The organism is Saccharothrix sp. NBAS 001, assembly GCF_056640475.1.
The window spans coordinates 5,340,172-5,566,841 of sequence record NZ_CM153251.1 but is presented as its reverse complement, the minus strand read 5'-3'; the positions used below and the strand labels follow the sequence as shown (position 1 = coordinate 5,566,841).

Genomic DNA, 226,670 nt, shown 5'->3' with positions numbered 1-226,670 from the left:
AGCACACCGCGGTGATTCCCGAGGAGCTCAAGTACACCGAGGAGCACGAGTGGGTGTTGCGCACCGGTGACGACACCGTGCGCGTCGGCATCACCGACTACGCCCAAGAGCAACTCGGCGAAGTCGTGTTCGTCCAGCTCCCGGAACTCGGGGAGCAGGTCACCGCGGGCCAGACCCTCGGTGAGGTGGAGTCCACCAAGAGCGTGTCCGACATCTACGCGCCGCTCGCCGGCGAGGTCGTGACCCGCAACGACTCGCTCGACCAGCAGCCCGACCTGGTCAACTCCGACCCGTACGGCGAGGGTTGGCTGGTGGAGCTGCGGCTGGAGGACCCGACCGCGGTCGACGACCTGCTCGACGCCGCCGCGTACCAGGAGCTGGCGGCGCAGGGGTGACGTCGATCTTCCGTCGGATCTTCGGTCGGTGGGGGAGCCGCTCCTCGGACCAGGGTTCGGGCACGATAGGTTCTAGCGGTCTCGACGCTTCCAGCAGCAGGAGGAGAGCTCAGGTGAGCACGAACGACGGGCCAGGCGTTCCGCCGGAGCAGTCCCCGGAGCGGACCTCCGTTTTCCGGGCCGACTTCCTCGCCGAAGTTGAGGGTGCCGAGGCGCCCGCCCAGGAGCCGGCCGTCGCCGGTGTCGACGCGCTGCCGGCGGGGTCCGCCCTGCTCGTGGTCAAGCGCGGGCCGAACGCGGGTTCGCGGTTCCTGCTGGACCGGGACACCACCAGCGCGGGCCGGCACCCCGACAGCGACATCTTCCTCGACGACGTGACGGTGTCCCGCCGGCACGCCGAGTTCCGCCGTGAAGGCGGCGAGTTCGTGGTGATCGACGTGGGCAGCCTCAACGGCACCTACGTCAACCGCGAGCCCGTCGACCAGGCGGTCCTCGCCAACGGCGACGAGGTGCAGATCGGCAAGTTCCGCCTCGTGTTCCTGACCGGTCCGGGCGCCGGGGGTCAGGGGGCGCAGTGACGGCGGCCGGGCGGCCACAGCGCGGGGGGTTGAGCATCGGCGCGGTGCTCGCGCAGTTGCGATCGGAATTCCCCGACGTCACGATCTCCAAGATCCGTTTCCTGGAGTCGGAGGGTCTGGTCCGCCCGGCACGCACCGCCTCGGGGTACCGCCAGTTCACCACGGCCGATGTCGAGCGGCTGAGGTACGTGCTGGCGGCCCAGCGCGACCGCTACCTGCCGCTGAAGGTCATCAAGGAGCAGTTGGACGCGGCGGACGCGGGCGCGCCGGCACCGGGTCGGGTGCTGCGCGCGGTGGACGGCGCGCCGACCGCCGAGCAGTTCGCCGGCGGGTCCCCGAACCGGCTCACGCGGGAGGACCTGCTGGCCCGCTCCGGGCTGGACGGGGCGCTGCTGGCGGAGTTGGAGCAGCACGGCCTGATCAGGGCGGGCGCGGCCGGGTTCTACGACCAGGAGGCCGTGCAGATCGCCACCACCGTGCGCGCGATGACCGGGTTCGGCCTGGAACCGCGCCACCTGCGGGCGTTCCGGGCCGCCGCGGACCGCGAAGTCGGCCTGGTCGAGCAGGTCGTGGCACCGCTGTACCGGCAACGCGACCCGAGGGCGCGGGCGCGCGCCGACGAACTCGTCCGCGAGTTGGCGGCGCTTTCCGTAACGCTGCACACACTCCTGGTGAAGACCGGGCTGCGCGACGTCGCCGGTGGGCGGGTTTCGCCCAGGTGAACCGGGGTCCGCATGGTGATCGCGGATACCAGGTGTTGCGCACAAGGCCCGCTTGGCGGGTAGCGTCGAATGGGTACGTGGGGGATCCTCGTGGGATAGCGGGGACGCCAGAATTTCAGCGCGCTGAGGGAGGCGATACCCGATGAGCGAGATGCGCGTCGTCGGCGTGCGGGTGGAGCTGCCCGCCAACCAGCCGATCCTGCTGCTGCGCGAAACCGAGGGCGAGCGCTACCTGCCGATCTGGATCGGCTCGGTGGAGGCCACCGCCATCGCCCTGGAACAACAGGGCGTGCGTCCGGCGCGGCCACTGACCCACGACCTGCTCAAGGACGTCATCGGGGCGTTGGGCCGCAACCTGGAACAAGTCCGGATCACCGACTTGCAGGAGGGCACGTACTTCGCCGAGCTGGTGTTCGACGGAGACGTGCGGGTGTCGGCGCGTCCGAGCGACTCGGTGGCGCTGGCGCTGCGGATCGGCGTGCCGATCCACGCCGAGGAGTCGGTGCTGGCCGAGGCGGGCCTGATCATCCCGGACGAGCAGGAGGACGAGGTGGAGAAGTTCCGCGAGTTCCTCGACTCGGTCTCGCCGGAGGACTTCCGCGGCGCGGACACCTAGGAGCGCCGTGCGGGAGCCGCCCGAGGGCGGCGAGGTTCGACGGAGGCGTCCGGCCCGCGAGGCCGGACGGGCGGCCCGGAGCGCTCGCTCCGGGCTTTCGCGCGTTCACGGGCCCCATCGCGCCCGACCGCGTCCGCGCGCCGCCGGGAGGTCTCGTCGCGCGGGTCGCAACGGCCCCTCGCGTGTGCCGCGTCGGGGTGTCCCGGGGCTCTCCAGGCGGGCCGTCGGAGCGCACGTCGAGCGTCCGGTGGCGGGCTGTGAGTGGGTCTGTCGTCGGTTCGTGTGCCGGGTGGGCCACGAGGGGCCGGTGGTCCGGCCGCGAGTCGGGTCGGCCCCTCGTGGTGTGTGCGGTGAGTTGTGGATCAACCCCGCGTGCCACCCCCCGGTGTCACACCACCGGATTACACAACGTCAGCAGTGATCGGCTAAACGATCACTAAACGTCACCCGAATGGCTTACAACGGGCGACTCTCTCAACCTCAACGTGAGGTTGAGACGCGACACGCTCAGCGCGTCGCGTTGACCTGCCCCCTAGCCGGTCTTACCGTCGAACTCAGGTGAATTGCCACGGTGTGATTTCGGCGCCGGGGCGGCTTCACGTTGGTCGCCGGCTGTCGTGGCCGGACCGAGGGGAGGCAGGCGTGGTCGAGGAAGCCATCCGGGCCGGATCCGGCGAACAGGGTGAGCTGTTCCCGGACTCCTCGCTGCCGGATGAACTCGTGGGCTACCGGGGCCCCGCCGCGTGCCAGATCGCGGGGATCACCTACCGCCAGCTCGACTACTGGGCCCGCACCGGACTGGTCAACCCGACCATAAGGAGTGCCCAGGGCTCAGGCAGCCAGCGGCTGTACTCGTTCAAGGACATCCTGGTGCTCAAGGTGGTCAAGCGGCTGCTGGACACCGGGGTCTCGTTGCAGAACATCCGGGTCGCGGTCGACCACCTGCGCCGCCGCGGCGTCCAGGACCTGGCCCGGATCACGCTGTTCAGCGACGGCACGACGGTCTACGAGTGCACCTCGCCGGAGGAGGTCGTCGACCTGCTGCAAGGCGGTCAGGGCGTGTTCGGGATCGCGGTCAGCGGGGCGATGCGGGAGATCAGCGGCACCATCCACGAGTTCCCCGCCGAGCGCGCGGACGGACTGGAGATCGACGAGACCCCGAACGACGAGCTGTCCCGCCGGCGGCGGACGCGGGCCACCGGCTGAGATCCGCGTCGCGTCCGGGTCGGGCTCCGGCCCTGGTCCGGGTATCATTCGCGGGTAGTCGCTTTATCCCGCGCGGGAGAGTCCGAGCACGTCTCGGCGCCGAAGGAGCAAATCCTCCCCGGAACCTCTCAGGCGCAAGGACCGCGCGGGTGAGACGCCTCTGGAAAGCGGGTCGGTTCGCCGACCCCGCCGACGGTGCAAGCCCGGCCCGCTGACGGCCGGGTGAAGCTCTCAGGCGCCCGGACGGGCAGAAGACAGAGGGGGAGGGCAACGGCAGAAGTGTGCCCGTAGCCCCGGAGGCGTATCTATGACGCAGGACCGCATCCCCCTCGCCGCTCTTGAGCACGGCACCCCCTTCGCCGACCGCCACGTCGGCCCCCGGCCGGCGGAGCTGGCCCGCATCCTCGACGTGATCGGCGTCGGTTCCCTGGAGGAGCTGGCGCAGCGCGCGGTACCCGAGTCGATCCGGGAGCGCGAACTGGTGCTGGACCTGCCCGCGCCCGCCACGGAGACCGAGGCGCTGGCCGAGCTGCGCGCCCTGGCCGGCCGCAACAAGCCGCTCAAGCAGATGATCGGCCTGGGCTACTACGGCACCACCACCCCGCCGGTGATCCGCCGCAACGTGCTGGAGAGCCCGGCCTGGTACACCGCCTACACGCCCTACCAGCCGGAGATCTCGCAGGGCCGGCTGGAGGCGCTGCTGAACTTCCAGACCGTGGTGGCCGACCTGACCGGTCTGGCGCTGGCCAACTCGTCGATGCTGGACGAGTCCACCGCCGCCGCCGAGGCGATGACGCTGGTCCGCCGCGCGGGCAAGAGCAAGTCGACCAAGTTCGTGGTGGACCAGGACACGCTGCCGCAGACGCTCGCGGTGATCGAGACCCGCGCCGAGCCGCTGGGCATCGAGATCGTCACCGCCGACCTGTCGCAGGGCCTGGAGGGCCTCGGCCTGGGCGGCGACTACTTCGGCGTGCTGCTGTCCTACCCCGGCGCGTCCGGCGTGGTGCGCGACCAGGAGGCGCTGATCGCGGAGATCCACGCGGCCGGCGCGCAGGCCGTGGTGGCCGCCGACCTGCTGGCGCTGGCGCTGCTGCGCCCGCCCGGCGAGATCGGCGCGGACGTCGTGGTCGGCACCACCCAGCGCTTCGGCGTGCCGATGGGCTTCGGCGGCCCGCACGCCGGGTACATGGCCGTCCGCACCGGCCTGGAGCGGCAGCTGCCCGGCCGGCTGGTCGGCGTGTCGGTGGACGCCGACGGCAACCGCGCCTACCGGCTGGCGTTGCAGACCCGCGAGCAGCACATCCGCCGCGAGAAGGCGACCAGCAACATCTGCACCGCGCAGGTGCTGCTCGCCGTGATCGCCTCCATGTACGCCGTCTACCACGGCCCGGAGGGCCTGCGCGCGATCGCGACCCGCGCCCACCGGATGGCGACCGTGCTGGCCGCCGGCCTGTGCGAGGCCGCGATCGAGGTCGTGCACGGCGAGTTCTTCGACACCGTGCAGGCGCGCGTCGAGGGCCGGGCCGCCGCGATCGTGGCCGCCGCCCGCGAGCTGGGCGTGAACCTGTGGCAGGTGGACGCCGACACGGTGTCGATCGCCTGCGACGAGACGACGACCCGCGAGGACCTGACCGCCGTGTGGCGGGCGTTCGGCGTGACCGTGTCCGACGTCGACGCCCTGGACGCCGACACCGCCGACGGCATCCCCGCCGACCTGCGCCGCACCAGCGACTACCTGACCCACCCGGTGTTCCACGCGCACCGCTCGGAGACCGCGCTGCTGCGCTACCTGCGGGCGTTGTCGGACAAGGACGTCGCGCTGGACCGCAGCATGATCCCGCTCGGCTCGTGCACCATGAAGCTCAACGCCACGGCCGAGATGGAGGCCATCACCTGGCCCGAGTTCGCCGAGCTGCACCCGTTCGCGCCGGCCTCCGACGCCGAGGGCCTGCTGTCGCTGGTGACGGACCTGGAGTCGTGGCTGGCCGAGGTGACCGGCTACGACGCGGTGTCGTTGCAGCCCAACGCGGGCAGCCAGGGCGAGTTCGCGGGCCTGCTGGCGATCCGCGCCTACCACCGGGCCAACGACAACGCGCACCGCGACGTGTGCCTGATCCCGTCCTCCGCGCACGGCACCAACGCGGCGTCCGCCGTGATGGCCGGGATGCGGGTGGTCGTGGTGAAGTGCGACGACAAGGGCAACGTCGACCTGGGCCACCTGCGCGAGACGGTCGAGGCGCACCGCGACGACCTGGCCGCGATCATGATCACCTACCCGTCCACGCACGGCGTGTACGAGGACACCGTGCGCGAGGTGTGCGGCCTGGTGCACGAGGCCGGCGGCCAGGTGTACGTGGACGGCGCGAACCTCAACGCGCTGATCGGCCTGGCCCAGTACGGCAAGTTCGGGTCGGACGTGTCGCACCTGAACCTGCACAAGACCTTCTGCATCCCGCACGGCGGCGGCGGCCCCGGCGTCGGCCCGATCGGCGTGCGCTCGCACCTCGCGCCGTTCCTGCCCAACCACCCGTTGCAGCCGACCGCGGGCCCGGCGACCGGCGTCGGCCCGATCAGCGCCGCGCCGTGGGGTTCGGCGTCCATCCTGCCGATCTCGTGGGCGTACGTGCGGATGATGGGCGGCGACGGCCTGCGCCGGGCGACGCTGACCGCGGTCGCGGCGGCGAACTACGTGGCCCGGCGGCTGGACGAGCACTTCCCGGTGCTCTACACCGGCGAGGGCGGTTTCGTGGCCCACGAGTGCATCCTGGACCTGCGGCCGATCACCAAGGCGACCGGCGTGACCGTGGACGACGTGGCCAAGCGGCTGGCCGACTACGGCCTGCACGCGCCGACCATGTCGTTCCCGGTGGCGGGCACGCTGATGGTGGAGCCGACCGAGTCCGAGGACCTGGCCGAGATCGACCGGTTCATCGACGCGATGATCGCGATCAAGGGCGAGATCGACCGCGTGGGCTCGGGCGAGTGGCCGGTCGACGACAACCCGCTGCGCAACGCGCCGCACACGGCGGCGTCGGTGACCGGCGAGTGGGACCACCCGTACAGCCGCGAGGTGGCGGTGTTCCCGGCGGGCTCGGCGGCCCCGAAGATCTGGCCCCCGGTCCGCCGCATCGACGGTGCCAAGGGCGACCGCAACCTGGTCTGCTCCTGCCCCCCGGTCTCCGCCTACGGCGGCTGACGTCCCGTTCTCCCGGCGCACGCCGGCAGGCCCAGTGCCTGCCGGCGTGCGCCGTTTCGGCGGCCCGGTAGTGCCGGCCCGGCGAGTGCCGGCCCGTGGTGCGCACGGTCGAGGCCCACCCGGGAGTCGAACCCGGAATCGACGGCTTTGCAGACCGCCTCACGACCGTCGTGACGTGGGCCGTGGGCACGGCGGGTGCCGTGCCTCGTCGCGCGTCCTGGGGTCGAACCAGGCGCTCCGGGGACATGAACCCCAGTCGGCCACCGGGCCACGCGCGGGGTGACCGCCTGGGCGGTCGGGTGCCGTGCTGCCCGTCGAGGGTTCGAACCTCGGTCTCCGCGTTCAGAGCGCGGCGTCCGTGCCGTGCTGGACCAACGGGCATCGTGCGGGTCGTGCGTGCCCCCACCGGGATTCGAACCTGGACTGGACGCGTTCTGAGCGCGTTGCCTCTTCCGTTGGGCTATGGGGGCATGCGGCTTCGGGGAGTCGAACCCCGACTGGGCTGGATCTCGGCCAGGTGCCTCTGCCGGTTGGGCCAAAGCCGCGTGATGAAGTTTTTCGAGCACGTCGAACAGGGCCTCGGAGAATGGCTGGAAAATGGTGTGCACCGAATAACAGGGTCGCCCCGGAAAATGGTCCGCACGGCTTGCGGAGGCCATTCCCGGCGAAGGTCCGGGGCCGGGGTGGACGGGTGCTCCGGGTCCGGGAACGAAGAAGCCGCCCGGATCGGTTTCCCGATGGGCGGCTCCCTGTCGCGGTGACGGCGACTACGTCACGGTAGGGAGTCCGCGCAGCTCAGGAGAAGCAGCAGGTGCTGTCGACAGGGCATCATGCCGAGTCGGGCCTGGCGGGTGCAGGTCGTCGCGCGGAGTCGGCGCTGCGCCTCCTGCTGCCACTTGCCAGCCATCTCCGCACTCCTTCGCTGTTCCTCGGGTAGCCCAAGAATGCCCGACGCCGGGCTTGCGCGCAATGCTTTTCCGGACTTCGTCCCGGCCGGGTTTTCGGTCGGTGGAATTCACGCCAGGTGGTACTCCGCGGTGTAGCTGCCGGGCCGGTCCTGGTACCAGTGGATCGAGCCGGTGCCGGTCAGGCCGGCCAGGTCGCCGGTGGCGGAGACGACGGTGAACGTGCCCTCCGCGACGCCGTCGCGGTAGCCGCCGAGGTGCTCCAGCACGAACGTGCCGGAGCGGCCCGCCAGGGTGCCGGTCACCACCTCGTAGCCGACCGACCGGCAGGTCTCGTCGTCCGGGTAGGACATCAGGAACCGCATCTCCCCGGTGCCCACCAGGTCGCCCCGGTACGCCGTGGTCATGCCACCGGTGGTCTGCTTCGGGCCGGTGACCTCGTCGTAGCGCTTGCCGTCCCAGGTGTGCTCGTCCCAGGACTTCATCTCGGCGGTGCCGGTCGCTCGGGTGCTCATGGGGGCATCCTGCGGCCACTACCTGACAGCCGGTGTCAGGTGGTGGGCGACAATCGGGTCATGCGCGCCGGCCGGTTGCTCTCGCTGCTCCTGCTGCTCCAGTCGCGCGGCCGGCTGACCGCGCGGGAGCTGGCCGACGAGCTGGAGGTCTCGGTCCGCACGGTCTACCGGGACGTCGAGGCGCTCGGTTCGGCCGGCGTCCCGGTCTACGCCGAGCGCGGCCCGGCGGGCGGCTACCGGCTGGTGGACGGCTACCGCACCCGGCTCACCGGGCTGACCGGCGAGGAGGCGGAGTCGCTGTTCCTGGCCGGCCTGCCCGGACCGGCGGCCGAGCTGGGGTTGGGCGCGGTGGTGGCCGCCGCGCAGCTCAAGCTGCTCGCCGCGCTGCCGCCGGAGCTGCGCTCGCGGGCCGGGCGCGTCCGCGAGCGGTTCCACCTGGACACGTCGGGGTGGTTCCGGCAGGCCGAGGAGATGCCGTTCCTGGCGGCGATCGCGGACGCGGTGTGGAGCCGGCGGCGGCTGCGGGTGCGGTACCGGCGATGGGGCGGCCCGGGTACCGAGGTGGAGCGGGTGGTCGCGCCGCTCGGGCTCGTGCTGAAGGCGGGGCTCTGGTACGTGGTCGTGGAGACGTCCGGGGAGCTGCGGACCTACCGGGTGTCGCGGGTGCTGGAGCTGCACGCCACCCAGGAGGAGTTCGACCGCCCGGAGGGCTTCGACCTGGCGGTGTTCTGGGCGCGGTGGTCGGCGCGGTTCGAGGAGCGGATGTACCCGGTGGAGATCACCGTCCGGCTGACCGGCGACGGGCTGCGGCGGGCACGGGTCCTGCTGGGCCTGGCGGCCGGCCGGGTGCTGGCCGAGGTGGAGCCGGCGGGGGAGTGGACGACGGTCCGGGTGCCGGTCGAGTCGCTGGACCACGCCCACCTGGACTGCCTGCGGCTGGGCGCGGAGGCCGAGGTGGTCGAGCCGCCCGAGCTGCGCGACCGGGTCAGGGCGACGGTCGCCGCGATGGCGGCCGTCTACGCCTGAGCCCCTCCGCCACGGCATCCGGTCGTCCTCCGAGGCGGCCCGCACGCCGAACGGGTCGCTCACCGCCGAACGGCTCGACCCGCCGCCGCCCGATCAGCGCCGGCGGTCGGCAGGCGAGCCCCGGCGGCGAGCACCGACCAGGTGTGCGGACCGCCCTCGCGCACGGCCCGGCGGGCCGGGTCGTGCGGCCGGAACCGTTCCCGACCAGAGATTTCCGTCGGCGGCAGTGGTGGACCGGGGCAACCTCGTCGCCGGTCCGGCGGGCACAGCGCAGCGCCGGGCCTCGACACCCCGGTCGACCAGGCGCAGCCGGCCGGTCGACGTCCGACCCCGGACGACGCGGCGATCGCCGTCCGCACCCCCGAAGCGCGGCCCCGGCACCCCGGACCCGGTCCACGCGGTCCCGCCGTCGCACGCGAACCCGGCCGCCCGCTGCCGCTCGACGACGACGGCGGGCCTGAGCGAATCGCGCAGCAGGTGCCGGTGAGCGTCGGCCCGGCGTGGCCGCGCGCCGCGCGTGCGCGGGACCGCCGTGACCACGTCGAGCCGTGTGCTGGTCAGACGACCAGGCGACCGCCGTCGACCACGATCGTCGCGCCGGTCACGTAGGTCGCGCGCGGCCCGGCCAGGTACCGCACGGCCTCGGCGATCTCGTGCGGCTCGGCGGCCCGGCCGAGGGCGCTGGCCTTGCCCATCTGCTCGGCGATGTCGGAGTTGGCCGCCTTGACGGTCTCGGTGAGGGTCGGGCCCGGCGAGACCGTGTTCACCCGCACGCCGTGACCGCCGAACTCCACGGCCCACGTGCGGGTCAGCGCGTCGACCGCGCCCTTGGTCGCGGCGTAGACGGCCGCGCCGGGGGTGCCCACCCCGGTCGAGATGGTGGACACGTTGACGATGCTGCCCGCGCCCTTGGCGATCATCGCCGGGACGAGGGCGGCGGTCAGGAAGAACAGCGCGCGCACGTTCACGTCGAACAGCTCCTGGTAGACCTCGGGGCGCTGCTCGACGGTGGGCGCGAACGGGAAGATGCCCGCGTTGTTGACCAGCACGTCCACCTCGCCCGCCGCGTCGGCCAGCCGCCGCACGGACGTCGGGTCGGCGAGGTCGACCGCCACGAACCGCGCCCGCCCGCCGTCCGCCTCGATCTCCGCGACGGTCTCGGCCCCGCGCGCGGCGTCGCGCCCGGTCACGACGACCTCCGCGCCGTCGGCCGCCAGCAGCCGGGCGGCGGCGCGCCCGATCCCCGCCGTGCTGCCGGTGACGAGCGCGACCTGTCCGGTGAGTTCCATAGCCACCCCATGTTTTTGTTCGATGTTCGCCTAACATCGAATAACCTAGCGGTACTTGTTCGAAGTTCGCAAATCATCGAACGAGGTAGCATGGCCGGGTGCGCCACAAGGACTCCGACCTGCCCGCCGACCAGCTCCGGCTGACCGAGGTGATGGCCGCGCTGAGCGACCCGCTGCGGGTCGGCCTGGTGCGGCTGCTGGCCGACGGCGTCGAGCGCAACTTCGGCGAGTTCGACGCCCCGGTGGCCAAGTCGACGCTGAGCCACCACCTGCGGACGCTGCGCGCGGCGGGCGTGACCGCGAGCCGCGAGGAGGGCACCCGCTGCTTCATCCGGCTGCGCCGCGACGACCTGGCCGCCCGCTTCCCGAACCTGCTGGACGCGGTCCTGGCCGCTGCGGCGGACGACGCCGTGGGCGGCCACGTCCGGCTCCAGGCCCTCGACCGGCCGGGCGATCCGGGCCGCGACGGCCGGCCCGGCGAGCCGGACTAGCTGTACTGCCCGGTGAGGTTGGGGACGCGGCGGGCTGGTGGTCGGCCGCCCGGTGCGGTGTGGCTGTGGTGGTGATTGCAGGTGTGCTGTCGGCGCGGCAGTGCCGTCCGGCGTTCGGTTTCGGACAGGTGGGGCCGGTGGGGGGCGGGTGCGTTGGTGGGTGATGCCGCCGGCGGCGAGGGTGTCGCGCCGCAGGCGTGGGCGGGGCCCTTCATCCCGAGATCATCCGACCGGGACGTCGGACCGTTCACAACCCCCCAGGCAGTACAACCAGCCGACCGTCAGGCGGACAGGAGCTGGGCCAGCGCGGCGTCCACGCCCCGGCCGTCGTCGACCACCGACAGCGTGCCGCCGCTGGTCCGGGTGAGTTCGCCCAGCGGCGGGCGCTCCGGGTCCGGCCCGATCGCCAGCACGCTGATCGCGATGTCCTTGCCGTCCTGCCTGAGCCGGGCCAGCTCGGTCTTGAGCTGCGCGAAGGTCAGCCCGCCGTCGTTGGCCCCGTCGGTCAGCACGATGATCCGGTTGCGCTTGCCCGGCTGGTAGTCCGCCAGGGTCTTCTCGTACAGCGCCGCCACGCTGGTGTAGAGCTGGGTGGCGCTCTGCGGCCGCAGCCCGGCCACGCCGTCGAGCAGCCGCTGCTTCTGCCCGACCACCGGCCCGGTCCCGACCAGCTGCCGGTAGGGCTTCTCGCCGTCGAGCGACCGGGAGAACTCCCACAGGCCCAGCGAGCCCGACACCGACCGGTTCACCTGGCCGGACAGCGCGTCCTTGACCCAGGCCATCCGCGACTTGCCGTCGCCGCCGGGCTCCTCCATCGACTTCGACACGTCCACCAGCACGGTCACCGACTGGCCGTTGTCGGCGGTGGCCCACGCGGCGGAGATCTGCTGCGCGGTGGTGGCGTCGGCGGGCACCAGCTTGTCGGTCATGGTCGCCCACCGGATGCCCGGCGACGGCTTGGGCCGGTCGGTCGTGGCGTCCACCCGCAGGCCCGCGCCGGCCAGCGTCCGCTGCTGCGCGTCCTCCAGCAGGAACTCGCGGAACGCCTGGGCCGCGCGCACCTGCGCCTCGCCGACCCAGTCGCCGGCCAGCGGCACGAACGGGAAGTCGGCCACCGGGGACGGCCCACCGGCCGCCACCCCGTACAGCGGCTGCAACGGCGCGGCCCCGCCGTCCTTGCCGGTGTTGTGCCGGTACAGGTCGACCTCGGACACCGGCACCGCGCTGAACCCGGACGCGTTCACGCCCGGCTTGTCGGCGAGCTGGGACAGCGCGCCCCACGTGGTGGTGGGCGTCTGCTCGGGCTTGGACGCGGTGAGCCGGCCGAGGGTGGCCTTCACCGGGTCGAGCGCCAGCATCTCGGTGGTGACCGGGCCCTTGCCGTCCGGGCTCGCGCCGGCCAGCGCCGACTGGATCACCATCGCGGTGGCCGCGTTGGTGGCCGGGTCGGGCATGGCGACCTTGAAATCGCCCCACTCGGGCTTGCCGAACCGGGCCCAGCCGCCCGCCGCCGAGGTCACCTCGGGCAGGTCGGTCCAGCGGAACCCGACACCGGCCTGCACCGCCTGCGCGCCCTCCTGGGGCAGCGCCAGCAGCACCGGGCTGGCCGCGATGGACACCGGCTGCGCGCCGAGCAGCGCCCGGTTCTGCGCGCCGAGCCGGTTGGCCCACAGCATCGAGTCGGTCACCCACGCGTGCGGTCGCGGGCCGAGCTTGGCCTCGTCCCAGCCCTGGGTGAGGCTCTGCAGCACCACGTCGGAGTGGATGGCCTGCACCTCGACCTGGATGCAGTGGTCGTAGACGACCGGGCGGCCCTTGCTCCACGACTCGGCGGCCTGGCGCACCGCGTCGGCGACGCTGGGCGTCGCGGCGATCCGGAGCGAGGCGTCGCCCTGCCGGCAGTCGCCCGCCTGCGCGGCGGCGCGGCGTTCCACGATGCCGCCCACCCAGGTGTAGGCGAAGTACCCGAGGACCAGGAGCACGACCACGCCGACGATGGCGACGGGCCACTTCGCGATTCCGCGCCGCACCTTCGTCCGCAGCGCGCGGTGTCGAGACATCGTCTTCCCTCTCAGCGTCCGACTACGGCTGGCGAATCCCGACCGGCGTCACGCTAACAGGTGAAGTCTGCGGAGCGGGTGAAGTCACGGTGGGTCGTCAGCCGATGACCGGAGCCCCGATCAGGGCGCGCGTGACCTCGATCAGCGCAGTCCGCAGAGGTGCGGCCGCCGCCGCGAACGCGCTCTGCTGCCGGACGTACTCGGCCCGTCCCTCGGGCGTCTCGATCGGCACCGGGGCGTAGCCGAGCGCGGTCAGGTCGTAGGGGCTGGCCCTCATGTCCAGCTCGCGGACCCGCAGCGCCAGCTCGAAGCAGTCCGCCATCAGCTCCGACGGCGTGGCCGGGTCGAGCTTGTAAGACCACTTGAAAAGATCCATGGACGCGTGGAGGCAGCCCGGCTGCTCCAGTTCGACCTGCGTCTCCCGGGTCGGCTGCAACGCGTTGCGCGGGCGCGCCGGCGGCGTGAAGAAGCGGAACGCGTCGAAGTGGCTGCACTGCACGTTCTGCGCCTCCACCACGGCGTCCGTGCCGTCGTGCCCGAGCCGCAACGGCCACGCCTCGTGCCGCACGCGGTCGGCCCGGTAGACCATCGCCCACTCGTGCAGCCCGAAGCAGCCCAGGCGCGGCGTGCGGGACGCGGTGGCGGTGAGCAGCCGGTGGGTGAACGCGACGGTCGCGGCGCGGTCGGCGGCGAACGCCTCGACGTCGAGCGTCACGCCCTCGTCGACCCGCTTGTACGCGGGCCACCGCAGGTACTCGGCGGCGTCACCGGCCAGCACCACCCCCGGCCCGGGGTGCCAGCGCTCCATCCGGGACGGCCGGTGGCTGTAGTAGGAGAACAAGAAGTCCAGCACCGGGTGCTTCTCGCCGCGCGCCTTGCGCTCGTGGTGCGGGTGCGTCCACGCGCGGACGCGGGACGCGTGCCGGTCGCGGCGCGCGGTCCACTCGGGTTCGGACAAGACCTCCACGCCTGCCTACCGTACTTCCCCCTGCGCGAGGGCCTGACCCAGGTCGGTGCGCAGCGAGACGACCTCGCGCCCCTCCCGGCGGCTCGCCGCCAGCCCGGTCGCCCGCAGCACGGCCAGGTGCTGGGACACCGCGCCGACCGTGACGCCGAGCCGGCCCGCCAGCTCGGACACCGTGCGCGGGCGCTCCAGCTCGTGCAGCAGGCGGGCGCGGGTGCCGCCGAGCAGCTTGGCCAGGGCGTTGCCGGTGGGCGCGGCCGACCGCTCCCACAACGAGCCGAACCCGTGCGCCGGGTAGCACAGCGCCAGCCGGACCGGGCTGTCCCGCAGGTAGACGTCCGGCCAGGTGAACGCCGACGGCACGAGCACCAGGTCCCGGTCGCCGATCACGGTCCGCGCCCGGCGCACGATGACGTGCCGGCCCTCGTAGGCGACGTCCGGGTGCAGCTCGGCCAGCACGGTCTGCCCGCCCGCCTCGACCATCCGCCGGCCGCGCCGCTCGACGTCGCCCTGGAGCACGCTCTCCAGCCGGGGCCACACCGGGGCGATGACCGCACCGTGGACCAGGGCGATCCGCTCGCAGATCGCGGCCAGGCCGGTCTTCGGGTCCTCGACCAGCGGCCGGAACCGCGCCTGGTCGGGCAGCGCGGCGGCGACCCGGGCCGGTTTCGCCACCCTCGGCAGCCAGTGCAGCTCCTCGTCGAGGCCGATCGTCCGCACGCCCGGCGTGGGGATCAGGAACTCCGGGATCACCGGCCGGGTGGCCAGCGCCGTGAGCAGCGTCGGGTCCGGCCCGAGCGCGGCCAGCCGGGGCTCGACCTCGGCGATCCAGCGCTGGTGCACCGGGTAGCAGCCGGGGTCGGCCAGCACCCGCAGCGCGGCGATGGTCTCCCACAGCGGGGAGACCGTGAAACGCAGAGCCATGCCTTGTCCCACAGTGGAAAGGGTCGTCCGGGTCCCGGCCAGGGTAGCCCGGGGTTGAGCGGTGGCTAAAACGTTCGTGTCCGGTGCGGAGCTTGACAGGGTGTGCCCATGTCCAGGGGGTGGGTGCGGCTCCAAGCCGCGGCGGTGTCCGGTTCGGTGGCCGAGGGCGTGATGCTGACGACGTTGCCGCTGGTGGCGGTGTCGATCACGACGGATCCTCGGGAGGTGTCGCTGGTCAACATCGTCGGCCAGTCGCCGTGGTTGCTGTTCTCGCTGTTCGCGGGGGTGCTGATCGACCGGGTGCGGCGCACGACCGTGCTCGGGTTCGCCTACGGGGTGCAGGCGTGCGCGGCGCTGGTGTTCGCCGTCGCGGGGCTGCTGGGCGCGGTCGACCTGCCGCTGCTGCTGGTGCTGGCGTTCGTCGTGACCTCCGCGCAGGTGCTCGGCGACGGGGCGAGCGGCGCGCTGGTGCCGGAGGTGGTCGAGCCCGCCGAGTTCGCGGCGGCCAACACCCGGCTGATGCTGATCGACCGGGGCGTGGTGCAGTTCGTGGTGCCGCCGGCGGCCGGGTTCCTGGTCGGGTTCGGCTTCGGGATGCCGCCGTGGCTCGCGCTGCTGGCCGCGCTGGTCGCGCTGCTGGTCAGCCGGGGCATCCCGGCGCGGTCGGTGACCCCGTCGCGCAAGCACCCGCTGCGCGACATCGGCGAGGGGCTGAAGTTCCTGGTCGGCACGCCGCTGCTGCTGTCGATCACGGTCGCGGTCGGGATCGGGTCGTTCGCGGCCAGCGCGTACATGTCGATGCTCGTGCTCTACGTGCACGAGATCCTGGGGCTGGGCGCGGTCGGCTACGGCGTGATGATGACCTGCATGGCGGTCGGCTGGGTGGCGGCGTCGTTCGTGGTGCGGCGGATCGTGGCGCGGCTCGGCTACGCGTGGTCGATGCGGCTCGCCCAGATCGGCATGGTGGTCTGCCACGTGCTGATCGCCGTGCTGCCGCCGTGGGCGGTCGCGATCGCGCTGGTGCTCGTCGCCGACTCGGCGATCGTGATGGTGTGGAACGTCTGCTCGCAGTCCAGCCGGCAGCGGTTCACCCCGGCCAAGCTGCTCGGCCGGGTGCTGACCAGCCACCGGGCGCTGGCCTGGGGGCTCACGCCGCTGGGCGCGCTGGCGGGCGGGCTGGTCGCCGCCTGGCTCGGGCTGCGCGCGATGTACGCGATGGTGGCCGTGATCCAGGTGGCGGCGCTGGTCGTGGCGTGGCTGGGCCTGTCGCCCCAGTCGTTCGCGCGGCAGGAGGAGGCCACCGACCGGTTGGCGGCCCAGGAGGCCGAGGACGCCGGGCGGCGGACGTCCGGTCAGCACGCCTAGCGGGGGCGTCGGAGCCCGGCCGCCGGGCTCCGACGTGCGGCCGGGGGCTCAGACGGGCGGGACGAGGCCGGGGAACTTGCGCGCGCCCCGGCAGTGGGGGCACTCGCGGCCGTTGTCCACGGTCCGGGGCGCGCCGCCGATCACGGCCGAGCTGGGGTGGGCCACGAAACCCGCCCCGCCGCACAGGTGGCAGATCGTGCGCGGCTCCGAGGTCACCCCGAACAGGTCGTCCTCGTCCTCTTCCTCGTCCTCCTCGAAGTCGTCCTCTTCGGGGTCGAAGTCGTCCTCTTCGTCCTCACGCGGATCCACGGGGGACACCGTAGTCCGGCGTCCCCCGCAGCGGCTGGTCAGGGGCGTCGGCCGGCCTGGTCCACAACGGACTGGTCGCGCACGGCACCGGCCTCGGGCAGCGCGGCGGCCCGGCAGCGGGGTCTCGTCCGGCGGCGACCAGGCGTTCGCGCACGGGGGCGAGGTCGGCCGGGTCGGAACGGAGGGTCTCGTTGCGGGGCGGACCTTGCGGCGGCCGACCAGGTTGGTGGCGAGGTACCGGCGGGTGTGCGCCGGTTGGTGTCCTGGTGGCCGGGCGTGGCTGTCCCGACTGCTCTCCGCCGCCCCGGATCGGGTTCACGCGGGCAGGGGCGCGGAGTCGGAAGACCCCGCGCCCCTGCCCGGATCGCACCCGCCCGCCGCTGTGCACCCCTCAGAACACAGCGACCGGCCGCACCCGGTTACCGCGCCGGATCGCGGTTGTAGAGCTTGCGCGCCTGCGCGTAGCCGATCGCGGTGCCCAGCGCGCACCACCCGACCGCCCACCACGCGCTGTCGCCGACCGGCGTCCCGGCCAGCACGGCGCGCAGCGTCTCGATGATCGGCGTGAACGGCTGGTGCTCGGCGAACCACGCCAGCCCCGGCGCCATCGAGTCGGTCGGGATGAACGCGCTGCTGATGAACGGCAGGAACTGGAACGGCAGCGAGAACCCGTTCGCGCCCTCGGGCTTCTTCGCCGCCAGCCCGCCCGCGACGGCCAGCCACGTCAGCGCCAGGGTGAGCATCACCAGCACGCCGGCCGCGAGCAGCCACCCGCCGAACGACGCGTCCGACCGGAACCCGATCAGCAGCGCCACCCCGACCACCAGCGCCAGGCTCACCACGGTGCGGATCATGCTGCCCAGCACCTGCCCGGTCAGCACGGACACCCGGGAGATCGCCATGGTCCGGAACCGGGCGATGATGCCCTCGGTCATGTCCACGTTGATGTTCACGGCGGTGCCCGCCGACCCCGCGCCGACCGCCATCACCAGGATGCCGGGCACCAGGTAGTCGACGTAGTTCCCGCCGCCGACGGTGCCCACCATCGCGCTGCCGAACACGTAGACGAACAGCAGCATCATGAACACCGGCATGAGCAGGCCGCTGACGGCCATCACCGGGTAGCGCTGGAGGTGCTTGAAGTCCCGGCGCAGCATGGTCGCCGAGTCGGACAGGGTGTGGGCGCTCATCGCGCGGTCTCCTCCAGGGCCGGGCGCCCGGTCAGGGCGAAGAACACGTCGTCGAGGTCGGGGGTGTGCACGGTCAGCCCGTCGGGTTCGACGGCGGCCCGGTCCAGCTCGTCCAGCAGGGTGCGCAGCGACCGCACGCCGCCGTCGCCCGCCACCTGCAACGTCAGCGCTTCGTCGTCGCGGCTGGTCACGCGCAGCGCGCGGGCCGCCGCGTCCAGCGACCGGGTGTCGCCGAACCGCAGGCTCACGTGCCCGCCGGGCACCAGCCGCTTGAGCTCCTCGGAGGTGCCCTCGGCGACCAGCTTCCCGTGGTCGAGCACGGCGATCCGGTCGGCGAGCTGGTCGGCCTCCTCCAGGTACTGGGTGGTCAGGAAGATCGTCACGCCGTCGCCCGCGAGTTCCCGGATGATCTGCCACAGGCCGTGCCGGCTGCGCGGGTCCAGGCCGGTGGTCGGCTCGTCGAGGAAGATCACCCGAGGGTCGCCGACCAGGGTCATCGCCAGGTCGAGCCGGCGGCGCATCCCGCCGGAGTAGGTGGACGCGGGCCGGGCCGCCGCGTCCTCCAGGTCGAACCGGGCCAGCAGCCGGCGCACCACCTGGCGGCCGTCGCGGCGCGGCAGGTGCCGCAGGTCGGCCATCAGCCGCAGGTTCTCCTCGCCGGTCAGCAGGCCGTCGACGGCGGAGAACTGGCCGGTCACGCCGATCACCGAGCGCACGCCGTCCGGGTCGCGGAACAGGTCGTGGCCGCACACGGTCACCTCCCCGGTGTCGGCGGTGATCAGCGTGGACAGGATCTGCACGGCGGTGGTCTTGCCGGCCCCGTTCGGGCCCAGCAGGGAGAAGACCGCGCCCTCCGGCACGTCCAGGTCGATGCCGTCGAGCACCACGTGGTCGCCGAAGCTTTTGCGCAGCCCGAAGGCCGAGATGGTCATGGGTGTCTCCTGGAGCGGAGGGAAGAAGGCAGAAGAGGGGCCGTCGCGGGGCCCGGTCGAGCCCCGGGACTGGGCCCGGGGGAGTGCTAGGCGGTGCGCAGGTTGAGCGTGCGCACGCCGGTCATGATCGCCGAGGGCATGAACGTCGGCGGGAGTTCCGGGTCCACCCGCAGGTCGGGGAACCGGTCGAGCAGGATGTCCACCGCGATGCGGCCTTCGAGCCGGGCCAGCGGCGCGCCGACGCAGAAGTGGATGCCGCGGCCGAAGCCGAGGTGCGGGTTGGGGTCGCGGCGGGCGTCGAACACGTCGGGGTCGGCGAACTTGCGGGGATCCCGGTTGGCCGCGCCCAGGGTGAGCAGGACCATCTGGTCGGCGGGGATCGTCGCGCCGCCCAGCACCACCTCCTGGGTGGTGGCGCGGGCCATCGTGGAGAACGGGGTGAGGAAGCGCAGCGACTCCTCGATGGCGGTGGGGATGCCCGAGCGGTCCTCGCGCAGCCGCGCCCGCTGGTCGGGGTGCGCGTCCAGGCACAGCACGGTGTTGCCCAGCAGCATCGTGGTGGTGATGTGCCCGGCGACCAGCAGCACGGTGCTGAAGTTCACCAGCTCGGTGTCGGTCAGCCGCTGCCCGTCGACCTCCGCCCGCACCAGCGCGCTGATCAGGTCGTCGCGCGGGTCCTTGCGGCGCTGCGCGGCGTGCTCGGCCAGGTACTGGAACATCGGCGTGAGACCGTCGTTGCGGGCCGCCAGGTCGGCCTCCAGCTCGGCCGGGTCGGTGGTCGTGGAGAACACGTCGTTCTGCGTGATCATCAGGTCCACCCAGCCCCGGAACAGCTCCCGGTCGGCCGCGGGCAGGCCGAGCAGCTCCGCGATGACGATCACCGGCAGCGGGTAGGCCAGGCTGTCGACCAGCTCCAGCCGGTCGCCCTCGACCGCGTCGAGCAGCTCGTGGGTGAGCGCGGCGATCCGCGGTTCCAGGTCGGCGACCACCTTCGCGGAGAACCCCTTGGTGACCAGGTTGCGCAGCTTGCGGTGGTCGGGCGGGTCCATGTCGATCAGGCTGCCCGCGCTCGCCTCGGCCGGGACGTCGACCGGGTACAGGTCGTTGACGTGGGCCGAGGAGAACGTCCTCGGGTCGGCTAACGCGGCGGCGGCCTCCGCGTACCCGCGGACGTTCCAGGTGCCGGTCTTCTCGTCGAACGAGACCGGTTCGGCGGGGCGCTCGCCGCGCAGCCAGAACTGCTCGGGGTGCACGTCCCACCTGGTGGTCGTGGTGGTCATCGGTCGTCCTCCTCGGTCGGGGTGGCCCGGCGGATCACGATGTCGCCGAAGCCGTTGCGGGCCCGGACCTCGACGGTCTCGGTGCCGGATTCGGGGCCGGTGGCGCCCTCCAGCGAGTTGTGCACCGCGCCCAGCACGGTGCGCACGTCCAGCCACGCGGCGGAGCCCTCGCGGATGCCGACCTCCAGCCGCCCGGCGGCGGTCTCCAGCACGACCGCGCCGCGCACCACCTCGTCGATGCGCACGCTGCCGTTGGCGGTCTTCGCGGTCACGTCGGCCAGCGCCCGGCCGATCACCACGTCGCCGTTGGCGTTCTGCGCCCGCACGTCGCCGGTGACCTCGCCGAGCCGGATGCCGCCGTTGGAGTTGCGCGCCACGGCGGTGCCGTCGACGCGGTCCACGCGCAGGTCGCCCGACCCGGTGAGCACGTCGGCCTCGCCGGCGACGTGGTGGGCGACCAGGTTGCCCATGGCGGTGCGCAGGTGGGTCGGGCCGGACCGCTCGACCTCGACGTCGCCGGCCGCGCTCTTGAACCGGAACTCGCCGTACGCGCCGGTCGCGTACAGGCTGCCCATCGCGGTGTTGCCCTGGACGGTGGAGCCGGCGGGCAGGTGGATGGTCAGGTCGACCGCGCCGCCCTTGTTGAAGATGCCCCGGATCTTGGGCGACTTGACCAGCAGCCGGCCGTCCTCGAACTCGACGCGGGTCTGCTCGACGGCGCGCAGGTCGCCCTCGCGGGTCGGGTCGCCGGGGCGCAGTTCGACGACGGTGTCGGCGCGGTCCCCGGCGGTGATCCGGGTCGTGCCCATCACCAGTTCGAGGGTGACGGAGATCGGTCCGGGCGAGGCGAAAGTGGGCATGGCTGTCCCCTGGTAGTCGGTCGGGAAGGTGTTTGTGCTGGTGGGAGGGTTAGCGAACCCAGCCGGTGTAGCGCTGGCCGACGTTGCGGGTGGGCTGTCGGGAGCCCGTTTCGAGGCCGGCCGACGCGGCGCGCACGAGCCAGGCGTTGACCGAGATCCCGGCGCGGGCGGCGGCGTCCTCGACGCGCAGCTTCAGGTGCTCGGGCAGGCGCAGGTTGATCCGCGTCATCGCGCCCTCCTCCTCGGGGGAGGGCGGGGGCGGCGGCGGGGTGACGTCCGGCGCGTCCTGGTAGGCCCGCTCGGCGGGCGGCGCGGCGACCACGAACTCCGGGTCGCGGCCGCGCAGCCGGACGTCCACCGAGCCGGGGGCGAGGTCCCGGGTGATCTCCGAGGCCGCCGTCGAGAGGGCTTCCAGCAGCGTCAGCCGGAACGCGGACTCGATCTGGGCGGTGAGCCGCTGGGCCAGCGCGCCGGCGTCCGCGCCGACGGCCTCGGCGGCCGTGGCGAGTTCGCGGCGGAGGTTGTCGACGAACGGCGTGAGGTCCATGGCACCACTATGGCAGTGGTGTGGTGCCATGGCAAGTGATTCGTGGTGCCATGTTGTGCCACGGTGGCACGAGATGGCGTTTGTGCTGGTCAGGGGGTGGTCAGGAAATCCCGGCGGCGAGCCGCATGATCTCCCGGTTCCCCGTGGCCCACGTCGTGGTCATCGTGATGGCACCAATGAGCCACCCCGTGGCATCACTGTGGCCCAACTCGAACAGGTAGTGCCCGTCCAGACCGGCCCGCCACCCCGCCACCACCTGGTCGGGCGACAACGTGACGGGCTCGCCGCCGTTCAGGCTGGTGTAGTCCAACCGCACCTGCCCGGCGAACACCCCGGCCAGGGCGTCCCGGTCCCGGCGGTCCGCGAACCACGCCATCCGGGTGATGACCTCGACGATCTCCAAGCGGCTGCTCATGAGATCGACTCTGGTCACGCCTCCCGGCGCACGTGCGTGCCGTCGCGGACGGTCCCCACGTACTCCTCGACCAAGTCCTCCAACGCCACCACGCCGCGCAGCTCGCCCTCCGCCGTCACCGCCCGCGCCAAGTGGCTCTGCGCCCGCCGCAGCGCGGCCAGCGCCTCGTCCAGCCGGGCGCTCACCCGCACCTCCGGCAGCCCCCGGACCCGGTTGCCCGGCACCTGCGTGCCCGGATCGGCGTCCGCCAGGTCCAGCACGTCCTTCACGTGCAGGTACCCCACCAGCCGGCCGTCGTCGCGCACCGGGAACCGGGAGAACCCGGTCTCCGCCACCGCCGCCTCGACCTCGCCCATGGTCGGCCGCGCGGACACCGACGTGACCCGCTCCAGCGGCACCAGCACGTCCGCCACGGTCCGCTCCGCCGACGACAGCGTCTGCGCCAGCCGCCGGTGCTCGGAGTCCTCCAGCAGCCCCTCCCGCCGCGACTGCGCGATCAGCAGCGCCAGCTCGTCGGGGGTGTAGGCGGACTCCAACTCCTCCTTCGGCGTCACGCCCACCAGCCGCAGCACGGCCGTCGCGACCACCGTGAACCCGTTGAGCAGCGGCGCCACCAGCCGGCAGAACCAGTAGTGCACCGGCACCAGCCACAGCGCGGTCCGCTCCGGCCCGGCGATCGCCAGGTTCTTCGGCACCATCTCGCCCAGCACCGTGTGCAGGCCCACCACGATCACCAGGGCCAGCGCGAACGCCACCCCGTGCAGCACCGCCTCGGGCAGCCCGAGCGCGCCGAACGGGCCCTCCAGCAGCACCGCCACGGCCGGCTCGCCCAACGCGCCCAACCCCAGCGAGCACAGCGTGATGCCCAGCTGCGCGCCCGCGATCAGCAGCGGCAGCTCGCGCCCCGCCTTGATCACCACCCGGGCCCGGGAACTGCCCCGGTCCGCCATCCCCTCCAACCGGTCCCGCCGGGCGGTGATGATCGCGAACTCCGCGCCCACGAAGAACGCGTTGCCCGCCAGCAGCAGGAAGATCACCAGCACGCTCACCGCGGCACCTCCGCCTGCTCGACCCGGCTCACCTTGAGCTCGGCCACCCGGTGCCGGTCCATCAGCAGCACGGTGATCCGCCAGCCGTCCACCCGGATCTCGTCGCCGACGTCCGGGATCCGGCCCAGCCGGGCCAGCACCAGACCGGCCAGCGTCTCGAAATCACCCGACGGCATCCGGAACCCGCTGGCCTCGAACACCTCGTCGTCGCGCAGCAGCCCGGACATGATCCAGCTGTCCCGGCCCAGCGCCCGGACCGGCGCGCCCTCCCGGCGGTCGTGCTCGTCGCGGACGTCGCCGACGATCTCCTCCACCAGGTCTTCCAGGGTGACCATGCCGGCCGTGCCGCCGTACTCGTCCACCACCAGCGCGGTCTGCAACCCCGACGCGCGCAGCCGGTCCAGCAGCGCGTCGCCCTCCAACGTCTCCGGCACCGTCTGCACCGGCCGGGTCAACGCCGACACCGGCGTGGTCGCCCGCTGCGCCCGCGGCACGTTGAACGCCTGCTTGACGTGCACCATGCCGCGCACCTCGTCCAGGTCCCCGTTGTAGACCGGGAACCGGGAGAACCCGGTCTCCCGCGCCTTGTCCAGCAGGTCCAGCACGGTCGCGTCGGCGCGCAGCGACTCCACCCGCACCCGCGGCGTCATCAGCTCGTCGGCGGTGCGGTCGCCGAACCGCAGCGAGCGGTCCAGCAACGTCGCCGTGCCCGCGTCGATCGTGCCGTGCTCGGCGCTGGAGCGCACCAGCGCGCCCAGCTCCTGCGGCGACCGGGCCGAAGCCAGCTCCTCGGCCGGCTCCACGCCCAACCGGCGCACCAGCCAGTTCGCCGTGCCGTTCAGGCCGGTGATCAGCCAGCGGAACACCGCCGAGAACCCGGCCTGGATGCCCGCCACCGCCCGCGCGGTCTCCAGCGGCTTCGCGATCGCCAGGTTCTTCGGCACCAGCTCGCCGAACACCATGGACAGCGCGGTCGCCAGCGCCAGCGCGATGACCAGCGACACCGGCCCGGCCACCGCGTCCGGCACGCCCACCAGCGACAGCGCGGGCGCGACCAGCCGGGCGATCGCGGGCTCCGCGATGTAACCGGTGATCAGCGTGGTGATCGTGATCGCCAGCTGGGCGCCGGACAGCTGGAACGACAGCGACCGGTGCGCCTTCGCCACCGTTCTCGCCTTCGCGTCGCCCACCGCGGCCACGTGCGACTCGACGGTGCTGCGCTCCAGCGCGGTGAGGGAGAACTCGGCGGCGACCGCGATGAACGTCCCGATGGTCAGCGCGACCACGGCCACCAGGCCGAGCAGGCTGAGCAGGATCTCGGTCACCGGGCACCCCGCGAGGGGGCCGGGTCTTGCGGATAGCCGGGTGTCGGACCCGGCTCGGTACTGTGACCAGGCGATTGCGCGTCGCGCACGGAAGGGCTCACTCCTCGACGGGGTGGTCGGACTGCGACGTCCAGTTTAGAGAGTCGACGCCGGTCAGCGCAGGCCGGTTCCCGAGGGCGGCGTCGTGCTCGCCCGCAGCACCACCTCACCGGCCACCCGGACCGTGCGCGGCTCGCCGACGACCTCGTCCAACACCAGCCGAGCGGCCCGTTCGCCCATCTCCTCCAGCGGCAACCGCACCGTGCTCAGGCCCGGCGCGAGGTCGCGCAGCGTCGGGATGTCGTCGAATCCGGCCAGCGACACGTCTTCGGGCACCCGCACCCCGTGCTCCCGCAGCGCCGCCACCGCGCCCATCGCCATCACGTCGTTCACGGCGAACACGCAGGTCGCCCCGGTCTTCGCGGCCAGCAGCCGGGACACCGCCTCGTGGCCGCCGTCGCGGGTGAACCCGCCGTGCACCACGGCGGCGTCGGGCAGGTCGACGCCCGCGTCCGCCAGCCCCGCCCGGAACCCGGCCAGCCGGTCGCGCGCCACCACCAGCTCCGGCGGGCCGGCCAGCACCGCGAACCGCCGGTGGCCCAGCCCCGCCAGCTCCCGGGCCAGCGCCCGCGCGCCCACCCGGTTCGCCGGCACCACGGTGTCCACGCCCAGCTTGGCCTGCGAGACGCACGCCACCCGCCCGCCCTGGCCGGAGAACGCGGCCAGCTCGGCCGCCAGCCGGGCGACCGCGTGCCGGTCGGTGGTCCGGCTGCCCGCGATCACCAGCGCCCGCGCCCGGTGCGCGCGCAGCGTGTTGACCAACTCCACCTCGCGGTCCGGGTCGCGGCCGGTGGTGCCGAGCACCACGACCAGGCCCGCCTCCTCGGCGATCCGCGTCACACCCGCCGCGATGCCGGAGAAGTAGGGGTCGGCGATGTCGTGCACCACCAGACCCACCAGCACGCTGCTGTTGCGGGCCAGCGCCTGCGCCGAGGCGTTGGGCAGGTAGCCCAGCTCGCGCGCCGCGCCCACCACCCGTTCCCGCAGGTCGTCGCTCACCTGGCGGGTGCTGCCGTTGAGCACGCGGGACGCGGTGGCCAGCGAGACACCCGCGTGCTTCGCCACCTCCGCCAGCGTTACCTGACGCGCCGTCACCGCTGTCTCCTTCCGGGCTTCCTGCCGGGGCCCGCCTCCGGCACGCCCCGCCCCGGGCCCGCCTCGGGCCCGCTTCCGGGTGTCGCCCTCGGCTCTCGGGTATCGCTTCGGGCACCGCTGCGGCGGCATCCCCGCAGAAGCTTCCCGCCGGAGCCCGCTCGCCCGGGTCTCCTCCCCGGGCCTCGCCCACATCCCGGGATTGTCGAGGGTAGCCGTCCGCGTGGTTGACGGCCGGGACACGCCGGTCGTAGCGTGTGGAAAGCGCTTTCCAGCAGGTTTCGACGGGGCCGGCGGGTCCGGCACAGGAGGTTGCGACATGGCGGTGCGGTCGATCGGGGTCGTGCTCAACGGGGTCACCGGCCGGATGGGCTACCGACAGCACCTCGTGCGGTCCATCCTCGCCATCCGCGAACGCGGCGGGGTCCGGGTGGACGACGACACCGTCCTGCTCCCCGAGCCCGTGCTCGTCGGCCGCAACGCCGACAAGCTCAAGGAACTGGCCGCCCGGCACGACCTGCCCCGGTGGACCACCGACCTGGACGCGGCCCTCGGCGACCCCGACCACCAGGTCTACTTCGACGCCCAGGTCACCTCCGCGCACGTGGCGTCGATCACCAAGGCCATCGCAGCGGGCAAGCACGTCTACACCGAGAAGCCCGTCGCCCCCTCCCCGCAGGAGGTGCTCGACCTGGCCCGGCTCGCCGACGAAGCCGGCGTGCGGCACGGCGTCGTCGCCGACAAGCTCTACCTGCCCGGCATCCGCAAACTGCGCCGGCTCGTCGACTCCGGGTTCTTCGGCCGGGTGCTGTCCGTGCGCGGCGAGTTCGGCTACTGGGTCTTCGAAGGCGACTGGCAGACCGCGCAACGCCCGTCGTGGAACTACCGGGCCGAAGACGGCGGCGGCATCGTCGTCGACATGTTCTGCCACTGGAGCTACCTGCTCGAAGGCGTGTTCGGCCCGGTGGAAGCCGTGACCGCGCGCGCCGTCACGCACATCCCCGGGCGCTGGGACGAACGCGGCAAGCCCTACGAAGCCACCGCCGACGACGCCGCGTACGCGATCTTCGAACTGGCCGGCGGAGTCGTCGCGCAGGTCAACTCGTCGTGGGCGGTCCGGGTGCGGCGCGACGAACTCGTGGAGTTCCAGGTCGACGGCACCCACGGCAGCGCCGTGGCCGGTCTGCGCAACTGCGCCGTGCAACCGCGCGAAGCCACCCCGAAGCCGGTGTGGGACCCGGACGTCCCGTCACCGCACGACTTCCGCGCCCAGTGGCAGGACGTGCCGGACAACGAGGAGTTCGGCAACGGCTTCCGCGTGCAGTGGGAGGACTTCCTGCGCCACGTCCACCTCGACCTGCCCTACGCCCACGACTTCCGCTCCGGCGCGCGCCACGTCCGCCTGGCCGCGCTGGGCCTGGAGTCCTCGCGGACCGGCCGCCGGATCGAGGTGCCCGCGTGACCACCGTCCGCCTGCCCCGTCCCGACGGCGGAGTGGTCGAGCACCCGCTGAACCCCGCACGGGCCTGGGACACCCCGTCCGGCCCGCCGACGTCACGCGTCGTCTTCGCCGCCGCGCACGTCGTCGCCGACCCATACGCCGACAACACCCCCGGCACGCGCGCCGCCCTCGACTGGGACGCCACCCTCGCCCACCGCCACCGCCTGTGGGACCTGGGTTTCGGCGTGGCCGAAGCCATGGACACCGCCCAGCGCGGCACGGGCCTGGACTGGGACACGGCACTGCGACTGATCCGCCGCAGCACCGCCGAGGCGACCGGCCGCATCGCGGTCGGCGTCGGAACCGACCACGACACCGCAGACCCCCTTGCGGCGTACCAGGAACAGCTCGCGGCGGTAGGAGCGGCGCAACCGATCCTGATGTGCAGCCGCAAGCTGGCCGCGCGGGCGTCCGCCCCGTCGGACTACCGGACCGTCTACGACGCGGTGTTGAGCCAGGTGGAAACCCCGGCGATCCTGCACTGGCTGGGCCCCGCGTTCGACCCGGCGCTGACCGGCTACTGGGGGTCGACCGACACGGCGGAAGCCACCAAGCACTTCCTGGACCTGATCCACGCCCACGCGGACCGGATCGACGGCGTGAAAGTCTCCCTGCTGGACGCCGACCACGAGATCGCCCTGCGCCGCGCGCTGCCCCCGGGCGTCCGCTGCTACACCGGCGACGACTTCAACTACCCGACCTTGATCGCCGGCGACGACCAAGGCCACAGCGACGCGCTCCTGGGCATCTTCGACCCCATCGCCCCGGCAGCCGCGCACGCCCTGCGGCAGTTGGATTCCGGCGACCCCGGCGGGTTCCGGGAAACCCTCGCCCCCACCGTGGCCCTGTCCCGTCACGTGTTCGCCGCGCCGACGTTCCACTACAAGACCGGCGTGGTTTTCTTGGCCTGGCTCAACGGTTTCCAGGACGCGTTCACGATGGTGGGCGGCATGCAGTCCGCCAGGAGCCTCGTGCACCTGGCCGAAACCCTGCGCCTGGCGGACGAAGCCGGTCTGCTGGCCGACCCGGATCTGGCGGCCCACCGCTGGCACAAGCTGCTGGACGTGCTGACGTGAAACTCTCCCTGAACCAGGCCACCGTCAAGCACGCCACGGTCGCCGAAGCGGTCGACGTCTGCGTGCGGCACGGGATCGAGTCCATCGGCCTGTGGCGCGAACCCGTGGCAGAGTTGGGTTTGGCGGAATCCGCGCGCCTGGTGGCGGACGCCGGCCTGCGCGTGTCGTCCCTGTGCCGGGGCGGCTTCTTCACCGGCGTGGACCAGCGGGAAGCGTTGGCGGAGAACCGAAAGGCGATAGACGAGGCTGCGGCGTTGAGCGCAGCCTGCTTGGTCCTGGTACCGGGTGGCGTGCCCAACCGGGACCTGATCGGTGCCAGACAACGGGTAGCCGACGCGCTGGCGGCCCTGACCCCGTACGCGGCGGACCACGGCGTGCGCCTGGCCATCGAGCCGATGCACCCGGTCTTCTGCGCGGATCGCGGCGTGATCTCGACCCTGGGCCAAGCCCTGGACCTGGCGGCCCCGTTCCCCGCCGAGGTGGTGGGCGTGGTGGTCGACGCGCTGCACGTCTGGTGGGATCCGGGTTTGGCCACGCAGATCGCCCGCGCGGCCGACCGGATCTTCTCCTACCAGGTATGCGACTGGATCACCCCGCTACCGGCTGACGTCCTGCTGGGTCGCGGCCTCCCCGGCGACGGCCACATCGACCTGCCCGCCCTGACCCAGATGGTCGAGGCGGCCGGATACCGGGGCGACGTAGAGGTGGAGGTGTTCAACGCCGAAGTCTGGGCCACTGACCCGTCCCAAGTAGCAGCCGACCTGGTAGCCCGCCACGCCCGAGGCTGGCACCCGACGACCCTGGCCGTCCGCGACTGACCAAACCCATGCGGGAGCCCGACCCCCGTCGACCCCGTCGACCCCCGCCCAGCCCCCGCCCAGCCACCGGACCGACGCCTGCGGGATCCCGGCCACCTCCCAGCCCCAGACCCAACCACGCGAGATGCCGGCCACCCGGCCGGTCCCTCGATCCTAGGCAGTGTCCTGTAAGGGGTCATCTGAGCCATAAGACGATGGCGGCGATGGTGAGTTCGGCCTGGTAGTAGGCGGCTCGTTTGGCGTAGCGGGTCGCCAGGCCCCTGAACTGCTTGAGCCGGCTGAAGCATCGCTCGACCACATTGCGCCGCTTGTACAACTCGGTGTCGAACGCCGGTGGCCGCCCGCCGTGCGAGCCCTTGGCCGCGCGGCGGGCGACCTGGTCGACCCGTTCGGGACAGACGAACCGCAGGCCCCTCTCGCGCAAGGACTTCCTGGTGGAGTCGTGCGAGTACGCCTTGTCGGCGATGACTGCGTCCGGTCGGGTGCGGGGGCGCCCCGGCCCGACGCGGGCGACGCGGATGCCGTCGAGCAACGGCAGCAACTGCGGGTTGTCCCCGGCCTGGCCGGGCGTGACCAGGACCCGCATCGGCAGACCGCGCCCGTCCACGACGAGGTGGATCTTGGTGCTCAGGCCGCCCCGGGACCGTCCGAGCGCCTCGCCCGCGACCGAGAGGGCCTCGGCTCCGGGTCCGCACCCCCTTTTTCCGGGCACCGGCGGCGTGCTGGTGTGCCCGGACCACGCTGGAGTCGACACTGACCACCCACTCCAGGTCACCGACCGAGTCGTCCTTCACCACGGCCCGGTCGAGGATGCGCTGCCAGGTGCCGTCCGTCGTCCACAGCCGAAGACGTTCGTGGGCGGTCTTCCACGGCCCGTACCGTTCGGGCAGGTCACGCCACGGAGCACCGGTCCGCAGCTTCCACAGGATCGCGTTGACCACCTGCCGGTGGTCACGCCAACGCCGGCCACCACTGGCCACCGGCGGCAGCAACGGCTCGATCACCGACCACGCCCGATCCGTCAACTCACCACGACCGACCATGCACCAGAACTACCAGAGGCCCTGATCAACCGCTTACAGGACACTGCCTAGGCCGGTCCCTGCGGGCGCTTGATCACCGCACGGTTCTGGACCAGCCAATGAAGAACCTCAGCCACAGCCGGGCTCCGAACTGATCCGTGCGGGAACTCGGTCACAGCCCGGCCCGGACTGATCCCTGCGGAAGCTTGGCCACCGCCGGGCACTGAACCGACTACTGCGGGAACCGGCAACCGCCCAAACTCCGGACGGGCCGACCCTGCGAGGGCTCGGCCCCGACCAGCCCCAGCCCAGCTACACACGAAAGCCGACGTCAGTACCGCTCCGACGCTGCTCGGCGAGCGACTTCCCTGGCCTGGCCCCGCACCTGCCGCGCATGTATCGCGCGTTCTGGCGGTGCGTCCTGGCAACAGGTTCCTCGCCGCGCGTTGTCGGCCGTGCGTCCCTCGCTGTGAGGTTCCGACCGTGTCCCCATCACGAACTCCTCGCCGTGCGGCTCCAGCGGTGCAGCTCCAGCGGTGCGGTTTCAGCGGTGCGGTTCCAACTGGGAGGCTCCGCCTGGCCCCGTCCGCTGGCTCCGCCCGCCGGGTTCGCGCACGTGGCCGGTGCGGCACCGGGTGGGCTGGCCGGTCAGCGTGCAGGCGGGTCGCTGGGCGAGTGGGCCGGCGGGGCAAAGGGCTGCCGGGACGGCGAGGCTGCTGGGGCTGCCTGGGAGGTGGTCTTGGGAGGCCGGGAGCGGGGCGGTGAATTGGGAGGTGTGGGGTTCGCGGGATTCCATGTACTACCCGAGTAGCGGTAACAGTGTTTCCGTACGTTTTTGGGGCCTTTTCCGGGATGACCACCCGGACGTGTGACCTTTGCTCGTACGGAACCCGCCCTTGGCGCGCGCACTCCCTGGTTCCTAGGGTCACACCTTATATGAATTGGGGTGCGGTACGCCGTGTGGCGGGCCGGAGCCTGACGCGAACGCGCACGTCGGCCCAAGCACGAACGCACGTGAGCACAAACGCGGGCACGAACGCACGTGAGCACGCACGAAGGCGGGTACGGGCTGGGCGCGAACGCGGGCACGGCGCGAACGAGAAAGCATGACGACGGCACAGGCCCGTGCACGGCACGAACACGGGCACACGCCAACACAAGCGCTGACGCGAGCACAGGCACGGCCCCAAGCACGGACACGAACGCGAGCACGCACGAAGGCGGACGCGAACGCGGGCATGGGGCACAAGCACAGCCACAAGCACAGCCACGAGCACAGCCACCAGTGCGAACGCGGGCGCGGAGGCCGGTCGTGGACGGCGGCCACGGCCGGCCTCCGGGCGTGCCCCTAGCGGGGCAACTCTCGGCCGGCCGCCAGCAGGCGGAGGGTGCTCACGGACGGGACGAGGGCGTAGAGGGCACCTGTCGTGCGGACGTACCTCTGGAACGTCAACGTCGCCTCGACCTCCGAAGTTTCGATCCGGGCCTCGCCCTCCCCGCCGATCACCGGGTCGGTCCCGGTGGGGGAGCCGTCCTCGCCACCGGCGAAGTCCGGGTTGCCCGCCCACACCCGTTGCTGGAACTCGAACTGCTCGCGGATCGACGTGCAGTGCGCCACGAACACCAACCCCCGCTCCGCGTGCGGGTTGTCCTCGTGCGGCGGGCCGAACGGGATGCCTCGGCGCAGGATCCGGCGTTGTCGCGGGTCGCGGAAGGTGAACGACCTGGGGTTGGTCTTGCGGATGTGCGCCGGGCACGGGGTCAGCGCGCCCCTGGGGTCGTGGGCGTAGTCGAAGTCGTTGCGGTCCGGGCCCAGGCCCAGCGCGTCGTCGGTCGGGGCGGCCAGCGGGCGGCCGTCCTTGTGCCGGCCGATCAGCAGCGCGCCCAACTCCTCCGGGGTCGTGCCGGTCGTGGCGGCGTGCTCGTCGACCGCCCGGTTCCACCCGGTCACGTCCTGGGTCAGCCTGCGGATCACCTGGATCGACCCGTCGCGCAACCACCGCGCGGTCTTGCCGCTCTCGTCGCCGCGCTCGGTGTCGTAGCCGAACACGAACTCGCCGGGGTTGACCAGCAGCGCACCCGCGTGCCCCAGCCGGTGCCCGGGGCGGTTGCGGTCTTCTTCGTGGAAGTCGCGCACGCCCGGCTGGGAGATGCCGTCCTTGTAGCCGAAGTGCTCGTGGCCGCGCCGCCCGCCGGGCAGCGTCGCCCCGTTCTCCTGGTGCACCTTGACCACGCCGAGCAAATCGTCCAGCAGGTCCAGCAACGTGTCCACGGCCCGCAGCCGCTCCGTGGTGTCCGACGCGAGCGTGATCACCGCGTGGATCCGCTGGTCGTCCCGCCCGAACCGCCACTCCTCCGGGTCGTCGCCGGTGACGTCCGCCCTGGCCTCCGCGCCCTGCCACAGCTCGGGATCGCGGTCGCGGAGGTCTTCCTCGACCGCCTTGGGGTTGATCGCGAGCTTGAGCAGGCCGGCGGGGGTCAGCGACAGGTTCGTCCAGGTCGCCTGGAGCGTCTGCGGGTCCGCGCCGAACATCGCCCGGCCGAGCGAGAACGCCTCGTTGAAGTCCTCCACGTCGGCGGTCACCGAGATGTGCCCGAGCATCGCCGCCAGCCACGTCCGGGCCAGTCTCGCGTCGGTGAACCGCACGAACCGGAACTGCTGGTGATCTTTGTTGAACGCGGCCAGGACGTTGCCCTGGATCTCCCGCGAGCCGCGCAGCGGCGGCCGCAGACCACGCCGCTCGGCGTGCAGGTGCAGCAGCTCGGACATCTCCGAGACCCCATTCCCCCGAATGTTCCCGTACTGACAAGACGACGCAGAGTCCCGTGGGATACACAGCGCGTGGTGTCCGTTCGGAGGGTAGGCCGCTGCTCGCACCGGCCCACGCCCGGCCCCGCCCCTCGACGTCGGCCGAAAAGTGCTGGTCGGGCGGCATCACGGGGTGCGGGCGCGCACGTCGCCGGGCTGGTTCGGGGGTGCCGGGTTTCACCCGGACGGACCCTGCGGGCCGTGCCGTTCGGCGGGCCCGCAGGGATCCGCGTCAGCCGTCAGCCGTGGGCCGTCAGTCGCCGTTGTAGGCGCGGTAGGGCCGTGCCTGGTAGGCGCGCGGGCGGGCCGTGGTGATCCGGAGCACCGAGTCGTACAGCGCACGGCCCAGCGCCGAGCGGGCGCGCAGCGCCGGGTGGGTGGCGCTGTAGTTGTCGGCGTTGACCGCCTGGTCGCCCGCGAACCGGCCGGACGCGAACAGCGCGTAGGTCACCACCGGCTTGCCCGTCGCGTCGAACACGATCCCGGCCTCGTTGCGGCCGTCCTCGAACCACCCCGCCTTGGTCGCCACGTTCAGCCGCTCCGCCGACGACAGGTCGAGCCGGATCCCGTCGGTGAACGACGTCAGCGACCGCAGCACGCCCAGCAGGTGCGTGGTGGACGCCTCCGACAGCAGGTCGCCCTTGACCAGCTTCTGCAACAGGGTGAACGTCTCGCGCGGCGTGGTCGTGCCGAGGAAGAACCGGTTCGGGTTGGCCACCGGCACGACCTGGGTGTGCACGAAACCCTTGTCGCGCAGGATCTGGTTGAGTTCCAGCGCCGGGCACACCAGCCCGGACAGCCGCACCGCGGTGTTGTCCGAGACGGTCAGCAGGGCGGCCAGCGCGTGCCCCACGGTCACCGACGACGGGTACGCGCCGTCCAGGCCGAAGATCCCGTCGGTGTCCTGGATGACGATCGCCTGGGTGACCTCGACCCGCTGGTCGAGGGTGATCAGGCCGCGGTCGACCTTGTCCAGCACGGCGACCGCGACCGCGATCTTGTTCACGCTGTACGCCTCGACCACCCGGTCGGCGTTCTCCTCGACGGACGCCTTGACCACGCCGTCCGGGTCGGCCACGCCGATGTAGGACGACCACGTGCCGCCCGCGCGCCGGGTCTCCCGCTGGTACTTGCGCGCGATCTTGCGCCGCGCCAGGTCTGCCGTGGTCGGGATCAGCGCCTCCCAGTCCGCGTCGCTCTCCTGCGCCTGCGCGGTGCCACCGGTGCCGAGCACGGCGCCCGCCGCCGCGGCCGAGCCCAGCCCCAGCGCGATCCTGCGGTTGATGTTCATCCTGCCCCCAATCAGACGGGTATCCGACTGCCACACGCCGACACCGGCCTTCGAGGTTGCATCTGACCGGTGTAACGCGGTGCGCTGATCCAACCAGCAGTAACCTGCCGACATGGGCGAAGGGGTATTCCTCATCACGGGGGCGTCCCGCGGCATCGGCCTGGCCACCGCGCGACTGGCCGCCGAGGCGGGGTATCGGCTGGTGCTGACCGCGCGGGACGTCGACAAGCTGGCCGTGGAGGCCGCGAAGCTGGGCGGGCCGGACCGGGTGTGGGCGGCGGCCTGCGACGTGCGGGCGTGGGAGCAGTTGGCCGCGCTGGTCGGCCGGGTCGAGGAGGAGTGGGGCCGGCTGGACGTGGTGTTCGCGAACGCGGGCTCCAGCGTGGTCACCTCCTTCACCTCGTCGCAGGGCGCGCCGCCGTCGCAGTGGAGCGACATGGTGCTGACCAACGTGTGCGGTCCGGCGTTCACCGCGCGGGCCGCGCTGCCCGCGCTGATCCGGTCCGGCGGGCACCTGGTGCTGACGGGTTCGGCGGCCGGGCGCGGGGTGCGGCCGGGCAACCTGTACGCGGCGACCAAGTGGGCGGTGACCGGGCTGTCGCAGGCGATCCGCGCGGAGTGCGTCGGCACCGGCGTGCGGGTCACCCTGGTGCAGCCGGGGCTGACCGACACCGGCGGCATCCCGGCGTCGCGGCTGGCGGACCCGAAGCTCGCGCCCGAGGACGTGGCGCGGGCCGTGCTCTACGCGGTGTCCCAACCGTCCACTGTGGACGTCAACGAGATCCTGGTGCGGCCGGTCGGCCAGGACGCCTACCGGTGAGCCGCCGCCGGGCGTGACCCCGGGTCCCGCCGGCCCGACCACCTCGGGAACCCGCTCTTGACCTCGACCAAGGTGGAGGTAACAGGCTGGACCCGACAGTCGGGACCGACCAGTGGGGGACGGCGTGCGCGCGGTGTGGTTGACGGAGTTCGGCGGGCCTGAGGTGCTGGTCGCGGGGGAGGCCCCGGACCCGGTGGCCGGTCCGGGGCAGGTGCTGGTCGAGGTCGCGTACGCGAACATCACGTTCGTCGAGACGCAGTACCGGGCCACCGGCCGGGGGCCGTTCGGGGTCGAGCCGCCGGGGATCCTCGGCAACGGGGTGGGCGGCGTGGTGACCAGGGTCGGCCCCGGTGCCGACCCCGGCCTGGTGGGGCAGCGGGTGGTGACCTCGACCGGCGGTTCGGGCGGCTACGCGGAACGGGTCGCGGTCGACGCGGCGGGCGTGTTCGTCGTGCCGGACGGGGTGCCGCTGGACACCGCCGTCGCGCTGCTGGCCGACGGCCGCACCGCGCTGCTCAACCTCCGCGCGGTCGGCCCGGTGGCCGGTCACCGGGTGCTGGTGCTCGCGGCGGCGGGTGGTGTCGGGACGTTGTCGGTGCAGTTGGCCAAGGCCGCCGGCGCGACCGTGGTCGGCGCGGCCGGCGGCCCGGACAAGGGCGAGGTCGTGCGCGGCCTGGGCGCGGACGACGTGGTGGACTACCTGCGGCCGGACTGGGCGGACCGGGTCGGCCCCGTGGACGTGGTGCTCGACGGGGTCGGCGGACCGGTCGCGCGGGCCGCGTTCGAGCTGCTGCGGCCCGGTGGCCGGATGCTCAGCTACGGCCTGGCCGCCGGCGAGTGGGCCGCCGTCGACCCGGAGCGCGCCGCCGGGCGCGGTGTCACGCTGGTGCCCGGTGACCGGCCCGCTGCGGAACTGGTGCGCGAACTCGTGGTCGACGTGCTGCGCCAGGCCGCGGAAGGCGCGGTGCGCCCGGTGATCGGGCAGCGCTTCCCGCTGGCGCGGGCCGCCGACGCGCACGCCGCCATCGAAGCCCGCGCCACCGTCGGCAAGACGCTGCTGGAGGTGCGGTGATGGACGTCGGCATCACGCTGCCCGGCTTCGGGCACGACATCGCCGGCTTCGCGCGGCACGCCGAGGCGCTGGGCCTGGAGTCGCTGTGGCACGGCGACCACCTGATCCCGCTCAACCCGTTCCTGGACAGCACGCTCGTGCTGGCCACGGCCGCCGCCGTGACCAGCCGGATCAAGCTCGGCTTCGGCGTGATGGTGGTGGCGCTGCGGCAGCCCGCGTGGACCGCCAAGCAGATCGCCACCCTGCAACACCTCTCCGGCGACCGGGTGCTGCTCGGCGTCGGCAGCGGCGGCGACGCGCACGGCGAAGCCGCGTGGCGGGCGGTGGACGTCCCGTTCGCGCAGCGCGGCAAGCGCACCGACGCCGTGCTCGACGTGCTGCCCGGCCTGGTCCGCGGCACGCCGGTCGGGCTGCACGGCGCCCAGGTCGTGCTCGCGCCCGGCGCGACCATGCCGCCGCTGCTGGTCGGTGGCGGCGGCACGGCCGCGCTGCGGCGCGCCGCCAAGTACGGCGACCACTGGTACCCGGCGTTCGTGCCGCGCGCCGGGATCGCGGCCGGTGTCGCGCGGCTGACCGCGCTGGCCGAGGAGTTCGGCCGGCCCCGGCCGGGCGTCACGGTCGGCGTGAGCGTCGCGCTGGGCGACGTGCCGGCGGCCGTGGTCGACCGGCGGATCAAGGGGATGACCGACTACGGCGTGTCCGAGGAGGCCGCCCGGGACGTGATCGTCACCGGCACGCCCGAGCGGGCCGCCGAGCGGTTCGCCGCGCTGGCCGAGGCGGGCGCGGACCGGATCGTCGCCATGCCGTTCACCGAGGACCGGTTCCGGCAGGCCGAGCTGGTCGCGGCGGCTACCGTGGCGGGGTGACCGAACAGGTGGTGCACGCCAACGGCGTGGAGCTGTGCGCGGAGACCTTCGGCTCGGCCGGCGACCCGGCGGTGCTGCTGATCTCGGGTGCGACCGGGTCCATGGACAACTGGGAGGACGGGTTCTGCGCCGGGCTGGCCGCGCGCGGCCGGTTCGTGATCCGCTACGACCACCGCGACACCGGTCGCTCGGTGGCCTACCCGCCCGGCGAACCCGGCTACACCGGCCGGGACCTGGTCGAGGACGCGGTGGGCGTGCTGGACGCGTTCGGGGTGGCCCGCGCGCACGTGGTCGGCCTGTCCATGGGCGGCGGCATCGCCCAGGTGCTCGCGCTCGACCACGCGGACCGGGTGGCCACCCTGACCCTGGTCGCGACCAGCCCGGCCGGGCCGACGTCGTCCGACCTGCCGCCGATGGCGTCCTCGCTGGCCGCGCACTTCGCGGCGGGCGGCACGCCCGAGCCGGACTGGTCGTCGCGCGACTCGGTGGTCGACTACCTGGTGGCGGCCAACCGGCCGTTCCTCGGCCCGCACCCGGTGGACCCCGACGCCGCACGCGCGTCGGCCGGCCGGGTGTTCGACCGCTCGCCGAACATCGCGTCGAGCAACAACCACCTGCGCACCGCCGGCGGCGAGGAGTGGCGGTCGCGGCTGGGGGAGGTGGTCGCGCCGACGCTGGTCGCGCACGGCGACGCCGACCCGCTGTTCCCGTTGGCGCACGGCGAAGCGCTGGCGGCCGAGATCCCCGGCGCGTCCCTGCTGGTCCTGCCGGACACCGGCCACGAACTGCCGGACACCGTGTGGGACCTGTTCACCGACCGGCTGGTCGAGCACACGGCGTGACCGCTGCCCGGTCGACCGCTGCCCGGTCGACCGCTGCCCGGTCGACCACTGAGCGTGGTAGGCCGGCTGCGCGCCGCTGATTCACCCGGACGGCCCGCTCAGCCGGTGGCCGATCGGGACGACGGTGTGGGGGTGCCGCGAACCCGCAGGAACCGCCTCGCCGCCGCGCTCGTGGTCGCCGGAGCGCTCGGGACGTTCTGCGCGCTGGCCGCGCTGCTCGCCCCCGGCACCCCGACCGAGAACCCCGAGGCGGTCGCCACGCGGGTGCTCGACGTCGCCCGGCAGTCGCGCGAGCCGGACGCCATCGCCGTGCGGGTGGGCGGCGTGCTGCCGCCCGGCGGGCGGGCGGTGGTCGTGCGGCCCGCGCTGGCCAACGAACCGTCCTCGCGCGCCGGCACGCCGGACGTCGCCGTGGTGGTGGGGCAGACGGACCTGGCGGCGGTGTCGCTGCTGGTGTCCAACGGCGGCGTGGTCGGTTCGCACGCGACGGCGGACGGCTGGTGGACGTCGGTGGCGGTGCCCGCGTCGGTGCGCCCGCCGGTCGGCGCGGCGCTCGGGCTGCTGGTCGGCGCGGCCGTGCTGGGCGCGGCGGCGGCCGAACTGCCCCGGCCCCGGCCGGTCGTGGTGGCGAAGGACGTGCTGGTGCGCGGCCTGTCCGACCTGGCCGCGGAACTGCCCGACGAGTCGGCGCGGGAGGCGGAGCACCTGCTCGTGGCCGCCGGTCTGCGCCCGCTGGTCCCGGACGGGCGGGTCGTGGACCACCTCCGGCAGCGCGTCGTGGGCAGCGAGCCGACCTCGGACGACGGCTTGGTCGGCACCGTCGCGCGCACGGTCCGTCCCGGCTACGCCGACGGTGCGCGGATCGTGGTGCACCCGTGGGTCGTGGCCTACGTGCGCGACTGACGCTCCCGGCGTTCCACGCCACCCTCCGGTCGTCCTGTACCTGTGGTGCGCCGGTCGGTCTGAACCGCTCGCCGCGCGCAGCCGTACCCCTTTGCGGGCGCGGCGAATCGTCGCCGTGAGGGCCGGGCTGACCTGGCCCTATCCGGCGTGCGTCGAATTGGCGCGGTGGTGCGCCGAACGTGCGGGAATCTCGCACTTCACCCTTGACTGGTATAGACCAATCTGGTTGCGTGTGCCACGTCACGTCCGAGGGCGCTCGAACGGAAGAAGAGATCACGTGTCGAGAATCCGCGTAGTGGCGGCCATCGCCACCATCGTGGTCGGGGCGGCACTGACCGTCGCGACGGTCGCCACCACGGCCACCGCCGCCGCCTGTGCGACCGCGTGGAGTTCGTCCACCGTCTACACCGGGGGCCAGACGGCCTCCCACAACGGCCGCAACTGGTCGGCCAAGTGGTGGACCCAGAACGAGACGCCGGGTTCGGCGTCGGTCTGGGCCGACCAGGGCACCTGCGGCGGGACGACCACTCCGCCCCCGACGTCCTGCTCCTACCCCGCGTGGGTGCAGGGCCAGTTCTACGCCGCGGGCAGCATCGTGCGCTACACCGACGGAAAGAACTACATCGCCGAGCACGACAACCCGGGCTACGACCCGACCGTCTCCACCTGGTACTGGGACCCGTACACGGGCTGCGGCGGCACCACCACGCCGCCGACCACGACCACGACGTCCAACCCGCCCAACCCGGGTGGTTTCGTGGTCACCGAGGCCCAGTTCAACCAGATGTTCCCGAGCCGGAACTCCTTCTACACCTACAGCGGCCTGACCGCGGCGCTGAAGGCGTACCCCGGTTTCGCGAACACCGGCAGCGACGTGGTCAAGCGGCAGGAGGCGGCGGCGTTCCTCGCCAACGTCAACCACGAGACCGGCGGCCTGGTGCACATCGTGGAGCAGAACCAGGCCAACTACCCGCACTACTGCGACACCAGCCAGCCGTACGGGTGCCCGGCCGGGCAGGCGGCGTACTACGGTCGCGGCCCGATCCAGCTGAGCTGGAACTTCAACTACAAGGCGGCGGGCGACGCGCTGGGCCTGCCGCTGCTGACCAACCCGAACCTGGTGCAGAACGACGCGTCGGTCGCCTGGCAGACCGGCCTCTGGTACTGGAACACCCAGAACGGGCCGGGCACCATGACCCCGCACGACGCGATGGTCAACGGGCGCGGCTTCGGCCAGACGATCCGCAGCATCAACGGTGCCCTGGAGTGCGACGGCCGCAACCCGGCGCAGGTCCAGAGCCGGGTGAACGCCTACCAGCGGTTCGTGGGCATCCTGGGTGCCCCGGCCGGTGACAACCTGTCCTGCTGAGCAAGAACCCCTCCCGGAACGGGGTCCGCCACGCCCGGCGGACCCCGTTTCGCCGTCCTTGGAACGACATTCAGCCGACCACGCGGCGGATGACGCTGATCGGGCCGATGGAGTCGATGTCGGCGATCTTCACCGGCACGCCCTCGGTCGACGCGTGCACCGCGCGCACGCCGTCGACGGCCATCGCCACGTGCGACTGGCCCGAGTAGTAGATGATCAGGTCGCCGGGCCGGACCTCGCCGCGGCCGACCGCGCGCCCGACCACCGCCTGCGAGTACGTGGTGCGCGGGATGGCCACGCCGGCCGCGCGGTAGGCGGCCTGGGTGAGGCTGGAGCAGTCCCACGCGTCGGGGCCGTTGGCGCCGAACACGTACGGCTCGCCGCGTTGCGCCAGCGCGAACTCCAGCGCCGCGCCCGCCGCGCCCGAGGGCACCGGCACGGTCGAGGTGTCGCCGGGTGCGGCGAGCACGGCCTTGTCGGCGGCGGACAGCGCCCGGTACTGCGCCCGCGCGTCCTGCACCTGGCGGTCCAGCGCTTCCTGGCGGCCGGCGATGTCGTCGACGAGCGCGCGGGCGTCCTCGGTGGCGCGCGTGGCGCGTTGTTGCGCGTCCAGCGCACCGGTCCTGGACCGTTCGGCGGAGTCGACGGCGGCCGAAAGGCGGCCCAGTGCCTCGCCGCTGTCGGTGGCGAGCACGTCCAGCGCGCTCATCCGGTTCAGGAAGTCCTGCTGCGACCCCGAAACGAGCAGTGCGGACAGCCCGGTGAAGGTGGCACCCTCGAAGGTGGCCTCGGTGAGCAGGTCGACCTGCCCCCGGAACCGCTCCTGGTCGGCCTCGGCCTGGTCGCCCACCCGGGCGGCCTCGGCGAGGTCGGCGTTCGCGCGGTCCAGTTCGCCCTGCCGGGCGGCGAGTTCGTCCTGCGCCCTGAGGTGTTCCTCGTGCAGGCGCTCGGCTTCGCGGGACAGGTCGTCGTACTCCCGGAGCGCGTCCGACGCGGTGGGTTGGGCGTGCGCCGCAGCGGGTACCACCGCGGTCGCGGTGAACGCGGTGACGAGCGCCGCCGTCACGGCGGCCACACGCCTGCCGGGATGTGTGTTCACACCAGGGGTTACGGGCCACTGGACCACTCGGTTCAGATCCTTGACCCGGTTGACGTTCACGATTATGGTCTAGACCACATCGCCGAGTGACGACTCACCTGCGGGCTGTCACCCGGTGCTTATCCGGCCGCCGCGGATTTGGACCCTGCCCTGGAAACCTCTCGGGGTTTCCTCCGAAGGAGCTGGACAATGAGCCTCAAACGAAAGCTCGCGGCGGTACTCGCCGGCGTGGGCATCGCCCCGTTCATCGTCGTGGTGTCGGCGGGGACGGCCAGCGCGCACGGCTACATCTCCTCGCCGCCCAGCCGGCAGGCGAACTGCGCGCAGGGCCGCGTCTCGAACTGCGGTCCCGTCGTCTACGAACCGCAGAGCGTCGAAGGTGCCAAGGGCCAGCAGAACTGCCACGCCGGCGACAGCCGGTGGGCGCCGCTGAGCGACGACAGCAAGGCGTGGCCGGCCACCACGGTCGGCAACAACGCGACCTTCACGTGGACGATCACCGCCCGCCACGCCACCACGACGTGGCAGTACTTCATCGGTGGCAGCAAGGTCGCCGAGGTCAACGACGGCGGCCGCCAGCCCGGCTCGACCGTCACGCACAACGTGAACCTGGGCGGCCGGACCGGCCGCATCAAGATGCTGGCGGTGTGGAACATCGCGGACACCCCGATGGCGTTCTACTCCTGCGTCGACCTCCAGGTCGGCCCCGGCGGTCCCGACCCGACGACCACCACGCAGCCGACCACCACGACCCGGCCGACCACGACCACCCAGCCGACGACGACCACCACCCCGCCCGCGGGCGGCACGTGGGCGGCCGGCGTCTCGTACGCGGTGGGCGCGCAGGTCACCTACGGCGGTTCGTCCTACCGCTGCATCCAGGGCCACACCTCGCTGGCCGGCTGGGAGCCGCCGAACACGGCCTCCCTCTGGCAGCGGCTGTAACGCTGCGACGAGCCCGCCCGCGCCACCGGATGCCCGGCGCGGGCGGGTCTTCCGGTCACCGGGGCCGCCGTGGTCCCGGTGCCGGGTCCCGCCGCCGCACCACCAGTGCTGAAGATCCAGTGCTGACAAGGAGGACGACCTTGCGACGCCTCACAGCCGTGCTGGCCGGCCTGCTGCTGCTGGCCGGCTGCGGCCTCGGCGGCACCGACACCCTGGCCGCGCCCACCGGACCCGTGTCCACCGTGGTGGAGACCAACGAGTTCAACCCGGTCGACGTGATGTTCCTCCAGATGGCCGTGCCGCACCACCGCACCGGCCTGGAGATCGTGAAGATGGCCCACGACAAGCCCGTGCGGGCCGACGTGAAGACGCTCGCCTCGGCGATCGAGGTCACCCAGCTGTCCGAAGTGGACTCGATGCTGAAGTGGCTGCACGACTGGAACCAGCCCGAGACCGGCGGTGACAACCCGCAGCTGCACGCGGGCCACGGCGGCGACCACTCGACCAGTCCCGAGTCCATCGCGGCGCTGAACACGACGCCGTCGGGCGAGTTCGAGAAGGCGTTCCTGAACCTGCTCATCGCCCACCAGCACAACGCGGTCGAGATGGCCAAGCTGGAGCGGGAAGGCGGGGTGAACCCGCAGGCGAAAGCCTTGGCGGAGCGCATCTTCCAGTCCCGCACCGGGCAGATCTCGCAGATGCTCGGGTACCTGGAGTAGCCGCCGGGAGTGGGCCACCCCGACCGCGGTGGACGTCGCGGCCGGGTTTTCGGGTTGTCCGGCCGGTCGCCGCACCGCCGGGCAACCCGCGCCGGCGCGCGGTCAGAACCCCAGCCGCAGCCGGCTGGTGAACCGGCGCTCGACGCCGGTCACCGGGTCGGTGAACGACAGGGCCTTCGCCAGCAGCTGCAACGGGTCGGTGAAGTCGTCCAGCGGCTTCTCGCGCAGCACCGGGTAGAAGTCGTCGTGCCGGATCGGCACGCCCAGGCCCGCCAGGTGCAGGCGCAGCTGGTGCGTGCGGCCGGTGGCCGGGGTGAGCCGGTAGCGGCCCCAGCCGGCGCGGTGCTCCACCAGCTCCACCAGGGTTTCCGCGTTCGGCGGGCCGTCGACCTCCTGCGCGGTGATGACCCCCTTCACCTTCACGATCCGGCTGCGCACCACCCGGGGCAGCTCCAGGTCCGGGTCGTACCGGGCGATCGCCTCGTACTCCTTGTGCACCAGGCGATCCCGGAACAGCGTCTGGTACCGGCCGCGCAGCTTCGGGTCCACCACGAACATCACCAGGCCGGCGGTGACCCGGTCCAGCCGGTGCGCCGGCACCAGCTCCGGCAGGCCCAGCTCCCGCCGCAGCCGGACCAGCGCGGTCTCCACGACGTGACTGCCGCGCGGGATCGTGGCCAGGAAGTGCGGTTTGTCCACCACCAGCAGCGCGTCGTCGCGGTGCACGATCCCGATGTCGAACGGGACCGGCACCTCGTCGGGCAGGTCGCGGTGGAACCACACCGACGTGCCGGGCGCGAACGGCGCGTCCGGGGCGATCGGGCCGGTCAGGTCGTAGACGCGGCCCTCGGCCAGCAGCACGTCGATGCGCTCCGGCGCGACCCGGGGCAGCCGCGCCACCAGGTGGTCGCGGATCGTCGCCCACGGCCCCTCGTCGGGCAGCCGCAGCCGGGCCGGGTCGAGGCCGTGGCGCTGGGGCAGCGGCGGCCGGAGCTTGCGTCTCATCAGGCGGTGAGCCTACGCCGGCCCCCGGTCAGTCGCCGTCGGCGAACCTCACCTGGTAGCCGAGCCCGCCGAGCATCCCGGTGAGCATCCGGCGGGTGCTGTCCTCGGCCCGCTTCGCCAGGCCCGACTCCTTGGCCGCGTCGGCGATCTTCTGCTCGGCGGCCACGTAGAACGGCTGCTGGTCCGGTGCCTCGACGACGGCGGCGAGCCGGTCGATCAGGCCGCGCTCCTGGGCGAACACGTAACACCGCTCCTGGTGCAGGTTCGGCTTGTCCAGCACCGGTTTCGGCAGGTCCACGTCGACCGACTTGCCGTCCGACGAGACTTTGAGCGCGCCCTCGGCGAGATCCTTGAACTCCACGTAGGCGTTCACCGACCCGGCCGCGACGAACAGCGTGCGCTGCCCGGCGAGCACGGCGGGCACGAACCGGACGTCCCGCTCGATGTCGAGCACCACCTGGTACTCGCCCACGGCGGCGTGGAACTGGCTGAGGTCCCGCAACGACTGGAGCACCGCCGGCTGGCTCCGGTCGATGGTGTCCGTGCCGAACCGGGGCACCACGAGCACCGCCGCGACGAGCGCCGCGACCGCCACCACACCCGCAACCGCCACCACCATTCGCCACTTCATGCCCCCGGGGTACCCGGTCGTCCGGCCGGGGAACCGGGGCCGGGTGGCGGTCGGGCGCTCGCGGACGGCGTACTACGTTGCTCCGAGGAGGTGTCGGGATGCGCCCGCTGCTGCTGCTGGACGTGGACGGCCCGCTCAACCCGTGGGCCGCGAAAACCCCGCCGGACGGGTACGCCGAGCACCGTTGGCGGCTGTCCCGCTGGAGCCGCGGGACCCGGCACGCCTGGCTGAACCCCGCCCACGGCCCGGCGCTGCTCGACCTCGCCGCGCGCCTGGCCGCCGACCTGGTCTGGGCAACCTCGTGGGAGCACCGCGCGAACACCACGGTGGGCCCGGCGTTGGGCCTGCCGGAGCTGCCGGTGATCGGGCTGCGGGCCTACGAGGGGCAACCGGTGGGGAAGTACGCGGCGGTGGGCCGGTTCGCCGCCGGCCGTCCCCTGGCCTGGTTCGACGACGATTTCGCCCTGCACCGGTCGGCGCGGGAGGAGTTCCTGGCCCGCCGCCGGGAGGTCACCGCGCTGATCGCCGTGGACCCGGCGGTCGGGTTGCGCGTCGAGCACTTCCGCGCGGCGGCCGAGGCGTTGCGCGGACAGCTGCCACTCCCGTGCGCGCGCCCGCCCGGAGCAACTGCGCGGGACTGACCAGGGAACGTTCTTCCTCGACCACTGCGGGAAAAGCGCGATGGTCGCCGTGTCGTCGACTTCCGCCCGACGAGCGCGTGCCGTCCCGGCAGATGGCCTCGGACCGCGAGTACGAAGGCCCGTTTCCGGTCGGCCGCTGTCGTCCGGTCCGGCTCAGTCCTCTTCCTTCTCCTCGCCGCGCTTGCGCAGGAACGCGAAGCCGGGGATGCCGAGGATCGCCTGCCGCACGTCGTTGGTGACCTCCAGCAGCTGGTGGATGTCCGGCCCGACCTTGTCCAAAGTGGACATGATGGGCAGGACGTCCTCGATCAGGTGCTTGGTCAGCACCGGGAGCTGGTCGACCAGCTCGATCGCGGCGTCCACCTCGTGCGGCGACAGCTCCTCGACGAACCGCTGCGCCAGCGGGTGGGCGCGCTGGGCCAGCGGCGCGTAGGAGTCCATCAGCTCGCGGGACGTGCGGGCGGTGCGGGCGGCGTCGTCGGTCACGGCCTCCGCCACGGCGGTCACCGCGCCCGCCCGGTCCACCAGGTTCTCGGTCTTGTCCAGCACCCGCTCGGTGCGGGTGACCAGGGTGTCGGCGCGGCGCACCACGTCTTCCGCGGCTTCCAGCAGGCCGATCAGCCGGCCCGGGACGGAGAGGGCGGTCTCGGCGGTCGTCCGGGCCAGGCCGAAGATCCCGCGCGGTGTCAGGTCCATGCCTCCACTCTGCCGTACCGGGACGGCCGAGGCCGCTCGGGCGGCCGGTCGGATCGGCGCGGATCGTTCACCGCGACCCGCGCCCGGGCAGGCTCACCGGAGCGGGGTGTCGGCGAGCGCGAGGTCCACGCCTTCCTCGACGTGGCTGCGCGTCGAGTCGACCAGCGGCACGGCGCAGTCGTCCTGGTCGACCAGCAGCGTGATCTCCGTGCACCCCAGGATCACCGCCTCCGCGCCGCGCGCCACGAGCCGGGCCATCACGTCCCGGTACGCCGCCCGCGACGCGGCCGACACGACGTTGCGGGTCAGCTCCCGGTAGATGACCTCGTGCACCAGGGTGCGGTCGGGCTCGTCGGGCACCAGCAGGTCGACGCCGTGCGCGGCCATCCGGTCCCGGTAGAAGTCCTGTTCCACGGTGAACCGGGTGCCGAGCAGCCCGACCGTCCGGCTGGGCAGCCGTTTCGCGGTCGCGTCGACGATGTGCACGAACGGCACGCCGAGCGCGCCGGCCACGGTGTCGGCCACCTTGTGCATGGTGTTGGTGCACAACAGCACCAACTCCGCGCCCGCACCCTCCAGCGTCCGCGCCGCGTCGGCCGGCCGGGCACCGGCCCGCTCCCACTGCCCGAGCCGCTGCCACTCCTCGATCTCCGCGAAGTCGACGGTGACCAGGACGCTGGGCGCGCAGTGGTGCCCGCCCAGCCGCCGCCGGGTCTCCTCGTTGAGCAGCCGGTAGTACTCGGCCGACGACTCCCAGCTCATGCCGCCGATCAGCCCGATGGTGCGCATCCCGCCACCGTGACCGGGCCCGCCGCTGCGGGCAACCGGCCGGCCGGCGGCGGCCGGGGTAGGTTCGACGGCCGGAGGCCGACGTGGACGATGACGTATTCGCACTGCTCAGTGCCCTGGACGCGCTGCGGGCGGCGCGCGCCGAGCGGGTCAACCTGCTCGACACCCAGGCCGTCCTGCGCACGCTCGCCGGGCGCATCCGCGCGGAGTTCGGGTTCGACGTCAGCCTCATCGGCCTGGTCGAGGGCCCCGACCTGGTGCTCCGGCTGTGGTCGGGCACCCGGGACTCGCGGCTGCACAACCTGCCGGTGCCGCTCGGGCTCGGCGTCGGCGGGCGGGTCGCGGCGGCCGGCAGCCCGGTCGTCGTGCGCGACTACTACCGCTCCGACCGGATCACGCACGACTTCGACGCGCACGTGCGCACCGAGGGCCTGGGCGGCATGGCGGCGGTGCCGGTGGAGACCAACGGCGTGCGCGGCGTGCTCTACGGCGCGGTGCGCGGTCAGGCCGAGGTGGGCGACGACGCGGTGGCCGGGTTGAGCCGGCTGGCGCGGTTGGCCGGGCTCGCCGTGGACGTGGCGGACGGCGCGGTCACCCTGGCCGACACGGCGGTGGTGGAGGAGCGGCGGCGGCTGGCGGCCTCGCTGCACGACAGCGTGGGCGCGATGCTGTTCGGCGTCGGCTCCTCGGTGCGGCAGCTGCGCGGCCTCGCGGGCCTCACCCCCGTCGTGGACGACCAGCTCGAACTCATCGAACGGCAGCTCGCGCAGGCCGGTGCGGCGCTGCGGGAGTCGGTCTCCCGGCTGCGCGTCGGCTCCGACCGCGACCCGGTGCGGCTGGTCGCCGACATCGCCGAATCGGTGCGGCTGTTCGCCGAGCGGTCCGGTGTGGCGGCGAGCTTCGTGCCGGTCGGCCCGCCGCCCGCGCTGGACGCCGCCCGTGCCGCGCTGGTGCTGCGCGTGGTGGACGAGGGCCTGCTGAACGTCGAGAAGCACGCCCGCGCGCGTTCGGTGGTGGTGACGCTGGCCGTCGCCGAGCGGCTCACCGTGGCCGTGCTGGACGACGGAGCCGGTGTCGAGGCGGCCGCGGAGGGGACCGGGGCGGGCCTGCCCGCGCTGCGCCGCCAGGTGGAACTCGCCGGCGGCACGCTGAGCCTGCTGTGCGCCGAGGACGGCGGCGCGGTCCTGCGCTGCGAACTGCCCTGAAAGCCCGCCTCGGGACATCGCGCCAGGCGAACCCCGGACGGCGGCCGGCCTGCGCACCCGGTACCCGCCGCCGGCTCGTCACGCTGGGTCCGGCCCCGTGGACGAGGTCTGCGCGGGACGTCGCGAGGTGGTGCCGGCCGGTGCGGTCCGCCCTCCCGGGCGGGCCGCGCGAGCCACCGGGGCCTCTCCATCTGGAGAGGTCGCAGGGCCGCGACCTGCGGTACGTTGCCGGGATGGCGGACCTGAGCTACTCCTCGGGCACCTCGGAGGTGCCGCTGCTGGGCGACACCGTGGCGGCGAACTTCGACCGCGCGGTCGAAGCGCACGGCGGGCGCGAGGCGCTCGTGGAGTGCGCCACCGGCCGCCGCTGGACCTACCGCGAACTGGCCGCCGAGGTGGACGCGGTCGCGGCCGGGCTGTGGGCCCGCGGGGTCCGGCCGGGCGACCGGGTCGGCATCTGGGCGCCCAACCGGGCCGAGTGGCCGATCACCCAGTACGCGACCGCGCGGATCGGCGCGATCCTGGTCAACCTCAACCCCGCGTACCGGGTGCACGAACTGGAGTACGTGCTCAACCAGTCCGGGGTGCGCACGCTGATCGCCGCGACCTCGTTCAAGACCTCCGACTACGCCGGGATGATCGAGCAGGTCCGGCCGCGCTGCCCCGGCCTGCGCCAGGTCGTGCTGCTCGACAGTCCACAGTGGACGGATCTGCACTCGGCCGGGCCGCCGCGGTGGCCGGAGCTGTCCGCCGACGACCCGATCAACATCCAGTACACCTCCGGCACGACGGGCTTCCCCAAGGGCGCGACCCTGTCGCACCACAACATCCTCAACAACGGGTACTTCGTCGGCGAGCTGTGCGGGTACACTTCGGACGACCGGATTTGCCTGCCTGTCCCGTTTTACCACTGCTTCGGCATGGTGATGGGCAACCTGGCGGCCACTTCGCACGGTGCGTGCGTGGTGATCCCCGCCCCCGCGTTCGACCCCGCCGCGACGCTGAAGGCCGTCGCGGACGAGAAGTGCACGTCGCTCTACGGCGTGCCCACCATGTTCATCGCCGAACTCGCCGACCCCGGGTTCGACGGCTACGACCTGTCCTCGCTGCGCACCGGGATCATGGCCGGCTCGCCGTGCCCGGTCGAGGTGATGAAGCAGGTCGTGGAGCGCATGGGCATGCGCGAGGTCTCCATCTGCTACGGCATGACCGAGACGTCCCCGGTCTCCACCCAGACCCGCCGCGACGACTCGCTGGACCGCCGGGTGTCCACGGTCGGCCGGGTCGGGCCGCACCTGGAGGTCAAGGTGGTCGACCCGGAGCACGGCCGCACCGTGCCGCGCGGCACGCCCGGCGAGCTGTGCACGCGGGGGTACTCGGTGATGCTGGGCTACTGGGAGCAGCCGGACAAGACCGCCGAGGCGATCGACCCGGCGCGCTGGATGCACACCGGCGACCTGGCCGTGATGGACGCCGACGGGTACGTCAACATCACCGGCCGGATCAAGGACATGGTCATCCGGGGCGGCGAGAACCTCTACCCGCGCGAGATCGAGGAGTTCCTGTACACCCACCCGGACGTGCTGGACGCGCAGGTGATCGGCGTGCCCGACGTGAAGTACGGAGAGGAGCTCATGGCGTGGGTCCGGCTGCGGCCCGGCGCGGCGGCGCTGACCGCCGAGTCGGTGCGCGAGTTCTGCGCGGGCAAGCTGGCGCACCACAAGATCCCCCGGTACGTGCACGTCGTGGAGGACTTCCCGATGACCGTCACCGGCAAGGTCCGCAAGGTCGAGATGCGCCGCCGGGCCGTGGACATCCTCGGCCTGGCCGACGCGGACTCCGTGGAGCACGCTTGAGGATCCTGGTGGTGGACGACCACCCCGTGGTGTGCGACGGGGTGCGCGCGCTGGTGTCGGCGACTCCGGACATCGAGGTGGTCGGGTCCGCGCGCACCGCGCGGGACGCCGTCGGGCAGGCCCGTGAGCTGCAACCCGACCTGGTGCTGCTCGACCTGCGGCTGCCCGACATGCTCGGCAGCGAGGCGTTGCCGCGCATCACGGCCGTCGCGCCCGCCGCCCGCGTGGTCATCTTCACCGCCTACGACGACCACGCCGCGCTGTCGGCGGCGCTGCGCGGCGGCGCGCACGGCTGCCTGCTCAAGGACGTCACCGACACGGACCTGGTCGCGCAGTTGCGGCGGATCGTCGCGGGCGTGCGGGTGATCGACCCGAGGCTGCGCGAGTCGGGCGGAACCCTGTTGCAGGCCAGGCTGTTCCGGCTGTCGCTGAGCCGCCGCGAGTACGACGTGGTGCGGCTGGCCGCGACCGGGCGGACCAACCCGGAGATCGCCGAGGAACTCGGGCTGACCCGCAACACGGTCAAGACCTACCTCCAGACCGCGATGCAGAAGCTCGGCGCGCGCAACCGGGTGGAGGCCGTGCGCCGGGCCCAGGAGGAGCAACTGCTGTAGCGGTCCCTGCGGCAGGATGGGGCCGTGGACCTGGACGAGTTCCTGACCCTGGCGGACGGCCTGCTGCGCATCCCCTCCACCGCCGACCGGCCCGCCGAGCTGGCCAAGGCCCTCGACCACGTGCTGGCGGTCGTCGGGCCCGACTGCACGGTCGAGCGGTTCGAGTCCGGCGGCAAGCCCAGCGCGCTGGTCTACCGGGGCGCGCGCCGCCCGGAGTTCCGGGTGCTGTTCAACGCCCACCTCGACGTCGTGCCCGGCGCGCCGGAGCAGTTCGAGCCGCGCCGGGAGGGCTCGCGGCTCCACGCGCGCGGCGCGCAGGACATGAAGCTGTCCGCGCTGGTGCTGGCGCTGGTGTTCCGGGACGTGCCGACGCCGTTCCCGGTGGGGTTGCAGCTGGTCACCGACGAGGAGGTGGGCGGGCGCGACGGCACCCGGCACCAGCTCGACCAGGGCGTCACGACCAGGTTCGCGGTGATCGGCGAGCACAGCGCGCTGCGGCTGGTCACCGAGTCGAAGGGGCTGGTCAACGCCCGGATCGACGCCGTGGGGCGGGCCGCGCACGGCGCGTACCCGTGGCTGGGGGACAACGCGCTGGTCAAGCTCATGCGGGCGGTGGACGCGCTGCTCGACGCCTACCCGGAGGTCTCCGCCGAGGCGTGGCGGACCACGGTCAACGTGGCGCGCGTCGAGACGTCGAACACCGCGCTGAACCAGGTCCCGGCGGACGCCTCCGCGTGGCTGGACATCCGGTTCCCGCCCGAGGACGCCGACTTCGCGCGCCGGGACGCCGCCGAGGTGGCCCGGCACCTGTCGGGGCTGTGCGGGCTGCCGGTCGCGGTGCGCTCCGTCGAGCCGCCGCACCGGGCCGACCCGGGCAGCGCCGACGTGGCGGCGCTCCAGGCCGCCGCCCGCGCGCAGGGGTACTCCGGTGACTTCCTGCGCAAGCACGGCGCGGCCGACTCCCGGTTCTTCTACCAGCGCGGGGTCGACGCGGTGATCTTCGGCGTGGGCGGGGACGGGCAGCACGGGCCGGAGGAGTACGCCGACCTCGACACCGTCGAGCCCTACCACCGGGCGCTGAGCGGCTACCTGCGGTCGTTGTCAGACGTGTAACCCATCGGTTACGCTTTTCCGCGTGGACGAGGTGGCCGGCGCGATCGCGGACCCCGTGCGGCGGGAGATCCTGGTCCTGCTGCGGGAGTCCCGGCTGTCCGCCGGGCAGATCGCGAGCCGGTTCGAGATCAGCCGACCCGCCGTGAGCCGGCACCTGCGGGTGCTGCGCGAGTGCGGCCTGGTGCGCGACGAGGTCGTCGGCCGGCAGCGGTTCTACCTGCTCGACCCGGCCCCGCTGGCGGGGCTGGCCGGCTGGCTGGCCCCGTTCCTGCGGCCCGCCGGCTGGGAGCACCGTCTCGACGCCCTGGAAACCGAGGTCTACCGGACGCGCCGCGACCGCCGCGCGGACCGGCGAGAGGAGAACACCGCATGACCAACCCGCCCACCGGTCGGTTGTTCCGCACCGACGCCGGCCACGACCTGGTGATCACCCGCACGTTCCGCGCGCACGCGGAGGACGTCTGGGCCGGCATCACCGAGCCCGACCGGACCGCCCGCTGGTTCGGCACCTGGGAGGGCGACGCCGCGCCCGGCCGGACCATCAAGATCCAGATGGCCTACGAGGAGCAGCAGCCCTGGATGCGGGCGCGCATCGACGCGTGCGAGCCGCCGATGCGCCTGGCCGTGTCCACCACCGACGTCGGCGGCGTCTGGCGGCTGGAACTCCTGCTGTCCGAAGTGGACGGTGTGACCGAGCTGAAGCTGGTGCACCACCTGGACAGCACCGAGGGCGTCGGCGAGATCGGGCCCGGCTGGGAGTACTACCTGGACATGCTGGTGGCCGCCCGCGCCGGCACGCCGCTGCCGGAGTTCGACTCCTACTACCCGGCCATGAAGCCCCACTTCGACGGGCTGGTCGGGTAGTGCGCGACGTGTCCCGCGCCGTCGCCTTCGGCCGGCAGCTCATCGAGGTCCACATCGCGCTGCGCGACCGGCTCGAAGACCTGCGCGACAACCTCGACGCCGTGCCGGCCGGCGCCGCCCGGGCGGACCTGCGCGCGCACTGCGTCGCGTTCTGCGGCGCGCTCACCCACCACCACACCACCGAGGACCGCACCGGGTTCCCGGTGCTCGCCGAGCACTTCCCGGAACTGGCCCCGGTGCTCGCCGAACTCACCGCCGACCACCGGATCGTCGCCGACGCCCTGACCCGGCTCGACGCCGTCCTCACCGACCCCGACCCGGCCACCGTCGCGTCCGAAGTGGACACTTTGGCGGCGTTGCTGGAAACCCACTTCACCTACGAGGAGCGCAAGATCGTCGCGGCGCTCGACCGGCTGGCCGCCTCCGCCGGACCCGAGGACGCCGCCAAGCTCGCCGCGACCACCTCACTGGACTCACCGCACCTCGGCCGGCCGGGCGGCTGACGCCTCCTCGGCGAACTGGGTCCGGTACAGCTGCTCGTAGCGGCCGCCGGCGGCCAGCAGGTCGGTGTGCGTGCCGCGCTCCACGACCCGGCCGCCCTCCACCACCAGGATCAGGTCGGCCGCCCGGACCGTCGACAGCCGGTGCGCGATCACCAGGGCCGTGCGGCCGTCCAGCGCCTCCGCCAGGGCCGCCTGGACGGCCGCCTCCGACGTCGAGTCCAGGTGGGCGGTGGCCTCGTCCAGGATCACCACGCGCGGCCGGGCCAGCAGCAGCCGCGCGATGGTCAGCCGCTGGCGCTCGCCGCCGGAGAGCCGGTAGCCGCGCTCGCCCACCACGGTGTCCAGCCCGTCGGGTAGCGACCCGACCAGGTCGGCGAGCCGGGCCCGGCGCAGCACGTCCCACAGCTGTTCGTCGGACGCCCCGGGCCGGGCGAACAGGAGGTTCGACCGGAGCGATTCGTGGAAGAGGTGGCCGTCCTGGGTCACCATGCCGAGCGTGTCGCGGATCTCCCGCGCGGACAGGTCCCGGACGTCCACACCGGACAGCTTCACCGCGCCGCCGTCCACGTCGTAGAGCCGGGGGAGCAGGGAGGCGATCGTGGACTTGCCCGCGCCCGACGACCCCACCAGCGCGACGACCTGGCCGGGCTCCGCGCGGAACGAGACGTCGTGCAGCACCTGGACGCCGCCGCGCGTGTCCAGCACGGCGACCTCCTCCAGGGAGGCCAGCGACACCTTGTCCGCCGCCGGGTACGCGAAGGACACGTTCTCGAACTCCACCGACACCGCGCCGTCCGGCACCGCCGCCGGGTCGGGCTTCTCGGTGATCAACGGCTTGAGGTCGAGCACCTCGAACACCCGCTCGAAGCTCACCAGCGCGCTCATCACCTCGACCCGCGCGCTCGCCAGGGCCGTCAGCGGCGCGTAGAGGCGGGTGAGCAGCAGCGCCAGCGCGACCACCGACCCGGCGTCGAGCTGGTCCTTGAGCGCGTAGAACCCGCCCAGCCCGTAGACCAGGGCCAGCGCCAGCGCGGACACCAGGGTGAGCGCGGTGAGGAACACCGCCTGCACCATCGCCGAGCGCACCCCGATGTCGCGCACCCGCCGGGCGCGGGTCGCGAACTCGGCCGACTCGTGCTCCGGCCGGCCGAACAGCTTCACCAGGGTCGCGCCGGGAGCCGAGAACCGCTCGGTCATCTGGGTGCTCATGGTCGCGTTGTGGTCGGCCGCCTCGCGCTCCAGCCGGGCCAGGCGGGAACCCATCCGCCGGGCGGGCAGCACGAACACCGGCAGCAGGACCAGGGCGAGCAGCGTGATCTGCCAGGACAAGCCGATCATCACCACGAGGGTGAGCACCAGCGTCACGACGTTGCCGGCGACGCTGGACAGCGTGTCGCTGAACGCGCGCTGCGCGCCGATCACGTCGTTGTTGAGGCGGCTGACCAGCGCGCCGGTCCGGGTGCGCGTGAAGAACGCGACCGGCATCCGCTGGACGTGGTCGAACACGGCGGTGCGCAGGTCGAGGATGAGGTCCTCGCCGATGCTCGCCGACAGCCACCGCGCGACCAGCCCGAGCGCCGCCTCCGCGACCGCGATGCCGGCGATCAGCGCGCTGAGCCCGAGCACGACGTCGTACGCCGAGCCGTGCACGATGGCGTCCACGATCCGACCGGCCAGCACGGGTGTGACGACGGCCAGGACCGCGATCACCACGCTGAGCGCGAGGTACTGGGCGAGCCGGGCGCGGCGCGGCCGGGCGAACGCCCGGATCCGCCGGAGCGTGGCCCTGGAGAACGGGCGGCGGTCGTCCTGCGCGTTGGTCACGTGGTAGAGCGACATCCACGCCGTGACTTCCATGTCCATGGGGAAAACGTAGGACCTCGACTTCGCTTGAGGTCAAGCGGTCCGATCACCCCACCGCCGGGTCCCGGCGCGGACCTGCCGGCCGAGCCGGCGCAACTGCGCCACGACGTCGACGAGCGCGAGTTCCACCGGTTTCGGCGGTGCCGTGAAGTCGTGGAGCGCCTCGCCGGGCGGCCAGGTCGAGGGGTCGGTGGCCGTGCCGTCCTCGAACCCGGGGTCCGTCCACGCCGGCGTCCGACCGCCGTCGCGGCGGTCGCCCTCCAGGACGGTCACCCCCGCCCGCCGCGGGTCGAACCCGGCCGGCCACCGGGTCTTCTCGTTGGCGAAGGCCCCGGTGGGGTTCGCGCCGTGGAGCAGCGCGTTGGTCAGCGTCGCACCGAACAGGGGACTCCCGGCGTACCGCCCGACGAATCGCGCCCCGCGCAGGTCCGCGCCGTCGAACACCGCGCCGCCGCCCTGGCAGCCCACCAGCGCCGCACCGCCGAGGTCGGCCTCGCCGAAGTCGGCCTGGCCGATGTTGCAGCTCCAGAACGACGCCGCGCGCAGGTCCGCGCCGCGGAACCGGGCACCGGTGAGGTTCTTCGTGCCGAAGGTGGTCTCCCGCGAGTCCTCCCCGGCGAGCAGCGCGCCCGAGAGGTCGTAGGTCGGGCCGATCCGGCTCAGCGCGTCACGGCGGCTGTCGCGCTGCGCCGACCGGCGTTCGATGGCGAGGATCGCCGACGCGACGAGCACCCCGCCGATCAGCGCCGTGGCGAGGTCGGCCTCCTTGGTCTCGTCCTGCGCGCCGGTCCACAGGACGCCGGCCGCGACGAGGACGAGCAGGAGGAAGGCGCGCGTGGCGCCCCGGGCGGCGTGAGCGGCGGTGCGCGGGCCGCGGCCGGGGGACTGCGGCAGGGGCGACGGTGCCCGACCCGGCCGCCGGGCCCGGGTCCGTTCGGCCAGGTCCCCTCCGGTCGATTCGCGTTGTTCACCCGAATGGCCCAGGTCGAGGTGTGGATCCGGCGCGGATCCGGTGCGGGATCGGGGAATGGATCAGGGGCGGTGCGGCGTTGTGGTGGTGGAGGACTAGCTGAGGAGGCACGTGGTGGCGCTGGACCCGGAGGATCTGTTCGAGGTCGACTCCGACGTCCCGGACCTGACCGGAGCGGTGCTGCTGCACCACTTCGACGGCTTCATGGACGCGGGCGCGGCGGGGTCCGCGGTGGTCGACCACCTGCTGGAGGCGCACGAGCACCGGGTGGTCGCCCGGTTCGACGTGGACGGCCTGATCGACTACCGCGCCCGACGGCCGACGATGACCTACGCCACCGACCGCTGGGAGGGCTACGACGCCCCCGAGCTGGTCGTGCGGCTGCTGCACGACTCGGTCGGCACGCCCTTCCTGCTGATGACCGGCCCCGAGCCGGACCGGCGCTGGGAGGCCGTGGCGGCGGCGGTGCGGATCCTGGTGGAGCGCTGGGGCGTGCGGCTCGCGGTGAGCTTCCACGGCATCCCGATGGGCGTCCCGCACACCCGCAAGCTCTCGGTCATCTCGCACGCCACGCGGCCCGAGCTGGTCACCGAGAAGTCGCCGTTCAGCCGCGTGCAGGTGCCGGGCAACCTGGCCGCGCTCATCGAGCTGCGGCTGGGCGAGGCCGGGCACGACGCGATGGGCTTCGCCGCCTACGTGCCGCACTACCTGGCGCAGGGCTCCTACCCGGCCGCCGCGCTGGGCATGCTGGAGTCGCTGACCCGGGCCACCGGGCTGATCGTGCCGGCCGGCGCGTTGCAGGAGTCCGCGCGCCGCACGGACGCCGAGATCGCCCGCCAGGTCGCCGAGTCGGACGAGGTGGCGCAGGTCGTGGAGGCGCTGGAGCGCCAGTACGACGCGTTCACCGAGGCGTCGGAGAACCTGCTGGTCAACGAGGACGAGCCGCTGCCCAGCGCGGACGAGCTGGGCGCGGAGTTCGAGCGCTTCCTGGCCGAGCAGCAGCGCGACCGCTGATCGCGGCCACGCGTCCGCCTGAGCCGGGTCCCGGTGGCCCGGCTCAGGCGCGTCCGAGGTGGTACGCCTCGGCCAGCAGGCGGTAGGACGTGAGCAGGTCGGCCCGGTCGTAGGTGCTGGTGGTGAGCAGCACCTCGTCCGCCCCGGTCCGCCCGACCAGGTCGTCGAGCCGCTTCACCGCCTCGGACGGGGTGCCGGAGATGTGCCCGCGCAGCGACTCCTCGAAGTACCTGCGCTCCCGGTCGGTCATGGTCAGCGACCGCACCTGCTCCGGCGCGCGCAGGGCGGGGAACTCGCCCCGGGTCCGCGAGTGCGCCATCGCCCACGCCTCGGGCAGCAGCAGCCGCCACGCGTCCTCGCTCGTCCCGGCCACCGCGACGGTCGTCGACACGACCACGTAGGGCTCCTCGGCCCACCGGGAGGGCCGGAACCGGGTCCGGTAGCCGTCGATCGCCTCGACCATCGCCTCCTCGCCGCGGATCGCGGCGATCACCAGCGGCAGCCCGTGCGACGCCGCCACCTCCGCGCCCGCGCCGGTCGCCAGCACGAACGGCGGCACGTGCAGCCCGGTCGCCGGGTAGCCCGAGACGGCGGCGTCGCCGGTGAAGTACGCCAGCAGCTCGTCCAGGCGGACGCCGAACTCGGCCGCGTCGCGCCGGTCGTGCCCGAGCGCCCGCCGGACCGGCTCGGTGAAGCCGACCGACCGGCCCAGGCCCATGTCGATCCGGCCGGGGAACAGCGACTCCAGCACGCCGAACTGCTCGGCCACCACCAGCGGCCGGTGGTTGGGCAGCATCACGCCCCCGGTGCCGATCCGGATCCGCGAGGTCCGCGCGGCGGCGGCCGCGGCCAGCACGGTCGGCGCGGAGCCCGCCACGCCGGGCACGCCGTGGTGCTCGGAGACCCAGAACCGGTGGTAGCCCAGCTCCTCGGCCTGCCGCGCGAACTCCACGGTGTCCCGCAACGCCCGCGCGTGCGTGCTGCCTTCGCGGGTGCGCGACCGGTCCAGGACGGAGAGCTTCACACCCCGTCCAACGCCCCCGCGCGGGCCCGGATTCCGATCACAGCCGGGTGGTGTCGGTCGCCACGCCCAGCCGCACCTTCGCGTAGGTCTCGAACAGCCGCCGCGACACCAGGCCGTGTTGCGCGGCCACGTGCGCGTCGCGCAGGCAGCGTTGCAGCGCCGAACTCTCGAACACCGAGCTGCCGCCGCCCACGTCGAACGCCAGCCGGGTCACCGACGCCGACTCGGCCGCCGCGTGCGAGCACGCCAGGCGCAGCCGGGCGCGGTCGCCGACGCCCGCCGGGACGGCCGCCACCGCGTCCGCCCACCGCGCGGCGACCTCGGCGTGCAGGAACGCCCGCGCGGCCGACAGCCGGGCCTCGGCGGTGGCCAGGTCGAGCTGCGCGCCGGTCTGCCCGGCCAGCGGCACGGCCGTGTACTGCGGGGTCTTGGCCACCGCCAGCACCTCGACCTCCTCGACCGCGCGGGCCGCGATGCCCAGCCCCACCGCCGCGACGCCCAGCGCCAGGAACGCGGTGAACGGGAACCTCGCCAGCGGCCCGTCGGCCTCGGTGGACGCCGGCCACACCGCGCGCCGCGCGGGCACGAACACGTCCGCCGCCTCCCACTCGTGCGAGGCGGTCGCGCGCAGACCGGCGGCGTGCCACGTGTCGTGCACGGTCACCTCGTCGCGCCGGAAGATCGCGAACGTCGCCCCGCTGTCGGTGCGCGCGCCGCCCACCACCCAGTCGCACAGCGGCACGGCGCTGCCCCAGCCCCACCGGCCGGTCACCCGGTACCCGCCGGCCGCCGCGACCGCGCTGCCCGCGGGCGCCGCGGTGCCGGCGATCACCGAGGTGGGGGAGCCGAACACCTCCTCCGCGCCGGCCGGGTCGAGGTACCAGGACAGCGCCGAGGTGGCCCCGGTGGTCATCGCGGTCCAGCCGGTCGAGCCGTCCGCCCTGGCCAGCGCCTCGATCTCGACCAGCCAGGACGGCAGGTCCAGCTCCCGGCCGCCGAACCGGGCGGGGGCGAGCAGCCGGGTCGTGCCGGAGGACACCAGCGCCGCCACGACGGGCCCGGTGAGCGCGCGGCCCCGCTCGGCGGCGGCGGCTTCGGACCTGATCAGCTCGTGCATACCGGGATCATGCCCCAACGCCCGACGTCCGGTCGGCACCTCCGCCACCCCTCCGCGACCGCGCCCCGCCCGAGTGTCCGAAGTGGACACTCCGGCGGGCCGTCGGCGGGCCCGGAGTTGTCACATCGGCTTCAATCAAGCCACGATGAAAGCAAGGGCGCTTTACTGTCCGGTAAGCCGGGACACCCACCGGCACCGACAAGGAGGTCGACCACCGATGGCCATGCTGCGCAGCTACGTCTCCGGTCGCTGGCACACGTCGTCCGCCGAGGGCGCGCCGCTGCACGACGCGGTGACCGGCGAGGAGATCGCCCGCATCTCGTCCGCGGGCGTGGACATGGCGGCGGCGCTGGACCACGGCCGCCGGGTCGGCGGCCCCGCGCTGCGCGAGCTGACCTTCCACCAGCGCGGCGCGCTGCTCAAGGCCCTGGCCTCCTACCTGCGGGAACACCGCGAGGAGCTGTACGCGCTGTCGGCCCGCTCCGGCGCGACCAAGACCGACTCGCTGATCGACGTCGACGGCGGCATCGGCGTGCTGTTCACCTACGCGAGCAAGGCCAAGCGCGAACTGCCCAACGACACCGTGTACGTCGACGGCGCCCTGGAGCCGCTCAGCCGGGGCGGCACGTTCGTCGGCCGGCACATCGGCACGCCGCTGCGCGGGGTCGCGGTGCAGATCAACGCCTTCAACTTCCCCGTCTGGGGCCCGCTGGAGAAGTTCGCGCCCGCGTTCGTGGCCGGCGTCCCGTCGCTGATCAAACCCGCTTCACAGACCGCCTACCTCACCGAGAAGCTGGTCGAGCTGGTGCTCGCCTCCGGCCTGCTGCCGGAGGGCTCGGTGCAGCTCGTCTCGGGCGGCGCGGGCGACCTGCTCGACCACCTCACCGAGCAGGACCTGGTCGGCTTCACCGGCTCGGCGTCCACCGCGCGGCTGCTGCGCACCCACCCGGCGGTGATCGGCTCGTCGGTGCGGTTCAACGCCGAGGCGGACTCGCTGAACTGCTCGGTCCTGGGCCCGGACGCGACCCCCGGCACGCCCGAGTTCGACCTGTACGTCAAGCAGCTGGTCGGCGAGATGACCACCAAGGCCGGCCAGAAGTGCACCGCGATCCGCCGCGCGCTGGTGCCCGCCGAGCTGCTCGACGACGTCGCCGAGGCCGCCCGCGCCCGGCTGGCGAAGGTCGTGATCGGCAACCCGGCGAACGAGTCGGTGCGGATGGGCGCGCTGGCCGGGCTGGAGCAGCGGGAAGAGGTGCGGCGCTCGCTCAAGGCGCTGCTGGAGGCCGGCGAGGTGGTCTACGGCTCGCCGGACGCCGTCGAGGTGGTGGACGCCGACGCCGAGCGTGGCGCGTTCCTGTCCCCGGTGCTGCTCAAGGCCGACCCGGACCGCGCCCAGCCGCACGAGGTCGAGGCGTTCGGCCCGGTCGCCACGCTGCTGCCCTACACCGGGGCCGCCCACGCGGTGGAACTGGCCGCCCGGGGAGCGGGCAGCCTGGTCGGGTCCGTGGTGAGCCACGACACGGCGTTCGTCCGCGAGGTCGTGCTCGGGGTGGCCCCCTGGCACGGCCGGCTGCTGGTGCTCGACCGCGACGACGCCCAGGAGTCCACCGGCCACGGCTCGCCGCTGCCCGCCCTGGTGCACGGCGGGCCGGGCCGCGCGGGCGGCGGCGAGGAGATGGGCGGCATCCGGGGCGTGCTGCACCACCTCCAGCGCACCGCCGTGCAGGGCAGCCCGCGGGTGCTGACCGCGGTCACCGGGCAGTGGACGGCCGGCGCCGAGCGGGCCGAGTCCGCCGAGCACCCGTTCCGCAAGTCGTTGGCGGAGCTGAAGATCGGCGACTGCGTGGTGGCCGGCCCCCGGGTGGTGACGCTCGCCGACGTCGAGCACTTCGCGTCCTTCACCGGCGACACCTTCTACGCGCACATGGACGAGGAAGCCGCCGCGGCCAACCCGTTCTTCGGCGGCCGGGTCGCGCACGGCTACCTGGTCGTGTCGTTCGCCGCCGGTCTGTTCGTCTCGCCCGAGCCCGGCCCGGTGCTGGCCAACTACGGGCTGGACAACCTGCGGTTCCTCACGCCCACCTTCCCCGGCGACGAACTCACCGTGACGCTGACCGCCAAGCAGATCACCCCGCGCGAGGACCAGGACTACGGCGAGGTGCGCTGGGACGCCGACCTGGTGAACCAGAAGGGCGAGTCGGTCGCCAAGTACGACGTGCTGACCCTGGTCGCCAAGACCCGCCGGAGCTGACCGCGCGGCCGGGCACCCGGGACCGGCCCGCACCGAAATCGTCCCCGTGAACCGGGAACAACCCGGGCACCGCGCGCGGTTGGCGCGGGTGGGGGGACGTCCGTCTACCGACAGAGGAGCACCTGAGGTGTCCGAGACCTTTTCGCTGGGTGGAGACCTGACCGTCAACCGGCTCGGCTACGGCGCGATGCGGCTGACCGGCCAGGGCATCTGGGGACCCCCGGCCGACCGGGACAACGCGCACGCCGTGCTGCGGCGGGCGGTCGAGCTGGGGATCGACTTCATCGACACGGCCGACTCGTACGGCCCGCACGTCAACGAGGACCTCATCCGGGAGGCGCTGCACCCCTACGCCGACGGCCTGGTCGTCGCGACCAAGGCGGGCCTGGTGCGCACCGGGCCCGACCAGTGGCACACCCTGGGCAAGCCGGTCTACCTGCGGCAGGCCCTGGAGACCAGCCTGCGCCGGCTGGGCGTCGAGCGGATCGACCTGTTCCAGCTGCACCGGATCGACCCCGAGGTGCCGCTGGCGGACCAGGTCGGCGAGCTGAAGAAGCTCCGCGACGAGGGCAAGATCCGGCACATCGGACTGTCCGAAGTGGACGTCGACCAGATCGAGGCGGCGCGGGAGATCGTGCCCATCGTCAGCGTGCAGAACCTGTACAACCTGGCGAACCGGCGGCACGAGGCCGTCCTGGACTACGCAACCGAGCACGGCATCGCGTTCATCCCGTGGTTCCCGGTCGCCACCGGCGAGCTGGCCCGCCCCGGCGGCGTGCTGGACACCGCCGCCAAGGACCACGGGGCCACGCCCGCGCAGCTCGCGCTGGCCTGGCTGCTGCGCCGCTCGCCCGTCGTGCTGCCGATCCCCGGCACGTCGTCGGTCGCGCACCTGGAGGAGAACACGGCGGCCCGCTCGATCGAGCTGACCGACGAGGAGTTCGAGAAGCTGTCCGCGCTGGGCTGAGCCGGACGTGACCGCCCACCCCGGCCTGCCGGAGTGGGCGGTCACGTCGGGTCAGGCCGAGGCGCTGGTCCGGCGGCGCACCTTCTCGCGGGTCTTGTCGGTCAGGTGCGCCTCGGCCGCGAGCAGCCGGGGGATCAGGTCCGGTTCCAGCGTCAGCGCCCGGAACACCGTCCGGACCGTCACGTCGTGGTCCGGCCGGTGGACCGGCACGACCTCGTCGCCGGCCGCGACCGGGCCCGGCTCCAGCACCCGGAAGTACGCGCCGCACAACGCGCGCTCCGTGAACGTCCGCACCCAGCCCTGCGCCTCCATCACGCCCGCGAACGTGCGGCACGGGATGCGCGGGTCGGTCACCTGGAGCAGCGCGCCGCCGACCCGCCAGCGCTCGCCCACCAGCGCGTTGGTCGGGTCGAGGCCCACCGTCGTCAGGTTCTCGCCGAACATCCCGGGCGCGAGGTCGCGGCCGAGTTCCGCGCCCCACGCGTCGAGGTCCTCGCGGGCGTAGGCGTAGACCGCCTGGTCCGGACCGCCGTGGCTGCGCCCGTCGGAGATGTGGTCGCCGGCCAGGCCGCTGCCTGGGCCGTCCGGTGCGCTGACCAGCACCGGGCCGGTCACCGGGCGCTTGTGGTGACCGGTGTGGCCGATCACGGCGGGCTCGAAGTCGGCGCGCGCGCCGATGTTCACCGAAAGCACGTGGGGCATACGCCGAACGGTAGCCCAGGTAGTTTGCGGGTTCGTACCCCTCGCCCCGCGCGGGTGCGCGAGGATGGTCGCCGTTCACCGCTTCGTGGGGGAAAAATCATGCGCAGGTCCGTGGTGCCGTTGCTGCTGTCCGTCGTGCTGGCGGCGGGGTGCGCGGCCCGGACAGCGCTGCCGGCACCGACCCTGGACCCGGTGGCGCGCGACGCGGCGACGCTGGTCACGGCGGTGGTCTCGCGGGTGGAGGGGCAGTACTCGGTGCGGTTCGACACCGAGACGTCGCTGTCCGGCCGCCGGGTGCGCACCGAGGGCGGGCTGGTCCGGTCCCCCGACGCCCGGCTGGTCACCCTGCGCGAGGACAACGTGGAGGTCGTGGTGCTCGCCGACGCCGGGTACCTGCGCGCCGGCGGCGGCTCGTGGACGCGGCTCGGGCGCACCGACCGGGCGGGCGTGAAGTCCGGCGTGACCGTGGACGGCGTCGCGGACGAGGTGGACCCGCGCTCGGTGGTCGCCGCGCTGCGCGGCTCGCTGGTCGTGGAGACCGGCGACGAGGAGTTGGCCGGCGTGCCGACCCACCGCTACACCATGCTGGTCGACCTGCGGTTGCAGGCCGAGCAGACCTCCGACGTGACCCACCGGTCCCAGCTGCTGGCCGCCTACGAGTCCGGGTTCACCGCCACGGCGGTGCTCTGGGTCGGCCCCGGCGGCCTGCCGGTGCGGGTGGAGGAGACGCTCAAGACGTTGGAGGACACCGTCTTCCAGCGCACCGAGCACCGGTTCACCGGGTGGAACTCCGACCTCAGGGTCGTCGCGCCCACCTCGTGACGCGGCCGCGCCGTCCGGCCGGACGCCGGCGGGCGTCGCGCGCGGGCGCGACGCCCGCCGCCGTCAGCAGTCCTTCTTGGCGCGCTTGATGTCCACGGGCTTGGCCGGGCTGCCGTCGACCGGGGCCGGGTTGTCCGGGGTGGGCTTGATGCCCGCCGCCGCGACCTTGTCCAGGGTGCGCAGGCCCTCCGGCTTGATCTTGCCGAAGACCGTGTAGTTCGGCCGCAGCGTGCTGTCCGAGGTCACCAGGAAGAACTGGCTGCCGTTGGTGTCCGGGCCCGCGTTGGCCATCGCCAGCGTGCCGCGCGGGTAGATCCGCCGCTCGCCGGTCGGGTCGTTCGGCGCGGGCGGCAGCGTGGTGGGCAGCTCGTCCTTGTACTTGTAGCCGGGGCCGCGCTCGCCGGTCCCGGTCGGGTCGCCGCACTGCAGCACCTTGAGCGTCGGGTACGCGGTCAACCGGTGGCACGTGGTGGCGTCGTAGAACTTCTTGTCCACCAGGTGCAGGAAGCTCTGGACGGTGCACGGGGCCTGCGCGCGGTCCAGCACCAGGGGGATGTCGCCCTGGTTGGTCTTCAGCAGCACCTCGACCCTGCCCCGGTCCGGCGTGCGCCGGGGGTCCGGCGGCAGCTTCACCGGCCGGGCCGCCGGGTCGTCCGGGGTCTTGGTGTACGCGCACGGACCTCGCGTCACGTCGGGGTCGCGGTACGACTCCTCGGACGCCTGGGCGACGCCGCCGACGCCGACGACACCGCCCACGACCACCATCAGCACCAGTGCCAAGAGGATCCTCACGGGGGAGTTCCTAGCGCCCCGGCGGGCGTCGCGGCTAGGGCCGGTCGGAGGGTCCGAGGTCGGCGGCGAAGGCGCTGAGCGACTCCCGGTCCGGCTGCGCGGTCTTGGTGATCAGGCTGGCCACGTGTTTCTCCACGGTGCGCGGCGAGATGTGCAGCCGGGTCGCGATCGCCTTGTTCCCCAGCCGCCCCGCGAGCAGCCGGAACACTTCGAACTCCCGCACGGTCACGCCCAGCGCCCGCAGCTCGCGCGGCACCTGGTCCGAGCCCGTCCGGCGCTGCGGCACCGACGCGCCGAGCTGGCGCAGCAGCCCCCGGCAGGCGCTGGCCACCGCCGTGCCGCCGGCCTGGTGGAAGTACTCCTCCGCGCCGCGCAGCCACGTCACCGGCTCGCCCCAGCCGTCCGCGACCGCGGCCTCCGCCACCAGGCGCAGCCCGAGGTGGCGGGCCAGCGGGTAGATCGACGCCGCGTCCCGGGCCGCGCGCACGGCCGCCGCCGCCTCGGCCTCGCGCCCCTCCCGGCCGTGCAGCACGGCCAGCGCGAACTGCCCGAACACCCGGTTCCACCGCATCCCGGCCGCCGCCGAGCGGGTGATCTCCCGGTACGCCGCGTCGTCCACCGAGCCCGCCAGCACGCCGAGCAGCAGCCGCAGCCCGTGCGTGCCGGACAGGTGGAACGTGGTGGGCGTCTCCGCCTCGTACGCCATCGCCCGCGCCACGTCCTGCGCGGCGAGGTCGCGGTCCTCCTCCATCAGCGCGCAGAACGCCCGCGCCAGCCCGAAGCACAGCGGGCGCTCCTGCGAGCCGATCCCGCCCAGCTCGTGGAACTCCGCGAGCGCACTGTCCACTTCGGACCTCCGGCCCTGGTGCGCGGCGGCGGTCGCCTGGGCCATCAGCACGTACAGCGTCATCGACTTCAGCTGCAGCCGCCGGGTTCCGGCGCCGCACCGGGCCAGCTGCTCGCCCGCCGCCTGGTACTGGCCGCGCAGCACCAGGTCCAGCCCGAGGATCGCGTCCACGTTGTAGGCCACCGTGATCGCGCCGACCCGCAGCGCCTCCTCGCGCGCCTCGACCAGCTCCGCCGACGAGCCGTCGGCCAGCCAGTCCAGCCCGGCCAGCCGCACCACGGCGTAGATCCGCTGGATCGGCAGCCGGTGCTCCTCGGCGAGCCGGCGGGCCCGGGTGAAGTGGTCGGTGGCCTCGCCCAGGTCGCGCTCCCGGGCCAGGATGCCGAGCAGCTGCCACGCCTCGCAGCCCACCTCGGGCAGCGCCGCCCGGCGGGACGCCTCGGCCGCCCGGCGGGCCAGCAGCTCGGCGGAGGCGATCCGGTCGGGCCGCCGCGCGTCCAGGGTCAGGAACGCGGCCACCGAGTCGAGCCGGGCCGCGTGCGCGTCGTCGGCGTCCGGGCCGAGCAGCGACCGCGCCGCCTCCACCTGCGCCATGCCGTCCTCCTCCCGGCCCGCCAGCCACGCCACCTTCGCCAGGCCGGTGTGCAGCTCGGCGCGGCGCACCCGGTCCAGCCCGGCGGCGCTCAGCTCGGCCACCGAGTCCTGCAGCGCGAACGCCCGCTCGAACTGGCCCGCCTCGCCCAGCGCGGGCAGCAGCGCGGCCAGCACGTCCGCGCGCAGCCCCACGTCCACGCGGCTCAGCGGCAGCCGGTGCGCGTGGTCGAGCAGGCGCACCGCGGAGCCCGCCGCGCCGTCGGCCAGCGCCCGCCGCCCGGCCTCGGCGAGCAGCGCGCCCGCCTCGGCGGTCTGGCCCGCGTCCAGCCGCAGCGACGCCACCAGCGGGCACCACTCGCCGGGCAGCTCGGGGTGCAGTTCGAGGATCGCGTCCGCGGTGCGCCGCGAGACGTCCGCCCGGTGCGTCGGGGTGAGCTGCGCGAGCAGCGCCTCGGCGGTCAGCGGGTGCCGGAAGGCGTACCAGTCGGGCACCGGCTCGTCCGGCGTGACCAGCTGCGCCGCGACGCCCGCGTGCAGGTGGGTGAGCAGGCTGTGGTCGTCCATGCCGGTCACCGCGCGCAGCACGGACAGCGGGAACCGGTGCCCCAGCACGGCCGCCACGGACAGCAGCTCCCGGCCCTGCGGCCCCAGCCGGTCGGTGCGGTGCGCGATCGAGCGGACCAGCGCGGTCGGCACGTTGATCCGCAGCTCGCCCAGCACCTGCCAGCCGCCCGGCCCGCGCACCAGCAGGCCGCCGCTGACCAGGCCGTGCAGCATCTCCTCGACCACGAACGGGTTGCCCGCGCTGTCCGACCACAGCCGCTCGGCCACCGCGTCGGGCACCTCGGCCTCGTCCACCTCCAGGCAGGACGCGACCATCCGGCGCACCTGGGCCTCGTCCAGCCGGCGCAGTTCCAGCAGCGACCCGGCGTCGCGCTGCGCGGCCAGCCGCACCACGTCCAGCGTGGGGCCGGGATCGGCGCGCGCGGTCACCAGCAGCGCGGCCGGCACCTGGTCGAGGTTGTCCACCAGGTAGTCGATGACCGCGAGCGTCTCGGCGTCCGAGTCGTGCAGGTCCTCCAGCACCAGCAGGCACGGCCGGGTCCGGCCGACCACGGCCAGCAGCCGCAGCACCGCCTCGGCGAGCACGACGATCGAGTGGCCCGCCTGCGGTTCACCGCCCCACTCGGGCACCAGCCTGCCCAGCACCGGCTGGTAGGGGCCGAGTTCGCGCAGGTCCGGGCCGTCGCCGCCGCGCAGCAGCGACATCAGGGCCTCGGCCAGCGGGCGGAACGGCACCATCGGGCCGATGGTCGAGCCCCGGCCGCGCAGCACCCGCATGCCGCGGTCGAACGCGGCGCCGGCGGTCACCCGGGCCAGTCGGGTCTTGCCGATCCCGGCCTCGCCGACCAGGAAGACGGCGCGCCCGCGACAGGCGGCCGCGTCGGTCAGGGCTCGGGCCAACACCCGGAGTTCGTCGTCGCGGCCGACCACGACCGGCGCGCGGGTCTGCATGGGCCGACCTTAGTCAAGCCCGCGCCGGACTGCCCGCACCCCCAGTGTGGGCGGGCAGTCCGGCCGTTCGCGGTCCGGGTTCCCGGGACGGGCGCCGCGACCCGGCGCCTCGGCGGTCGTCGGCGGTCAGTGGATGACCGGCGCGCTCACCGAGGTGCTGTCGGCCATGCCGGCGGCGACCACGACGTACGCGCCGACGGCGAGGGTGAGACCGGCCAGCGCGCGGGCCCGCGCGCCGGTCTTGGACTTGCGGGACAGCGCCATCTCCCCGGCGGGGTGGTCGCCGTCCTGGTCGTCGTCCCAGGTGGCGACCTCGTCGCGGTTGGCGTTGCTCATCGGGGGTTCTCCTTGCGAGGGTAGGGATTGGCAGGGGTTTCGAGCAGGAGCACGGACGGTGCCCGCTCGGGGAAACCGAGGCGGAGCAGCCCGTACCCGATCCCGGACAGACCGGTGAGCAGACCGGCCGACGGCACACCGCCCGGCGTTCCGCAGTGCGCCCCGTACTGGTCCAGCGCGCCCAGCACGAGCCCGGCGCGCCGGGTCAGCATGGCGGTGGCCAGATCGTGCCCCCGTTCGGCCAGCACCGCCAGCGATTCCAGCACACCGAGTTCACCGTGGCACAGGCTCAGGTCGCGCAGCGGCTCGTGCACGGCCAGCGCGTTCAGGCAGCGGTCGAGGTGCAGGGTGTAGGTGTCGACCGGCTGGTCGGGGTGCGCGGCGTGCGCCAGGACCGCGCCGGACAGGCCGGAGCACCAGCTGTGGTCGGCCTCGCCGACGTCCAGGAGTCGTTGCCGCAGCGCGTGGTCCGCCCGCAGGTTGGCCCGGCCCGCCACGCCGTGCCGCTGGTCGCGGGCGTGCCGCGCGTAGCGCAGCATGGCCCAGCCGATGCCCGCCCGGCCGCGCGCGAAGCCGTCGCCGCCGGGGTTGGCCGCGATCAGCCGGGCGGCGTAGCGGCGGGCCAGCCGCTCGGCGGCGGGCAGCCCGGTCTCGGCGTGCACGGCCAGCATCGCGGCCAAGCCGCCCGCCCAGCCCTCCACGATGTTCGCCGGGTCCTCGCCGACCGCCTCGACCGCCTCGGCGACCGCGACCGCCTCGGCCAGCCAGCCGGAGATCTCGTCGTCGCCGAGCAGGTTCGCCAGCCGGGCCAGCGCGTAGCAGATCCCGCCCAGGCCGTGGAACGCGCCGCTGCCGACCGCCACCGCGAGTTCGGTGTCCGCCGCGAACGACCGCAGCAGCCCCGGCACCGGCGCGATCGCGTCCCGGGCGAACGCCGTGTAGCGGCCCGCCCCGGTCAGCGCGCCCAGCTGCGCCAGGAACAGCGCCACCCCGGTGTAGCCGTTGGACAGGCCCGCGCCCATCGCGGACACCGCCCAGTGCCGGTCGTCCACCAGCTCCAGGCCCACCCAGTTGACCCGGCCGCCGTCCGCGGTGGCCCGCGCCAGCACCTCGTCGGCGATCCCGCACGCGGCCACCAGCAGCCGCTGCGGGTCCGGGACGCCCGCCTCCAGCGGAGCGGGCACGCCCGCGCCCGAGCGGTGCTCCACCGGCCGGGGCCGGCTCGCCAGCGCGGCGCTGATCAGCCACTGCTGGTCGTGCCGGTCCACCTCGTCCAGCGCGGCGACCTTGCGCGCCACGGCTTCCAGACCGGACACCGGCAGCAGGTCCGGCAGCCGCTCGCCGCCCGCCGACCACACGTCCCGGGTGCCCGGCCGGGTGGTGAACAGCGGCACGTCGCCCGCCCACAGGTCGGTCAGCTCGTGCGGCACCAGCGCGCGCAGCGCGTCCTCGGCCGACTCGTCCCACAGCACGTCCAGCGCGAGGTCGCGGTCCGGCGCGCCGCGCAGCGCGTCCGGGTGCGTCGACTCGTCCAGCAGGGTCGCGTAGAGCTGGGTCATCCTCGGCACGAACCGCACCGGCAGGTCGGCGAACCCGGCCAGCAGCCCGTCGGGCCCGGGCGCCCCGCCGGTGCCGAGCAGTTCGTCGCGGTGGTCGTAGAGCGCGTCGTAGCCGGTGCGGAACCCGGCCAGCAGCGCGCCCTGGTAGTCGGCGGGCTCGGCCTCCACACCCGCCACGGACGGCCGGTTGCGCGCCGGCGGCAGCGGCGCCGGCCTGCGGACCAGCCGCATCCGGTCGGTGCCGGGGTTGAGCCAGGCCACGCCGTCGGCCGGGAACGCCTCGCCGTGGTCGCCGCCCACGCCGCCGATGTCCAGCGCGCCGTGCTCGCCGAGCAGCACCCTGGGCAGCACGGCCGTGCGGTGCACCGACCGGGCCAGCGCCCGCACCGCCGGGTCGGCCGGGATGCCGACCGTGGGGTGGAACAGCGTCTCCACGTCCACCAGCACCGGCTGGTCGCCCGCCGCGATCAGGTTCTCGTAGTGCATGTCGGTGCCGTCCACCGCGTACAGCAGGGCGATCAGCGCGCCCAGCCGGTGGTAGAACCGGCCCACCTCGGTCACGTCCGCGCACGGCGCGTGGTCCACGAACTCCAGCCAGCCGTGCGTCTCGCGGGCCACCGCGCGCGGCACCCGCAGCCCCAGCCGGGTGTGCCCGTCGAACCACGCCAGCAACTCGCCGAACCGGGCGTGCAGCGCCACCGGGCGCGGCTTGTAGACCACCCGCCGGCCGTCCTCGAAGGTCAGCACGGCCACCGACCGGCCGCGCTGGTGCGCGTCGCCCCGGCCGGTCTCGACCCGCACCGGCGCGCCGGGGTCGCGGCCGTCGAGCAGGGTCCGCACGATCGCGTCGCGGTCGGCGGCGAACCGGTCCAGCAGCTCGCGCTGCGCGGCCACCGCGTGCAGGCACGCCTGGCCGAGCAGCCGGGCCAGCACCGGGTACTTGGTGAACAGCTCGGCGAGGTCCAGGTGCTCCACGAAGTGCCGGAACCGCTCCTGGGGGGTGTCACCGGGCAGCCGGTGCGCCAGCCGCTCCAGGTTCAGCTCCAGGACCAGGGCGCGGGCCGCCATCCGGGCCAGCCGCAGGCCGAGCCGGTGCGCGAAGTCGTCGTCGAGCCTGGGGTCCCGCGACCGCGCGGCGCGCACCAGGGGGCGCAGCGCGAACGCGAACGCCTCGTCCCAGTCGCCGCCGGGGAATTGTGCATGGGCCGCGGTCGCGGTGGCGCGTTCCACGAACGCGGCCCATGCCGGCCGCCCTCGTGGGGCGACCAGTTCGTGGGACCCGCCGCGCACACCGCTGTGCCACCAGGAGGCGGGGAGCCGGTCTACGGCGGACGGGATCACGCTGCACAACGTGTCACTCATCGGGATCCCGCACATGGGGGGTGTGCCCCCAGATTTGTCCGTACTCCGCCGTGTTGCGGAAACCGCAGGTGGCCGGGGGTGGACGCGGAGGTGCCCGACCCCGGGCGGGGAGGGCCCGGGCGCCCGGTCCGCGGGGACCGGGGAGTCGAGGTCCACGTGCCGTCGGCGACCCCCGAGGGGTGCGTGCCAGCCGGCCTCCCGCCGGTCGAGGACCACGCGGCGGTGGAGGTCGGCACCCGGCGGCGGCACGTGCGGTGCGCCGGCCGCGGGCGCTACTTGCGCTTGCAGTTCGCGGCCTGGCCGGCCGCCTCGGTGAACTCGTCGGGCAGCTTGATCACCGACATCTTCTCGATGGCCTCGTTCATCACCGACACCGCTTCGGTCATGTTCTGCATCACCGCCGAGAACACGTCGGTGGTCAGCTCGGGGGCGGCGTCCACGGTGGACTTGGCGGAGACGAACTTGTCCCGCGCCTTGCCCAGCGGCTCGACGATCACCTCGATCGCGGCGTCGGCGGCGGTGACCGGGGCGGGGGTCAGCTCGTCGAGGTCGTGCACGGCGACGTTGAGCACGTCCACCACCCGGCCCAGGGCGTCGCCGATGGCCTTCTTGGCCGCCGCCGGGTCGGCAGGCGGCTGCTCGAACTGCACGCCGCCGGAGGCGACCATGTAGTTGGCGACGCCGCAGAAGTTGTTCATCCACCGGACGACTTCCGGCGACGAGCCCTTGGCCGTGACCGGGCCGGCCACCGGCTTGCCCGCGACGGGCGTCGCACACCCCGCCAGCACCAGCGCGAGTACCGCGAACAGCGACCGTTTCACCGCCATGTTCTACCTCACGTTCCCCCGATGGTGGTCATCGGCACGGCGATCGGGGGAAAGCCGGTCACGAAGGGCTACCCGGTGTCCGGGACCGGGTTCAGCTCTGCGGCAGCGGGGGCCGGCCGGTGCGGGTGACCAGGTTGCACTCCAGCATCTCCAGCGTGCGCAGCAGGTCGCCGCGCTCCGCGTCCGGGCAGCCCCCGGTCGTGGCCTCCTCCAGCTCCGCCCAGATCCGGCACACCTGCAGGCGCAGCGCCTGGCTGGCGGCGGTCGGCTCGACCAGGGTGGCGCGCCGGTCGGTCGGGTCGGGCGTGCGGCGCACGAACCCGGCCCGCTCCAGCCGCTGCACGGTGCGGGTGATGGTGGCCGAGTCGGAGTCCAGCACGTCGACCAGGTCGGCCTGCCGCTGCGGTCCGCTGTCCCACAGGTGCATCATCACCAGCTCCTGGCCGGGATGCAGGCCGGCCTCGCGCAGCAGCCGGCCCGCGAGCATCCGGTGCAGCCGGGCGATGCGGAAGATGGCGTGGCTGATCGGCCCGTACGCCGCGGTCGTCGGCACGGGCACGCTCGTCGGTTTCGCCGCCTGGCCGGCCATGGCTCAATTGTACGGCCGTACCAGGCGTGATCGTGATCACCAGGGGAACATCGGCGGAGGTTTGCCTGTTCGAGCAGGTATATGCCTGTTCGAACAGGTAATCGTCGGACTTGCCGGAGGAACGAGAGATGACGACCGCGTTCGACCCGCTGGACCTCGCGGGCACCCGCCTGGCCAACCGCGTCGTGATGGCCCCGATGACCCGCAGCCGCGCCTACGGCACGACTCCGACGCCGGCCATGGCCGAGTACTACGCCCAGCGCGCGTCCGCCGGGCTGATCGTCACCGAGGGCATCCAGCCGTCCCCGGTCGGCCAGGGCTACCCGAACACCCCGGGCCTGCACTCCGCCGCGCAGGTCGAGGCGTGGCGCGGCGTCACCGACGCCGTGCACGCCCGCGGCGGCCGGATCTTCGCCCAGCTCATGCACACCGGCCGGATCGGCCACCCCAGCCTGCTGGCGGGCGACCTGCACCCGGTGGGCGCGTCCCCGGTGCGCGCGGCCGGCCAGGTGTTCACCGGCGACGCCCTGCTCGACCACGTCACGCCGGTCGAGCTGAGCCCGGCCGACATCGAGGCCACCGTGGCCGACTTCGCCGCCGCCGCGCGCAACGCCGTGGCCGCCGGCTTCGACGGCGTGGAGCTGCACGGCGCGAACGGCTACCTCATCCACCAGTTCCTCGCGCCCAACACCAACCTGCGCACCGACGACTGGGGCGGTTCGATCGCGGGCCGCCTCCGGTTCCCGGTCGCGGTCGTGGCGGCGGTCGCCGAGGCGATCGGCGCGCACCGGCTGGGCCTGCGCATCTCCCCGGCCAACACCTACAACGACATCGCCGAGCACGACCACCGCGAGCTGTACCCGGCGCTGGTCGACGCGCTCGACCCGGTGGGCCTGGCGTACCTGCACATCCTGGAGAGCGACCGGGAGTCCACCCGCGAGCTGCGCGCGCGTTCCCGCTCCGCGCTGATCCTCAACCCGCTCACCCCCGACGGCGTGACCGGCCCGGCCGAGCTGGACCTGGTCGCCGACGGCACGGCCGACGCGGTGGCGTTCGGCGCGCTGTTCCTGGCCAACCCGGACCTGCCCGAGCGGCTGGCGTCCGGCGGCCCGTTCAACGACCCGGACCGCGCCACGTTCTACGGCGGTGACGAGCGCGGCTACACCGACTACCCCGCCCTCGCCACCGTCTGACCCGATCGCCCGCCCTGCCCGCGCCCGGTCCGCCGGTCGCGGGCAGCGGCGTTCCGGGGGCCGGCCGGGTTGCGTCCACTGTGGACGAAATTGGTGCCGGTGTTGGTGCGCCGCGACATCCACGCGCCGCAAGCGGCAACCGTGCCCACCTCACCGCCCGGCGCGGTAGCCGACCCCCGCACTCGCCGCGCCCTGCGCGGAACCTGCCGCGTGCGGGATGTTCGACACCGATCTTCTTGTGCTGCAAGGAAAGTTCGCGTCGACGCTGCCGGTGCGCCACGGCCCCGGTCCGCTGACGAGCGGGCCGGGCCGTGGGGTCCGAGCGCCGGCCCTAGGCCTTGGCGCGGCGGCGCAGCACGATCAGCACGGCGACCCCGCCGCCCAGCAGGACCAGGCCGATCACCAGCGGGATGGCGATGCTCGCGCCGGTGTTGGCCAGGCCGCCCTCGGCGACCGCGACGGCCGTCGTGGTGGCCGGGGCGGCGGGGCTGGTGGCCACCGTCGTCGTCACCGGGGCGGTGGTGGTCGTCGTCTCCGCCGGCGGCGCGACGGTGGTCGGCGTGGTCGTCTCGACCTTCTTGTCCACACAGGCCGGAACGTCGAGTTCACCGTTGTCGCCCTTGGTGAACGAGTACTTCTCGTTGTCCGACGCTTTCACGACGACCTTGAAAGAGTGCGCGGTGGTGGCGTCGCCGCCGTCGTACTGCTTCGCGAACTCCTCCTTGAAGGAGGTCGACTCCAGTTCTTCGCCGTCGAGGCTGACGGTGACCTTGTTGTCGCCCTTCTTGGTGTTGTACGCCTTCAGGTCGACGTGCAGCACGGCCTTCTCGTCCACGCACTTCGCCCACACCGTGGGGGTGTGCGCCGACGCGGGGACGACGGAGAACAGGCCGGTGGACACGATGGCCGCCGTGACGCCGAGAACCGCGCCGACGGTCCGTGCGAGCTGCATTGTGGTACTCCTGGGGTGCGGGTTGCGAGAGATCGTCACACTATCCGGACGAGGGAAACGCGCCCGACCAAAAGGCCAGGTCGCCGACTCGGGCGACACCGGGCTGTTGTCGATCTGTAACCGGTCGAGCACTCTCCGGCGCGATTCTGCCGGCAACTCTGCCGGGTCGGACACCGGGGGCGGTCCGACCGCCGCTGCCGCTGCCACCACGCCTGAAAAGCCGGTTTCGTCCGAAACCGCCGCTCCGCGCCCGGTGCCGCCGGGCCGCCCGTCGTCCGGGCCGGCCGCCTCCGGATCCCCGAATGGGTGAATGGCGGACCCGGCCGGAAATGTCGTAGTAAGAGGAATAATTGTCCGGGTCCGACATGACGTCGACGCAAGCGGAATACCGGGCGCAGTCATCCCCCGTTCACAACAATCGTTGGTCGATTCGGGTGGTGCGGGCCCTTGTCAACTGGCAACGGATAGTGGTTTCAGCAGGTGGGCACTCTTGTTCGGGTGCCGGCGAAGTGGCTACTTTGCCGCCAGTCGTGTGAAAACGGCTCCGTGCAACGAACCGTCAACACAAGCCTGGAAGGGGAGAGCGCGATGACCGTCCTCTGCTCCCGTAGGCACGTCGACTACGGCCGGGTTTCCAGCGCGATCTGTCCCCGAGGCTGATCGGACGCACGCCCTCCCCGCCTCCCCGCTCGCCACCGCACCCGCCGCGCGGCACCCGGCCCACGACCGGGGGCCGTCGTGCTCGGCGGGCTCTGCCGAAGGACCCCACCATGAGCGTGTCCGCACAACCACGCCTGCGCGCCCCCGACGACGACCTCTCGAAGCTCAAAGTGGTGCCGGCCCGCCACCCGTGGCGGTGGGTCGGCGTCGTGGTCGTCCTCGTGCTGCTGGCGCAGTTCGTCAACGGCCTGGTCACCAACCCCGGCTGGGACTGGCCGACCTTCGCCCAGTACTTCACCGCGCAGTCGATCCTGCACGCGGTCGGCGTGACCCTCGAACTCACCGCCTACGGCACCGCGATCGGGTTCGCGCTGGGCATCGTGCTCGCGCTGATGCGGTTGTCGCACAGCAGGTTCCTGTCCGCCGTGTCCTGGACCTACATCTGGGCGTTCCGGTCCATCCCGCTGATCGTGCAGATCCTGTTCTGGTTCAACATCTCCTACCTCTACCAGGAGGTGGAGCTGGGGATCCCGTTCGGCCCCACGTTCTTCGGCTTCGACACCAAGGACCTGATCAGCCCGATGGGCGCGGCCGTGCTCGGCCTCGGCCTGCACCAGGCGGCCTACGCCGCGGAGATCGTCCGCTCCGGCATCATCTCGGTCGACCACGGCCAGCTGGAGGCCTCGGCGGCGCTCGGCATCCCGAAGTCCCGCCAGTTCCGCAAGATCGTGCTGCCGCAGGCGATGCGGTCCATCCTGCCCAACGCCGCGAACGAGGTCATCAGCCTGTTCAAGGGCACGTCGATCGTGTCCGTGGTGGCCATCGGCGAGCTGTTCTACCAGGTGCAGGTGGTCTACGGGCGCAACGCGCGGGTCGTCGCGCTGCTCATGGTGGCGACCGTCTGGTACATCGTGCTGACCACCCTCCTGTCGGTCGTCCAGCACTACGTGGAGAAGCGCTACGCCAAGGGCGCGACGCGCGACAAGGGGGGTTGGAAGTGGGCGAGGTGATGGTGGACCTGCGCGGTATCCACAAGAGCTTCGGGACCAACGAGGTGCTGCGCGGCGTCGACCTGGAGGTCCGGGCCGGCGAGGTCGTGGTGGTGCTCGGGCCCTCCGGCTCGGGCAAGTCGACGTTGCTGCGCACCATCAACCACCTGGAGAAGGTGGACCGGGGCTACGTGAGCATCGACGGCGACCTGGTCGGCTACCGGCGGGTCGGCGACAAGCTCCACGAGCTGCGCGAGCGGGAGATCCTCAAGCAGCGCACGCACATCGGGTTCGTCTTCCAGAACTTCAACCTGTTCCCGCACCTGACCGTGCTGGAGAACGTGGCCGAGGCCCCGGTGTCCGCGCAACGCCGCCCGGTCGCCGAGGTCCGGACCAGGGCCCGGGCCCTGCTCGCCCGGGTCGGCCTGGCGGACAAGGAGGACGCCTACCCGCGCCACCTGTCCGGCGGTCAGCAGCAGCGGGTCGCCATCGCCCGCGCGCTGGCGCTGGAGCCGAAGGTCCTGCTGTTCGACGAGCCGACCTCCGCGCTGGACCCCGAACTGGTCGGCGAGGTGCTCGACGTGATCAAAGACCTGGCCCGCAGCGGCACCACGATGGTCGTGGTGACGCACGAGGTCGGATTCGCCCGCGAGGTCGCCGACACCGTCGTGTTCCTCGACGGCGGAGTGGTGGTCGAACAGGGCCCGCCGAGCCAGGTGCTCGACGACCCGCAACAGCCGCGCACCCGCGCGTTCCTGTCCAAAGTGCTCTGAGAGGAAATCCTTTGTCCGCAAGGAAGATCACCGGCATCGTCGCGGCGGCCGCGCTGGCGCTGGCGGCGTGCGGGGGTGCCGACGGGGCGGTGACCGAGGACAAGGTCGTCGCCGGCGGCAAGACCGTCAACCTGAGCCCGCAGCAGAACCGGATCACCGCCGAGAAGGTCGACGCGATCGCCGCCAAGGTGCCGGAGTCCATCCGCAAGACCGGCAAGCTGGTCGTGGGCGGCTCGTCCTCGACCGCGCCGCCGCTGCGCTTCTACGCCAACGACGACAAGACGATCATCGGCGTGGAGACCGACCTCGCCGTGCTGGTCGCGGGCGTGTTCGGGCTGGAGCCCCAGCTGGAGGTCACCTCCTGGGAGAACCTGTTCGTCAGCCTGGACAGCGGCGTGTACCCGCTCGGGCTGTCGAACATCACGGTGACCGAGGCGCGCAAGGAGAAGTACGACTTCGCCACCTACCGGCAGGACACCCTGGCGTTCGAGGCGCGCAAGGGCGGCTCGTGGCGGATCACCAAGCCCGAGGACGTGGCGGGCCACACGATCGCCGTCGGCACGGGCACCAACCAGGAGAAGATCCTGGTGGAGTGGAGCCGGCAGAACGAGGCCGCGGGCCGCAAGCCCACCGACATCAAGTACTTCCAGACCGCGTCGGACTACTACCTGGCGCTGGAGTCCGGCCGGATCGAAGCGTACTTCGGCCCGAACCCGACCTCGGCCTACCACGTGGCGACCTCGGGCAAGACCGAGGTGATCGGCACGTTCTCCGGTGGCGGCGGCGAGATCCAGGGCAAGATCGGGGCCACCACGAAGAAGGGCAGCGGCCTGGCCGAGCCCGTCGCGGCGGCGATCGACCACCTGATCAAGACCGGCAAGTACGCCGAGGTCCTGGACCGCTGGGGCCTGAAGGACGAGGCCGTCACGACCTCCGAGGTCAACCCGCCCGGCCTGCCCAAGACCTGACCCGCGCCGACCACCGCCGCGCCCCCGTCGCACCGAGGCGGGGGCGCGGTGCCGCGCGCCGGGGGTTCACGGGCCGGCGCGGGTGACCGTGCGCAGCCGGGCCACCGAGGTGGGCGGGCGGGTGTTGCCCAGGACGTGGACGGTCCGGTCGTCGGGGCTCAGGGCGAAACCGGCGATGCCGTCCAGGTCCGGGTTCTCGATCCGGTCGACCACCTGGTTCGTGGTCGTGTCGATCGCCACGACGGTCGGGATCCCCCCGTACGGGGCCGCGTCGAGGTAGAGCCGGTCCGGCCGGTGACCGGTGGCGACCTGGCCGATCGGGGCGTAGCCCGGCACGGCGGTGATCGTCGCGGTGACCTGGTCGGTGGCGGTGTCGACCACGAACACGTTGCCGTCCTGGAACGCGCCCACGTACAGGCGGGTGCCGTCGTGGCCGACGGCCGCCGCGTTGCTGTCGTACGCGCGCGGGAGCGTGACCGATCCCCGGATGGTGGGCGGCGAGGTGCGGGCGTCGAGGTGCACGGGCGGGCCGCCGGTCGTGACGTAGAGGTCCCGCCCGTTCGGGCTGACCGCCACGTGGTGCACGGCGCGGGTGTTGCCGGGCGCCGCACCCAGGTCGACGATCCCGGTGACCGCCCGGCTCGTGGTGGAGTACACCAGCAGCCGGCCGGGCGCGCCCCGCCGGAACGCGCCCGGCCCGTACTGGGTGACGTAGACGGTCGACCCGTCCGGGCTGACCGCCAGGTCGGTGACCTCGCCCGAGTGCCAGTCCGGGCCGGGCAGCGGCTGGGCGGGGAACAGCGCGTAGTCGACCACCGCGTCGGTGGCCGTGTCGATGGTCACCAGGCCCCGGCTGACCAGCGCGTAGAGCCGGTCGCCGCGCGGGCTCAGGGCGAGCGGGCCGGCCTCGGAGTCCACGGGCAGCACGATCCGGCCGAGGACCTGCCCGGCGGCGGACACGACGGTGATCGCGGGGTTGTCGAAGCCCTGGCCGTAGTCGAGCACCACGGAGTACACCTTGCCGCCGTCCACGCCGGCGGCGACACCCCGGGCGAACGCCCCGACGTCGACCGACCGGTCGGTCGACGCGTGCGACGCGTGCGCTGCGGCGGGTGCGGCGAGCATGAGGGCGAGGATCGCGATGGCGGTGCGGCGGAGGAATCGGTGTGCGGACACGGTCATGTCCATCCCCTGGTCGGCACTCGGCGTTCGGTGCGTCCCACGGTAGGGCGCGGCAGGCGAACCCCGACACCGCTCCGCAGCGCAACGGGGGCGGTGCCGGAGGGCGACCGAGCGGGGGAGGGCCGGGCGCGGGTTCGGGCGCACCCGCTGCCTCCGGGGGACGGTGACCGCAGCTCACGGAGCCGGAGGCCGGAAACGGCGGTGCCGGACGGGTGAGAGGCCCGTCCGGCACCGCCGGTCTCGCTGCCCTGCTTCGTCCACCGCTCCGGCGGCCCCGGCCGCCGAGCGTCGGCCGCCGGACCGGGGACGATCAAGGGCGGGTGTGGTGGTGGGGAGTGCGTTCCGCCACCACACCCCGGTCGGATCCGAACCGCTCAGCCCCTCGCGTAGACCTCGGGGGTGCCCACGGCCGCGACGGCGCGACCCGCGAAGAGCTGGTTCACCCGGTTCGCCTCTTGGGCGTTCGGGTTGACGTTGCGGCAGGACGTGCCCGCGCTGCCGCCCGACATCAGGTACGAGCAGATGCCGTTGTACGTATCGGGCAGCCCCAGGCCGTGCCCGATCTCGTGTGCCACGATCCGCAACGCGTAGTTGCCCGCCGAAACGTCACGGTTGTCGATGTAGATCGTGGCGCACCCGAGCCCGCAGGGATAGGCCCGGGAGCCGCCGCCGTTGGTCGCGGAGATCCGGATGGTGGCGCTGCCGCCGCGGACGAGCCGCAGGTTGGGCACCTTCGAGTTCCAGATCTGCGCGGCCTGGTCGGCTTCCGCCGAGTAGCCGGAGGCGCTGTAGTAGACGGTCCTGGCCAGTGCCGACGGCGCGGCGGGCGCCGCGGTTGCCGCAGTGGTCAGGCTGGTTCCCACGAGTGCGAGGGAGGTGAACAGCGCCCCGAGGGCGAGGCGCAGCAACTTGCCGGTCACACGATCTCCTTCGGTGCAGGGTGGAAGGTTCTCGCGGTTTTCACATTAAGAGGGCTTGACCGGATGGAGTCATAGCCTTTGGGCATAGATGCCGTCGATGGGCCACGGCCGGGCCTCGTCGGTGAGCCCGATCATCCCGGACACCAGTCTCAACTGGTCGACGCCGCGGATGTCCGCCTCGACCAGCCGCGGCGAGCACACCACCACCGCCACGCCCTGGGCGCGCGACAGCGCGACGTTCAACCTGTTGCGGGACAGCAGGAAGTCCAGGCCGCGCGGCAGGTCGACGGCCGCCGACGAGGTCATCGTGGTGATCACCACCGGGGCCTCCTGGCCCTGGAACCGGTCCACCGTGCCGACCCGCACGTGCTCGTACCCGGACCGTTCGAGTTCCCGGCGCACCAGCCGGACCTGGAGGTTGTACGGCGCGACCACCAGCACGTCCGAGTCGTCCAACGGCCGCGCGTTCACCCCGTCCGTCCACATGCGACCCATCAGCGACTTGACGATCTCCACGACCACCGCCGCTTCCTCGGCCGAACTGGTGGTGTTGTGCCGGTGCTCCACCTCGCGCACGTACACCCCGGACGCCAGCCCGTCCACGCCGCGCGTCGCCGTCGACGGGTGCGCGTGCAGCAGCCCCGCGTAGGACAGCCGGGACACCGGCTCGCACACGTCCGGGTGCATCCGCCGGGTCTGGTCCAGGAAGTACCCGAGTTCGGCCGGGATCACGTCCGCGTCGCCGATCAGGTGCCCGAGCGCGGAGGCGTCCGCGCCCGCCGGGTGCGTGCCCTGCACGACCTGCGGCAGCTGCTGCGGATCGCCGAGCAGCACCAGGTTGCGCGCGCACGTCGACACGGCCAGCGCGTCGGCCAGCGCGAACTGCCCGGCCTCGTCCACGATCAGCACGTCGAACGGCTGCTCGCGCACCGCCGCGTTGGCGAAGGTCCACGCCGTCCCGCCCACCAGGTGCCCCGCGCCCTGGTCGGTGCGCCACCGGACCAGCGCCGGGTTGTCCTTCGGCTGCTCCCACGCGCAGTCCTTCGCGGGCGCGCCCTTGGGCCGCTTGGCGGTCGGGATCGGCACGCCCAGCTCGCGCCCGGCCGCCTGCGCCGCGCCCAGCACGTTCTCCACGGCCTTGTGGCTGTTCGAGGTCACGCCGACGCTGCGCCCGCCGCGCACCAGGTGCGCGATGAGCCGCCCGGCGAGGTAGGTCTTGCCGGCCCCCGGCGGCCCCTGCACGGCCAGCGCCGACCCGTCCAGCCGGTCCACCGCCTCGATCACGTCCGCGATCACGTCACCGCCGGCGGGCAGGGCCGCGACGCCGCGCAGCCGGGGCGAGGCCCGCCGCACCAGGTCGACGCCGGGGTGCGCGGGCAGGTCGGGCAGCGACTCGGCGACCATCCGCGCCAGCTCGTAGACCGCCTCGTCCTTGGGGGAGGGCCGCACCGGGCTGCCGGGCAGCACCGCCGCCGGCCGGTCGCCGTCCACGTCGTCCGGCGCGACGCTCTCCACCAGCACGATGTCCTCGGCCGACTCGCCGAGCACCACGGCGTCGCGGGTCCGGTTCGGCGTGCCCGGGTAGAGCAGCCGGACCTGGTCCCCGGCCGCGAACGGGTGCGGCCGGTCCGGGTCGCACCGCACGCGCACCTCGCGCTTGGCCTTGCGCACCCGCCCGGACGGCATCGTCCAGTCCTCCGCGCGCACCGACACCGGCACCGCGCACGCGCTGTCGGACTCCAGCTCCGACAGCGGCGCGGCGAGCTGCCGGAAGAAGTCCCACCACGCCGGGTTGGTCTCCCGGCGGTGGTACCCGACGGCGGCCGCGAGCAGCGCCCGCGCCCGCTCGTCGGCGGTGAAGTCGGCCGGGTTGTCCGGCAGGCCCGCCAGCAGCGGGTCGACCACCGCCGCGATCCGCTCCGCGCGCTCGGCGCGGCGCTGCGCGGCCAGCTCGTCCTCGATCTCGTCCACGAAGGACTGCTCGGCCACGTGCGGCTCGATCCCGGCCTCGGCCCGGACCTCCAGCAGGAACCGGTAGAGCCGGTGCGTCGACACGCAGTCGTACCGGTTGTACTCGGCGATCCCGTCGAGCACCTCCTCGGCGCGCGCGACGTCGTCGGCTTCGTCGAGCGTCAGGAACTCCTCGTACGCCTCGATGCTCGACACGGCGTTGGTCACCTCGCCGTCGCGCGGCGCGGGCATGTACAGCGGTTCCAGGTACTTGATCGAGTACGACCGCTGCGAGACCCGCAGAGCCTTGCGCACCACCGCGTACAGGTCCACCAGCGCCCCCGACCGCAGCAGGTGGTCGACGGCCTCCTCACGCGTCCCGTGCAGGGCGGCCAGCCGCTTGAGCGCGCTGACCTCGTAGGGCGCGTAGTGGTAGACGTGCGCGTCGGGGTGCTCGGCCAGCCGAGCTGTGGCGAAGTCCACGAACCGCTCGAACGCGGCCTTCTCCTGCGGCCGGGTGTGCGCCCAGAACGGGGTGAACTCCTCGGCCGGCGTCACCACCCCGAACAGGTACTCCAGCCCCTCGCCGTCGAGCGCGAACGGGTCGCCCTCCATGTCGAAGAACAGGTCGCCGGGGCTGGACGGGGGCAGCTCGGCCAGCGCCTCCGGCGTGATCACCTCGTAGGCGACCTTGCCGACCGGGTCGTCGGCGGTGCGCGAGTCGTCCTGGATGACCTGCAACGCGGCCTGCGCGCGCAGGCCGGTGAAGGTGGCGGCGGACATGTTCTGCGGCCGGTCCTCGCGGGCCGCGTCGGCCAGCGCGTCGATCGTGCCCAGCCCGGCCGCGACCAGCTTGCGCCGCTGGTCGGTGCGGATCCCGGCGACCAGCGACAGGTCCCGGTCGCGTTCCCGCCCGGTCGCGCAGTTGCGGCTGAACCGGCAGGTCGCGCACGCGGGCCGCTCGTCGTCCCACAGCCGGGCGAGCGGCTCGGCGGTGTCGCGCAAGCGTTCGCGCAGGCTGCGGACCACCGGCAGGAAGTCCGCGACCCGGAACGTCCGCACGCTGTCGTCGCCCAGCAGCAGGTGCATCCGGGGCCCCGCGAACGACCCCAGCGCGTGCGCGTAGGCGGTGAGCTGCACGACGGCGGCCGGGGTGGCGTGCCGGGCCAGCTTGGCGTCGTGCGGCTCGTAGCCCTGGTCGGTGCGGACCAGGAAGTCGGCGCGGCCGTGGAAGCCGTCGGCGTAGAACACGCCCTGGTAGACGACCTCGGCGCCGGCTTCGAGGGCCTGGCGGGTCTCGGCGGCGGCCTTGGTCAGCGCCTCGTGCGTCGGCGCGGGCTGCGCGATCTCCACCACGTCGTGGCGGGCGCGGAAGCGCTCCAGCACGGCCAGTTCGTGCGCGATCCCGTGCTTGGCGGCGAGCACGTCCTGCCGCTCGTCGGGCCTCGGGGTGCCCGGCACGCCCAGCGCCAGCGCCAAGGTGAGCCGGCTGCGGTGCTCGCACTCCAGCACGTCCACCAGGTCGGCCGGGGAGTGCACGAGACGGCCGTCGGCGGTGAGCATGGCGGGCAGTATCGCCGTCCGGCGGCCCGAGCCGGTGGACCACCCCCGGCGAGTCGCGGGGGTGTCGGAACGGGACGATCCACCGAGGACCGCCCACGCGCGCCCGGCACCCCGGGCCGACCGGTCAGCGGGAGGTGCGCGCCGTCCACCGCTGCCGGTGCTCGTCCGCCTCGGCGGTCGCCCGCGCCAGGGCCCGCGGGTGCACGCTCTCGGCGCACCAGCGGCGCAGCACGGTCGCCATCCCGGTCACGAACGCCTGCCCGGTCGCGGTGAGCTTCCCGCTGTCGAGCAGCGTTTGGGCGGTGTTCAGCGCGGCGGCCCGCCACCGGGCGTACTCGGTCTGCGCGGCCAGGCCGGGCCGGGTCCGCCAGAACGCCGCCACGCCCAGGTGCGCGTACGTGCCGTGCAGCAGGCCCGCCAGCGGGCGCGGGTCCTCCCGCCACGGCGCGTAGTAGATCTCCCGGCGGTCCGGCAGCAGCAACGGGAACAGGTCCATCAGCGCGACCAGCTTGGTGTGCTGGGCCTCGTGCGCCAAGGTCACCGCGAGGGTCTCCGGGTCGGGCGCGAGCGACAGGAACACGCACCCGAACGCGTCGGCGGCGGTCGCGCTGCTGGTCCCGGTCGGCGACGGCGGCATCGGCGTGAGCACGTGCACCAGCTCGGCGAACTCCTCGGCCATCGCCGGGTGGTCGGCGGCGAGCAGGTCCCAGGCCGCCGCCAGGGCCGGCCGCCACCGCGCCACGTCCACGTCCGCCGCCACGGCCAGCCCCGGCGGCACCCCGCCGCCCGCCCAGGTGTCCAGCTGCACCACGTGCGACCCCAGCGCCACCTCGGGCAGCGGGTCGTACTCCAGCGTCGCGGGGTCCGCCACGCCCAGCGACGGCAGCGCGAACACCGACGCCTCCGGGAAGTCCACGTCGACCGGCACGTCCGCCCGGATCGCCGCGGCGGCGGCGGCGAACGCCAGCTCCTGCGGGCACGCGGGCTCGCCGCGCCGCAGCGCCAGCGCGGTCCGGGTGGCCCACGCCCCCACCGAGGGGTGGTCGAGCACGCGGGTGACCGCGTCCGGCGACACCCGGTCGACCGACGCCAGCAGCCGGTACGCCGGGCGGGCCGCCGGCGCGGTGGCGATCATCCGGACCAGCAGGGCCGTCCGGCTGCGCCGGGCCAGCCGCAGCGCCCGCGCCGCGCCGGCACCGCCCTCGCCCCGCGCCAGCGCGGCGAAGTGCGCGGCCGAGAGCCGCCACGGGCGGGCCGTCACGCCGGGGCCGCCAGGTCCGCCGCGACCCGGTCGCGGACGTGGGCGACCAGCCGGTACAGGTCCGGGCAGTAGACCGACGGGTGGTCGAAGCCGCCGACGCCGAACCGGTGCGCGCGCAGCCCGCCGCCGCACGCCGCCACCACGTCGCACGACCGGCAGGTCGCCGACAGCGCCGCCCGCCCGGCCCGGTCCGCGACCACCGCCGGCGCGGCGAGCGCGCGGTCGAAATCGTCGCGCAGCACGTGCAGCCCGGTGTGCGCGGCTTCCGGCGAGGACGAGGCGAGGATGTCCGAGACCGATATCGCGCCGTCGGTTTCCACCACGATCTGCGCGCTGGGCGTCAAACCGATGCCCTCGACGCCGGAACGCCCGCCCAGTACGACGTTCAACAACTCCTCGAACAGCCGGACGCGCGTTTCCGGCGCGCGGTACCAGTGCTCGAACAACGCGATGAGCCAATCCGCGTAAGGCGTCGCGGGGTCGCCCGCGGTCCGGTCGGGCGGCGGCGCGGACCAGTTCCCGTGCGGCAGCAGGAAATCCACCACCGGCGGGTCGAATTCGCGCAGCGATTCGTAGGTCGCGACCGGGTCGGTGCGCACGTCCAGCACGCACAGCAGGCCGCCGAAAACCGGCCGGAACCGCCCGGTCAGCAGCCGCAGCCCCGCTTCGACCTCCGGCCAGCTGCCGGTGCCGTCCGGGCGCACGCGCCGCCGGTCGTGCGTGCCCGGATCGCCGTCCACGCTCACCCCGACCCGCACGTCCAGCGCCCGCAGCAGCTCCAGCAGCGGCCGGTCGAGCAGGGTCGCGTTGGTCTGCACGGAGAAGCGCACCCGCGCGGGCACCGCCGCCCGGAACCGGTGGACCAGCGATTCGATCCGCGCCGCGCCGAACAACAGGGGTTCTCCGCCGTGCAACACGACTTCCACGTCGGACAACGTGTGCGACCGCACGTGCCGCGCCACCCGTTCGGCGGTGTGCGCGACCACCTCCGGCGACATCGCGCGCGGCCGGGAACGCCAACCCGAGTCGGCGAGTTCGTAGACGTAGCAGTAGTCGCAGGCGAGGTTGCACCGGCTGTGCACCTTCACCACGAACTGCCGGAACGGTCGTGCCGTCATGCACCCCCCGATCCATCGGCCCCCGAACAAACCAAACACATCGGGCCCGCCGCTACTTCCGCCAATCGGAGGATTCGGCGCATTCCCCGTTGCCGCGCACTAGGATGGGATCAGCGCACTGCGGACAAACCCGCAGCTTTGCGGTGAGGGGGTTGTGGGAGATGGCTGAAGAACCCGTCCTGGAGTCCGAACTCCTCGACGTCACCGGGATCGACCTGACCCGGTTGGCCGACCTGCCCGACACCGCGCTGCGCGCCGCGCTGCACCGGATCCTCGCCGAGAACGCCGAGATGCCCAACCGGTTCGCCGCCTTCGAGAGTTCGCTGTAGCCGCCGGGACGGCCGCCCGGCGCTCGCGATCCCTTACCCACCGCCGATCTGGAGAGCCGATGAGCAGCAGCGCGGGCCAGGGCCACACCGGGGTGACGGCGTTCCTCTCGGCCACCGGCGGCACCGGCCGCACCAGCGCGGTGGCCAACCTCGCCTGGGTGCTGGCCGCCGCCGGGCAGCGGGTGCTGGTCGTGGACTGGGGTTCCGAGGTGCCCCGGGTGCGCGAGTACCTGGAGCCGTTCCTGGTGTCCCGCCAGGGTTTGCCCGACGCCGTCGGCCGCGCGCTGGTCGCCGCCTACCACGCCGACCCGTCCCGCGAGGACGACCTGCCGCCGGTCGCCGAGCGGTTCGCCCAACCCCGGCCGGACGCCGCCGGCCACATCGACGTGGTCGCGCCGGTGCCGACCGACGCCGCCGGCCGGCCGCGCCCCGAGTCCCGGCACGGCGACGCCGGCGCCATCGCCGGGTTACGCGCCCGGCTCGCCGAATCCGACTACGACCAGGTGCTGATCGACGCGCCCACCGGCGTGTCCGAGGAGTCGCTGACCCTGATCGCCACGCTGTGCGAGCTGGTCGTGGTGTGCTTCCGGCCCCGGCCCCGGGCCATCGCGGACGCCGCCGAACTCGCCGCGCAGGTCCGCAAGCGCGCCCCGCTGCGGATCGACGTGGTGCCGGTCGCGACCCTGTTCGACGACGCCGAGCAGTCCCGCGCGCAGCGCATCCGCTCGCAGATCCACGCCGCGTTCGCCGAGCTGCTGGCCGGGCAGGCCAAGCGGGTCCCCGACGGCGGCACGGTGGAGATCCCGTACCGGCCGTTCGACGCGTTCGACCCGCTGCTCGCGATCCTCGCCGAGGAGCCCGCCGGCGGCGGTGGCCTGGAGGCCCAGTACGGCCGGCTCGCGGCGGCGGTCAGCGGCGGCGCGGTCACCGAGTGCGCGCCGGTGCCGGCCGTGCTGCGGGCCCGCTACCGCCGGGTGTTCGGCCTGGCCTCCGAGGCCGACGCGGACCGGGTAGCCCTCGCCCACGCGCCGCGCGACCGGGCCTGGGCGGACTGGGTGCGCGGCCAGTTGGAGCGCGCGGGCGCGCAGGTCGTGCCGTTCGCCGCGGCCCGTCCCGGGGACGGCGTGGTCGTGCTGGTCTCGCCGTACCGCGACGACGCGGACGTGCCCGCCGGCTCGCTGCGGCTGCTGCTCGCCGAAGAGGACCGGGACCTGCCCGGCCTGTCCGTGCACGCGAACCCGCCGGACACGCTCAGCGCCAAGCTGCTCGGCCACTTCGGCCTGATCGACCGGCCCGGCACCGCGCACGACGCGCCGATGCGGGTCCCCGGCGCGCACCCGGTGGTGTTCCGGCTGCCGCCCCGGCACCGGGGGTTCGTCGGCCGCGACGAGGACATCGAGGCGCTGCGCGACGAGTTCGCCGACGCGGGCGAGGAGCGCGCGGTCGTCACGCTCAACGGCGAACCGGGCGTGGGCAAGAGCGAACTGGCGCTGGAGTACGCCTACCGGTTCTCCGCCGACTACGACGCGGTGTGGTGGCTGTCCGCGCAGGACCGGCAGTCCGTGCAGATGGGCCTGGCCGACCTGGCGGTCAAGCTGCGGCTGCCCGGCTCCACCGACTTCGGCTCGCTGACCGCGCTGGACCGGCTGGCCAACGACCCCGCCTACGCCCGGTTCCTGCTGGTCTACGACAACGCCGACGACCTGGACGCGATCGCCGACCTGCTGCCGCCCGGCGCGACCGGGCACGTGCTGATCACCTCCAACGCGGCCGGCGCGCCATCGGTCGAACTGGTGCCGATGATCGCGGCGGACAGCGTGGCGCTGCTGCTGGACCGGGTGCCCCGGCTGACCCTGGAGGACGCCCGGCGGGTCGCCGACGAGGTGCGGCACCTGCCGCTGGCGCTGGACCTGGTCGGGTCGTGGCTGGCCGAGACCGCGCGCGCCGAGGCGGGCGCGGGCTCCACCGCCGCGGACGCCGCCGGGTGGGCCGTGCGGACCTTCTTCGACCGGCTCGACCGGACCGCCGCGGACAGCGTCGCGCGGGTGGTCGAGGTGGTCACCGGATCGTTGTGGGAGAACGCGATCGGCCGGGTCGCGGTGCTGCTCGCCCGGCTGTGCGCGTTCCTCTCGCCGCAGGGCGTCGACCTCGGGCTGGTCCGCTCGCCCGCGTTCCTGGACCGGGTGGTCGCGATCGGCGGCGCGGACGCCGAGCCGATCGCGCTCGACGCCGGCGAGGTCGACCGGGTGTTGTGGGCGGGCGCGCGGCACGGCCTGTTCCGGGTCGACTGGGGCGACCAGTACTCGTTGCGGCTGCACCGGGTCGTGCAGCGCGCGCTGCGCACCGGGATGCCCCTCGCCGAGCGGGACGCCCGCCAGGCCGACGCGCTGGCCGCGCTGGCCGCGTTCGCGCCGACCGAGGTGGAGGACAAGTCGCCCACCCGGCGGTCCCGGTTCCAGGAACTCCAGCAGCACGTGTTCCCGTCCGGCGCGCTGCGCAGCGCGGACCCGAAGGTCCGCCGCTGGCTGGTCAACCAGGCGCGGTTCCTGTTCACCGACGGCGGCGCGGGCGTGCGGCGGGCGGCGCTGGAGCCGGGCCACGAGCTGCTGGAGTCGTGGACCCGCCGGTTCGGCCCGGACGACCCGCTGCGCAACCGCCTGGCCGCGCAGCTGGCCAACGTGCACCGGGTGCTCGGCGCCCCGGCCGAGGCGCTGCGGCTGGACGACCTGGCGCTGAGCCGCCAGCGCCGGGCGCTGGACCTGTCGCACCCGCAGCCGCTGATCACCGCCCGGGGCCGGGGCGGCGACCTGCGCGGCCTCGGCCTGTTCACCGAGGCGCTGGTGGAGGACCAGGCCACCTGGGCGGGGCTGCGCGAGGTGCTCGGCGAGGACCACCCGGACACCCGGCGCGCGGCCAACAACCTGGCGTCCTCGATGTTCCTGTCCGGCGACCCGGCGGGCGCGCTGGAGCTGGAGGTGGACAACTTCGCCCGCCGCCGGCGGCTGTTCGGCGAGCGCGACGAGTTCACCTGGGCCACCCTCGCCCAGATCGGCCTCTACCACCGGGAACTCGGCCGCTACCCGGAGGCGCTGGAGGCGCTGCTGGAGGCGTCGCAGAAGTTGCAGAGCCTGCGCCCGGAACTCAACCAGACGCAGATCGGCGTGCACTGGAACTACGCCATCGCGCTGCGGCTGGCCGGGCGGACCAGGGCGGCCAAGGAGCGCACCGGCAAGGCGCTGCGGGACTACCGCGAGGTCATCGGCCCCGACCACCCCTACACCCTGGGGTGCGCGCTGAGCTTCTCCGCCGACCACCGGCGGGTCGGCGGCGAACCCGAACTGGCCGTGGAGCTGGCCCGGACCGCGCTGGAGGGCTTCCGGGGCCGCGAAGGCGTCCGCGACCACCACCCGTTCGTCGCGCTGTGCCGGCTGGGCCTGGGGTTGGCGCTGCGCGCCGCGAACGACCACGCCGGCGCGGTGGCGAACGTGGCCGCTGCGGTCGAGACCCTGCGCGCCCGGCTCGGCGACACCCACCCGTGGACGCTCGCGGCGGCGGTGGACGAGGCCCGGGTCCGGTCGGCGGCCGGCGACGTCGACGAGGCGGCCCGGCAGATCGCCGAGGCGCACGCCGACTGCGTCGAGTTCCTCGGGCCCGACCACCCGCACACCGCCGTGGCGGCGCACAACCTGCGCCTGGCCGCGCAGCCCGCCGAGCAGGACTGGCGGGAGTGCGATGTCGACGTCCCGCACACCTGAGCGCGCAGGAGGGAGCAGCGTGGAGCTGTACGAGGAGGCGGCCGAGCACCTCGGCCCCGAGTTCGACACCACCCGGCACGCCTGCCGCGCCGCGGTGGTCAAGAGCCCGGCGCTGCACTACCTCGCGCACTACAGCAGCGGGGTGTTCGACTTCGGTGTGGACGCGCTGGCCGACCCGCCGCCCGAGCCCGACGAGCTGCCCGGCGGCACCCGGCGCGAGGAGCTGAAGCGCCTCGGCCGGCACCTGACGTTCCAGGCCAACGCGCTGGACCGGGCGTTGCAGGAGGTGCGCACCGGGCGGCTGATCCGGACCGTGCTGCACACCGAGGAGGGCGCGCTGTTCTGCGACTCCGTGGTGCCCGCCGAGCACGTCGTGGGCCTGGTGCTGGACCACGCCGGTACCGGCCCGCTGTTCGGCCACCCCGCCGTGGACGAGGCCGACCGGGCGGTCGCCGGGCTGGCGACCGCGCTGCGCTCGGAGCTGAGCCTGGGCTCGCTCAACCCCGGCGGCTGGGAGACCGCCGACGAGGTCGTCCCGCTGCCCGCCGCGGGCGAGCGGGAGCCGTACGTGTCGGCGGGTGAGGGCGCGCTGGCCGAGTGCGTGGACGCGGTGCGCGCGCAGGACCTGCACGTGGTCGCGCACGTGGCGGGCGGCGAGGTGCTGGCCTTGGTCGACCACCTGGCCGACCCGGCGCTCGGGCCGTACTTCAAGGAGATCTCGGTCGAGGCGCGGCGGCGGTTCTACCTCGGGTTCCTGCGCGAGCTGGGCGGGCTGGCGACGCGGCTGAACCGGGCCGTGCGGCCGGTGGTCGGCGGGCTGCTGATGCGCGCGGTGCTGGACGTGGAGATGGGCGCGGTCTACTACTACCGGCTCGGTCCGGGGGAATACGTGGCGGGCGTGACGGTCGACCAGTCACGCGTCGCGGCGGCGGATGATCGAATGTCCGCATTGGCCCAGCAGCTCACTCCATACGGGTCTTGAAGGGCCTCGGCCCATTACCTACGGTGGAATGGTGACGCCCGCTGTCCGTTCGGTCGCGCTCCTGGCCGCACTCGGCGTGGGCTGGATATCCGCGTGGTCGCTGGGGTTGCGGGAAGTCGAGGAATCCACGGCTTACGGGTTCTTCATCACCGCGCTGCTCGGATTCGGGTTGTACGCGAGCACCAGCGGTATCGAGGTCGCCGAATTCCGGCGTGAATTGCGCACGGTGGTCGTCGCGGTGACCCTCGGCGTGCTGGCGAAGGTCGTGCTGATCTTCGCCGTGGTCTACCTGGTGTACCGCGAGCCGTGGCACCTCATCCTGGCCGTGGCGGTCGCCCAGATCGACCCGCTGTCGGTCGCGGCGGTGCGGGCCAAGTCGCGGATGTCGGCGTCGGCCAAGGCGCTGCTGTCGGCGTGGGCGTCGTTCGACGACCCGATCACCGTGCTGCTGACGGTGTACATCACGTCGTTCGCGCTGCGCGGCGGCGCGGTCGGCGGGTTCGGGGCGTTCACCCTCAACTTCGTGCTGAACCTGGCCCTGGCCGGTGGCGCGTACCTGGCGTGGCGGTTCGCGCGCGGGCGCTTCGGCGGTGCCGGCGGGCAGGCCCGGCGGCTGGTGGTGCGGGCGCTGCTGGGGGTCGTGGTGCTGGCCGTGGGGTTCGTCGCGGTGCAGTTCTCGCTGCTGCTGGCGCTGGCGCTGATCGGGTTGTTCTTCCGGCCGGACTTCGGGCGCTGGGTGGACGGGCTGGCCGAGGTCGGCATGTTCACCGCGACGGTGGCGGTCGGGTTGGTGCTCGCCTCGGCGTTCTCGTGGGAGTCTGCCGTGGTCGGCGTGGTGCTCGGGGTCGCGGCGTACCTGGCGCAGGTGGTCGTGGCGTGGGTGCTGACGCTGCCCCGGCGCTGGCGCGGCGACCGGGTGCGGCTGGCGCTGGGGCAGCAGAACGGGTTGACGGCGATCATCCTGGCGCTGCTGCTGGAGCCGGGTTTCCCGGGCGCCATCGCGGTGGTCGCCCCGGCGGTGGTCGTGGTGAACCTGGTGCACGCGTTGGCCAACGGCGCGTACGACCGGTTCCAGCCGCCGTCCGCCGATGACGACGTCGATTCCGGCGCGGGTGTCGGTGGTCGCGCCGAGGTGACCGAGTTGAGGCCGAAGCGGCCGTCGGTGTCGGTTCCGGCGGCGTTCCGGCGGCTTGAGCAAGCCCCGTAGCGCGCCGTCGCCGGCGGGTGCCCCCGCGACCCCGTGGCCGGGATCGCGGGAGCCGTCAGGACCGCGTCAGCACAACGTGATGTGGCTCCAGGAGCCGAAGCCCGGGATGGACTTGAGGTTGACGAAGTTGCCCGCGCCGTCGATGTAGCCCGTGTAGCCCTGGCCGTTGGCGACTTGGTAGAAGAAGAGCCGGTTGCCGCCGGCGTGGGTGATGTGGCTCCAGGAGCCGAAGCCGGGGATGGACTTGAGGTTGGTGAAGTTGCCGGCGGTGTCGATGTAGCCGGTGTAGCCCTGGCCGGTGGCCGCTTGGTAGAAGAACAGCCGGCCATCGCCGATGTGGGTGATGTGGCTCCAGGAGCCGAAGCCGGGGATGGACTTGAGGTTGACGAAGTTGCCGGCGGTGTCGATGTAGCCCGTGTAGCCCTGGCCGGTCGCGGCCTGGTAGAAGAACAGCCGGTTGCCGCCGGCGTAGGTGATGTGGCTCCAGGAGCCGAAGCCCGGGATCGATTTGAGGTTGGTGAAGTTGCCGGCGGTGTCGATGTAGCCGGTGTAGCCCTGGCCGGTGGCCGCTTGGTAGAAGAACAGCCGGCCGCCCCCGATGTGGGTGATGTGGCTCCAGGAGCCGAAGCCCGGGATGGACTTGAGGTTGACGAAGTTGCCCGCGCCGTCGATGTAGCCCGTGTAACCCTGACCGGTCGCGGCCTGGTAGAAGAAGACTCGGCCGCCGCCGACTGCGGTGATGTGGGTCCACGCGCCGAAGCCGGGGATGGACTTGAGGTTGGTGAAGTTGCCCGCGCCGTCGATGTAGCCGGTGTAGCCCTGGCCGGTGGCGCCTTGGTAGAACAGCAGTGGATCGGCCACCGCCGCCGGGGAAGCCCCGGCCCTGGCGGGAAGTGCTTGTGCGGTAACGGATAAGCCGAGGAGCACGGCCACCGCGGTGAGGACCGCGAAAACCGCGCGACTGGTCGAGTGTCTGCTCATGTCTCCCTCGCTGTGTGCTGGGCCCGGCCTCCCGGCGCACGGCATCGCGCGCCGGGAGGCCGGGTGGAGAACAGGTGTTGCGTAGGGCGCTTCGGGGACGACGCCGGACTACCAGCCGTTGCCGATCTGGACCGGGGCCTGGTTCGGGTAGGCGCGCCGGCTGTCACCGGGGTAGAGCCACAGGAGTCGGGTGCTGTCGTTGCGCGCCACGATGTCCTGGTGCCCGTCGCGGTCCCAGTCGCCGAGGTCGGCGTAGGTGAAGGGGTTCCAGCCGTTGCCGATCTGGACGCGGGGGACGTTGGGGTAGCCGCGCACGCTGGTGCCGGGGTAGAGCCAGAGCAGTCCGGTCGAGTCTTCGCGGGCGACCAGGTCTTGGTGGCCGTCGCGGTCCCAGTCGGCGATCCCTGCGTAGGTGTAGCCGTTCCAGCCGTTGCCGATCTGCACGCGGGGGACGTTCGGGTAGCCGCGCACGCTGGTGCCCGGGTAGAGCCAGAGCAGTCCGGTCGAGTTCTCCCGGGCCACGATGTCCTGGTGGCCGTCGCGATCCCAGTCGCCGAGGTCGGCGAACGTGTAGCCGCCCCAGCCGTTGCCGATCTGCACGCGGGGCACGTTGGGGTAGCCGCGCACGCTCGTGCCGGGGTAGAGCCAGAGCAGCCCGGTCGAGTCCTCGCGGGCGACCAGGTCCTGGTGGCCGTCGCGGTCCCAGTCGGCGATGCCGGCGAACGTGTAGCCGTTCCAGCCGTTGCCGATCTGCACGCGGGGGACGTTCGGGTAGCCGCGCACGCTGGTCCCCGGGTAGAGCCAGAGCAGGCCCGACCCGTCCTCGCGGGCGACGATGTCCTGGTGGCCGTCGCGGTCCCAGTCGGCGATGCCGGCGAAGGTGAACGCTTCCAGCGGGCGCGCGGCCGCCGACGGTGCGGGGAGCACGAGCGTCGCGGTGACCAGTGTCGCGGCCACCGCGGCGGTCGATCTGAGCAGGCGGGCGCGCAGGGTTGAGCCGAACATGGAGTGACCTCCGGTCGGGGCGGGATTCTCGGCGGCGGGGACGCCGGTGTCCGGGGCGGCGTCGTATCACCGAGAGTAGGAGTGCGTCACGCCTGGTCACACCGCCGGGCACCGCATCGTGCGAGGGGCGGACGACTCAACCCGGTTCGCCTGTCGGCCGGCTCCGGCGTGGGTAAAGAGACCCAGTCGCGGCGGAGAGCGCAGGTCAGCGGCGAGGGCGCGGCGCGCGGGGGTTCGCCCGAGGGCAGCGCGAGGCGCGGCGGGAGGGGAGCGGGCTCAGCCGGTGTGCGCGGCCTTCAGCACGGCGCGGCGCACGCGCGGGCTGAGGTTGCGCAGCGCGTCGTGGACCTGGTTGCGCCGGGCGATCTGGTTCACGTCCGCCACCAGGCCACCGGAGCGCGCGCTCCACGGCGGCAGGCTGAACAGCGGGTCGAGGTCGAACAGCGGCAGGAACTCCACGATGTCGTCGTAGATCCCGCACAGCTGCTCAAGGCGGTCCTCGGCCTCGGCCGACACCGCGCCGGGCTCACCATCCGCCCGGTACCACTCGGCCACCGCGCCGCGGAACGCCAGCACGGACTTCTGGATGAACACGGCCTTCGCGGCGGCGTCGGTGAACTCCGGCGTCCGCAGCCGCCGGTGCACGGCCTCCTGCGTGGCCGGCGGCGCGAAGTCGAACGCCTCGTTCAGCATCAGGTCGACCTGGATCAGGCCCTCCAGCGCGTCCGCCGCCGCCCGGAACAGCCGCTCCACCTCGCCGGGCAGCCGGTGGTCGGCCGCCTCGCGCGCGGGCGCGGACCCGACCAGCAGGGCCAGCTGCCGGCCGATGGCCGAGAACTGCCGGTCCGACGACGTGCGCACGCCGTCCACGTGCTCCGCCAACTGCTCGATGAACCCGTAGATGCTGGACTGCTGGCGCGACAACTGGTCCATCCGCTGCCGCAGCGCGCTCACCGGGTCCTGCGCGGTCTCCCCGGTCAGCACGATGCTCGTCGCACCGACCAGCGCCTTGAAGTCGTCCGCGAACGTCCGTTCCGAGTAGACCAGCGGTTCGCGGCCCAGCGGTTCGCGCAGCTGGATCGCCACGCCGTCCGCGAGCACCCCGTTGACCAGCAGCACGACCTCGGCGTCGGACTCGGCCTCGCGCACCGCCGACACCCGACGCATCACCGAGGTCACGTCGGCGTTGTCCAGGAGGGACCCGGTGACCAGCACCGCGCACCTGCCGTCGCGGTCCGGGAAGGTGATCCAGAAGTCCGCCATGGACTCCTCGCCCGCGCCGAGCAGGTGGTTGCGCCAGTACTCCCAGCCGTTCGCGTCCAGCAGCCGCCGCACCGAACCGTCCAGGTCGTCCGCGCTCAACGAGCCGAACAGGTCGCGCGCCGCCTGCCGCACCATCTCGTCGGTCGCGGTCACCTCCGGGTCGCCGGTCGCGTTCGCCCGGTCGTCCACGAGCCGGAACACCCGGTGGCACAGGCGGACCACGTTGCGGGTGTTGCCGCCGGCCACGTCGCGCAGGTACCGCACGGTCTCCGGCGTGAACGGCGCGAGCGCCGCCACCCCCGTCACGGCCTCCTGCGCGCGCAGGACGAACTCGCGCACCTGCGCGTGACCGAGCCCGGACATGGTCACGGTGTACGGGATGCGCTGCCGGACGGCGGGCGACAGCACCGCCTTGAACTCCGGCAGGCCGCACAGCACCAGGCACGCGCCGGCCTTCGCGAACACCTGCAACATGGTCTGGAACGCGGCCATGGTCCGGGCCTGCGGCCGACTGTCGGCGGAGAAGATCTTGTCCAGCTCGTCCACGGCCAGCACGAACCGCCGCTGCCGCCCGCCGAACAGCAGGGCGAACACCCCCATCGCCTCCAGCGCCGCGACCTCGGTGTCGATCGGCGCGGTGATGCCGCGCTCCACCAGCACCTGGTCCGGTGCGCCGCCCAGCAGCCACGACCACACGGCGTGCTCGAAGCCGGGCCGCAGCAGCAACGTCAGCGCGGTGCCGAAGTCCTTGTTGTTGGTGACCTGCCGCAGCTTGTCCTGGACGGTCCGCAGCAGCGCGCTCTCCATGAGCCCCAGCCGCTCCACGACCTCCTGCGGCTCCAGGCTGCGGCTGCCCAGCCACTCCAGGGTCTCGGCGGTCAACCCGGTGCTCTGCAACGACTCCGCGACGATGTCGGCGTAGTAGTCGCTGACCTGCGCGCGCACGCCGTCGCGCCCGAGCCGCTGCATGAACCGCCGGTACAGCTCGACGAAGCTCTCCGCGGTCGCCTCCAGGTACAGCGCGCGCGACGGGTCGTCGAGCACCTTGCGGGCGTGCCGCACCAGCCGCACGGCGAGGTGGGTCTTGCCGGTGCCGTAATCGCCGAGCACGGCCAGCACGGTGCCCGCGCCCGGCTCGGCCCGCAGGTACCCGTCGAGGTGGGCGACCGCCTGGCGGGAGGCGTCGGTGGAGATGGTGACGTCGACCGCGTCGAAATCGTCCTCGACGTCGTCGATGATCAGCGCGACCGCCATCGGCGAGAAGGGGTTCTTCCGCAGGTGCGGGAGTTCGTCGCTGCCGTTCATGGCTGCATCCCCAGTCCGTTGAGGTACGCCCGGATGTCGTCCACCGTCACCTGGTCGGCTTCGGTGTAGCTTAGGCCGGCTTCGAGCTTCCGCTCGTACGTGCCGTGCAGGATCCGCTGCAACATCGCGACCGATCGACATATTTTGCTGAGCAATTCGGCCGCCTGATCGCTCAGTTGTGGATAAATTCCGGCCGCGGTGTGCCGGGCCAGCCGGTCGTCCGCGAACCGCTCCGGGTCGCCGTCCTCCAGCCCGCCGACCAGCAGCGTGATCGGCGGGACCCACGCCTCCAGCCGGCGGACGAGTTCGGCGATCTCGTCCGCGCCGAAGAACGCGGACTCGGCGAAGAACAGCACGCGCGGACTGCGCAGTTGACGCGCGTACCGGATGACCTCGTCCAGCAGTTCGTTCGGCGAGGGCAGCAGCACGAGCAGCACCACGTCGACGTCGAGCGCGCGGCCGAGCCGGGGGAAGATCCGCTTGGGGTTGTCCCGGTCGCCGCGCAGCGTCTCGGCCGACTGCGGGCTCATCGCCCCGTGGTCGACCAGCTTGTCGAAGAGTTGGTCGCACACCTGCACGGTGCGCTCGTGGATGGACAGCTCCTCGTCCTCGGGCAGGCACCCGGTGAGGTCGATCACGACCCCGCGCAGGCCGCGTCCGGCCAGCTCCCGCACGGTCCAGTCGGCGCACCGGTTGACCAGCGCGGTCTTGCCGCAGCCGGAATCGCCGGTGACCAGCACCAGGCGGCCGTCCTCCAGCACGCCGGTCAGGTCGCCGACCTCCTGCTGGAACTCCTGGAACGCGCTCTCGGCGCCGTCGACGTCGACGTAGTAGTCGCGGTGCGCTTTGCGGTCCCACGGGCGCAGCGGGCGCATCGGCGTGCTTTCCCAGCCGGGGAGCGGGAAGGGGTTGATGGGGCGGCGCGGGACGTTCATCCGCCGGCCGCCGCGCGTGGTGCGGAACGTGCGTGTGATGCGGGTCGTGCGTGCGGTGCGGGTCGTGCGGGGTGTGCGTGTGGTGCGTGCGGTGCGGGGTGTGCGTGTGGTGCGGTTGGCGCTGGGTGACAGAGGTGGCGGTTGGGCGTCACCCGGTCGAGGGGTTGCCGTGGTCGCCGGTGAGCGCGGGGCGGTGTGGCGGACGGGTGTGGCGGGACGCCGCGCGGGGCCGGTAAGTGGCGGCGCGGGGCAGATCGCGAAGAACGCGCAGGTGCGTGGTGGCATGGGGGGACGGCGGCGCGATCCGCCCGCCCGCGACCCATGCGCACCCCCCGCTCAACGACCGCACCAGCCTACCGACGGAGAGTCGCACACGAGGACGGATTCGTTAACGGCCTTACCCGGATGGCGGACGGCCGTTGCTCCTTTCCACAAAACGCGGAATCGCGGAGCGGAATCACCACGCGGCGGGCGCGTAGTCCTTGAGGAAGCAGCCGCGCAGGTCCTCGCCGAGTTCGCCGCGCACGATCGGGTCGTACACCCGGGCCGCGCCGTCGACCAGGTCCAGCGGCGCGTGGAACCCCTCGGCGGCCAGCCGCATCTTGGTCGGGTGCGGGCGCTCGTCGGTGATCCAGCCGGTGTCGACGGCGGTCATCAGGATGCCGTCGGTCTCCAGCATCTCCTCGGCGCTGGTCCGGGTCAGCATGTTGAGCGCGGCCTTGGCCATGTTCGTGTGCGGGTGGCCGGGACCCTTGTAGGCGCGGCTGAACTGGCCCTCCATCGCGGAGACGTTCACCACGTACTTGCGCCGCGCGGTCGACGCGGCCATGGCCGGCCGCAACCGGGAGATCAGGATGAACGGCGCGGTGCTGTTGCACAGCTGCACCTCCAGCAGCTCGACCGGGTCGACCTCGTCGACCCGCTGCACCCAGCTGTTCACCGAGGCCACGTCCGGCACCAGGCCGCCGGCGTCGATCAGCTCCGACCCGGCGGTCAGCGCCAGCGCGGTGACCTCGGGCATGCTCGCGGCGAGCCCGTCGAGCCCGCTGGTCAGCGCGATCGGGTGGGCGGCCACGCCGTGCCCGAAGGTGATCAGCTCGGGGAGCGGGCCGGCGGGCAGCGGCGCGTTCTCGGCGGCGACCAGCGGCGCGTACGCGTCGGACGACCGGCGCACGGTCTGCGCGGCGTTGTTGATCAGGATGTCCAGCGGCCCGGCCGAGGCCACCGAGTCGGCCAGCCGGACGACCTGGCTCGGGTCGCGCAGGTCGATGCCGACCACGCGCAGCCGGTGCAGCCACTCCGCGCTGTCGGGCATCGAGGCGAACCGGCGCACGGCGTCGTGCGGGAACCGGGTGGTGATGGTGGTGTGCGCGCCGTCGCGGAGCAGCCGCAGCGCGATGTACATGCCGATCTTGGCCCGGCCACCGGTGAGCAGCGCGCGCTTGCCGGTCAGGTCGGTGCTCGCGTCCCGCCTGCTGCGGTTCAGCTCGGCGCACGCCGGGCAGAGCTGGTGGTAGAAGGCGTCCACCTCGGTGTAGCGCTTCTTGCACGTGTAGCAGGACCGGGCGCGCAGCAGCGTGCCCACCACCGCGCCGGGCTCGGGCTCCTGGAGCAGGACGCCGCGCGTCTCGTCGTCGATGCGGGTCGGCGAGCCGGTGGCGGTCGCCTCGGTCACCGCGCGGTCGGCCTCGGTGACGGCCTGGCGGCGGTCGGCCTTGCGGCGCTTGCGCACCGTCTTGTAGATGCTGGAGGTGGCCCGGCGGATGGCCACCACGTCCGGGTGCTCGGTGGGCAGTTCCTCCACCTGGGCGAGCACCCTCAGGGCGATTTCCATCTCGGCGGGGTCGATTTGCACGGTCAAAATCCTACCTGGGCGAAAATTCGTCCCCCGGATGGGTGAAATCGGCGTGAAGCAGCGCTAGGGTGCCCCGCATGTCTACCGCGGGTCCGCGGGTGCGCCGCCTGGCCCACCCCGACGCCGACATCAGGGCACGGGCGCTGCGCCTGCCCCGCAACCGTCCCGTCCTCGCCGTCCTCGGCCCGGTCGACGCGCCGGAGGCCGAGCGGGCCGCCGCCGTCCTGCCTGTGCTCAGAGCCGTGCTCGCCGCCGCCGCGCAACGCGACGCGGTCGTGCTCACGGCGGGTGCGGACACCGGCATCACGCACCTGGTCGGCCTGGCCGCCGACGCGCTGGACGGCAAGTGGCCCCGGCTGGTCGGCGTCGCGCCGTCCGGGAAGGTCGCGGTGGACGCCGAGCCCGTGGGCGGCGAGGTGCGCCTCAACGGCAACCACGACACGGCCGTGCTGGTGCCCGGCTCGCAGTGGGGCGAAGAGGTGCCGGTGCTGTTGCGGACCGTCGAGGCGATCGCGGGCACCCGCAGGCCGGCGCTCGCGCTGCTGGTCGGCGGCGGGCCCGCGGCGCACGCGGCGCTGGTCGACCACCTGGGGCGGGACCGGCCGTTGCTGGTGCTGGCCGGGACCGGCGGCCTGGCCGACGACCTCGCGGCCGGCCGGGTCGACGGCGACCTGGAGGTGCTGGTGCGCAGCGGCCGGGTGGCCGTGGTGCACCTGGACGAGGGGCCGGACCGGGTGGTGGCGGTGCTGCACCGGGTGTTCGGCGGGAGGCCGGGCGACGCGCTGTACGCCGACGTGCCGCCGCCCGCGGTGTGGCCGCGCCTGCGGTTCCGCGAGCCGTCGCCGGTGCCGGTGATCGATCCCGGGTACGTGCTGGACTACCCGTTGCTGGCGGACGCGATCCACGAGGCGAACCAGGTGGTCGCGCCGGTGCTGCACGAGCAGGAGGTGGCCGCGTTCCGGGAGCGCGAGCGGGCCCGGTTGCTGGTGGTCGCGGCGATCGCGGCGGGGTTCGCGGCGACGGCGTTCGGGGCGTTGCAGGCGTGGCTGCGGGACGAGCCGTGGCCCGGCGTGCTGCTGGCGGTCGCCGGGGCGGGTGCGGCGGTGTTGGCGGTGCTGGGGCGTGGCGGGGAGAACCCCGACGCGCGGGCTCGGGCGGAGCGGTTGCGGGCGTTGTACTTCGACCACTTGGCCGCGCCGGCGGCGGTCGACGGGGTGGAGCGCGAGGAGCGGGCGCGGGAGTTGGCGACCGAGGTGGCGCGCCACCGTCACGAGCCGGCGGGGCGGTCATGAGCGGCGGAGTCGTGCGTGGTGAGGCCGTGAGCGGTGGCGCGGCGGGTGTCGATGCTGCGAGCGGTGGCGCGGTGGGTGGCGGCGCGGTGGGTGTCGAGGCCGTGAGTGGTGGGGCTGTGGGTGGTGGGGCTGTGGGTGGTGGGGCTGTGGGTGGTGGGGCTGGGAAGCCTGGAGGCGACGCCGGGCGGGACGACCACCGTGAGCAGTTCCTGCGGGCGTACCTGAGGCATCGCGTCGGCGAGCGGCTGGCCGGGTTCGAGCAGGCCCGCAACCGGTACGCGTCGGCTCGGCGGTGGACGACGGCGTCGACTGTGTTGTTGTTCACGGCGGCAGCGGCGGCGGGCGCGGTCGCGGTGGCCGACCCGGGGCGGCGGGCACTGTGGGGGTTCCTGGCCACGGTCGCGGCGGCGCTGGCGACGGCGGTCGCGGTGTACGAGGCGGCGTTCGCGTTCCGGGCCCAGGCGCGCAGGTCGGCGCACGGTGTGGCGTTGCTGCACCTGCTCCAGGCGCACGGCGCGCCGCAGGGCGAGGACGGCGTGGACGTTTTCCGCACCGAAGTGGAAAGCGTGTTGCGGCATTCGGACTAGTTCGGTCCGACCCGGTGCTATTGCCCGGTCTTATGGATTCGGGGAGTGGAACCTGCCCTTTTGCGTTTTCCCCCACTAAAGTCGGGCACTCCGCGCCGTTTTCCGTGGAGGTTCCCGTGCCACCGAAGATGAAGAAGATCCGGATCCGTCTGCCCGGACCTGTCCCGCTGGCCGCCGCCGCGTGCCTGGTCCCGGCTCTGGCGAGCTGACCTGATGGCCGACCACCTGTGGCTCCGCGCCCGCCGCGCGGTCGACCGCGCCCGGCTGCGCTCCGGGCTGGAACTGCCGCCCGCGCTGGCCGACGTGGACGCGCACCGCGGGCTGCGCGGCCCGTACACCGCCGGCGGGACCCTGTTGCGGGCGTTGGCCGACGACGCCTTCGCGCGGTGTCCCGAACTCGCCGCGCGGCACAACACCGAGCTGGCCACGGCCGCGCCGGAACTCGCGGTGTCGGTGCCGACGGCGTGGGCCACCCTGGAGTGGACGGTCGGCGACGAGCAGCGCACCCGGTACTACTCGCGCCTGCACACCAGGAACATCGCCAACGGCATCGCGGACTTCCTGCGGGCGTACCTGGCGGCGCTGGGCGACGAACCGCGCACGCTGTTCGTGGACAACGTGCACCACGCGGACCCGACGGATCGCGAGCTGCTGGCGGTGTTGTTGCGGCGGCAGGACATTCCGCAGCTGACGATCGTGGTGGGCACCGGCCTGGACCCGGTGGTCGACCCGCCGGGCGAGGTCGCGGTGTCGCTGGCGGAGGTGCTGCCGGCGTTCGCGCGCCGGGTGGACTGCGTGGTGGAGACCACGCCGGCCGGCGATTACGTGCTCAGCGACGGCACGACGGACGACCCGGCCGCCGTCGAGGTGTACTCGGCGTTGCCGGCGCAGGAGCGGGCCCGGCGGCACGACGCGCGGTGCGCCGAGCTGTACGCGCTGGGCGAGCAGTCGCTGGCGTTGGGGGCGATTCCGTTCCACGCGGTGCGGGGCAGCCGGCCCGAAGCGGGCGTGCAGGCCGTCAAGCACGCGTTGGGGCACTGCCGCAAGGTGGGGCTCTACCACGCGGCGGCGTCGTTGGCGTTGCTGGGGCGGGACCTGGTCGAGCGGGGTTCCGGCGATTGGTGGCACTTCACCGAAGCGGCGGGGGCTTCGTTGGCCGTTGCCGGGCGGGCGGAGGAAGCGGCCGTCGTCTACGAGTCCGCCTCGCAGGTGGTGGACGGCGTGGCCCAGCGGCTGCGACTGGCGTACGGGATGGCGATGCTGCACGTGCGCCACCTGCCGGAATCGCAGCGGGACCTGGGGCGGGCCCGCGCGTACATGAACCAGGCCCTGGCGCTGGCGGCGGAGCTGGACGACCCGGAGGGGTGCGTTTTCCACTCGGTGTTCGCGCGCAACGGAGTGGCGCTGGTGGAGATGCGCGAAGGCCGGGTGGCGGAGGCGTTGCGGCTGATCGAAGAGGGGCGGGCCGCGCTGGACCGGGTGTTCGGCGATGACGAGCACCCGTTGTTGCGTTCGGTGTTGCGCCTGAACCGGGGTGTGCTGCTGGGCATGGCGGGGAGGCCGGAGGAGGCGTTGGCCGAGCACTCCGCCAACGCGTTGGTGGATCCGGGTTTCTTCGAACACCACTTCCACCGGGGGGTGTTGTTGCGGCGGCTGGGGCGCAACGAGGAAGCGGCGGCGGCGTTCGAGCGGGTGCTGCCGTTGTCCCCGCCGTTTCCCGAGGTGCACTACAACCTGGGTGACGTGCTGTTGGAGTTGGGGGACGTGCGGCGTGCGCTCGCGGCGTTCGACTACGTGCTGGAGTTGGATCCGGGACATGTGCCGGCGTTGGTGAACCGGGCGTCGCTGCGGTGCGAGGTGGGCGATTCGCACGGCGCTTGGGACGACGTCCGGGCCGGATTGGCGTTGTCGGCGGACAACGTGCACCTGATGTGCGTGCAGGGGCGGTTGTTGGTGGAGGGCGGGGATCCCCGGCGGGCGTCGGACGTGGTGACGGCGGCGTTGCGGGTGGATCCCGGGTTCGCGCCGGGGTGGGCGTTGCGGGGGCAGATCCGGTTCGAGGGCGGGGATTTCGACGGGGCGTTGGCGGATTTCGACCGGGCGGTGGGGTTGGCCGATCTGCCGGAGGTGCGGTTCAACCGGGCGGTGGTGTTCGAGAAGGTGGGGCGGTTCGGGGACGCTGCGGCCGACTACCGGTCGGTGTTGGCGGTGACGGACGACGCTGATGCCCGGTCGCGCTTGGAGTTCTGCGTCAAGGCGGCTGCGGCTGCGGCGGCTGCTGCTGCTCGGTAGGAGTGGTGGGGGAGGGAGTGGTGGGGGAAGGGGAGGGGGAGAGGGGGAAGGGAGGAGGGGGGAAGGGGAAGGGAGGAGGGGGAAGGGAGGAGGGGGAAGGGAGGAGGGGCGGGATAGGGAATCCTGATGGGCTGATCAGTGGTAAGCGCTTGCTGGTGGGTGTGGGCCGGCGATAATGTGCGGCACATTTCGGGCGCGGTTCTGCTGGGGAGAGCGCATGGGATCGTCCGTTCGGGGTGGGTAGGCGCGGTGGAGATCCGCAGGTTGGATCCGGATGAGCTGGTACGTGATGACGGGTTGGTGGCACGGCGGTTGATGCCGTGGCCGTTGGTGAACGCACCCTTCGACGGGTCGTGGTGCGTGGTGCGGCCAGGGGCTTCGTCGTCCACGCACGGGCATCGGGAGCATGAGATCTGGGTGGCTGTGTCAGGGGTTGCGGAGATCGTGACGGCTGACGGGGCGGTGCCGTTCGCGGCTGGTGACATCGTGCACTTTCGGCCTTACGAGGACCACCAGGTGGTGAACCGGTCGGAGGAGGATTTCCAGTTCTTCGCGGCTTGGTGGGATTTGGAGATGGCGGAGAGGTACGCGGCACGTGATGAAGACGGGGTGTGACCGGTTGCCGGTGGCGGCGCTGCTGGCTGCTGGGCGGAGTTGGTAGCTGCTGGGCGGAGGTGGTGGTGGCCGGTGGTGGTGGTTGGCGGCGGCGGTGGTGCTGGTAGTGGCTGGTTGGCCTGGCCGGATGGTGGCTGAGGGCTTCGGCGCGGTGTTGGAGCGGTTGGCGGAGCGCAGGCAGCGGGAACTGGGTGAGGTGGCCCGGTTGGCCGATGTGGATGGCCTGGAGGAAGTGCTTCGGGGCGCTTTGCCGAGTCCGTCCTCGTTGCGGCGGCTCGCTGTCGTCCTCGGTCTGCGCGCACCGGACCTTTTCGTGATGGCCGGTGTCGACGTGCCGGAAGATCTCGCTCCGGTGGATGGTCGGGCGGGCTCGGCGGTGCCTGATCTGATTCGGATCGTGGTCGACCTGCGGGTGGGACAACGGGACGTCGTGCGCGAGTTCGCGGCGTCGCTGCCCCAGGCGTCGAGGGTGCCCGGGGTTGGGTTGCCGGTGTTCGAGCGGTATCCGGATGGCCCCGGTGGCGTGCTGATGCGCTTGGCGCGGAATCGCAATCTCGGCTGGGGGCCTTTGTCCAAGACCTTCTACGCGGTCACGGGCCGCTACTGGTCTGCTGCCACGTACGGTGGGGTCGGGCGTGGCACGGTTGGTCTGACTGTTGACCTTGTGGACGACTTCGGCGCTGTTCTCGGGGTGCCGTCGGGGGATTTGGCGGTGGTGACGGGGATCGGGTCGTCGGACGCGTCTTCGGTGGGCAAGGCGATCGACGGTGTGGCGGAACTGATTTGGGACGTGCGGCGACTTACCCGGAGTCAGGTTCGGGAGGTCGCGGATCTCGCGTTGGCGCTTAAAGAGTCCTCGCCGGACGGGCGAGCCGCCAAGGATGACGAAAAGAAAGGGCGGGCGTCGTGTCATCCCCGTACGGCCCGGTCGGAGACAACCACCCTTGAGTAGGGAGCGCAAGCGAAAAGCGTGCTTGCGCTCCCTACTCAAGCGCGGTTCGCTGCGCGCGGGCCATACGGGGATGACACGACGCGGGTTGGGTCGTGGTTGGGGATTGGCGTGGTGGGGGGTTTGTGTGGGTGGGGGGATTGTGTGGGTGGGGGGATTGTTGTGCTGCCAGTTGGGCGCGGGAGTGGACGCCGAGTTTGCGGTAGAGGCGGGTCAGGGTTGCTTCTACCGTCTTCACGCTGACGGCGAGGGTTGCGGCTGCTTGGTGGTTGGTCGCGCCGGTTTTGATCAGTTCTGCCAGTCTGGTTTCGGTCGGGGTCAGGTTGCCGTTGGTGGGTGGGTCCAGCCTGTGCAGTTCTGCGGTGGCCAGCGCGGTCCAGGGGTGGGCCCGGTGGGTTGTGAAGAGTTCGATGGCTGCGGCGAGGGTTGTTCTTGCGGCTCCCCGGTGGCGTTGTCGGCGTTGCGCCGAGGCCAGGGCCAGCAGGGTGCGGCCTGCTTCCAGGGGGAGGCCCAGGGTGGTGAACCTGGTGGCGGTGAGGTCCAGCAGGTGGGTGTCCGCCTTGAGGATGGCCTGGGTCCGGTCGAGCATGGCCAGCACCGAGGGGCGGTTCAGCGTTTCGGCGGTGTGCCTGGTGCGGGTTGCCAGGCGGGTGGCTTCGGTCGGGTTTCCCGTTGCGGCAAGGGCTTCTGCCAGGTCTGCGTGCCATCTGAGGATGGACGGGTCGGCTACTTGTTGCGCCTCTTCGAGTTCTTGCACGCGGGTCAGTGAAGTTGTTGCCCGGTCGGGGTTGCTGGTGATCAGGTGGACCGTCCCCAGAGCGTGCAGGCAGCGGGAGAGGTAGACGCGGTCGTGTTCCTGTTCCGACGCGGTCGCGCCTCTGGTGGCGTACTCGACGGCCCGGGTGAAGGTGCCGCCCGCCATTTCGGCCAGCGCTGCGGTGTACCAGGCCGGGCCTGGGGACAGGGCCTGTTCGGCGGTTCGGGTGGTGGCGCGGGTGGCGTGGACGAGGGCCGCTGCGCAGTTGCCCGCTCGTGCCTCGATCTCGGCCAAAGAGCGCAGGATGTCTACCACGTCTACTGCGGCACCTGAGCGTTCTGCGGCGGGCAGCAGGGCGAGCAGGCGGGTTCTGGCCTGGATGAGGTTGTCGTCGAAGAAGTCGTGGCGCACCGCCAGGTACTCGGGGGAGTCGTGCACGGCGATGTCGTGGGTGGGGAGCGCCAGGGCTTTGGCGAGGGCTGTTGTCGGCAGGCCCCGGATCCTGGCCGTTCTGGCGATCATGGTCAGGGCGCGGGCCTCGGTGGTGGGGTCGTCGCCCTGGTTGGCGAGGTCTGCGGCTTCCTGGGCTCGGCGGTGGGACGCGGTCGGGTCGCCGTCGGAGAGGTTGGCCTGTACGGCCTCCAGTACGCGGATCGTTGCTTTGAGGGCGGGGTCGTCGCCGGCGTCGGCTGTGGCGTGGGCGAACTGTTCGGCGGCGTCGGCCAGGGCCTGGCCTGCCACGTCGATGAGGGAGAGCCTCGCCCTGACGCGGAGGGCGGGGTCTGTGGTGCGGGACAGGACGAACGTGGCCGCTGTGTAGGTCTGGTCTTCGAGACCTGCCCGGCCCGCGTCTTCGGCGGCCTGGGTGGCGTGGGCGACGGCTTCGGCCTCGTTCTCTGTCTTGTGCGCGGCCTGGAGGCTGAGGGTTGCGGCCAGGGCTCGGTGTCCCAGTGCTCTCGCCTGCGCGGCCGCTGTTGCCGCCGAGGTGGCCAGGGCGGTGTTCTTGGTGTCGGTCGACTGTGCTTTGTGGAGGGTGCGGAGGGTGGGGTCGTCCACGGCCGTGGCCAGTTTGGCGTGTAGGCGCAGGCGTTCGGGGTAGGGGGTGGTGGCGGCGATGGTGGCTTTGATGGCACCTGCGGTGAAGTGGACCTGGCCGGTGTCGTCGGTGTAGGTGAGGTCTGCGGCTTCCGCTTCGGTCAGGTCTGTGCCGCCTGCGCGGTGCAGGGTGATGAGGGTGGGGGCGTCCGTGAAGGCTGCCAGTCGGAGTGTGTGCCTTGTGGCGTCGGTTAGGTGGGACAGTCGGGTGGTTATCTGGTGTTGCAGGAGGGGCGGGAGGGGTGGAGGGAGTGGGGGGTTGAGTGAAGGGGTGAGTGAGGGGGTGAGTGCGGGGGCGTAGGTGAGGGTCATGGCGGGGTTTCCGGCGGTCATGGTGTGGATCTTGGCTGCTTGGCGGTAGCTGATGTCGTAGTGGGCCAGGAGTTCTGCGGTGCCGTCCGGGGGGAGTGCGCGCAGGGCGAAGGTTGTGGGGTGTTCGCCGCAGAGGGTTTTGGCTCTGTCTGGGAAGTTGTGGTGGGTGGTGGTGCGTTCTGCGGCGATTACGCGTAGGTGGTTGGCGTGGCGTAGGGCGTAGGTGAGCAGGTTCGCGCTGAGTGGGTCCAGCCATTGGGCGTTGTCGATGATCAGGAGGGTCTGGGGGAGGGACTGTATGAGGGCCAGGGCTTCCAGTGGGGTGGGGGTTGGACTGAATTGGGTGGTGGGGGCGGGGTGGTTCGCGGCGGCGGCCAGTTCGGCCAGGGCGGTGCCCGGGGTTGTGGTGTCGGGTGGTTGTGGGGCGATCATGAGGTGGGATTCGGCCCTTGCCGCCAGGGCTTTGGCCACGGTGGTCTTTCCGGTGCCGGGTGGGCCGTGGAGGACCAGCCTGGGGTGTTCCAGGTCGGTCAGCCGGATACCGATCAGCGGGTGGGCCATCTGCCCATCTTGAGGGTGTTCGGGGGTGCCGGCCAGGGGTGCTAGGGGTTTCCCTGATTTCGGTGTGCGGGGTTCGCGCATAGCGTCGGAGGCCCTGCAAACCGTTTCCCTGTGGAGTATTTCCCATGCGATTGCGAACACTTGTGTGGTTGGCGTGCGCGTGTGCGGTGGGTGTCTCGTCCGCCGGTGTGGCTGTGGCGGCTCCTGCTTCGCCTGTGGTCGAGGCGCTTCAGCGTGATCTGGGGCTTTCCCGTTCGGAGGCCGAGGGCCGGTTGGGTGCCCAGGATGCCGCTGTGCGCGTGGTCGGGTCTTTGCCGCGTGCCGGGGTGGCCGGGTATTGGCTGGCCGGTGGGGTGTTGAAGGTCGCGGTGAGTGATGTGGGGGTGGTCGACCTCGTTCGGGGCTTGGGGGCCGAGCCTGTTGTGGTGCGGCGGGATCGGGCCGAGTTGGAGCGGCTGGTCGGGGTGGTGGCCGGGGCCGCGTTTCCCGGTGTGGTCGGGTGGGGTGTCGACCCGGGGTCGAACGGGGTGGTGGTTCGGATCGACCGGTCTCGGACCGCTCGGGAGTTCCCGGTCGTCGACGGGGTCCGGGTTGTCGAGACCTGGTCCTCGCCGGTGCAGCAAGGGGGGACCGTGCAGCCTGGCGGCCCTTGGTGGCCGGGTGGGGAGAGCAACTGCTCGATCGGCTTTCCGGCGGTGGATGCCGGTGGGGGCAAGCACTTTCTGACTGCGGGGCACTGCACGAACGACGTGGACCAGGCGGCTTACGGGCAGAGCGGGCAGCAGAACCGGCTTGGTACCTCGAACGTCGGTGGCGGGCGCAGCGTCAACGCGCGTGAAGGCGACATGGGCGTCGTCGCGGTGACCGAGGCGGGGTGGGCGTTGTCCTCCTCGGTGAACACCTGGGGAGGTTCTCCTGTTGTCGTTTCCGGTTCCGTGGAGCCGGTTGTGGGGCAGGCGGTGTGCCACTCGGGGAACACGTCGAAGTGGACGTGCGGTGAAGTCACCGCCGTGAACCAGACGATCGACTACGGCAGCGTGGTGGTCGAAGGGCTGGCGACGACCACGGCCTGTTCGCTGGGTGGCGATTCGGGTGGTGCCTGGCTGGCCGGGGACAAGGCGGTCGGGTTGCACTCTGGTGGCAAGTCGTCCTGCTCGCCGGGTGGGGCCGACGACCAGTCGATCTTCCAGCCGGTGGGCGAGGCGTTGCGGAAGTGGGGGCTTTCGCTGGTCACCGGTGGCGGTGGCGGTGATGTGGAGGCTCCCGGTGTGCCCGGCGACGTGAAGGTCACCGGGACCACGGCCGGCTCGGTTTCGTTGGCGTGGACGGCTTCTTCGGACAACGTCGGCGTGGTGGGGTACGACGTCCAGCAAGGGGGTGCGGTGGTGGCCTCCGGTGCGGGGCTGTCGGCGACGGTGACCGGGTTGGCGGCCGACACGGTGTACACCTTCACGGTCCGCGCCCGTGATGCGGCCGGGAACGTGTCCGGCGCGAGTGCGGCGGTGTCCGCGCGCACGCAGGCCGGTGGCGGTGGCGGGCGGACCGTGCGGTCGGACACCGACTACCCGATTCGGGACTTCCAGGTGGTGTCCAGCTCGGTGACGTCCGGGTTGTCGGGTGCCGCGGGGAGTGCGGTGACGGTCGTCGTCTCGGCGCGCCACACGTGTTCGCAGGACTTGACCATCACGTTGGTGGGGCCGTCGGGGCGGACGTATCCCTTGCAGCGCTACGGGGGCTACCCCTGCACGGCGTTCCCGGGGTCCCGCACGTTCACTGTGAACAACGTCGCCGAGCAGGCCGGTGGAAAGTGGACACTCCGCGTCGGCGACAACGGGCCGGGTGACGTCGGTGTGCTGGACGCGTGGTCGGTGACGCTCTGAACACCGTGTGACAGTTCGGGTTCAGCTGGCCGCCGCGGTCAATCCCGTGGCGGCCAGTTTCGGCGCACGGCCCCAGACCCGTTCCTGGTAGACCTGCAAGAGGGCGGCGTGGATGTCGTCGATGTACTCCGCCGCCTGACGATCCCGTTGCCACGCCAGCGTTACGCGGCGGTGAACGGGGTTGCCCACGATCGGCTTCAGGACCACTCCGGGCAGTTCCTGGGACGTGGGGAAGAAGCAGGCCACGGTCTGCGCCGAACGCACCAGTTCGGCCGCTGCGGCGGGGTCGACGCCGAAGTGCACGCAGCGGGGCGTGAAACCGGCCGCTTCGCAGGCCAGGTGCAGGTTGAGCTTGCCGCCGCCGTAGTTCTCCTCGGGCACGGCCCAGTCCTCGTCGGCCAGTTCCGCCAGCCGGATCTCGGCGCGGGCCGAGAGGCGGTGGCCGGCCGGTATTCCGACCAGCATGGGTTCGACCACCACCGGTCGGCAGTCGACCTCTTCGGGAATCCGCAGTGGACTCTGTGGAAACTCCACGACCAGTGCCACGTCGAGCTTCCCGGAACGCACCAGTTCCAGCACCGCGTCGCAACTGCGCTCGATGTGCGTGGTCTGCGGCTGGTCGGGCAGCAGGTCGCGCACCACGCCGACCAGCAACGGGGTCAGCGAGCCCGCCACGCCGCCCAGCCGGATTCCCAGGCTGCCGCTCTCGGCGGCGATCTTGCGGGCCGTGACGAGCAGGTCGTCGAATCGTTCCACCAGGTCACGGGACCGCTGGAGGACGTGGCGGCCCAGCTCGGTCAGCTCCACGCCGTCACTGCGGCGCACGAACAGGGGGCCGCCGAAGCCGCGTTCGATGCGGCGGAGCTGCGCGGTCAAGCCGGCCTGCGCGATCTTGAGCGAGGAAGCGGCCCGGCTGATGCTGCCCGCTTCGGCCACGGTCAGCACAACGTGGAGGTGTCTCAGCTCCATGTGCACTTCCGCAGCCTAGGGCAAACGGATCACCTCAAACACCGACCGTGCGAGTGTGGCGGGTTGACGCTGCGTCGAGGAGTCGTCGTATCCGGTTGCTCCAAGAGGTGCATAACTGGCGAGTTATCGCCACCTGCCACCTCCCCGCAAGAGTCGGGTCTCCACCACTCTGCTCCATGGCTCGGCGATCCCTGGGAGGTGTGAGCGACATGAGGAAAGCGTTGCGGCTGCGACGGCTTTCCCGGCCGCGCGACGACCGGTACCTCTTCGTCCCGCTGGACCACAGCGTCTCCGACGGCCCTGTGGTGCCCAACGACCGGTGGCACGACTTGATCAGGTCGGTCGTGGTCGGCGGTGCGGACGCCATCATCGTCCACAAAGGACGGGTGCGCACGATCGACCCGCTGGTGCTCGGCGGCTGCGCGTTGGTCGTGCACCTGAGCGCGGGCACGGCGCACGCCGCCGACGCCAACGCCAAGGTGCTCGTCGGCGAGGTGGAGGAGGCGTTGCGGCTGGGCGCGGACGCGGTCAGCGTCCACGTCAACATCGGCTCCGACACCGAGGAGCGGCAACTGGTCGACTTCGGGGTGGTCGCGAAGGCGTGCGACGCGTGGAACGTGCCGCTGATCGCGATGGTCTACCCGCGCGGACCGCGCATCCTCGACCCGACCGACCCGGCGCTGCTCGCCCACGTGGTCAACATCGCCGTCGACCTGGGCGCGGACCTGGTCAAGACGAACCTGGCGCTGCCCGCGGAGCGGATGGCCGACGTGGTGGCCGGCTGCGCGATCCCGGTGCTCGTCGCGGGCGGCCCCGCGACCGGCGGCAGCCTGGTCGACTACGCCCGCGCCTCGATGGCGATGGGCTGCGCGGGCCTGGCCGTGGGCCGGCGCGTGTTCACCTCACCGGCCCCGATGACGCTGGTCGCCGAGTTGGCGTCGGTGGTCCACGCGGACCAGCCCGCCGACCTCGTGCCCGCCATGACCGGCGCGGTCTCCTGAACTCTCCCCCCATTGGAGTCTGGCGTTGAAATTCGCCTGGATCGACCTGCGAACCGTTCCCGAGGCGCACCGCGAAGCCGTGGTCGACGCCACCGTGCACGCCCGGCTCGCCGGGGTCGTGTCCGACGACCCCGCCCTGCTGGACACCCTGCCGCCCACGGTCGCCCGCGTGCTGATCGCGCCGGAGGCGGTGGACAGCCCGCACCTGGTCGCCGTGACCGTGGACGACCAGGACCGGCTGGACCGGCTGACCGCGACCGCCGCGTTCGTCCGGGTCACCGACGACCGGACGCTGAAGCTGGCGTGCGCGGCGGCGGTGCGGCTGGAGCACACCGTCGTGGAGTTCGCCGACCCCACGAAGATCCCGCTGGAGATCGTCATCGCCGCCGCGGACGGCGCGGCGGGCCGGCTGGTCACCGTCGTCGCGGACCTGGAGGAGGCGGCGATCGTCCTGGACGTGCTGGAGCACGGCTCGGACGGCGTGCTGCTCGCGCCGCGCGACGCGGCCGACGTGTTCGGCCTGGCCCGCCTGCTGGAGGCCACCACGCCGCCGCTCACCCTGACCACGCTCACCGTGGCGGGCATCGAGCACAACGGCCTGGGCGACCGGGTGTGCGTGGACACCTGCTCGCACTTCCGCGAGGACGAGGGGATCCTGGTCGGCTCGTTCTCGTCCGGTTTCATCCTGTGCTGCAGCGAAACCCACCCGCTGCCCTACATGCCCACCCGGCCGTTCCGGGTCAACGCGGGCGCCCTGCACTCCTACGTGCTCGGCCCGGACAACCGCACCAACTACCTGTCCGAGCTGCGCACCGGCAGCGCGGTGCTGGCGGTGGACTCCGAGGGCCGGACCCGCAAGCTCACCGTCGGCCGGGCGAAGCTCGAATCCCGACCGATCCTCACGATCACCGCGCACTCGCCGGAGGGCGTGACGGTCAGCCTCACCGTGCAGGACGACTGGCACGTGCGCGTGCTCGGCCCCGGCGGCAAGGTCCGCAACGTCACCGAGCTGCGCCGGGGTGACGAGCTGCTGGGCTACGTCGCGACCGAGCAGCGGCACGTCGGCATCCCCATCGGCGAGTTCTGCAAGGAGACCTGACCGATGCGCGAGTTCGTCTCCGACCTGCTGCGCCGCCACGGCGACGACGTGCCGGTGTTCAGCCACCAGCACACCGTGACGCACGGCCGGCTGCGCGAAGCCGTGGCGGGCGAGGCGGGGCTGTTCGCCGCGGCCGGGGTGGGCGAGGGCAGCACGGTCGCGGTGCAGGTGCCGCCGAGCTTCACCCGGCTCGAAGTGGTGCTGGCGCTGTGGACGCTGGGCGCGCGGGTGATCTCGCTGGACCCCCGGTTCACCCCCGCCGAGCGCGAGGTGGAGTACGCGCTGGCCCGGCCGCAGTTCGTGGTGCGGGCGTCCGGTCGGGTCGGCGGCCGGTTCCGGGAGCGCTTCGAGCTGGTCACCGAGCGCCGCCCGGACGGCGTGCCCGCGCGGACCCGGCACCGCCTGGTGCAGTTCAGCTCCGGCTCGACCGGCACGCCGAAGGTCATCGGCCGCTCCACCGAGTCGATCGTCCGCGAGGTGCTGCGGTTCTCCTCCGCCGAGGGCATGGTCCGGCGCGGCGAGCGGATGCTGCTGCTCAACAGCATGGCGGCCAGCTTCGGCCTGCTCGGCGGGCTGCTGCACGCGCTCGCCGAGGGCGTGCACCTGGTGTTCCCGACCGGCCACACCGCCGAGGAGGTGCAGCGCGTGGCCGCCGAGCACGAGGTGCACTTCGTCACCGGCGTGCCGATGCACTACGCGCGGCTGGCGGCGGCACCGGACCGGGCCGCGCTGCGCACCGTGCGGGCGGCGTTCGCGGGGGCCGAGCCGATGCCGCCGGAGGTCGCCGAGCGGTTCGCCCGGGGCTACGGGTTCACCGTCGGCGAGTGCTTCGGCACCACCGAGACCGGCGCGCTGACCCTGGACGTCGCCGGCACGTCCCGCCCGTCGGTGGGCCGGCCGCTCGGCGACACGACGCTGCGGGTGCGCGACGGCCTGGTCGAGGTCGCCCTGGACGAGTCGCCCTACCTGAACGACGACGGCGTGCGCCGGTACGCGGACGGCTGGTTCCGCACGGGCGACCGGGGCCGGTTCGACCCGCGCGGCAACCTGGTGCTGTTGGGCCGCAGCGATTCGCTGGTCGTGGTGCGGGGCAGCAACGTCGACCTGACCGAGGTCGAGGCCGTCCTGCGCGCGCACCCGCTGGTGGCCGAGTCGATCGTGGTGTTCGACGGCGCGGTGGAGGCGTACGTGAGCGCCGGGGGCGACCCGCCGACCGAGGCGGAGATGCTGGACTGGTGCGCGCAGCGCCTGGCGGAGTTCAAGCTGCCCCGACGCGTGCACGTGCTGCCGGTGCTGCCCCGGACCTCGGGCGGGAAGTTGGTGCGCAACGCGCAGGTGCTCGCCGCCGCGCGCTGACGGCGGCCGGTGTGGCAGGGTGATCCGCGTGGAACAAGTCGTGTTGCTGGACGAGTCGGGAACGAGGATCGGCGTTGCCGACAAGTCGCACGTGCACCACGCGGACACCCCGCTGCACCTGGCGTTCTCCAGCTACCTGTTCGACCCCGCCGGGCGGCTGCTGCTGACCAGGCGCGCGCTGCACAAGAAGACCTGGCCCGGGGTGTGGACGAACACGTGCTGCGGCCACCCCGCGCCGGGCGAGGACGCGGCGTCGGCGGTGTCCCGGCGGCTGGCCGACGAACTGGGCGTCGCGGGCGTGCGGCTGGACCTGGTGCTGCCCCGGTTCCGCTACCGGGCGGTGATGGACAACGGCGTCGTGGAGAACGAGATGTGCCCGGTGTTCCGCGGGCTGCTCGACCACGACCCGACGCCGAACCCGGACGAGGTGGACGACTTCGAGTGGGTGTCGTGGGCGGAGTTCGCGCCCGCCGTGCTGGCCGGGGCGCGGCCGATCTCGCCGTGGTGCGTGCAGCAGGTGGAGCAGTTGGCGGCGTTGGGCGAGGACCCGTGGGCGTGGCCGGTGGGCGCGGTCGCCGACCTGCCGCCGGCCGCGCGCCCGTGACCGGCGGGTTCGGCTCGTCCGGTCAGTAGTTGTCGCCGCCGAAGAACGTCTCCTCCAGGCGGTCGGCGCTGGCCGCGAGCAGGGCCAGCGGGTCGGTGAACTCGTGGATGTCCAGGTCGGTCAGCGGCAGCGAGTGGCGCAGCACGACGTGCTCGCCCATGATCGCCGCGCCGCAGGCGATGGTGGAGCTGCCGATCTCCACCAGCAGCGCGCGCAGGTCGACGTTCGCGGCCAGGCCGATCGGCGACGCGATCTGCACCCACTCGTGCTGCTTGTCGAGCACCTCGCGCACCAGGATGATCACCTGGGTGCGATCGTCGTCCTCGTCGTACTGCTCGAAGTTGAACAGGATCCGGATCTCGTCGTCCTGCTGGGAGATGACGTCGTAGGTGTCGTGGACGTACGCGGCGAGGTCGCCCCAAGAAGCCATGTGCTCACCCTAGAGGCGCGACCGCCCCCCACACCGCGTCCGCCACCACATCGCGCACCCCGGCCAGGTCGAGCCCGCCGAGCAGGAACCGGCGGGCGCACTCGTGCGCCGGTCCCATCAGCACCGGGTCCAAGGCCCACAACGGGAACTCGCGCACCTCGCCCGCCGCCATCCGCGCCGCGAACCACTCCGCGACCGGCGCGAACGCCGCCGCCTTGGCCACCGGGTCGGCGGTGAGCGGCGCGGAGTACAGGAACCCGGCCCGCGCGGGGTGCCCGGCGACCCAGTCCAGGTAGCGGGTCGTGAGGCCCCGCACCGCCGTGCGCGCGTCCGCCGCCGCCAACGCCGGGGTCATCGCCGCGACGCAGCGGGCGAAGCTGTCCCCGTACAGCACGGAGAACACCCCGGAACGGTTGCCGAAGTGGTGGTAGATGCTCCCGTTGGACACCCCGGAGCACGCGGTCAGCGCGCTGATGGTGACCGGCTGCCCGGACTCCACCAGCGTCAGCGCCGCGTCCAGCACCGCCTGCCGACGATCCGCCCTCACAGCGACTAGAGTAGCGCTCTAGAGCACCGCTCCACCGGTTGGAGGTCGCCATGGCCCGGTCCATCCCCGATCTGCTGCGCGAACGCGTGCGCGCGACCCCGGACGCGGAAGCCCTGCGGCACCGCGTCGACGGCGGGTGGCGGTCGCTGACCTGGCGGGAGGTCGGCGACCTGGTCCGGGGGCGGGCGCTGGGCTTCCGGCGGCTCGGCGTCCGGGACGGCGCGCGGGTCGCGATCATGGCGCAGACCAGCGCCGAGTGGGTGCTGGCGGACCTGGCGGTGCTCGCCGCCGGCGGGGTGACCACGACGATCTACCCGAGCGGCACCCGGGAGGAGGCCGCGCACATCCTGCGCGACTCCGGCGCGGTGCTGGTGGTCGCCGACGCCGACCTGGTCGAGCGGGTCGGCGACGCCCGCGTGGTGACCACCGACGACCTGCCGTGGTCGGACGAGGGCGACTACGACGCGCTGGTGGACGCGCTCGCGCCCGACGACCTGGCGACGCTGATCTACACCTCCGGCACCACGGGCGTGCCCAAGGGCGTGGAGCTGACCCACGACAACTGGCTCTACACCGCCGAAGCCGTGGTCGAACTCGGCGTGCTGCGGCCCGACGACCTGCACTTCCTGTGGCTGCCGATGTCCCACGCGTTCGGCAAGGTGCTCCAGATCGCGATGATCGCCACCGGCATGGCCACCGCCGTGGACGGCTCGGCGGACCGGATCGCGGACAACCTCAAGGAGTTGCGGCCGACCATCGTGGCCGGCGCGCCGAGGGTGTTCGAGAAGATCCACAGCCGGGTGGTCGCCTCGGTGCGCGCCGAGGGCGGGATCAGGGCGAAGCTGTTCGACTGGGCGGTGGAGGTCGCGAAGCACCCGCGGTGGACGGTGCGCCGCAAGATCGCGGACCGGCTGGTGTTCGCCAAGCTCCGGGACCGGGTCGGCGGCCGGATCCGGTACTTCGTGTCCGGCTCCGCGCCGCTGTCGCCGGAGGTCGGCCGGTTCTTCGCGGGCGCGGGCATCACGATCCTGGAGGGCTACGGCCTGACCGAGTCGTCCGCCGCGTCCTTCCTCAACCGGCCCGGGGAGCAGGAGTTCGGCACGGTCGGCGAACCGCTGCCCGGCACGGAGGTCCGGATCGCCGACGACGGCGAGGTGCTGATCGGCGGGCGCGGCGTGATGCGCGGCTACCACGGCCTGCCCGAGCAGACGGCGGCGGCGCTGGAGGGCGGCTGGCTGCGCACCGGGGACGTCGGCGAGGTCGACGACGCGGGCCGGCTGCGGATCACCGACCGGAAGAAGGAGCTGATCAAGACCTCGTCGGGCAAGTACGTCGCGCCGCAGGCCGTGGAGAGCAGGCTCAAGGCCGCCAGCCCCTACATCGGGCACGTGCTGGTGCACGGCGACCTGCGCAACTACTGCGTCGCGCTGGTCACCCTCGACCCGGACACCGCCCCGCCCGGCCTGGACGCCGACGCGGAGATCCGCTCTGCGGTCGAGCGGGCCAACGCGAGCCTGGCCCGGCACGAGACGATCAAGAAGTTCGCCGTGCTGGACGGCGACTTCAGCGTCGCCGACGGCACCCTGACGGCGAGCATGAAGATGCGCCGCAAGGAGATCGAGAGCCGCTACCGGGACGTGCTGGACAGCCTGTACGCGGGCTGAGCCACCGCGACCGCCCACCACCCGAGCACCAGCACGGCGACCACCTCGACCACCACCAGCAGCCGTTCGACGTACCCGAGCGTCAGCACCCGCCACCACGAGGTGCCCACCAGCACGTTCACCAGCACCGCGTAGAGGATCGGGGTGAACGCCAGCGCGGACAGCAGCCCGAACCGGAACGCCCACCGGGCGTGCCCACCCCACACCGCGTCCCGCCGCCACGGCCGGGCGATCAGCGCCACCGCGACCGGCAGGCTCAGGAACGCGACGAGGCTCGCGACCCGGTGGATCGTGCCGCTCGCGCTCGGCCCGACCGACCAGTCGTGCTTGGGGAACGCCACGACCAGCGCCAGCCCGGTCGACCAGGCCAGCAGCGCCAGCGCGCCCGGCGCCGTCCAGCGGGTGATGCCGCGCCGCACCAGCACGGCCAGGATCGCCGCCGAGCCGGCCGCGAGCAGCAGCACGGCGGTGTCGAACACCCAGCGCTGCGGGCCGAGCGCGTACTCGGAGATGGTGCGGCGCAGCCCGACCGCGTCGGTGGCCAGGCGGTGCGCGTCCAGCGCGCCGACCATGACCGCCGTCAGCAGCACGGCGACCGAACCGCCGATCGCGAGCAGCCGGGCGGGGGAGCGGACCGGTGCGGCGGGCGGGGTGTCGGGCGGGGTGTCGGGCGGGGTGTCGGGTCGGGCGGTAGGTGGCACATCGGTCGAAACGGACGGTGAACGGCGGGAGTTCCGGCGTTCAGGGAACCGACAGGTCCGACGTCTCCGGTCGCGATGGTAGGTTAGCCTTACCTAATCCATTGGGAAGGCGTATCGCGTGTCCTCAGCACCCGGCCGTGCCGCGCATAGTCTGTCCGCCGTGTACGAGTCGATGACGGTGCAGGTCCGGGCGGGCCTGGGGGAGTTGCGGCTGGGCGAGGCCGTCCGGGAGCTGGCCCGCGGGCACCGGGTGCTGCACGACGCCACCGCCGCCGTCCGCCGGGTGGCCGTCGCCGACCTGGCGCGGGTGACCGCCGAGGTCGTGGCGGGCGCGCCGGAGCGGGCCGCCGGGTTCGAGGCGGTGTGGCTGGACGCGGGCGGCGAGGGCCGGTTGGTCCTGCTCGCCCGGCACGAGGTGCTGGCCGTCCTGCCGTGGCACGTGCTGCTGCCCGAACTCGTCGCCGCGTGGAAGACCTTCACCGAGCCGAGGATCCCGGTCCAGGCCCGCTGATCCGGGTCGCGTCGTCGGGGTTGCGCGCGTCCGGGGCCATGTCCGCCGTGTCGTTCTCTCCGTGTCGTTTCCTGTTGGTGCGTCGTGCGCGGTGGCGGCCGGGTGTTCGCCGGGTTGTCGCCGGGCGGTCGCCGGGCGGTCGTTGACGCCGGGGTGCCGGCGGGTGTGTGATCGAGCTAACAGTTAAGAAACTTTCCTAACTGTCGAGGTCCCCCCGCCGCCTGTCCACCCCGGCTCCGACGATGTGGGAGGCACCACCGTGACCACCCGATGGCTGAGCACAGCCGTCGCGGCGACCCTGCTCGCCGCTCCGACGGCAGCCTGGGCCGCGCCCGCGGCGCAGGCGATCACCCAGTACCAGGCCGAGTCCGCGACCATCTCCCAGGGCGTGGTCGAGTCCGACCACGCCGGCTACACGGGCTCCGGTTTCGTCAACTACGACAACGAGACCGGCGGCTACGTCGAGTTCGGCGTCTCCGCCCCGGCGGCCGGCACGGCGACCCTGACCTTCCGGTACGCCAACGGCACCACCGTCGACCGGCCCCTGTCCGTCGCGGTCGGCGGCCGGACCGCCACCGTCGCGTTCCCCGGGACCGGCGCGTGGACCACGTGGCGCACCGCCACGGCCACCGTCACCCTCGCGGCGGGTGCGAACCGCGTGCGCGCCACCGCGACCACGTCCAACGGCGGCCCGAACCTGGACCGCCTGGACGTGGCGACCGGCGACGGCGCGCCCGACACCCGGGCCCCGAGCGTGCCGCAGGACCTCCGCGCCACGGCCACCACCTCTACCGGTGTCGGCCTGGCGTGGACCGCGTCGACGGACGACGTCGGAGTCACCGGCTACGAGGTGCGGGGCGGAAGCTCGACCGTCTTCGTCCCCGCCGCCGGCACGACGGTGTCCGGTCTGAGCCCGGCCACGTCCTACACGTTCTCCGTGCGTGCCAAGGACGCGGCGGGCAACCTCTCCGCGTGGAGCGCCCCGGTCACCGCGACCACCAAGCCCGCCGGCGGCGGGCGACCGGCCGACGTCAACGGCCGGTTGCACGTCTGCGGCGTGAAGCTCTGCAACCAGTACGGCCACCCGATCCAGTTGCGGGGCATGAGCACGCACGGCATCCAGTGGTACGCGCAGTGCGTGAAGACCGCGTCGCTGGACGCCCTCGCCGGCGACTGGGGCGCGGACGTCCTGCGCATCTCCATGTACATCCAGGAAGACGGCTACGAGACCAACCCGCGCAAGTTCACAGACCTGGTGCACGGCTACATCGAAGAAGCCACCAAGCGCGGCATGTACGCGTTGGTGGACTGGCACCAGCTCACCCCCGGCGACCCGAACTACAACCTGTCCCGCGCCAAGACGTTCTTCACCGAGATCGCCCAGCGGCACAAGGACAAGACCAACATCATCTACGACATCGCCAACGAGCCCAACGGCGTCCCGTGGGCGAAGGTCAAGTCCTACGCGGAGCAGGTGATCCCGGTCATCCGCGCGCAGGACCCGGACGGCGTGGTGTTCGTCGGCACGCACGGCTGGTCGTCGCTGGGCGTCTCGGACGGCCGGACCGAGGCCGACATCCTCGCGAATCCCGTCGACGCCACCAACCTCATGTACACGTTCCACTTCTACGCCGCGTCCCACCACGACGAGTACTTCGCGGCGTTGCAGCGGGCGGCGGCGCGGATCCCGTTGTTCGTCACCGAGTTCGGCACCCAGGACTACGAGGGCGACGGCGCGGACGACTTCGCGTACTCGCAGAAGTACCTGGACTTCCTGGCCGCCAACAAGATCGGCTGGACGAACTGGAACTTCTCCGACGACCGGCGCTCGGGCGCGGTGTTCAAGGCCGGCACCTGCGCGGGCGGCGCGTTCACCGGCACGGGCGTGCTGAAGCCCGCCGGCGTCTGGATCCGCGAGCGGGTGCGGACCCCGGACGACTTCCCGACGGGCTGACCCGGGGCACGGGCGGTGGGGCGCGCCTCACCGCCCGAGCTGCGCCGCCAGCCCGTCGAGCAGGTACTCCAGGCCGGTGGTGAAGCTGCCGTCCCAGTCGTCGTCGTACAGGTAGCCGTTGTCGGCCAGCGTCGGGTAGCGGTCGCGTTCGGCGCGCAGCCGTTCCTGGCCGACGCGGCGCTCCTCGTCGGTGATCCGCAGCGCCGCCTGGGACGCCGCCGAGCCCAGCACGTGGTTGTAGAGCGCCCAGGTCGCCGCCGACAGCCCGGTGCCGGTGAACCCGGCGCGGACCAGTGCGGCCTGGAGGAGTTCCATCTGGGCCAGGAAGTTCGGCCCGATCGCGGGCCGCCGGCGCGCGGGCACGGCCGCCGCCCACGGGTGCCGCAGCAGCGCGGCCCGCCACCCGTCGAGCACGGCGGTGACGTCGTCCCGCCAGCCCGCGCCGGTCGCGGGGGGTTCGCTGAACACCGCGTCCACGGCCAGGTCGACCACGTCGTCCTTGGTGTCGACGTGCCAGTAGAGCGAGGGCGCGGAGACCGCGAGCCGGTCCGCGAGCCGGCGCATGGTGAGCCGTTCGACGCCCTCGTCGTCCAGCAGCGCGACAGCCGCCTCCACGATCCGCTCGCGGGTCAGCGGCGGTTCGCCCTTCACCGTGCGCCGAGGCCGCAGCCAGACGCTGTGCACCTCGTCTTTTCGCTGGTCACCAGCGCTGTCCGGGCTGCCCACCGCACTCCGTCCGTCGTCACCGTCGCACGGAGTGTAGTACCGTGTTCGCTGCGACTAACATTGTTAGACGCACTCGTACATCGTTAGGGGGAGGTTCGATGGGGGACTCACGGCGCTGGTGGGCGCTGCCGGTGGTGAGCGCCGCGCAGCTGCTCGTGGTGCTGGACGGCACGATCGTGAACATCGCGCTGCCCACCGCGCAGCGCGCGCTGGGCATGACCGACGCGAGCCGGCAGTGGGCGGTGACCGCCTACGCGCTCGCGTTCGGCGGGCTGCTGCTGGTCGGCGGGCGGATCGGCCGGGCCCTGGGCCACCGCCGCGCGTTCGCGCTGGGGCTGGCCGGGTTCGCCGCCGCGTCCGCGCTCGGCGGGCTGGCCTGGAACCCGCCGGTGCTGTTCGCGGCACGGGCCCTGCAAGGCGGGTTCGCGGCGGTGCTCGCCCCGGCGGGCCTGTCGCTGCTGATGATCGCGTTCACCGGGGCGCGGGAACGCGGGCGCGCGCTGGGGGTGTTCGCGGCGGTCGGCGCGGCCGGGTCGGCGGTCGGGCTGATCGCGGGCGGGTTGCTGACCGAGTACGCGAGCTGGCGGTGGTGCCTGTTCGTCAACGTCCCGGTGGCGCTGATCGCCTTGGCGGGCACGGTGTTCCTGCCGCGCGACCGGCCCGGCGGCGGCCGGCTCGACCTGCCGGGCGCGCTGCTCGCCGCCGGCGGGTTCGTGGCGCTGGTGTGCGGGTTCACCGAGGCCGAGGGGCGCGGCTGGGCGTCGCCGGTGGTGCTCGGGCTGCTCGGGCTCGGCGTGCTGGCACTGGCCGCGTTCGTGCTTGTGGAGGGCCGGACCGCCGATCCGGTGCTGCCGACCAGGGTGCTGCGCGACCGGCCGCGCGGCGGCGCGTTCGCGGCGATCGGCCTGATGTTCCTCGCGATGTTCGGCTTCTACCTGTTCATGAGCTACTACCTGCAGACCGTGCTCGGGTACCCGCCGGTCCAGGCCGGTCTGGTGCTGATCGTCAACGCGCTGGCCGCCGTGGTCGGCTCGACGCTGGTCGCGGGCCGGCTGCACGGCCGGGTCGCGCCGGTCGCGCTGATCGTGCCCGGCCTGCTCGCGGCGGCGGCCGGGATGCTCGTGCTGACCCGGGTGAGCCCGGACAGCACGCACGTCCTGGCGTTGTACGTGCTGCCCGCGCTGGTGCTCACCGGGCTGGGCCTGGGCTGCGTGCTGCCGCCGACCGCCGCGCTGGCCACCGCCGACGCGGGCGGCGACCTCGGCGCGGCCTCCGCCGCCTACCACGCGTCCCAGCAGCTCGGCGCGGCGCTGGGCACCGCGCTGCTCAACGCGGTCGCCGCCGCCACCTCCGGCGTCGGCGCGCCGCCCGACCTGCTCGTGCGCGGCTACACCACCGCGCTGTCCGTCGCCGCCGGGATCCTCCTGGCCGGCGCCCTGCTCACCGGGCTGCTCCTCGCCCGGCCCCGTCCCGTTGTGGCGAAAGGGAAAACCTCATGAACGACGACTACGTGCCGGTCATCGACCTGTCCCCGCGCGACCGGCCGGAGGGCCGGGCGGCGCTGGCCGAGCTGATCGGCCGGGCCTGCGCGACCTCCGGTTTCTACGTCGTGGTCGGGCACGGCGTGCCGGCCGGGCTCGTGGACCGGATGCACCGGGTCACCGACGAGTTCTTCACCCTGCCCGACGCGGCCAAGGAGCTGGTCGCGACCAGGCCCGGGGTGTCCGGGTTCCGCCGCTCCGGCGGCACCACCGCGCGCAGCCTCGACCAGGACACCCCGCCCGACCTGTGCGAGGCGTTCGGCGTGCACGCCACCGGCGAGCTGGACGACGCGGCCCGCGCCGCGCTCGGCGACTACCCGGCCACCTGGCAGCTCGCCAACGCGTGGCCGGAGCACCCGGCGGCGTTCCGCGCCACCTGGCAGGAGTACCTGGCGGTGGTCGCCGACCTCGCCGCCGACCTGGTGCGGCTGTCCGCCCGCGCCCTCGGGCACCCCGAAGACCACTTCGCCGGGCGGTTCGACCGGCACGTCTCCTCGCTGGTCGCCAACTACTACTACCCGCAGGTGCGCCCGCCGCTGCCCGGCCAGCTGCGGCGCGGCGCGCACACCGACTTCGGCGCGCTCACCGTGCTGTACCAGGAGCACGACCAAGGCGGGCTCCAGGTGCTCGACGGCGACCGCTGGCGGGACGTGCCGGCGACCCCCGGCGGTTTCGTGGTCAACATCGGCGACCTGATGGCGCTGTGGAGCGGCGGCCGGTGGGTGTCGACCATGCACCGCGTGGTCAACGCCGAACCCGGCGCGCCGTCGCGGATCTCCATCCCGCTGTTCTTCCAGCCCAACCACGACGCGCCCGGCGACGGCCGGGTCACGGCGGGGGAGTGGATGGCGGCCAAGACGGCCAAGCTGTTCGCGGCGGGCTGACCGCGGGCACCGGGCGCGGCGGTCGTCCCGCCGCGCCCGGCGGTGGTCACCGGGGCGGTGCCGGGGGCCGGCGGGCGAACAGGATCGCGCCCGGCTTCGCCGCGTCCGGGTTCAGCAGGTGCTGGGCCTCCACGGTGAAGCCCGCACCGCGCAGCCAGTCGGCCACCCGGGCCGGCCGGCGGAGGTACCCGCGGACCCGTCGCCGGGCCCGCTCGTCGGCTCGTCGCCGACGTGGAAACCCGCGGCCGGCACGCCGCCCGCCCGCAGCACCCGGTGGAACTGGCCGAGCACGCCCGGCACCGCCTCGTCCGGGACTTGGATCAGCGACCACCAGGCGAGCACGCCGGCCAGGGAGCCGTCGGCCAGGTCCAGCTCGGTCATCGAACCGACCTCGAACCGCGCGCCGGGGTGCTCGCGGCGGGCGATCCCCACCATCGCCGGCGACAGGTCGATGCCGAACGCGTCCGCGCCCAGCTCCCGCAGCAGCGCGGTGGTGTGCCCCGGCCCGCAGCCCACGTCGGCGACCGGCCCGCCGCCGATCGCGCGGACCAGGTCGGCGAACAGCACGACCCCCGCGCGGACGTGGAGCAGCCTGTCGAGCAGGTCCCGGGTCTGCTCGGCCTAGCCGGTCGCGTCGGCGTCGTACAGGTCCCGGGTCGCGGCCGGCCAGGTCATCACCGGACCGTAGCCCGCTCGGCCGGGCACCGACAGGGTGCCCGCCTACCCCACCGGCCAGGTGTGCACGGGCTCGTTGCTGTGCATGAGGTCCCGGTAGGTGCGCAGCATCCGGCGCAGCGCCTCGGGGCGGTCCAGCGAGGAGTGGTCGTAGTGCCGGTGGAACGTGCGGGCCTGCCAGGTCGCCCCGTTCACGCCGCTGAGGCAGCGCTGTTCGATCACGCCCAGCAGCCGGTCCCGTTCGGACTGCTCGACCCGCAGCTTCACCAGGCCCTCGTGCGCCAGCGGGAGCAGCCGGCGCAGCACCAGCTCGGCCACCGGCACCGTGCCCAGGCCGGGCCAGTACACCTTGGCGTCGATGCCCTGCCGCGCGCCGGAGGTGAAGTTCTCCTCGGCCGCGCTGAACGACATCTGCGACCACAGCGGACGCTCCTCCTCGGCCAGCATCCGCACCAGGCCGTAGTAGAACGCCCCGTTCGCCAGGGTGTCCAGCACGGTCGGCCCGGCGGGCAGCACCCGGTTCTCCACCCGCAGGTGCGGCTCGCCGCGCACCACGTCGTACACCGGCCGGTTCCAGCGGTAGATGGTCCCGTTGTGCAGCCTCAGCTCGCCGAGCGCCGGCGTGTCGCCGCGCTCCAGCACCTGCACCGGGTCCTCCTCGTCGCAGATGGGCAGCAGCGCCGGGTAGTACCGCACGTTCTCCTCGAACAGGTCGAAGATCGAGGTGATCCACCGCTCGCCGAACCACACCCGGGGCCGCACGCCCTGCTCCTTGAGCTCGTCGCTGCGGGTGTCGGTGGCCTGCTGGAACAGCGGGATCCGGGTCTCTCGCCACAGCTCCTTGCCGAGCAGGAACGGCGAGTTCGCGCCCACCGCCACCTGCACCCCGGCGATCGCCTGCGCCGCGTTCCAGTAGGACGCGAACGCGTCCGGCGGCACCTGGAGGTGGAACTGGGTGGACGTGCAGGCCCCCTCGGGCACGACCGAGTCGGCCGTCATCTGGAGCTTCTCCACGCCGTCGATGGCGATCTGCAGGTCCTCCCCGCGCGCGGCCAGCACCTGCTCGTTGAGCAGCGCGTAGCGCGGGTTGCCCGACAGCGCCTCCAGCCCCATGTGCCGGGCCTGCAACGTGGGCAGGATGCCGATCGTCACCATGTGCGAGCCGACCTCGCGGGCCTTGCGCTCGGCCTCGTTGAGCGAGTCGCGGACCACCGACTCGAACTCGCCGATCCCGCCCTCGCCGAGCGGCCGGGGCGCCACGTTGATCTCCAGGTTCCACTGGCCCAGCTCGGTGACGAAGTCCTCGTCGGCGATCGCCGCCAGCGCCTGCGCGTTGCGCATCGCCGGGTCGCCCGCGTCGTCCACCAGGTTCAGCTCGATCTCCAGCCCGGCGGTCGGGCGCTCGAACTCGAAGCGGGACTCGCTCAGCATCCGGGCGAACACGTCCAGGCACCGGCGCACCTTCGTGCGGTACCGGGTGCGGTCCTCGCGGGTGAACTCGTGCCGCGCCACCTCGTCGCCCATGCGGTTCCTCCTAGGTCGTCAAGGCAGGTACCGCGATAGCGGTCACCACAAACCCCTCCCGCGCCAGCCAGCGACCCGTGAACCCGTCCAGCGGCACCCCGTCCACCACCGGCGGCTCGATCAGGATCCGCGCGGTGAACGTCCCGTCGTCCGGGTTCAGGGTCACCTCCGCATCCTCGAACCCCAGCCACGTCCGCGCCAGCGGGAACCACGCCTTGTAGACGGTCTCCTTCGCGCTGAACAGCAGCCGGTCCCAGGACACCTTGTCCCCGGCCGCGCCCAGCGCCCGCACCATGGTCAGCTCCGGCGCCAGCGCGATGGCCTCCAGCACGCCCGGCGGGGTCGGCTCGTTCGGCTCGGCGTCGATGCCGATCGTCCACACCTGGTCGGTGCGCCCCACGGCCGCCGCCCGGTAGCCCTTGCAGTGCGTGATGCTGCCCACCACGCCCGCCGGCCACGTCGGCGCGCGGCTCTCGCCGGGCAGCAGCGGCACGGGCGGGAAGCCCAGCCGGCCCAGCGCGGTGCGCGCGCAGTGCCGCCCGGTGGTGAACTCCCGGCGGCGCTTGTCGACGGCCTTGGCGATCAGCTCCTCCTCCTCGGGGAACAGCTCCGCCTCGTGGTCCTCGAACGTGTCCTCGGCCGCGACCTGGTCCGGCAGGATGTCGGTGATCACCTGGCGTCGTCCTCCCTGAGCACGTCCAGCAGCGGGGCCTGCGTCCAGCCGCGGGGCTGCCACTCGCGCGGGTAGCCCAGCGACACCTCGTCGAACCGCACGCCGTCCTTGCGGATGGTGCGCGGGATGTGCAGGTGGCCGTACACCATCACGGCCGCCCGGTACTTCAGGTGCCAGTCGGCGGTGTGCTCGGTGCCGCACCACAACGCGAATTCGGGGTACCGCAGCACGAACGTGGGGTCGCGGACCAGCGGCCAGTGGTTGATGAGCACGGTGCGCAACGACTCGTCCACGGAGCGCAACCGGCGCTCGGACTCCTCCAGCCGCGCCGCGCACCACGCCTCACGGCTCGGGTACGGGTCGAAGTGCAGGAAGTACTCGTCGGTGCACACCACGCCGGCGTCCTGCGCGACGGTCAGCGCGGACGCCTTGTCGGTGGTCCCGGCGGGCCGGAACGTGTAGTCGTACAGGGTGAACAGCGGGGCCACCGCGACCGGGCCGCCCGCGCCCTCGAAGACCGCGAACTCGTCCTCCGGGGTGAGCACGCCCAGGCTGCGGCACAGCTCGACCAGCTGCTTGTAGCGGACCTCGCCGCGCGACTGGGCCGGGTCGTCCTTCACCGTCCACAGCTCGTGGTTGCCCGGCGACCACACGACCTTGCGGAACCGCTTGCGCAGCTCGCCCAGCGCCCACTCGACGTCGGCGAACTTCTCCGCCACGTCACCGGCCACGATCAGCCAGTCGTCCGGCGAGTGCGGTCGGATGGCCGACACGAAGTCGCGGTTCTGCTGATAGGTCACGTGCAGGTCGCTGGTGGCTAGCAGGCGCGGCGTCACGATCCGAGGGTAACCGCCCCGGCACGGACCGAGAGGCGTTCCCAAAACCGACCGCTCGCCCGTTCGTCGCTCCAGGGGTGCCGTTGGGCAGCTTCGGGGGACCCGCGGGACGCTTGCTCTTCCCGTTCGGCGGGAACGTGGTTACCCGTGAGCGGCCGGCTTCCTAGCGTGATGGGCATCACGACAGTCCCCTGGCGGAGGACCCGATGAGCAACTACGCACGACCCGCGCAGCCGTTCGGCCGCACGGTGGGCGCCGAGATCGCCCGACAGGCCCAACAGCACACCTACCCGGCCGTAGCGCCCCGGCGGGACGAGGCGGCGTTGGCGACTCTGCTGCGCGCCCGCCAGCGCGGCGACGCCCAACGCCAGGAGCCGTGGGTGCGCCGGGCCCCGGAAGCACCCCCCAAGCCGCCGCACGCGGACGTGATCGAGCACCTGGCCAACCGCCTGGTGCCGCCCGCCCTGTGGGCCGCGGTGGAGCCGCTCATCCCGCCCGCGAAGGTGCGCCGCCAGGGCGGCGGCCGGGGCCGGGTGTCGGACCGGGCCATCTTCACGGCCATCGTGTTCGTGCTGACCAGCGGCTGCGCGTGGCGGCACCTGCCGGCGACGTTCGGCGTGACCGTGCCGACCGTGCACCGCCGCTTCCAGGAGTGGACCGACGCGGGCCTGTGGCTGCGGCTGCGGCGGGTGGCGGCGGAGAGTTCGGCGACCGACGCGGAGTGGCTGCGGCTGGTGCTGGACGCGGCCGAGCGGCGCGGCACCCGCGCGGCGGGCTAGCCCCCCACGGGAACGACGGCGGGTGGCCGGGCGTCCGGAGTTGGACCGGGGTCCCGTACCCGCCGTTCGCCCGGCAGGAGCCGGCCACCGTGCCGGAACCGCGCCCGCGCACCCGTCCACACCGGCCTGATCGGGCCGACCTCCCGCGCCGCGTTCGGCGCGTGGGTGCCGGCCCGGCTGACCGCCGCCGGGTCAGCCCTCGGCCGCATGGCAGGCGTCCCGGCTCGCCGGGACGTCGGTGAGCGCTCGGTCCGGGTGCGCCCGGACGGCGTCGTCGGTCGAGTCGGCCGACTCCGAGGCCCGCCGGTCCGCGCTGACCGGCCCATCGCCCGCGCGGGCCGCCGGGGCGGCACCGGGCTTCAGGCGTGCACGCCCGCCTGGTACTTCGGCACCCGGACGCTGACCTTCGTGCCCAGCCCCTGCGCCGTCTCCACGACCAGCCCGTAGTCGTCGCCGTAGCAGCGCCGCAGCCGCTCGTCTATGTTGCCCAACCCGATCCCGGCGGTCTCGCCGACCTGGCCCGCCAGCGTGCGGCGGAGGGCTTCCGGGTCCATGCCGATGCCGTCGTCCTCGATCGTGATGTGGGCCTCCTCGCCCGCGTCGGCCGCCAGGATCGTGATGTGGCCCGGCCCGACCTTGCCCTCCATGCCGTGCCGCACGGCGTTCTCCACCAGCGGTTGCAGGCACAGGAACGGCACGGTCACCGGCAGCACCTCGGGCGCTATCTGCAAGGTCACCTTCAGCCGCTCGCCGAACCGGGCGCGTTCCAGCGCCAGGTACTGGTCGATCGACCGCAGCTCCTCCGACAGCGTGGTGAAGTCACCGGCCCGCCGGAACGAGTACCGGGTGAAGTCCGCGAAGTCCAGCAGCAGCGTCCGCGCCCGCTCCGGGTTCGTCCGCACGTAGGAAGCGATGGCGGACAACGAGTTGTAGATGAAGTGCGGCGAGATCTGCGCCCGCAGCGCGCGCACCTCGGCCTCCACCAGCCGGGTGCGCGACCGGTCCAGCTCGGCCAGCTCCAACTGGCCCGACGCCCACCGCGCCACCTCGTTGGTCGCCCGCACCAGACCCGCCGACGGCTCCCGGCTGTAGGCGGCCAGCACGCCGACCACCCGCCCCTCCACCGTCAACGGCGCGAGCACGGCGGTGTGCACCGGGCAGTCCGGTTCGTCGCACGCGATGTCGAACGCCCGGGTCCGCCCGGTCGCGAACACCTCGGCGGCCAGGCCCATCGCGTCGGACGAGTGGTGGTCGCCGCTGCCCTCCCACGCCACCACCTCGGTCTCGTCGGTCAGCGCCAGCGCCGGGGTGCCGAGCAGCGTCCGCAGGTGCTTCGCGGACTTCTTCGCCGCCTCCGGCACCAGCCCGGCGCGCAACGGCGGCGCGGCCGACCACGCGGTGTGCAGCGTCTCGAACGTGATCCGCTGCTCCTGGGTCAGGAAGTCGTTGCGGGTGCGGGAAGTCCACCACAGCGTGATCACCACGGCGAGCCCGGCGAGCAGGATCGCGCCCGCCGTCCACACCGCCGTCACAACCGGTCCTGGCTGCGCAGACCCAGGTTCTCCGGCGCGTGCAAGCGCACCATGACGTGGTTCACCCCCGGCGGCACCTTGCGCGGCGTCACCAGCGACACCGCGTACATCACGACGAAACCCAGCGGCACGGTCCACGCGGCCGGCCGGGCCAGGAACACGTTGCCGCCGCCCGCGCTGATCGTCACCAGCCCGGCCACCAGCGCCGGCACCCCGCCCGCCAGCATCCCGGCGACCGCGCCGACCGTGCTGACCCGGGTGCTCCAGATCCCCAGCACCAGCAGCGGGCACAGCGACGACGCGGCCACCGCGAACGCCAACCCCACCATGTCCGCCACCGGCACCTTGCCCACCAGCCACGTCATGCCCAGCGGCACCAGCACCGCGAGCACCGTCGACACCCGGAACCCGCGCACGCTGCGCAGCCGCAGCACGTCCCGGCTCAGCACGCCCGCCAGCGACACCATCAGGCCCGACGACGTGGACAGGAACGCGGCGAACGCCCCGCCCGCCACCAGCGCGCCCAGCAACTGCCCGCCCAGGCCGTCCACCAGCCGGCTGGGCAGCACCAGCACCACCGCGTCGGTGTCGCCGGTCATCAGCAGCTCCGGCGTGTACAGCCGGCCCAGCGCGCCGTAGATCGGCGGCATCAGGTAGAAGATCCCCAGCAGCCCCAGCACGATCAGCGTGGTGCGGCGGGCCGCGCGGCCGTTCGGGTTGGTGTAGAACCGGACGATCACGTGCGGCAGCCCCATGGTGCCCAGGAACGTCGCGATGATCAGCGAGTACACCGCGTAGAGCGGGAAGCTGTCGCCGCCGCGCGTCGGCAGCGCCCACGTCTCGTTGGTGTTGAACGGGATGGACGACACCCGGGGCACCGCCGCGCCCTGCGGGAACACCAGCCGCGACCCGGCCGCGATGGTGTGGTCGCCCTCGGTCAGCACCTTCGAGCCGTCCACGCGCCGCCCGTCGACCGACCCCGAGCCCCGGAACACCACCGGCTCGTCCACGTGCACGGACGTGTCGGTGTCGAAGGAAACCGTGGTCTCCTGCGGGAAGACGGGCAGTTGCGGCCCGGTCAGGTCGCGCGCGCCGTGCGCCTGCCACGCCATCACCAGGAACACCACCGGCACGGCGATCGCGGTCAGCTTGAGCCAGTACTGGAACGCCTGCACGAACGTGATGCTGCGCATCCCGCCGGAGATCACGTTCGCGGTCACCACCACCGCCACGACCAGCGCGCCCACCCAGTCCGGCGCGCCGGTCAGCGTGTGCAGCGTCAGCCCCGCGCCCTGCAACTGCGGCAACAGGTACAGCCACCCGATGCCCAGCGCCAGCACGCTCGCCACCGCGCGCACCGCCGCCGACCCGAACCGCGCCTCGGCGAAGTCCGGCAGCGTGTACGCGCCGCTGCGCCGCAACGGGGCCGCCACCAGCGCCAGCAGCACCAGGTAGCCGGCCGTGTAGCCGACCGGGAACCACAGCATGTCCGGGCCGTGCGCGAAGACCAGCCCGGCGATGCCGACGAACGACGCCGCCGACAGGTACTCGCCGCCGATCGCGGAGGCGTTCCACCACGGCGAGACCGTCCGCGACGCGACGAAGAAGTCCGAGGTGGTCCGCGACACCCGCAGCCCGTACGTGCCCACCAGCATCGTCCCGATCGCGACCACCAGGACCGCGATGATGCCGTAGGTACTGCTCACGAACGCTCCACCAGCTCGGCGAACTCCCGCTCGCCGCGCTCGGCCTGCCGCACGTAGAACCAGCCCGCCGCGACGAACACCGGGAACACCAGGCCGCCCAGCAGCAGCCACGGCAGCGGCAGCCCGAACAGGCGCTGCGCGGCCACCGCCGGCGCGAGCGCGAACACCAGCGGCAGCGCGGCGACGCTCCCGCACACCACCGCGCACAGCAGCAGCCCCAGCCGCCGCTGCGTGCGGATCAGCGAACGCATGTAGACCGCGCCCAGCTCGCTCTGCTCGTCGATCTCCCGCGACGCCGGGTACGGCCGGGGCGCGCGCGGGGCCCGCGTGCGCGGGCTGGTCACCACCACCCGCTGGGTCGGCGGCCGGCCGGGGGAGGTCACGACGGCTGCCGGTTGCGGCGCACCAGCAGCTGGCGCAGGTGCCGGGCGTGCCGCCGGCTGACCGGCAGGACCGCGCCGCCGATGTTGACGCTCAGGTGCCCGTCCTCCAGGCGCAGCTCGTCGATGTGGCCCAGCGACACCAGGTGGCTGCGGTGGATCCGGACGAACCCGGCCGACCGCCAGCGCTCCTCCAGGCCGTTGAGCGCGGCCCGCACCAGCCCGCTGCCGGTGGCCGTGTGCAGGCGGGCGTAGTCGCCGTGCGCCTCCACGTACCGGATGTCCGCGAGCCGGATGAACCGGGTGATCCCGCCCAGCTCCACCGGGATCACCTCGTCACCGACGTCCGGGGCCTTCTCGGTGGGCGCGGGCGCGACCGGCTCGGCGCCCTTGGAGTCCAGCACCTCGTGCACGATCCGGTGCACCGACTCGGCCAGCCGCTCCGGCCGGACCGGTTTGAGCAGGTAGTCCAGCGCCTTGAGCTCGAACGCCTCGACCGCGGGCTCCTGGTGGGCGGTGACGAACACGATCGGCGGCGGCTGCGCGAACCGCGACAGCACCCGCGCCAGGTCCAGCCCGTCCAGGCCGGGCATCCGGATGTCCAGGAACACCGCGTCCACCGACTGGCCCGCGTCCATCGCCCGGTGCAGCGTGCGCAACGCCATCGTCGCGTCCGTGACGCCCTCGACGTGCGCCACCCGGGGGTCGGACCTCAGCAGGTACACCAGGTCGTCCAGGGCAGGCGCCTCGTCGTCCACCGCGAGCACCCGCAGCGTGCGCTCCAGCGCCCCACGGCGTTCCGGCCCTTCGCAGGTCGGGCACGGCAGTCCAGACGTCATGGGAATCCAATGCGGGTCGACGGCGTCGGCGATTAGACCATTGGACGGTCATCCTCGCCCCTCGGGGCAGCCGAGGGCAATGACCGTCGAGCGGCCCTTACATCACCGAGCGTGACCTCCAGTTCGAGGAACGCCTCCTCGGCCCGCCGGGCCGCCAGCGCCACCGACGCCGCCGCCGCGACCCCGCCCCACCTGCGGGTCGGCTCGCGCAGCTCGGACACCGCCTCCGACCAGCGGTTGGCCAGCCGGGCGAGTTCGGCCAGCCGGTCGGCCAGCTCCGCCGCCGAGGTCGGCACCCCTTCGGGGATCCGCGCCGGGCCGCCGTGCGGATCCGAATCCATACCCAAGCCCCCGAGTCGCCCCACAAGTCACGTCGGTACCGCAATGCCCCATGCTCCCGCCGTCGCGCCGGCAAGGTCAACGTGTTCTCGATTGGCCGGCGCGCGGACGGGACGCGGACGGGGTGCGGACGGGGTGCGCCGGCGGCGCGGATCGGGAGGTCAGTCGAGTTCGGCGAGCAGGCGCTCGGTCTGCGCCGCGAGCCCGGCGAAACCGGTGCGCGCGGCCAGCTCGTGGCCGACCCGGGCGTGCCGGGCGGCGTCCGCGCGCCGGCCGTCCGACGCCAACGCCCGCACCAGGTGCAGGTGCGCGCAGGCCACCCCGTAGCGGTAGTCGCAGGCCGTGGCCAGCTCCAGCGCGCGCAGGTGGGCGGCCACCGCCCGGCCGGGCTTGTCCAGGTGGCACAGCACCAGGCCCAGCGCGTTGTGCACCTCGCACTCGATCCGCGGGCTGCCGCCCAGCTCCTGCACCAGCGCCAGCGACCGCTGCGCGGTGCGCAACGCCTCCGGGTGCTCGCCGCCCAGGCACAGCGCGGTCGCCAGGTGCGCCATCCCGTCCGCGCGCGCGTGCCGCGCCCCGGTCCGGTACCAGTCCGCCAGCGCCTGCCGCAGCAGCGCCACCGCCCTCGGGTAGTCGCCCGCGGCCGTGTGGCAGCGGCCCAGCAGCGCCGCGCACGACGCCACCATGTTCACGCCCTCCGCCGCGCGCGCCAGCTCCAGCCCCTCCGCCAGCAGCGCCTGCGCCCGCCGGTGGTCGCCGCGCATCAGGTGCAGCGCGCCCAGCCCGGCCAGGCCGCCCACCCGGATGTGCGGGATCGACGGCAGCACCGAGGACAGCTCCATCATCCGGGCGAACGCCTCCGACGCCGCCGCGAACTCGCCCAGCTCCAGGTTCACCACGCCGTCCAGGCCCGCGTGCAGCCACAGCGTCCGGCCCGACGGCGACGCCTCGCGCAGGTAGCGCCGCGCGGTGCGCAGGTTCCCCAGGTTGCGGTGCTCGGCCGCCAGCCACACCAGCATCGACGTCTCGGCGTCGGCGGCACCGGCCCGCCGCGCCGCGCCCAGCGCCGCGGTGATCGCCCGGACGAACTCCACGTGGTGCCCGTGCGTGCCGAAGTACCCGCTCACCGCGTCGATCAGCTGCCACGACAGCTCCGCCGGCCCCGCCGTCGCGCAGTGCTCGGTCGCCGCCAGCACGCTCGGCCGCTCGGCGGTCAGCCACGCCCGCGCCGCGTCCGCCGTCATCGCCGCGCCGGTCGACGGCGCGGCCGGCGGCCGCAACTCCGGGTACAGCACGTCGCCCACGTCCGCCGCGGTGCGCAGGTACCACTCGAACAGCCGCCGCCGCGCCGAACCCTCGTCCTCGCCGGCCGCCGCCGCCCGGTCCGCCGCGTAGTCGTGCAGCAGGTCGTGCACCGCGAACCGGTCCACCCCCACCCGCTGCACCAGGTGCGCCGACGCCAGCTCCTCCAGCAGCCGGCGGGCCTCCGCCTCCGGCGCGTCCAGCAGCGCCGCCGCGCCGAACGCGCTGAAGTCCGGGCCGGGCGACAGGCCCACCAGCCGGAACAGCCGCGCCGCCGCCGGCCGCAGCGCCGCGTACGACAGGTCGAACGCCCGCCGCACCGCCGCCGTGTCGTCGTTGTCCACCGCCAGCGCGGTCAACCGGTCACCACCGCGCAGTTCGTCCACATAGGACGCGATGTCCGCGTGCGGCAGGCCCACCAGGTTGCCCAGCGCGATCCGCAGCGCCAGCGGCAGGTACCCGCACAGCCGGGCCAGCTCCGCGATCGCGTCGAACTGCGCCATCGCCGCCTCCGGCCCGAGCGAGCGGGCCAGCAGCTTCCACGCCTCGTCGCCGCGCAGCACGTCCAGCCGGACCAGCGTGGCCCGCAACGGGTCGCGCAGCTCGTTGCGGCTGGTGATCACCACCGAACAGCCCGGCTCGCCGGGCAGCAGCGGCAGCACCTGCTCCACCGACGCGGCGTTGTCCAGCGTGATCAGCACCCGCCGGCCGCGCAACCGCGCCCGGTAGCCGCGCACCAGGTCGTCCTCGTCCACCGGGATGTGGTCCGCGCGCACCCCCATCGCCCGCAGGAACCGGGCCAGCACGGTCGAGGTGTACAGCGGCGGCGACGTCGAGTGCCCGCGCAGGTTCACGTACAGCTGGCCGTCCGGGTAGCGGTCGCGCACCGCGTGGCCCACCGACGTCGCGAACGCCGTCTTGCCCACCCCCGGCGGCCCGCACACCACGACCGTCGCCGCCGCCCGCGCCAGCAGCCCCGTCACCCGCGCCAGTTCCGCGCCCCGCCCCACGAAGTTGCCCACCGGCGCGGGCAGTTGCGACACCGGGGCCCACGCGTTCACGGCCGGCTGGTGCAGCGCCGGGTCACCGGTCAGGATCGCGTGGTGCACCGAGCGCAGCCCGTCGCTGGGGTCCACGCCCAGCTCGCGCGCCAGCGCCGTGCTCGCCTGCCGGTAGGCGTCCAGCGCGTCGGCCTGCCGGTCCGCCCGGTACAGCGCCACCATCAACTGCGACCAGAACTGCTCGCGCAGCGGGTGCTGCGCGGTCAACCGGCGCAGGTCGGCGATCACCTCGTCGCAGCGGCCCAGCCGCAGCTTCACGTCGATCAGCTCCGAGGTCACCCGGAGCCTGCGCTCCACGAGGTTCGACGCCTCGGTCTCGTGCAACGACTCCGACGGCACGTCCGCCAGCGGCGAACCCCGCCAGTGGCCCAGCGCCTGCTCGAAGACCGCGCACGCCCCGGTGAAGTCCTCCGCCGCCACCCGCGCCGCGCCCTCCTCGGCCAACGAGTCGAACCGGTGCAGGTCCAGCGCGTCGTGCGGCAGGTCGATCCGGTAGCCGGTCGGGGTGGTGTGGATCAGCTGCGGGTCGCCCAGCGCCCGGCGCAGCCGCATCACGTAGACGGGCAGGGTCTGCGCGGCCCGGTCCGGCGGCGTCTCGCCCCACACCCGGCGGATCAGGTCACCCGCCGGCACCGAGCGGTTCGCGCCCAGCAGCAGCGTCGCCAGGACGATCCGGTGCTTGGCGGCGGTGATCGGGACGATCCTGCCCTCCCGGCGGACCACCAGCGGCCCGAGCACGCCGAACTCGTCCTGCGACAGGGTCAACAGCCTCCGCTCCCTCCCGACGTTGACATGCTGGTACCCCGGTCCCGGCCGGAGTACCACCGGATGGCCCGAAGATTTACAGCGCGCCCGCTTCGGTGACCCGCAGCTCCGCCGTGCCGTTCTCGTCGGACGCGGCCAGGTCCACCTCCGCGATGAACCCCCAGTCGTGGTCCTTCGCCGGGTCGTCGAAGACCTGCCGCACCACCCAGCGGTCCGGCTCCTCGGAGATCACCAGCAGCGCCGGGCCGCGCGCGTCCGGGCCGATGCCGATCTCGTCGTGCTCCTCGAAGTAGGGTTCCAGCGCGTCCTGCCACACCTCGGCGGTGAAACCCGACTCGCCGTCGAGCTGACCCAGCTCGTAGTAGTTGCGGCGGGCCGCCAGCTCCACCCGGCGGAACAGCGCGTTGCGCACCAGCACCCGGAACGCGCGCAGGTTGCGGGTGACCGCGGGCGGCGAGCTGTCGACGATCTCCTCCTCGCCCGGGTTGCGCAGCTTCTCCCACTCGTCGAGCAGGCTGGAGTCGACCTGGCGGACCAGCTCGCCCAGCCACTCCTGCAGGTCGTTGAGTTCCTCGGTCTTCGCGTCCTCGGGAACGGTCTGCCGCAACGCCTTGTAGGCGTCGGCGAGGTAGCGCAGCACCAGGCCCTCGGAACGGGCCAGCTGGTAGAACGAGACGTACTCGGTGAACGTCATGGCCCGCTCGAACATGTCCCGCACCACGGACTTGGGCGACAGGTGGTGGTCGGCCACCCACGGGTGCCCGCGCCGGTAGGTGGTGAACGCCGCTTCCAGCAGCTCGGCCAGCGGCTTCGCGTACGTGACCTCCTCCAGCAGCTCCATCCGCTGGTCGTACTCGATGCCCTCGGACTTCATCGCGCCGATCGCCTCGCCGCGCGCCTTGTGCTCCTGCGCGGACAGCACCTGGCGCGGATCGTCCAAAGTGGACTCGATCACGGACAGCACGTCCAGCGGGTAGGCCGGGGACTCGCGGTCCAGCAGCTCGATCGCGGCCAGCGCGAACGGCGAGAGCGGCTGGTTGAGCGCGAAGTTGAACTGGAGGTCGACGGTCAACCGGATGTGCGGCCCGTCCCGCTCCACGATGCCCGCCGCCAGCAGCGCCCGGTACATCGAGATCGCGCGCAGGATGTGCCTGCGCTGCGCGGGCCGGTCCTCGTGGTTGTCCTCCAGCAGGTGGCGCATCGCGGCGAAGGTGTCGCCGGGGCGGCCGATCACGTTGAGCAGCATCGCGTGGCTGACCGAGAAGCTCGACGTGAGCGGCTCCGGCTCGGCGTTCTTGAGCCGCTCGAACGTCTGGTCGCTCCACGACACGAACCCGTCCGGGGCCTTCTTGCGCACCACCTTGCGGCGCTTCTTCGGGTCGTCCCCGGCCTTGGCCAGCGCCTTCTCGTTCTCCACCACGTGATCCGGGGCCTGCACCACGACCGTGCCCATCGTGTCGTACCCGGCGCGGCCCGCGCGCCCCGCGATCTGGTGGAACTCGCGGGCCTTGAGGTGGCGGGTGCGGGTGCCGTCGTACTTGGAGAGCGCGGTGAACACGACCGTGCGGATCGGCACGTTGATGCCGACGCCGAGCGTGTCCGTGCCGCAGATGACCTTGAGCAGGCCCGCCTGCGCGAGCTGCTCGACCAGCCGGCGGTACTTGGGCAGCATCCCCGCGTGGTGCACGCCGATACCGTGCCGGACCAGGCGCGAGAGCGTCTTGCCGAACCCGGAGGTGAACCGGAACCGGCCGATCATCGCGGCGATGGCGTCCTTCTCGGCGCGGGTCGCGACGTTGACGCTCATCAGGGACTGCGCGCGTTCGAGGGCCGACGCCTGGGTGAAGTGCACGACGTAGATCGGCGCCTCCCGCCCGTGCAGGAGTTCCTCGATGGTCTCGTGCAGGGGCGTGGTGACGTACTGGAAGTTCAGCGGGACCGGGCGCTCGGCGGAGCGGACCGTGGTGGTCGGCCGACCGGTGCGGCGGGTGAGATCCTTCTCGAAGAAGGACACGTCGCCGAGCGTCGCCGACATGAGCAGGAACTGGGCGTTCGGCAGCTCGACCAGCGGTACCTGCCACGCCCAGCCGCGATCGGGCTCGGAGTAGAAGTGGAACTCGTCCATGACCACCTGGCCGACGTCCGCGTCCGAGCCGTCGCGCAGGGCGATGTTGGCCAGGATCTCGGCGGTGCAGCAGATGATGGGAGCGGTCTCGTTGACGCTCGCGTCACCGGTCATCATGCCGACGTTCTCGGCGCCGAAGGTGTCGATGAGCGCGAAGAACTTCTCCGACACCAGGGCCTTGATGGGCGCGGTGTAGTAGGTCTTGCGGCCCTCCGCGAGAGCCGCGAAATGGGCACCGATGGCCACCAGGCTCTTGCCCGAGCCAGTGGGTGTGCTGAGGATGACGTTCGAGCCGGAGACGATCTCGATCAGCGCCTCCTGCTGCGCGGGGTACAGCTCAAGCCCGCGCCCGTGCGCCCACTCGGCGAAGGTCTCGTAGAGGACGTCGGGGTCGGGGGAGGGCGGCAGCAGGTCGGTAAGAGTCATCGCGGGCAGATCATAGGGGGTCCCACCCGGACTCGGCCCACGTCGGCCCACGTCCACCCACCGCCCGCCGCCTGGCTGCCCACCGCCCGCCGCCTGGCCCCCCACGGCTCTGACGCCCGGCGGCCCACCGCTCTGACGCCTGGCGGCGAACCACCCCGCTGCCTGGTCGTGCGTCGTACGGTCCGTTCCGCCGAGTGCGCGGTCCCGTCGAACCTCCGGCCGGCCACGGAGGCCGCGCGGTCGGTGGCCCCGGATGGTGGAACTTGCGCAGTGCGGCGTTCCGGTGCCCTGGTCACCGGGGGAGGTCGGCCTGCGGCGGGTGGTTGATCGCCCGATCAGACTTCGTGGGTGGGCGGCGCGATGGCGCAGCGGTGCCGTGCCGCCAGGTGGTGAGGAGCAGGGCGAGTCGTTGTGGCCGGTGGGGGTCGGCGAGGATCCAGCACATCGCGATGATGGGCGCGACGATGACGATGACCAGCAGGGCGGCACCGACCCAGCCCGCTGCGAGCGCGGCCGCCACCGCGCCGCCGGTCACGCCGCCGGCTTTGACGGCGATGGTCGACGGTCGCCTCATCGGTCCATCGCCCGGCGCGCGGCGAACCGCAGGGTGACCGCGAGTCTGGGGGCGGCGATCAGCACGATGGTGAGCAGTTCGACCCACCGTCGGACGCGGGGTGTTCCGTCAGTGCGCAAGTCCGACATCCACGCTGCCCACTCTTCGCGGTATTCGTCCCTGACGTGGGCGGGAAGTAGCCGCCCGGCGCCAGTGACAGCGCGGGAAGGCCGTACGAGATGCGCTGGGGCGGAGGTGGGGGTTGCATCCCTCAGCCACCACACCATCCGGATGACGGCGACGCCGCCGACAGTGGTGAAGCTGCCGTAGACGACGACGTCGCCGAGGACGTCGAACATGGCGGCGGCGAGAAGCCCGGCGCTGATGGCAACGCAGACGACGACAGCGACGATGGTGGAGACGGCGTCCAAGTCGTCGGCTGCCGCCCTCGTGCGGAGTTGTCGCACGTTGGTGCGGAGTTGTCGCACGTTCGGCATGGCCGCTGTCTCCCCTTCAGCGTCCGGGCTGGGGACGCAGTTCCGGGAGACCGCCGGTCTTGGCGGCCTCGGCTCTCGCGACGGTCTGGTAGGCGGTGGTGGCTCCGTGACCGGCGAAGCGGTAGTAGCGGCGACGGGGGCGGCCCTGGTCCTCGTGGTCGGCGGGGTCCTCCCAGAAGCTCTCGATCAGTCCGGCCTGTTGGAGGCGGTTGAGGATCGGGTGCAGAGTGCCGGTCTTGAGTCCGGCGTGCCGGGCGATGTCGAGTCCGTAGCGGGGTGTCGCCGGGTCCTCCAGCAGCACGCGCAGCACCGCGATCGTCTGCGGCGTCATCCGTGGTCCGGTCATGCCACCAACTCTACCTAACTAGACTTTTCGCTGCTACCAGGCTGGTCAAGGCTCTGACCATTGCTTATCGCTCATGGGCAACTCCACACCCTCCATCCACCACCCGCTGCTGCCCGCTCGTGGCCGTCGCCCCTGGCTCGTGGGCCACGGCCATCGCTCGGCCGTGCAACTCGCGGCTCGTGGCTCGCGAGCCGTGGGGCCGCGAGCCGTGGGCCGGGGCCTGTGGGCCGGGGCCTGTGGGCCGGGGGCCGTGGCCTGTGGGCCGGGGGCCGTGGCCTGTGGGCCGGGGGCCGTGGCCTGTGGGCCGGGGGCCGTGGGGCCGCGCGAGCCGCGAGCAGTGGGGCTGCGAGCCGCGAGCGGTGGGCTGTGGGCAGTGGGCTGTGGGCAGTGGGCTGCGAGCCGTGGGCCGTGGGCCGTGGCTGCCGCTGGTGGCCCGTCGCCGCGCGCGATCGTGGGCCCTGGCTGCCCTGGCTGCCCTGGCTGCCCTGGCTGCCCTGGCTGCCCTGGCTGCCCTGCCTGGCTGCCCTGGCTGCCCTGCCTGGCTGCCCTGGCTGCCCTGCCTGGCTGCCCTGGCTGCCGTGCGGTGACGCGTCCCGCCGGCCGTCGAGTGGCCCTCGGTCCATGGCTGTCGACCCCGAGCCCGGTCCGGCGTTCGCGACTGGCGTTCGCCGCTGATCCGGCCCTGGTGGCACTTCAGCCCAGCGGCACTTCTTCCCCGGTGACGCTTCTTCTCGCTTCGCCTTGTCCGCCTCCTCCGCTTCGTTCACCTTGCTCAGTTCGTCCGGCAAGTCTGGGGACGGTTGGTCGTCGCCCACTCAGGAGCGTGCCTGGACGCCGCGCCTTCGTTTTTATCGGCAACGAATGGGAAGGTCGGATCGTGCCTGGTCGGAGGGGGTTTCACCCCTTTTGGTGACCTCTGAACGGGACGGCGGTGGAGGTGGGCCGGAACGCGGGCTGGAACGGGGGCCGGACCCGGGTGTCGGTGGTCGCGGGCCGTGCGTGGGTATCGTTGTTGCACTGTGCTGGCCACAGCGGGCCGGTGGCAATTACCGTGTGGGCCGTGTCTGAACCGGTAGCTATGCACATGAGCGACGGGCTGCTCAACGTGCCGACGTCGCTGGCGTTCGTCGCCGTGGCCGTCATCGGTGTCGGGGTGGCGTTGGTCAAGGCTCGCGGCGACCTCGACGACCGCACCGCACCCATGGCCGGGTTGGTGGCGGCGTTCGTGTTCGCCACCCAGATGCTGAACTTCCCCGTCCTGCCCGGCGTGAGCGGGCACCTGCTCGGCGGCGCGCTGGCCGCCATCCTGGTCGGGCCGTGGGTGGGGGCGCTCTGCGTGACCATCGTGCTCGTCGTGCAGTCCCTCTTCTTCGCCGACGGCGGCGTGACGGCGCTGGGCGCGAACGTCACCAACATGGCCCTCATCGGCACCGCCGTCGGCTACCTCACGGCCGTTGCGCTGCGCCCGCTCGCCAAGCGCAACAAGGGCGGCCTCGCGCTGGTCGCCTTCCTGTCCGCTCTGGTCAACACCGTGCTCGCCTCGTTCGGCTTCGTCGTCGAGTACGCCATCGGCGGCGCGGGCGGGGTCGGTTTCGGCACGGTCGCGGCGGCGATCCTCGGGGTGCACGTGCTGATCGGCATCGGCGAAGGGGTGATCACCGCGGCCACCGTGACGGCGGTCGCGGCGGCGCGGCCGGACCTGGTGTACCTGCTGCGCGGCGTGCCGCAGAAGCTGGAGCTGAAGGCGTGAAGCGCTTCTTCGTCTGGTTCGCCGTGGTGAGCCTGGTCCTGGCCGGCGCGGTCTCCTACTTCGCCAACGCCAACCCCGACGGGCTCGACTACGTCACCGAGCAGCACGGCATCGCCGAGCACGCCCAGGACCACCCGCTCGCCGACGGGCCGCTCGCCGACTACACCGTGGGCGGCGACGAGCGGCTCACCGGGCTGGCCGGCGTGATCGGGGTCGTGGTGACGCTGCTGGTCGCCGGCGGGCTGTTCTGGTTGCTGCGGAACAAGAGCGCCAAGGGGTGAGCGCCGCCGGCGTCCTGCACCGGGCCGGCGACTCGCCGGTCCACCGGCTGCCGCCGCAGGTGAAGATCGTCGCCGCGGTGGTCGCCGTGCTGTGCGTGGTGGCGACGCCGCGCGAGGTGTTCTGGGCGTTCGGCGCGTACCTGCTCGCGGTCACGGCGGTGTGGGCGGTCGCCCGGATCCCGCCGACGTGGTTCGCCTCGCGCGCGTTGATCGAGTTGCCGTTCGTGGTCCTGGCGCTGGTCCTGCCGTTCACCGGCCACGGGCCGACCACCGACTTCCTCGGCGTGCCGGTCTCCGTCGAGGGCGCGCTGGCGGGCTGGAACATCCTGGCCAAGGGCACGCTGGGCGTGCTCGTCTCGCTCACCCTCGCCGCGACCACCGCGCCCAACGACCTGCTGCTGGGCCTGCAGCGGCTGCGGATGCCGAGCGTGCTGGTCACCATCGCCACCCTCATGCTCCGCTACGCCGACGTCGTGGTGGCGGAGGCGAGGCGGATGCGGGTGGCGCGCATCTCCCGGGGCGACGACCCGCGCGTGCTGTGGCAGCTCGGCGCGACCGCGCGCGGTGTCGGCAGCCTGTTCATCCGCTCCTACGAGCGCGGCGAGCGCGTCCACCTGGCCATGGTGTCGCGCGGCTGGACCGGGCGGATGCCGGACGGTCGGGGGAGTGCGACGGCGCAACCGGTGCGCGTGACGCCGACCGCGCCCGCGCTGCTGGTGGAACGGCTGGCGTTCGCCTACCCGGACGGCCACCAGGCGCTGTTCGGCGTCGACCTGCGGGTGGAGCCGGGTGAGCGGGTCGCGCTGCTCGGTCCGAACGGGGCGGGCAAGACGACCCTGGTGCTGCACCTCAACGGCGTGCTCGGCGGCGGTCGGGGGCGCATCGAGGTGGCCGGTCTGCCGGTCGTGAAGGAGCACCTGCGGGAGATCCGCCGACGGGTCGGCGTGGTCTTCCAGGACCCGGACGACCAGCTGTTCCTGCCCACGGCCCGGCAGGACGTGGCGTTCGGCCCGGCGAACTTCGGGCTGCGCGGCGACGAGCTGGACGAGCGGGTGGCGCGGGCGCTGGACGCGGTGGGCATGGCGGAGGTGGCCGACCGCTCGCCGCTGCACCTGTCGGGCGGGCAGCGGCGGCGGGTGGCGCTGGCGACCGTGCTGGCGTGCGACCCGGAGATCCTGGTGCTGGACGAGCCGTCGGCGAACCTGGAGCCGGTGGCCCGCCGGGAACTCGCCGAGGTCCTGCTCGGCCTGGACCGGACGATGCTGATGGTGACCCATGACCTGCCGTACGCGTTGCAGCTGTGCCCGCGCAGCGTGCTGATCGACGGGGGCGTGGTGGTGGCGGACGGCCCGACGCGCGAACTCCTCGCCGACACCGGGCTCCTGGCCCGGCACCGCCTGGAACTCCCGTTCGGCTTCCGCCTCGACTGAGCGCCCCTCCGGCGGGGCCGGGCGCGCCGGTCCGCAGGGGTCGGGCGCGGGTCAGCGGTCGGCCGCGGCGGGGATCGGGGCGGTGTGGGCGGACAGCTCGGCGCGGGCCGCGGCCGGGGTGAGGCGGCGCATGCCGGCGGCCGTGCAGCGGCGGACCAGGGCGGGTTGTTCCCGCATCAGCCGCAGGCCGCGGCGGAGCAGGAGCGGCACCGGTTTGCGGGCTTCGGCCACGTCCCGGGCGAACCGCCGCACGAAGGTGCGCAACGCGCCGGGGGAGAGCACGATCGCGTCCAGCAGGACGCCCGCCTCCCGGCACCCGGCCACCAGGCGGTCCGCGAACAGGCCCTCCGCGATGAACGGGCCGTCCGCCGTCACCACCCGGGACCCGACCCGCCGGTCCTCGCCGAGTTCGTACACCGGGGCCCGCACGCGCCCGGTCGTGGCCAGTTCGACCACCGCGCGCAGCGCGTCCTCGGTGTGCCAGGACCGCTCGGCGTCCCAGTCCGGCCGGCCGGTGTCGTCGCGCGGCAGCAACGGGTCGTCGCCCTCGCGGTAGAAGTCGTCCAGGCGCAGCACCGGCCACCCCAGGTGGGCGGCGAGCGTGGACTTGCCCGACCCGGACGGGCCGGCGAGCAGCACGGCGCGCGGGTGAACGGCGGATGACGGCACGGAAGACGATTCTGGCACGCCGCGCACACCTGACGCGACCTCGCCTTTGTCCGTACGTGCACCGGGCCTGCTCCCGTTGTGCACCCGGTCTGGTCGCCACGGGCCGCGCCCGCCACGATGTGCGTCATGGTGAGGGTGCGGGGGATCGAGGACGCCGAGCGGTTACGCGACGAGTGGGAGCACGAGCGGCGGCGTCGACCTGCGCCGCCACCCCGGGTCGACGCGCCCACCACCGCCGGCGCGACGCCGATCGTGGCCCAGGACGGCGACCGCATCGCGCTGGACTTCGCCGAGCTGGACGCCGCCCTCACCAGGCTGGACCAGTTGCACGACGTCCTCTCGGAGCACCTGCGCCGCTCCGACCGGCTCGCCGACGACTTCGGCGACGGCAAGGGCCCGGTCGCGCTGCACATGCGCCGGGCGTTCGGCCTGCGCGGCGGCGGGCAGGACGGCGGCGTGCAGTCGTCGCTGCGCTCCTACCTGGACGAGCTGGGCGCGTTGCGCACCGCGTTGCGCCAGGTCGGTTCCACCCACCGCGCCGAGGACGAGGCGGCGGCCGAGGCGATGAGGCGGCTGTGACCGGCTCCGACGGGGCGGGCGGCCCCGAGTCCTGGCACGAGCGCCGCCACCGGCTGCACTCCGACGACCACCCGCGCACCGCGAAGCAGCGCCGCGCGGCCCGCAAGGTCTCGGCGGGCAAGAAGGACAACCGGCGGTTGGAGCGCTTCGGCAAGATCAACTGGGAGCTGTACTCGCACCGCGAGCTGTGGGACATGGTCAAGTCCGCCGACCTGGGCCGGATGGGCGGGCGCACGCACGAGTGGCAGGTGCTGGCCCACGAACTGGGCGAGGCCACCGAGGACGTGCGGAAGCTGGTGACCAAGCTGGTCGAGTCCTGGCACGGCCCGTCGTCGGCGGTCGCCGCCGACTCGGTGTCGCGGCTGACGAAGTGGGCAACCGAGGTGTCGCAGCGGGCCTTCCAGGTCGGCGGCGGGATGGACGCCTACACGCACGCCGTGGACGAGGCGGCCCGCCGGATGCCGGTGCCCGTGCACCCGGACGCCGAGCGCTGGTTCCGCGACGGCTACGACGTGACCGCTCTGGACGGTCCGCAGGGCGCCTACCTGGCCGACCAGCTGCTGGACGACCACCTGCCGTCGAAGCGGGAGCAGCGCGCGGCCAAGGCCGAGGCGGTGCGGGTGATGGACGCCTACGAGCACGCGAGCCGGGTGGAGCACGACCGCCTGCCGCTGTTCGACGACGCTCCCGCCGGCGCGAAGGTCGAGCCCGACCACCGCCCGCCGGTCGACGGGCCGGACGTGACCCCGCCCGCGCCGCCACCTCCTCCGCCCTCGCCGCCGTCTCCGCCGCCGAACCCGCCCGAGCCCCCGACCGACCGTCCCGAGCCCCCGCCGGGCGCGCGTCCGACGGACACCACGTCCACCGCGACGGCCGGCGGCCCCGCCGGGTTCGGCATCCCGGGCCTGCCCGGCGGTTCGGCGGTGCCCGGCGGCTACGCGGCCGGCTCGCCCGGCGGGCACGGCTCGCCCGGCGGCTACGGCACGGGGTTCGGCCCGATGGGTCCCGGCGGCGCGTCCGGCGTCATCGGCGCGGTGCCCGGCGGCGCCGCCGCGCGCGGCGGCGTCGTGCCGGTCACGGCCGGCGGCCAGGGCGGGTACGGCATGTTCCCGCCGGTCGCGCCGGGCGGCCGGGAAGAGGACCGGGAGCACCGCAACCGCTACGACAACGGCCTGGACCTGCTGGACGACCTGCCGCCCGCGTTCCCGCCGGTGCTCGGCGAATGAGCGGCTACCGGGTCGACCCGGACGAGCTGGCGGGCTACGCCGACCGGCTCGCCGACACCGGCGACGACCTGCGCGCCGCGCTGCCCGGGCCGGCCGAGCCGGTCGGCGACCTGGGGCCGGAGGGGATCGGCGCGGCGGTCGCCGGCCTGTTCGCCGAGTGGGCGGACACCGTGCGGGGCCTGGACTTCGGCGGGCTCGCCGACGACGTGCGGGCGGCCGGCGAGACCTACCGGCTGGCCGACGAACTCGACCGTGGCTGACTACCGGGGCCTCGGGTTCGACCCCGCGCCGGGCAGCGCGCAGGCCGTCGCGGCGGCCAGTGCGCGCTGCGCGTTCGACGTGCCGGTGCCCGGTGTCCCGGTGGGCTGGCGGGGGGCGGCGGCCGAGGGGTTCGGTGCCCGGTTGGAGGCGGCGGTGTCGGAGCTGACGGCGGTGCGGCGCGCGATGCGGGCCGCGGCGGAGGTGCTCGACGCCTGGGCCACCACGCTGCTGGGCAACCAGCGGCAGGCCGAGGAGCTGGACCGGCGGGCGGTGGCGCTGCGCCGGAACCTGGCCGAGGCCGCCGACGAGGTCGACCGGACCGGCGCGCTGGCCACCTTCACCGCCGCGCGCGCCGAGGCCCACGCGGCCGCCGTGACCAGGCACGACCAGCTCGCCGGGCAGTTGGACGAGGTGCTGGAGGAGGCCCGTCTGCTGGCCCGGGACCACCACGCCGAGGCGCGCCGCGTAGCCGGGCGGCTGCGCGGCGAGGAGCCGTCGGCGGCGCTGGCGGACACCCTCGCGGACTTCTCCGCGCTCACCGCCGAACTGGCGTCGGTGCTGCTCGGCCCGCCCCGCCGGGCCGCCGGGCGCGGTGCCGCCGAGGCGTTCGCGGCGGGCCTCGGGTGAGACTCGACCCCGTGCCGGGGGTGACCCCGGTGGCCCTGGGCTCGCCGGAGCGCACCGCGACCGACCTGCTCGCCGTGCTGCGCCGGATCAAGGGCACCCACGACCCCGGCCTGGAGGTGTCCGCGACGCAGGCCGCCGAGCTGGCGCACGGGCGCGACTGCGGGCTGCTCGCCGTGGTCGAGCACCGCGACGCCGACCCGGCGCTGCTGATGGCGGCCGTGGTCCCGGTGGACCGGCCGGTCGACCCGGCACTCGGCGTGCGGCTGGACGGACCGGCCATCCGCGACGTGACCAAGGGCGTGACCGCGACCGGCTGCCCGGTGGTGATCGTGGAACGCATCCCGGTCACCGGCACGGGCGCGCAGCTCCAGGTCGTGGTGACCGACCCGGAGCACCCCCGGGTCGCGGTGTTCACCCTGCACTCGACCACCGGGCGGGGCTGGCTGGAGGTCGCGGGCCTGGCCGGGCGGTTCGTGTCCGGCGTGCGGTTCGACCCGCCCGCCGTCACCGGGCCCGGAACTCGCTCGGCGTCGCGCCGACCACCTGGCGGAACGTCCGGGAGAAGTGCGCCGCGCTGACGAAACCGCAGTCCTTCGCGATCTCGCCGATGCCCCGCCCGGCCTTCGCCGGGTCGGCCAGCAGCGCCTTCGCCCGGTCCACCCGCAGCCCCCGGATCCGCTCGGACACGCCCTGCCCGTCGTCGAAGAGCTGGTAGAGGCGGCGGCGCGAGATGTGCAGCGCTCCCGCCACGGCGTCCGCGCCCAGGTTCGGGTCGGCCAGGTGGGCGCGCATGTAGTCCAGCGCCTCGCGGCGGCGCGCGGCGAGCGCGTCCACCCGGTCCAGCTCGGCCTTCAACGCGCTGCGCAGCACCAGTTCGGCCAGCCCGAGCAGGTGGTGCGACAGGCCGTGCGGGTCCAGCACGTGCGCGGCGGCCAGCACGTGCGCGATCGCCCCGGAGAACACCGAGCGCAGCGCCGCCTCCACCGGGACCGGTTGGAACATCAGGGGTTTCAGCTCGGTGAAGCCGACGGTCAGCTTCGCCTCGGCGACCGTGAGCAGCACCACGCCCGGCAGCACGTGCAGCGAGCAATCGGGAAACCGAAGTTCCACGCCGCTGTTGGGCAGGCCGCGCGGCACCGCGCAGCCCATCAGCAGCTGGATGTGCTCGGGCGGGCGCGACGTGCCGTTCAACGCCCCGGTCAGCGCCGCACGGGCCGCTGCGGCACCCGAGGCGCGCACCGTGAGCAGCCCGTCGGCGAGGTCCACGCCGGCCAGGGTAAGGCCGGTCCGGCCCGACCCGGTGCGCCCCACCCACTATCTTCGGCCGGCATGGCACGCCGTTCAGCGACCGCGGTCGTCCTGTCGCACCTGGAGTTCGACCTGCTGTGGGAAGACCTCGGGGTGGGCGACCCGCCGTACCCGCTGGAGGTCGACTCGCACGGCGCGACCGCCGCCGAGCGGGAGGACCTGGGCGCGGACGTGTTCCGCGCGCTGGCGGCGGCGGGCCTGGCCGAGGACGACGGCCCCGCGCCCGGGCTGGAGGACCTGTTCGGCCGGCTGACCGGCCGCGCGCTGTCCGTGGACGCCCTGGTGTTCCGGCCGCGCCCGTGGCGGGTGCTGGCGGCCGTGCGGGGCCCGCGCGGCGTGCTCGCGGTGCTCGACGACCGGGAGGTCGCGCTGGAGCCGATCACCGACGCGGTCGCCGCGATGGCGCGGGTGATCGGCGAGAGCCCGCCCGGCCCGGGCGGGCAGGTGCGGCTGCCGCGCGCGGTGTTCTCCGCCGCGATGCACGGCTACGCGAACACCGGGCACGCCGGGCTGGAACGCGCGCTCGCCGCCGGGGGCGTGACCGGGCGGGCGACCCGCGCGATCGGCACCCTGGCCGAGTCCGGCCGGATCGCCGCCGGCCAGCTCGCCTGCACCGGCCCCGGCGGCCGGTCCCCGGTCCTGAGCTGGACCGACACCACGGCGGGCCGGTACGCGATGGCGGTCGAGGCGGTGGCCGGCGAGCCGTGGGTGCAGGTCACCCCGGCCGACGGCGGGTGGCTCGCCCGGAAGCTGTCCGAACTGCTCGCCGGCGTCGCGTAGCCCGGCCCGCGCGAGGTCACCGCTCGCCCAGGAGGTGGGCGGGCACCACCCCGGTCACCTCGGCCAGGCCCAGGGCCAGCGCGTCGGACGCCGCCTCGGCCGCCAGCCGGCGGACGGTCTCGGCCAGCGCCGACGGCGTCCGGGCGAACGCCTCCCGGGCGAACTCCAGCCCCACCGGCTTGCCGTGCAGGTCCACGGTCACCGTCACGCCGTCCCCGGACGCCGTCGCGCGGATCGCGTCCAGCCGTTCGCCCAGCATCAGACCCTCCACGTCGTCGGTGTCGTCTCCTCGACCGCCTCGACCTGCCGGTCCGGCACCGCCAGGCCCAGGCCGGACAGGTCGCCCAGCGCGCCGGCGGCCCGCGCGTTCGCCTTCGCGGTGGCCGCGTCGACCAGCGCCAGGATCGTGCGGGCCAGCTCGGGGCCCGAGCGCGGCGCGCGGGTGTCCAGGGTCAGGTCGAGCAGCGCGCCGCCCGGCCCCACCTCCACCGCGACACCCCGGTCCGGGTCGTGCGCGTGCGCGCTGATCACGGGTGCACCCCTCCGTAGAACGTCGCCGGGTCGAGCCGGTGGGTGTTGCGCCGCACGGCGTCGCCGGAGTTGCCCTCGATCAGGGTCACCGCGCCGCCGGAGACCTTCTCCACGATCCCGATGTGCTTGCTGGTCGCGGTGCTCTGCGGCCCGGTGCCGAACAGCAGCACGTCGCCGGGGCGCACGCCGCCGAGCTTCGTGTACGCCTTGCCGTTGCGCTGCCCCCAGCGGAACACGTCGCCGGTGAACGGCAGCAGCGGGATGTCCACGCCCGCCTTTCGCCACATGGACGTCGCGAACGACGAGCACCACGCGGCGGTCGGGCCGTACGGGTTGCGGTTGCTGCCCGGAGGGTTCTCCCGCACGCCCAGCTCGCGGCGGGCTGCCGAGACGATCGTGCGGGCACGGCCGCGCGCCTTCGCCGCAGCGGGCTTGGTGTGCGCCTTCGCGTCGGCCACGCCGTCGTGCTCGACGTCGGTCTCCAACGCCCGCAGGCGGCGGGCCGCGTCCTCCAGCTCGTCCCGCGCGTGCCGCAGCGCGGCGGCGGTCTCCTTGGTGTAGCGGGGTTCCAGGTCGGCCGCTGCGGCGACGGCCTTCAGCAGCGCCGCCTGCGTGCCGACCGCCACGCCGGCGTCCAGCAGGCCGGTGGCGCGTCGCAGGTACTCGTCCACCGTCTGCGCCGCCCTGGTGTGCCCGGTGGTCAGGGCGGCGCTCGCGCCGGCCACGACCCTCTCCGCGTCCCGCGCCGCGTCGGCGGTGAGCCGCAGCTGCCGGCCCAGCCTGCCGGACCGCCGCTCGAAACCCTCGGACTGGGTGCCCTTCCAGTGCTCCAGCACGGTCTTGGATGCCTTGACGTGCTCGTCGTGCCGCTCGGTGAGCCCGGTCGCGGTCCGGTGCAGCGCGTACTGCACCTTCACGGCGTCCTCGGCCTTGCCCGCCAACGCGTTGCGGTGCCCGATCATGCTCTCCGCGAAGTGCCTCGCGGTGGCCCTCGTGTCCACGGTGGGTTTCCTCAGCTCAGCGAGCGGGCGACGTGGTCGTCCTGCTCGCGGTAGGCGCGGGCGGACTCGGCGGCCGACGACGCCAGCGCGTCGGTGTTGTGCGCCACGGCCTTGACCTGCTTGCGCAGTGCCGCGCCGAAGCCGTCCAGGGCGGCGGCGAAGCCGGAGTGCCGGCCGACCGCGCCGAAACCGTCCTCGGCGATCTCGCGCACCTCGCGGACGTGCGCGCGGCCCAGCGCGGTCAGGTCGTCGGCGGTGTTGCGGGTGCGCCGCGCGTAGTCCCGCAGCACCCCCACGTCCACCGAGAACCCGCCGGTGCCCCCGGAACCGCCGCGCCCACCGCCGCCCGAACCGCCGGAGCCGTTGCGGCCCAGCGCCTTGACGCCGCGCCGGGCCTCGCCCAGGTGCTTGCGGTACGCGCCGTTGGTGTAGGTCGACCACGGCGTCCACGACCGGCCGTCGCCGGAGATCCGGTTGGCCGCCTCGGCGTTCTCCCGGGGGTCGAACAGCTCGCGGTTCGACCCCAGCCCCAGCTCGCGCCGCCGCGCCGGGCCCAGCGACCCCAGCATGTTGATCTGCCACAGCCCGTACGAGTCGTCCGGCGGCCTCGGGTTGTGGGCGCGGGGGTCGCCGCCGGACTCGGCCAGCGCGACCGCCACCGCGATCGTCAGGTCCTCGCCCCGGAACCCCGCGTCGTGCGCGTGCCGGGCGATCTGCTCCGGACTCAGCCTGCTCATGCGGCCCACCCTGGTCCGTCCCGGCCCCGGCGGGGAACCGGCGCTGCACGCTCGGACAGCGCGAGTGCACGGGGCGACTACAGTCGAACAGGTGAACGAAAGGCTGTTTGACGAGGGCTTGTTCGGCGTGCCCGAGGAGGAACGCGCGGAGCGGATCGCGGCGAACGCGCCGCTGGCCGTGCGGATGCGCCCGCGCACGCTGGACGAGGTGGTCGGCCAGGGCCACCTGCTGGGGCCCGGCGCGCCGCTGCGCCGGCTCGTGGAGGGCTCCTCGCCCGCGTCGATCATGCTCTACGGCCCGCCCGGCACCGGCAAGACCACGCTGGCCACGCTCGTGTCGCAGGCCACCGGCCGCCGGTTCGCCGCGCTCAGCGCGCTCAGCGCGGGCGTCAAGGAGGTCCGCGCGGTCATCGACGAGGCCCGCCGCCTGCTGGTCCGCTCCGGCGAGTCGACCGTGCTGTTCATCGACGAGGTGCACCGGTTCTCCAAGACCCAGCAGGACGCCCTGCTCGGTGCGGTCGAGGACCGGATCGTGCTGCTGGTCGCGGCGACCACGGAGAACCCGTTCTTCTCGGTGGTCTCGCCGCTGCTGTCCCGCTCGCTGGTGCTCCAGCTGCGCCCGCTGGGCGACGACGACGTGCGCGCGCTGGTCCGCCGCGCGGTCGCCGACGAACGCGGGCTGGCGGGCGCGGTCACCGTCGAGCCGGACGCCGAGGACCACCTGGTCCGGTTGGCCGGCGGGGACGCCCGGCGCGCCCTGACCGCGCTGGAGGCCGCCGCCGACGCGGTCGCCGCCGGCGGCGTGCTGGACCTGGTCACGCTGGAGGCGACGGTCGACCGCGCGGCCGTGCGCTACGACCGGCAGGGCGACCAGCACTACGACGTGACCAGCGCGTTCATCAAGTCCATCCGGGGCTCGGACGTGGACGCGGCGCTGCACTACCTGGCCCGGATGATCGAGGCGGGGGAGGACCCGAGGTTCATCGCCCGGCGGCTGGTCATCCACGCCAGCGAGGACGTCGGCATGGCCGACCCGACCGCGTTGCAGACCGCGGTCGCCGCCGCGCAGGCCGTGCAGCTGATCGGGCTGCCCGAGTGCGCGCTCAACCTGGCGCAGGCGACCGTGCACCTGGCCACCGCGCCCAAGTCCAACGCGGTGACCACGGCCATCGGCGCGGCCATGTCGGACGTGCGCAAAGGCGCGGTCGGCACCGTCCCCGCGCACCTGCGTGACGGGCATTACGCGGGCGCGGAGAAGCTCGGCAACGCGAAGGGCTACCGGTACCCGCACAACGTGCCCGAGGGCGTGCTCACCCAGCAGTACCCGCCGGACGACCTGGTCGGCCGCGACTACTACGAGCCGACCGGGCGGGGCGCGGAGCGCTACATCGCCGAGCGCCTGCCCAAGCTCCGCAAGGTCGTCCGGGGGCAGGAGTAGGAAAAATCCGGTGCCGATGCACCCGACTTCTGCAACGGTGTGCGCCGTGACTGCTCCTCCGGCCAACGGCCACGCACTGCTCGACTTCAACTCGCCGCTGTCGGACACCAAGTCCTACGACCTGATCGGCACCCTCGGCCCGCTCGACGACGCGACCGTCGTGGACTACGGCTGCGGCTGGGCGGAGTTCCTGCTGCGGACCGTCGAGCACGCGCCGGGCGCGACCGGGCTCGGCGTGGACGGCGACCGGTACGCCATCGAGCGCGGCACCGCGAACATCGCCGCGCGCGGACTGGCCGGCCGGGTCCGGCTGGAGCTGGCCGACGTCACCACGTGGGCGGCCGAACCGGCCGACGTCGTCGTGTCGATGGGTGCCTCCCACGCCTGGGGCGGCACGAGGGGGACACTGGAGGCCATGCACACCCGCCTCAAGCCCGGTGGCCGGTTGCTGCTCGGCGACGGCATCTGGGACAGCGAGCCCAACGCGCACGCCCTGGAGATCTTCCCGCGCGAGGAGTTCCTCGCGGTGGACGAGCTGGTCGACCTCGCCCTGGCGACGGGCTACCGGCTGCTCAACCTGGCCACGGCCAACCGCGACGAGTGGGACTCGTTCGAGTCGCGCTGGTGCGCGGCGCGGGAGCGCTGGCTGCTGGCCAACCCGGACCACCCGGAGGCCGCCGAGGTCGCGAAGCTGGTGGACGACCACCGCGACGGCTGGCTGAGGGGTTACCGGACCAGCATGGGGTTCGCCTACCTCACGCTGGCCCGCCGGTAGGGACCCGTCGTCCCGTCCGGTCGGGGATACCGGGCGGGACGACACCCCTCCCGGGAACGCGACCGGTGTCAGGCCGGGGCGAGCGCCCTGATCGTCGGGGTCGTGTAGGCGGGCGGCGCGATCAGCCCGGAGCAACGGCTGTTGCCCGAGGTGCTCGGGGTGTTGCGGTGCACGGTCACCTCGTACAGGTGGTCCATGCCCCGCACGGTCACCACGCGCGCCTCGCCGTCCTCGGACTCCACCGGCCGCTCGGCCACGCCCAGCGCCGCGTCCAGCCCGCGCAGCCCCAGGTGCTTGCGCACCGCGATCTCGGCGTACTGGACCCACGTGCTGGCCGCCGACGTCCGGCCGCGCAGCTGGTCGGGCTGCACCTGGCCGTTGAGCGCGGCCTTGGCCACCAGCGCCGCCTCGCCCGGGTCGAGCTGGCCGTGCAGGAAGCCGTCCGGCACCACCAGCAGGTTGCCCGCCCAGCGGTCGCCGCCGACGTGGCTGACCTCCCACGCCCGACCGGGGTGGCTCGCGCCCAGCGCGCCCGCCAGCGGGCGGCCGAGCACCGCGCAGCACATGTCCTTGGTGCCGTGCGTGCAGACCAGGAACAGCGGGCCGTCGACCCGCTCGCCGTGGCCCGGGATGCCCGCCGCCAGCGCCGCCAGGTCGAGCGAGGCCAGTTCGGCGAGGTCGGCGACCTCCAGCCGCTCCAGCCACCGGTTGCCGGGCACGCCGCTGGCCAGGTAGACGGTGCGGGGCGCGTCGGCGGCGCGCTTGTGCTTGCCGGGACGGCGGATGAGCAGCGGCCGCAGTCCCGACGCGCGCGCCCCGTCCAGCCGGCCCGGCTCGAACACCGGGGCCAGGGTCTGCTCCAACGCGTCCGCGGGCCACGGGCCGGGCTGCTCGACGAGCAGCCACGACGTCATGAGCGCCGCTGTGCCGGCCGGATCGCCGCCGAGCTGGCGCGTGAGGATCGCGCACCCCGGCAGACCGCCCGAACTTACGTTAGGCATACCTAAGCTTACCGGATCACTCGGGTCCCAGTAGCCCCTGTGTGACCAATTCCCCGAGCAACGCTCGCACCGTGGCCCGGTCCAGGGCCGGCGCACCGGCCTCCACCAGCGACTTCACCGTGTGGCGAGCACTGCCCACGAGCACCTCCAGCACCGGGCGTGCCGCCGCCGCGAACACCAGGCGTTTGCCCGCCGCCGCCAGCGACACCGTGTCGGCGCCGACGGTAAGCACCGCGCGCGGAGTCAGCAACCGGACCTCGGCCTCGTCGCCCGGCGGCAGCAGCTCCGCGGTCGCGGTCCACGGCATCCCCACGTGCGGGACGGCCGGGGCCTGCGCGTCCCGGTCGGCCAGGAAGCGCCCGACCACGCCGGGGTCCATCAGCTCGGCGACCCGGGCCTTGAGCACGGCGGCGTGCGCCTCCTGGTCCGCGGCGGAGGCGAACCGGGGCAGGTCGGTGCGGAAGGACTCGTCCGCCCGCAGCCGGTCGGCCAGCCACGCGACCAGGTCCACGCCGGTCGCCCGGTTGAACCCGATGGTCAGGTGCAGCGACTCCGAACCCACCGCCGACACGTCGTGCCAGTGCCCGCGCGGCACGTAGAGGACGTCGCCGTCCTCCAGCATGAAGTCGTCCAACGGCTCGGCGGACGGCCGTTCGGGCAGCTCCACGTCCCGCTGGAGCGGCGCCGGCCGGGTCACCCCGTGCACCCGCCACCGCTTGCGCCCCGAGACCTGGACGATGATCGCGTCGTGGTCGTCCCAGTGCACGTCGAAGCCGTGCGTGACGCCCCACCCGGCGTACAGGTTGACCTGCACCCGTTCCCGCAGCTCGTGCTCCAGCGCCACGGCCAGCTCGCCCACCGGGCCGAACAGCTCGTGCACCGAGTCGATCACCAGGGTCGCGCCGCCGCGCATCTTCGCCGCGAACCCCGCGGGCAGCAGCCGGGGCACCGGCCCGGTCCGCCGGGTCTCGACCATCTCCGAGTAGGTGTGCGCGGGGACGACCTCGCCGCCCTGCGCGAGCCGCAGCCGGGGGAAGTCCAGCCGGTGCTGCCGCAGCACCCGGTTGACCTCCGACCACGGCAGCAGGTCGGCGAACCTCCCGGCCCGGCCGGTGAACCGCCTGTGCTCCCGGCCCTGCACCGCGTCGAAGAACTGGCTGACCCCGATCGGTGCGACGAGGTCAGCCAGGGTTGGAGCGGTCACTCAGTCGTTGCCGTCGTTGTCGGCGACCGCGCCGTTGGCCTTGCCGCGGTCGACCGCGCCGGTCAGCGGCTCGGCGCTGAGCAGCAGGCCACTGGACGGGGCCTCGTACGAGTCGTTCTCCTGAGCCATGCCGTACCTCCTGAAGTGGGGGTTGCACCAGCGTTGATCACGCTACGGCACCGAATCGCCCCAGGTCATCGGTCATCCGAGTAAATCTCACAAGTTGATCGGGGGTTCCGGTGGCGGCAACCGCGATCCACCAGAGGTCATTCGGGCGACGCGCGGTAACCTTGGACACCCCAACGCCCAGCAAGCTTTCAGGAGGATCCGTGTCGCCAGGGCAGATCGCCGCGCTGGTCGCCGCCGGCGCGTTCGTGCTGCTGGTGATCCTGCTGGCCATCCCGCTGATCAAGCTGGGCCGCACGCTGGACGAGGCCACCATCGCCATCCGCAAGGCGCACCAGAACAGCGATCCCCTCTTCACCGGCGCGAACACCACGATCACGCACGTGAACACCCAGCTGGAGCGGGTGGACGGGATCACCGCCAACGCGCGCGCGGTCACCGGCAACGTGTCCGCGCTGACCTCGCTGTTCACCGCCACCCTGGGCGGCCCGCTGGTCAAGGCCGCGGCGCTGTCCTACGGCGTGAGCAAGGCCATCCGCGCCCGCCGCACCGCCGGCCAGTCGCCCAAGAAGCACTCCCGGCGAGGTCGACGGTGAAGCGGCTGTTCTGGTTCGGCCTGGGCATCGCGGCCGGCGTCTTCGCCACCCGCAAGGCGGGGCAGGCCGCGCACGCCGCCACCCCGGCGGGCATCGGCGCCAACGTCGGCGAGGGCCTGCGGGAGCTGGCCGGTGCGATCGGGTCGTTCGGCGCGGAGGTCCGCGCGGGAATGTCCGAGCGCGAGCAGGAGTTGCACGACACCGTGGAGCGTCAGACGGGCCAGACGCCGGGTCGGCGAGCGCGCAGGGCGAACGACCGCTACTAGAGGTCGTTCGCCTCACCGCGCCCGAAACCACTTCGCACCTGAGGAACAACCCGTGCAGACCCACGAGATCATCAAGCGCTTCCGCGAGCACTTCGAGAACGCCGGCCACACCTACGTGCCCAGCGCCTCGCTCATCCTGGACGACCCGAACCTGCTGTTCGTCAACGCCGGCATGGTGCCGTTCAAGCCCTACTTCCTGGGCGAGGCCCCGCCGCCGTACAAGCGCGCCACCAGCATCCAGAAGTGCGTGCGCACGCCGGACATCGACGAGGTCGGCAAGACCACCCGGCACAACACGTTCTTCCAGATGGCCGGCAACTTCTCCTTCGGCGACTACTTCAAGGAAGAGGCCATCCGGCTGGCCTGGGAGCTGATCACCAAGTCCCAGGACGACGGCGGCTACGGCTTCGACCCCGAGCGCATCTGGGTGACCGTCTACCTCGACGACGACGAGGCCATCGAGCTGTGGAAGAAGGTCGCCGGCCTGCCCGACGAGCGCATCCAGCGCCGTGACGGCAAGGACAACTACTGGGACATGGGCGTGCCCGGCCCCGGCGGCCCGTGCTCGGAGATCTACTACGACCGGGGCCCGGCCTTCGGCCGCGAGGGCGGCCCGGTCGTCGACGAGGACCGGTACCTGGAGATCTGGAACCTGGTCTTCATGCAGGACGAGCGCGGCGAGCTGAGCCCCAAGCTCGGCCACCCGCCGATCGGCTCGCTGCCCAGCAAGAACATCGACACCGGCATGGGCGTCGAGCGGGTCGCGTTCCTGCTCCAGGGCGTGGACAACGTCTACGAGACCGACCTGGTGCTGCCGGTGATCCGCGCGGCCGAGGAGCTGTCCGGCCGCAAGTACGGCGACAACCCGACCGACGACGTGCGCTTCCGGGTCATCGCCGACCACGCCCGCAGCGGCGTGCTGATCGTCGGCGACGGCGTCACCCCCGGCAACGAGGCCCGCGGCTACGTGCTGCGCCGCCTGCTGCGCCGGATCGTCCGCTCGGCCCGCCTGCTGGGCATCGACCAGCCGGTGCTGGTCAAGTTCGCCGAACTGGTCCGCGACGCCATGGGCCCGACCTACCCGGAGCTGGTCAGCGGCTTCCCGCGGATCGCCCAGGTGCTGCAGGCCGAGGAGGACACGTTCCTGCGCACGCTGGAGGCCGGCGAGCGGATCTTCGGCACCGCCGCCGCCGAGGTCAAGTCCGCCGGCCGCGCCACGCTGCCCGGCGACAAGGCGTTCCAGCTGCACGACACGTACGGCTTCCCGATCGACCTCACCCTGGAGATGGCCTCGGAGGCGGGCCTGACCGTGGACGAGGACGGGTTCCGCAAGCTGATGGCCGAGCAGCGCGCCCGCGCCAAGGCCGACGCCGCCGGCAAGAAGACCGGCCACGGCGACCAGACCGTGTACCGGGAGCTGCTCGAACTCGGCGCCACCGAGTTCACCGGCTACCAGGAGCTGGCCTCCGAGGCCACGCTGCGCGGCATCGTGCGCGAGGGCCGGCGGGTGCGCTCGGCCCGCGAGGGCGAGATCGTCGAGGTCGTGCTCGACCGCACCCCGCTCTACGCCGAGTCCGGCGGCCAGGAGAGCGACGCCGGCACCATCGTGTCCGGCGGCGCCGAACTGGAGGTCGTCGACGTCCAGAAGGTCGCCCGCAAGCTGTGGGTGCACCAGGTCCGCGTGCTCTCCGGCGAGATCGCCGAGGGCGAGCGGGTCGAGGCCCGGGTCGACCCGGAGTGGCGGGTCGGCGCGCGGCAGGGCCACTCGGGCACGCACGTCGTGCACGCCGCCCTGCGCCAGGTGCTCGGCCCGTCGGCGTTGCAGAGCGGCTCCTACAACAAGCCGGGCTACCTGCGGCTGGACTTCGCCTGGACGGGTGGTCTTTCCGACGCCACGCGCAGCGAGATCGAAGAGGTCTCGAACCTGGCCGTGCGCCGCGACCTGCCGGTGAGCGTGGTCTACACCGACATGGGCGGGGCCCAGGAGATGGGCGCGGTCGCCCTGTTCGGCGAGACCTACGACGACACCGTCCGGGTGGTCGAGATCGGCGGCGAGTGGTCGCGCGAGCTGTGCGGTGGCACGCACGTCGAGCACTCGTCCCAGATCGGCCCGATCACCGTGATCGGCGAGTCGTCGGTGGGCTCGGGCGTGCGCCGGCTGGAGGCCTACGTCGGCATCGAGGCGTTCCAGTACCTGGCCCGCGAGCGGGCCCTGGTGCAGAACGTGGCCACGCTGCTCAAGGTGCCCGACGCCGAGGTGCCCGCCCGGGTGGAAGCCCTGGTCGAGCGGCTGCGGGTGGCCGAGAAGGAGCTGGAGCGGGTCCGGTCGGCCCAGCTGCTGTCCTCCGCCGGGTCGCTGGCCGAGCAGGCGCTGGACGTGCGCGGCGTGGCCGTGGTCGCGGTGGAGCTGCCCGGCGGGATCGCCGCCGGTGACGTGCGGACGCTGGCCGGCGAGGTGCGCAACCGGCTGGGCGGCAAGCCCGGCGTGGTGGCGCTGTTCGCCCCGGACGGCGACAAGGTGAGCTTCGTGGTGGCCACCACGGAGGCCGCCCGCTCGCTCGGCCTGGCCGCCGGCAAGCTGGTGCCCGCCTTCGCCCCCGCCGTCGGCGGTCGGGGCGGCGGCAAGCCGGACCTCGCCCAGGGCGGTGGCACCGACCCCGCCGGCGTCGCGCAGGCCCTGGCCGCCGTGCGGGCCGAGGTGGACCGCGCCGTTGAGCAGCGCTGACCGTCCCGGCGTCGACGACCCCGGCCTCGGCAGGAGGCTGGGCGTCGACGTCGGCGCGGTGCGGGTGGGCGTCGCGCTGAGCGACCCGGGCGCCTTCCTCGCGACCCCGCTGGTTACCCTGGCCCGGGACGAGAAGACCGGCCGGGACCTCGCGGACCTGGTCGGACTCGTCGCCGAGCACGACGTCGTGGAGGTCGTGGTCGGCCTGCCCCGCACCCTGGCCGGCAGACACGGGCCGGCAGCGGAGTCGGCGACCGCGTACGCTGCGGCGTTGGCCGAGCGGGTCGCGGTGCCGGTGCGGTTGCAGGACGAGCGGCTGACCACCGTCACGGCGAGCCGGGTGCTGGCCGAGCGGGGGGTGCGAGGCAAGAGGCAACGTGCTGTCGTGGACCAGGCTGCCGCGGTCGAGATCCTCCAGTCCTGGCTGGACGCACGGGCACGAAACGTGGCCCGTTCCGCCGACGAGGAACAGGCCCCCGGAGCTAAGGACCGCACGTGAGCGACGACCTCGGGTTGTTCAGCGAACCTGACGTGCACCACGACGAACGCCCGCGCGGCGCGAAGGCGGCGGCGCGGAGCAAGCGCAGGCGCAAGAAGACGATCCTGTGGGTCGTCGTCGCGCTCGTCCTGGTGGCCGGCGGCGCGGGCGCGTACTACGGCTACCAGGTGCTCAGCGGCATCGGCTCGTTCGAGGACTTCCCGGGCGCGGGCGAGGCCGACGTGGTGGTCGAGGTCAAGGACGGCGACCTGGTCTCGGCCATCGCCACCACGCTCAAGGACCAGGGCGTGGTGGCCAGCGCGCGGGCCTTCACCGAGGCGGGCAAGGACGACAACCGGGTCACCGCCATCCAGCCCGGCTTCTACCTGATGAAGACCAAGATGTCCGGCCGGACCGCGGTGGAGCGGATGGTCGACCCGAAGGCCAAGGTCGTGCCGCTGGAGGTCAAGGGCGGCAACGTGCTGCACGACATCACCTCGCCGGACGGCAAGACCGTCACCAAGGGCATCCTGTCCATGCTCGCCGACGCCTCGTGCGCGGAGCTGGACGGCGTGAAGAAGTGCGTGACCGTGCAGGAGCTGCGCGACGCCGCGGACAACGCGGACGCCGCCGCCCTGGGCATCCCGGACTGGGCGCTCGCGGACTTCGGCCGCGCGCCGAAGGAGAACCGGCTGGAGGGCCTGATCACCCGCGGCCTGTACCACCTCAAGCCCGGCGCGTCGGCCCCCGAGCTGATCAAGAGCGTGATCGAGACCTCGAACACCCGGCTCCAGGGCTACGGCATCCCGGCGGGCACCAAGAACACCGGGTTCCGGCCCTACGAGGTGCTGACCGTCGCCTCGCTGATCGAGAAGGAGGGGTTGGAGAAGGACTTCGGGAAGATCTCCCGGGTCATCTACAAGCGCCTCTCGGTCAACCAGGAACTCCAGTTCGACTCGACGGTCAACTACAAGCTCGACCGGCCGGTCGTCACCACCACCGACGAGGACCGGGACCGCTCCGGCCCGTACAACACCTACCGGAACAAGGGCCTGACGCCGACGCCGATCGGCTCGCCCAGCCGCGAGGCGATCAACGCCGCGATCAACCCCGAGCAGGGGCCGTGGCAGTACTTCGTGAAGTGCCAGAAGGACGGCACGTCGTGCTTCTCGGACAACCTGACCGAGCACAACCGGCTGGCGGACAAGGCACGCGAGGAAGGCGTCTTCTGACGATGTCCCGCCAGGCCGCCGTGATCGGCTCGCCGGTGTCGCACTCGCTGTCCCCGGTGCTGCACAACGCCGCGTTCGAGGCGCTGGGGCTGGACTGGACCTACACCCGGGTCGAGTGCGACGAGGCGGGCGTGCCGGCCCTGGTGGCCGGTCTGGACGACTCGTGGGCCGGGCTGTCGGTGACGATGCCGGGCAAGCGCGCCGCGCTGGCCGCGGCGTCCTCGGCGACGCCGCGCGCCACCCTGGTCGGCGCGGCCAACACGCTCGTCCCGGTCGACGGGGGCTGGCGCGCGGACTGCACCGACGTGGACGGCGTGCTCGGCGCGTTGCGCGCGGCCTGCGGGTTCACCGGCGGGTCGCGCGCGGTCCTGCTGGGCGCGGGCGGCACGGCCACCGCGGCGCTGGTCGCGCTGGCGTCGGTCGGGGTGGCGGAGGTGACGCTGGTCGTGCGGTCGCCCGCGCGGGCCGGCGAGGCTCGGGCGTGCGCCGGGCGGGCCGGGGTGTCGCTGGCGGTGTCGTCCTGGGACAGCACCGACTTCGCGGCTCTGGCGGCCTCCTCGGACGTGCTGGTGAGCACCGTGCCGCCGGCCGCCACCGAGCCGGTCGCGCGGGCGCTGGCCGAGTCGCCGTGCGTGCTCGACGTCATCTACCACCCGTGGCCCACGCCGCTGGCGCACGCCGTGGCGCAGCGCGGCCGGACGTTGGCCACCGGGCTGGACATGTTGCTGCACCAGGCTTTCGGCCAGTCCGAGCAGTTCACCGGGCAGCCGGCGCCGCGCGCGGCGATGCGCGCCGCGCTGCGGGCCGCCACGGACGACGTCCTGCCGCTCCCGCTGGGCGACTGACCCCGGACGGCCCGCGCGGTCGTCGCGCACCACCGTCGGACTTCGCTCGATCGGGTGAAAACGCGGAAGGGCCCCGCTCGCGTGGTGCGAGCGGGGCCCTTGCCGTCGTCGCTCGGATCAGCCTTCGTCGAGGTCCGAGGCGATGAGGGACGCGATGGCCTCCAGCGCGTCGTCCGCGCCTTCGCCCTCCGCGGCCAGCACGACCTCGTCCCCGTGCATCGCGCCGAGGGTCATCAGCCCCAGCACGCTGCCCGCCTCCACCGGTTCGCCGTCCTCCTTGCGGATGGTGACCTTGACCGGCTGGCCCGCGGCCGCCTTCGCCAGCAGTGCGGCAGGGCGTGCGTGCAGTCCGACCTTGCTCGCCACGGTGACCCGTCGCTCAGGCATGATCCGTCCCTTTCGTGTGTGCTTGCCGGGTGTCAGGGCGTCGACGCGCCCCGGCCCCGGGCTTCCTTCGAGTCCTCGCTGCCCTCGACCACGCTCGGGTCGGCCTCGGGGTCCTCGTCGTCGTCGCGGCCCGGCGTCCTCAGGTTCCACTTGGCGATCACGAAGCGGAACACGAAGTAGTAGATCACCGCGTAGACCAGGCCGATCAGGACCAGCAGCCACGGCTTGGTCGAGATGCCCCAGTTGAGCGCCATGTCGATGGCACCCGCGGAGAACGAGAAGCCGTCGTGGATGCCCAGCGCGTTGGTGATCGCCAGCGAGGTGCCGGTGAGGATCGCGTGGATGATGTAGAGCGGCCACGCGACGAACATGAACGCGAATTCCAGCGGCTCGGTGACACCGGTGATGAACGCGGTGAGCGCGGCCGAGCCCATGATGCCGGCGATGAGCTTCTTCTGCGCCGGGCGCGCCGTGTGCACGATCGCCAGGGCGGCGGCGGGCAGGGCGAACATCATGATCGGGAAGAAGCCCGTCTGGAACGTGCCCGCGCTCGGGTCGTGGGCCAGGAAGCGCGGGATGTCGCCGTGCACGACCTTGCCGGCCGCGTCGGTGTACTCGCCGAACTGGAACCACACCACGTTGTTGATGATGTGGTGCAGGCCGAGCGGGATCAGCAGGCGGTTGACCACGCCGAACAGGCCCGCGCCGATCACCGTGCTGCCGGTCACGGCCTCACCGATGGAGGTGATGCCGCTGTTGAACCAGGGGTAGATCAGGCCGAGGACGACACCGACCACGACCATGACGGTCGCGACCAGGATCGGCACGAACCGGCGTCCGCCGAAGAAGGCCAGGTAGGGCGGCAGCTTGATGCGGTGGTACTTCTGCCACAGCACCGCGGTGATCAGGCCGACGACGATACCGCCGAGGACCCGGTAGTCGATCAGCACCGGCTTCGCGAGCGGGTCCGTCGGCTGGTCGAGGACCAGCGGCGACATCGCCTTGAACACGCCCTGCATCACCACGTAGCCGACGACCGAGGCCAGCGCCGTGGAGCCGTCGCCCTTGCGGGCGAAGCCGATCGCGATGCCGACCGCGAACAGCAGCGGCAGGTTGCCGAGGATCGCGTCGCCGGCGTTGCCGATGACCGCCGCGACCTTGTCCCAACCCAACCCGTCCTTGCCGAGCAGGTCGGGCTGGCCCAGCCGGGCCAGAAGACCTGCCACGGGCAGCGCGGCGATCGGCAGCATGAGGCTGCGACCGAACCGCTGCAACGTGGCGAGTCCCTTGATGTCACGACCGCCGACCGCCTGTGGGGCGCTGGCGCTCATGGGTTACCTCCCTTGGCGGAGAAATGGCCGGAGTCCGGGTCGGTCCGGTCCAATTGCATGGTCACCTGGTAGAGATCGCCCCGGTACCAGGACGTCATGTCCTCCACGGGTCGCCCAGCGGAGCTGGTGACCCGGCGGAAGACGAGGAGCGGGCCGCCGGTCCTGATGCCCAGCAGCCGCGCCGTTTCGGGGTCGGCGCCTTCGGCCCAGACGGTCTGCCTGGCGTGGTCGAGCTGCACGCCGTAGGTGTCGGCCAGGATGGTGTAGAGCGAGCCGGTCAGCTCGTGCCGGTGCAGTCCGGGCACGATCCTGGGGTGGTACCAGCCGCGTTCCACCGCCAGCGGCACGTCGTCGGCCAGGCGCAGGCGGACGAGGTGGCACGCCGGTTCGTGCGGTGGCAGGCCGAGCGCGGTCGCCGCCGCCGGCGGCGGGACCTCGTCGGCGCACCGGTGCACCTGCGTCGTGGGGGTGAGCCCGCGCCGCCGCATGTCGTCGGTGAAGGACTCCAGGTAGAGCTGGGCGTCCAGCCGTCGGCGCGCGGTGAACGTGCCGCGGCCCTTCGCCCTGGTGAGCAGGCCCTCGGCGACCAGCTGCCCGACCGCGGCGCGCACCGTGATCCGGGACACCCGGTACTGCTGGGCGAGGTCGCGTTCGGACGGGATGGGCGAGCCCGGCGGGAGTTCCTGCTCGGCCATGCGCCGCAGGATGTCCCTGAGCTGCGCGTGCTTGGGCTTGGGCCCGTCGACGATCTCGTTGCGGTTCATGACACCTCCCCGTGCTCGCGAAGCCCGACCCGGATTGGTACTTTCCGGTCTAGACCAGTTGGTGCGGGGAGGATGCTCCGCGCCGCAAGCGGGTGTCAACCGCCGTTACGGGACCGTGCCCGAGCGGTGGCACCCTCACCCCAGGTGTCGAGAGAGGACTTGAAGTGGCTGACGACAAGGCGGAGAAGATCCTCGCCGGGCTCGGCGGGGCGGACAACATCGTGGAGATCGAGCCGTGCATCACGCGCCTGCGCTGTGAGCTGACCGACGGCGACCTGGTGGACGAGAAGCTGCTCAAGTCGGCCGGTGCGCACGGCGTGATGCGGTCGGGCAACGTCGTGCAGGTCGTGGTCGGTCCGGAGGCGGACACCATCGCGAGCGACATCGAGGACCTCCTGTGACGTTGCGCGTGGCGAGCCCGGTCAGCGGCCGGGTGGTGGCGTTGGCCGAGGTGCCGGACCCGGTGTTCGCGCAGGCCATGGTGGGCCCCGGCATCGCCGTGGAGCCCGACCGGGCGGCGGCCGAGGTGGTGTCCCCGGTGGACGGCAAGGTGGTGACCCTGCACCCGCACGCGTTCGTGGTGGCCACCGAGGACGGCGCCGCGGTGCTGGTGCACCTGGGCATCGACACGGTGAAGCGCAAGGGCGAGGGCTTCACGCTGCACGTGGTCAAGGACGAGGTCGTGCGGGCCGGGCAGCCGGTCGTGACCTGGGACCCGGCCGAGGTGGAAGCGGCCGGGTTCGCCCCGATCTGCCCGGTCGTCGCGCTGGACGCGGCGGCCGAAGCCCTGCTCGACGTGGCCGCGCCCGGCCCCGTCGCGGCGGGTGACACGCTGTTCACCTGGCAGCGCTGATCTCCGCACGGGGCCGGATCCGCCCGCCGGGCTGATCCGCGAAGCGGGCAGGACCTCAAGACACCCGGGCAGCGCCGCCCGTGAACGGGTTCGACCGGATGGACCATCCGGTCGAACCCTTTCTTGTGCTCCGAACGGGCTCGCGGGCACCGTGGGTCCATGGTCATCCCACTGTCCGGCCTGGTCGCCGGGGCCCTCGGCGCGGGGCTGCTGCGCGTGCTCCCGCGTGGTACGAACGTCCGATGGCTGTGGTGCGCTCTGCCTACCGCCGTCCTGTGGGCCTTGACCGCGTCGGTGGCCGTCCCGGATTGCCGGCTTCCGGTCCCGTTGCTCCTCTCGTGGCTGTTGGTGCTCGTCGTCGCCACGGACTTCCGGTCCGGCCGCCTGCCCGACGCGCTGACGCTGCCCGCCTACCCGGTGCTCGCGGTCGCGCTGTGGGTGGCCGGAGCCGATCCGGTGCGGTCGGTCATCGGAGGTCTGGCGTTCTTCGGGGTCCACCTGGCGGTGCACCGCGCACGCCCGTCGGCGCTCGGCGGCGGTGACGTGAAGCTCTCCGGGGCGCTGGGCGCGGTGCTCGGCGCGGTGTCGTGGCAGGCCCTGCCGGCGGCCGCCGCGGCGGCGAGCGCGATCACGCTGGTCGGCGCGCTGTGGCGGCCCCGGGACGCGCTGCCGCACGGCCCCGGTCTGGTGGCGGCGACCTGGCTCACGTCGATGACGGGGCCGTGGTGAGGCTGTGGAAGGATTCGACGCGTGCTGCGCTGGATCACCGCTGGGGAGTCCCACGGACCGGCCCTGGTTGCCGTGCTGGAAGGCATGGTCGCCGGGGTGGAGGTCACCACTGCCGACCTGACCGTCCAATTGGAACGCCGACGGCTCGGTTTCGGGCGCAGTCCCCGGATGGGGTTCGAGGCCGACGAGGTCGAGATCCTCGGCGGGGTGCGCCACGGGCTCACCCAGGGCGGCCCGGTCGCCGTGCGGATCGGCAACTCCGAGTGGCCCAAGTGGCAGAAGGTGATGTCCGCCGACCCCGTCGACCCGTCCGAGCTCAAGCCGACCGGCCGCAACGAGGCGCTGACCAGGCCCCGGCCCGGCCACGCCGACCTGCCCGGGATGCAGAAGTTCGGGTTCGACGAGGCGCGGCCGGTGCTGGAGCGGGCCAGCGCGCGGGAGACCGCCGCGCGCACCGCCCTGGGCACCGTGGCCCGGCACTTCCTCCGGCAGGTCTTCGACGTCGAGGTGGTCAGCCACGTGGTGTCGATCGGCCGGGCGAAGACGCCCGCCGACGCGCCGGTGCCCGGTCCGGGCGACCTGGCCGCGGTGGACGCCAGCCCCGTGCGCGCGTTCGACCAGCGCGGCACCGAGGCGATGATGGCCGAGGTGGAGGCGGTGCAGAAGGCCGGTGACACGGTCGGCGGCGTGATCGAGGTCATCGCCTACGGCCTGCCGCCGGGCCTGGGCTCGCACGTGCACTGGGACCGCCGGCTCGACGCGCGCCTCGCGGGCGCGCTGATGGGCGTGCAGGCGATGAAGGGCGTGGAGATCGGCGACGGCTTCACCACCGCCGAGCGGTGGGGCAGCCAGGCGCACGACGAGATCGACCGGGGCACCGGGCCCAAGGGCGTGACGCGCCGGTCCAACCGCGCGGGCGGGCTGGAGGGCGGCATCACCAACGGCGAGCCGCTGCGCGTGCGGGTCGCGATGAAGCCGATCTCGACCGTGCCGCGCGCGCTGTCCACTGTGGACGTGCGGACCGGCGAGCCGGCCGTGGCGATCCACCAGCGCTCGGACGTGTGCGCGGTGCCGAGGGCCGGTGTGGTGCTGGAGTCCGTGGTGGCGCTGGTGCTCGCCGAGGCGGCGCTGGAGAAGTTCGGCGGCGACTCGATCACCGAGACCCGGCGCAACGTCGCGTCCTACCTGGCGGCGCTGGAAGCCCGCTGGGAGGGGCTGTGAGCCCGCGCTACGTCGTGCTGGGCCCGCCCGGCGCGGGCAAGACGACGGTCGGGCAGCTGCTCGCCGAACAGCTCGGGGTGTCCTTCCGGGACACCGACGAGGACGTCGTGGCCACCGCCGGGAAGTCCATTTCGGACATCTTCACCACCGACGGCGAGCAGGCGTTCCGCGCGCTGGAGGAGGCCGCGGTCGAGGCGGGGCTGGCCGGGCACGACGGCGTGCTGGCGCTGGGCGGCGGCGCGGTGCTCTCCGCGACCACCCGGGCCCGGCTCGCCGGCCACACCGTGGTGTTCCTCAACGTGGGCACGGCCGAGGGCGTGCGGCGGACCGGCCTGTCCACCGCCCGGCCGCTGCTGGCCGGGGTGAACCCGCGCTCGACGTTCAAGGCGCTGCTCGACGCCCGGCTGCCGCTGTACCGCGAGGTCGCGGCGATCGAGGTGTCCACCGACCAGCTGGAACCGGAGCAGGTGGTCGCCGCCGTGCTCGCGCACGGCGCGGCGGCCGGGTGACCCGGTGGAGCTGATCGCCGACCACGTCCTCGCGCACCGCGCCGCGGTGCAGGGGCTGGGCGGCGGCGATCTGGGCGTGCTCGCGCTCGGCGTGGTGGACAGCCCGCCGAACACCGGCGCGGCGGCCGTGGCCGTGCGCGACCCGCACCACGCCGAGCCGCTGGTCCGGGTGCTGAGCCTGCGCGGCGCGCCGCACCTGCACCGCCCGGCCGACCTGCCCGCGCTGCGCCGCCGGCTGCGCCCGCGCACGCCCGAGCAGGTCGCCGCCTGGTGCGGCGGGTTCCCGGCGCCCGCGCCGGAGCACGTGGACCTGGTCGTGGCGGCGATGCTGCGGGAGTTCCCGGACGGGAGCGGGACGGCGACCAAGGCCGAGCTGTCCGCCGCGATCAGCCCCGGGTTGCCGGCAGAGGTCCGACCACTCTGCCCGCCGTGCGGGAGCGAACACGTCATCGAGGGCCTGTTCCGCCTCGGCACCCTGCTGGCCGGTCTCGAACTGGAGCCGGTGGGCGCGAAACCGACCTTCCGCCGGCCGGCGAGTTCTGCCGGTTCTGCCGGTCCGGACCCCGTCGCCGGACCCGCTGCGGGGACCACTTCCGGACCGGGCGGCGCGTCCGGTCCGGGCGACCGGGACGGGGCCACGGGGCTGTTGCGGGACTACGCGCGGTTCGTCGGGCCGTTCGCCAGGTCCGACGCCGAGCGCTGGCTGGGGGCCGGGCCGCAGGAGTGGCCGGCGACCCGGCCCGTGCGGGTCGACGGGCGGCGGCTGCTGGTGCTCGCGGACGAACCCGACCCGCCCGACGCGCCGGAGCCGCCCGCCGGGCTGCTGCTGTTCCCGCGCGACCCGTACCTGCTCGGCCCGAGGTGGCTGGTCGCCGAGCCGGACGTGGCCAGGCGGGTGTGGCGGCCGGTCGGCAGTCCCGGCGCGCTCGTGGTGCGCGGGCGGGTCGTCGGGGCGTGGCGCTACACGTTCAGCGGCCGGACGATGATCTTCCACGTCGAGCGCTGGCCGAAGGTCAGGGGTGCCGCGCGCCGCGCGATCCGGGACCAGGCCGACGTGCTGGCGGGCGTGTGGGGCTCGACCGCGCTGGAAGCGGACGTGGTCGAATGGTGACCTACGAAGGGGAGTGGTGATGGGCGAGCCGGTGCGGATCCGCGTGGCCGCGGAACGACCGTACGACGTGGTGGTGGGGCGCGGGCTGCTCGGCGACCTGGTCGAGGTGCTGCGCGGCACGGCCAAGGCGGCGATCGTCCACACGCCCACGCTCGGCGAGACCGCCGAGGCGGTCCGCGCGGAGCTGGCGGAGGCCGGGATCGACGCGCACCGGGTCGAGGTGCCCGACGCCGAGGACGGCAAGGACCTGCGGGTCGCCGGGTACTGCTGGACGGTGTTCGGCCAGATCGGGCTGGGCCGCTCGGACGCGGTGATCGGCCTGGGCGGCGGCGCGGTGACCGACCTGGCCGGGTTCGTCGCGTCCACCTGGATGCGCGGCGTCAAGCTGGTGCACGTGCCGACCACGCTGCTCGGCATGGTGGACGCCGCGGTCGGCGGCAAGACCGGCATCAACACCGACGCGGGCAAGAACCTGGTCGGCACGTTCTACGAGCCGCACGCCGTGCTGGTCGACCTGGCCACCCTGGAAACCCTGCCGCGCAACGAACTCGTCGCGGGCATGGCCGAGGTGGTCAAGGGCGGCTTCATCGCCGACCCGGCGATCCTGGACCTGATCGAGGCCGACCCGGAGCGCGCCCTGGACCCGACCGGCGACGTGCTCGAAGAGCTGGTGCGGCGCAAGATCCAGGTCAAGGCCGACGTGGTGTCGACCGACCTGCGCGAGTCCGACCTGCGGGAGATCCTCAACTACGGCCACACCCTCGGCCACGCGATCGAGCGCCGCGAGCGCTACCGCTGGCGGCACGGCGCGGCGGTCAGCGTCGGCCTGGTGTTCGCCGCGGAGCTGGCCCGGCTGGCGGGCCGGCTGGACGACGCGACCGCCGACCGGCACCGCCGGGTGCTCGACGCGCTGGGCCTGCCCACCCGCTACGACCCGGACGCGCTGCCCCAGCTGCTGGAGGGGATGCGGGTGGACAAGAAGAACCGGTCCGGCGTGCTGCGGTTCGTGGTGCTGGACGGCCTGGCCAAGCCCGGCCGGCTGGAGGGCCCGGACCCGTCGCTGATCGCCGCCGCGTACTCGGCGGTGGCCGCCGACGCGACCTCGGGTGGGAGCGTGCTGCTGTGAAGGTCCTCGTGCTGAACGGGCCCAACCTGGGCCGGCTGGGCACCCGCGAGCCGGACATCTACGGCGCCACCACCTACGCCGACCTGGTCGACCTGTGCGAGGCCACCGGGCGCGAGGTGGGCGTCGAGGTCGACGTCCGGCAGACCGACTTCGAGGGCGAGCTGCTGGGCTGGCTGCACCAGGCGGCCGACGACGGGACCCCGGTCGTGCTCAACGCGGCGGCGTGGACGCACTACTCGGTCGCGGTCCGGGACGCGTGCTCGCAGCTGACCGCGCCGCTGGTCGAGGTGCACATCTCGAACGTCCACAAGCGCGAGGAGTTCCGCGCCCACAGCCTGCTCTCGGCCATCGCCGAGGGCGTGATCGTCGGGCTGGGCGTGCGGGGCTACCAGCTCGCGATCCGCTGGCTGGCCGACCGGGCCTGACCGGCACCGGATCCGGGGGACCGATGGCGCACGGCGGGCTGCACCACGTCGAGCTGTGGGTGCCGGACCTGGCGCGCGCCGAGCACAGCCTCGGCTGGTTGCTGCGCGAGCTGGGCTGGACCGAGTACCAGCGGTGGGGCGCCGGGGTGAGCTGGCGGCTCGGGCCGACGTACCTGGTGGTGGAGCACTCGCCCGCGCTGCGGGCCCACCACCGGCTCGGCACGGGCCTCAACCACCTGGCGTTCCACGTCGGCGGGCGGGACCTGGTGGACGACCTGGTGGCCCGCGCGCCCGATCACGGCTGGTCGCCGCTGTTCGCCGACAAGTACCCCCACGCGGGTGGGCCTGATCACTACGCCGGGTACCTGGAGAACACCGACGGCTTCGAAGTCGAACTGGTGGCCTCGATCGGATCTCACCCGGCCGGGTGAGTGGATCTCTACACTGAACCGGAACCGGGCGTGCCGCGTTCCCCCGGTGTCGCACCCGACTTCCGGAAGTGGAGACCATGGCCGGCCCGAAGAGGCTCCTCGGCACCCTGCTCGTCCTCGCCGCCGCCGCGGCGTGCGCGCCGGGCATCGCCGAACCGGCCGCCGCGCCACCGCCGACGACCACGACCACCACCCGGCCGAGCCGGGCCGAGCCGCCCGCGCCGCCGCCGGTCGCCGACCGGGCCCGGCAGAGCGCCGGCGTCGTCGCGGCCGGCGCGGAGGCCCCGTACAACTACGGCCCGGCCGTGCTGGTCGAGGGCGGCCGGATCCGGATGTGGTGGTGCAGCCAGCTCCGGTTCGCCGACCCGCCCGGCGACGACCTGCTCTACGCGGAGGCCGCGAGCCCGTCCGGCCCGTTCGTCGCGCCCGACGGCGGCCCCGGCCTGCCGGTGCTCAGCGGCAGCGTGACCGGCTTCGACGGCAAGCACGTGTGCGACCCGTCGGTGCTCAAGGTCGGCGGCACCTACTACCTGTACTACACCGGCGCGGCCGGCGAGCACGCCCACGGCAACGCGATCGGCGTCGCCACCAGCCCGGACGGCGTGCGCTGGACCCGCGACGCGGGCGGCCAGCCCATCGTCAGCCCGTCCTACGACACCACCCGGGACAACACCTACGGCGCGGGCCAGCCGTCCGTGCTGTTCGTGGACGGCTGGTTCTACCTGCTGTTCACCGACACCACCGGCCGCGCGGCGGGCTGGAACGGCGCGGGCCAGTTCGTGCTGCGCGCCCGCAACCCCACGTTCCTCAACCACGTGGAAGCGCTCGGCGAGCGCGGGTTCGAGCCGGTCGCGGACACCCGCAAGCCGCGCACCCGGTCGGTGGTGGACGCGTTCAGCGCGGACTGGATGTACGTGGACGCGCTGAAGGCGTTCGCCATCGCCCACGAGACCGAGCAGGGCACCACCATCACGTTCTGGAACCACGACTTCACCGGCAACCCGGTCCCGCCGGTCACCATCCCGGGCCGCTGGCGCGAGGGCCCCGGCCTGGTCCGCACCCCGGACGGGCACGCCCCGCTCGCGCCCGAGGACCCGTGCGGCCGGATCCCGCTGGACGTGGTGCGCGCCACCGTCGACGGGGCCGCCGCCGCGCCCACCGACCTGGGGCACTTCGGCCTGGACCTGGCCAACGCCCCCGGCTGCAAGTCCGCCGACACCGCCCGCGTGCTCGACGGGTTCGCCGTTCCGTCGCCGGAGAACACGGTGGACCTGGTGGTCGGCGGCAAGGTCGTCCGGGTCGAGCGCCGCTCGGTCACCGACCGGCTGGCCACCCGCGTCCTGGACCGCCGCCCGCCGATCGTCGACCGGCTCCCGGTGGCGGCCCGGATCCCGGCCGGCGCCAAGGCGGTGCGCGCCCCGGACGGGCGGCTCGCGCTGCTGCTGGAGAACAAGCTGTGGCTGGTCGCGGCGGAGGAGGTGGCGACGCTCAACTCGTCGCCGATCACCGCCGTCACCCAGCCGACCTGGGACGGCTACGAGCAGGCCGGCGACCTGCGCCGCTGACCGGTTCGCCGACCCGGTCCGCCGACCGGGCCGGGTCAGCGGGTGGTGCCGTCGGGCTGGGGCAGGACGTTGCCCAGGCCCATCCCGAGCGCGGCGGTGGCCAGCACCAGCAGGGCGGTGAACGCCGCGCCGCCGGTCAGCGCCGCGCCGAGCGCCTCCACCCCGGTCCGGTCGACCAGCGCGGCCTTGCCCAGCACGCCGACCAGCCCGGCCACCGGGCCCGCGACCAGCGCGGCGAAGAACCACACCATCCCGCGCCCGTCGAGCTGCCGCCACGCGTCCAGCGCGCCCCACAGCAGGCCGACGACCACGACCAGGCCCAGCGCGATGTAGCGGATCGGCGAGCCCGCGCCGGGGCTGTTCGCCGCCACCGCGTCCGTGCCGACCTGCACCCCGCCGTGCAGCAGTCCCATCCACAGCCCCCGGGGCAGCCACCTGCGCATGGGAGCCACCCTAGGCCCGCTGTGCGGCCCCCGGTAAGCCTCTAGGCTGCGGGTATGTCCCACTCGACTCGCCGCGCCACCCTGCGCGCCACGCTCCGGGACCGGGAGCTGGACGCGCTGCTGGTGACCAACCTGCTCAACATCCGCTACCTGACCGGGTTCACCGGGTCCAACGCCGCGCTGCTGGTGTCCGCCGAGTCCGACGAGGCCACCGTGTTCTGCACCGACGGCCGGTACCTGACCCAGTCCGCCGAGGAGGTGCCGGACCTGGAGCGGGTCGTCGACCGGCCGTGCGACGTGGCGCTGGTCCAACGGGCGGGCAAGGCGGGGCTGCGCCGCGCGGGCTACGAGAGCCGGCACGTGACGGTCGAGGCGCTGGACCTGCTGACCGACGCCGCCGGCCAGGTCGAGCTGGTCCGCGCGCCCGACCTGGTCGAACAGCTGCGGCTGGTCAAGGACGACGCGGAGGTCGAGGCGCTGCGGATGGCGTGCGCGGCGGCCGACCGGGCGCTGGCCGGGCTGATCGAGCACGGCGGCCTGCGGCCGGGGCGCACCGAGCGGGAGATCGCCCGCGAGCTGGAGAGCCGGATGCTCGACCACGGCGCGGCCGGCCCCAGCTTCGAGAGCATCGTCGCGACCGGCGCGAATTCCGCCGTGCCGCACCACCGCCCCACCGACGCCGTGGTGCACGCGGGCGACTTCGTGAAGCTGGACTTCGGCGCGCTGGTCGACGGCTACCACTCGGACATGACCCGCACGCTGGTCGTCGGCCAGGCCGCGGACTGGCAGCGCGAGCTGTACGAGCTGGTCGCGGCCTCCCAGGCGGCGGGCCGGCAGGCGCTCGCGCCGGGCACCGCGTTCGGCGCGGTGGACGCGGCGGCGCGCGGCGTGATCGAGCAGGCGGGTCGCGGCGAGCAGTTCCTGCACGGCCTCGGGCACGGGGTCGGACTCCAGATCCACGAGGCTCCGACGTTGTCCAAGGCGGGGGCCGGTACACTTCTGCCCGGTATGGCGGTCACCGTCGAGCCCGGTGTGTACCTGGCCGGTCGGGGTGGTGTCCGCATCGAGGACACGCTGGTGGTGCGCCAAGGCGCTCCGGAGCTCCTCACCCTGACCACGAAAGAGCTAGTGGTCGTCTGACGCCCGCAACCCGGATAACAGGAGAGCCCACCCCGTGGCCACCACCAACGACCTGAAGAACGGCCTGGTGCTGAACCTCGACGGCCAGCTGTGGACCGTCACCGCGTTCCAGCACGTCAAGCCGGGCAAAGGTGGCGCATTCGTGCGCACCACGTTGAAGCACGTCCTGTCCGGCAAGGTCGTGGACAAGACCTTCAACGCGGGTACCAAGGTCGACACGGCCACCGTGGACAAGCGCGGCATGACCTACCTGTACAAGGACGGCACCGACTTCGTCTTCATGGACGGTGACACGTTCGAGCAGCTCAACGTGCCCGCCGAGACGGTGTCGGACGCGGCGAACTACATGCTGGAGAACCAGGAGGCGGTCGTCGCGGTGCACGAGGGCGTCGCGCTCTACGTGGAGCTGCCGACGAGCGTCGAGCTGGTCATCCAGCACACCGACCCGGGCCTCCAGGGCGACCGCAGCACCGGCGGCACCAAGCCCGCCACGCTGGAGACGGGCGCGGAGATCCAGGTCCCGCTGTTCGTCTCGACCGGCGAGAAGATCAAGGTCGACACCCGCGACGGCCGGTACCTCGGCCGAGTCAACGGCTGACATGGGCGCACGCAGCAAGGCCCGGAAACGGGCGGTGGACGTCCTCTACGAGGCCGATCTGCGCGGTGTGGACGCGGTCACCCTGCTCGCGGAGCGGGTGGGCTCGCCGGACGTGCCGCCGATCAACGACTACACGATCAGCCTGGTGGAGGGCGTCACCGGGCACCGCGCCCGGATCGACGACCTGATCTCGGAGCACGCCGAGGGCTGGACGCTCCAGCGGATGCCGGGCGTGGACCGCGCGGTGCTGCGGATGGGCCTCTACGAGCTGCTGTGGGCGGCCGACGTCCCGGACGCGGTCGCCATCGACGAGGCCGTGGAGCTGGCCAAGCAGCTCTCCACGGACGATTCGCCGCGCTTCGTCAACGGCGTGCTGGGCCGGATCGCGGTCATCGCGGACCAGCTGCGCGCCGTCCTCTAGAGCTGTTCGCCCGGAAGGCCCCCGCGTGGTCGGCGCGGGGGCCTTTCCGCACGTCCGGAGGGCCTTCCGCGCGGGTCCCGACCCGACCGGGACCACGTGGAAGAGGGGCCGCCCCGGTGTGCCGTGCGGCCCTCCCTCGTCGTGCTCAGTCCTCCTTGGCCGGTCGGGCCTCGGGAGGCAGCACACCCCAGTCGATGAGCTGTTCGGTCAGCTCGCCCGGCGTCATGTCGTAGATGATCGCCAGGGAGCGCAGGTCCTCGGTCCGGATGGACAGGACCTTGCCGTTGTAGTCACCGCGCTGGCTCTGGATGGTGGCCGCGTACCGCGCGAGCGGCCCGACCTTCTCCGCCGGCAGCTGTTGCAGCCGTTCCAGGTTGATGACGATCTTCGTCGCGGGCTCGGCCCCGGACGGCACGCGGCCCTCCGGCAGCAGTTCCGCGACCGGCACACCGTAGAAGTCGGCCAGCTCGGCGAGCTTCTGCACGGTCACGGCTCGGTCGCCGCGCTCGTACGAGCCGACGACCACGGCCTTCCAGCGACCGCCGGACTTCTGCTCGACGCCGTGCAAAGACAAGCCCTGCTGCTGGCGGATCGCGCGGAGCTTTGCCCCCAGCGCCTTGGCGTAGTCGCCCATGTGGCGGTTCTCCGTTCATTCGCCCCGTCAGCCGGTAGGGGACTGCCGCGGGGAGGCTTAGATCAATACGCAGAGTAATGATTGCTCTCCGTGGTCACCAGGTCAAGCCGATCTCGCCGGCCCAGGTGGGGCAGACCACGCGGACCACCCGGAAGATTGACCCGGAAAGCCTGATACCGTGCTGGTCAGCCCGGTCGAAGCCGGGTGTCCGACGTCCTTTAAGGACCCGTCCAGCGAGGCGGGGAAGGAGGTCCAACCGTGGCGCCACGTCAACGTGGCGCGACGGATCCGGCCGGGGAGCGAGAACTCCTGTCGGCCGGTGACGTCGCGCGCACCGTCGCCCGAATGGCCCATCAGATCATCGAGAAGACGGCTCTCGATGCACCCAGCGCACCCGCGGTAGTCCTGATGGGGATTCCAAGCCGGGGTGCGCCCCTCTCCCGCAGGCTCGCGGTCAAGATCCGGGAATTCAGCGGTGTGGCGGTACCCACAGGCACCCTGGACGTGACCCTCTACCGGGACGACCTGCGGCGCGGCCCGACCCGCCCACTTGAGACGACCAGGCTCCCGGATGGCGGTATCGACGACCGGCTGGTCGTCCTGGTCGACGACGTCCTGTTCTCCGGCCGCACGATCCGGGCCGCCCTGGACGCGCTGCGCGACCACGGCCGCCCGCGCGCCGTGCAGCTCGCGGTGCTGGTCGACCGGGGCCACCGCGAACTGCCCATCCGCGCGGACTACGTCGGCAAGAACGTCCCCACCGCCCGATCCGAGGAGGTCCACGTGCTGCTGGAGGAGTTCGACCAGCGCGACGGGGTGGTGCTGCGGTGAAGCACCTGCTGTCCACCGAGGGCATCGACCCGGCGGACGCCACCGCGATCCTGGACACCGCGGCGGGCCTCAAGCAGTCCCTGGAAGGCCGTGAGGTGCGCAAACTGCCCACCCTGCGGGGCCGCACGGTGATCACGATGTTCTACGAGAACTCCACCCGGACCCGGGTCAGCTTCGAGATCGCGGGCAAGTGGATGAGCGCGGACGTGGTGAACGTCTCGTCGTCCGGCTCCAGCGTGGGCAAGGGCGAGTCGCTGCGCGACACCGCGCTCACCCTGGCCGCCGCCGGCGCGGACTGCGTGGTCGTCCGGCACCCGGCCTCCGGCGCGGCCCACCGGCTGGCGGGCTGGCTCAAGCACACCGGCACGTCCGTGGTGAACGCCGGCGACGGCATGCACGAGCACCCCACCCAGGCGCTGCTGGACGCGGCCACCCTGCGGGAGCGGCTCGGCGACCTGCGGGACCGCCGGATCGCGATCGTCGGCGACGTGCTGCACAGCCGGGTGGCCCGCTCGAACGTGCACCTGCTGACCGCGCTCGGCGCGCAGGTCACCCTGGTGGCCCCGCCGACGCTGCTGCCCACCGGCGTGGCGAACTGGCCGGTCACCGTCTCGCACGAGCTGGACGCCGAGCTGCCCAGCCAGGACGCGGTGATGCTGCTGCGCGTGCAGGCGGAACGGATGTACAGCGGGCCCGCCGGCGCCGGAGGCAACGGGCACTTCTTCCCGTCGGCGCGCGAGTACTCGATCGCCTACGGGCTCAACGAACGACGACTGGCCCTGCTCCCCGAGCACGCCGTGGTGCTGCACCCCGGTCCGATGCTGCGCGGCATGGAGATCGCGAGCGCGGTCGCCGACTCGCCGCGCGCCGCCATCACCGACCAGGTGCGCAACGGCGTGCACGTGCGCATGGCCGTCCTCTACCACCTGCTTGCCCACGAGGAGGAGAACGCGTGAACCCCTTGATCCTCAGGGGAGTGCGGCCCTACGGCGAAGGCGACCCGGTCGACGTGCTGGTCCGCGACGGCGTGATCGCCGCCGTCGGCGCGGTCGCCGACGAACCCGGCGCGGAGGTCCTGGACGGCGGCGGCGCGGTGCTGCTGCCCGGCTTCGTGGACCTGCACACCCACCTGCGCGAACCGGGCCGCGAGGACACCGAGACCATCGAGACCGGCTCCGCCGCCGCGGCGCTCGGCGGCTACACCGCGGTCTTCGCCATGGCCAACACCGACCCGGTGGCGGACAACGCCGTGGTGGTCGAGCACGTGGCCCGGCGCGGTCGCGAGGTCGGCCTGGTCGACGTGCACCCGGTGGGCGCGGTCACCGTCGGCCTCAAGGGCGAGAAGCTGGCGGAGCTGGGCACCATGGCCAAGGCCGGCGTCCGGGTGTTCTCCGACGACGGCCACTGCGTGCACGACCCGCTGATCATGCGCCGCGCCCTGGAGTACTCCAAGGCGCTGGACGTGGTGGTCGCGCAGCACGCCGAGGAGCCCCGGCTGACCGCCGGCGCGCAGGCCCACGAGGGCGAGCACGCCGCGCGGCTGGGTCTGCAGGGCTGGCCCGCCGCCGCCGAGGAGGCCGTCGTGGCCCGGGACTGCCTGCTCGCCAAGCAGGTGGACGCCCGGCTGCACGTCTGCCACGTCTCCACCGCCGGCACCGCCGACGTGCTGGCCTGGGCCAAGGCCCGGGGCACCGACGTCACCGCCGAGGTCACGCCGCACCACCTGCTGCTGACCGACGACCGGCTGGAGACCTACGACCCGGTCAACAAGGTCAACCCGCCGCTGCGCACCGCCGCCGACGTCGAGCAGCTGCGGCAGGCCCTCGCCGCCGGCGTGATCGACTGCGTCGCGACCGACCACGCCCCGCACGCCGTGCAGGACAAGGACTGCGAGTGGGCCGCCGCCCGGCCCGGCATGCTCGGTCTCCAGACCGCGCTGTCGGTCGTCGTCGCGACGATGGTCCAGACCGGCCTGCTCGACTGGCGCGGCGTCGCGCGGGTGATGAGCGAACGCCCGGCCGAGATCGCGGGCCTGCCCGACCACGGCCGCCCGGTCGAGGTGGGCGAGCCCGCCAACCTCGTGCTGGTCGACCCGGACGCCACCTGGACCGTGCGCGGCGCGGACTTCGCCAGCATCGCGGCCAACACCCCGTTCGAGGGCATGGAACTGCCCGGCCGGGTCGTCGCCACGCTGCTGCGCGGGCGCGTGACCGCCACCAGCGGAAGGATTCCTGCATGACCCGCGTGCTGCTGTCCCTGGCGGTGCTCGCCATCTTCGCCCTGGCCGTCTACGGCATGTGGCACGGGTGGCGCGCCCGCGCCAAGCGGCAGGCCGAGGTGCTGCCGGAGTTCCCCCAGCCGCCCGCCGAGACCGGCGCGGCCAAGCTGGAGACCACCGGCGTCTACGTCGGCACCACGATCGGCGACAACTGGCAGGACCGGGTCGCGGTCGGCGACATCGGCCACCGCGCCGAGGCCGTGCTCAAGCTGACCGACACCGGCGTGCTGGTGGAGCGGACCGGCGCGAGCGCCATGTGGATCCCGCTGGGCGACGTGCTCGACGCCCGCACCGCGCGCGGCCTCGCGGGCAAGGTGATGACCGCCGACGGACTGCTGGTGGTGCGCTGGCAGCTCGAAGGCCAGACCTTCGACACCGGCTTCCGGGGCGACGACAAGGACGTGTACGAGCAGTGGGTGCAGGCGCTGGGAGGCCGTGCGTGAACAACTCCGCGAACAACAACTCCGCGACGACCGGCGCGGCCCTGGTGCTGGAGGACGGCCGGGTCTTCCGCGGCGAGTCCTACGGCGCGGTCGGCGCGAGCCTCGGCGAGGTGGTGTTCTCCACCGGCATGACCGGCTACCAGGAGACCCTCACCGACCCGTCCTACCACCGCCAGATCGTGGTGCAGACCGCGCCGCAGATCGGCAACACCGGCTGGAACGACGAGGACGACGAGTCGTCCCGGATCTGGGTCTCCGGCTACGTCGTGCGCGACCCGGCGCGGGTGCCGTCCAACTGGCGCGCCACCCGGGGCCTGGACGACGAGCTGGTCCGCCAGGGCGTGGTCGGCATCGCGGGCGTCGACACCCGGATGCTCACCCGCCACCTGCGCGAGCGCGGCGCGATGCGCGCCGGCGTGTTCTCCGGCGACGACCTGGGCAGCCCCGAGGAGATGCTGGCACGGGTGCGCACCGCGCCCGGCATGGTCGGCGCCGACCTGGCCGGCGACGTGACCACGGCCGAGAAGTACGTGGTGGACGCGATCGGCGAGCGCCGGTTCCGGGTCGCCGCGCTGGACCTGGGCATCAAGTCCAACACGCCGCGGATGTTGGCCGCGCGCGGCATCGAGGTGCACGTCCTGCCGCTGCACTCGACCTTCGCCGACGTCGAGGCGGTCGCGCCGGACGGGGTGTTCCTGTCCAACGGCCCCGGCGACCCGGCCACCCAGGCGCACGCCGTCGGGCTGACCCGCGAGGTGCTGGAGAAGAAGATCCCGCTGTTCGGCATCTGCTTCGGCAACCAGATCCTGGGCCGCGCGCTGGGCCGCGAGACCTACAAGATGCGCTACGGCCACCGCGGCATCAACATCCCGGTCATCGACGTCGCGACCGGGAAGGTGGCCATCACCGCGCAGAACCACGGCTTCGCGCTGGAGGGCGAGCCGGGGCAGGAGTTCGGCTCCGACTTCGGCCGCGTGCAGCTGAGCCACTACTGCCCGAACGACGGCACCGTGGAGGGCGTGCGCGCCCTGGACGTGCCCGCGTTCAGCGTGCAGTACCACCCGGAAGCGGCGGCGGGCCCGCACGACGCCGCCCCGCTGTTCGACGACTTTGTGACGATGATGGGCGAGGGTCGCTGATGCCGAAGAGGACTGATCTCAAGCACGTTCTGGTGATCGGCTCGGGTCCGATCGTCATCGGCCAGGCGTGCGAGTTCGACTACTCGGGCACCCAGGCGTGCCGCGTGCTGCGCGACGAGGGCCTGCGGGTCAGCCTGGTCAACTCCAACCCGGCCACGATCATGACCGACCCGGAGTTCGCCGACGCCACCTACGTCGAGCCGATCACGCCGGAGTTCGTGGAGAAGGTGATCGCCGCCGAGCGCCCGGACGCGATCCTGGCCACCCTGGGCGGGCAGACCGCGCTGAACACGGCCATCGCGCTGCACGAGCGCGGGGTGCTGGAGAAGTACGACGTCGAGCTGATCGGCGCGGACATCGACGCCATCCAGCGCGGCGAGGACCGGCAGATCTTCAAGGACCTGGTGCGCAAGCTCGGCGCCGAGGTCCCGCGCAGCGCCGTGTGCCGCACCATGGACGACGTCCGCGCCACGGTCGCCGAGCTGGGCCTGCCGGTGGTGATCCGGCCGTCGTTCACCATGGGCGGCCTGGGTTCGGGCATGGCGCACACCCCCGAGGAGCTGGAGCGGCTGGCCGCCTCCGGGCTCGCCGAGTCCCCGGTCACCGAGGTGCTGGTCGAGGAGAGCGTGCTCGGCTGGAAGGAGTACGAGCTGGAGCTGATGCGCGACCGCAACGACAACGTGGTCGTGGTGTGCTCCATCGAGAACATCGACCCGATGGGCGTGCACACCGGAGACTCGGTGACCGTCGCGCCCGCGATGACGCTGACCGACCGCGAGTACCAGCACATGCGCGACGTCGGCATCGCGGTCATCCGCGAGGTCGGCGTGGACACCGGCGGGTGCAACATCCAGTTCGCGATCAACCCGGAAACCGGGCGGATGGTCGTGATCGAAATGAACCCGCGCGTTTCCCGCTCCTCGGCGCTGGCGTCGAAAGCGACCGGCTTCCCGATCGCCAAGATCGCCGCGAAACTCGCCATCGGCTACACCCTGGACGAAATCCGCAACGACATCACCGGGGAGACCCCGGCCAGTTTCGAGCCGGCGCTGGACTACGTCGTGGTGAAGGTGCCGAGGTTCGCCTTCGAGAAGTTCCCCGGCGCGGACCGGACGCTCACCACGACGATGAAGTCGGTCGGCGAGGCGATGTCCATCGGCCGCAGTTTCGCCGAGGCGCTCGGCAAGGCGTTGCGCTCCATGGAGACCAAGGCCGCGGGCTTCCGGACCACCCCGGACCCGGCGGACGCGACGCTGGAGTCCACTCTGGACGAACTGCGCGCCGGGCACGACGGGCGCCTGTACACCGTGGACCGGGCGCTGCGCCTGGGCGCGACCGTCGAGCAGGTGCACGAGGCGTCGGGCATCGACCCGTGGTTCGTCGAGCAGATCGCCTGGCTGGTCGAGCTGGGCCGGGAGATCGAGGACGCCCCGGTGCTGGACGAGCGCCTGCTGCGCAAGGCCAAGCGGGCGGGCCTGTCCGACCGGCAGGTCGCCGCGCTGCGCCCCGAACTCGCCGGCGAGGACGGCGTGCGCGCGCTGCGGCACCGGCTGGGCGTGCGCCCGGTGTTCAAGACCGTCGACACCTGCGCCGCCGAGTTCGCCGCCAAGACCCCGTACCACTACTCGGCCTACGAACTCGACCCCGAGGCGGAGACCGAGGTCGCCGAGCAGCGCGACAAGCCCAAGGTGCTGATCCTGGGCTCCGGGCCGAACCGGATCGGCCAGGGCATCGAGTTCGACTACTCGTGCGTGCACGCGGCCATGGCGCTGCGCGCCGCCGGGTACGAGACGGTGATGGTCAACTGCAACCCGGAGACCGTGTCCACCGACTACGACACCTCCGACCGCCTGTACTTCGAGCCGCTGACGTTCGAGGACGTGCTGGAGGTGTTCCACTCCGAGCAGCGCTCGGGCACCGTGGAGGGCGTGATCGTGCAGCTGGGCGGGCAGACCCCGCTGGGCCTCGCGCAGCGCCTCGCCGACGCGGGCGTCCCGGTCGTGGGCACCCCGCCGCACGCCATCCACCTCGCCGAGGACCGGGGCGCGTTCGGCCAGGTGCTCACCGACGCGGGCCTGCCCGCGCCCAAGTACGGCACCGCCACGTCGTTCGCGCAGGCCAAGGCGATCGCCGACGAGATCGGCTACCCGGTGCTGGTGCGGCCGTCCTACGTGCTGGGCGGGCGCGGCATGGAGATCGTCTACGACGAGGACACGCTGGCCGGCTACATCGCCCGCGCCACCGAGGTCAGCCCGGAGCACCCGGTGCTGGTCGACCGGTTCCTCGACGACGCCATCGAGATCGACGTGGACGCCCTGTTCGACGGCGAGGAGATCTTCATCGGCGGCGTGATGGAGCACATCGAGGAGGCCGGCGTGCACTCCGGCGACTCGGCGTGCGCGCTGCCCCCGATCACCCTGGGCGAGACCGACGTGGACAACGTGCGGCGCTCCACCCGGGCCATCGCCGAGGGCATCGGCGTGCGCGGCCTGCTCAACGTCCAGTACGCGCTCAAGGACGACGTGCTGTACGTGCTGGAGGCCAACCCGCGCGCGTCGCGCACGGTGCCGTTCGTGTCCAAGGCGACCGCCGTGCCGCTGGCCAAGGCCGCCGCCCGGATCATGCTCGGCGCGACCGTCGCCGAGCTGCGCGCGGAGGGCATCCTGCCCGCCACGGGCGACGGCGCGAAGCTGCCGCCGCACGCCCCGGTCGCGGTCAAGGAGGCCGTGCTGCCCTTCCACCGGTTCCGCACGCCGGAGGGCAAGGGCGTGGACTCGCTGCTCGGGCCGGAGATGAAGTCCACCGGCGAGGTGATGGGCATCGACGTGTCCTTCGGCATGGCCTTCGCCAAGTCCCAGACCGCCTCCTACGGCTCGCTGCCCACCTCGGGCCGGGTCTTCGTGTCGGTCGCCAACAGGGACAAGCGGGCCATGATCTTCCCGGTCAAGCGGCTCGCCGACCTGGGCTTCGAGGTGCTCGCCACGGCCGGCACGGCCGAGGTGCTGCGCCGCAACGGCATCCCGTGCACGGTCGTGCGCAAGCACTTCGAGGGCGAGCAGAACATCGTCGACGCCATCCTGGACGGGAAGGTCGACATGATCATCAACACGCCGTACGGCAACCACGGACCGCGTGTGGACGGCTACGAGATCCGCACGGCGGCCGTGGCGAAGGACATCCCGTGCGTCACGACCATCCAGGGTGCCGCCGCGGCCGTGCACGGCATCGAGGCCGCCATCCGCGGTGACATCGGCGTACGGCCCCTCCAGGCGCTCCAGGCGGCCCTGCGGGGTGAGTCGTGAGGTTCGGGGAACGGCTGGTCCGGGCCACCGCCGAGCACGGCCCGCTGTGCGTCGGCATCGACCCCCACCCGGGCCTGCTCGACGCCTGGGGCCTGCCGCGCGACGCGTCGGGGCTGGAGCGGTTCGCGCTGACCTGCGTGGAGGCGTTCGGCGGCCACGTGGCCGTGGTGAAGCCGCAGGCGGCCTTCTTCGAGGCGTACGGCTCACGGGGCGTGGCGGTGCTGGAACGGGTCGTGGCGGACCTGCGGGGCACCGGCACGCTGGTCCTGGTGGACGCCAAGCGCGGCGACATCGGGTCCACCATGGCCGCCTACGCCCAGGCGTACCTCGCCGACGGCTCGCCGTTGGCCGGGGACGCCGTCACGCTGTCGCCGTACCTCGGTTTCGGATCGCTGGACCCGGCGCTCGAAGCCGCACACGCGAGTGGGCGCGGCGTATTCGTGCTGGCGTTGACTTCCAATCCCGAGGGTTCCTCGGTGCAGCGCGCGACCGACTCGGAAGGCCGTTGCGTGGCCCAGTCCGTCATCGACGCGGCGGCCCGCCGCAACGCCGGTGCGGACCCCCTGGGGGACGTCGGGCTGGTCGTCGGCGCGACCGTGGCCGAACTCGGGGTGGACCTCGCTGACCTGCACGGACCCGTCCTGGCTCCCGGTTTCGGAGCCCAGGGCGCGACCGTGGCGGACCTGCGCCGGCTGTTCGGCGACGACCTGCGCGGAGTGCTCCCGGCCAGCTCCCGGGACGTGCTCCGCCACGGTCCGGATTCCGCAAGGTTGCGGTCCGCGGCGAGGGCTGTGGGGGACTCCCTGGGGCTGTGATCGCGATCAAATCGCGACACGCTTTGCGTGGTCCGCTCACCTGCGTAAACGGTGCCTGGTACGGTCCTGGCGACCGGCGGGACCATCCCCCATCGAGCGCATACCACACAGGTCGTGCGCAAGGCGTTACCGGTGGCGGTGATGGGCCTGTCGGCGGGTGTTGGTACTACTACCACCCGCCGCAACCACCAGGCGCTGAAAGATTCACCTGACTGGGACCCACGTTGTACCCAGGCAATTGCGCTCGGTACGGTCGCGGCACCGATCCAGAATTGAAATTCCCACACCACGGAGGAAATCGTGGCCCTTCCCCAGCTTACCGAGGAGCAGCGGGCCGCAGCGCTGGAGAAGGCTGCTGCCGCTCGTCGCGCTCGGGCTGAGCTCAAGGAGCGCCTCAAGCGTGGCGGCACGACCCTGACGGACGTGCTGAAGGCCGCTGAGAGCGACGAGGTCCTTGGCAAGATGAAGGTGTCCGCGCTGCTTGAGGCGCTTCCGGGCGTCGGCAAGGTTCGCGCGCAGCAGATCATGGAGCGTCTTGAGATCGCTCCGAGCCGTCGGCTGCGCGGCCTGGGTGAGCGGCAGCGCAAGGCGCTGCTCACCGAGTTCAGCGGCGAGTGAGTGATGGCACCGGGGCGGGACCGGGCGCACGCGCCCGGTCCCGCCTCACCGTACTTTCCGGGCCCTCCGGCGTGGGCAAGTCCAGCGTGCTGGCCGAGCTGCGCCGGAGGGATCCCGACCTGCACTTCAGCGTCTCGGTGACCACCAGGAAGCCGAGGCCGGGCGAGGTCGACGGGGTGCACTACCACTTCGTGGACCTGCCCGAGTTCCGCAAGATGGTCGCCAACGGCGAGCTGCTGGAGCACGCCGAGTTCGCCGGCAACTGCTACGGCACCCCCCGGGAGCCCGTGGAGCGCGCGCTGGCGGCCGGTCGGCCGTCCCTGCTGGAGATCGAACTCCAGGGGGCCCGCCAGGTGCGGGCCGCGATGCCCGGGGCGCAGCTGGTCATGCTCGCCCCGCCGTCCTGGGAGGACCTGGTCGAGCGGCTGACCGGCCGAGGCACCGAGGACCCCGCCGTGGTGGCCCGCCGGCTGGAGATCGCCCGTGAGGAACTCGCGGCCGAACCGGAGTTCGACGAGGTCGTGGTGAACGCCGACGTTCGATCGGCGGCCACCCAGTTGCTAGACTTGGTGGTCGGCCCGCCGCCCGTCGCGCGCTAGCGCGTTCCGCAGGCGTGGGACGACCCCTGGACACACCAAACCGCAGGAGCGTTGACGAGTGACCACGCACACCGAGCTGGGCCCCCTGTCGGGTTCTCCGGAGGGCATCACCAACCCGCCGATCGACGACCTGCTGGAGCAGGTCAGCTCGAAGTACGCGCTGGTGATCTACGCGGCCAAGCGGGCGCGGCAGATCAACGACTACTACGCCCAGCTGGGCGAGGGCCTGCTGGAGTACGTCGGCCCGCTGGTCGAGCCGGGCCCGCGTGAGAAGCCGCTGTCCATCGCGCTCCGGGAGATCCACGCGGGTCTCCTTGAGCACACCGAGGGCGAGTGACCGAGGCGGTCGACGCCCGCCCCCGCGTCGTGCTGGGGGTGGGCGGTGGGATCGCCGCCTACAAGGCGTGCGAGGTGCTGCGCCGGCTCACCGAGTCCGGCCACGCGGTGCGGGTCGTCCCCACCGAAAGCGCGCTGAACTTCGTCGGCGCGGCCACCTTCGAGGCCCTGTCCGGGCAGCCGGTGCACGCCGGCGTGTTCTCCGACGTGCCGTCCGTGCAGCACGTCAAGCTGGGGCAGGAGGCCGACCTGCTGGTGGTCGCGCCCGCCACGGCGAACCTGCTGGCCAAGGCCGCCCACGGGCTGGCCGACGACCTGCTCACCAACGCCCTGCTGACCGCGCGCTGCCCGGTCCTGCTGGTCCCCGCGATGCACACCGAGATGTGGGAGCACCCGGCGACCAGGGCCAACGTGGCGCTGCTGCGCTCGCGCGGCGTGATCGTCGCCGAACCCGCCAGCGGGCGGCTGACCGGCAAGGACACCGGCAAGGGCAGGCTGCCCGACCCGGCCGAGATCGTCGAGCTGTGCCGGCTGCTGCTGGAGCGCCCGGACGCGCTGCCCCGGGACATGGAGGGCCTGCACGTGGCCGTCTCCGCCGGCGGCACCCGCGAGCCGCTGGACCCGGTGCGCTTCCTGGGCAACCGCTCGTCCGGCCGGCAGGGCTTCGCGCTGGCCCGGGTCGCCGCCCAACGCGGCGCGCGGGTGACGCTGGTCGCCGCGCACACCGCCGACCTGGCCGCGCCCGCGGGCGTCGAGGTCGAGCGGGTGGGCAGCGCGGCCGAGCTGCGCGACGCGATGCACCGGGTGGCCGAGGCCGCGGACGTCGTCGTGATGGCCGCCGCCGTGGCCGACTTCCGCCCGGTCGACCTGGCCGAGCACAAGATCAAGAAGAGCGACCGCGACCCGGAGCCGGTCCGGCTCACCCGCAACGCGGACATCCTGGTCGAACTGGTCGGCGCCCGCCGGGCGGGCCAGGTCGTCGTCGGCTTCGCCGCCGAGACCGGGGACGGCCAGGGCGACGTGCTGGACTACGGACGGGCGAAGCTGCGTCGCAAGGGCTGCGACTGGCTCGTGGTCAACGCGGTCGGCGACGGCAAGGCGTTCGAGGTCGAGGACAACGCAGGTTGGCTGCTGTCCGCGAACGGGGCGGAAACCGCGCTACCACACGGGTCGAAGGCGCGTCTGGCGTCCGCAGTGTGGGATGCGGTCGTCCCGACCTCCCGTTGATGGCCCTCCGGGAGGGGACGCTCAGTAAGCTGGGGATCGATCGCAGAGGGAAACTCGGAATGGGGAGTGCCGTGAGCCAGCACAGCAGCAGGCTGTTCACCAGTGAGTCGGTGACGGAGGGGCACCCGGACAAGATCTGCGACGCGATCAGCGACTCCATCCTCGACGCGTTGCTGGCCAAGGACCCCCGTTCGCGGGTGGCCGTGGAGACCCTCATCACCACCGGCCAGGTGCACGTGGCGGGCGAGGTCACCACCGAGACCTACGCGGACATCCCGTCGATCGTCCGGGAGAAGATCCTGGAGATCGGCTACGACTCGTCGGCCAAGGGCTTCGACGGCCGCTCGTGCGGCGTGAACGTGGCGATCGGCGCGCAGTCCGCGGACATCGCGCAGGGCGTCGACACCGCCTACGAGCAGCGCGTCGACGGCGCGGACGACGACATCGACAAGCAGGGCGCGGGCGACCAGGGCCTGATGTTCGGCTACGCGTGCACCGACACGCCCGAGCTGATGCCGCTGCCGATCGCGCTCGCGCACCGGCTGTCCCGGCGGCTGACCGCGGTGCGCAAGGACGGCACCGTGCCCTACCTGCGCCCGGACGGCAAGACCCAGGTCACCATCGAGTACGCGGGCGATCAGCCGGTCCGGCTGGACACCGTCGTGGTGTCGACGCAGCACGCGGACGGCATCGACCTGGAGAAGCTGCTCGGCGTGGACATCCGCGAGCACGTCGTCACGCCCGAGGTCGACGGACTCGGCCTGGAGACCGCCGACGTGCGGCTGCTGGTCAACCCGACCGGCCGGTTCGTCATCGGCGGCCCGATGGGCGACGCGGGCCTGACCGGCCGCAAGATCATCGTCGACACCTACGGCGGCATGGCCCGCCACGGCGGCGGCGCGTTCTCCGGCAAGGACCCGTCGAAGGTGGACCGGTCCGCGGCGTACGCGATGCGCTGGGTGGCGAAGAACGCGGTCGCCGCGGGCCTCGCGACCCGCATCGAGGTGCAGGTCGCGTACGCGATCGGCAAGGCCGCCCCGGTGGGCCTGTTCGTGGAGACGTTCGGCACCGAGACCGTCGACCCGACCAAGATCCAGCAGGCCATCGGCGAGGTCTTCGACCTCCGCCCGGCGGCCATCATCCGCGACCTCGACCTGCTCCGCCCGATCTACGCCCCGACCGCCGCGTACGGCCACTTCGGCCGCACCGACGTCGACCTCCCGTGGGAGAACACCGACCGCGCGGACGCCCTGCGCGCGGCCGCGGGTGCGTGACGGCTTAAGAGAGCGGCTGGTCCGCGGCGAGGCCGTGGACCTGACCGACCGGACGATCCCCGCGTCGCTGATCCGCGACCTGTTGACCGACGAACTCGACCAACGGGGCCTGCGGATCGGCGGCGCGCGGCTGACCGGGCAGCTGGACCTGTCCGACGTGGCGGTGTCCCGGCCCGTCGTGCTGCGCGACTGCACCGCGGAGTCCCCGGTCCTGCTCGACCGCGCCCGGTTCGCGTCGCTGGACCTCAGCGGCCTGACCGCGCCCGCGGTGTCCGCGCCGTGGCTCAAGCTCGACCACTACCTGCTGCTCCAGGACGCCCGGCTGACCAGCGACGACGGCTGGGCGTTGGACCTGGGGGAGGCCGACGTCGGCGGCCACGTGAGCCTGCGCGGCGCCCGGCTGACCGGCGACGAGTACGCACTGCACGCGCCGAAGCTGCGCACCGGCAGCCAGCTCTACCTGACCGAGGTGCGCGCGGTCGGCACGGTGTACCTGGACGGCGCGCGGCTCGGCGGGAACCTGAGGTGCGACGGAGCCGACTTCCGGGCCGCCGAGGTCGCGCTGCTCGGCGTGGACATGCAGGTCGAGGACAACGTGTTCCTGCGCCGGGGCTTCCGCGCGACGACCGCGTCGGACCGGTTCGCGGCGGTCCGGATCCGGGGTTCGCGGATCGGCGGCCAGCTGGTGCTGCGCGACTGCCGGCTGGTGGGCGCGTCGGCGCTGGACGTGAAGCACGTCAAGGCGGGCAAGGAGATCCTGTTCTCGCCGGAGGTGCTGGACGGCGGCGTGGAACTGGACGGGTTGACCTACGTAGGGGTGCCGCGCGACGCGTCGGTGGACGAGTGGCTGGCGCTGCTGGCGACGCGGACCCCGTGGTACGCGAGCCAGCCCTACCTGCAACTGGCGGCGGCGCACCAGGCGGCGGGCAACGAGCGCGACGTGCGCCGGATCCGGGTCGCCCAGCAGCGCGACCTGGCCAGGCGCGGCAGGCTGACCAGGTGGGGCCGGGTGTGGCACCGGGTGACGGGCGCGACCGTGGGCTACGGCTACCGGCCCGCGTTGGCGCTGGTGTGGCTGGTCGGGACGCTGCTGGTGGCGGTGGGCCTGGTGGCGGGCGTGGCGGGCCCGGCGGGGTTGGTGCGGTCGTGTTCGACGGTCGAGCAGATCGGGCACGCGCTGAACGCCGTGACCCCGCTGGCCAAGCCCGAAGGCGTGAAGTGCCAGGTGGTGACGAGCAGCGGGTTGGGCCAGTTCGTGGTCGTGTCGACCTGGTTCCTGCAACTGCTGGCCTGGGCCTTCGCCACCCTGTTCGTAGCCGGCTTCACCGGCCTGGTCCGCAAAACCCCCTGACCCGCGCCGAACCGCCGGACCGCCGGACCGCCGGACCCGAGGCGACCGCAACGGTCGGCCGCCGCCGGTGCGGTCGCCGCCCGACTTCAGCAGACTTGGTCGCTCGCTGCCCGCTGCCCGCCGCTGCTCGCCGCTCGCCGTCGGTGTTCGGGATGCCCGGTGACCGTCGCGCGATGCCCTTGGGTACTCCGCCGCCGGCCCCACGCCGCCGGCCCCACGCCGTCGAATCGCTGTGCCGGATCGCTGTGCTGGCCCGCGTCGTCGGATCGCTGTGCTGGATCCCTGTGTTGGATCGCTGCGCCGCCGCCGTGCCGGTCGGGTACGGCTGAGTCCGGCTGATCACCTCGCCGGCCGAGTTCGTCGGCCCGGTCCGTCAGATGACTTCGATGGGGTCGAGCTTCACCCTGATCGGGTCCGGGTCCTTGCGGGCGCTGCGGGTGGCCTGGAGGGCGGTCAGGGCCTCGGCCAGGGGTTTGCCGTCGGTCCGGGGGACGCGGATCAGGGCCCGTTCCCGCCGGCCGTCCTCGGAGAGCGGGACCGGGCCGAGGATTTCGCCGGACGGGGGGAGGACCAGGTCTTCCAGCGCGGTCGCCAAGGCGTCCGGGGTGCCGTCGACCGTCGCCATCCGGACGGCCGGGGGGAAGCCGAGTTCGGTGCGGCCCGCCAATTCCTGCCGCGCGTGCCAGACCGGGTCCCAGCGGACCAGCGCCTGGACCGGGGGGAGGCTGGAATCGGCGATCACCACCACCTTGCCCGCCGGACGGGCCAGCGCGGCGGCGGTCATCCAGCGGCGGAGGGTCTCCTCGGTCGCCCGCAGGTCGGCGCGGCTCAGCAGGGCCCAGCCGTCGAGCAGCAGGACCGCGCCGTAGCCGCCCTCGGCGGTCGGCTCGGCCCCCGGCGTCGCGACCACCAGGGCACGGCCTCCCGGCACGGTCGACAAGACCTCGTCGGCCCCGGACGTGCGCACCGGGATGTTGCTGAACGCCCGACCCAGCTCCTCGGCCGTCCGCCGGGCCCCGATGATCTGGCCACGCAGCCGCCGCGACCCGCACGCCGGACAGCGGAACGCCGCCTCCGTGGCACCGCACCACCGGCAGTACGCGGGCTTCGGCACGCCGTCGTCCGTGCCCCCGGGCAGGGCGAGCGGCCCCGCGCACCGCCGGCACCGCGCCGGAGCCCGGCACGTCCCGCACGCCAACGACGGCACGTACCCCCGGCGCGGCACCTGGATCAGCACCGGCGCGTCCTCGGCGAACGCCGCCCGCGCCGCGTCGAACGCGATGGACGGCAGCCGCGCCGACCGCGCCGCCGGGTCCTTCACGTCCTGCCACGCGTTGTCGCCCACCGCCGCGACCCGAGGTGCGACGGCCCGCAACGTGTCGCGGCCCGCCACCACCTCGTGCGCCCACCCGCTGTCCACCAGCAGTTGCGCCTCCGCCGTCCGGGCGAAGCCGCCCACCAGCAGCGACGCCCCGTCCAGGTGCGAACGCTGCACCAGGACGTCCCGCACGTTCGGGTACGGCATCCGGGGCTCGGCGTGCAGGTCGTCGCCGTCGTCCCACACCACCACCAGCCCCAGGTCGTGCACGGGCGCGAGCGCCGCCCCACGCGTCCCGAGGACCAGCCGCACCGCACCCCGCCGCACCGCCAGCCACCGCTTGTACCGCTCGGACGGCCCCAGGTCGGACGACAGCGTCACCACCGCGTCCGGCCCCGCGAGCGCCGCGCACGCCGCGTGCAGCCGAGCCAGGTCCCGGTGGTCCGGCACGACCACCAGCGCCCCCCGCCCGGTGCTCACCACGGTCGTCGCCGCCTCGGCCAGCCGCGCGGGCCAGTCCTCGGCGGGCAACGCCTGCCACACCGCCCGCGCCGAGCGCCCCGACCGGAGCGCGTCCAGCAGGTTCGGCCCGAACGGGTACCGCGCCCAGCCCTCGGCCGAGGGCGCGGCCGGGACCGGTGCCGGGTCCGGCGACGGCTTCGCCTCGACCCGCGCGTGCCGGGGCGGGACCGCCATCCGCAGGACGTCGATCAGCGAACCCGCGTACCGGTCGGCGACCGCGCGCGCCAGCTCGGCCACCTCCGGCGAGAGCACCGGCTCCGCCGAGATCACCCGGTCGAGGAAGCTCAGCTTGCTGCCGTAGCCGGACTCCTCGGCGCGTTCGATCAGGTAGCCGTCGACCAGCTGGCCCGCGAACCGGACCCGGACCCGGCAGCCGGGCACCGCGTCCGAGTCCTGCTCGGTCGAGACCTGGTAGTCGAAGAGCCGGTCGAGGTGCGGGAGCGGGACGTCGACGCAGATCCGGGCGACGGGCAGCACGGCGGCGGGTACGCGTTCCCCGCGCCTGGTGCTCGCCTTGCCTGCCATGAGCTGAGGTCTACCAGAGTGCCTCCCGGAGGGTGTCGGGGTGGTGGGGCCGAGTGGGTGAGGGGTCGGGGTGGACGCCTTGGGCGGGGCAGTCGAGGAGCGGGTGGTAGGGGCGGTTGATGCGGTGGGTGGGCGGCGGCGCGGGCGGTGTCATGGGTCCATCTTCGAACAGGTGTTCTAGGTATGCAAGATCACTTATGGGTGATGTTGATCAGCCGCCACGCCCGGAACGGGCAGGCGGGCAGGCGGGCAGGCGGGCAGGCGGGCAGGCGGGCAGGCGGGCAGGCGGGCAGGCGGGCAGGCGGGCAGGCGGGCAGGCGGGCAGGCGGGCAGGCGGGCAGGCGGGCAGGCGGGCAGGCGGGCAGGCGGGCAGGCGGGCAGGCGGGCAGGCGGGCAGGCGGGCAGGCGGGCAGGCGGGCAGGCGGGCAGGCGGGCAGGCGGGCAGGCGGGCAGGCGGGCAGGCGGGCAGGCGGGCAGGCGGGTGAGCGAGGCGCGGGCAGGCGGGCGCGGGATGGGTTGCCGCACACGCTTGCCGGCCCTCGCTTCGCTTTCTCTCGCGCCCGCTCGCCCACCAGCAGTTCACCCGCTCGCTTTACCTGGAGGCTCGCTCGCCGGCTCGCTCGCTTGGCTGTCGGCGGCTCGCCTGCCGCCTTGCCTGACAGCCTGTCCCGGCGGCTTGCCTGCGCGCCTGGCCGCTCGCTCGCCCGGCCGCTGGACAGTCCGGCCGGTCGCTCGGCCGCCGGCTCCACCGTCGCGCATCGCCACCGGGCCGTGCCCGCGCCGCAGCCGATGCGGCTGACCGGCCGGAGCGTCCACCCCGCCGTCAGGCGCATCGCACAGCCGTCACGGTCTCGTCGCGGCGTCGCACCAGGGCACGCCGGCCGAACCGACGAACCACAGAGGGAGTCGAACCGCTACCGGGTACGCCGAAGTCACCTACGGGTGGGATTCGACCTCGCGGGGGTTCTGCGGCACCCCACCCAGGAGTACAAGAGAACGATGCTCCGCTCGACGGTCGTCAGCGTCCTGGCATCCTTCCTCCTCATCACGCCGCTTGTCTCCGCCCAAGCGCAACAGGAACCATCGCCGTCACCAGAGGCGCGACAAGGACAACAAGACCTGCCGACCCGGGCACCCGAGGCCGTGGGGTCCGGCGGCGTGGTGTCGAGCATCGACCCGGACGCCTCACAGGTCGGCATCGACGTCCTGCGGCGCGGCGGCAACGCCGTGGACGCCGCCGTGGCGGTGGCGGCGGCGTTGGGGGTCACCGACCCGTTCTCCGCCGGGATCGGCGGTGGCGGGTTCTTCGTCTACTACGACGCCCGCACCCGCCGGGTGTCCACGCTCGACGGGCGTGAGACGGCACCCGCGTCGGCCGGTCCCGATCTGTTCCTGGAGAACGGGCAGCCGATCCCGTTCGCCGACGCGGTGACCAGCGGGCTGTCCGTGGGCGTCCCCGGCACTCCCCGCACCTGGCAGCGCGCGCTCCAGCGCTGGGGCACGTTGTCGCTGGACAAGGCGCTGAAGCCGGCCGAGGAACTGGCCCGGCGGGGCTTCCAGGTCGACGCGACGTTCAACCGGCAGATCGCCGAGAACGCCGCGCGGTTCGCCGACATCACCTCCACGCGGAAGCTCTACCTCCCGGTCCCGGCGGTCGGCAGCACGTTCCGCAACCCCGATCTCGCCGACACCTACCGCGAACTCCGCCACGACGGCGTCTCCGCGCTCTATCGCGGTCCGATCGGCCACGACCTGGTCAAGGCCGTCAACCAACCGCCTGTGGACCCGGCCGCGACCCGTAAGGTCCGCCCCGGTCGCCTCACCCTCGCGGACCTGGGCAGCTACAACGCCCCGCAACGTGAACCGAGCCGTTCGCGCTACCGCGACCTGGACGTCTACGGCATGGCCCCGCCGTCTTCCGGCGGCATCGCGGTCGGCGAGGCGTTGAACATCCTGGAGTCCACGAACGTCAAGGACGAGTCCACGGTCCAGTACCTGCACCGGTTCCTGGAGGCGTCACGGCTGTCGTTCGCCGACCGCAACCGCTGGGTGGGCGACCCGGCCTTCGTCGACGTCCCGGTCCGCGAGCTGCTGTCCCAGGAGTTCGCCGACAGCCGCGCGTGCCTGATCTCCCCGACCAAGGTGCTGGCCAGTCCGGTCGCCCCGGGCGATCCGCGCGACCCGACGCCCTGCCGGACCACCGGCGAGCCGGACGCCGCCCCTTACGAAGGCACCGACACCACGCACCTCACGGTCGCCGACAAGTGGGGCAACGTCGTCGCATACACGCTCACCATCGAGCAGGAGGGCGGCAGCGGCATCGTCGTGCCCGGCCGGGGGTTCCTGCTGAACAACGAACTCACCGACTTCTCGTTCACCCCGGTCACGCCCGGCGTCCCGGACCCCAACCTGCCCGGACCGGGCAAGCGGCCGAGGTCGTCCATGTCGCCGACGATCGTGCTGCAGCACGGCGCGCCCGTGCTCGCCCTGGGCTCGCCGGGCGGCGCGAGCATCATCACCACGGTCCTCCAAGTGCTCATCCAGCGCCTGGACCGGGGTCTCCCGCTGGTCGAGGCGATCGCCGCGCCGCGCGCGTCGCAGCGCAACGCGACGAGCACCCAGGCCGAAGCGGCGTTCCTGGACACCCCGGAGGCCGCCGACCTGCGCGCGCTGGGGCACCGCTTCACGTCCACGGCCGAGATCGGCGCGACGACCGCCGTCGAACGCCTCCCGGACGGCCGGTGGCGGGCCGCCGCCGAGACCACCCGGAGGGGTGGCGGGGCGGCCCGCGCGGTCTGGCCGGGTCACATCACCCGGCCCTCGTAGAGCAGCTCGCCGTTCCGGTCGTACGCCCGGACCTTGATGTCGTCCAGCACGTGGTCGGTGGTGTACTTGCCGATCAGCCACGCGGCGAACGTCCCCTCCCGGACGACGGCTTCCTGCGGGTCCAGTCGCGCCCACAGGAACTCCAGGCGCGCCACGTCGTCCTGGACGGTCCCGGCGAGCTGCAGCACGGCCTGCGGCGGGCTGCCGACCTCGACCGACTTCGACACGACCATCCGCAACGGCCGGGACGGGTCGCCGGGGCGGTCGGGGGCCGCGTACACGTGCGTCCCCCGGAACCGGTCGACGGTGCAGTACGCGTCGGCCCCGTCCGGTCCGCGCATCGCCAGCAGCCCGCCGGACGTGTCGGTGCCGATGGCCGCGCCGGACTCCCACGTCCCGCTGTCGTCGATCCCGTCGACGCTCTCCCGCATCGCGGCGTCCACGCAGGTGGCCAGCGTGTTCTTCGGGTCGGAGGGGTCGGTGGAGCCGTCCGGGAACCGGTCTCGCACGGGTGCCGGGTTCGGCAGGGCGTCCATCTCCAGGGTGGCGCGCTCCGGCTCCTCCGCCCCCTCCGCGATCGTCTCGACGGTGGCGGTCCGGCCCCTGGGGATGGTGATGAAGTGGTTCTCGTCGAGCAGCTTCGAGGTGATCGGCATGTCCTCCTTCACCCAGGCGCGCATCTCGGCGGTCCGCGCCGGGGGCTTGAGGAGGACGACCCCGGTGGGTGAGCGCCACAGCACCTTCGACCCGCCGACGGCCAGGTCCCGGTAGTCCGTCGGGTCGTCGCGGACCACGGTCGTGTAGGTCAGCTCGCAGTACTGCTCCCTCGGTGTGATCAGCACCCGCCGGCCCGGCACCCGCACCGTGACCGCCTGCGCGCCGCCGAAGCCGCACGCCTCCAAGTCCTGCGGGAGGCTCGGCACGACCTCGGCTTCGAAGGGCGCGGCGAACCTGCCGGGCACCGGCAGGACGGGTGTGCCGGTCCGGGTTTCCGGCCCGGGGAAGACCTGCACGGCGACCACGCCCGCCCCGACCAGCAGGACGGCACCGGCCGCAGCGGCCAGCGGTCCGCGCGCCCACCGGCGCGTGCGGTGTCCGGGCAGACCGGACACCCGGGCGACAGCACCCGCCTCGGTGTCCTCTTGTGCATCCTCTTCTGCGCCGACCACCCGGCGGCGCATCCGCTCCCGCACGTCGGCGGGCAGCACCCGGCGGGGCGGCAGTTGCGGGGCGTTCATCGGGCCTCCTCGACTCGTCCGGCGCGCAGCCGGGCGCGGGCGCGGGAGATGCGGGAGCGGACCGACACCTCGGCCACCCCCAGCACCTCGGCCGCCTCGGCGGCGGACAGCTCGCCGAGCAGGCACAGCTCGACGGCTTCGCGCTCGGCGGCGGGCATGGTCCGCACCGCCGCCAGCACCCGGCGCAGCTCGCGGTCGTCGTCCACCGACGAGATGACGCGCTCCGCGTGGTCGGGCACCACGTCCTGGTCGGGCACCCGGCGCAGGGCCCGCCGGAACCGGCCCAGCCGGCGGAACTCGGTGCGCGCCAGGTTCCCCGCGACGGCGTACAGCCAGGGCAGCGCGGAATCGCGCACCAGGGTGATCTCCGCGCGCCTGCGCCACGCGGCGAGGAACGTCGCGGAGGTCAGGTCCTCGGCCGTGGCCCAGGAGGCGGTGAGCCGGAAGCAGTGGTTCCACACCGCTTCGGCGTGGCGGTCGAACAGGGCGGCGAACGCGGGCCGGTCGCCGCGTTCCCACAGTTCGGCGTCGGTGTCGGCCAACGGTGGCGCCCCCTGCCGGTTGGTCGTCTCGGCGATCATGCCAATAGGTAGCCGCAGGTACTCCCGGCGTTGCACCCGACCTCATCCCGGGGACGGAGAACGGGTCGCTACTCCGAGCGGACGCGCGCGCACGCCCGGTCGCGGGATCGTGGTCTCACCGACGAGAAGAGGAGCGCGACATGGCCGCCATCACGATGACCAGTGCGAAGACCCCGGCGTTCGTGACGGCGCTGCTCACCGCGGTCCGGTTCGCGGGCCACTTCCTGGCCGCGCTGGTGGGTGTGACGTTCCTCGGCCGCCACGCCGAGCACTGAGCCCGACCGCGTTTTGGCCGCTCTCCTAGACTGGCCGTCTGCCCCCGTTCTAGGAGAGTGCGTGACCGTCCAACCCATTCGGCTGTTCGGCGACCCGGTGCTGCGGACCCCCGCCGTCGAGGTCACCGAGTTCGACGCGGAGCTTCGCAAGCTGGTCAAGGACCTGTGGGACACCATGAGCGAGGCCGGCGGCGCGGGTCTCGCGGCCCCGCAGCTCGGCGTCGGCCTGCGGGTGTTCACCTACCACTGCGACGGCTTCGCCGGTCACCTGGTGAACCCGACGTTCGAGGTCGTCGGCGACGAGACCCAGGACGGCCCCGAGGGCTGCCTGTCGATCCCCGAGCTGAGGTGGGACTGCGTCCGGCACCGCGCCGTGGTGGCGCGCGGCTGGAACATGCACGGCGAGCCGGTCGAGGTGGAGGGCACCGACCTGCTGGCCCGGTGCATCCAGCACGAGACCGACCACCTGGACGGCGTGCTGTTCCTGGACCGGCTCGACGAGCAGACCCGCAAGCAGGCGATGCGCGAGATCCGGCAGCAGGACTGGTTCGACGGCGGCCTGCCGACGTTCAAGCAGTCGCCGCACCCGTTGTTCGGGGGTGCGTGAGCATGCGGCTGGTCTTCGCGGGCACGCCCGAACCGGCGCTGCCGTCGCTGCGCGCGTTCCTGGACTCCCCCCGGCACGAGGTGGTCGCCGTGGTGACCCGCCCCGACGCCCCGGCCGGTCGCGGCCGCAAGGTCGAGCGGTCGCCGGTCGCGGCGCTGGCCGACGAGCACGGCATCGAGGTGCTGACCCCGGCCAAGGCGTCGGACCCCGACTTCCAGGCCCGGCTGCGCGCGCTCGCGCCGGACCTGTGCCCGGTGGTGGCCTACGGCGCGCTGCTGCCCGAGTCCGCCCTGGCCATCCCGACCCACGGCTGGGTGAACCTGCACTTCTCGGTGCTGCCCGCGTGGCGCGGCGCGGCACCCGTGCAGGCGGCCGTGCGGCACGGTGACGACATCACCGGGGCGACCACGTTCCGGATCGTCAAGGCGCTGGACGCGGGGCCGGTGTTCGGCGTGGTGACCGAGCGGGTGCGCGAGCGCGACACCTCCGGCGACCTGCTGGGCCGGCTCGCCGAGTCCGGTGCGAAGCTGCTGCTGTCCACCGTCGACGGCGTCGAGGACGGCACGCTGCGCCCGGTGGAGCAGCCCGAGGAGAACGTCACCTACGCGCCGAAGGTGACCGTGGACGACGGCCGGCTGGACTTCGGCAACCCGGCGGCGGCGCTGGACCGCGTCGCGCGCGCGGTGACCCCGGACCCCGGCGCGTGGGCGGAGTTCCGCGGCGAGCGGCTCAAGCTCGGCCCGGTGACCCCGGTCGAGGAGGACGGCCTGCCGCCCGGCGAGATCCGGGTGGAGCGCAGGCGCGTGCTGGTCGGTACGGCCACCACACCCGTGGTGCTCGGCGAAGTGCAAGCACAGGGGAAGAAGCGGATGACGGCGACGGACTGGGCGCGCGGCGTCCGCATCGAGGCGGGGGAGCGCATCTCATGACCCAGCGTTCCTCCCGGCCGTCCCGGCCGCAGCGCCCCCACCCGCCGCGCCGGCGCACCGGCCCCGAACGACCGCCGGTCGACGACCCGGCGCGGCTGGCCGCGCTGGACACGCTGCGCGCGGTCCGGCAGCGCGACGCCTACGCCAACCTGGTGCTGCCCGGCCTGCTCCGGGACCGCCGGATCACCGGCCGGGACGCCGCCCTGGCCACCGAACTCGCCTACGGCACGGCCCGCGCGCAGGGCCTGCTGGACGCGATCCTCACCGCCTGCTCCGACCGCCCGCTGTCCGAAGTGGACGGTTCGGTGCTGGACGCCCTGCGGATGGGCGCCTACCAGCTGCTGCGCACCCGGATCCCGGCCCACGCGGCGGTCGCGTCCACCGTGGACCTGGTGCGCGCCGAACTCGGCTCGGGCGCGGCGGGCTTCGCGAACGCCGTGCTGCGCCGGGTGACCGGGCAGGACGAGGCGGGCTGGGTGGACGAGGTCGCGCCGGACGAGGAGACCGACCCGATCGGCTACCTGGCGATGGCCAACGCCCACCCGAGGTGGATCGCGCAAGCGTTCGCGGAAGCGCTGGGCAGCCGGGGCGAGGCGCTGCGCGACGCCCTGGTGGCCGACGACGCGCGCCCCGCCGTGCACCTCGCGGCCCGGCCGGGGGAGTGCAGCGCGGACGAGCTGGCCGCGATGACCGGCGGCGAGGTGGCGCCGTACTCGCCGTACGGGGTGCTGCTGGAGGCGGGCGCGGGCGACCCGGGCGACCTGGACCCGGTGCGCGAGAAGCTGGCCGCGGTGCAGGACGAGGGCAGCCAGCTGTGCGCGCTGGCGCTGACCAGCCCGGCGGCGGAGGGTCCGGACGAGCGCTGGCTGGACCTGTGCGCCGGGCCGGGCGGCAAGGCCGTGCTGCTGGGCGCGCTGGCGCAGCTGTCCGGCGCGAGCCTGGAGGCGGTGGAGAAGGCACCGCACCGCGCGGAGCTGATCCGCAAGGCGGCGGGCGACCTGCCGATCACCGTGCACGTGACCGACGGCCGCTTCTCGGGGCTGCCGGAGGGGTCCTACGACCGGGTGCTGGTCGACGCGCCGTGCACCGGGCTGGGCGCGCTGCGCCGCCGGCCCGAGGCGCGGTGGCGGCGCAAGCCCTCCGACGTCGCCCCGCTGGCCCGGTTGCAGCGCGAGCTGCTGACCGCCGCGCTGACCCTCGTCCGGCCGGGCGGGGTGGTGGCGTACGTGGTGTGCTCGCCGCACCTGTCGGAGACCGTCGGCGTGGTCGCGGACGTGGCCCGGCGGACCGGCGCGGAACGCCTGGACACCCGCGCGGCGTTCCCCGGCGTGCCGCACCTGGGCGACGGCCCGCAGGTGCAGCTGTGGCCGCACCTGCACGGCACCGACGCGATGTTCTGCGCGCTCCTGCGCCGCCCGGTGTAACCCGGTGGGGTGGTCCGAGGCGGACCGGACCTGCCCCGACCGGACCGGCCCAGACCGGACCGGGACGGGCCGGCCGGTGCTGGGGCTGGTCGCCTCGGCGGGCGGCGGGGTCGAGCGGTGGCTGCGGCCCGGACTGGCCGAGCCGCTGGCGCGGGCGGGGTGGCGGCTGGCGATCACGCTCACCCCGACCGCGGCGCGGTGGCTGGCACCGGAGGCCGCCGCGCTGGCCGCGCTGACCGATCTGCCGGTCCGCTCGACGTCGCGGCTGCCGGGCGAGCCGAAACCGCACCCGGTGCCCGACGCGTTCGTGTTCGCGCCCGCCACGCTGAACTCGATCGCGAAGCTCGCCCTGGGCATCGGCGACAACCAGGCGCTGACCGTGCTGGCCGAGGCGCTCGGCCGGGGCGCGCCGATGGTGGTGCTCGCGCAGGTCGGTCCGGAACAATCCCGGCACCCCGCCTATCGCGGCCATCTGGCGGTGTTGCGGGAGGCCGGCGTGCGGGTGGTCGGCGGCGGACCTGAAGACGCGCTGAGGGAACTCGCCGAGGTTGCGCCGTTCGCCGCATTCGACAATAGGGCGTGAATTGACAGCCAACCGAGACGCGTAGCAGGCTTGAATGTGTCGAAATTGCACGGCCGGGATCGTGAATGGGCTTCGGTTCTCCGCTTCCTGTCCGCACCCGGTGGCCTGCTGGCCATCGACGGACCGCCGTGCTCCGGCAAGACCTCGCTGCTGCACGAGGCCGCCGACGCCGCGCGCGACTGCGGCTACCGGGTCGTCCTGCTGCCCGCCGACCGGATCGCGGGCTCGCCCGAGGCGATCCGCGCGCCGGCCCGCGCCGCCGACGGCACCGCCCCGGCCGAGCGGGACCGGCCGCTGGTCGCGATCGACCACGCCCACCGCGCGCCGGACGCCGTGCTCGCCCTGCTGCCCCGGCTGCGCGCCCGGGGGGTCACCACGCTCGTCGCGCTGACCGGCGCGCACGCGGGCGGCGGGCTGCGCCGCGCGCTGGCCGCCGACGCCGAGGTGCTGACCCTCGGCCCGGTCGACCCGGACGTGGTGGACGGGATGCTCGCCGACCTGCTCGGCGCGCCCCCGCACCCGGACCTGGCCGAGCTGGTCGCGGCGGCGGCCGGCGACCCGAGGATGATCACCGAGCTGGTCACCGGCCTGCGCGAGGAGGGCCGGCTGGGCGACGGCGCCGCCCGGTTGGCGGGCGCGCTGCCCCGGCGGGTCGGCGGCCTGGTGCGCGGCCGGGTCGACGCGCTGTCGGCCAAGACCACCCAGCTGCTGCGGGTCGCCGCGGTGATCGGCCGGACCTTCCGGCCGCACGACGCCGCCACCCTGATGGGCGAGACGACCGGTGCGCTCCTGCTGTCCGTGGACGAGGTGATCGCCGCCGGCCTGGTCCGGCCGGCCGGCGACCGGCTGGAGTTCGACTCCGAACTGGTCTGGCGCGCGGTGGTGGAGTCGATCCCGGACTCCGTGCGGCACGCCCTGCGCCACGACGCCACCGCGCTGCGCGGCGCGGTCCGCGACACCCCGGCCCCGCCGGACGCGCCGCCGCCCGACGGGGAACGCGGCTCGGCCGCGGTGCGCGGCGTCCGCACGCTGGCCGCGAACGGCAAGCTCGGCCCGGCGATCGCGCTGGCCCGCGACAGCCTGGCGCGCGGCCTGCCCGCCGGTCCGGCCGTCGAGCTGCACACCACCCTGGCGGGCATCCTGCTCGCCGACGGCCGCCCGGCCGACGCGGCGGCCGAGATGGAACGCGCCCTGGCCGTTCCCGCCGCCGCCGAGTCCGCTCCCGTCCTGGCCGGGTCCGGGCCGGGGCGCAGGCTGGCCGCCGCCGGGCGGCTGCTCTCGCTGTACTTCGCCACCGGCAGCCGGGCGGGCGCGCACGCGCTGTCCGTGCTCAGCGCGCGGGACCGCGAGGCCAGCGACGCGGACGTGGTGATGGCCGCGACCGTGCACTCGTGCCTGGAGTGGACCGCGGGCAACCTCGCCGAGGGCATGTACTGGGGGCGCGAGTCGACCCGCTGGGAAGTCGACGCGCCCACCGCGTGGTGGCAGTCGCAGGCCGCGGTCGCGTTCGCGCTCAAGCTGTCCGCGCTGGGCGAGTTCGAGCACGCCGAGGCGCTGGTCCGGGGCGACGGCCCGGACACCGACGACGCGGTGACCGCCGGCGCGCCCGCCGCCCGGATGATCGCCCGCGCCCGGGTGCTCACCCAGGCGGGCAAGCTGGTGCCCGCCCAGGTCGCCGCGCACTCCGGCATGTCGCTGGCGCACGACCGGGGGCTGCGGCTGCTGGTGCCGCTGGCCTCGACCGTGCTGGCCACCGTCGCGCTGCACCGGGGCGACGTGCCCGCCGCCGCCGAGCACGTCCGCCGCTACCGGGGCGACCTGGCGGGCGGCGAGGCGGTGCTGCACTCGGGCCAGTACGACTGGGTGGAGCTGCTGCTCGCGCACGCCCAGGGCGGCCCGGCCCGCGCGTCCGAACTCGCCCGCGCCCGGCTGGCGGACCTCGACAGCGCCCGCCGGATGCTGATCGAGGAGCCCGGCGCGGCCCCGTGGCTGGTGCGGCTGGCGCTGGCGGTGGACGACACAGGGCTGGCCGGGTCGGTGGTCGGCGCGGCCGAGGAGCTGGCGGCGGGCAACCCCGGCTTCGCCGCCGTGTCGGTCGGCGCGTGCCACGCCCGCGCGCTGCTCGACCACGACGACGAGGCGCTGCTGGCCGCCGCCGGCCGGCACCACCACCCGTGGGCGCGGGCGAACGCGAACGAGGACTTGGCGGCGGTCCTCGCGCGCAGCGGCCAGGCCGACCGCGCGGACGCGGCGCTGACCTCCGCGCTGCGGATCTTCGAGCGGATGGGCGCGGCCGCCGAGGCGGCCCGGCTGCGCCGCCGGCCCGGCGCCCACCCGCCGGCCCCGGCCGCCCCGTCGGGCGAGGGCTGGCAGCGGCTGTCCGAGCCGGAGCGCGACATCGCCCGGCTGGTCGGCGCGGGCCTGACCAACCGGCAGGTGGCGCGCCAGCTGTTCCTGTCCCCGCACACGGTGAACTACCACCTGCGGGGCATCTTCAAGAAGCTCGGGATCAGCTCGCGGGTCGAACTGGCCCGGCTCGCCCTCGAACAGGAGCACGCCGAGGTCTGACCGGCACTGCGGGCGGTGGCTAGGCGGGCACCGCGCTGCCCGGCACGGTGTCGGCGAGCAGGAAGCACACCTCGTCCACCACCCGGCGCGGGTCGTCCGGCGCGACCACCGCGCAGTGCACGCCGCGCGCCGCGATCTCGACGGCCAGGTGCTCGGTGTAGGTGACGGCGGCGGCCCGGGACGCCGCGTAGGCGGCCAGGCTCGCCCGGGGCACGGCGACCGGGGGCGCGGCGACCAGGACGATCGTGCCGTGCCGGCGCTGCACCATCCGCGCGGCGACCGCGCGCGAGGCGTGGAACACCCCGTCCGCGTTCACCGCGAAGCTGTGCGCCCAGTCCGCGTCGGACACCGTCAGCGCCGGTCCGGGCCGCAGCTCGGCGGCCGTGGTGACCAGCGCGTCGATCGGCCCGAACTCGCGTTCCACCTGGTCCACCAGCGCGTCCACGGCCGCGCCGGAGGTCACGTCGATCTGCCGCCCGACGATCCGCAGGCCCGTGCCCTGCAACCGCTCGACGAGGTCCGCGAGCCGCGCCCCGTCGCCGTCCACGGCGGCGACCAGCGCGCCGCGCCGGCCCAGCGCCTCCACCACCGCCGCGCCCGGCGTCGCGCACGCACCGGTCACCAGCGCGATCCTGTGACTGAATTCGGCTTTCATCCCCAGCACTCCCCAGTTCTGCCCGCCCCGAACGTAATCGCCGGACCGGTCGCCGGGGAACTACCCGCGTGAGTAGTCGGAAAAGATCCGCGGAACAGGAAAACCACGCGAACGGGTAGTCCACGTGAAATACGACTCCCCGGTAGGTCCGGGCAATCGCGGAACCCTAGACTGACCACCCGTGGTCCACCAGCCGATGATCGCCCCGAGCATCCTGTCCGCCGACTTCGCCCGACTCGCCGACGAGGCCGCCGCCGTCGCCGGCGCGGACTGGTTGCACGTGGACGTCATGGACGCGCACTTCGTGCCCAACCTGACGCTCGGTCTGCCGGTGGTGAAATCGCTGCTCCGCGCGACCGACGTGCCGCTGGACTGCCACCTGATGATCGACGACCCGGACCGCTGGGCGATCGGGTACGCCGAGGCCGGCGCGTATAACGTGACCGTGCACGTCGAGGCCGCCGCCGACCCGGTCCGGCTGGCCAAGGACCTGCGCGCGGCCGGCGCGAAGGCCGGCCTGTCGCTCAAGCCCGGCACGCCGATCGAGCCCTACACCGACGTCCTCAAGCACTACGACACGCTGCTGGTGATGTCCGTCGAGCCCGGTTTCGGCGGCCAGAAGTTCATCGCCGACGTGCTGGACAAGGTCCGCACCGCGCGCCGGCTGGTCGACACCGGCCACCTGACGCTGGTCGTGGAGATCGACGGCGGGATCAACGCCGACACCATCGAGCAGGCCGCCGAGGCGGGCGTGGACTGCTTCGTCGCCGGGTCGGCCGTCTACGACGCCGCCGACCCCGGCCAGGCCGTCGAACGGCTGCGCGCGCAGGCCGCCCGGCACCGCCCGTGAACGACCGCGCGTGGTCCGCCGCGATGGCCCTGGCCGTCGAGGCGGGCGCGCGGGCGCACGGCACGACCAGCCCGAACCCGCCGGTCGGCGCGGTCGTGCTGGACGCCTCGGGCGGCCTGGCCGGCACCGGGTGGACCCGGCCGCCCGGTGGGGCGCACGCCGAGGTCGGCGCGCTCGCGCGAGCCGGTGACCGGGCGCGCGGCGGCACCGCCGTGGTCACCCTGGAGCCGTGCGCGCACCACGGCCGCACCCCGCCGTGCGCGACCGCGCTGGTCGACGCCGGCATCGCCCGGGTGGTGTTCGCCAACGCCGACCCCAACCCGAAGGCCGCCGGGGGAGCCGCGGTGCTGCGGGCCGCCGGCGTCGAGGTCGTGCATCTGCCGACCGACGTCGAGGCGCTGCGCGCGTGGCTGCACTACGCCCGCACCGGCCGCCCGCACGTGACCTGGAAGTACGCCGCCACCCTGGACGGCCGGGTGGCCGCCGCCGACCGCACCAGCCGGTGGATCAGCTCGCCCGAGTCGCGGGCCGAGGTGCACGCGCTGCGCACCACCGTCGACGCGATCGTGGTCGGCACCGGCACGGTCCGCGCCGACGACCCCCGGCTCACCGCGCGGGGAACAGACGTGACCCGGCAACCGTTGCGGGTGGTCGTGGGGGTGGGGGACCTGCCGCGCGGCGCGCACGTGCTGGACGGCGAAGCCGAGACGCTGCACGTCCGGACGCACGACCCGGACGTGGTCCTGGCCGCGCTCGCCGCGCGGGGAGCGGTCGACGTGCTCCTGGAGGGCGGGCCTACGCTGGCGGGTGCCTTCGCGCGCGCCGGCCGGATCGACCGGGTCCTCGCCTACGTCGCGCCGAAGCTGCTGGGGGACGGGCCGACCGCTCTGCGGGACGCGGGGGTGTCGACCATCACCGACGCTGTGGGATTGGTCGTGGAGCAGGTCAGGATGTGCGGACCGGACGTGCGGATCTCCGCTGTGCCGGCCCCGCCGCGGTAGAGGAGGAACGGTGTTCACCGGGATCGTCGAGGAGTTGGGTGAGGTCGTCGCGGTGACCGACCTGCCGGACGCGGCGCGGATCACCATCGCGGGTCCGCTGGTGACCGGTGACGCGAAGCACGGCGATTCGATCGCGGTGAACGGCGTGTGCCTCACCGTGGTGGACGTCGTGGGCGGCGCGTTCACCGCGGACGTGATGCGGGAGACGCTGCTGCGCAGCAGCCTCGCCAAGGTCGCGGAGGGCGACCGGGTCAACCTGGAGCGCGCCGCGGCCCTCGGGCAGCGCCTGGGCGGCCACATCGTGCAGGGCCACGTGGACGGCACCGGCACGGTGCTCGCCCGGGAGAAGGCCGAGCACTGGGAGGTCGTGCACGTCGGCCTGCCCCGGGACCTGGCCCGGTACGTGGTGGAGAAGGGCTCGATCACCGTGGACGGCGTCTCGCTGACCGTGGTGTCGGTGGCCGACGACAGGTTCAGCGTGAGCCTGATCCCGACCACCCTGGAACTGACCACGCTGGGCCGGCGGAGTCCCGGCGACCCGGTCAACCTTGAGGTGGACGTGCTGGCGAAGTACGTCGAACGACTCGCCGCACCCCACCTCGCGGGCAAGTCTGAGGAGACCCGGTGAAGGACTTCGCCGACATCGAGCGGGCCATCGCGGCCGTCGCGGAGGGCCGCGCGGTCGTCGTCGTGGACGACGAGGACCGCGAGAACGAGGGCGACCTGATCTTCGCCGCCGAGAAGGCCACGCCGGAGCTGCTGGCGTTCATGGTGCGCTACACCTCGGGGTACGTGTGCGTGGCGCTCACCGAGGCCGACTGCGAACGGCTCGACCTGCCGCCGATGTACCACACCAACCAGGACCAGCGCGGCACCGCGTACACGGTGACCGTGGACGCCCGCGAAGGCGTGTCGACCGGCATCTCCGCCGCCGACCGCGCGCACACCATGCGCCTGCTGGCCGACCCGTCCTCGGACGCCAAGGACTTCAGCCGGCCCGGTCACGTGGTGCCGCTGCGCGCCCGCGACGGCGGCGTGCTGCGCCGTCCCGGCCACACCGAGGCCGGGGTGGACCTGGCCCGGCTGGCCGGGCTCGCGCCGGTCGGCGTGCTCTGCGAGATCGTGTCGCAGAAGGACGAGGGCGACATGGCGCGGCGCGACGAGCTGGAGGTGTTCGCCGCCGACCACGACCTGGTGCTGATCACCATCGCCGACCTGATCGCCTACCGCCGGCGGGTGGAGACCCAGGTGGAGCGGGCCGCCGAGGCCCGCATCCCGACCGCGCACGGCACGTTCACCGCGGTCGGCTACGACTCCAAGTTGGACGGCATCGAGCACGTCGCGCTGGTCTACGGCGACCTCGGCGACGGCGAGGACGTGCTGGTCCGGGTGCACTCGGAGTGCCTGACCGGCGACGTGTTCGGGTCGCTGCGCTGCGACTGCGGGCCGCAGCTGGACGCGGCGTTGGAGGCCGTGGCGGCGCAGGGGCGCGGTGTCGTGCTCTACATGCGCGGGCACGAGGGGCGCGGCATCGGCCTCATGCACAAGTTGCAGGCGTACCAGTTGCAGGACAACGGCGTGGACACCGTGGACGCGAACCTGGTGCAGGGCCTGCCGGCGGACGCGCGGGACTACGGGACCGGCGCGCAGATCCTGTGCGAGCTGGGCATCAAGTCCATGCGGCTGCTCACCAACAACCCGGCCAAGCGGGTCGGCCTGGAGGGCTACGGCCTGCGCGTGATCGACCGCGTGCCGCTGCCCATCTCGCCGAACCCGGAGAACCTGCGCTACCTGCGCACCAAGCGCGACCGGATGGGGCACGAGCTGCACCAGCTGGAGCAGTACGAGGCCCTGAGCCAGGGCGGCGCGATCGTCAGCACGGAGGGTGTGGAATGAGCGGCGAAGGTCGGCCCGAGTCGTCGGTGCCGGACGCGACCGGGATCCGGTTGGCCGTGGTGGCCACCCGGTGGCACGAGAAGATCACCTCGCAGCTGGTGCGGCGCGCGGTCGCCGCGGCCGGCGCGGCCGGCGTGCCGTCGCCGACCGTGGTGCGGGTGCCCGGCGCGATCGAGCTGCCGGTGGTGGTCCAGGAACTGGCCCGCACGCACGACGCGGTCGTGGCGCTGGGCGTCGTGATCCGCGGCGGGACACCGCACTTCGAGTACGTGTGCGACTCGGTGACCGCCGGCCTGACCAGGATCGCGCTGGACGAGTCGACCCCGGTCGGCAACGGCGTGCTGACCTGCGACACCGAGGAGCAGGCGCTGGCCCGTGCCGGGTTCGAAGACTCGGCGGAGGACAAGGGCCACGAGGCGGTGACGGCGGCGTTGGACACGGCGTTGGTGCTGCGGTCGCTGCGGGCCGCGTCGTGATCGCGGTGGCCGTCGAATTCCGACCCAAGCGGATCCGCACCGTCGCGGTGATCAGCGCGGTGTTCCTGGTCGCGGTGTTCTCGGTGGTCGGCTGGCTGCTCACGGACACCCCGACCGGCGTGATCTTCCGGACCTCGGACCAGGTCGCGATGGTCGTGCTCGGCGTGCTGCTGGCCTGCGGCGTGCTGCTGCTGGCCCGACCCCGGGTGCGCGCCGACGAAACCGGCGTCGAGGTGCGCAACGTCGTCACGATCCGGCGGTTCGAGTGGTCCGAGGTGCTGCACGTGTCGTTCCCGGACGGCGCGTCGTGGGCCCGGCTGGAACTGCCCGACGACGAGTACGTCTCGATCATGGCGATCCAGTCGGTCGACCGGGACCACGCCGTGGCGGCGGTCCGCGCGCTGCGCGAACTCCACCGCGCCGCCACCGGCTGACCGTCGCGCGGGAACCCCGCCGGTCGGCTCGTCCGCGTCGGTCGGTCCCGCGTCCGGGGCCGGGTGCGGTTCGCGAGCGCCTGCGCGGCGGCGCGGTCTGATCGTCGTGGTGCCGTTGGCGGACCGCTGTCAGCCAACGGCACCCTTTCCCGGATTGTCCGGTCTGCCTAGGTTCGAAAGATCGACCTGAACCTTGGGGGCCCGGAATGCGTAGACGTACTGTCCTGGCAGGTGCCGCCGTCGCGGCCGGCGCGGCGGCACTGGGGCTCAACCCGGTGGCCAACGCCCAGCGGCCCGGCGCGTCGCAGGCGCCGGACCTGCTCCTCGGCGACTACCCGGTGGTCGGCCGGGTCCGGGCCCGGCGGGCGCTGGAGCACCTGCGGGTGCTCAGCGAGCGGATCGGCCAGCGGATCGGCGGCACCGAGTCCGAGCACCGGGCCCGCGACTACCTCGCGGGCGTGCTGCGCGACCTGCGCTACCGGGTGGACCTCCAGCCGTTCGCCGTGCCCGACAAGTACCTGTCCACGCTGACCCTGCCCGACAAGTCCCGCTGGAACGCCGGGTCGTCCCGGTTCGGCGCGCTCGGGGTGACCGCGAGCGGGCCGCTGGTGGACGCCGACACCGGCGCGGCGCTGCCCGCCGACCTCGCCGGCAAGGTCGTGCTGCTGGTCAACGTCCCCGCCGCCTCCACCGCTGTGTACGACGCGGTCGCGCGCGGTGCGGCGGCGGTGCTGATCGGCCGGGTCTCCACGCCGCCGGCGGGGAAGACGAGCGCGTTCTCGCCCACGCTCACGTCGAACGTCGCCGTCCCGGTGCTGGGCATCGCGCAGGTGCACGTCGAGCGGCTGCGTGCCGCCAAACCCGCGAAGCTGACCGTCTCCACCACCCACCACGCTTCGCTGACCTCGTACAACGTGATCGCCGAGCGGCCCGCGACGTTCGGTGGCAAGGGCGTGGTCATGGTGACCGCGCACTATGACAGCGTGCCGGGGTCGCCGGGCGCGAACGACGACGGCAGCGGCACCGTGCTCGTGCTCGAACTCGCGCGCGTGCTGCGGCACCTGCCGACGCACAAGGCGTTGCGGTTCGCGTTGTGGGGCTCGGAGGAACAGGGCCTGCTCGGTTCGCGCCACTACGTCTCGCAGCTCACCGATGACGACGCCGCGCGCATCTCGGGCGTCTTCCAGAACGACATGGTGGCCACCAGCCACGGCCCGGCCACCGCGTACTGGCTGCTCTCGGTCGACGGCGGCGACAACAACACCACCCGCGAGGTCGCGGCGGCGGCCGGGCGGCTGGGCTACGACCCGCGCGTGCACGGCCCGGTGGCCCGGGGCAGCAGCGACCACGTGCCGTTCCACGAGCGCAAGATCGCGGCGGCGAACTTCAGCTGGCGCGGCGAGGGCGGCCCGCACGAGCTGGAACCGCTCTACCACACGCCCGAGGACACCATCGCGGCCAACGTGAGCGCCGAACGCCTCCAGGTGTCGCTGGAACTCATCGGGGCGGCGGCGTACCGCCTGGCCCGCGCACGGAGTTAGCCGCGCCGAGGAACCGCTCGCCGAGCACCCGCAGGTGCTCGGCGAGTTCGGGCGGCTCCCGCACGTCGAAGTCGATGCCGAGCAGGCCGATCCACAGGCCGATCTCCGCCAACGACGGCGAGCCCACGGTGAGCAGCGTCCGCTCGTCGTCGATGCGCTCCAGGTGCACCGACGACCACGAGGCTTTCGCCGCGAGCACGTCCAGCGGCGCGTGCATGACCAGCTTCGCGTGGTAGGTGTAAGGCGCGACGGAGAGCTGGCGCGACACGTAGGACGCCAGGTCGTCCGACGGCGGTTCGCGGGGTGTGAAGCGCGCGGCCGGGGTGGGTTCCTCGGTGATCCGGTCCACCCGGAACGTCCGCCAGTCCGCCTTGTCGACGTCCCACGCCACCAGGTACCAGCGCCGCCCGGTGTGGGCCAGCCCCAACGGCTCGACGTGCCGCTTGGTGTCGCCTTCCCGGCCCGTGTACGGGAACCGCAGGCGCTGGTGGTCGCGGCACGCGCCGGCGATCGCGGTCAACGTCCGGGAATCCACCCGCGCCACGGTGGGCGTGAGTGAGATCGTGTGCTCCTGCAAGGCGTTGACCCGCCGGCGCAGCCGGGTCGGCAGCACCTGCTCCAGCTTCGCCAGCGCCCGCACGGAGGTCTCCTCGATGCCGGCGACCGTGCCGTTGGCGGCCGTGCGCAACCCCACGGCGACCGCCACGGCCTCGTCGTCGTCCAGCAGCAGCGGCGGCAGCTCGGCTCCCGCGCCCAGCTGGTAGCCGCCCGCGACGCCCGGCGCGGCGTTCACCGGGTAGCCGAGGTTGCGCAGCTTGTCGACGTCGCGGCGCACGGTCCGCACGTCCACGCCCAGCCGGGCGGCCAGGTCCGCGCCGGTCCAGTCGCGGCGGACCTGGAGCAGGGACAGCAGCTTGAGCAGGCGTGCGGACGTTTCCAGCATGACGCCGAGTCTGCCACCCATTGCGGACAGCTCCTGTCACCTAATCGCCTAGGACTTGCGCTTCGCCTCCTCCGGCCACACGACCACCACCGGCACGCCCGACGCGCGCGCCGTCTCCACGACGTCCGCCGTGCCGCCCCGGCCGTCCGGCGGGTTGCCGTCCCAGACCGCGATCAGCAGCTCGACCGACGCGAGCATCCGCTCGTTGGCCATGACGTAGGCGTGCCGCCCGGACACCTCGTTGGGCAGCACGCTGACCACGTCCGCCTTCGCCAGCAGGTCGTCGTACTGGGCCCGCCGCTCCGGCTTGAGCTTGTCCCGGTAGTCCATCGCGGGCAGCACCGCCTCGACCCGGCCGCCCAGGGCGAGCACCGCCTGCGCGAACAGCTGGTCCGCGCCCGGCGCCAGGCAGGTCACCCCGACCAGGGATGACCCGCCCGCCGCCTCGGCCTCCAACGCCGCCCGGACGGCTTCCCGCACGGCGTCGACGCATTCGGGCACCAAGTTGCTGTGCCCGGTGATTCCCACGCGCATCAGGCCGTCCGAACTCCGCGAATCGCCTCACGGGTGTCCCGCACCACCGGCAGTTCCCGGTGCCGCTCGGCTTCCTTGGCGAAGTCCTGCAACTTGCGCAGCACCCGCCCCGAAGCCAGACCCGCCGCGGTCGGCAGGACGTCGTGGATCAGCCCGCAGGCCTCCTCCGGCTCACCGGAGACCATCCGCGTGCGGGCCAGCCCGATCACGTCGAACGCCCGGTTGCGCACCCTGGAGGGGTCGCGCAGCCGCAGCGCCCGGCGGATGTGCTTCTCCGCCAACGGGGCCTGCTTCGGGTCGTGCCCGGACAGATCGCGCATCCGGGCCCCGATCACGCCTTCCAGCTCCGCCTCGTCGAAGCTGTCCAGCCACCACGGCTCCGCGCCGTCCTTGCGCTGCGCGAAGCTGTCCTGCGCCTGTCCCACGGCGCGGTGGAACTCCCGCACCCGACCCATTTGCGCGTACGCCCACGCCTCGCGCGTGCGCAGCAGCGCCTCTAAGGTCGGGGTGGCGTTGCGCCGCGTCCCGTACTGGCCCAACTGCACCAGCTCCAAACCGTCCGCCGGACGTCCCAGGTCGAACATCTGCCGGGCCATCGCGGCCAGGCAGAGCGCGGCGAACGGGTCGTTGCCGCCCGCCTTCGCCATGCGCACACCGAGCACGTAGTAGCGCTGCGCCGCGTCGTGCATCCCGGCATCCCAGGACATGCTCGCCGCGACCTTGGACAACTCCGCGCCGATGAAGAAGGCCCGTTCCGTAGTGGGACCCGCGGGCGCCCGTGACAACCGCTCGGCCAGTTCCTCCAACTGCCCGAGCACCGCCTTGCGCGCCAGCCCGTACCCGCCTCGTCCGCCCCACCCGCGCAGCCCGTCCGCGACGTTCTGCAACGCCGCCAACTCGTCCTCGCTGATCGCCGCGCTGGACGACCACCTGGACAGGGGCTGGAGGGGGTGGAGCCACCGCTGAAGCGGTTCGACCAGGGCGGGACCCATAGCCACCGCGGCTGCTCCGGTGAGCGCCGCTCGTCTGCTGATCGCCAAGTCGCTCCTCGCCGTCTCCTCGACCGATCTTGCGATGCTCGCCGCGTCCCACGCCGGGGCGAGCACATCGGGCGGGGCGCCGTGTTCGGGCCCTGCCTGGCTTGGGATACCGACTCGGTCGAACCAGACCCGGTCGCCGGGGACGCCGAGCACCCGCGCGAAGTGGCGCAGGCGGTCGATCCGGTCGATCGGGTTCTCGCCGGTCTCGTACCGCGAGAGCTGCGCCTGGCTGATCCCCAGCCAGGACGCCATGCGGTCCTGGGTGACGCGGCTGACGTGGTGCGGGTGGTGGCGGTAAGCGGCGAGGACCGCTCCCATGTCACGGTCGGCGAAGGCGGCGGCCATCGCCTCGTGGTCCCAGAAGTCGGCTGAGACCTCGGGCGGGCCGAACAGCTCGGTACGCGCGTTGCGCCGGCACCGGTGGCAGAGCCGGTCGGTGTTGTCGGCGGCGATGAGCGCTCCGCACAACGGGCAAGCTCGCCTGGTACTGGCTGCTCTTCGAGCTTTCGGTTCCATCGGCTCGCTCCCGTCACTGAGCGTGCTCGACAGTCTATATAGATGTGATCGCGAGTCCATGCATTTGATGCATAAGACGGGGTGAAGCGTCGTGTCGGTGGTCTGGTGACACCGAGTGGTGGATGGGCTTGACCCGGCCGGTGCATGGATCCCACCCGAAGCCTGTGTGGTGGTCGGCGGCCCCGGCGAGAACCCTGCCGGTTGTGCCCGAACCGGGACGACCCCCGTTCCCGAGCACCCGCCCGCTCCACCCGACCGGGGAGGGAACCTCCGCTGATGAGCATCACCGCCACCACGACCGCTGAATCAAGCCCGCGAACCGGGCCCCGTGACCGCGCGCACCAGCAGGCGCTCGGTGAGGCCATCGCGGGCTATCGGCTGCTGGGTTGGAAGGTGTCGGTCACCGAGCAGGGCGTCTTCCTGCCGCTGGGCCCGGCGACCACCGCCCTGGCCATGCCCGCGCGCATCGGTTCGCGGGTGCTGGCCGACCTCAAGGCCAGGATGCTGGCCGGACCCGTCACCGTCATACCCGGTCCCCGGGAGCACTGGATCTTCCTCGCCGAACTCGTCGCCCTGCTGCCCACGCACCTCAAGGCGCCGCCCGAGGTCCAGTTCGTCCGCTCGCCGCAGCGGATCGCCCTGCCCCCCACGATGACCCGGTACGGCTCCCTGCGCTGGGCGAACCCGCCGTCGCACTCCCGGCACTGGTTCCCCCCGTTCACCGCGGTGCTCGCGCTGGCCCGGACGGCGACCGCCCAGGACCGCTAGGTGAAGATGGGCGGGTGGAACGACGGACCCTGCTGCTGTGCGGCCTGCTCGCCCTGACCGGATGCGGTGCCGCCGGCACCGCTCGGAAGCCCGGCGTGGGTTCCGCCAAGGCGGGGGACCGGGTCGCCGGGCTGGCCGACGTGCCCGAGGGCACCGGCAAGCTGGTCGACCTGCCCGGTGACGGTCAGCTGCTCGTGGTGCGCACCGCCGCCGGCGTCCGCGTGTTCAACCCGGCCTGCCCGCACCAGGGCACGGTGGTCGGGCCGCCCGCCGCGGGCGTGATCACCTGCCCGACCCACCACAGCGAGTTCGACCCGGCCACCGGCGCGGTGCTGTCCGGCCCGTCGCCGAAGGGGCTGGTGGAGGTGCCGGTGCGGGTGTCGGGCGAGGACGTGCTGTTGGCGTGAGCTGTCGATGTCGACAGGTCGACGTCGGTCGAAGTGTCGAACCGGACCGCGCGTGTTCTCGTATTGGTGGTGTGACCGAACGACGACCCACCACCACATCGCGGAGGACCGGTTTGAGCACCCCCGAGAACCCAGGGCTGTCCCGTCGCTCGATGCTGTGCGGCGTCCTCGTGGCGCTGGCCGTGCCCGGTGGCCTCGCCGCGTGCGGTGACGCCGGCACCACCTCCGGCGGTGCCGGCCCGACCGGCAACGGCAAGACCGGCACCGGCGCGCCCACGGGTTCCGCCCCGACCGGTTCGAGCCCGACCGGCGGCGGGGCCGAGGGCGTCGTGGCGCTGTCCGAGGTGCCGGACGGCGGCGGCGTGGTCGTGGAAACCCCCGACAAGCCGCTCGTGATCACCCGATCGGGCAACACCGTGAAGGCGTTCGACGCCACCTGCCCGCACGCCGGGACCACCGTCGGAGCCCCCGTCAACGGCGTCATCACGTGCCCGAACCACGGCAGCACCTTCAAGGCGTCCGACGGCGCCCGCACCGGCGGCCCGGCGGCCACCGGCCTGAAGACGGTGAACGTGAAGGTGGAGAACGACCAGGTGATCGTCCTGCCGTGAGGCGATCTCGACCGGCGGCGAACCGGCACCCCGCCGGCGGCCGTCCGGGCGGCACTGCTGCCGGAACGGGTCGAGGAGTCCGGCACGGCCCTGGTCGCGGCCCGAACACCCTCCGCTCGGGCGGGTGGTCGCGCCCGCGAACGAGGTCGAGCGGCCCGGTGGTCTCTACCACCTGCCGTTCGGCGACGGGCGCGGGTCGATCACCTACCTGCTGCTCAGGAGTCGGCGCAGGGTGGACGTGCTGGTCGTCACCCGGGTGTCATTCGGGTAACGCCCGACCAGCGGACAGGGGTCGGGCGCTCGATCGATTGTCGGTGGGCGCACGTAGGCTTGTCGGGTGGCCGACCCGTCGACCTATCGCCCCGCGACAGGCACCATCCCCGATGCACCCGGCGTGTACAAGTTCCGTGACGCGACCGGTCGTGTCGTGTACGTCGGCAAGGCCAAGAGCCTGCGCCAGCGGCTGAACTCGTACTTCGCCGACATCGCCGGGCTGCACCCGCGCACCCGGCAGATGGTGACCACCGCCGCCGGTGTCGAGTGGACGGTCGTCGCGACCGAGGTCGAGGCGCTCCAGCTGGAGTACAACTGGATCAAGGAGTTCGACCCCCGGTTCAACGTCCGCTACCGGGACGACAAGTCCTACCCCGTGCTCGCGGTCACCCTCAACGAGGAGTTCCCGCGCCTGCACGTCTACCGCGGCCCCCGGCGCAAGGGCGTCCGCTATTTCGGCCCGTACGCGCACGCGTGGGCCATCCGCGAGACGCTCGACCTCCTGCTCCGCGTCTTCCCGGCGCGCACCTGCTCGGCGGGCGTCTTCAAGCGGCACAACCAGATCGGCCGGCCCTGCCTGCTCGGCTACATCGACAAGTGCTCCGCACCGTGCGTCGGCCGGGTCACCGCCGACGAGCACCGCGACATCGTCGAGGACTTCTGCGACTTCCTGGCCGGCAAGACCGACGCGATGGTCCGCCGCCTGGAGAAGGAGATGACGGCCGCCGCCGAGGAGCTGGAGTTCGAGAAGGCCGCCCGGCTGCGCGACGACCAGTCCGCGCTCAAGCGCGCCCTCGAAAAGCAGGCCGTGGTGTTCGGCGACGGCACGGACGCCGACGTCGTCGCGTTCGCCCAGGACGACCTCGAAGTCTCCGTGCAGGTCTTCCACGTGCGCGGCGGCCGGGTGCGCGGCCAGCGCGGCTGGGTCGTGGACAAGGTGGACGAGACCGGGGTCGCCGACCTGGTGGACCAGTTCGTCACCCAGTTCTACGGCGAGCAGGTCGACTCGGCGCGGGTCAGCGGAGTGGAGTCCGCGCCCGTGCCGCGTGAGGTGCTGGTGCCCGAACTGCCCGAGGACGCGGCCGCCGTGGAGAAGTGGCTGTCGGACCTGCGGGGCGGCCGGGTCGCGCTGCGGGTGCCGCAGCGCGGTGACAAGAGGGCGCTCATGGAGACCGTCGAGCGCAACGCGAAGGAGGCGTTCCAGCAGCACAAACTGCGTCGCGCGGGCGATCTGACGGCCCGGTCGGCGGCGTTGCAGGAACTCCAGGACGCCTTGGGCCTGGACACCGCGCCGCTGCGCATCGAATGCACCGACATCAGCCACGTCCAGGGGACGGACGTGGTGGCGTCGTTGGTGGTGTTCGAGGACGGGCTGGCGCGCAAGGCCGAGTACCGGCGCTTTGCCATCCGCGAGGGGGCGGAGCAGGGCGACGTGGGCTCGATCGCGGAGGTGGTGCGCCGGCGGTTCCAGGCGTACCTGCGGGAGAACGCCGACCGCCCGGACGGCCCGCTGCCGGGCATCGACCCGGACACGGGCAAGCCGCGCAGGTTCGCCTACGCGCCGAACCTGCTGGTCGTGGACGGTGCGGGGCCGCAGGCGCAGGCCGCGTCGGACGTGCTGGCCGAACTGGGCATCACGGACGTGGCGGTGGTGGGCCTGGCGAAGCGGCTGGAGGAGGTGTGGGTGCCCGGCGAACCGGACCCGGTGATCCTGCCCCGCACCAGCGAAGCCCTCTACCTGCTGCAACGGGTGCGCGACGAGGCGCACCGGTTCGCCGTGTCCTACCACCGGCAGAAGCGGTCCAAGCGGCTGACGACCTCCGCGCTGGACGACGTGCCGGGCCTGGGGCAGACGCGCAAGGCCGCGCTGCTCAAGCACTTCGGCTCGGTGAAGAAACTGCGTGAAGCGAGCATCGAGGAGATCAGCGGGGTGCCTGGAGTGGGCAGGCGCACCGCGGAGGCCGTGCACGCGACGTTGGGCGCGGCCGGTACCGAAAGCGTCGGCGGAGCCGACCATCAGAGGGAGCACAAGTGAGCGCACAGGCCGGCGAGAAGTCCGGCATCGAGGTCGCGGTGGTGACGGGCCTGTCGGGGGCGGGCCGCAGCACCGCCGCGAAGTGCCTGGAGGACCTGGGCTGGTTCGTGGTGGACAACCTGCCGCCCGAGCTGATCGCGACGATGGTGGAGCTGGGCGCGCAGGCGCGGGGGGCCATCACCAGGGTCGCGGTCGTGATGGACGTGCGCAGCCGCGCGTTCACCGAGGACCTGGCGGCGGTGATCAAGGACCTGGACGCCCGGGGCTACAAGCCGAAGGTGCTGTTCCTGGAGGCCACCGACGACGTGCTGATCCGGCGGTTCGAGTCGGTGCGGCGCGGCCACCCGTTGCAGGCGGACGGGCGGCTCGCGGACGGCATCGAGGCGGAGCGCGTCCTGCTCACGCCGCTGCGCGAGGAGGCCGACCTGGTGCTGGACACCTCCGCGCTGTCGGTGCACCAGCTGCGGGCCAAGATCGAGGACACGTTCGGCAGCGAGTCGGCGACCCGGACCCGCGTCACGGTCCTGTCCTTCGGCTACAAGTACGGCCTGCCGATGGACTCCGACCTGGTGATGGACGTCCGGTTCCTGCCGAACCCGTTCTGGATCCCGGAGCTGCGCGAGCAGACGGGCCTGGACGGCGACGTCCGCAACTACGTGCTCACCCAGGAGGGCGCGGAGGAGTTCCTGGACCGCTACCACGAGCTGCTGCGGCTGATCGGCGCCGGCTACCGGCGCGAGGGCAAGCGGTACCTGACGCTGGCCGTGGGCTGCACCGGCGGCAAGCACCGCAGCGTGGCCATCTCCGAGGAGCTGGCCTCGCGGCTGGCCGCCGAGGACGGCATGGCGGTCAAGGTCGTGCACCGGGACCTGGGACGCGAGTGAGTTCGGTCGCGCCGAAGGTGGTGGCGCTGGGCGGTGGGCGCGGACTGCACGTCACGCTCACCGCCCTGCGGCGGATGACCGAGGACGTCACCGCGGTGGTGACGGTCGCCGACGACGGCGGCTCGTCCGGGCGGCTGCGCCGCGAGCTGGGCCTGCTGCCGCCCGGCGACCTGCGCAAGGCCATGGTGGCGCTGGCCGACACCGAGGGCAGCGGCGCGCTGTGGGCGACGCTGTTCCAGCGCCGGTTCGGCGGCACCGGCGCGCTGGCCGGGCACGCCGTGGGCAACCTGGTGCTGGCCGGCCTGCTGGAGGAGCTGGGCGACCCGGTCGAGGTGCTGCGCGAGGCGGGCCGGCTGCTCGGCGTGCACGGCCGCGTGCTGCCGATGTGCACCGAGCCGCTGGAGATCGAGGCGGACGTGACGGGCCTGGACGAGGACGTCGACGTGGTGCGCCGGATCCGCGGCCAGGTGGCGATCGCCACGACCCCCGGTCGGGTGCAGCGGATCCGCCTGTACGGCCCCGGAGGGCCCGCGGAGCCGCCCAAGGGCTGCCCGGAGGCCGTGGAGGCGGTGCTGGGCGCGGACGTCGTGCTGCTCGGGCCCGGGTCGTGGTTCACCAGCGTGCTGCCGCACCTGCTGGTGCCGGAGCTGCACGACGCGCTGACGCGCACGGCGGCGAAGAAGGTCGTGGTGCTCAACCTCGTCCCCCAACCGGGGGAAACCGCCGGGTTTTCGCCGGAGCTGCACCTCGACGTGTTGTGCGCGCACGCGCCCACGTTGCGGGTGGACGCCGTGATCGCGGACGTCGACGCGGTGCCCGTTCCGGACAGCCTGCGCCGCGCCGCCGCAGCTCTCGGGGCTGCGGCGCACCTGTCGCCGATCGCGCTGCCGGGTTTCCCGGACCGTCACGACCCGGTCGCCCTGGCGTCGGGCATTCGTCGTGCGTTGGACGGCCTGCCTGCGACGCCTGAGGAGCCGTCAAGTACAACCCTCCAGGAAGAACGCGAGACCAGGGGAGGCGATGAGCCGTGGCGATGACGTCTGCGGTCAAGGACGAGCTGAGCAGGCTGGCCGTCTCCAAGACCTGCTGCCGCCGTGCGGAGGTCGCCTCGCTGCTGCGGTTCGCGGGCGGTCTGCACATCGTGGGCGGGCGGGTCGTGGTCGAGGCGGAGCTGGACCTGGGTTCCACCGCCCGGCGGCTGCGCCGGGAGATCCACGAGCTGTACGGGCACCAGTCGGACGTGTTCACCATCACCTCCAGCGGGCTGCGCAAGGGCACCCGGTTCGTGGTGCGGGTGGTCAAGGACGGCGAGGGCCTGGCCCGGCAGACCGGCCTGCTGGACCCGCGCGGCCGCCCGGTGCGCGGGCTGCCCGCGCCGGTGGTGTCCGGCGGGGTGTGCGACGCCGAGGCGGCCTGGCGCGGCGCGTTCCTGGCGCACGGCTCGCTGACCGAGCCCGGCCGGTCGTCGTCCATGGAGGTCACCTGCCCCGGCCCGGAGGCGGCGCTGGCCCTGGTCGGCGCGGCCCGGCGGATGGGCATCGGCTCGAAGTCCCGCGAGGTCCGGGGCGCGGAGCGGGTGGTGATAAGGGACGGCGACGCGATCGGCGCGATGCTGACCCGGCTCGGCGCGCACGACAGCGTGCTGGCCTGGGAGGAGCGGCGGATGCGCCGCGAGGTCCGGGCGACGGCGAACCGGCTGGCCAACTTCGACGACGCCAACCTGCGCCGCTCGGCGCGGGCCGCGGTCGCCGCGGCGGCGCGGGTGCAGCGGGCGCTGGAGATCCTCGGTCCGGAGGCCCCCGACCACCTGGCGGCGGCGGGCGCGCTGCGCCTGGCCCACCGGCAGGCGTCGCTGGAGGAGTTGGGCCAGCTCTCCGACCCGCAGATGACCAAGGACGCGGTGGCGGGCCGGATCCGCCGGCTGCTGGCGATGGCCGACAAGCGGGCCAGGGAGCTGGGCATGCCGGACACCGAGTCGGCGGTCACCGCGGACATGCTCGAAGCCGAGGTCTGACCCGCCCCCCGGCCGCCCCGGGTTCCGGTGCCGGTGCCCGGCACCGGGCCGGAACCCGCCTGGCCGCCCTCGTCCGCCCCACGCGCGGCTCGCACCCGCGCGACCGCCGCCGTTCGGGCGCGCCACCCGATCACCCTCCGTCGGCATCCGGTGACGCAGTGCGGCCGGGCGGGTGGTGGTGACGGTCCGTGCGCCGACCGCCGGAAGGCGCAGACGTCACCGGACGTGGTGGTTACTGAACCGTAGCTCTGGATTTTCTTGCTCGATAAAGAGATCCTGGTGGTCCACGTGACCAGGGGCGCAGCACGGAGGATAGGCTGGCTCGCGGCTGCTCGCAGTCAATCCGCACGCACCCTGGCGCATCGCCAGTCGAGTATCGAGGAGACTCACCGTGACGGTTCGCGTAGGTGTCAATGGTTTCGGCCGCATCGGTCGCAACTTCTGGCGCGCCGTTCAGGCCAGCGGGCACGACATCGAGATCGTCGCCTTCAACGACCTCGGTGACGTCAACACGATGGCCCACCTGCTCAAGTACGACAGCATCCTCGGGCGGCTGCCGTACGAGGTCAAGGTGAACGACGAGGGCATCGAGGTCGACGGCAAGACGATCAAGGCGCTGGCCGAGCGTGACCCGGGCAAGCTGCCCTGGAAGGACCTCGGCGTCGACGTCGTGGTCGAGTCGACCGGCTTCTTCACCGACGCCGCCGCCGCGCGCAAGCACGTGGACGAGGGCGGCGCCAAGAAGGTCATCATCTCCGCGCCGGCCAAGGGTGAGGACCTCACCGTGGTGCTGGGCGCGAACGACGACCAGTACGACGGCTCGCAGACCGTGATCTCCAACGCCTCGTGCACCACGAACTGCCTGGCTCCGCTGGCCAAGGTGCTGCACGACGCGTTCACCGTCGAGCGCGGCCTGATGACCACGATCCACGCCTACACCCAGGACCAGAACCTCCAGGACGCGCCGCACAAGGACCTGCGCCGCGCCCGGGCCGCCGCGCTGAACATCGTGCCCACCAGCACCGGTGCCGCGAAGGCGATCGGCCTGGTCCTGCCCGAGCTGAAGGGCAAGCTCGACGGCTACGCGCTGCGCGTGCCGGTGCCCACCGGCTCGGCGACCGACCTGACCGTGACCGTCGGCCGGGAGACCACCGTCGAAGAGGTCAACGCCGCCTACAAGGCCGCGGCCGAGGGCGCGCTCAAGGGCTACCTCCGCTACAACGAGGACCCGATCGTGTCCAGCGACATCGTCACCGACCCGGCGTCGTGCATCTACGACGCGCCGCTGACCAAGGTCATCGGCAACCAGGTCAAGGTCATCGGCTGGTACGACAACGAGTGGGGCTACTCCAACCGCCTCGCGGACCTGGTCAACCTGGTCGCCTCGAAGCTCTGACCTCCCTGGCCACCGAGCGGAAAGACCGGTTGTGAAGACTCTCAGCGACCTCCTCGCCGAGGGTGTCTCGGGTCGGCGCGTCCTGGTGCGCGCCGACCTGAACGTCCCCCTCGACGGCGACAAGATCACCGACGACGGCCGCGTCCGCGCGTCGGTGCCGACGCTCAAGGCGCTGGCCGAGGCCGGCGCGCGCGTCCTCGTCGCCGCCCACCTGGGCCGCCCCAAGGGCGAGCCCGACCCGACGCTCTCCCTCGCCCCGGTCGCCGTGCGGCTGGGCGAGCTGCTCGGCAGGCCCGTCGAACTCGGCACCGAGACCGCCGGTGACGGTTCGGTCGTGCTGCTGGAGAACATCCGCTTCGACGCCCGCGAGACCAGCAAGGTCGACGCCGAGCGCGAGGCGTTGGCGGCGGAGCTGGCGGCCAAGGCCGACGCGTTCGTCTCCGACGGCTTCGGCGTCGTGCACCGCAAGCAGGCGTCGGTCTACGACGTGGCCAAGAAGCTGCCCGCCTACGCGGGCGGCCTGGTGCTCGCCGAGGTCGAGGTGCTGCACAAGCTCACCGCCGACCTCCAGCGCCCGTACGTGGTCGTGCTGGGCGGTGCGAAGGTGTCCGACAAGCTCGGCGTCATCGCGAACCTGCTGACCAAGGTCGACCGGCTGCTGGTCGGCGGCGGCATGGCCTACACCTTCCTCAAGGCCCAGGGCCACGAGGTCGGCGAGTCCCTGCTCCAGGCCGACCAGCTGGACCAGGTCTCGGGCTTCCTCAAGGAGGCCGAGGAGCGCGGCGTCGAGCTGGTGCTCCCGGTCGACGTGCTGGCCGCGACCGGGTTCGCGGCCGACGCCGGGTTCGAGGTGGTCGAGGCCACCGCGATCCCGGCCGACCGGCAGGGCCTGGACATCGGCCCGGAGTCGCGCGAGCTGTTCGCCTCGAAGCTGGCCGACGCCAAGACGGTGTTCTGGAACGGCCCGATGGGCGTGTTCGAGTTCGAGGCGTTCGCCGGCGGCACCCGCGCGGTGGCCGAGGCGCTGGTCGCGAGCGACGCGTTCACCGTGGTCGGCGGCGGCGACTCGGCCGCGGCCGTGCGCGCGCTGGGCCTGCCCGAGGACGGTTTCTCGCACATCTCCACCGGCGGCGGTGCCTCGCTGGAGTACCTGGAGGGCAAGGAGTTGCCCGGCGTCGCCGTGCTCGAAGAGGGGAACGCCTGATGGCCGCCCGACAGCCGCTGATCGCGGGCAACTGGAAGATGAACCTCAACCACCTCGAGGCCATCGCCCTGGTGCAGAAGATCGCGTTCTCCCTGCCGGAGAAGTACTTCGCCAAGGTCGAGGTGGCGGTGCTGCCGCCGTTCGTCGACATCCGGTCCATCCAGACCCTGGTCGACGGCGACAAGCTGCTGCTCAAGTACGGCGCGCAGGACATCTCGCCGCACGACTCGGGCGCGTACACCGGCGACGTGTCCGGCCCGATGCTGGCCAAGCTGGGCTGCTCCTACGTGACCGTCGGCCACTCCGAGCGGCGCGAGTACCACCACGAGGACGACGCGCTGGTCAACAAGAAGGTCAAGGCGGCGCTCAAGCACGGCGTCACCCCGATCTTCTGCCTGGGCGAGCGGGTGGACGTGCGCGAGGCGGGCAACCACGTCGAGCACTGCACCACCCAGCTGGTCGAGGGGCTCAAGGGCGTGTCGGCCGAACAGGCCAAGGACGTCGTGGTCGCGTACGAGCCGGTGTGGGCGATCGGCACCGGCAAGGTGGCCTCGTCGGCGGACGCGCAGGAGGTGTGCGCGGCGCTGCGGGTGAAGCTGGCCGAGCTGCACGGCGAGGACGTCGCGTCGGCCGTTCGGGTGCTTTACGGCGGCTCGGTGAAGTCCGGGAACATCGCCGAGCTGGTCGCGCAGAAGGACGTCGACGGCGCCCTGGTGGGCGGTGCGAGCCTGGAAGCGGACGAGTTCGCCAAGCTGTGTGCCCTCGCGGCCGGCGGCCCTCTACCCTGAGTCATTGAACATGCCCCACCACCGCGGTGGTCCACGGTCGGCAGTCGACCGGGTACTCTGTGGCGTCACCTGCCTGACAGCGAGGAAGAAATGACACTGTTCCTGCAGATCCTGTTGGTTGTTGCCAGTGTGCTGCTGATCCTGCTGGTGCTGCTGCACCGGGGTCGTGGTGGTGGTCTGTCCTCGTTGTTCGGCGGCGGCATGCAGTCGAGCCTGTCCGGGTCGAGTGTGGTGGAGAAGAACCTGGACCGCCTGACGCTGTTCGTCGGTGCCGTCTGGGTGATCGCCATCATCGGCATCGGGCTGATGATCAAGGTCAACTGACGACAGGGAAACCACGTGGTGGGGGTGTGAGGGTCGATGGCTGGTGGTAACGCGATTCGCGGTACCCGCGTCGGCGCAGGCCCGATGGGTGAATCGGAGCGCGGCGAGTCCGCGCCCCGGCGTCGGGTGTCGTACTGGTGCGCCAACGCGCACGAGTCGCGTCCGTCGTTCGCGGTCGAGGCGGAAATCCCGGACAACTGGGACTGCCCCCGGTGCGGTCTGCCGGCGGGCCGGGACGAGCAGGCTCCGCCGGCTCCCCCGCGCAACGAGCCGTACAAGACGCACTTGGCGTACGTGAAGGAACGTCGTTCCGACGCGGACGGGGAGGCGATCCTCGAAGAGGCGCTCACCAAGCTGCGCAAGCAGCGCGAAGAGCCCTAGCCGTAGCCGTAGGACAACGCGCCGGCCCCCGTGGACCCACCACGGGGGCCGGCGCGTTCGCGCACCCCGGACCCGCCCGCCGCAGCGCGCGGTGCACCCGGCGAGCCGGTCCGCCCGGCGGTGCCGCGATCAGGTGGACGAGCCCGGCCGGCGCCGCCGGCGCGCGGTGTCCTGGTAGGCGGTGATCGCCTTGACCCGGTCCTCGGCCCGGGTCGACCGCAGCACGAGCCAGAGGCCGACGAGGAAGACCAGCCGGTCGGCGAGGCGCATCGCGGCGTAGGTGATCACCACGGCTCCGGGCACCCCGGCCACGGCCAGGTGGAGCGGTTCGCCGCTGGTCACGGTGACCCCCTCGGCCTGGGACGCAGTAATCTGTAGAGTGCCAGACAACTAATCAGAGTTACTAGTGTCTCTGACAAACTCGGACAGTCGGGTGGTGGGCCGTGGGGCACTTGCGTCGACCCGATCTGCCGGCCGGCCCCCTGGCCGACTTCTTCGACCTGCTGCTGCGGCTGCACGTGACCGCCGGGGAGCCGTCCAGCAGGGCGCTCGCCCGCACCGCCGAACTCAGCCACGACACGGTGCACCGGACGTTGACCGGTCCGACCCTGCCTCGCTGGAGCAGCGTCGAACCGGTGGTCCGCGCGTTGGGCGGGGACGTCGAAGAGGTGCGGACCCGCTGGATCGCGGCCCGGGCCGGGCAGGCGCCCGCGTCGGGCACCGGGCCGGACGACCTGGTCATCCCGCCGCCGGACCAGCCCGTGGTGGCGGGCGTCGCGGCACCCGCCGACGACGCGACGATCCGGGTGATGATCGTGGACGACCACCCGATGTTCCGCTACGGGCTGAGCATGGTGTTGCGGGGAGCGGGCTTCGAGGTGGTGGCCGAGGCGGTCGACGGCCGGGAGGCGGTGCGGCTCGGCGAGCTGACCCGGCCGGACGTGGTCGTGATGGACCTGCGCATGCCGGTGATGTCGGGGATGGAGGCCACCGAGCGGCTCATCGCCGGCGAGCCGTCGACCAACGTCCTGGTGCTGACGATGTTCGACGAGCCGGAGGCGATCCTGAACGCGCTGCGCGCGGGAGCCAGGGGGTACCTGCTCAAGGACGCCGGTCCGAAGGCGATCGTCAACGCCGTGCGGCGGATCGCCCGGGGCGAAACGGTGATCACGCCGCGGGCCGCCGAAGCCATGCTCGGACAGCTGCACCGCAAGCCCGACGACCCGGGCTTCCGCCTCACCGACCGGGAGCGCCAAGTGCTCGACCTGGTTGCGCGCGGCGCGACCACCCCGGAGATCGCCAGGTCGCTGGTGGTCAGCCGCAGCACGGTGTCGGTCCACCTGGCGAACATCTACCGGAAGCTGGGGGTGAGCGGTCGCACCGGGCTGGTGCGCTTCGCGCTGGACCACGGCCTGACGGACTAGACGAGTAATGCGTAAGTCGGTCAGTGGTCGTAGGCGGTCAGGGATCGGGTGACGGGTTGGCCGGTGGCGCGGTTGTGCCAGATGGGGGCGGTGAGGGCGAGGAGTCGTTGGGCGATGCGGACTCCGACGCCGTCGATGGTGCGTCCGCCGTGCTGTTCCAGGTTCAACTGTCCTTTGAGGGTGTCGTTGACCGACTCGATCAACTGGCGGACGGACTTGAGCAGGGGTTCGCCGGGGTGCGGGGTCCGGTTGCGGTAGGACGGCCGGATCAGCCGGACCCCGCGCTCGGAGAGGAACCGGTCGAGTTCGGCCGAGACGTAGCCCTTGTCCGCGACGATCAGCAGTCCCGGCCGGTCGGCGAGCAGTCGGGGTTCGTGGTCGCAGATCGCCATGAGCACCTGCCGCTCGTCGATCTTCGGGTCGGCCAACGCCCAGGCGACGGGCAGCCCCGCCGGGGTGCGGACCAGGTGCAGCCGCAGTCCCCAGAACCAGCGGGAGTGCGAACGGCAGTAGCCGTACTTCGCCCAGCCGGCCAACTCCGAGCGTTTCACCGTCGGCCGGGACCGGCCGCACTCCACCGGCGTGGAGTCCACGACCCAGGTCGTGTCCGTCCACAGGTCGGTGTCCGCGGCCAACCACCGCGCCACCTGCTTGACCAGGGGTAACGCGGCGCGGAGGCGGCGGTTGTAGCCGGACTGGCCGGGCAGGTACCGGAACGCGCCGGGCATCCGCACGGGCAGCGGCAGGAACCGCAGCCAGCGGGCCTCGGAGGTGAACCCCAGGAGCGCCTGGGCCACCGCGAGGGTGACCAGTTCGGCGTCGGTCAACCGGGGTGGCCGTCCCCGGCGGGGCCTGTCGGCGAGGCGGTCGTCGATCTTGACGTAGAGTTCGGTCAGAAGGGTGTTCAGGTCTGTCGTCACAAACTGATCTTGAACACCCTTCGTCCGTCTCCGGACACCACCCCGGACTTACGCATTACTCGTCTAGGGCCGCGCCACCCGGCCCGGGGGTGCGTCGCCGCCGGTCAGGCGGTGCGGCGGAAGGCGCTGAACTGGCGGCGGAGCAGGGTGGCTCCGACGAGCAGGAAGAACACCAGGATCACCAGGGTGGACGTGGTGCCGCCGGTCGAGCTGGTCAGGGCCACGTCGACGCTGCCCACCAGGATGATCCCGCAGTCGGCGCGGATGACGTGCCGGCCCGGCTGGATCGTCGCGAACTCGACCCGCGTGCTGAACGTCCCCGTCCGGTCCGCCAGCGCCGTCCCCACGTCCTCGCCCAGCGAACTCAGCTTCACCTCCGACCCCGGCCGGCACCCGGTCCCGGTGGCGGTCAGCGGGTCGCCGGGCTGGATGTTGTCCTTGTCCAGCGTCAGCGCCCCGTCACCGCCCTCGAACGTGCCCGTCGTCGGCACCGGGCCACTGCTGCTCTCGGTGGTGGTGGTCGTGGTCGTCGTGGTGGACGTCGTGGTCGTCGTGCTGGTGGTGGTGGGCCGGGTGGTCGTCACCGCCGGGGGAGTCGTGGTCACGGCGGGCGGGTTCGTCGTCGTGGTGACCGGCGGGGGAGTGGTCGTCGTGGGTCTCGTTGGCGCGATCGTCACCGAGTACGTGGCGCGCGCGATGCTGCCCCGGCACACCGTGCGCAGCACGACCGTGTGCGAGCCCGTCTCGGCCCACGTGGGCGACGACACGGTCACCGCGCCCCGGTACGCCTG

218 protein-coding genes, 4 tRNA genes, 2 pseudogenes and 1 riboswitch (2 of these 225 only partly in view) are annotated in these 226,670 nt (G+C 73.2%); of the genes and pseudogenes, 129 read left to right on the top strand and 95 right to left on the bottom strand.

Annotated features, from left to right (window positions below; all coding sequences use genetic code 11):
* The 6 genes from gcvH to gcvP all read left to right on the top strand — a co-directional run.
* Positions 1-395: the 3' portion of a glycine cleavage system protein GcvH gene (gene gcvH / locus AC0HI0_RS23190; RefSeq protein WP_480925598.1), read on the top strand. It extends 7 nt beyond the left edge of the window; only the last 395 of its 402 coding nucleotides appear in the window; its start codon lies beyond the left edge, outside the window; its stop codon occupies positions 393-395.
* A gap of 113 nt (positions 396-508) precedes the next feature.
* Positions 509-973, top strand: a complete 465-nt coding sequence (gene garA, locus AC0HI0_RS23185; RefSeq protein ID WP_015103832.1) for a glycogen accumulation regulator GarA — start codon at positions 509-511, stop codon at positions 971-973.
* Complete coding sequence (ftsR, locus tag AC0HI0_RS23180) at positions 970-1,695, top strand: transcriptional regulator FtsR (RefSeq protein WP_480925597.1); 726 nt, start codon at positions 970-972, stop codon at positions 1,693-1,695. Before garA ends, ftsR begins: the two co-directional genes overlap by 4 nt.
* Before the next feature lie 142 nt (positions 1,696-1,837).
* Positions 1,838-2,311 carry a bifunctional nuclease family protein gene (locus tag AC0HI0_RS23175; protein WP_015103830.1) on the top strand — a complete coding sequence of 158 codons (474 nt, stop codon included), beginning with the start codon at positions 1,838-1,840 and terminating at the stop codon, positions 2,309-2,311.
* 642 nt (positions 2,312-2,953) lie between these two features.
* The gene (locus tag AC0HI0_RS23170; protein WP_480925596.1) at positions 2,954-3,517 is read left to right on the top strand and encodes a MerR family transcriptional regulator; all 564 of its coding nucleotides are present in this window, start codon (positions 2,954-2,956) and stop codon (positions 3,515-3,517) included.
* Between the two features lie 63 nt (positions 3,518-3,580).
* A riboswitch (glycine riboswitch) is annotated at positions 3,581-3,671 on the top strand.
* Positions 3,672-3,824: 153 nt separating this feature from the next.
* Positions 3,825-6,713 (top strand): aminomethyl-transferring glycine dehydrogenase, encoded by a 2,889-nt coding sequence (gene gcvP / locus AC0HI0_RS23165; RefSeq protein ID WP_480925595.1) that lies wholly within the window; start codon positions 3,825-3,827, stop codon positions 6,711-6,713.
* A 111-nt stretch (positions 6,714-6,824) separates the two neighbouring features.
* Here gcvP and AC0HI0_RS23160 read toward each other — a convergent pair.
* From AC0HI0_RS23160 to AC0HI0_RS23135, 6 genes are all read right to left on the bottom strand, one after another.
* Positions 6,825-6,895: transfer RNA gene (locus tag AC0HI0_RS23160), tRNA-Cys, on the bottom strand.
* A gap of 125 nt (positions 6,896-7,020) precedes the next feature.
* A tRNA-Gln gene (locus AC0HI0_RS23155) sits at positions 7,021-7,094 on the bottom strand.
* 16 nt (positions 7,095-7,110) lie between these two features.
* A tRNA-Leu gene (locus tag AC0HI0_RS23150) sits at positions 7,111-7,183 on the bottom strand.
* Position 7,184: 1 nt separating this feature from the next.
* Positions 7,185-7,258, bottom strand: a tRNA-Leu gene (locus AC0HI0_RS23145).
* Between the two features lie 227 nt (positions 7,259-7,485).
* Entirely contained in the window at positions 7,486-7,620 is a 135-nt protein-coding gene (locus AC0HI0_RS23140) for a hypothetical protein (protein WP_480925594.1), read from the bottom strand.
* Positions 7,621-7,728: 108 nt separating this feature from the next.
* The gene (locus AC0HI0_RS23135) at positions 7,729-8,133 is read right to left on the bottom strand and encodes a DUF3224 domain-containing protein (RefSeq protein ID WP_480925593.1); all 405 of its coding nucleotides are present in this window, start codon (positions 8,131-8,133) and stop codon (positions 7,729-7,731) included.
* A gap of 60 nt (positions 8,134-8,193) precedes the next feature.
* Between AC0HI0_RS23135 and AC0HI0_RS23130 the strand changes: the two genes are divergently transcribed.
* On the top strand, positions 8,194-9,159 hold the full coding sequence (locus tag AC0HI0_RS23130; RefSeq protein ID WP_480925592.1) for a helix-turn-helix transcriptional regulator: 966 nt from the start codon (positions 8,194-8,196) through the stop codon (positions 9,157-9,159).
* A 557-nt stretch (positions 9,160-9,716) separates the two neighbouring features.
* On the opposite strand, the gene AC0HI0_RS23125 is transcribed toward AC0HI0_RS23130, so the two are convergent.
* On the bottom strand, positions 9,717-10,448 hold the full coding sequence (locus AC0HI0_RS23125) for an SDR family NAD(P)-dependent oxidoreductase (protein ID WP_480925591.1): 732 nt from the start codon (positions 10,446-10,448) through the stop codon (positions 9,717-9,719).
* Positions 10,449-10,546: 98 nt separating this feature from the next.
* On the opposite strand from AC0HI0_RS23125, the gene AC0HI0_RS23120 reads away from it, so the two are divergent.
* On the top strand, positions 10,547-10,939 hold the full coding sequence (locus tag AC0HI0_RS23120; protein WP_480925590.1) for an ArsR/SmtB family transcription factor: 393 nt from the start codon (positions 10,547-10,549) through the stop codon (positions 10,937-10,939).
* On the opposite strand, the pseudogene AC0HI0_RS23115 reads toward AC0HI0_RS23120, so the two are convergent.
* The 4 genes and pseudogenes from AC0HI0_RS23115 to AC0HI0_RS23100 all read right to left on the bottom strand — a co-directional run.
* Positions 10,936-11,037 (bottom strand): annotated as a pseudogene (locus tag AC0HI0_RS23115) (IS481 family transposase); the annotation flags it as partial. The gene AC0HI0_RS23120 and the pseudogene AC0HI0_RS23115 sit on opposite strands and share 4 nt — an antisense overlap.
* Before the next feature lie 183 nt (positions 11,038-11,220).
* A complete protein-coding gene (locus tag AC0HI0_RS23110) occupies positions 11,221-12,999 on the bottom strand; it encodes a substrate-binding domain-containing protein (protein ID WP_480925589.1) in 1,779 nt (592 codons plus the stop codon).
* A 97-nt stretch (positions 13,000-13,096) separates the two neighbouring features.
* Entirely contained in the window at positions 13,097-13,966 is an 870-nt protein-coding gene (locus AC0HI0_RS23105) for a 3-methyladenine DNA glycosylase (RefSeq protein ID WP_480925588.1), read from the bottom strand.
* Between the two features lie 6 nt (positions 13,967-13,972).
* Positions 13,973-14,887: an ArsR/SmtB family transcription factor gene (locus tag AC0HI0_RS23100; protein ID WP_480925587.1), complete on the bottom strand. Its 915-nt coding sequence runs from the start codon at positions 14,885-14,887 to the stop codon at positions 13,973-13,975.
* Between the two features lie 108 nt (positions 14,888-14,995).
* Between AC0HI0_RS23100 and AC0HI0_RS23095 the strand changes: the two genes are divergently transcribed.
* Positions 14,996-16,252, top strand: coding sequence for an MFS transporter (locus tag AC0HI0_RS23095; RefSeq protein ID WP_480925586.1), 1,257 nt, complete (start codon positions 14,996-14,998; stop codon positions 16,250-16,252).
* A 48-nt stretch (positions 16,253-16,300) separates the two neighbouring features.
* Here AC0HI0_RS23095 and AC0HI0_RS23090 read toward each other — a convergent pair whose 3' ends face one another.
* The 10 genes from AC0HI0_RS23090 to AC0HI0_RS23045 form a co-directional block, all read right to left on the bottom strand.
* Positions 16,301-16,561 (bottom strand): hypothetical protein, encoded by a 261-nt coding sequence (locus AC0HI0_RS23090; RefSeq protein ID WP_480925585.1) that lies wholly within the window; start codon positions 16,559-16,561, stop codon positions 16,301-16,303.
* 419 nt (positions 16,562-16,980) lie between these two features.
* The gene (locus tag AC0HI0_RS23085) at positions 16,981-17,751 is read right to left on the bottom strand and encodes an ABC transporter permease (protein WP_480925584.1); all 771 of its coding nucleotides are present in this window, start codon (positions 17,749-17,751) and stop codon (positions 16,981-16,983) included.
* Complete coding sequence (locus AC0HI0_RS23080; RefSeq protein ID WP_480925583.1) at positions 17,748-18,683, bottom strand: ATP-binding cassette domain-containing protein; 936 nt, start codon at positions 18,681-18,683, stop codon at positions 17,748-17,750. The genes AC0HI0_RS23085 and AC0HI0_RS23080 overlap by 4 nt, the downstream gene beginning before the upstream one ends.
* 86 nt (positions 18,684-18,769) lie before the next feature.
* The gene (locus AC0HI0_RS23075; RefSeq protein WP_480925582.1) at positions 18,770-19,963 is read right to left on the bottom strand and encodes a cytochrome P450; all 1,194 of its coding nucleotides are present in this window, start codon (positions 19,961-19,963) and stop codon (positions 18,770-18,772) included.
* Positions 19,960-20,823: a DUF4097 family beta strand repeat-containing protein gene (locus AC0HI0_RS23070; protein ID WP_480925581.1), complete on the bottom strand. Its 864-nt coding sequence runs from the start codon at positions 20,821-20,823 to the stop codon at positions 19,960-19,962. The genes AC0HI0_RS23075 and AC0HI0_RS23070 overlap by 4 nt, the downstream gene beginning before the upstream one ends.
* A gap of 49 nt (positions 20,824-20,872) precedes the next feature.
* On the bottom strand, positions 20,873-21,370 hold the full coding sequence (locus AC0HI0_RS23065; protein WP_480925580.1) for a toxin-antitoxin system HicB family antitoxin: 498 nt from the start codon (positions 21,368-21,370) through the stop codon (positions 20,873-20,875).
* Positions 21,371-21,470: 100 nt separating this feature from the next.
* Positions 21,471-21,785 (bottom strand): nuclear transport factor 2 family protein, encoded by a 315-nt coding sequence (locus tag AC0HI0_RS23060; RefSeq protein ID WP_480925579.1) that lies wholly within the window; start codon positions 21,783-21,785, stop codon positions 21,471-21,473.
* 14 nt (positions 21,786-21,799) lie between these two features.
* Positions 21,800-22,834 carry a hemolysin family protein gene (locus AC0HI0_RS23055; RefSeq protein WP_480925578.1) on the bottom strand — a complete coding sequence of 345 codons (1,035 nt, stop codon included), beginning with the start codon at positions 22,832-22,834 and terminating at the stop codon, positions 21,800-21,802.
* On the bottom strand, positions 22,831-24,159 hold the full coding sequence (locus AC0HI0_RS23050; protein WP_480925577.1) for a hemolysin family protein: 1,329 nt from the start codon (positions 24,157-24,159) through the stop codon (positions 22,831-22,833). The genes AC0HI0_RS23055 and AC0HI0_RS23050 overlap by 4 nt, the downstream gene beginning before the upstream one ends.
* A gap of 153 nt (positions 24,160-24,312) precedes the next feature.
* The gene (locus tag AC0HI0_RS23045; protein ID WP_480925576.1) at positions 24,313-25,353 is read right to left on the bottom strand and encodes a LacI family DNA-binding transcriptional regulator; all 1,041 of its coding nucleotides are present in this window, start codon (positions 25,351-25,353) and stop codon (positions 24,313-24,315) included.
* 316 nt (positions 25,354-25,669) lie between these two features.
* Here AC0HI0_RS23045 and AC0HI0_RS23040 point away from each other — a divergent pair, with 316 nt between their 5' ends.
* From AC0HI0_RS23040 to AC0HI0_RS23030, 3 genes are read left to right on the top strand one after another with little or no spacing between them, the layout of a single operon-like run.
* Positions 25,670-26,812 carry a Gfo/Idh/MocA family protein gene (locus tag AC0HI0_RS23040; RefSeq protein ID WP_480925575.1) on the top strand — a complete coding sequence of 381 codons (1,143 nt, stop codon included), beginning with the start codon at positions 25,670-25,672 and terminating at the stop codon, positions 26,810-26,812.
* Positions 26,809-27,927: a dihydrodipicolinate synthase family protein gene (locus tag AC0HI0_RS23035; RefSeq protein WP_480925574.1), complete on the top strand. Its 1,119-nt coding sequence runs from the start codon at positions 26,809-26,811 to the stop codon at positions 27,925-27,927. The genes AC0HI0_RS23040 and AC0HI0_RS23035 overlap by 4 nt, the downstream gene beginning before the upstream one ends.
* On the top strand, positions 27,924-28,745 hold the full coding sequence (locus tag AC0HI0_RS23030) for a sugar phosphate isomerase/epimerase family protein (protein WP_480925573.1): 822 nt from the start codon (positions 27,924-27,926) through the stop codon (positions 28,743-28,745). The genes AC0HI0_RS23035 and AC0HI0_RS23030 overlap by 4 nt, the downstream gene beginning before the upstream one ends.
* A 175-nt stretch (positions 28,746-28,920) precedes the next feature.
* On the opposite strand, the gene AC0HI0_RS23025 is transcribed toward AC0HI0_RS23030, so the two are convergent.
* From AC0HI0_RS23025 to AC0HI0_RS23015, 3 genes are all read right to left on the bottom strand, one after another.
* Positions 28,921-29,788, bottom strand: a protein-coding gene (locus AC0HI0_RS23025; protein WP_480925572.1) for an IS5 family transposase whose coding sequence is annotated in 2 segments (ribosomal slippage) — positions 28,921-29,407 and positions 29,406-29,788 — 870 coding nt in all. Because the reading frame shifts where the segments join, the coding sequence is not laid out codon by codon here.
* A gap of 1,327 nt (positions 29,789-31,115) precedes the next feature.
* Positions 31,116-32,537 carry a Dyp-type peroxidase gene (locus AC0HI0_RS23020; protein ID WP_480925571.1) on the bottom strand — a complete coding sequence of 474 codons (1,422 nt, stop codon included), beginning with the start codon at positions 32,535-32,537 and terminating at the stop codon, positions 31,116-31,118.
* A 292-nt stretch (positions 32,538-32,829) separates the two neighbouring features.
* Positions 32,830-33,867, bottom strand: coding sequence for a serine hydrolase (locus AC0HI0_RS23015; RefSeq protein WP_480925570.1), 1,038 nt, complete (start codon positions 33,865-33,867; stop codon positions 32,830-32,832).
* A gap of 112 nt (positions 33,868-33,979) precedes the next feature.
* On the opposite strand from AC0HI0_RS23015, the gene AC0HI0_RS23010 reads away from it, so the two are divergent.
* The 6 genes from AC0HI0_RS23010 (at position 33,980) to AC0HI0_RS22985 (ending at position 39,739) form a co-directional block, all read left to right on the top strand.
* Positions 33,980-34,687 (top strand): SDR family oxidoreductase, encoded by a 708-nt coding sequence (locus AC0HI0_RS23010; protein ID WP_480925569.1) that lies wholly within the window; start codon positions 33,980-33,982, stop codon positions 34,685-34,687.
* A gap of 124 nt (positions 34,688-34,811) precedes the next feature.
* Positions 34,812-35,759, top strand: a complete 948-nt coding sequence (locus AC0HI0_RS23005) for a zinc-binding dehydrogenase (RefSeq protein WP_480925568.1) — start codon at positions 34,812-34,814, stop codon at positions 35,757-35,759.
* Entirely contained in the window at positions 35,759-36,625 is an 867-nt protein-coding gene (locus tag AC0HI0_RS23000; protein ID WP_480925567.1) for an LLM class flavin-dependent oxidoreductase, read from the top strand. Before AC0HI0_RS23005 ends, AC0HI0_RS23000 begins: the two co-directional genes overlap by 1 nt.
* On the top strand, positions 36,622-37,467 hold the full coding sequence (locus tag AC0HI0_RS22995) for an alpha/beta fold hydrolase (protein ID WP_480925566.1): 846 nt from the start codon (positions 36,622-36,624) through the stop codon (positions 37,465-37,467). Before AC0HI0_RS23000 ends, AC0HI0_RS22995 begins: the two co-directional genes overlap by 4 nt.
* Positions 37,468-37,599: 132 nt before the next feature.
* Positions 37,600-38,370: a hypothetical protein gene (locus AC0HI0_RS22990; protein WP_480925565.1), complete on the top strand. Its 771-nt coding sequence runs from the start codon at positions 37,600-37,602 to the stop codon at positions 38,368-38,370.
* A gap of 295 nt (positions 38,371-38,665) precedes the next feature.
* Positions 38,666-39,739 carry a glycoside hydrolase family 19 protein gene (locus tag AC0HI0_RS22985; protein ID WP_480925564.1) on the top strand — a complete coding sequence of 358 codons (1,074 nt, stop codon included), beginning with the start codon at positions 38,666-38,668 and terminating at the stop codon, positions 39,737-39,739.
* A gap of 70 nt (positions 39,740-39,809) precedes the next feature.
* Here AC0HI0_RS22985 and AC0HI0_RS22980 read toward each other — a convergent pair whose 3' ends face one another.
* The gene (locus AC0HI0_RS22980; RefSeq protein WP_480925563.1) at positions 39,810-40,805 is read right to left on the bottom strand and encodes a C40 family peptidase; all 996 of its coding nucleotides are present in this window, start codon (positions 40,803-40,805) and stop codon (positions 39,810-39,812) included.
* 222 nt (positions 40,806-41,027) lie between these two features.
* Between AC0HI0_RS22980 and AC0HI0_RS22975 the strand changes: the two genes are divergently transcribed.
* Both AC0HI0_RS22975 and AC0HI0_RS22970 read left to right on the top strand, forming a co-directional pair.
* Positions 41,028-41,783 (top strand): lytic polysaccharide monooxygenase, encoded by a 756-nt coding sequence (locus tag AC0HI0_RS22975; RefSeq protein ID WP_480925562.1) that lies wholly within the window; start codon positions 41,028-41,030, stop codon positions 41,781-41,783.
* A gap of 140 nt (positions 41,784-41,923) precedes the next feature.
* Positions 41,924-42,502 carry a DUF305 domain-containing protein gene (locus tag AC0HI0_RS22970; RefSeq protein WP_480925561.1) on the top strand — a complete coding sequence of 193 codons (579 nt, stop codon included), beginning with the start codon at positions 41,924-41,926 and terminating at the stop codon, positions 42,500-42,502.
* Between the two features lie 102 nt (positions 42,503-42,604).
* Here the strand turns inward: AC0HI0_RS22970 and AC0HI0_RS22965 are convergent, their stop codons facing one another.
* A complete protein-coding gene (locus tag AC0HI0_RS22965) occupies positions 42,605-43,507 on the bottom strand; it encodes an RluA family pseudouridine synthase (RefSeq protein WP_480925560.1) in 903 nt (300 codons plus the stop codon).
* 28 nt (positions 43,508-43,535) lie between these two features.
* Complete coding sequence (locus tag AC0HI0_RS22960) at positions 43,536-44,138, bottom strand: DUF4230 domain-containing protein (RefSeq protein WP_480925559.1); 603 nt, start codon at positions 44,136-44,138, stop codon at positions 43,536-43,538.
* A 98-nt stretch (positions 44,139-44,236) separates the two neighbouring features.
* On the opposite strand from AC0HI0_RS22960, the gene AC0HI0_RS22955 reads away from it, so the two are divergent.
* Positions 44,237-44,779: an HAD domain-containing protein gene (locus AC0HI0_RS22955; RefSeq protein WP_480925558.1), complete on the top strand. Its 543-nt coding sequence runs from the start codon at positions 44,237-44,239 to the stop codon at positions 44,777-44,779.
* Between the two features lie 153 nt (positions 44,780-44,932).
* On the opposite strand, the gene AC0HI0_RS22950 is transcribed toward AC0HI0_RS22955, so the two are convergent.
* The gene (locus AC0HI0_RS22950; protein WP_480925557.1) at positions 44,933-45,475 is read right to left on the bottom strand and encodes a hypothetical protein; all 543 of its coding nucleotides are present in this window, start codon (positions 45,473-45,475) and stop codon (positions 44,933-44,935) included.
* Positions 45,476-45,568: 93 nt separating this feature from the next.
* Positions 45,569-46,264, bottom strand: coding sequence for an aspartate/glutamate racemase family protein (locus AC0HI0_RS22945; protein ID WP_480925556.1), 696 nt, complete (start codon positions 46,262-46,264; stop codon positions 45,569-45,571).
* Between the two features lie 83 nt (positions 46,265-46,347).
* On the opposite strand from AC0HI0_RS22945, the gene AC0HI0_RS22940 reads away from it, so the two are divergent.
* The 7 genes from AC0HI0_RS22940 to AC0HI0_RS22910 all read left to right on the top strand — a co-directional run bounded on the left by AC0HI0_RS22940 (position 46,348) and on the right by AC0HI0_RS22910 (position 52,419).
* Positions 46,348-47,469, top strand: coding sequence for a GAF domain-containing sensor histidine kinase (locus AC0HI0_RS22940; RefSeq protein WP_480925555.1), 1,122 nt, complete (start codon positions 46,348-46,350; stop codon positions 47,467-47,469).
* A gap of 233 nt (positions 47,470-47,702) precedes the next feature.
* Positions 47,703-49,325: an AMP-binding protein gene (locus AC0HI0_RS22935; protein ID WP_480925554.1), complete on the top strand. Its 1,623-nt coding sequence runs from the start codon at positions 47,703-47,705 to the stop codon at positions 49,323-49,325.
* Positions 49,322-49,939 (top strand): response regulator, encoded by a 618-nt coding sequence (locus AC0HI0_RS22930; RefSeq protein WP_480925553.1) that lies wholly within the window; start codon positions 49,322-49,324, stop codon positions 49,937-49,939. The genes AC0HI0_RS22935 and AC0HI0_RS22930 overlap by 4 nt, the downstream gene beginning before the upstream one ends.
* A gap of 24 nt (positions 49,940-49,963) precedes the next feature.
* The gene (locus tag AC0HI0_RS22925; protein WP_480925552.1) at positions 49,964-51,052 is read left to right on the top strand and encodes a M20 family metallopeptidase; all 1,089 of its coding nucleotides are present in this window, start codon (positions 49,964-49,966) and stop codon (positions 51,050-51,052) included.
* Positions 51,053-51,074: 22 nt separating this feature from the next.
* The gene (locus AC0HI0_RS22920) at positions 51,075-51,425 is read left to right on the top strand and encodes a metalloregulator ArsR/SmtB family transcription factor (protein ID WP_480925551.1); all 351 of its coding nucleotides are present in this window, start codon (positions 51,075-51,077) and stop codon (positions 51,423-51,425) included.
* Entirely contained in the window at positions 51,422-51,916 is a 495-nt protein-coding gene (locus AC0HI0_RS22915) for an SRPBCC family protein (RefSeq protein ID WP_480925550.1), read from the top strand. The genes AC0HI0_RS22920 and AC0HI0_RS22915 overlap by 4 nt, the downstream gene beginning before the upstream one ends.
* On the top strand, positions 51,916-52,419 hold the full coding sequence (locus tag AC0HI0_RS22910; protein WP_480925549.1) for a hemerythrin domain-containing protein: 504 nt from the start codon (positions 51,916-51,918) through the stop codon (positions 52,417-52,419). The genes AC0HI0_RS22915 and AC0HI0_RS22910 overlap by 1 nt, the downstream gene beginning before the upstream one ends.
* Here the strand turns inward: AC0HI0_RS22910 and AC0HI0_RS22905 are convergent.
* A complete protein-coding gene (locus AC0HI0_RS22905; protein ID WP_480934366.1) occupies positions 52,390-54,276 on the bottom strand; it encodes an ABC transporter ATP-binding protein in 1,887 nt (628 codons plus the stop codon). The two genes, AC0HI0_RS22910 and AC0HI0_RS22905, sit on opposite strands and share 30 nt — an antisense overlap.
* A gap of 39 nt (positions 54,277-54,315) precedes the next feature.
* Positions 54,316-55,014, bottom strand: a complete 699-nt coding sequence (locus tag AC0HI0_RS22900) for a pentapeptide repeat-containing protein (RefSeq protein ID WP_480925548.1) — start codon at positions 55,012-55,014, stop codon at positions 54,316-54,318.
* Between the two features lie 352 nt (positions 55,015-55,366).
* Here AC0HI0_RS22900 and AC0HI0_RS22895 point away from each other — a divergent pair, with 352 nt between their 5' ends.
* Entirely contained in the window at positions 55,367-56,266 is a 900-nt protein-coding gene (locus AC0HI0_RS22895; RefSeq protein ID WP_480925547.1) for a proteasome assembly chaperone family protein, read from the top strand.
* 43 nt (positions 56,267-56,309) lie between these two features.
* Here AC0HI0_RS22895 and AC0HI0_RS22890 read toward each other — a convergent pair whose 3' ends face one another.
* Together AC0HI0_RS22890 and AC0HI0_RS22885 are read right to left on the bottom strand one after the other, a co-directional pair.
* Positions 56,310-57,290 (bottom strand): LLM class flavin-dependent oxidoreductase, encoded by a 981-nt coding sequence (locus AC0HI0_RS22890; RefSeq protein WP_480925546.1) that lies wholly within the window; start codon positions 57,288-57,290, stop codon positions 56,310-56,312.
* Between the two features lie 37 nt (positions 57,291-57,327).
* A complete protein-coding gene (locus AC0HI0_RS22885; protein ID WP_480925545.1) occupies positions 57,328-58,407 on the bottom strand; it encodes an acyl-CoA dehydrogenase family protein in 1,080 nt (359 codons plus the stop codon).
* Between the two features lie 217 nt (positions 58,408-58,624).
* On the opposite strand from AC0HI0_RS22885, the gene paaZ reads away from it, so the two are divergent.
* On the top strand, positions 58,625-60,658 hold the full coding sequence (gene paaZ, locus AC0HI0_RS22880; protein WP_480925544.1) for a phenylacetic acid degradation bifunctional protein PaaZ: 2,034 nt from the start codon (positions 58,625-58,627) through the stop codon (positions 60,656-60,658).
* Positions 60,659-60,785: 127 nt separating this feature from the next.
* Positions 60,786-61,625 carry an aldo/keto reductase gene (locus tag AC0HI0_RS22875; protein ID WP_480925543.1) on the top strand — a complete coding sequence of 280 codons (840 nt, stop codon included), beginning with the start codon at positions 60,786-60,788 and terminating at the stop codon, positions 61,623-61,625.
* A gap of 51 nt (positions 61,626-61,676) precedes the next feature.
* Here AC0HI0_RS22875 and AC0HI0_RS22870 read toward each other — a convergent pair whose 3' ends face one another.
* Positions 61,677-62,327 carry an MOSC domain-containing protein gene (locus tag AC0HI0_RS22870; protein ID WP_480925542.1) on the bottom strand — a complete coding sequence of 217 codons (651 nt, stop codon included), beginning with the start codon at positions 62,325-62,327 and terminating at the stop codon, positions 61,677-61,679.
* A 99-nt stretch (positions 62,328-62,426) separates the two neighbouring features.
* On the opposite strand from AC0HI0_RS22870, the gene AC0HI0_RS22865 reads away from it, so the two are divergent.
* On the top strand, positions 62,427-63,149 hold the full coding sequence (locus AC0HI0_RS22865) for a hypothetical protein (protein ID WP_480925541.1): 723 nt from the start codon (positions 62,427-62,429) through the stop codon (positions 63,147-63,149).
* Positions 63,150-63,212: 63 nt separating this feature from the next.
* On the opposite strand, the gene AC0HI0_RS22860 is transcribed toward AC0HI0_RS22865, so the two are convergent.
* From AC0HI0_RS22860 to AC0HI0_RS22835, 6 genes are all read right to left on the bottom strand, one after another.
* Positions 63,213-63,914 (bottom strand): peptidylprolyl isomerase, encoded by a 702-nt coding sequence (locus AC0HI0_RS22860; protein ID WP_480934365.1) that lies wholly within the window; start codon positions 63,912-63,914, stop codon positions 63,213-63,215.
* A 61-nt stretch (positions 63,915-63,975) separates the two neighbouring features.
* On the bottom strand, positions 63,976-66,897 hold the full coding sequence (locus tag AC0HI0_RS22855) for a helix-turn-helix transcriptional regulator (protein ID WP_480925540.1): 2,922 nt from the start codon (positions 66,895-66,897) through the stop codon (positions 63,976-63,978).
* Positions 66,898-67,023: 126 nt separating this feature from the next.
* Positions 67,024-67,233 (bottom strand): hypothetical protein, encoded by a 210-nt coding sequence (locus AC0HI0_RS22850; RefSeq protein ID WP_480925539.1) that lies wholly within the window; start codon positions 67,231-67,233, stop codon positions 67,024-67,026.
* Complete coding sequence (locus AC0HI0_RS22845; protein ID WP_480925538.1) at positions 67,230-70,154, bottom strand: type 2 lanthipeptide synthetase LanM family protein; 2,925 nt, start codon at positions 70,152-70,154, stop codon at positions 67,230-67,232. The genes AC0HI0_RS22850 and AC0HI0_RS22845 overlap by 4 nt, the downstream gene beginning before the upstream one ends.
* Positions 70,155-70,426: 272 nt before the next feature.
* Positions 70,427-70,981, bottom strand: a complete 555-nt coding sequence (locus AC0HI0_RS22840) for a hypothetical protein (protein ID WP_480925537.1) — start codon at positions 70,979-70,981, stop codon at positions 70,427-70,429.
* 91 nt (positions 70,982-71,072) lie between these two features.
* Complete coding sequence (locus tag AC0HI0_RS22835) at positions 71,073-71,570, bottom strand: MarR family winged helix-turn-helix transcriptional regulator (RefSeq protein WP_480925536.1); 498 nt, start codon at positions 71,568-71,570, stop codon at positions 71,073-71,075.
* Between the two features lie 128 nt (positions 71,571-71,698).
* Between AC0HI0_RS22835 and AC0HI0_RS22830 the strand changes: the two genes are divergently transcribed.
* Positions 71,699-72,763, top strand: a complete 1,065-nt coding sequence (locus AC0HI0_RS22830) for an alkene reductase (RefSeq protein ID WP_480925535.1) — start codon at positions 71,699-71,701, stop codon at positions 72,761-72,763.
* Positions 72,764-73,094: 331 nt separating this feature from the next.
* Here the strand turns inward: AC0HI0_RS22830 and AC0HI0_RS22825 are convergent, their stop codons facing one another.
* The gene (locus AC0HI0_RS22825) at positions 73,095-73,715 is read right to left on the bottom strand and encodes a hypothetical protein (RefSeq protein WP_480925534.1); all 621 of its coding nucleotides are present in this window, start codon (positions 73,713-73,715) and stop codon (positions 73,095-73,097) included.
* A gap of 770 nt (positions 73,716-74,485) precedes the next feature.
* On the opposite strand from AC0HI0_RS22825, the gene AC0HI0_RS22820 reads away from it, so the two are divergent.
* The 3 genes from AC0HI0_RS22820 to AC0HI0_RS22810 are packed head-to-tail and all read left to right on the top strand — an operon-like array spanning position 74,486 to position 77,105.
* Entirely contained in the window at positions 74,486-75,385 is a 900-nt protein-coding gene (locus AC0HI0_RS22820) for an amino acid ABC transporter permease (protein ID WP_480925533.1), read from the top strand.
* The gene (locus AC0HI0_RS22815) at positions 75,385-76,137 is read left to right on the top strand and encodes an amino acid ABC transporter ATP-binding protein (RefSeq protein WP_480934364.1); all 753 of its coding nucleotides are present in this window, start codon (positions 75,385-75,387) and stop codon (positions 76,135-76,137) included. The genes AC0HI0_RS22820 and AC0HI0_RS22815 overlap by 1 nt, the downstream gene beginning before the upstream one ends.
* A gap of 11 nt (positions 76,138-76,148) precedes the next feature.
* On the top strand, positions 76,149-77,105 hold the full coding sequence (locus tag AC0HI0_RS22810; protein WP_480925532.1) for an ABC transporter substrate-binding protein: 957 nt from the start codon (positions 76,149-76,151) through the stop codon (positions 77,103-77,105).
* 66 nt (positions 77,106-77,171) lie between these two features.
* Here the strand turns inward: AC0HI0_RS22810 and AC0HI0_RS22805 are convergent, their stop codons facing one another.
* From AC0HI0_RS22805 to AC0HI0_RS22785, 5 genes are all read right to left on the bottom strand, one after another.
* A complete protein-coding gene (locus AC0HI0_RS22805) occupies positions 77,172-78,281 on the bottom strand; it encodes a WD40 repeat domain-containing protein (protein WP_480925531.1) in 1,110 nt (369 codons plus the stop codon).
* A gap of 380 nt (positions 78,282-78,661) precedes the next feature.
* Positions 78,662-79,207, bottom strand: a complete 546-nt coding sequence (locus AC0HI0_RS22800; RefSeq protein ID WP_480925530.1) for a snapalysin family zinc-dependent metalloprotease — start codon at positions 79,205-79,207, stop codon at positions 78,662-78,664.
* A 69-nt stretch (positions 79,208-79,276) separates the two neighbouring features.
* On the bottom strand, positions 79,277-82,720 hold the full coding sequence (locus tag AC0HI0_RS22795; protein ID WP_480925529.1) for a TM0106 family RecB-like putative nuclease: 3,444 nt from the start codon (positions 82,718-82,720) through the stop codon (positions 79,277-79,279).
* A gap of 124 nt (positions 82,721-82,844) precedes the next feature.
* Positions 82,845-83,981 carry an aKG-HExxH-type peptide beta-hydroxylase gene (locus AC0HI0_RS22790; protein ID WP_480925528.1) on the bottom strand — a complete coding sequence of 379 codons (1,137 nt, stop codon included), beginning with the start codon at positions 83,979-83,981 and terminating at the stop codon, positions 82,845-82,847.
* Entirely contained in the window at positions 83,978-85,099 is a 1,122-nt protein-coding gene (locus AC0HI0_RS22785; RefSeq protein WP_480925527.1) for an FxsB family cyclophane-forming radical SAM/SPASM peptide maturase, read from the bottom strand. The genes AC0HI0_RS22790 and AC0HI0_RS22785 overlap by 4 nt, the downstream gene beginning before the upstream one ends.
* A gap of 161 nt (positions 85,100-85,260) precedes the next feature.
* On the opposite strand from AC0HI0_RS22785, the gene fxsA reads away from it, so the two are divergent.
* Genes fxsA through AC0HI0_RS22765 form a run of 4 tightly spaced genes read left to right on the top strand, consistent with a single transcriptional unit; the run spans position 85,261 to position 91,372 of the window.
* Positions 85,261-85,428 (top strand): FxSxx-COOH cyclophane-containing RiPP peptide, encoded by a 168-nt coding sequence (gene fxsA / locus AC0HI0_RS22780; protein WP_480925526.1) that lies wholly within the window; start codon positions 85,261-85,263, stop codon positions 85,426-85,428.
* A gap of 59 nt (positions 85,429-85,487) precedes the next feature.
* A complete protein-coding gene (fxsT, locus tag AC0HI0_RS22775) occupies positions 85,488-89,183 on the top strand; it encodes an FxSxx-COOH system tetratricopeptide repeat protein (RefSeq protein WP_480925525.1) in 3,696 nt (1,231 codons plus the stop codon).
* 19 nt (positions 89,184-89,202) lie between these two features.
* Positions 89,203-90,165: a hypothetical protein gene (locus AC0HI0_RS22770; protein WP_480925524.1), complete on the top strand. Its 963-nt coding sequence runs from the start codon at positions 89,203-89,205 to the stop codon at positions 90,163-90,165.
* A 28-nt stretch (positions 90,166-90,193) separates the two neighbouring features.
* Positions 90,194-91,372 (top strand): hypothetical protein, encoded by a 1,179-nt coding sequence (locus AC0HI0_RS22765; protein ID WP_480925523.1) that lies wholly within the window; start codon positions 90,194-90,196, stop codon positions 91,370-91,372.
* Positions 91,373-91,438: 66 nt separating this feature from the next.
* On the opposite strand, the gene AC0HI0_RS22760 is transcribed toward AC0HI0_RS22765, so the two are convergent.
* The 5 genes from AC0HI0_RS22760 to AC0HI0_RS22740 all read right to left on the bottom strand — a co-directional run bounded on the left by AC0HI0_RS22760 (position 91,439) and on the right by AC0HI0_RS22740 (position 98,716).
* Positions 91,439-92,233: a hypothetical protein gene (locus AC0HI0_RS22760; RefSeq protein WP_480925522.1), complete on the bottom strand. Its 795-nt coding sequence runs from the start codon at positions 92,231-92,233 to the stop codon at positions 91,439-91,441.
* 228 nt (positions 92,234-92,461) lie between these two features.
* Positions 92,462-93,358: an FG-GAP repeat domain-containing protein gene (locus AC0HI0_RS22755; RefSeq protein ID WP_480925521.1), complete on the bottom strand. Its 897-nt coding sequence runs from the start codon at positions 93,356-93,358 to the stop codon at positions 92,462-92,464.
* A gap of 276 nt (positions 93,359-93,634) precedes the next feature.
* Positions 93,635-95,926, bottom strand: coding sequence for a hypothetical protein (locus AC0HI0_RS22750; protein WP_480925520.1), 2,292 nt, complete (start codon positions 95,924-95,926; stop codon positions 93,635-93,637).
* The gene (locus AC0HI0_RS22745) at positions 95,923-96,861 is read right to left on the bottom strand and encodes an ATP-binding protein (protein ID WP_480925519.1); all 939 of its coding nucleotides are present in this window, start codon (positions 96,859-96,861) and stop codon (positions 95,923-95,925) included. Before AC0HI0_RS22745 ends, AC0HI0_RS22750 begins: the two co-directional genes overlap by 4 nt.
* Before the next feature lie 457 nt (positions 96,862-97,318).
* Complete coding sequence (locus tag AC0HI0_RS22740) at positions 97,319-98,716, bottom strand: SDR family NAD(P)-dependent oxidoreductase (RefSeq protein WP_480925518.1); 1,398 nt, start codon at positions 98,714-98,716, stop codon at positions 97,319-97,321.
* 77 nt (positions 98,717-98,793) lie between these two features.
* Between AC0HI0_RS22740 and AC0HI0_RS22735 the strand changes: the two genes are divergently transcribed.
* The 5 genes from AC0HI0_RS22735 (at position 98,794) to AC0HI0_RS22715 (ending at position 104,454) form a co-directional block, all read left to right on the top strand.
* The gene (locus AC0HI0_RS22735; protein ID WP_480925517.1) at positions 98,794-100,008 is read left to right on the top strand and encodes a hypothetical protein; all 1,215 of its coding nucleotides are present in this window, start codon (positions 98,794-98,796) and stop codon (positions 100,006-100,008) included.
* A gap of 146 nt (positions 100,009-100,154) precedes the next feature.
* Positions 100,155-100,595 (top strand): hypothetical protein, encoded by a 441-nt coding sequence (locus AC0HI0_RS22730; RefSeq protein ID WP_480925516.1) that lies wholly within the window; start codon positions 100,155-100,157, stop codon positions 100,593-100,595.
* A 213-nt stretch (positions 100,596-100,808) separates the two neighbouring features.
* Entirely contained in the window at positions 100,809-102,887 is a 2,079-nt protein-coding gene (locus AC0HI0_RS22725) for a tetratricopeptide repeat protein (RefSeq protein WP_480925515.1), read from the top strand.
* Between the two features lie 249 nt (positions 102,888-103,136).
* On the top strand, positions 103,137-103,502 hold the full coding sequence (locus AC0HI0_RS22720) for a cupin domain-containing protein (protein ID WP_480925514.1): 366 nt from the start codon (positions 103,137-103,139) through the stop codon (positions 103,500-103,502).
* A gap of 127 nt (positions 103,503-103,629) precedes the next feature.
* On the top strand, positions 103,630-104,454 hold the full coding sequence (locus AC0HI0_RS22715; protein ID WP_480925513.1) for a hypothetical protein: 825 nt from the start codon (positions 103,630-103,632) through the stop codon (positions 104,452-104,454).
* A gap of 31 nt (positions 104,455-104,485) precedes the next feature.
* Here AC0HI0_RS22715 and AC0HI0_RS22710 read toward each other — a convergent pair whose 3' ends face one another.
* Positions 104,486-107,176, bottom strand: a complete 2,691-nt coding sequence (locus AC0HI0_RS22710) for an AAA family ATPase (RefSeq protein ID WP_480925512.1) — start codon at positions 107,174-107,176, stop codon at positions 104,486-104,488.
* A gap of 749 nt (positions 107,177-107,925) precedes the next feature.
* On the opposite strand from AC0HI0_RS22710, the gene AC0HI0_RS22705 reads away from it, so the two are divergent.
* Positions 107,926-109,056, top strand: coding sequence for a proprotein convertase P-domain-containing protein (locus AC0HI0_RS22705; protein ID WP_480925511.1), 1,131 nt, complete (start codon positions 107,926-107,928; stop codon positions 109,054-109,056).
* 21 nt (positions 109,057-109,077) lie between these two features.
* Here the strand turns inward: AC0HI0_RS22705 and AC0HI0_RS22700 are convergent, their stop codons facing one another.
* Entirely contained in the window at positions 109,078-110,025 is a 948-nt protein-coding gene (locus AC0HI0_RS22700; RefSeq protein WP_480925510.1) for a LysR family transcriptional regulator, read from the bottom strand.
* A gap of 209 nt (positions 110,026-110,234) precedes the next feature.
* Here AC0HI0_RS22700 and AC0HI0_RS22695 point away from each other — a divergent pair, with 209 nt between their 5' ends.
* Genes AC0HI0_RS22695 through idi form a run of 4 tightly spaced genes read left to right on the top strand, consistent with a single transcriptional unit; the run spans position 110,235 to position 114,085 of the window.
* Positions 110,235-111,026 (top strand): 2-amino-3,7-dideoxy-D-threo-hept-6-ulosonate synthase, encoded by a 792-nt coding sequence (locus AC0HI0_RS22695; RefSeq protein WP_480925509.1) that lies wholly within the window; start codon positions 110,235-110,237, stop codon positions 111,024-111,026.
* A gap of 25 nt (positions 111,027-111,051) precedes the next feature.
* A complete protein-coding gene (locus AC0HI0_RS22690) occupies positions 111,052-112,125 on the top strand; it encodes a 3-dehydroquinate synthase II family protein (protein ID WP_480925508.1) in 1,074 nt (357 codons plus the stop codon).
* Positions 112,126-112,128: 3 nt separating this feature from the next.
* Entirely contained in the window at positions 112,129-113,481 is a 1,353-nt protein-coding gene (locus AC0HI0_RS22685; RefSeq protein ID WP_480925507.1) for a class I adenylate-forming enzyme family protein, read from the top strand.
* Between the two features lie 28 nt (positions 113,482-113,509).
* Positions 113,510-114,085, top strand: a complete 576-nt coding sequence (gene idi / locus AC0HI0_RS22680) for an isopentenyl-diphosphate Delta-isomerase (protein WP_480925506.1) — start codon at positions 113,510-113,512, stop codon at positions 114,083-114,085.
* A gap of 22 nt (positions 114,086-114,107) precedes the next feature.
* Here the strand turns inward: idi and AC0HI0_RS22675 are convergent, their stop codons facing one another.
* Positions 114,108-114,515: a type III secretion system chaperone family protein gene (locus tag AC0HI0_RS22675; RefSeq protein WP_480925505.1), complete on the bottom strand. Its 408-nt coding sequence runs from the start codon at positions 114,513-114,515 to the stop codon at positions 114,108-114,110.
* Positions 114,516-114,519: 4 nt separating this feature from the next.
* Positions 114,520-115,062: a TetR/AcrR family transcriptional regulator gene (locus tag AC0HI0_RS22670; RefSeq protein ID WP_480925504.1), complete on the bottom strand. Its 543-nt coding sequence runs from the start codon at positions 115,060-115,062 to the stop codon at positions 114,520-114,522.
* A gap of 50 nt (positions 115,063-115,112) precedes the next feature.
* Between AC0HI0_RS22670 and AC0HI0_RS22665 the strand changes: the two genes are divergently transcribed.
* Entirely contained in the window at positions 115,113-116,726 is a 1,614-nt protein-coding gene (locus AC0HI0_RS22665; protein WP_480925503.1) for an AMP-dependent synthetase/ligase, read from the top strand.
* Here the strand turns inward: AC0HI0_RS22665 and AC0HI0_RS22660 are convergent.
* On the bottom strand, positions 116,690-117,427 hold the full coding sequence (locus AC0HI0_RS22660) for a DUF998 domain-containing protein (protein WP_480925502.1): 738 nt from the start codon (positions 117,425-117,427) through the stop codon (positions 116,690-116,692). The two genes, AC0HI0_RS22665 and AC0HI0_RS22660, sit on opposite strands and share 37 nt — an antisense overlap.
* A 160-nt stretch (positions 117,428-117,587) precedes the next feature.
* Here AC0HI0_RS22660 and AC0HI0_RS22655 point away from each other — a divergent pair, with 160 nt between their 5' ends.
* Positions 117,588-117,938: a hypothetical protein gene (locus AC0HI0_RS22655; protein ID WP_480925501.1), complete on the top strand. Its 351-nt coding sequence runs from the start codon at positions 117,588-117,590 to the stop codon at positions 117,936-117,938.
* A 259-nt stretch (positions 117,939-118,197) separates the two neighbouring features.
* The gene (locus AC0HI0_RS22650) at positions 118,198-119,892 is read left to right on the top strand and encodes a cellulase family glycosylhydrolase (RefSeq protein WP_480925500.1); all 1,695 of its coding nucleotides are present in this window, start codon (positions 118,198-118,200) and stop codon (positions 119,890-119,892) included.
* 27 nt (positions 119,893-119,919) lie between these two features.
* Here the strand turns inward: AC0HI0_RS22650 and AC0HI0_RS22645 are convergent, their stop codons facing one another.
* On the bottom strand, positions 119,920-120,576 hold the full coding sequence (locus AC0HI0_RS22645) for a TetR/AcrR family transcriptional regulator C-terminal domain-containing protein (protein WP_480925499.1): 657 nt from the start codon (positions 120,574-120,576) through the stop codon (positions 119,920-119,922).
* A gap of 140 nt (positions 120,577-120,716) precedes the next feature.
* Between AC0HI0_RS22645 and AC0HI0_RS22640 the strand changes: the two genes are divergently transcribed.
* Positions 120,717-122,117, top strand: coding sequence for an MFS transporter (locus tag AC0HI0_RS22640; RefSeq protein WP_480925498.1), 1,401 nt, complete (start codon positions 120,717-120,719; stop codon positions 122,115-122,117).
* Positions 122,114-123,043 carry an isopenicillin N synthase family dioxygenase gene (locus AC0HI0_RS22635; RefSeq protein ID WP_480925497.1) on the top strand — a complete coding sequence of 310 codons (930 nt, stop codon included), beginning with the start codon at positions 122,114-122,116 and terminating at the stop codon, positions 123,041-123,043. The genes AC0HI0_RS22640 and AC0HI0_RS22635 overlap by 4 nt, the downstream gene beginning before the upstream one ends.
* Before the next feature lie 111 nt (positions 123,044-123,154).
* Here the strand turns inward: AC0HI0_RS22635 and AC0HI0_RS22630 are convergent, their stop codons facing one another.
* The 4 genes from AC0HI0_RS22630 to AC0HI0_RS22615 all read right to left on the bottom strand — a co-directional run bounded on the left by AC0HI0_RS22630 (position 123,155) and on the right by AC0HI0_RS22615 (position 126,754).
* The gene (locus AC0HI0_RS22630) at positions 123,155-123,610 is read right to left on the bottom strand and encodes a class I SAM-dependent methyltransferase (RefSeq protein ID WP_480925496.1); all 456 of its coding nucleotides are present in this window, start codon (positions 123,608-123,610) and stop codon (positions 123,155-123,157) included.
* 153 nt (positions 123,611-123,763) lie between these two features.
* Positions 123,764-125,242, bottom strand: coding sequence for a glutamate-cysteine ligase family protein (locus AC0HI0_RS22625; protein ID WP_480925495.1), 1,479 nt, complete (start codon positions 125,240-125,242; stop codon positions 123,764-123,766).
* Between the two features lie 10 nt (positions 125,243-125,252).
* A complete protein-coding gene (locus tag AC0HI0_RS22620; RefSeq protein ID WP_480925494.1) occupies positions 125,253-125,915 on the bottom strand; it encodes a 4'-phosphopantetheinyl transferase family protein in 663 nt (220 codons plus the stop codon).
* On the bottom strand, positions 125,912-126,754 hold the full coding sequence (locus AC0HI0_RS22615; RefSeq protein ID WP_480934363.1) for a metallophosphoesterase family protein: 843 nt from the start codon (positions 126,752-126,754) through the stop codon (positions 125,912-125,914). The genes AC0HI0_RS22620 and AC0HI0_RS22615 overlap by 4 nt, the downstream gene beginning before the upstream one ends.
* Before the next feature lie 203 nt (positions 126,755-126,957).
* Here AC0HI0_RS22615 and AC0HI0_RS22610 point away from each other — a divergent pair, with 203 nt between their 5' ends.
* The gene (locus AC0HI0_RS22610; protein WP_480925493.1) at positions 126,958-127,530 is read left to right on the top strand and encodes a transposase; all 573 of its coding nucleotides are present in this window, start codon (positions 126,958-126,960) and stop codon (positions 127,528-127,530) included.
* Between the two features lie 359 nt (positions 127,531-127,889).
* Here AC0HI0_RS22610 and AC0HI0_RS22605 read toward each other — a convergent pair whose 3' ends face one another.
* The 10 genes from AC0HI0_RS22605 to AC0HI0_RS22560 form a co-directional block, all read right to left on the bottom strand.
* A complete protein-coding gene (locus AC0HI0_RS22605) occupies positions 127,890-129,062 on the bottom strand; it encodes a histidine kinase (protein ID WP_480925492.1) in 1,173 nt (390 codons plus the stop codon).
* A complete protein-coding gene (locus AC0HI0_RS22600; protein WP_480925491.1) occupies positions 129,059-130,768 on the bottom strand; it encodes a sodium/solute symporter in 1,710 nt (569 codons plus the stop codon). The genes AC0HI0_RS22605 and AC0HI0_RS22600 overlap by 4 nt, the downstream gene beginning before the upstream one ends.
* Positions 130,765-131,151, bottom strand: a complete 387-nt coding sequence (locus tag AC0HI0_RS22595; RefSeq protein WP_480925490.1) for a DUF485 domain-containing protein — start codon at positions 131,149-131,151, stop codon at positions 130,765-130,767. The genes AC0HI0_RS22600 and AC0HI0_RS22595 overlap by 4 nt, the downstream gene beginning before the upstream one ends.
* Positions 131,148-131,987 (bottom strand): LytR/AlgR family response regulator transcription factor, encoded by an 840-nt coding sequence (locus AC0HI0_RS22590; protein ID WP_480925489.1) that lies wholly within the window; start codon positions 131,985-131,987, stop codon positions 131,148-131,150. The genes AC0HI0_RS22595 and AC0HI0_RS22590 overlap by 4 nt, the downstream gene beginning before the upstream one ends.
* Positions 131,988-132,019: 32 nt before the next feature.
* The gene (locus AC0HI0_RS22585) at positions 132,020-132,328 is read right to left on the bottom strand and encodes a hypothetical protein (protein WP_480925488.1); all 309 of its coding nucleotides are present in this window, start codon (positions 132,326-132,328) and stop codon (positions 132,020-132,022) included.
* A gap of 159 nt (positions 132,329-132,487) precedes the next feature.
* Positions 132,488-135,454 carry an AfsR/SARP family transcriptional regulator gene (locus AC0HI0_RS22580; protein WP_480925487.1) on the bottom strand — a complete coding sequence of 989 codons (2,967 nt, stop codon included), beginning with the start codon at positions 135,452-135,454 and terminating at the stop codon, positions 132,488-132,490.
* A 76-nt stretch (positions 135,455-135,530) separates the two neighbouring features.
* A complete protein-coding gene (locus tag AC0HI0_RS22575; RefSeq protein WP_480925486.1) occupies positions 135,531-138,005 on the bottom strand; it encodes a DEAD/DEAH box helicase in 2,475 nt (824 codons plus the stop codon).
* Positions 138,006-138,297: 292 nt separating this feature from the next.
* On the bottom strand, positions 138,298-138,579 hold the full coding sequence (locus AC0HI0_RS22570; protein ID WP_480925485.1) for a hypothetical protein: 282 nt from the start codon (positions 138,577-138,579) through the stop codon (positions 138,298-138,300).
* A complete protein-coding gene (locus tag AC0HI0_RS22565) occupies positions 138,576-139,055 on the bottom strand; it encodes a hypothetical protein (RefSeq protein ID WP_480925484.1) in 480 nt (159 codons plus the stop codon). The genes AC0HI0_RS22570 and AC0HI0_RS22565 overlap by 4 nt, the downstream gene beginning before the upstream one ends.
* Positions 139,056-139,071: 16 nt before the next feature.
* The gene (locus AC0HI0_RS22560) at positions 139,072-139,401 is read right to left on the bottom strand and encodes a PadR family transcriptional regulator (RefSeq protein WP_480925483.1); all 330 of its coding nucleotides are present in this window, start codon (positions 139,399-139,401) and stop codon (positions 139,072-139,074) included.
* A gap of 1,060 nt (positions 139,402-140,461) precedes the next feature.
* Between AC0HI0_RS22560 and AC0HI0_RS22555 the strand changes: the two genes are divergently transcribed.
* The 4 genes and pseudogenes from AC0HI0_RS22555 (at position 140,462) to AC0HI0_RS22540 (ending at position 142,862) form a co-directional block, all read left to right on the top strand.
* Positions 140,462-141,151 (top strand): energy-coupling factor ABC transporter permease, encoded by a 690-nt coding sequence (locus AC0HI0_RS22555; RefSeq protein WP_480925482.1) that lies wholly within the window; start codon positions 140,462-140,464, stop codon positions 141,149-141,151.
* Complete coding sequence (locus AC0HI0_RS22550) at positions 141,148-141,432, top strand: PDGLE domain-containing protein (protein ID WP_480925481.1); 285 nt, start codon at positions 141,148-141,150, stop codon at positions 141,430-141,432. Before AC0HI0_RS22555 ends, AC0HI0_RS22550 begins: the two co-directional genes overlap by 4 nt.
* A pseudogene (gene cbiQ / locus AC0HI0_RS22545) lies at positions 141,429-142,064 on the top strand (cobalt ECF transporter T component CbiQ); the annotation flags it as partial. The gene AC0HI0_RS22550 and the pseudogene cbiQ, both read left to right, overlap by 4 nt.
* Positions 142,065-142,079: 15 nt before the next feature.
* Positions 142,080-142,862: an energy-coupling factor ABC transporter ATP-binding protein gene (locus AC0HI0_RS22540; protein ID WP_480934362.1), complete on the top strand. Its 783-nt coding sequence runs from the start codon at positions 142,080-142,082 to the stop codon at positions 142,860-142,862.
* Between the two features lie 51 nt (positions 142,863-142,913).
* Here AC0HI0_RS22540 and AC0HI0_RS22535 read toward each other — a convergent pair whose 3' ends face one another.
* Entirely contained in the window at positions 142,914-143,531 is a 618-nt protein-coding gene (locus tag AC0HI0_RS22535) for a uridine kinase family protein (protein WP_480925480.1), read from the bottom strand.
* 126 nt (positions 143,532-143,657) lie between these two features.
* Between AC0HI0_RS22535 and AC0HI0_RS22530 the strand changes: the two genes are divergently transcribed.
* Genes AC0HI0_RS22530 through AC0HI0_RS22510 form a run of 5 tightly spaced genes read left to right on the top strand, consistent with a single transcriptional unit; the run spans position 143,658 to position 146,802 of the window.
* A complete protein-coding gene (locus tag AC0HI0_RS22530) occupies positions 143,658-144,110 on the top strand; it encodes a hypothetical protein (protein WP_480925479.1) in 453 nt (150 codons plus the stop codon).
* Positions 144,107-145,336 carry a PPE domain-containing protein gene (locus tag AC0HI0_RS22525; protein WP_480925478.1) on the top strand — a complete coding sequence of 410 codons (1,230 nt, stop codon included), beginning with the start codon at positions 144,107-144,109 and terminating at the stop codon, positions 145,334-145,336. The genes AC0HI0_RS22530 and AC0HI0_RS22525 overlap by 4 nt, the downstream gene beginning before the upstream one ends.
* Complete coding sequence (locus AC0HI0_RS22520) at positions 145,333-145,596, top strand: WXG100 family type VII secretion target (protein WP_480925477.1); 264 nt, start codon at positions 145,333-145,335, stop codon at positions 145,594-145,596. The genes AC0HI0_RS22525 and AC0HI0_RS22520 overlap by 4 nt, the downstream gene beginning before the upstream one ends.
* On the top strand, positions 145,589-146,224 hold the full coding sequence (locus AC0HI0_RS22515) for a hypothetical protein (protein ID WP_480925476.1): 636 nt from the start codon (positions 145,589-145,591) through the stop codon (positions 146,222-146,224). Before AC0HI0_RS22520 ends, AC0HI0_RS22515 begins: the two co-directional genes overlap by 8 nt.
* Positions 146,225-146,235: 11 nt before the next feature.
* Positions 146,236-146,802 carry a hypothetical protein gene (locus AC0HI0_RS22510; protein WP_480925475.1) on the top strand — a complete coding sequence of 189 codons (567 nt, stop codon included), beginning with the start codon at positions 146,236-146,238 and terminating at the stop codon, positions 146,800-146,802.
* On the opposite strand, the gene AC0HI0_RS22505 is transcribed toward AC0HI0_RS22510, so the two are convergent.
* Complete coding sequence (locus tag AC0HI0_RS22505; RefSeq protein ID WP_480925474.1) at positions 146,729-147,490, bottom strand: helix-turn-helix transcriptional regulator; 762 nt, start codon at positions 147,488-147,490, stop codon at positions 146,729-146,731. The genes AC0HI0_RS22510 and AC0HI0_RS22505 overlap by 74 nt on opposite strands.
* Positions 147,491-147,553: 63 nt before the next feature.
* Between AC0HI0_RS22505 and AC0HI0_RS22500 the strand changes: the two genes are divergently transcribed.
* Positions 147,554-148,312, top strand: a complete 759-nt coding sequence (locus AC0HI0_RS22500; protein WP_480925473.1) for an ESX secretion-associated protein EspG — start codon at positions 147,554-147,556, stop codon at positions 148,310-148,312.
* A gap of 16 nt (positions 148,313-148,328) precedes the next feature.
* Here AC0HI0_RS22500 and AC0HI0_RS22495 read toward each other — a convergent pair whose 3' ends face one another.
* The 4 genes from AC0HI0_RS22495 to AC0HI0_RS22480 are packed head-to-tail and all read right to left on the bottom strand — an operon-like array spanning position 148,329 to position 150,581.
* Positions 148,329-148,571, bottom strand: a complete 243-nt coding sequence (locus tag AC0HI0_RS22495) for a hypothetical protein (protein WP_480925472.1) — start codon at positions 148,569-148,571, stop codon at positions 148,329-148,331.
* A complete protein-coding gene (locus tag AC0HI0_RS22490) occupies positions 148,571-148,843 on the bottom strand; it encodes a YbaB/EbfC family DNA-binding protein (protein ID WP_480925471.1) in 273 nt (90 codons plus the stop codon). Before AC0HI0_RS22490 ends, AC0HI0_RS22495 begins: the two co-directional genes overlap by 1 nt.
* Positions 148,840-149,844: a CHAP domain-containing protein gene (locus AC0HI0_RS22485; protein ID WP_480925470.1), complete on the bottom strand. Its 1,005-nt coding sequence runs from the start codon at positions 149,842-149,844 to the stop codon at positions 148,840-148,842. Before AC0HI0_RS22485 ends, AC0HI0_RS22490 begins: the two co-directional genes overlap by 4 nt.
* Before the next feature lie 11 nt (positions 149,845-149,855).
* A complete protein-coding gene (locus tag AC0HI0_RS22480; RefSeq protein WP_480925469.1) occupies positions 149,856-150,581 on the bottom strand; it encodes a type VII secretion target in 726 nt (241 codons plus the stop codon).
* Positions 150,582-150,672: 91 nt separating this feature from the next.
* On the opposite strand from AC0HI0_RS22480, the gene AC0HI0_RS22475 reads away from it, so the two are divergent.
* Positions 150,673-152,019, top strand: coding sequence for a replication-associated recombination protein A (locus AC0HI0_RS22475; RefSeq protein ID WP_480925468.1), 1,347 nt, complete (start codon positions 150,673-150,675; stop codon positions 152,017-152,019).
* A gap of 46 nt (positions 152,020-152,065) precedes the next feature.
* Positions 152,066-152,794 (top strand): SAM-dependent methyltransferase, encoded by a 729-nt coding sequence (locus tag AC0HI0_RS22470; RefSeq protein WP_480925467.1) that lies wholly within the window; start codon positions 152,066-152,068, stop codon positions 152,792-152,794.
* Between the two features lie 68 nt (positions 152,795-152,862).
* Here AC0HI0_RS22470 and AC0HI0_RS22465 read toward each other — a convergent pair whose 3' ends face one another.
* Genes AC0HI0_RS22465 through AC0HI0_RS22455 form a run of 3 tightly spaced genes read right to left on the bottom strand, consistent with a single transcriptional unit; the run spans position 152,863 to position 155,128 of the window.
* Positions 152,863-153,795 carry a sucrase ferredoxin gene (locus AC0HI0_RS22465; RefSeq protein ID WP_480925466.1) on the bottom strand — a complete coding sequence of 311 codons (933 nt, stop codon included), beginning with the start codon at positions 153,793-153,795 and terminating at the stop codon, positions 152,863-152,865.
* Between the two features lie 16 nt (positions 153,796-153,811).
* Complete coding sequence (locus AC0HI0_RS22460) at positions 153,812-154,999, bottom strand: cupin domain-containing protein (RefSeq protein ID WP_480925465.1); 1,188 nt, start codon at positions 154,997-154,999, stop codon at positions 153,812-153,814.
* Positions 155,000-155,128: a hypothetical protein gene (locus AC0HI0_RS22455; protein ID WP_480925464.1), complete on the bottom strand. Its 129-nt coding sequence runs from the start codon at positions 155,126-155,128 to the stop codon at positions 155,000-155,002.
* Positions 155,129-155,328: 200 nt separating this feature from the next.
* Between AC0HI0_RS22455 and AC0HI0_RS22450 the strand changes: the two genes are divergently transcribed.
* From AC0HI0_RS22450 to AC0HI0_RS22425, 6 genes are read left to right on the top strand one after another with little or no spacing between them, the layout of a single operon-like run.
* Positions 155,329-155,721, top strand: coding sequence for a DUF948 domain-containing protein (locus AC0HI0_RS22450; protein ID WP_480925463.1), 393 nt, complete (start codon positions 155,329-155,331; stop codon positions 155,719-155,721).
* Complete coding sequence (locus AC0HI0_RS22445; RefSeq protein ID WP_480925462.1) at positions 155,718-155,987, top strand: hypothetical protein; 270 nt, start codon at positions 155,718-155,720, stop codon at positions 155,985-155,987. The genes AC0HI0_RS22450 and AC0HI0_RS22445 overlap by 4 nt, the downstream gene beginning before the upstream one ends.
* 52 nt (positions 155,988-156,039) lie before the next feature.
* Positions 156,040-158,712 (top strand): alanine--tRNA ligase, encoded by a 2,673-nt coding sequence (gene alaS / locus AC0HI0_RS22440; protein ID WP_480925461.1) that lies wholly within the window; start codon positions 156,040-156,042, stop codon positions 158,710-158,712.
* On the top strand, positions 158,699-159,211 hold the full coding sequence (gene ruvX / locus AC0HI0_RS22435; protein WP_480925460.1) for a Holliday junction resolvase RuvX: 513 nt from the start codon (positions 158,699-158,701) through the stop codon (positions 159,209-159,211). Before alaS ends, ruvX begins: the two co-directional genes overlap by 14 nt.
* Entirely contained in the window at positions 159,208-160,422 is a 1,215-nt protein-coding gene (gene mltG / locus AC0HI0_RS22430) for an endolytic transglycosylase MltG (RefSeq protein WP_480925459.1), read from the top strand. Before ruvX ends, mltG begins: the two co-directional genes overlap by 4 nt.
* A 2-nt stretch (positions 160,423-160,424) precedes the next feature.
* Positions 160,425-161,267, top strand: a complete 843-nt coding sequence (locus AC0HI0_RS22425) for a shikimate dehydrogenase (protein WP_480925458.1) — start codon at positions 160,425-160,427, stop codon at positions 161,265-161,267.
* A 117-nt stretch (positions 161,268-161,384) separates the two neighbouring features.
* Here the strand turns inward: AC0HI0_RS22425 and AC0HI0_RS22420 are convergent, their stop codons facing one another.
* Genes AC0HI0_RS22420 through AC0HI0_RS22410 form a run of 3 tightly spaced genes read right to left on the bottom strand, consistent with a single transcriptional unit; the run spans position 161,385 to position 163,749 of the window.
* A complete protein-coding gene (locus AC0HI0_RS22420; protein ID WP_480925457.1) occupies positions 161,385-161,654 on the bottom strand; it encodes an HPr family phosphocarrier protein in 270 nt (89 codons plus the stop codon).
* Between the two features lie 32 nt (positions 161,655-161,686).
* A complete protein-coding gene (locus AC0HI0_RS22415) occupies positions 161,687-162,985 on the bottom strand; it encodes a PTS transporter subunit EIIC (protein ID WP_480925456.1) in 1,299 nt (432 codons plus the stop codon).
* Complete coding sequence (locus tag AC0HI0_RS22410; RefSeq protein WP_480925455.1) at positions 162,982-163,749, bottom strand: GntR family transcriptional regulator; 768 nt, start codon at positions 163,747-163,749, stop codon at positions 162,982-162,984. Before AC0HI0_RS22410 ends, AC0HI0_RS22415 begins: the two co-directional genes overlap by 4 nt.
* Before the next feature lie 164 nt (positions 163,750-163,913).
* Between AC0HI0_RS22410 and AC0HI0_RS22405 the strand changes: the two genes are divergently transcribed.
* The 10 genes from AC0HI0_RS22405 to AC0HI0_RS22360 all read left to right on the top strand — a co-directional run bounded on the left by AC0HI0_RS22405 (position 163,914) and on the right by AC0HI0_RS22360 (position 171,719).
* On the top strand, positions 163,914-164,150 hold the full coding sequence (locus AC0HI0_RS22405) for a PTS sugar transporter subunit IIB (RefSeq protein WP_480925454.1): 237 nt from the start codon (positions 163,914-163,916) through the stop codon (positions 164,148-164,150).
* Positions 164,147-164,602, top strand: coding sequence for a PTS sugar transporter subunit IIA (locus AC0HI0_RS22400; protein WP_480925453.1), 456 nt, complete (start codon positions 164,147-164,149; stop codon positions 164,600-164,602). Before AC0HI0_RS22405 ends, AC0HI0_RS22400 begins: the two co-directional genes overlap by 4 nt.
* Positions 164,603-164,761: 159 nt before the next feature.
* Positions 164,762-165,331 carry a prepilin peptidase gene (locus AC0HI0_RS22395; RefSeq protein WP_480925452.1) on the top strand — a complete coding sequence of 190 codons (570 nt, stop codon included), beginning with the start codon at positions 164,762-164,764 and terminating at the stop codon, positions 165,329-165,331.
* Between the two features lie 21 nt (positions 165,332-165,352).
* Positions 165,353-166,552, top strand: a complete 1,200-nt coding sequence (gene aroC, locus AC0HI0_RS22390; protein ID WP_480925451.1) for a chorismate synthase — start codon at positions 165,353-165,355, stop codon at positions 166,550-166,552.
* Positions 166,549-167,061 (top strand): shikimate kinase, encoded by a 513-nt coding sequence (locus AC0HI0_RS22385; RefSeq protein ID WP_480925450.1) that lies wholly within the window; start codon positions 166,549-166,551, stop codon positions 167,059-167,061. Before aroC ends, AC0HI0_RS22385 begins: the two co-directional genes overlap by 4 nt.
* 4 nt (positions 167,062-167,065) lie before the next feature.
* Positions 167,066-168,172 (top strand): DNA glycosylase AlkZ-like family protein, encoded by a 1,107-nt coding sequence (locus tag AC0HI0_RS22380; RefSeq protein ID WP_480925449.1) that lies wholly within the window; start codon positions 167,066-167,068, stop codon positions 168,170-168,172.
* A 19-nt stretch (positions 168,173-168,191) separates the two neighbouring features.
* Positions 168,192-169,298 (top strand): 3-dehydroquinate synthase, encoded by a 1,107-nt coding sequence (gene aroB / locus AC0HI0_RS22375; RefSeq protein ID WP_480925448.1) that lies wholly within the window; start codon positions 168,192-168,194, stop codon positions 169,296-169,298.
* On the top strand, positions 169,295-169,723 hold the full coding sequence (aroQ, locus tag AC0HI0_RS22370) for a type II 3-dehydroquinate dehydratase (protein ID WP_480925447.1): 429 nt from the start codon (positions 169,295-169,297) through the stop codon (positions 169,721-169,723). The genes aroB and aroQ overlap by 4 nt, the downstream gene beginning before the upstream one ends.
* A gap of 23 nt (positions 169,724-169,746) precedes the next feature.
* A complete protein-coding gene (locus tag AC0HI0_RS22365) occupies positions 169,747-170,154 on the top strand; it encodes a VOC family protein (RefSeq protein ID WP_480925446.1) in 408 nt (135 codons plus the stop codon).
* Positions 170,155-170,231: 77 nt separating this feature from the next.
* Positions 170,232-171,719, top strand: a complete 1,488-nt coding sequence (locus tag AC0HI0_RS22360; protein ID WP_480925445.1) for a glycoside hydrolase family protein — start codon at positions 170,232-170,234, stop codon at positions 171,717-171,719.
* A 35-nt stretch (positions 171,720-171,754) separates the two neighbouring features.
* Here the strand turns inward: AC0HI0_RS22360 and AC0HI0_RS22355 are convergent, their stop codons facing one another.
* Positions 171,755-172,162 (bottom strand): B-4DMT family transporter, encoded by a 408-nt coding sequence (locus tag AC0HI0_RS22355; protein WP_480925444.1) that lies wholly within the window; start codon positions 172,160-172,162, stop codon positions 171,755-171,757.
* Between the two features lie 54 nt (positions 172,163-172,216).
* On the opposite strand from AC0HI0_RS22355, the gene AC0HI0_RS22350 reads away from it, so the two are divergent.
* The 3 genes from AC0HI0_RS22350 to nusB are packed head-to-tail and all read left to right on the top strand — an operon-like array spanning position 172,217 to position 174,321.
* Positions 172,217-173,302: a M24 family metallopeptidase gene (locus tag AC0HI0_RS22350; protein WP_480925443.1), complete on the top strand. Its 1,086-nt coding sequence runs from the start codon at positions 172,217-172,219 to the stop codon at positions 173,300-173,302.
* Between the two features lie 34 nt (positions 173,303-173,336).
* The gene (gene efp / locus AC0HI0_RS22345) at positions 173,337-173,900 is read left to right on the top strand and encodes an elongation factor P (RefSeq protein WP_480925442.1); all 564 of its coding nucleotides are present in this window, start codon (positions 173,337-173,339) and stop codon (positions 173,898-173,900) included.
* 1 nt (position 173,901) lies between these two features.
* Complete coding sequence (gene nusB, locus AC0HI0_RS22340) at positions 173,902-174,321, top strand: transcription antitermination factor NusB (RefSeq protein WP_480925441.1); 420 nt, start codon at positions 173,902-173,904, stop codon at positions 174,319-174,321.
* Positions 174,322-174,466: 145 nt separating this feature from the next.
* Here nusB and bldD read toward each other — a convergent pair whose 3' ends face one another.
* The gene (bldD, locus tag AC0HI0_RS22335; RefSeq protein WP_015103676.1) at positions 174,467-174,955 is read right to left on the bottom strand and encodes a transcriptional regulator BldD; all 489 of its coding nucleotides are present in this window, start codon (positions 174,953-174,955) and stop codon (positions 174,467-174,469) included.
* Between the two features lie 258 nt (positions 174,956-175,213).
* Here bldD and pyrR point away from each other — a divergent pair, with 258 nt between their 5' ends.
* From pyrR to AC0HI0_RS22265, 14 genes are all read left to right on the top strand, one after another.
* Positions 175,214-175,786: a bifunctional pyr operon transcriptional regulator/uracil phosphoribosyltransferase PyrR gene (gene pyrR / locus AC0HI0_RS22330; RefSeq protein WP_480925440.1), complete on the top strand. Its 573-nt coding sequence runs from the start codon at positions 175,214-175,216 to the stop codon at positions 175,784-175,786.
* Complete coding sequence (locus tag AC0HI0_RS22325) at positions 175,783-176,742, top strand: aspartate carbamoyltransferase catalytic subunit (protein WP_480925439.1); 960 nt, start codon at positions 175,783-175,785, stop codon at positions 176,740-176,742. The genes pyrR and AC0HI0_RS22325 overlap by 4 nt, the downstream gene beginning before the upstream one ends.
* A complete protein-coding gene (locus AC0HI0_RS22320) occupies positions 176,739-178,025 on the top strand; it encodes a dihydroorotase (RefSeq protein ID WP_480925438.1) in 1,287 nt (428 codons plus the stop codon). Before AC0HI0_RS22325 ends, AC0HI0_RS22320 begins: the two co-directional genes overlap by 4 nt.
* Positions 178,022-178,507, top strand: coding sequence for a PH-like domain-containing protein (locus AC0HI0_RS22315; RefSeq protein ID WP_480925437.1), 486 nt, complete (start codon positions 178,022-178,024; stop codon positions 178,505-178,507). Before AC0HI0_RS22320 ends, AC0HI0_RS22315 begins: the two co-directional genes overlap by 4 nt.
* Positions 178,504-179,646 carry a glutamine-hydrolyzing carbamoyl-phosphate synthase small subunit gene (carA, locus tag AC0HI0_RS22310; protein ID WP_480925436.1) on the top strand — a complete coding sequence of 381 codons (1,143 nt, stop codon included), beginning with the start codon at positions 178,504-178,506 and terminating at the stop codon, positions 179,644-179,646. Before AC0HI0_RS22315 ends, carA begins: the two co-directional genes overlap by 4 nt.
* Entirely contained in the window at positions 179,646-182,948 is a 3,303-nt protein-coding gene (gene carB, locus AC0HI0_RS22305) for a carbamoyl-phosphate synthase large subunit (RefSeq protein WP_480925435.1), read from the top strand. Before carA ends, carB begins: the two co-directional genes overlap by 1 nt.
* Entirely contained in the window at positions 182,945-183,763 is an 819-nt protein-coding gene (gene pyrF / locus AC0HI0_RS22300) for an orotidine-5'-phosphate decarboxylase (RefSeq protein WP_480925434.1), read from the top strand. The genes carB and pyrF overlap by 4 nt, the downstream gene beginning before the upstream one ends.
* 114 nt (positions 183,764-183,877) lie before the next feature.
* The gene (locus AC0HI0_RS22295; RefSeq protein WP_480925433.1) at positions 183,878-184,039 is read left to right on the top strand and encodes a hypothetical protein; all 162 of its coding nucleotides are present in this window, start codon (positions 183,878-183,880) and stop codon (positions 184,037-184,039) included.
* Between the two features lie 24 nt (positions 184,040-184,063).
* Positions 184,064-184,381: an integration host factor, actinobacterial type gene (mihF, locus tag AC0HI0_RS22290; RefSeq protein ID WP_033427832.1), complete on the top strand. Its 318-nt coding sequence runs from the start codon at positions 184,064-184,066 to the stop codon at positions 184,379-184,381.
* Positions 184,378-184,980, top strand: a complete 603-nt coding sequence (gmk, locus tag AC0HI0_RS22285; RefSeq protein ID WP_480925432.1) for a guanylate kinase — start codon at positions 184,378-184,380, stop codon at positions 184,978-184,980. The genes mihF and gmk overlap by 4 nt, the downstream gene beginning before the upstream one ends.
* Positions 184,981-185,038: 58 nt before the next feature.
* Positions 185,039-185,317, top strand: a complete 279-nt coding sequence (gene rpoZ / locus AC0HI0_RS22280; RefSeq protein ID WP_015103666.1) for a DNA-directed RNA polymerase subunit omega — start codon at positions 185,039-185,041, stop codon at positions 185,315-185,317.
* Positions 185,314-186,543 carry a bifunctional phosphopantothenoylcysteine decarboxylase/phosphopantothenate--cysteine ligase CoaBC gene (gene coaBC / locus AC0HI0_RS22275; protein WP_480925431.1) on the top strand — a complete coding sequence of 410 codons (1,230 nt, stop codon included), beginning with the start codon at positions 185,314-185,316 and terminating at the stop codon, positions 186,541-186,543. Before rpoZ ends, coaBC begins: the two co-directional genes overlap by 4 nt.
* A 71-nt stretch (positions 186,544-186,614) precedes the next feature.
* Positions 186,615-187,817, top strand: coding sequence for a methionine adenosyltransferase (gene metK / locus AC0HI0_RS22270; protein ID WP_480925430.1), 1,203 nt, complete (start codon positions 186,615-186,617; stop codon positions 187,815-187,817).
* Entirely contained in the window at positions 187,810-189,168 is a 1,359-nt protein-coding gene (locus AC0HI0_RS22265; RefSeq protein ID WP_480925429.1) for a hypothetical protein, read from the top strand. Before metK ends, AC0HI0_RS22265 begins: the two co-directional genes overlap by 8 nt.
* 373 nt (positions 189,169-189,541) lie before the next feature.
* Here AC0HI0_RS22265 and AC0HI0_RS22260 read toward each other — a convergent pair whose 3' ends face one another.
* Positions 189,542-191,533 (bottom strand): primosomal protein N', encoded by a 1,992-nt coding sequence (locus AC0HI0_RS22260; protein WP_480925428.1) that lies wholly within the window; start codon positions 191,531-191,533, stop codon positions 189,542-189,544.
* A gap of 999 nt (positions 191,534-192,532) precedes the next feature.
* Between AC0HI0_RS22260 and ggt the strand changes: the two genes are divergently transcribed.
* Positions 192,533-194,359 (top strand): gamma-glutamyltransferase, encoded by a 1,827-nt coding sequence (gene ggt, locus AC0HI0_RS22255; RefSeq protein ID WP_480925427.1) that lies wholly within the window; start codon positions 192,533-192,535, stop codon positions 194,357-194,359.
* Here ggt and AC0HI0_RS22250 read toward each other — a convergent pair.
* Complete coding sequence (locus AC0HI0_RS22250) at positions 194,338-195,597, bottom strand: hypothetical protein (RefSeq protein WP_480925426.1); 1,260 nt, start codon at positions 195,595-195,597, stop codon at positions 194,338-194,340. The genes ggt and AC0HI0_RS22250 overlap by 22 nt on opposite strands.
* Positions 195,594-196,178 carry an RNA polymerase sigma factor gene (locus AC0HI0_RS22245; protein ID WP_480925425.1) on the bottom strand — a complete coding sequence of 195 codons (585 nt, stop codon included), beginning with the start codon at positions 196,176-196,178 and terminating at the stop codon, positions 195,594-195,596. The genes AC0HI0_RS22250 and AC0HI0_RS22245 overlap by 4 nt, the downstream gene beginning before the upstream one ends.
* A gap of 140 nt (positions 196,179-196,318) precedes the next feature.
* Between AC0HI0_RS22245 and AC0HI0_RS22240 the strand changes: the two genes are divergently transcribed.
* The 6 genes from AC0HI0_RS22240 (at position 196,319) to AC0HI0_RS22215 (ending at position 202,564) form a co-directional block, all read left to right on the top strand.
* A complete protein-coding gene (locus tag AC0HI0_RS22240; RefSeq protein WP_480925424.1) occupies positions 196,319-196,453 on the top strand; it encodes a hypothetical protein in 135 nt (44 codons plus the stop codon).
* Between the two features lie 61 nt (positions 196,454-196,514).
* The gene (def, locus tag AC0HI0_RS22235; protein WP_480925423.1) at positions 196,515-197,060 is read left to right on the top strand and encodes a peptide deformylase; all 546 of its coding nucleotides are present in this window, start codon (positions 196,515-196,517) and stop codon (positions 197,058-197,060) included.
* Between the two features lie 2 nt (positions 197,061-197,062).
* Positions 197,063-197,989: a methionyl-tRNA formyltransferase gene (fmt, locus tag AC0HI0_RS22230; protein WP_480925422.1), complete on the top strand. Its 927-nt coding sequence runs from the start codon at positions 197,063-197,065 to the stop codon at positions 197,987-197,989.
* Positions 197,986-199,413, top strand: a complete 1,428-nt coding sequence (locus AC0HI0_RS22225; RefSeq protein ID WP_480925421.1) for an RsmB/NOP family class I SAM-dependent RNA methyltransferase — start codon at positions 197,986-197,988, stop codon at positions 199,411-199,413. The genes fmt and AC0HI0_RS22225 overlap by 4 nt, the downstream gene beginning before the upstream one ends.
* A gap of 76 nt (positions 199,414-199,489) precedes the next feature.
* Complete coding sequence (locus AC0HI0_RS22220; RefSeq protein WP_480934361.1) at positions 199,490-199,996, top strand: flavoprotein; 507 nt, start codon at positions 199,490-199,492, stop codon at positions 199,994-199,996.
* A gap of 36 nt (positions 199,997-200,032) precedes the next feature.
* Positions 200,033-202,564 carry a helix-turn-helix transcriptional regulator gene (locus AC0HI0_RS22215; protein ID WP_480925420.1) on the top strand — a complete coding sequence of 844 codons (2,532 nt, stop codon included), beginning with the start codon at positions 200,033-200,035 and terminating at the stop codon, positions 202,562-202,564.
* Between the two features lie 19 nt (positions 202,565-202,583).
* On the opposite strand, the gene AC0HI0_RS22210 is transcribed toward AC0HI0_RS22215, so the two are convergent.
* The gene (locus AC0HI0_RS22210; RefSeq protein WP_480925419.1) at positions 202,584-203,219 is read right to left on the bottom strand and encodes an SDR family NAD(P)-dependent oxidoreductase; all 636 of its coding nucleotides are present in this window, start codon (positions 203,217-203,219) and stop codon (positions 202,584-202,586) included.
* Between the two features lie 196 nt (positions 203,220-203,415).
* On the opposite strand from AC0HI0_RS22210, the gene rpe reads away from it, so the two are divergent.
* The 7 genes from rpe (at position 203,416) to AC0HI0_RS22175 (ending at position 209,417) form a co-directional block, all read left to right on the top strand.
* Positions 203,416-204,069 carry a ribulose-phosphate 3-epimerase gene (gene rpe, locus AC0HI0_RS22205; RefSeq protein WP_480934360.1) on the top strand — a complete coding sequence of 218 codons (654 nt, stop codon included), beginning with the start codon at positions 203,416-203,418 and terminating at the stop codon, positions 204,067-204,069.
* A 23-nt stretch (positions 204,070-204,092) separates the two neighbouring features.
* Positions 204,093-205,070, top strand: a complete 978-nt coding sequence (gene ribD / locus AC0HI0_RS22200) for a bifunctional diaminohydroxyphosphoribosylaminopyrimidine deaminase/5-amino-6-(5-phosphoribosylamino)uracil reductase RibD (RefSeq protein ID WP_480934359.1) — start codon at positions 204,093-204,095, stop codon at positions 205,068-205,070.
* A gap of 10 nt (positions 205,071-205,080) precedes the next feature.
* Positions 205,081-205,698 carry a riboflavin synthase gene (locus AC0HI0_RS22195; protein ID WP_480925418.1) on the top strand — a complete coding sequence of 206 codons (618 nt, stop codon included), beginning with the start codon at positions 205,081-205,083 and terminating at the stop codon, positions 205,696-205,698.
* The gene (locus AC0HI0_RS22190) at positions 205,695-206,966 is read left to right on the top strand and encodes a bifunctional 3,4-dihydroxy-2-butanone-4-phosphate synthase/GTP cyclohydrolase II (protein WP_480925417.1); all 1,272 of its coding nucleotides are present in this window, start codon (positions 205,695-205,697) and stop codon (positions 206,964-206,966) included. Before AC0HI0_RS22195 ends, AC0HI0_RS22190 begins: the two co-directional genes overlap by 4 nt.
* Complete coding sequence (ribH, locus tag AC0HI0_RS22185; RefSeq protein ID WP_480925416.1) at positions 206,963-207,442, top strand: 6,7-dimethyl-8-ribityllumazine synthase; 480 nt, start codon at positions 206,963-206,965, stop codon at positions 207,440-207,442. The genes AC0HI0_RS22190 and ribH overlap by 4 nt, the downstream gene beginning before the upstream one ends.
* Positions 207,443-207,447: 5 nt before the next feature.
* Positions 207,448-207,876 carry a PH domain-containing protein gene (locus AC0HI0_RS22180; protein WP_480925415.1) on the top strand — a complete coding sequence of 143 codons (429 nt, stop codon included), beginning with the start codon at positions 207,448-207,450 and terminating at the stop codon, positions 207,874-207,876.
* A gap of 206 nt (positions 207,877-208,082) precedes the next feature.
* Positions 208,083-209,417, top strand: coding sequence for a M28 family metallopeptidase (locus tag AC0HI0_RS22175; RefSeq protein ID WP_480925414.1), 1,335 nt, complete (start codon positions 208,083-208,085; stop codon positions 209,415-209,417).
* On the opposite strand, the gene AC0HI0_RS22170 is transcribed toward AC0HI0_RS22175, so the two are convergent.
* From AC0HI0_RS22170 to AC0HI0_RS22160, 3 genes are read right to left on the bottom strand one after another with little or no spacing between them, the layout of a single operon-like run.
* On the bottom strand, positions 209,374-210,360 hold the full coding sequence (locus AC0HI0_RS22170) for a helix-turn-helix transcriptional regulator (RefSeq protein WP_480925413.1): 987 nt from the start codon (positions 210,358-210,360) through the stop codon (positions 209,374-209,376). The two genes, AC0HI0_RS22175 and AC0HI0_RS22170, sit on opposite strands and share 44 nt — an antisense overlap.
* Positions 210,361-210,408: 48 nt before the next feature.
* Positions 210,409-210,894 carry a hypothetical protein gene (locus AC0HI0_RS22165; protein WP_480925412.1) on the bottom strand — a complete coding sequence of 162 codons (486 nt, stop codon included), beginning with the start codon at positions 210,892-210,894 and terminating at the stop codon, positions 210,409-210,411.
* Complete coding sequence (locus AC0HI0_RS22160; protein WP_480925411.1) at positions 210,894-212,402, bottom strand: helix-turn-helix domain-containing protein; 1,509 nt, start codon at positions 212,400-212,402, stop codon at positions 210,894-210,896. The genes AC0HI0_RS22165 and AC0HI0_RS22160 overlap by 1 nt, the downstream gene beginning before the upstream one ends.
* A 324-nt stretch (positions 212,403-212,726) precedes the next feature.
* Between AC0HI0_RS22160 and AC0HI0_RS22155 the strand changes: the two genes are divergently transcribed.
* The 13 genes from AC0HI0_RS22155 to AC0HI0_RS22095 all read left to right on the top strand — a co-directional run bounded on the left by AC0HI0_RS22155 (position 212,727) and on the right by AC0HI0_RS22095 (position 223,535).
* On the top strand, positions 212,727-213,218 hold the full coding sequence (locus AC0HI0_RS22155) for a hypothetical protein (RefSeq protein WP_480925410.1): 492 nt from the start codon (positions 212,727-212,729) through the stop codon (positions 213,216-213,218).
* Positions 213,219-213,232: 14 nt separating this feature from the next.
* Positions 213,233-213,625: a Rieske (2Fe-2S) protein gene (locus AC0HI0_RS22150; RefSeq protein ID WP_480925409.1), complete on the top strand. Its 393-nt coding sequence runs from the start codon at positions 213,233-213,235 to the stop codon at positions 213,623-213,625.
* Between the two features lie 113 nt (positions 213,626-213,738).
* On the top strand, positions 213,739-214,236 hold the full coding sequence (locus AC0HI0_RS22145) for a Rieske (2Fe-2S) protein (protein ID WP_480925408.1): 498 nt from the start codon (positions 213,739-213,741) through the stop codon (positions 214,234-214,236).
* Positions 214,237-214,360: 124 nt separating this feature from the next.
* The gene (locus AC0HI0_RS22140) at positions 214,361-214,507 is read left to right on the top strand and encodes a hypothetical protein (RefSeq protein WP_480925407.1); all 147 of its coding nucleotides are present in this window, start codon (positions 214,361-214,363) and stop codon (positions 214,505-214,507) included.
* A gap of 66 nt (positions 214,508-214,573) precedes the next feature.
* Positions 214,574-216,544, top strand: a complete 1,971-nt coding sequence (gene uvrC / locus AC0HI0_RS22135; protein ID WP_480925406.1) for an excinuclease ABC subunit UvrC — start codon at positions 214,574-214,576, stop codon at positions 216,542-216,544.
* A 26-nt stretch (positions 216,545-216,570) separates the two neighbouring features.
* On the top strand, positions 216,571-217,428 hold the full coding sequence (rapZ, locus tag AC0HI0_RS22130; RefSeq protein ID WP_480934358.1) for an RNase adapter RapZ: 858 nt from the start codon (positions 216,571-216,573) through the stop codon (positions 217,426-217,428).
* On the top strand, positions 217,425-218,465 hold the full coding sequence (locus AC0HI0_RS22125) for a gluconeogenesis factor YvcK family protein (protein ID WP_480925405.1): 1,041 nt from the start codon (positions 217,425-217,427) through the stop codon (positions 218,463-218,465). The genes rapZ and AC0HI0_RS22125 overlap by 4 nt, the downstream gene beginning before the upstream one ends.
* Positions 218,456-219,442, top strand: a complete 987-nt coding sequence (gene whiA / locus AC0HI0_RS22120) for a DNA-binding protein WhiA (RefSeq protein WP_480925404.1) — start codon at positions 218,456-218,458, stop codon at positions 219,440-219,442. Before AC0HI0_RS22125 ends, whiA begins: the two co-directional genes overlap by 10 nt.
* A gap of 391 nt (positions 219,443-219,833) precedes the next feature.
* Positions 219,834-220,838: a type I glyceraldehyde-3-phosphate dehydrogenase gene (gap, locus tag AC0HI0_RS22115; RefSeq protein WP_480925403.1), complete on the top strand. Its 1,005-nt coding sequence runs from the start codon at positions 219,834-219,836 to the stop codon at positions 220,836-220,838.
* Positions 220,839-220,869: 31 nt separating this feature from the next.
* A complete protein-coding gene (locus AC0HI0_RS22110) occupies positions 220,870-222,042 on the top strand; it encodes a phosphoglycerate kinase (RefSeq protein WP_480925402.1) in 1,173 nt (390 codons plus the stop codon).
* On the top strand, positions 222,042-222,830 hold the full coding sequence (gene tpiA / locus AC0HI0_RS22105; RefSeq protein ID WP_480925401.1) for a triose-phosphate isomerase: 789 nt from the start codon (positions 222,042-222,044) through the stop codon (positions 222,828-222,830). The genes AC0HI0_RS22110 and tpiA overlap by 1 nt, the downstream gene beginning before the upstream one ends.
* Positions 222,831-222,920: 90 nt before the next feature.
* Positions 222,921-223,154, top strand: a complete 234-nt coding sequence (gene secG, locus AC0HI0_RS22100) for a preprotein translocase subunit SecG (protein ID WP_480925400.1) — start codon at positions 222,921-222,923, stop codon at positions 223,152-223,154.
* Positions 223,155-223,190: 36 nt separating this feature from the next.
* Complete coding sequence (locus AC0HI0_RS22095) at positions 223,191-223,535, top strand: RNA polymerase-binding protein RbpA (RefSeq protein ID WP_480925399.1); 345 nt, start codon at positions 223,191-223,193, stop codon at positions 223,533-223,535.
* Positions 223,536-223,664: 129 nt separating this feature from the next.
* Here AC0HI0_RS22095 and AC0HI0_RS22090 read toward each other — a convergent pair whose 3' ends face one another.
* The gene (locus AC0HI0_RS22090; protein ID WP_480925398.1) at positions 223,665-223,877 is read right to left on the bottom strand and encodes a hypothetical protein; all 213 of its coding nucleotides are present in this window, start codon (positions 223,875-223,877) and stop codon (positions 223,665-223,667) included.
* A gap of 101 nt (positions 223,878-223,978) precedes the next feature.
* Here AC0HI0_RS22090 and AC0HI0_RS22085 point away from each other — a divergent pair, with 101 nt between their 5' ends.
* The gene (locus tag AC0HI0_RS22085; RefSeq protein WP_480925397.1) at positions 223,979-224,959 is read left to right on the top strand and encodes a response regulator; all 981 of its coding nucleotides are present in this window, start codon (positions 223,979-223,981) and stop codon (positions 224,957-224,959) included.
* A gap of 20 nt (positions 224,960-224,979) precedes the next feature.
* Here the strand turns inward: AC0HI0_RS22085 and AC0HI0_RS22080 are convergent, their stop codons facing one another.
* Entirely contained in the window at positions 224,980-225,879 is a 900-nt protein-coding gene (locus AC0HI0_RS22080) for an IS982 family transposase (protein WP_480925396.1), read from the bottom strand.
* Positions 225,880-225,983: 104 nt separating this feature from the next.
* Positions 225,984-226,670, bottom strand: the 3' portion of a protein-coding gene (locus tag AC0HI0_RS22075; protein WP_480925395.1) for a hypothetical protein. It continues 198 nt past the right edge of the window; only the last 687 of its 885 coding nucleotides appear in the window; its start codon lies off the right edge, out of view; the stop codon is at positions 225,984-225,986.

Coding starts and splice junctions, on each gene's coding strand:
- AC0HI0_RS22960 (WP_480925559.1), bottom strand. CDS start 44,138: ATGAAGTGGCGAATGGTGGTGGCGGTTGCGGGTGTGGTGGCGGTCGCG.
- AC0HI0_RS23140 (WP_480925594.1), bottom strand. CDS start 7,620: ATGGCTGGCAAGTGGCAGCAGGAGGCGCAGCGCCGACTCCGCGCGACG.
- AC0HI0_RS22885 (WP_480925545.1), bottom strand. CDS start 58,407: ATGCACGAGCTGATCAGGTCCGAAGCCGCCGCCGCCGAGCGGGGCCGC.
- AC0HI0_RS22765 (WP_480925523.1), top strand. CDS start 90,194: ATGGTGACGCCCGCTGTCCGTTCGGTCGCGCTCCTGGCCGCACTCGGC.
- AC0HI0_RS22950 (WP_480925557.1), bottom strand. CDS start 45,475: ATGGACCTGACACCGCGCGGGATCTTCGGCCTGGCCCGGACGACCGCC.
- AC0HI0_RS22585 (WP_480925488.1), bottom strand. CDS start 132,328: ATGGATTCGGATCCGCACGGCGGCCCGGCGCGGATCCCCGAAGGGGTG.
- AC0HI0_RS23075 (WP_480925582.1), bottom strand. CDS start 19,963: ATGACCACCACGACCACCAGGTGGGACGTGCACCCCGAGCAGTTCTGG.
- AC0HI0_RS22840 (WP_480925537.1), bottom strand. CDS start 70,981: ATGGCGGTGAAACGGTCGCTGTTCGCGGTACTCGCGCTGGTGCTGGCG.
- AC0HI0_RS22250 (WP_480925426.1), bottom strand. CDS start 195,597: ATGAACGCCCCGCAACTGCCGCCCCGCCGGGTGCTGCCCGCCGACGTG.
- AC0HI0_RS23095 (WP_480925586.1), top strand. CDS start 14,996: ATGTCCAGGGGGTGGGTGCGGCTCCAAGCCGCGGCGGTGTCCGGTTCG.
- AC0HI0_RS23000 (WP_480925567.1), top strand. CDS start 35,759: ATGGACGTCGGCATCACGCTGCCCGGCTTCGGGCACGACATCGCCGGC.
- bldD (WP_015103676.1), bottom strand. CDS start 174,955: ATGGGCGACTACGCCAAGGCGCTGGGGGCAAAGCTCCGCGCGATCCGC.
- ggt (WP_480925427.1), top strand. CDS start 192,533: ATGCTCCGCTCGACGGTCGTCAGCGTCCTGGCATCCTTCCTCCTCATC.
- AC0HI0_RS22170 (WP_480925413.1), bottom strand. CDS start 210,360: ATGCTGGAAACGTCCGCACGCCTGCTCAAGCTGCTGTCCCTGCTCCAG.
- AC0HI0_RS22945 (WP_480925556.1), bottom strand. CDS start 46,264: ATGCGCACCATCGGGCTGATCGGCGGCATGAGCTGGGAGTCGTCGGCC.
- AC0HI0_RS22455 (WP_480925464.1), bottom strand. CDS start 155,128: ATGGCTCAGGAGAACGACTCGTACGAGGCCCCGTCCAGTGGCCTGCTG.
- AC0HI0_RS23110 (WP_480925589.1), bottom strand. CDS start 12,999: ATGTCTCGACACCGCGCGCTGCGGACGAAGGTGCGGCGCGGAATCGCG.
- AC0HI0_RS22560 (WP_480925483.1), bottom strand. CDS start 139,401: ATGACCGGACCACGGATGACGCCGCAGACGATCGCGGTGCTGCGCGTG.
- AC0HI0_RS22365 (WP_480925446.1), top strand. CDS start 169,747: ATGGCGCACGGCGGGCTGCACCACGTCGAGCTGTGGGTGCCGGACCTG.
- AC0HI0_RS22685 (WP_480925507.1), top strand. CDS start 112,129: ATGCGCGAGTTCGTCTCCGACCTGCTGCGCCGCCACGGCGACGACGTG.
- AC0HI0_RS22565 (WP_480925484.1), bottom strand. CDS start 139,055: ATGCCGAACGTGCGACAACTCCGCACCAACGTGCGACAACTCCGCACG.
- AC0HI0_RS22240 (WP_480925424.1), top strand. CDS start 196,319: ATGGCCGCCATCACGATGACCAGTGCGAAGACCCCGGCGTTCGTGACG.
- fxsA (WP_480925526.1), top strand. CDS start 85,261: ATGGCTGAAGAACCCGTCCTGGAGTCCGAACTCCTCGACGTCACCGGG.
- AC0HI0_RS22675 (WP_480925505.1), bottom strand. CDS start 114,515: ATGGCTTCTTGGGGCGACCTCGCCGCGTACGTCCACGACACCTACGAC.
- AC0HI0_RS22520 (WP_480925477.1), top strand. CDS start 145,333: ATGAGCGGCTACCGGGTCGACCCGGACGAGCTGGCGGGCTACGCCGAC.
- gcvP (WP_480925595.1), top strand. CDS start 3,825: ATGACGCAGGACCGCATCCCCCTCGCCGCTCTTGAGCACGGCACCCCC.
- AC0HI0_RS22850 (WP_480925539.1), bottom strand. CDS start 67,233: ATGAGCAACGCCAACCGCGACGAGGTCGCCACCTGGGACGACGACCAG.
- AC0HI0_RS22225 (WP_480925421.1), top strand. CDS start 197,986: ATGACCCAGCGTTCCTCCCGGCCGTCCCGGCCGCAGCGCCCCCACCCG.
- AC0HI0_RS22795 (WP_480925529.1), bottom strand. CDS start 82,720: ATGCTCACCGCCGACGGCCGTCTCGTGCACTCCCCGGCCGACCTGGTG.
- AC0HI0_RS22245 (WP_480925425.1), bottom strand. CDS start 196,178: ATGATCGCCGAGACGACCAACCGGCAGGGGGCGCCACCGTTGGCCGAC.
- AC0HI0_RS22360 (WP_480925445.1), top strand. CDS start 170,232: ATGGCCGGCCCGAAGAGGCTCCTCGGCACCCTGCTCGTCCTCGCCGCC.
- ribH (WP_480925416.1), top strand. CDS start 206,963: ATGAGCGGCGAAGGTCGGCCCGAGTCGTCGGTGCCGGACGCGACCGGG.
- AC0HI0_RS22640 (WP_480925498.1), top strand. CDS start 120,717: ATGGGGGACTCACGGCGCTGGTGGGCGCTGCCGGTGGTGAGCGCCGCG.
- AC0HI0_RS22570 (WP_480925485.1), bottom strand. CDS start 138,579: ATGAGGCGACCGTCGACCATCGCCGTCAAAGCCGGCGGCGTGACCGGC.
- AC0HI0_RS23130 (WP_480925592.1), top strand. CDS start 8,194: ATGCGCGCCGGCCGGTTGCTCTCGCTGCTCCTGCTGCTCCAGTCGCGC.
- AC0HI0_RS22830 (WP_480925535.1), top strand. CDS start 71,699: ATGACGACCGCGTTCGACCCGCTGGACCTCGCGGGCACCCGCCTGGCC.
- AC0HI0_RS23040 (WP_480925575.1), top strand. CDS start 25,670: ATGGCGGTGCGGTCGATCGGGGTCGTGCTCAACGGGGTCACCGGCCGG.
- AC0HI0_RS22095 (WP_480925399.1), top strand. CDS start 223,191: ATGGCTGGTGGTAACGCGATTCGCGGTACCCGCGTCGGCGCAGGCCCG.
- AC0HI0_RS22530 (WP_480925479.1), top strand. CDS start 143,658: ATGGTGAGGGTGCGGGGGATCGAGGACGCCGAGCGGTTACGCGACGAG.
- AC0HI0_RS23080 (WP_480925583.1), bottom strand. CDS start 18,683: ATGACCATCTCGGCCTTCGGGCTGCGCAAAAGCTTCGGCGACCACGTG.
- AC0HI0_RS22540 (WP_480934362.1), top strand. CDS start 142,080: ATGCCGGACGGTCGGGGGAGTGCGACGGCGCAACCGGTGCGCGTGACG.
- AC0HI0_RS22865 (WP_480925541.1), top strand. CDS start 62,427: ATGCGCAGGTCCGTGGTGCCGTTGCTGCTGTCCGTCGTGCTGGCGGCG.
- AC0HI0_RS22480 (WP_480925469.1), bottom strand. CDS start 150,581: ATGAGCAGGCTGAGTCCGGAGCAGATCGCCCGGCACGCGCACGACGCG.
- AC0HI0_RS22745 (WP_480925519.1), bottom strand. CDS start 96,861: ATGAACGTCCCGCGCCGCCCCATCAACCCCTTCCCGCTCCCCGGCTGG.
- AC0HI0_RS22825 (WP_480925534.1), bottom strand. CDS start 73,715: ATGCAGCTCGCACGGACCGTCGGCGCGGTTCTCGGCGTCACGGCGGCC.
- AC0HI0_RS22395 (WP_480925452.1), top strand. CDS start 164,762: ATGGTCATCCCACTGTCCGGCCTGGTCGCCGGGGCCCTCGGCGCGGGG.
- AC0HI0_RS22915 (WP_480925550.1), top strand. CDS start 51,422: ATGACCAACCCGCCCACCGGTCGGTTGTTCCGCACCGACGCCGGCCAC.
- AC0HI0_RS22700 (WP_480925510.1), bottom strand. CDS start 110,025: ATGGAGCTGAGACACCTCCACGTTGTGCTGACCGTGGCCGAAGCGGGC.
- AC0HI0_RS23085 (WP_480925584.1), bottom strand. CDS start 17,751: ATGAGCGCCCACACCCTGTCCGACTCGGCGACCATGCTGCGCCGGGAC.
- AC0HI0_RS22815 (WP_480934364.1), top strand. CDS start 75,385: ATGGTGGACCTGCGCGGTATCCACAAGAGCTTCGGGACCAACGAGGTG.
- AC0HI0_RS22665 (WP_480925503.1), top strand. CDS start 115,113: ATGGCCCGGTCCATCCCCGATCTGCTGCGCGAACGCGTGCGCGCGACC.
- AC0HI0_RS22710 (WP_480925512.1), bottom strand. CDS start 107,176: ATGGCCCACCCGCTGATCGGTATCCGGCTGACCGACCTGGAACACCCC.
- AC0HI0_RS22845 (WP_480925538.1), bottom strand. CDS start 70,154: ATGAGTGACACGTTGTGCAGCGTGATCCCGTCCGCCGTAGACCGGCTC.
- AC0HI0_RS22785 (WP_480925527.1), bottom strand. CDS start 85,099: ATGACGGCACGACCGTTCCGGCAGTTCGTGGTGAAGGTGCACAGCCGG.
- AC0HI0_RS22975 (WP_480925562.1), top strand. CDS start 41,028: ATGAGCCTCAAACGAAAGCTCGCGGCGGTACTCGCCGGCGTGGGCATC.
- AC0HI0_RS22575 (WP_480925486.1), bottom strand. CDS start 138,005: ATGACTCTTACCGACCTGCTGCCGCCCTCCCCCGACCCCGACGTCCTC.
- AC0HI0_RS22725 (WP_480925515.1), top strand. CDS start 100,809: ATGGCCGACCACCTGTGGCTCCGCGCCCGCCGCGCGGTCGACCGCGCC.
- fxsT (WP_480925525.1), top strand. CDS start 85,488: ATGAGCAGCAGCGCGGGCCAGGGCCACACCGGGGTGACGGCGTTCCTC.
- AC0HI0_RS22735 (WP_480925517.1), top strand. CDS start 98,794: ATGTCTACCGCGGGTCCGCGGGTGCGCCGCCTGGCCCACCCCGACGCC.
- AC0HI0_RS23175 (WP_015103830.1), top strand. CDS start 1,838: ATGAGCGAGATGCGCGTCGTCGGCGTGCGGGTGGAGCTGCCCGCCAAC.
- AC0HI0_RS22420 (WP_480925457.1), bottom strand. CDS start 161,654: ATGCCTGAGCGACGGGTCACCGTGGCGAGCAAGGTCGGACTGCACGCA.
- AC0HI0_RS23060 (WP_480925579.1), bottom strand. CDS start 21,785: ATGAGCAGCCGCTTGGAGATCGTCGAGGTCATCACCCGGATGGCGTGG.
- AC0HI0_RS22820 (WP_480925533.1), top strand. CDS start 74,486: ATGAGCGTGTCCGCACAACCACGCCTGCGCGCCCCCGACGACGACCTC.
- AC0HI0_RS22495 (WP_480925472.1), bottom strand. CDS start 148,571: ATGCTGGGCGAACGGCTGGACGCGATCCGCGCGACGGCGTCCGGGGAC.
- AC0HI0_RS22315 (WP_480925437.1), top strand. CDS start 178,022: ATGACCCGCGTGCTGCTGTCCCTGGCGGTGCTCGCCATCTTCGCCCTG.
- AC0HI0_RS22410 (WP_480925455.1), bottom strand. CDS start 163,749: ATGAACCGCAACGAGATCGTCGACGGGCCCAAGCCCAAGCACGCGCAG.
- AC0HI0_RS22355 (WP_480925444.1), bottom strand. CDS start 172,162: ATGCGCAGGTGGCTGCCCCGGGGGCTGTGGATGGGACTGCTGCACGGC.
- AC0HI0_RS22625 (WP_480925495.1), bottom strand. CDS start 125,242: ATGGGCGACGAGGTGGCGCGGCACGAGTTCACCCGCGAGGACCGCACC.
- AC0HI0_RS23135 (WP_480925593.1), bottom strand. CDS start 8,133: ATGAGCACCCGAGCGACCGGCACCGCCGAGATGAAGTCCTGGGACGAG.
- AC0HI0_RS23015 (WP_480925570.1), bottom strand. CDS start 33,867: ATGAACATCAACCGCAGGATCGCGCTGGGGCTGGGCTCGGCCGCGGCG.
- AC0HI0_RS22755 (WP_480925521.1), bottom strand. CDS start 93,358: ATGTTCGGCTCAACCCTGCGCGCCCGCCTGCTCAGATCGACCGCCGCG.
- nusB (WP_480925441.1), top strand. CDS start 173,902: ATGGGCGCACGCAGCAAGGCCCGGAAACGGGCGGTGGACGTCCTCTAC.
- AC0HI0_RS23010 (WP_480925569.1), top strand. CDS start 33,980: ATGGGCGAAGGGGTATTCCTCATCACGGGGGCGTCCCGCGGCATCGGC.
- AC0HI0_RS22955 (WP_480925558.1), top strand. CDS start 44,237: ATGCGCCCGCTGCTGCTGCTGGACGTGGACGGCCCGCTCAACCCGTGG.
- AC0HI0_RS22500 (WP_480925473.1), top strand. CDS start 147,554: ATGGCACGCCGTTCAGCGACCGCGGTCGTCCTGTCGCACCTGGAGTTC.
- AC0HI0_RS23065 (WP_480925580.1), bottom strand. CDS start 21,370: ATGGACCTCACGCCGTTCGTCGACAACCTCCGCCGCGAACTCGCCACG.
- aroB (WP_480925448.1), top strand. CDS start 168,192: ATGGGCGAGCCGGTGCGGATCCGCGTGGCCGCGGAACGACCGTACGAC.
- AC0HI0_RS23100 (WP_480925587.1), bottom strand. CDS start 14,887: ATGGCTCTGCGTTTCACGGTCTCCCCGCTGTGGGAGACCATCGCCGCG.
- secG (WP_480925400.1), top strand. CDS start 222,921: ATGACACTGTTCCTGCAGATCCTGTTGGTTGTTGCCAGTGTGCTGCTG.
- AC0HI0_RS22905 (WP_480934366.1), bottom strand. CDS start 54,276: ATGGAAGTCACGGCGTGGATGTCGCTCTACCACGTGACCAACGCGCAG.
- AC0HI0_RS22155 (WP_480925410.1), top strand. CDS start 212,727: ATGAGCATCACCGCCACCACGACCGCTGAATCAAGCCCGCGAACCGGG.
- AC0HI0_RS22415 (WP_480925456.1), bottom strand. CDS start 162,985: ATGAGCGCCAGCGCCCCACAGGCGGTCGGCGGTCGTGACATCAAGGGA.
- AC0HI0_RS22750 (WP_480925520.1), bottom strand. CDS start 95,926: ATGAACGGCAGCGACGAACTCCCGCACCTGCGGAAGAACCCCTTCTCG.
- AC0HI0_RS22260 (WP_480925428.1), bottom strand. CDS start 191,533: ATGGCAGGCAAGGCGAGCACCAGGCGCGGGGAACGCGTACCCGCCGCC.
- AC0HI0_RS22965 (WP_480925560.1), bottom strand. CDS start 43,507: ATGAGACGCAAGCTCCGGCCGCCGCTGCCCCAGCGCCACGGCCTCGAC.
- fmt (WP_480925422.1), top strand. CDS start 197,063: ATGCGGCTGGTCTTCGCGGGCACGCCCGAACCGGCGCTGCCGTCGCTG.
- AC0HI0_RS23020 (WP_480925571.1), bottom strand. CDS start 32,537: ATGTCCGAGCTGCTGCACCTGCACGCCGAGCGGCGTGGTCTGCGGCCG.
- rpe (WP_480934360.1), top strand. CDS start 203,416: ATGATCGCCCCGAGCATCCTGTCCGCCGACTTCGCCCGACTCGCCGAC.
- ribD (WP_480934359.1), top strand. CDS start 204,093: ATGGCCCTGGCCGTCGAGGCGGGCGCGCGGGCGCACGGCACGACCAGC.
- AC0HI0_RS22860 (WP_480934365.1), bottom strand. CDS start 63,914: ATGGTGGTCGTGGGCGGTGTCGTCGGCGTCGGCGGCGTCGCCCAGGCG.
- AC0HI0_RS22855 (WP_480925540.1), bottom strand. CDS start 66,897: ATGCAGACCCGCGCGCCGGTCGTGGTCGGCCGCGACGACGAACTCCGG.
- AC0HI0_RS22870 (WP_480925542.1), bottom strand. CDS start 62,327: ATGCCCCACGTGCTTTCGGTGAACATCGGCGCGCGCGCCGACTTCGAG.
- AC0HI0_RS22935 (WP_480925554.1), top strand. CDS start 47,703: ATGGCGGACCTGAGCTACTCCTCGGGCACCTCGGAGGTGCCGCTGCTG.
- AC0HI0_RS22425 (WP_480925458.1), top strand. CDS start 160,425: ATGTCCCGCCAGGCCGCCGTGATCGGCTCGCCGGTGTCGCACTCGCTG.
- AC0HI0_RS22175 (WP_480925414.1), top strand. CDS start 208,083: ATGCGTAGACGTACTGTCCTGGCAGGTGCCGCCGTCGCGGCCGGCGCG.
- AC0HI0_RS22165 (WP_480925412.1), bottom strand. CDS start 210,894: ATGCGCGTGGGAATCACCGGGCACAGCAACTTGGTGCCCGAATGCGTC.
- paaZ (WP_480925544.1), top strand. CDS start 58,625: ATGGCCATGCTGCGCAGCTACGTCTCCGGTCGCTGGCACACGTCGTCC.
- AC0HI0_RS23070 (WP_480925581.1), bottom strand. CDS start 20,823: ATGCCCACTTTCGCCTCGCCCGGACCGATCTCCGTCACCCTCGAACTG.
- AC0HI0_RS22465 (WP_480925466.1), bottom strand. CDS start 153,795: ATGCCTAACGTAAGTTCGGGCGGTCTGCCGGGGTGCGCGATCCTCACG.
- AC0HI0_RS22210 (WP_480925419.1), bottom strand. CDS start 203,219: ATGAAAGCCGAATTCAGTCACAGGATCGCGCTGGTGACCGGTGCGTGC.
- AC0HI0_RS22715 (WP_480925513.1), top strand. CDS start 103,630: ATGGTGGCTGAGGGCTTCGGCGCGGTGTTGGAGCGGTTGGCGGAGCGC.
- AC0HI0_RS23125 (WP_480925591.1), bottom strand. CDS start 10,448: ATGGAACTCACCGGACAGGTCGCGCTCGTCACCGGCAGCACGGCGGGG.
- AC0HI0_RS22350 (WP_480925443.1), top strand. CDS start 172,217: ATGTCCCACTCGACTCGCCGCGCCACCCTGCGCGCCACGCTCCGGGAC.
- tpiA (WP_480925401.1), top strand. CDS start 222,042: ATGGCCGCCCGACAGCCGCTGATCGCGGGCAACTGGAAGATGAACCTC.
- AC0HI0_RS22635 (WP_480925497.1), top strand. CDS start 122,114: ATGAACGACGACTACGTGCCGGTCATCGACCTGTCCCCGCGCGACCGG.
- carB (WP_480925435.1), top strand. CDS start 179,646: ATGCCGAAGAGGACTGATCTCAAGCACGTTCTGGTGATCGGCTCGGGT.
- AC0HI0_RS22610 (WP_480925493.1), top strand. CDS start 126,958: ATGAGCAACTACGCACGACCCGCGCAGCCGTTCGGCCGCACGGTGGGC.
- AC0HI0_RS22835 (WP_480925536.1), bottom strand. CDS start 71,570: ATGGCCGGCCAGGCGGCGAAACCGACGAGCGTGCCCGTGCCGACGACC.
- AC0HI0_RS22590 (WP_480925489.1), bottom strand. CDS start 131,987: ATGACGTCTGGACTGCCGTGCCCGACCTGCGAAGGGCCGGAACGCCGT.
- AC0HI0_RS22695 (WP_480925509.1), top strand. CDS start 110,235: ATGAGGAAAGCGTTGCGGCTGCGACGGCTTTCCCGGCCGCGCGACGAC.